Origin of the sequence: Paenibacillus xylanilyticus (assembly GCF_013359935.1) — a bacterium.
Classification (GTDB): Bacteria; Bacillota; Bacilli; order Paenibacillales; family Paenibacillaceae; genus Paenibacillus; species Paenibacillus xylanilyticus.
Genome location: NZ_JABMCB010000192.1, coordinates 1 through 230686 on the forward strand (window position 1 = coordinate 1; position 230686 = coordinate 230686).

The window sequence follows — 230686 nt, forward strand, 5'->3', positions numbered from 1 at the left end:
TAAGGCCCGTTGGTCAAGGGGTTAAGACACCTCCCTTTCACGGAGGTAACAGGGGTTCGAATCCCCTACGGGTCATATATATGGAGGCTTAGCTCAGCTGGGAGAGCATCTGCCTTACAAGCAGAGGGTCGGGGGTTCGAGCCCCTCAGCCTCCACCATATATGTTTTTTAATAACGACGCGGGGTGGAGCAGCCCGGTAGCTCGTCGGGCTCATAACCCGAAGGCCGCAGGTTCAAATCCTGCCCCCGCAATTAATCTTTCTATTAAGAAAGTGACTTGGAACCGTGGTGTAGTTGGCCTAACATGCCTGCCTGTCACGCAGGAGATCGCGGGTTCGAATCCCGTCGGTTCCGCCATTTATGTTTTAATACCGCATGCGGACGTGGCTCAGCGGTAGAGCATCGCCTTGCCAAGGCGAGGGTCGCGGGTTCGATTCCCGTCGTCCGCTCCAATAATATATGCGCCCTTAGCTCAGCTGGATAGAGCGTTTGACTACGAATCAAAAGGCCGGGAGTTCGAATCTCTCAGGGCGCGCCATTTAAATAAATTCATTTGCCGGCGTGGCGGAATGGCAGACGCGCTCGACTCAAAATCGAGTGGGAAACCGTGGAGGTTCGAGTCCTCTCGCCGGTATAATATAACGGGATGTAGCTCAGCTTGGTAGAGCACCTGGTTTGGGACCAGGGGGTCGCATGTTCAAATCGTGTCATCCCGATCCAAAGAAATGGACTATCTCTAAGAGGTAGTCCGTTTTTGTTTTTTCTTAACGTAATACTAAGGTACCTGGGTTCCACACACTGGGTTTATTTTGCATAAAGCATAATCCTTTCGGTCACACTAGGTTTAAAAAAGTGATAGAAGGGGTTCATGTGAACACGTTTAAATTCAGGAAACAATTCAAAAGACGCTGGCGGCGCTGGAAACGAACTGCATGGATGACTGCTTCATTGGTGGTCATAACGATACTGGCCTACAGCGGATTGTCGATTTCCTCTCACATTCAACGATTGTTAACCACCAACTTCGGTGAAGCAGCTGCGGTAATGGGGCCTGTGTCCGTCGAAGAACGATCCGAGGAAGAGGTACAAACCATATTGGCAAAGCTCTCTTCTGAACCTGATCGTTTAACTTCGGTTGTTTTGGAGACGCATTATATATGCGGGGTAGAAACGGAACGATTGGGGAAAATGGCTTTACCGCAATTAAAGATATTGTTGCAACAGCATCCGGAATGGGACGCTGAAGTGGTCGCCTCGGATACATTGCAAATCAAGGAACATGTAGATGATCTTTCCCCGTTATGCAAGGAACAGGCTTATATCAGCGTGGATGGGGTGGGGAATCTCAAACTTTATGAAGGTCGACCGGCAGAAGAGAAGGTCATACGTACTTTTTTTCAGATGGACGTCGGATCGTTGGAAAGTTCTCTGCCTGAAGGAGTACTGGAGCAATTACAGCAGGGTATCCGTGTACAAGACAAAGATGAATATAACAGCGTGATTTCTACGTTTAGCGATTATGCCATTGATGGGCCGCATAAAGAAGAGCTTCAAAATGGCGGATAAATGAAGCGAATCCCATATTAGACTAGGGAATCAGTCTTAGGGCATCGAAAGATGTCCTTTTTGTCGTAGGAAAAACGACTAGTCGCAAGAGGAACACGACTATGCAGAAAATGCCCTTTTTATGCCGAACCAAACGCTACCAGAGATTAGACAAAGTTTTTCCTGTCGGAGGGTCTATCTTTTGTTATAATGAAATGAACGATACATATGTTCGCTTTATTGTAAGGGAGAGATGGTTTTGCGTTTTTTGGGAATTGACCCGGGGATTGCGATTGTCGGTTTTGGATTTGTGGATAAGATCGGTAGTAAAGTGGTACCCGTACAATATGGCTGCATTCAGACGGAAGCTCACACACCTGAAGAAGAACGGTTGCTTCACGTTTATGAGGGCATGGTGCAGTTAATCGATAAATACAAGCCAGATGCAGTAGCACTGGAAAAACTTTTTTTTAACCGGAACGTGACTACAGCGATGTCTGTCAGCCAGGCGAGAGGTGTTATGGTGCTTGCTGCTGCACAGAAGGGCTTGCCCATAGCAGAATATACCCCAATGCAGATCAAACAGGCGATCGTGGGATATGGTAAGGCAGAGAAGCGGCAGGTGCAGGAAATGGTCAAAATGTTTTTGCGTTTGCAGGCTATTCCGAAACCGGATGACGTAGCAGATGCTTTGGCTGTAGCTGTGTGTCATGCGCACTCATATACATTAAATTCCAAGTTGAATGAGGTATTGCGAAAATGATTGATTTTCTAAGAGGACAGTTCGTACATGTAGAGAATGAATATATTGTGCTTGATGTTCATGGTGTCGGGTACCGGGTCTTCTGTCCCAATCCGTTTGCTTTTGCGAAGCAGGAAGGCGAAATTACGGTGTATACCCATCACCATGTGCGTGAAGACGCGATGCTGCTGTTTGGTTTTGTTACACGGGAAGAACAGCGTTTGTTCCGTAAACTGATTGAAGTTTCCGGTATTGGACCAAAGGTTGCGCTTGGTATATTAGCAGGTGGTACACCGGACCACGTTGTTACAGCGATCTATCAGGAGAATTTGACGTTCCTGACAAAATTGCCGGGCATCGGCAAGAAGACGGCACAACGCATGATTTTGGACCTCAAAGACAAGCTGGACGGTTTTGGTGCAGCGGCGTATGCTACAGGTTTGTTTGCACCACCTTCTGAGGAAGCAGGAAGTGGTTCTGCATGGGATGAGGCACGTGACGGTTTGAAGGCTCTCGGTTATACAGACAGTGAGCTTGATAAAGTGTGGCTTAAGTTGAAGAAGGATGTCACTTCGGCGGATTCTGTTGATGTGTTGATGAAACGTGCGCTGCAAATGCTGTTTACGGGTTAGTTAAATTTGCATATAACATATAGCAGTAGCCCGCACAAAAAAAGGTAGGGATGAACATGGATGACCGGATTATTTCCGCCAACCTGATGATGGAGGATCAGAATGTTGAACTGAGTCTCCGTCCCCGGTATCTGAATGAATATATCGGACAAAACAAGGTCAAGGAAAATTTGAAAGTATATATTGAAGCTGCCAAATTGCGCAATGAAGCATTGGATCATGTGCTGCTCTATGGTCCACCCGGACTTGGTAAAACGACTCTTGCCAATATCGTTGCTAACGAGTTGGGCGTGAACCTGCGCACCACCTCGGGACCGGCGATTGAACGCCCGGGCGATCTGGCTGCGCTGCTGACGAATTTACAGGAAGGCGATGTCCTGTTTATTGATGAAATTCATCGTCTGCACCGTACCGTTGAAGAAGTGATGTATCCCGCCATGGAAGACTCTGCGTTGGATATTATGATCGGGAAAGGGCCAAGTGCTCGTTCCGTTCGGCTGGATCTTCCGCCGTTCACCCTGATCGGGGCTACAACACGTGCAGGCTTGCTGTCTGCACCACTTCGAGACCGGTTTGGTGTCATTAGCCGTCTGGAGTTTTATACAGTGGATGAGCTGGCGTACATCGTCTCACGATCTACTGAAATTCTGGGCGTCGAGATTGTTGGTGATGCTGCAGAAGAGATTGCACTGCGTTCCCGTGGGACACCGCGGATTGCCAATCGATTGCTGAAAAGGGTACGCGACTTCGCTCAGGTGCGTGGCGATGGAATAATTACTCAGGCACTGGCTGAAGAGGCTTTGAAACGACTTCAGATTGACCCACGTGGATTGGACGAAATCGATCACAAGATGCTTACATCCATGATTACCAGTTTCCGCGGAGGTCCTGTTGGCCTGGATACGATAGCAGCTACAATTGGTGAAGAAAGTCAGACCATTGAGGATGTCTATGAGCCATATCTGCTGCAGATCGGCATGATTCAGCGTACACCAAGAGGCCGGATCGTTACGGATCTCGCTTATCATCATCTGGGTCTGCCTATACCACCAAGAGACGGAAAGTAACCTGTGTTAACGGAATCTCTTAATAAAGAAAGTTGAAGTTTTCAAGAAATCTACCCGATATAAATTGTAGAAACTGCATGGAGAGGAGTTTGAACGTGGGGAAAGCATTACCAACGAAGAAGTGGAGCCGGCGGTTAAAGGTTTTGGCTGCCGCTCTCTTGACGGTAGGATGTCTGCAAGTGCCTGCCTTTGCTGCAGAGAGTAATGGACAGATGATCCGGGTAGCGATGTTTGCGAACCTGGGAAGTACGTATAAGTCGACAACACCACTCATCACACTTGAGACAACTGGTAAGTGGAGTATTGGATCAGAGAGTGGGGCGGGTGTATCCCTTCCTGCTGGTCAAATTCGTTTCAGTGCGGATGGCTTACGGGTAAAGGTGCTCGAAACTGGGGACTTCAAGACTGCAGCCGCAGCTGCAAAATTATTACAGGCAACCAGCGATAAACCATCGCTGTTCACCACGACGTTGAGCGGTAAGGCAACCTACCAGCTGTATACGGGGAATTATGCAACAGAAGCTTTGGCTTCACAAGCAGTAGCACGAGTGCAAAAAGTGGCTGCAGCTCAAATGGGTGGTCAAAAGGCAGCGGTAACCGGAAGCAAGCGTTTGTCGGCAGGGAGCTACAGTTCACTCCAGGAAGCTGAGGCTGCACAGGCATCGCTCTTATCAGCAGGAATCAGTGCCTACACAGTACTGCAATTGACTGGCGGAGCTCAAGGATATTCGGTATGGGTTGGAGAAGCGGTTACGGATGCGGAACTGGCAGCAGTGCAAAAGAATGTGGAAGCCAAAGCACCCGGAGTGAGCTTAACCCCTGTAACTAACAGTGCTGCGCTCATGATCCGTCAGGATGCCGGATTAAGTGCGGATACACTGAAAACTGTTCCACATTACACCATCGCAGGCAGTGAAGCCAAAGCTTTTGTGCAAGGTGATGGAAGCGGGATTAAAGTATTGGAACGCTCTGAGCGGACATACCGGGGAGACATGGAAATTAGCATCGTAGGCGGCGATCTTGCTTTGGTCAATGTCGTCCCACTTGAACAATATCTATACTCGGTTGTTGGGGCTGAAGTATATTCATCCTGGCCAGCGGAGGCCCTAAAAGTTCAGGCAGTCGCAGCTCGCTCTTACGCGCTTCAACAGGGCGATCGTTTTAAAATCGCCAATGTGGTGGATACGACACTCAGCCAAGCGTATAACGGAATTGGTTCGGAGAACGATAAAGTATCGAGTGCCGTAGACGCAACTGCAGGGGAAGTCATCAAAAGCGGCGGTAAAATCGTTGAGGCTGTGTTCTCTTCCAATGCAGGTGGACAAACAGCTCACCCATCCGAAGTATGGAATGGTGGGGCAGGAGTGTTCAGTAATGTGGACAGCCCTGGGGATGCATCGGCCCAAGCTGGGTTACATACGTGGTACCATGTGCTGCTAAGTTCAGGGATCAGTGGATACATCCGTGAGGACAATGTCAAAGAACTGACAACGAAAACAGATGCAGGGCTGTCCAAAGTGACGGTTACCGCCCAAAATACCAATGTACGTCCCATACCACTCATCCAATCTACGGTTGAACCGGTGGCCAAAATGAACCCGGGCACCGAGGCTGTGGTTTTGGCGAAAGTAGCACAGTCCAATGATTACGCGTGGGTAAGAGGACCTTTTACCTCAGCTGCTTTGGTAAAAGCGCTGCAAGGAAAAACAACGACGACCGTTCCCGCGTCCATCTCAACATTGGAAGTCACGAAGCGCGGACCTTCAGGAAGAGCTCTTGAAGTCAGTGCGAACGGACAACCATTGACGGTCAAATATGCGGATACGTATCGTTCCGCACTTGGGGGATTGCCGAGCACCTTATTTGATATTGCAGGAACCGGAAGTTATACTGTATTAGGCGCTGACGGGCAAACATCAAGTAAAACCGGTTCTAAAGGAGCAGCTGTTTTATCAGCTTCTGGAACGGGCACTTCATCCGGTAATGCTCTTGTCGTTATGAGCGGGGATGGTCAAGCCAGAGCAGTGACCCAGGGTCAGACCTTCATGTTCATTGGTCAGGGTAACGGTCACGGATTGGGCTTGTCTCAATGGGGGGCCAAAGGTATGGCAGATGAAGGGTATGATTACCAGGAAATATTGAAACACTATTATCAAAATGCGACTATTGTTAAGGAATGAATCGAAGATGAATGTGAACTTATATGATTTTGAACTACCGGAGCAGCTGATCGCACAGACGCCATTGCTTGATCGTACGGCGTCCCGGCTGCTGACCTTAAACAAGGAGAGCGGTGAGGTTAATCATCACTCGTTCCCTGATATTATCAACTTTCTGGAGCCTGGTGACACATTGGTCTTGAATGATACTCGTGTTTTGCCGGCTCGCTTATTCGGCACGAAAGAGGACACCGGGGCTAAGGCTGAGGTACTTCTGCTGAAAAACGTGGAGGGCGATCGTTGGGAAGCCCTTGTCAAACCAGGGAAGAGGCTGAAAGCCGGTTCTGTTATCGTATTCGGTGATGAGCTTAAGGCCGTCATCGATGAAGAGGGCGAAATGGGCGCACGCATGCTGACGTTCTCCTATAATGGAATCTTTCAGGAGATTCTGGATCGCTTGGGTGAAATGCCTTTGCCTCCTTATATCAAAGAGACACTGGATGACCGCGAAAGATACCAAACGGTATATGCCAAGCACGAAGGATCAGCGGCAGCGCCAACGGCTGGATTGCATTTTACGGATAAGCTGCTGGACGAAATCCGTGCCAAAGGAGTCAATGTTACCTTCATCACGCTTCATGTTGGACTCGGAACGTTCCGCCCCATGTCTGTTGATGTTGTGGAAGACCATGAGATGCACGAGGAGTATTACTCCCTGTCTCAGGAAACTGCGGACTTAATTAATGCAACGAAGAGACGTGGTAACCGTATATTTGCAGTAGGTACGACGAGCTGTCGAACGCTTGAAACCGTAGGCAGCAAGTTCGAAGATGGCGTGCTTCGGGAAAGCAGCGGCTGGACCAAAATCTTTATCTATCCAGGTTACACCTTTAAGGTTATTGATGGCATGCTTACGAACTTCCATTTGCCGAAATCGACACTGGTTATGCTGGTAAGTGCTCTTGCAGGCAGAGAGCATATCATGCATGCTTATGAGCAGGCGATCCAAGAGCAATACCGCTTTTTCAGTTTTGGCGATGCCATGTTGATCTATTGATTTACACGATAATCTTGGCATAACGATTAATTTTAGAGGATGATTAAAACCAATGGCAGCAATTACGTATGAACATATCAAAACATGTAAACAATCCGGTGCGCGTCTGGGACGCGTACATACACCGCATGGTATTATCGAGACACCAACCTTTATGCCTGTAGGAACACAGGCGACTGTAAAAACGATGAGTCCAGAAGAGTTGAAGGAGATGGATGCACAGATTATTCTGAGTAACACCTATCATCTTTTCCTCAGACCTGGTCATGAGATTATTCGTCAGGCTGGCGGCCTTCACAAGTTCATGAACTGGGATCGCCCGATTTTGACGGACAGTGGTGGATTTCAAGTGTTTTCCCTCAGCGAGATGCGTAAAATTACGGAAGAAGGGGTTCACTTCCGTTCCCACCTGAATGGCGACAAGAAGTTCCTTTCCCCTGAGGTGGCCATGGAAATTCAGAATGCACTCGGTTCCGATATTATGATGGCATTTGATGAATGTCCGCCGTATCCGGCTGAATACGAATATGTGAAAAAATCACTTGAAAGAACGAGCCGCTGGGCAGAGCGCTGCCTGGAAAGTCATGCTCGTCCGCATGATCAAGGTCTGTTTGCCATCGTACAGGGAGGCATGCATGAAGATTTGCGTCGCCAGAGCGCTGCAGATTTGACTTCCATGGATTTCCCGGGGTATGCTATTGGTGGACTGAGTGTTGGAGAACCGAAACATTTGATGTATGGCGTATTGGACTACACAGTGCCACTGTTGCCTTCCAATAAACCACGTTATTTGATGGGAGTAGGTTCGCCCGATGCATTGATTGAGGGGTCGATTCGCGGAGTGGACATGTTCGACTGTGTTCTGCCTACCCGGATTGCCCGTAACGGAACAACAATGACCAGCCAGGGGCGTCTTGTAGTTCGTAATGCCAAGTTCGCAACCGATTTTGGTCCACTGGACCCTGAATGCGATTGCTACACTTGCCGTAACTACTCCAGAGCTTACCTGCGTCATTTAATCAAAGCGGATGAAACATTTGGCTTGCGTTTGACGACGATTCATAACCTTCATTTCTTGCAGAATTTGATGCGCAATGTGCGCAAAGCCATAATGGAAGATCGTTTGCTTGATTTCCGTGATGAATTTTTCGATCAATATGGTCTTCACGACAATGACAAAGGTTTCTGATCAGGTTTTGCAGAACCGAAGAAACACGCAGTATCTGTAAGTATAGTCGATAAGGGGGAGTTTTGAATGTTTCAGGGAATGCCTTTAGCAGGAGCTCAAGCAGGCGGTGGAATTGTATCTTTGATTGTACCTTTGGTACTCATGGTTGCGATTTTCTACTTCTTGATGATCCGTCCACAGAACAAAAAACAAAAGCAGCGCAATGCGATGCTGAATCAGTTGAAAAAAGGCGATAAAATTGTAACCATCGGTGGCCTTCACGGTACCATTGCTGAAATTACGGATGATGTTGTTGTCCTTCGTGTAAACGATGTGACCAAGCTTACATTCGACCGTAATGCCATCAGCAGTGCAGTGAGTCGTGAAACCGCTGTTGAATAGCATGATTCTAGTTTGTATCAGAGAATCGGATCTCTACGGAGACCCGGTTCTCTTTTTCTTTTTTTTTATAATCGAATGCTTAAAAATTCTAGGATCTGTGTGTGTTAACTCCGAAAATTCCCCCGAGTGCAGAAATCAGGAATGCGCTTGCGAGCTGCAGGGTGTCCTTCCAATTGAACGAAGCGTCCAAAGCCAGAAATCCAATAAGCAGTACGATCAGCCCGTAGACAATCCCGGTTAAACCTCCATGGTACCAGCCTTTTTCGCCAGACCGTTTTCCCGCTACAAATCCCCCAACCAGGAGGGACAAACCATGAACCACATACGTGTAGAGCGAAAGCTCTTGTTCCCGCATGTTGGTCATCCAGAGAAAGAGGGAGAGAATCAGTGCTCCCAGTAACATCCATACAAATGCATGGCAGAGTCCCGACAAAATCGGGTTGGACATTCGAAACGAAATCACTCGGCGAATCAGCTGCATGAAGCAACCCCCTTGTACAAGTTTGAAATTATTACAGTGTATGGTCAAGCCTCTGGAGTTATGAACTGAATTTTCCATTAAATGAACAATTAAGATTCGCATGAGCACATCAGCTTCAGGTCAAAATAGGGATTACGCTTCAGGTATCTGTCTTAACTCAGATGTGAAGGAGGAACCATATTGTGAACTTTTCAGATATCGGTGCTCATATCTTTCGAACGATTCTCATGTACTTTATTGTCTATGGTGCGATTCGGATTATGGGTAAAAGGGAAATAGGGAAGCTGTCCATGTTTGATTTGGTCGTGTCCATCATGCTTGCCGAAATTGCAGCATTTGTCATTGAGGATACAGATAAACCGTTATTTCACGGCATCGTACCGATGCTGACAGTACTTGTTGTTCAGATTGGCATGGCTTTTCTAAGTCTCAAAAGCCGCCGGTTACGATTGATGATTGATGGCAAACCAACCGTACTGATCTCCAAGGGCACATTGCATCGCGATGAAATGCGCAAACAGCGATACAATCTGGATGACCTGCTGCTTCAATTGCGTGAACAGAATATCGACAGCATTGACGAAGTTCAATTTGCGATCTTGGAGACGACGGGCAAGCTAACGGTCATCCCGATGGACAACTCTTATTCCGCCAACAGCTCATCACAACCAACAAATAACAAGCAAAGACCCAGAAAAGACAAAGTTGATGGCTTCCAAAATATTAAATACGAAGGTCTGCCTTTGCCGCTGATTATGGATGGAAAAGTTCAGGATCAAAACCTTGAGCTCATCAAGAAAACACGCTTTTGGCTTAAAAATGAGATCCAGAAGAAAGGTGTTCTCGATTTTAAGGATGTGTTTATATGTTCCATTGATCATAACGGAAAAGTATTTGTGAGCTTGAAGGATGATCAAAAATAGGAAGTAATGCCCTACTTACGTGAACGTCGCTGGAACCATGAGCCGATGATCGGCATCCGGGAGAGATCATGGAAGTCAATCATTCGGGTTAAGCCCATCACGATAAAGTAAACGATTAAACCGGTTAGTAGAGCCAGGAGCATTCTCAGCCAAAAAGGCAGCAAGATGACTGTATGTTCATACACAAGTAGAGTTGCTGCTCCCATGATGACCATACCTGCTGCTGTTTTGACCCAGTCCATTCGTTTAAACCGGAACTGAAGCAGATTGCGGACACTTCTGGCGTGTAAAAGGGTAACGACGGTTGAGTTCACACAAATGGCAATGACTGCCCCAAAAATGCCGTATTCCGGCCTGGATGCAAGCAGTAATATCAAAGTAATTTTGATCACTGCACCGATAAAGGTATTGAGGAGTGCTTTTCCTGGACGATCGAGTGCCTGCAAAGCGGCTTGAAGAGGTGCCTGGATGTAGATAAACAAAGCAAAAGGAGCCATCAGTTTAAGCATGCTTCCAATCGATGCATCATTATATAGTACCAAACACATCGGTTCGGCAAGCACATACATAAAAACAGAAAAAGGTGCACCTGTGACGAGTGCAAGCCGCAAAGCCTGGTGCATGCGTTTGTGAATAAGGGCTCCGTCTCCCTGTGCTGACGCTTCAGACAGCGAGGGTACAAGTGACGTTGCAAGGGAGGAAGTCAGCGCTCCCGGCAGCAGCAACAGCGGAATAATCATGCCTTGTAAAGCACCGTACTGGGCTGTAGCCAGTCCACGGGATATGCCTGCAAGTGCCAGACTCTGAGCGGTAACGATCGTTTCAGCAAGGTAGGAGAGGGAGCCTACAAGTCGACCTGCTGTTACCGGCACCGAGATGGCCAACAAGCGACGAATCAACCCCGTTTGTGAAGCTTCTGAATCCACGGGTACAGTTGGAACCGGAGCATTTGCATCCTTAGGGGGAAGAAGCCGATTCGCTCGCTCCGAGTCCTTTTTGTATCTGCTGTAATTCCACAGCAATACAAGCATGCCCACAAATTCTCCAACGAGCGCTCCGAGCATGGCCCCTGCGGCCGCCTGAGCAATACCCTGAGGAAGTAAAAGCCAGGAAAACCAGATCACGCATATGATACGGACGACAGTTTCAGTTATAGAGGAAGCGGCATTTGGAATCATATTTTGCTTGCCCTGAAAATACCCTCGAAACACTGCAGATACGGCAATGATGGCAATCATCGGACTCATGCTGACAAACGTATGGTATACCCTCTCATCTGTCAGAACATAGCGTGTAACCCAAGGCGCAAAGACAATGCACAAAAACATGAATACAACACCCAGCGTTAAGGTGAAGCTTAGACTGATCTGCAATATGCGTTGGGGGGAATAACGGTTAGCCCCCGTGTCTGCTTCAGCAACGAGTTTGGCAACGGCGAGTGGTATGCCTCCGGTAATTAATGTCACGAGTACAATAAAAAACGGATAGCTCAGCTGATACAAACCAACCCCTTCAGCTCCGATCACGCGTGGCAGCGCAATGCGGGGGATAAAACCGAGAATGCGATTAATAATGCCTGCAGCAAGCAGGATCATGGCTCCCTGGATGAATGTCTGTTTCTTCAAAACTACCCCTCTTTCCCGGTTGAAAGTAACAGGTCTCGTAAACGGGACAAAGCCGTTGTTCTTCATCCTATGCCAGTCCATTGTCTTCTCATGACAACTTGGACTCTATTAACAAAAAGAACCAGATGGAGCAAGAAGGAATATGAATGGCTGGAGTCGAATTATGTAATATTGATGCCGCATAAAGGCTTGTGCGTATGGAAGGGAGGCGCTCCCCGCTTGGAGGAAATGAACGATATGGAGTTAGAAGAGTCCATTGAGATGTTATGTCGCAGCAAGGCGGAGGAATTAAGGCTTGTCGGATACGAATATGTGACCAGCAAAGATGTCTGGAATTGCGTTAGTCATAAATATGAAAAACAGGGCATTCCACCGCTTCACCAGCTGGTGAACGACATTTTGTCACTGAAAGCAACAAGCTTTATGAACTTTATGACCGTTTCTGCATACCGGGGGTCCTCTTTCTAACGAAAGGGATCTTTTTGTGTTGGAAATTGACTGCTTTTTACGGCATCGCTATAATAGGAATATTGAGAATGAAAGGGGATCTAGGAACGGCATGAAAAGAATTGTCAGTTTCATTCTGGTCGTGCTTGTGACCGCAGGAGTCATGTTGGGCACAAGTCCGGGGCTGCTCAAAAATATACGCTTGGGCCTTGATTTAAAAGGAGGCTACGAGATCTTATATGAAGCAGAGCCGCTGGAACAAGGGCAGGAAGTCACCAAAGCTTCATTGGTACAAACTGCAAAAAGTCTGGAAAGCCGTGCCAATGCGCTCGGAACAAGCGAGCCGGAAGTAACAACAGAAGGAACAAACCGGATTCGTTTGAAGTTGGCTGGCGTTACCGACGAGGCTGAAGTAAGAGCCAAAATGAAAGAACCTGCTGTTCTGACTTTCCGTAGTAAAGGGGAGAACGACAAGGAAGGCGAGTACACAAAAATTGAGCTTCGAGGAAATGAATTTGTTGAGAATGGGGCAAAAGTGACATTCAATCAGCTCAATGAGCCTATGATTGATATTCAAGTGAAAGACAAGGCCAAGTTCTCTGAAATTACGAAGCGTCTCATTGGACAACCTCTGGCCATCTATCTGGATGATCAGTTACTCTCTGCCCCAACCGTACAACAGCAATTGACTGACGGTTCGGCACAAATTACAGGAAGTTACACACGTGAGGAAGCGAATCAGCTTCGTGATACCATTAACCTGGGTGCACTCCCTCTGAAACTCACAGAGAAATACTCACAAAGTGTTGGAGCAACACTCGGTAAATTGTCTCTCGACCAAACCATTAAAGCGGGATTGATTGGTTCCGTTATTATTTTAGTGTTCATGATTGGTTTGTATCGCATACCGGGGATTATCGCAAGTTTCTCCTTGATCACACATACATGGCTGGTACTGGCAATCTTCTATATGGGAGAATTTGTGCTGACCCTTCCGGGTATTGCCGCATTTATCCTGGGTATAGGGATGGCGGTCGATGCCAACATCATTACGTACGAACGGATTAAGGAAGAAATGCGGAGTGGTAAATCGATTCTGTCTTCGGTCAAAGCGGGTGGAAAGAGTTCCTTCCGTACCATTATTGACTCGAACATTACAACAATTATCGCTGCAGCGGTTATGTTTTTCCTGGGTACAGGTGCAGTCAAAGGTTTTGCACTCGTGCTGATTTTTGACATCGTCACCAGCATTATCACGAATATTTTCTTCTCCCGCTTCCTGTTGACCCTGCTTGTGCGGGCTAACGTGTTGAAGAAGCCTAAGTACTTCGGAGTGAAGGAGAGTGAAATTCGTGCGCTTTAATTGGAACTTTGATTATATTAAAGGCAGTAAAATTGCCTATACCTTTTCAATTATCTTAACTGTTGCAGGGATTATCAGTTTGTTATCCTTAGGACTGAATTATGCTGTTGATTTTCGATCCGGTTCAAATGTGGACATCACGGTATCCAAAGCTATTACAGCAGAACAAATTAAGCCCATAATTAATGATATTGGCATCAATGATGGGGATGCTCATATTACAACTGGTGCGGATCGAGTGAATGTCCGCTTCTCTAATGTACTGGATGAGAAACAGGAGAGCCAGTTCAAGGAAGAATTCACCAAGCTGGATTCAGCGGCTTCCTATGAAGTTAATACCGTGGATCCAGAGATGGCCAAAGAATTAGAGCGTAATGCCATTTATGCTGTGCTTATCGCAAGTATCGGAATTATGATCTACGTCGCTATCCGATTTGAATGGCGATTTGCAGTTGCAGCAGTCATTTCCTTGTTCCATGATGCATTTGTGGTAATTAGTGTATTCTCTCTTTTCCGACTTGAAGTAAACTTGACATTTATAACAGCTGTATTGACAATTGTCGGTTTCTCGATTAATGACACGATTGTTATCTTTGACCGGATTCGGGAGAATTTGCGTTTTGCCAAGAAAACAACCAAAGCCGATTTGCGCGAAGTGGTTAACCGCAGTTTGGCACAAACCATGACACGTTCATTGAATACGACATTTACGGTGTTCATTGCATCACTTTGCTTGTTTATCTTCGGTGGAGAATCCATCCGCATGTTCTCGCTTGCGATGGTGATCGGAACATTGTTTGGTGCATACTCTTCCATCTTTATCGCAGCACCGTTGTGGTTGACACTCAAAGGTAAACAGCCAACAAAACCCAAAGCAACTGCGAAAGCATCCAACTAAACATCTGATTGTCAAGCCGCGTCTGTCAGGCGCGGTTTTGCAACTTTTGGTACAGTATTAAGGGGGAATTTCCATGACCAGAGAACGTATTCCAGCTGCTCAAGCGGCAACGTGGAGTGGTATTGCTGGGAATATGACACTTGCAGTGATCAAGGCTGGAGTCGGTTATATGGCGAACAGCAAATCGCTGCTTGCAGATGGCCTGTATTCTGCCTCGGAAGCTGCTTCCTCCCTGGCAGGTCTCTTCCCCTCGAAGTCTGTACAGAATAGGAACAAGGCCCACCGAGAACGGTCCAGGGAGCATTCACGTATGGCTAGGCCTGGGATTACGGTGTTGCTGTCTGTCCTTATTCTTATGGGCGGGTTGCAGATCGCCATTTCGGCTCTGACCGGATTGACTGGAGATGATCCTGGCCAATCGGCGAAATATGACCATGCACTTATCGCAGCTTTTGCTGCACTTGCCGTGAGAGAAGCCATTTTTCAATTTCAATATCGATATTTTCGCAGACGTAACCAATCACAGGCACTGGCGTATGCTCAGGAACACCGACGTGCGCTTTATTGTTCACTTACCGTGTTGGTAGGCATCGCAGGTTCTATGGCTGGAGAAACGATGGGTATAGGATTTCTGCTGTATATGGACCCAGCAGCTGCACTAATCGCTTCCTGTTTCGTTCTTCACAAAGGTTACCGCATGATCGTGGATACCGTCTATGGCTCACTGGTTCAGGAGCTGGAGCAGGAAGAGGCATTAGATTTTAAGGAAACGGTACAGCGTGTGTATGGTGTCATTACGATTGAGCATCTGGTTGCACGAGAACAGGAACACGATGTGACCATTGAGCTGGTCATTAGTGTGAATCCGAGAATATCCGTGCTGGAGGCTCAGGAAATTGCCAATCGGGCCAAGACATTGCTGTTAACTCGTTTTAGTCATGTAAAAGAAGTGCAAATCCAGGCTATCCCTTATGATCCGGGATATCCTTATAAATCCAATCATGAACTGCCCGATCATGAAGCGACATTAATTCAGTAATGGAGCGCGGGTCCCGTAGATCAGGAAAGGAGCGTTATCATTGCTTTATTCGCAATACCGGTGGAACACACCGAATATCGATCTGGAGGCGGCTGCGGGACTCTCGCAGGCGCTTTCCGTTTCAGGACTTGTTGGACGTTTGCTGGTTAGCCGGGGAGTCCATAATGAAACAGAGGCAGAACGGTTTCTTCATCCCGATCTAGGGCAGATGCATGATCCCTATCTGCTCCTCGGCATGAAGGAAGCTGTCCCCCGTATCCGGCTGGCGCTGGAGCGCGGAGAACATATTTTAATTTATGGGGATTACGATGCGGATGGGGTATCCAGTACTTCTCTGATGATCCATTTAATGCGGCATCTTGGGGCATCCTATGATATCTACATCCCTCATCGTTCCAATGAAGGTTATGGGCTGCACAACCATGCGCTGGATTGGGCCCATCAACAGGGTGTTTCACTAATCATCACGGTTGATACAGGAATCAGTGCAGTCGATCAGATTGCTTATGCAGGAACACTTGGAATGGAAGTTATAGTCACAGACCATCATGAACCACCCGAAGTATTGCCTGAAGCTTATACGTTGATTAATCCGAAACTTCCGGATTGTCCATATCCCTTCAAAGGGTTAGCCGGCGCTGGTGTGGCCTTAAAACTGGCCCAAGCCCTGATCGGTGAGGTGCCTGGCGAATGGATGGAGATTGCAGCCATCGGGACTGTTGCCGATCTGATGCCGCTTGAAGGAGAGAACCGGGTTATTGTCAGTTATGGCGTCGAGTCCATGCGGGGATCACGTCTTCCCGGCGTTAGTGCACTGCTTGAAATTAGCGGTGTGGATCAGAGCCAGGTTACCTCAATCAATATCGCTTTTGCGATGGCTCCACGAATTAATGCCAGTGGACGTCTGGATCATGCCGGAAGAGCAGTGTCGCTGCTTACAACCGAGGATCTGGATGAGGCTCATATGCTTGCAGGGCAACTTGATCTGCTCAATCGGGAACGACAGCAGGTTGTTGAGGGCATACTTCAGGAAGCCAGCGCGCAGTTGGAGCAGAAAATTCAGCTCCGTTCCGGAAAAGTTCCGGATGTGATCGTTCTTGCGGGAGAAGGCTGGAATGTTGGAGTGGTTGGCATTGTGGCATCCAAATTGCTGGAACGTTATTACCGACCAACACTCATTCTCGGGATCGACCCAGAGAGTGGTGTCTGCAAAGGCTCTGCTCGCTCTATTGAAGGCTTGGATATTTATGAGGCTCTCACAGCCTATAAACACACCATGGACCATTATGGGGGACATCCGGCAGCCGCAGGCATGACCCTCCATCGGGATCAGTTGGAAGAGCTGGAGTCGGGACTGAATGAGTTTGCCGCGGCCGTATTAACGGAAGAGGATTTTATGCCTCAGCGCCTGGCAGATGACGAATGCAGAATCAGTGATGTGCCGTTGAAAGTGATCCAGGAGATTGACAGGCTTCAACCGTTTGGTATGAGCAACCCTTCTCCCCGTTTCGTTTTGCGGAATGTAACGGTAAAAGAAACTCGAACCATGGGCCGGGAGAAACGCCATTTGAAACTGGTTCTCGAACAGGATGGGCAACAGCTTGAAACCGTTGCTTTTGGAAAGGGAGCTTTGGCTGAATTTTTACCTGCGGGTACTCTTATTGATGTTATGGGTGAACTGTCCATTAATGAATGGAATGGGATGCGGAAACCGCAATTGATGCTTCAGGACATTCATGTTCCTCATGCTCAAGTGTTTGACTTGCGCGGAAACGCTGATCCGCTGAACGCCATGAAACAGTTCCTAAGTTCACTTGAAGTACATTTAAAATATACATCTGGTTCGATCGGTGCAATTGTCCGGAAGGAAACAAATGTTTCTGAGGGAAATTCATTGTATGAACCGTGCCTTTGGGTATATGATAGAAAGGTCGGTTTGTTGCCGTTTAATGCTGCTGCGCAGCATTATGGACAGGAGCAGGTCCGGACGTTATTTGTGTTTGATACGCCAGAAACCCCGGAACAACTTGATGCCATGCTGGCCATGTTCAGCGGAGCCGAGAATATCATCCTTCTGCACGGATCAGGCAACCGCCGAGATCGCCTTCAGATGCCTTCTAGAGAACTCTTCAAGCGAATTTATATGCTGGTGTCGAAATGGAGAGCCGAACCGGTAGAGGAACAAGAGATTACTCCTGTGCTCAGTCGTCAGTGTGGATGTTCGCCACGCATGATCACGATGATGCTGGATGTATTTGAAGAATTATCGTTCATCACCCGAAATGATGGCAAGATATCGTTTGTGGATAACCCGCCCAAACGTGAATTAACCTCGTCCCGTCATTATCAGGCCTTGGAAAGCATGGCCGAAACAGAACAGGTATTGCTGGATGCATCTACACCGCAGCTGACACAATGGATGATATCCCGGATGAAGGGCGTATCTTAAATGGAAGTTGTGCTATTTATTTTAGGAGGAGATTATTTTGGATTTTAAAGAGTATATTCGTGTCATTCCTGACTTTCCACAACCGGGAATCAGCTTCAAGGACATTACGACATTGTTGAAGGATGGAGAAATGTACCGCAAGGCGATCAATGAGCTGAAAGTAATGGTTTCTGATCTCAAAATTGATGTCATTGCTGGACCTGAAGCACGTGGTTTCGTTGTGGGCGCTCCTCTGGCTTACGCTCTTGGTGTCGGATTTGCTCCGATTCGCAAAAGCGGCAAATTGCCTGGAGAGACGATCGAAGTAGGTTATGATCTCGAATATGGCAAGGATACGCTTGCGATGCATACCGATGCGATTGAAAAAGGACAAAATGTTCTGATTGCTGACGATTTGCTGGCAACGGGCGGAACGATTGCAACTTCCGTTAACCTGATTGAACAATTGGGAGGCAAAGTTGTTGGAGCCGCATTCCTAATTGAGCTGTCTGACCTGAATGGACGAGCTAAATTGCCGGAGATTGAAGTATTCACGTTGATGAACTACTAAGATCCCTGCATTCGTGTTTTACACAATTTAAAGTGTATCTCCCTTTTCCCGGGAAATAATATACAGCATTAATGATTATAAAAAGCCTGCTTCTCATTTCGCTCTGGACTGAGAAAGCAGGCTTTTTGTGTTTTCGTATTTTCGTGCGCAATTCATAATGTACATAAGTATGCGCCGAGTGTGTCAATCAGGTGTTTTTTCTGTCAGTGGTTGTTTCTCCGATTGATCGTTGGACCAGCCGAGTACGTCAAACAATTTGAACAATAGGCTCAGCAAAATACCGACAATGGTAGCGAGTGCCATACCTTTCAATTGGACACCATAGATCGATACCTGAGTTCCGCTTAATCCGATGACAAGCACAAGCGTAGTCAGCAAAAGGTTCGTTGGTTTGGCGAAGTCTACTTTTTGTTCAACCAGAATACGCAGGCCGGATGCGGCAATGACACCAAACAGAAGCAGGGATACACCACCCATAACCGGTACCGGAATGTTGGCTACAAGTGCCGAGAATGTGCCAGAGAACGATAGCACGATCGCAATAATAGCTGCGCCACCAATAACGTACGTGGAGTAGACTCTTGTAAGTGCCATAACTCCGATATTTTCGCCATAGGTTGTATTCGGTGTGGATCCTACAAAGCCGGACAGAATAGTGGAAACGCCGTTTCCGAGCAGGGAACGGTGGAGACCAGGGTCTTTGGAAAGATCCTTGCCAACAATGCTGCTCGTTACGAGCAAGTGTCCGATGTGCTCTACAATAACAACAAGCGCTACAGGCAATATGGTGAAGACAACAGACCAGTCAAATGTAGGTGTTGTTACGGTTGGGAGCGAGATGATTTCAGCACTGGTAATTTTTTCGGTTTCGACTGCATTCATAAAGTATCCAAGTACATAACCGGATACAATCCCGATCAGAATGTGAATGATTTTAGGGAAACCGCGGAATGTCACGGCTCCGATTACAGTGATGCCTAGAGTGACCATGGATAAAATAATGGGTTTGGCCTGAGGAACCCAGTTAGGGTTATTCACAGGGTCAGAATTGATTAGCCCTGCCATTCCAGCCGCAACAGGCACAAGTTCAAGACCAATCAGGGCAACGATGGCGCCCATCACTGCTGGAGGGAACACAACATCAATCCAGCCCGTCCCGGCATATTTAATGATTAGAGCCACAACGCAGAATACAATGCCTGTTACGATAAATGCACCGAGCGCCATGGAGTAGCCATTACCCGGATGTGAAGCTAAAACGGACGATACAGGTGCGATAAAAGCAAAACTGGAGCCCAGATATGCAGGTATTTTGCCTTTGCACATCAATATGTAAAGCAATGTTCCGATACCGTTCATTAACAGGATCATGCTTGGATCAACCCCGAACAGATTCGGTACAAGCACCGTGCTGCCAAACATGGCAAACAAATGCTGCAGACTGAGCAGGGAGCCAGATCCCAGTGGCATCTTCTGATTAACCTGAATTTCGCGTTGCAATGAATATTCATCTCCTTTTCCGAAACACAAATCTTCAATAGATTACAGAGTTTCTCTTAATTAATCAATAACATTTTTTGCGTTTTGGCTTTGAATGTACGTTTTTTAGCAAATGTTGATTCTATTTCGTATATAAATGGCCATAATAATTAAGATAATTCCACGGTTCAATCCCGGTGAAGGGGACTATAAACAAATTGATGGGACAGTCATAAATTCTTTTAAAAAATTGGATATATGCTCTTATTCGTCAGCAGTTGACGGGAAACGGGTGAAGCGTCATAATTATAGGAAATTACTTTTACGGGGAACCTGTGTTGATACATTTGTCACGGGTTCCATTTTGTATAGAAAGGACACGGAACAGATCAGAATGGGCATAGAGCAATTACTCGAGAAGGCCGGAGCTTATATCAAAGAACCCGATCTGGTGCGCATACGTGAAGCTTACGAATTTGCTGATCAGGCCCACCATGGACAGACGCGAAAATCGGGAGAACCGTATATTCTGCATCCGCTTGCGGTTGCCGACATTGTTGTGAACATGCAGATGGACACCATCTCCATAATAGCAGCGCTTCTTCATGATGTTGTAGAAGATACTACGGTATCGCTTGAAGAAATCCGCAATCACTTCGGCAATACGTGTGCCATGCTTGTTGATGGCTTGACGAAGCTGGAACGTATTCAGTTCCGCTCCAAGGAAGAGCAGCAGAACGAAAACTATCGTAAAATGTTCATCGCCATGGCGCAGGACATCCGTGTCATCGTTATCAAATTGGCTGACCGTCTGCACAATATGCGGACACTCAAATTCCAATCGGAAGAAAGCCAGCGCAGAATCTCTTATGAGACACTGGAGATTTTTTGTCCAATTGCAAACCGTCTGGGTATCTCTGCAATCAAATGGGAAATGGAGGACATCGCTCTCCGTTATTTGAATCCGCAGCAATACTACCGCATTGCGAACCTGATGCACAAAAAGCGTGCAGAACGTGAGCAGTACATTGATACGGTCATGGACGGCATTACGACCAAGCTTGATGAAATGGGAATTCAGGCAGATCTGTCTGGTCGTCCGAAACATATTTACAGTGTGTTCAAGAAAATGACAACGAAAAACAAGCAGTTTAACGAAATCTACGATTTGCTTGCGATTCGTATTATTGTGGATAATATCAAGGATTGTTATGCTACGCTCGGCATTATACACACACTATGGAAACCGATGCCTGGACGATTTAAGGATTACATTGCCATGCCGAAGGCCAACATGTACCAATCGCTCCACACAACGGTAGTTGGCCCCAATGGCGAACCGACCGAAGTTCAGATCCGGACATGGGATATGCACCGTACTGCCGAATTCGGGATTGCGGCCCACTGGGCATACAAGGAAGGTGCGGCCACCGGAAATAATTTTGAAGATAAAATTACATTCTTCCGGGAAATTCTTGAGCTTCAAAATGAAGCGCAGGATGCATCTGAATTTGTCGAATCCCTTAAAATGGACTTCTTCTCTGATCTCGTATTTGTGTTTACGCCAAAAGGCGAAGTCATTGAGCTGCCTACAGGCTCCGTGCCGCTGGATTTTGCGTATAGGATTCATACCGAAGTCGGCAACCGTACGATTGGTGCCAAAGTGAACGGTCGCATCGTTCCGCTTGATTACCATCTGAAGACCGGAGATATCATCGAGATTTTGACGTCCAAACATTCTTATGGTCCAAGTCAGGATTGGCTCAAAATTGCGAAATCATCTCATGCACGAGCCAAGATCAAGCAATGGTTTAAAAAGGAACGCCGCGAAGAAAACGTTGAAAAAGGCCGCGAAAGCTGTGAGCGTGAACTGAAACGCATGGGGCTTGATCCTTCTGCGTGGATGACAGATGACAAGTTGCAGGAAGCAGCCAAAAAATATGCGTTTAACGATATTGAGGATATGCTCGCGGCTGTCGGATTCGGTGGCATTACCGCTGCTCAGATCGTAACCAAAACAACAGAGAAGCTGCGCAAGGAACAGGAAGAATCGAACTTGCTCGAACTGAATTCCGAAATGCGCGAGCTGAAGCCTGCACCTGAACGCAAAAATCGTCCAACCAATGGCATTCGTGTCAAAGGAATCGATAACTTGCTTGTTCGCTTTGCACGCTGTTGTAATCCTGTACCCGGGGACGACATTATTGGTTACGTTACACGTGGACGGGGTGTATCCGTGCATCGCAGCGACTGTCCAAACATCCCATCAAGCGGAGATGGAGAAGAAGCAGCGCGCGTCATTGAGGTAGAGTGGGAAGAAAATATCGAGGCCAATTACAGTGTCGACATTGAGATTACCGGCCATGATCGCAATGGTTTGCTCAATGAGGTGCTTCAGGCCGTTTCCGAAAGTAAAACCAATATATCTGCTGTCACCGGACGGACAGACAAAAATAAATTAGCATTGGTGCACGTTACGATTCTGATTCGCAATACAGAGCATCTGCATTCTGTTGTTGAACGGATCAAACGGGTAAAAGATGTCTACTCAGTGCATCGGATCATGCAGTAAGGAGCCTGTAAGATGAGAGTTCTTGTACAACGTTGCAAAGAGGCTCAGGTAACGGTTGGAGACGAAATAACGGGACGGATTGAATCCGGCGTAATGCTGCTCGTGGGTATAACCCATGAAGATACGGAGAAGGATGCAGTATACCTGGCAGACAAGGTTGCCGGACTTCGGATTTTCGAGGATCATCAGGAAAAGATGAACCTTAGCCTGGTAGATGTAGGTGGCGCAGTCCTTTCCGTCTCCCAGTTTACGCTATACGGTGATTGTCGCAAGGGGAAACGACCAAGCTTTGCAGCGGCAGCCAGACCTGAGGCAGCTGAGGTATTATATGAGACCTTTAATCAGCTATTGAGGGATAAAGGCATTCAGGTGGAAACAGGGAGATTCGGAGCCATGATGGATGTGTCCTTTACGAACTGGGGACCTGTGACGCTTATGCTGGAAAGCCCCATTCGTCAGGAAGCGCGTGCATAATTCGCCGGGGATCAGGCGATAATGAAGGAAGATTCAAGAATTAGCATAAGCTGATCAAAGGAGTAACTCTCATTATGCGTCAGTCTGCCAAGATAACACGTTCCCGCACAGAACCACTGCTTATTCCCGGAAATCTGTATGAGTCGCTGAAACTGGCTCGTGCAGCTTCTGAATGTGTGGCTGCGATCTGGTCTACCCAGGATTCTGATAAGGGAGAGCAGAGTCGTCTTCCTCGTGCCTAAGTTATGCTGAAAGAACAATTTGCAAGCAGGTAGTCATTATATATGTTGAAGCTTACTCGCATAGTAGCGAACCAAAAAGCCCTGATTCGATGTTTCGAATTAGGGCTTTTTGGGTTTCAGTCGTATTTTGTATGTCGGAAAGAATATTGAAGGCATCAACTGTTATAAACAGCTGCAGTTAGGGTAATAACAACACGAGGCACATGATTGTGCCAAAGTTCAGGGTTTGTACAACGGATTACTGCATTTGTAGATCATAAAGTGCTGCAAAACCCGAATACGAAAAGATTTTTCGAACACGGAAAGGAGAACGTACTTATGAGTAAAGTTGCTTTTTTATTGGCGAATGATTTTGAAGATTCGGAAATGCAGGTCCCATATGACGAGGTGAAAAAGGCCGGACACGATGTAGAAATCATCGGTTTAAAGGCTGGTGAAACCCTCAAGGGTAAAGGCGGCAAAGCCTCCTATACTTCAGATAAGGCGATTTCAGAAGTTTCAGCTTCAGATTATGACGCTGTTGTAATTCCGGGGGGATCTTCTCCTGAAAACCTGCGTACGGATGCAAATATTCTGAAATTTGTAACCGAGATTAACAGTGCGAAAAAACCGATCGCTGCAATCTGCCATGGACCACAAATTCTGGCTAGTGCCGATCTGCTGAAAGGAAGAACCATTACATCCTATCCTCCACTTAAAGATGATATGGTCAATGCCGGAGCTGAATTTAAGGATCATGAAGCTGTAGTGGATGGTAATTACATTACATCAAGAACGCCAGCCGATGAGCCTGCATTTGTTCGAGAACTGCTAAAAGTCATATAATCGGTCACGGGTAATCGATTAGCTTGTTTAACAAGTTAATCTGCACCATAAATGATGATTCAATTTATTCCGATAAAGGAGGGTTTGACATGGCAAAGCATATTCAGGCATATTTTCGAACCGAAGATGAGGCAGAGGGTGCAAGAACTTCACTTCAGACATTTCGGACGGAGCATTTGGAGGTAGGACAGCTGGACAGTGCGATTGGCAGAGACAGACGCATCATGGTACCCCTGGTGCCTTATAACACCGCGGGTGGTGCAGGTACCAATGGATCCATGGGTGTGGGTACGGCACCCGGAGTTCCAGCCAGCGAAAACGTCGTTCCTGTCGTTAGCAACGTGGATCGTAACGCTGATCGTGGCCCCCGTGACAATGCAAATGAGGATGGAGACCTGCTGGATGCTGCAGACGTGTCCTCGGACGATTATGATGATCTGCATTATGTTTTGTCTGCCAAAGTCCAGGATGCGGATTATGATGAAATCGTTCATAAACTCCGTTCCAACAATGCCTATGTGGAAGAATTGAATTAACGTGTAGATCCCTTAAGGGCCCTTGCGACGCCTGACTTTAGAGTTGGTGCTGCTCGCACGGGTCTTTTTGATGAAACTAAGTCACTCTGATTATAAAGCGCTATCATTTTTGTAATATTACTGTAATATTAGTTACATAAGGCTTTAACATAGGGCGTTTATAATAACAAGCATGACCCCCTTTTTTTATATATCCTTTGAGCCTGCACACCGTGTGCAGGTTTTTTTTTGCTGTCTTATCATGTTAGCCCTTGACTTTAGTACTGCGGTTCATTACAATCAGAAAATAAATTAACTTTAAAGGTTATACTATAACTTAAAACGATATCATGATGATTTGATGACGGGACCAAGTACTCCGTGCCCACATGACCAGAGAGGAATCCCCAGGCTGTAAGGATTCTCTTGATGAGCGGACGAATGACTTCCCCGAGAACAGACGGCGAACACATCAGACTGATAATCTGATAGCCATTAGCCGGCCTGCGCAGGACGTGCGTTACACGTAGAGCGGAATGATTTTTTGATCGGAATGTGTAAGGCAGTCCCTTTGATCAGATGATCACCTGAACGGCGAAAGTGTCAGGAGTTCCGGAATGTGGGTGGTACCACGGGTGAATGTATAAACACAATCTCTCGTCCCTTGTTTGCTGTATACAGCGACAGGGCGAGGGATTTTTTTGTTATCTAGAGAAAAATAGTGCTGGAGGGATGGAAGATGGCTTTTCAGAAACCAACGGGAACTCAGGATTTGCTGCCTGGGGTAGTGGAGAAGTGGCAGTTTGTAGAGGAGAAAGTAAGGGATCTGTGTCGCCGGTTTAATTATCGGGAGATTCGCACACCAATCTTCGAACAGACATCACTGTTTGAGCGGGGTGTAGGAGAGACAACAGACATCGTTGAGAAAGAGATGTACACGTTCAAGGACAAGGGAGATCGCAGCATGACCCTCCGTCCGGAAGGAACCGCTGGCGTTGTACGTGCTTTTGTAGAGAATAAGCTCTATGGGGAGCCGGATGTAACGAAACTTTATTATGTGGGCCCTATGTTTCGTTATGAACGTCCGCAAGCAGGACGTCAACGTCAGTTCCACCAGTTCGGCGTGGAGGCATTCGGAGCAGTGGATCCGTCGATCGATGCAGAAGTTATCGCACTCGGTTATCAGTTCTGCGTCGAGCTTGGATTGAAAGATGTCAAAGTCGAAGTAAACTCGGTTGGTAATGCAGCAAGTCGTGCGGCTTATCGTGAAGAACTGCTTGGTTTCCTGAGACCGATGAAAGACACCCTGTGCAAGGATTGTCAAAACCGCATGGAACGTAATCCGCTTCGCGTTCTGGATTGCAAGGTGGATCAGGACAAGTTTGTCGGTGCACCATCCATTCTGGATAGCCTGGACGAGGAAGCAACGAATCACTTTGCGAAAGTTCAAAGTCTTCTGGGGGATTTTGGCGTAGATTACACAGTGAATACAAGATTGGTACGTGGACTCGATTATTACACCATGACGGCATTTGAACTGAAAGCTCAGGGCATTGGTGCCATTGATACGGTGGGTGGCGGCGGCAGATATAACGGCCTCGTTGGGGACATTGGTGGGCCGGATCAACCGGGCATTGGTTTCGGTATCGGTCTGGAACGTATTCAACTGATTCTGGAACACCAAAATATTGATGTAAGTGCCCTCGCACCGCTTGATGTGTACTTTGTTGCCCTCGGCGAAGCAGCGGACCGTGAAGTCAACCGTCTGTTGTTTAAACTTCGTCAGTCTGGTCTTTCGGGTGAACGTGACTATCTGGGTCGCAAGATGAAAGCTCAAATGAAATCGGCGGATCGATATAAAGCGCGCTACACGGCGATTCTTGGCGACGATGAGCTGGAACGTGGAGAGATTGCACTTAAATCGATGGACACGGGTGAACAGCAAACCGTGAAACTGGAAGAGCTGATTGCAACCATTCAGGGAGCCAAATAGGAGCGTAACAGAAACAGCCAGCTGTTAAACAAGTTGATTCAACAATGGAATGATTCGGCAGCTTGCAGGGGTCTACAAGCAATTTACCAGTTCATTCGGGAATGTTGGAGACCCCGGTAAGCACTCTGCCTTTTCGATAAACGCATCTTCACGCAACCGTGCTGTTGGAGTATTGGCCTTGGCCTGCTTGCACAGAACGGAAATTCACATAATGAGGAGTTTGGTTATGAAAAGAAGTCATCATTGCGGCGCATTAACAACCGCACACATCGGCGAAACGGTAACATTGAACGGCTGGGTACAGACCCGCCGTGACCTGGGAGGCGTACTGTTTATCGATCTGCGTGACCGCAGCGGAATTGTACAGGTTGTTTTCAACCCGGCTTACTCTGGCGAAGCATTGCAAATCGCAGACAGAGTACGTAGTGAGTATGTTATCGCGGTAACGGGTAAAGTCGTTAAACGTGACGAAGAGACCGTAAACAAAAACCTGCCTACAGGCGAAATTGAAGTTCAGATTACGGAAATCGAAGTGCTGAACGCAGCAAAAACACCTCCATTCTTCATCGAAGATGGTGTTGAAGTCGACGAGTCGCTTCGTTTGAAATATCGTTACCTGGACCTGCGTCGTCCGGAAATGTACGAAACGTTGAAACTGCGTTCCAAAGCATCCAAAGTGTTCCGTGATTACCTGGATGGAGAAGAATTCGTTGAAGTGGAAACACCGATTCTGACCAAGAGCTCCCCGGAAGGTGCGCGTGACTATCTCGTACCAAGCCGTGTGCATGAAGGTGAATTCTTCGCCCTGCCGCAATCACCGCAAATTTACAAACAATTGCTGATGGTCGGCGGACTTGAGCGTTACTATCAGATCGCACGTTGTTTCCGTGATGAAGATTTGCGTGCAGACCGTCAACCGGAATTCACCCAAGTCGACATCGAGACTTCCTTCCTGCAGCAGGATGACCTGCTGCCAATGATGGAAGAGCTGATGGCGAAATTGCTGCGTGAAACCAAAGGCATTGAGCTGGAACTGCCTTTCCAACGTATTACGTATGCAGATGCAATGGGTAAATACGGTTCAGACAAACCGGATTTGCGTTTTGGCATGGAACTGGTGGAAATGAACGATATCGTAGCGAACAGTGGTGTAAAAGTATTTGCTTCTGTCATTGAAAAAGGTGGAGAAGTAAAAGTGCTGAACGCCAAAGGCTGTGGAACATGGAGCCGTAAAGAGATTGATGATCTCGGACCATTCGCAGCACGTTACGGTGCAAAAGGATTGGCATGGATTCAAGTGAAAGACGGCGAGTTCAAAGGTCCAATCGTGAAATTCTTTACACCGGAAGAGATCGAAGCCGTGAAAGAACGCACAGGTGCTGAAGAAGGCGACTTGCTGCTCTTCTCCGCTGACAACAAAAAAGTAGTTGCTGACGTTCTGGGCGCATTGCGTCTGAAAATCGGCCGTCAACTCGGACTGATTGATGACAGCAAATTCAAATTTGCCTGGGTTGTGGACTTCCCACTCCTCGGATATGATGAAGATGCCAAACGTTATGTAGCAGAACATCACCCATTCACGCGTCCAAAAGACGAAGATGTGGCTCTGTTCGATACAGATCCGGGTGCAATTCGTGCTCAAGCCTATGACCTTGTTCTGAATGGTTATGAAGTGGGTGGCGGTTCGATGCGTATCTACAAACGTGATGTTCAGGAGAAAATGTTCGCTGCCTTGGGACTCTCTCCAGAAGTAGCTAATGAGAAATTCGGATACCTGCTCGAAGCCTTCGAATATGGAACGCCGCCACACGGCGGAATTGCCTTTGGTCTCGATCGTCTGGTGATGCTGCTGGCAGGCCGTACGAACCTGCGTGAAACGATTGCCTTCCCTAAAACGGCAAGTGCAACGGATCTGCTCATGAATGCACCATCTGAAGTGGATAATTCCCAATTGGAACAACTTCATATCCGTGTAGCCCGTAAACCGGTGGCGGAAAAGAAATAAAGGAGGCATCGATTCTCAATGCTCCATCAATTTTCGAGAACAGAACTGGCGATCGGACCGGAAGGTCTGAATGCCTTGAAAAATAGTACAGTCGCTGTGCTTGGTATCGGCGGCGTGGGCGGTATAGCCGTTGAAGCCCTCGCTCGCAGCGGGGTTGGACGCATCATCCTCATTGATAAGGATGTGGTGGACATCACCAATGTTAACCGTCAGATTCACGCTTTGACAACGACCGTGGGTCAGAAAAAAGCGGATCTGATGGTAGAACGGGTGAAGCTGATCAACCCCGAGTGTGACGCCATTGCGTTAAACATGTTTTACACGGAAGAAACGTATGAGGAACTGTTCAAATATGAACTGGATTACGTACTGGATGCATCCGACACGATCATCTACAAAATCCATCTCATTAAGGAATGCCTCAAACGTAACATTCCGGTGATCTCCAGCATGGGGGCAGCGAACAAAATGGACCCGACGAAATTCCAGGTTGCGGATATTTCCAAAACGTCCATGGACCCGATTGCTCGTGTGGTTCGCACCAAATTACGCAAAGAAGGCATCAAAAAAGGGGTCAAGGTGGTTTTCTCCACGGAGGAGCCATTAAAGCCGCGTGAGGATGTCACTCAGAAAATTGTTCCTGAGAACGCCCCTGAAATTCGCAAGGCCAAACAGCCGCCAGCGAGCAATGCTTTTGTTCCGCCGGTAGCTGGATTGATTATGGTCAGTGTGGCAGTCAAGGAATTGATTGAAAATGCAGAGAAAAAGAAGCAGTAACCTGTTGTGAAAGGAAAAGCGTAGGTACCGACAAGGTACCTGCGCTTTTTTTTGCATGGTCATCACATGTGAATACGGGCAAAAGAGCCAATCGAAGCCGCTATAAAAAAAGGCTCAAAACCTTAACAAATGTCAGGGTTACGTGATGTACTTCAACCCCAAAACCGTGTATGATATGTGGTGCTGCGCGAAATGATGATAAATACATAGAGAAACGGCAGCATGAGAGAGGGGAACGGAACGAATGAAACAAGGATGGATGACCAGACGTCTTGGCCTAGAGCCGGGAGATCAGTGGAAGAAGGAAATTGTGGCGGGAGCCATTTCCTATTTTGCCGTGGTGTATATCGTGATGGTCAATGCAACAATTCTGGCTGATGCCGGAATGCCGCTGCAGGCGGCTATGGTGGGTACACTACTGACATCTATTGCCGGTTGTTTGCTGATGGCCTTTGGAGGTAAATCGCCGATTATCGTTGTACCTGGAATGGGTATTAATGCGTTTTTCACCTACACACTCGTACATTCAATGAAACTGAGCTGGCAGGAAGCCTTGGCGGTTGTATCCGTCACAGGTGTGCTGTTTGCAGTTGTTGCATTTACGTCACTATATAAAATGATTAGCGAGGCTATTCCGAAGAACCTGCAGCATGGGATCACCGTGGGAATTGGTCTGTTCCTGACATTCATCGGTCTGCAAAAAAGCGGAATTGTTATCGCACACCAGACCACATTTGTGGCTATCGGACATTTTAATGATCCTGGAGTGATCACCGCCTGTGTTACTCTCGTAATCGCCCTGGTTCTATTTATACGCAATGTACAGGGCGGACTCCTGATCAGCATTCTTGCAGGGACAGGCCTTGCCTACGTACTCGGTGCTGTTAATCCTGGCGAATCTGTGTCAGCTATGGAAGCCTTGCGTCAATATGGTGGTTTGTTTGGGGAGCTGTCTCTGGTGAAACTGGCCGATGTGGCGTTCTGGATCGCAGTATTCCTGCTGCTGCTGATTGTTGTATTTGAAAATATCGGACTGATTACGGCTCAGACTCATCTGATTGGTCGTCCCCAACGGTTCAAGGGGAGTTTGCGTGCACTATCGATTAGTACCGTACTCGCCGGTGTATTCGGAAGCAGCCCTCCTGTGGCTGCGGCAGAGACAACTGCCGGGATTGCTGCAGGCGGACGCTCAGGGCTGACTCCTCTGGTTACAGCTGTACTTTTTGGAGCCACGTTTTTCTTTATTCCGCTGCTTGGTTACATACCAGACAGCGCGATTGCTCCCATTTTGATCATTATTGGCGGCTTGATGGTACAAAGTGTCAAGGATATGGATTTCAGTGATTTCACGGAGGCTTTTCCGGCTTTTCTGATTATGGTCATGATTCCATTTACATATAGCATCGTGGACGGCATGGCATTTGGATTCATTGCGTATCCGGCAGCGAAGCTGGCGGCGGGCAAGGGTAAGCTGGTGCCGAAGGTCATGTACGGTATTGCCATTCTGTTTCTGGCCAACTTTGTATTGCATGGGGTATTGTGAAAAATTAGAACGCACGACATGTCATACGTATGAATCGGGTAAGCATGTGGAGAACGGGAGGAACAGGGATGGAAGAGCAAGAACAAACTGAAGTAGTTGAACCGAAGGTAGGGAAAAAGGGATTCAAAGATTTCGTGAAGCTGATCGCCTCAACGCAGCCTCCCAAACTCATTTTGACTGTCGCGTTGATTCTGACACTCATTCAGACAACTGCCGGATTAATCGTTCCGCTGATGACCAAAGGTCTGATTGATGGACTGACGATGTCTGCACTCAATAAATCAGTCATTTTTCTGCTGCTCGGGGCATTTGTCATTCAGGCGATTGCTTCAGGCATCAGCATTTATATGTTGAACTATGCAGGACAAAGGGTGGTTGCAACGCTGCGAACCAAGCTGTGGAACAAAGTGCTCTCCCTGCCGATGCCATATTTTGACCGAAACCGCACAGGTGACACGATGAGCCGGATCACGAATGATACAAGCCAGATTATGACGCTGATTGCGGATTATCTCGTTTCGTTTGTATCCAATATCGTGGCGGTCGTCGGCGGGGTAGCTCTGCTATTCTACCTGGATTGGGTCATGTCGCTCATTATTCTGAGCCTGGTGCCACTGACGCTGCTGATTTTGCTGCCGGTTGGACGGAAAATGTATAAAATATCCAAAAAGCAGCAGGATGAGATGGCTGGTCTTACCTCGGTGCTGAGCCAAGTTATTAGCGAGATTCGATTGGTAAAAGCGTATGGCACCGAACAGCAGGAAGCGGAAGCGGGACATTCACGGATTGGCAAGATGTTTGCTTTTGGTTTGCAGGAAGCGAAAATTTTGGCGTTAATCGGGCCGCTATTTACCTTTGTCATGACCGCTGTCTTGGTTGTCATTCTGGGCGTTGGCGGGATGAGGGTAGCATCAGGAATGCTGTCTCCAGGCGAACTGGTGGCATTTATCCTGCTACTGTTCCAGGTCATTATGCCGATGGGGCAATTCACGACGCTATATTCCCGTTTGCAAAAAGTTGTCGGTGCAACCGAACGCATTCAGGCTATCCTTGCACATGAGGAAGAACCACGTCACAGTACAACGTCTGCTCCAAAGGGCAATGAGACAATTGCATTCAACAACCTGCATTTTTCCTATGTCACAGGGGAAGAAGTGCTGCACGGTATTAATCTGACCGTTCCGGCACGAAAAGTGACGGCGATTGTCGGTCCGAGTGGCAGCGGGAAATCAACACTTTTCTCGCTGCTCGAGCAGTTCTACCTTCCCGGTTCCGGTACCATTACGTATGGAGGCCAAGCGATAACGGATTATTCACTCGCTTCCTGGCGCAGCAAGATCGGATATGTGTCACAGGAGAGTCCGTTAATGGCAGGCACAATCAAGGACAACATTACGTATGGTCTGGGCCGAGAGGCAAGTATGGACGAGATCCGGCATGCGGCTGACATGGCGTATTCTTCTGCATTTATTGATAAGCTGCCACAGGGTTATGAGACCGAGGTAGGGGAACGCGGAATCAAGCTATCTGGTGGTCAGCGCCAGCGTATCGCCATTGCCCGTGCACTGCTGCGCAGCCCGGATATTTTGATGCTGGATGAAGCTACCTCGAGTCTGGACAGTACTTCGGAGCATGAAGTTCAACAGGCTCTGTCCAATCTGATGGAAGGACGAACAACCGTTGTGATTGCACACCGTTTGTCCACGGTCGTGGATTCGGATCAGATTGTGGTATTGGAGCAGGGCCACGTAACTGGAACAGGAACACATGCGGAGCTGATCAGCACGCATCCGGTATACCGTGAACTGGCTCAAAAGCAGTTTGTTGCACAGGATGGGAAGCCCTGATCCGGGCTGGATTGATTAGAAAGCATGACCGTTGTTCATTCGTCTTCAAGGGACGGGAACAGCGGTTTCTTTCGTTTTCTCATCCTGTTAGCTGTAGCTTTTTGCACTTCAATATGATATAGTGGGTATCCTTTTGTGTCGTCAGATTGGCTATACAAAAAAAACATATTCTTAGGAGGTAACTGAAACATGTCAGACAGCTTTCAAAGTGCCTATCAAGAAGAAGAGTACAGGTTAGAGCGAACGATGGAGGAAGTGGATCGTCAGCTGGAACGGCTGCAGAGCATTCCGGTGTATACCGGCCACGATTTCACAGAACAAGTGCTGGAAGCCGGACGCGAAGAGCGCCGTACCGCCTTGTCCAAGAGCGCGCAGCAACCCTATTTCGGACGCTTGGATTTCGAAGAACAGGGCAGCGGGGCACGGAAGCCGCTGTACATTGGCAAAGTCGGCGTAGACCGCGAAGAGGTGGGAGAGCATCCGCTCGTCATCGACTGGCGCGCTCCTGTCGCGAGCCTGTTTTACTCATTTACAGGAGGGGAAGCCTCCGCAACCTATGAAGCACCGGAAGGGCTGATTGAAGGCCTGGTCTATCTGAAACGCAATGTTGTCATCCGGCAGCGCATTTTGGAGCGTGTTGCAGATACATATAACCGGGATAGTGATCAGCCGGCGGTATCGGATGAGTTTCTCGTCTATCGGCTGGGAGAGAACAAGGATAACAAGCTTCGTGACATCGTATCCACCATTCAGGCAGAACAGGATCAGATCATTCGTGCGGCGAGAAACACTGCATTGATCATTCAGGGTGTGGCAGGTTCGGGAAAAACAACGGTTGCCCTGCATCGGCTCGCATTTTTGCTGTATCAGTACAAGGAGCAGGTGTCGGCGGAAAAAATGGTTATCTTCGCCCCCAACCACATGTTCCTCGATTACATCTCAGATGTGCTTCCCGAACTGGGGGTAGGGGATATTCAGCAGCGGACATTCCCGGATTGGGCCATGAACCTGCTGGGGCTGGATATGCCTCTGGCGGACACGTCGGAGACACTGAATACCTGGTTTGAAACGCCGGAAGCCCGTCCTGAGTTGAACGATGATGTGCCTGGACGCTATAAGGGTTCAATCCGCTTTATGGAACTCATTCGGGAATGGCTGTCAGGCATGGAAGAGGAATCGGTGCCCGATCTGGACTTCAGTCCGTGGGACGGGGCCGTGCTCAGCAAGGCAGAGATCGAAAGCTGGTTCAGCGAAGAATATAAGCACTATCCGCTGGCAAAACGTAAAGAGCGGGTGATGGCGCGGATCCATCGCTGGATTGAGATGGAGCTCAAGAAGCCTTCTCCCGAAGCCGTTCGCAAGGAACGCAAAAAGAAAGCGGCAACCCGTGAAAAAGCCTATGCGAAAAAATGGCCGCAATATGAACCGCTTATGCTGTACAAACAGCTGTTCAAAGCCATTAAGGGTGGTTCAGTGCCGGCATCGCTAAGCAGTCTTATTCCCAAAGGCGTCATGAAGCAGACGGCAGCAGATCTGAAGCAGGATCTCATTCGTGAAGAGGATCTACCTGCTCTGGTGTATATTCATACGCTTATTCATGATATCGAAGGTTCGGAGCGATTTGATCATGTCGTGATTGATGAAGCGCAGGATTTCTCACCTTTTCACGTTGCTTTGCTGGATCTGTTCGTCAAAGGGCACTCCTTCACCATCCTGGGTGACTTGTCCCAAGGCATTCATGAGTATCGTGGTGTCCATGCGTGGGAAGAAATGAGTTCCTTGTTTCCGGAAGAGCAGAATGCCTACTTCGCCTTAACCCGGAGTTATCGTTCCACAATGGAAATTATTGATTACGCAAATACGATTCTGGAACGGGGTGTCAAAAGCGGAATTACGGCCATTCCTGTTTTCCGGAGCGGTGATCCGGTTCGAACGTTAGCCTATGAGGGTGAAGGGAAAACAAAGAGCCTTGAGCGTGCGCTGAAGCTGCTAACGGTCAAAGATTACCGCACGGTGTCCATTTTGACGCGTACCCTGCGTGAAGCGGTTGAACTTCACCGTGAACTTCTGGCTGCGGGCTGGGATCTGAACCTGATCGATGGCGGCAAAAAGCAGTACACTGGCGGCCATTCCGTTTTGCCTGTCTACCTGTCCAAAGGTTTGGAGTTTGATGCTGTTATTGTGGCAGATGCGGATGAGCAGCATTATCTGTCTAATGCGGGTGATGCCAAGCTGCTGTACGTTGGCTGTACACGGGCACTGCACGAATTGTGGTTGTTCCATGAAGGTGAACTGCCGTTCTATGCGGCAGCAACACACAATCCGGAAGGCGAGCCTGTAACGATTCAGGGTTGGCCAGACAGTGACACCAAGTGAACGTAAGCGAAGCTTGAAATATAACAATAAAAGGCATGACGTTTATGGGCAATTCCCATGAGCGTATGCCTTTTTTGTTTCAGCATTTTGCATCATTCGATTTCACTCGCTCCGGGGCACAATATATAGACGAATAGGACCATTTCGATCTATATATTAAAGATTGGAAGTCGCTTATGGGATTTATGCAAAATGCCCGTTTGTATAAGTTTGTGTAAAACAGGCGCAGTTTTGCGAATAAGTGAAGTGAGCCTATGAAAAAACATAGATGGGGAATAGCTGTTTAACTTGCCGGCGAAGAACGCCGGGAGAGTTTTGATTGACGGTCTTCTTTTGTCATTCTGGATGCACGACGGTTGACGAGGAAAATGCCGACACCAATAAGTAAACCACCTGCCCCAACGACCCACTGTATCTGCTCTCCCAGCAGAATCCAGCTCGACAATACACCGAAGAAAGGTGCGAGGAATAAATAGGAACTGGTTTGGGCCGGATTACTGTGCTGCAGTAAATAAAACCAGAGTGAAAACTGGATGATGGAGCAAAAAAGCGTTAACCAGAGCAGCACCACAACCGAGGTGGTGTTCATCATAAAGTGAGGCTCTTCAGTCCATGCGCTCAGCAGAAGCAGCGCCGTACCTCCGGCCAGCATCTGGTAGGCAGTAAGCACAAAAGTATCGTAACGATCACCCCAGCGTTTAATGAGCAGCGTGGATACCGCGAAAGAGACTGCACCGCCAAATCCAATCCAGGTTCCGGGGCTAAAGCTCATATGCCAACCAAAGGTTAACATGATTCCTGCAAAACCGAGGATGACACCCATCCATTGACTGAAACGATAGGTTAACCCATACAGGAGAGCGCTGATGATAATGACTAACAACGGATTGGTAAACGTTATAATGGCAGATTCCCCGGATGTAATCCAGTTCATGCTGTAGTAGGCGCAGCCCATCACTCCTGCGGATTGGAACAGCCCGATTACGATTATTTTCAACCATGCGTGCCATCCGGTGGGTAAAGGGCGTTTACGTAGAATCAAGGCCATCAAGCCACCTGCCAGTACATAACGTAATCCCATAAGAAGGAAAGGTGGAGCATACAAAATGCCTATCTTGCCAACCGGAAAAGAAGTCCCCATGATCAATGTCGTCAAAATGATCCCTAGTGTGTATTTTAATGGTTTCATAGTTGTGGATGTATCTTTATCATGACTGGAGTTCATAGGGTCTGGCCGCCATCTACGGTAATAAGTTGTCCGGTCATGGATGGCTGTTCAAGCGAAGCACATATCATGTGGGCAATATCCTCAGGCGAGGAAATTCTCTGCAATAACAACGAACCACCGAGACGATTCATTCGCTCCTCGTTTCCGGCCCACCAACGTGTTGCAACGGCGCCAGGAACGATGGCATTTACCCGAATGAGCGGTGAGAGTGCGTGGGCAAGAGATAAGGTCAGTCCATGAACTGCGGCTTTGGAGACTGCGTAAGGGAGGGAGGAGCCGGAACCTGTTCTGCCCGCAATACTGCCCAGGTTCACAATGGAGCCACCGCCTGCCTGCTGCATTCCTTCCTTCACTGCACGAGCGCAATAAAATATGCCTTTCACATTCACATCATACAATTCATTCCAGACATCATCCGTAACGGCTTCCAGATCGTGCAAGGGGATATGACGAGTAATTCCGGCATTGTTAACAAGGGCCGTTATGGGGCCATAGGTTTCGGTTACTGTAGTGACCATTCGCCGGACGTCCAATTCATCGGCAACATTGGCCTGAACGGCGAATGCCTGCCCTCCTTCATCCAAAATGTGTTGAACCGTCTCTTCTGCTGCATCCTGCGAGCGGGAGTAATTGACAGCAACCAATGCTCCACGCCCGGCCAACAATAGGCTGACAGCACGGCCTATGCCTGTTCCACCACCTGTGATCAAAGCTACTCTGTTTTTCCAGTATGTCATGCTGAACACTCCTTATCATCATCCAGTCAGATGACTGGTTTGGGATCTACATGAATTGTAGTCCGGTTTACACATGAAGTATAATGATTGTTAATGAACTGGATATCATTTTAAATGATGTCAGAGTGGGGGGACCATGGAGAGCGGGGATCTTAGAATATTTCAATGTGTTGCACAGGAAGGGAATCTGACCAAAGCTGCTTCCAAGCTCGGGTATGTTCAATCCAACGTAACGGCACGAATCAGGCATCTGGAAGCCGAAGTGGGTACAACGTTGTTCATCCGTCACAACCGAGGGATGACATTATCTCCAGCCGGAGAGATGCTGCTGGCCTATGCGGATAAAATTATTGGTTTGCTGAATGAGGCATCCAAGGCGCTTCGGGCAACGAGCACGCCATCCGGGCCATTGCGTATAGGATCTACACAGACGGCGGCTGCGGTACGCCTGCCTGAACTTTTCTCCAGATATTATAAACAGTATCCGGACGTGTCTTTGTCACTGGCTACTGGCAATTCGCAAATGCTTATTGATCAAGTTATCGGGTATGAATTGGAAGGGGCGTTTATTGGTTGTTCATGTGATCATCCCGAAATCGAGTCCATTGATGTATTCGATGAAGAACTGTTTGTGGTCTCGTCGGGTGTGGGGCAGGCGGAAGAACTTACACGCAAGCCAATCCTTGTCTACAGCATGGGGTGTTCCTACCGCCAAACGTTAGAGGAATGGCTGCTCTCCTGTGGGGTGAACCGTCCGGTGATTATGGAATTTGGTACTTTGGAAGCGATCATTAGCGGTGTGGCATCGGGGATGGGAATCTCGCTGTTACCAGAGATTGTGATTCGGCAGCAGATCGAAAGTGGCATCCTGCGCAAGCATTCGCTTCCCACCGGCATGAGCCGCATGATGACTCGTTTTATTACACGCAAGGATGCGTTTGTCAGCAGTGCGCTTGGCGCATTTATGGCTATGCTGCCGCAGGAATATGATATGATAGAGAGTGCAGATTATTCAGACGTTTAGTTAAGCAGGATTTTAGTATAGGTAATCCGTTAAGGAAGTGATGAGCATTGGATTTATTTTCGTTTCAACAGGATTCAAAGCCCCAGGCAAGACTGCTTGCTGATCGTATGCGACCAGAGCATCTTGATGAATATATTGGACAAGAACATATTATTGGACCCGGGAAGCTGCTGCGGCGTGCGATTGAAGCAGACCAGATTTCGTCCATTCTGCTCTACGGTCCTCCCGGCTGTGGCAAAACAACGCTTGCCCATATCATCTCCCAGCATACACAGGGACAGTTTGTTCGTCTAAACGCGGTGGATGCCTCTGTGAAGGATGTGCGTGAGGTCATTGAGCAGGCGCAGACCAACAAGCAGCTGTACGGAACCAAAACCATATTGTTCCTTGATGAGGTACATCGCTTCAACAGCTCCCGCCAGGATGCATTGCTGCCGGCTGTGGAGAAGGGCACCATTATATTTATTGGTGCTACGACAGAGAATCCGTTTCACTATGTGAATGGGGCCTTGATGAGCCGCTCCACCCTCTTTCAGCTCGAATCACTGAACAAGGAGCATTCACTTATTGCCATGCGTCGTGCGCTGGCTGATTCGGATAAAGGGCTCGGATTCATGGAATTGCAGGCAGACGATGAAGCCCTGGGTCACATTGCCACGATGGCTAATGGCGATATTCGGCGTGCCCTGAATGCTCTGGAACTCGCTGCATTAACCACACCGCCCGAGAAGGATGGCTCCATTCATATTACACTCGCCGTTGCGGAGGAGTCGATCCGACGTCCGATTGTGAAAGCAGATGAGTCCACCCAATATGATGTGCTGTCTGCTTTTCACAAGAGCATTCGCGGTTCCAGTGATGCTGCATTGTTCTGGTTTTTGTATGCAGTTGAGAAGCTGGGCATGGATCCGATGACGTTTATTCGTCGTCTGATTGCTGCGAGCAGTGAGGACATCGGACTGGCGAACCCCCAAGCGATGACTCAGGCTATTGGTGCACTGGACGCATACCGTAACAACGGATGGCCGGAAGCGAAGCTGAATATTGCGCAGGCAATTTTGTTCGCAGTAGAGAGTCCGAAGTCGAATGCAGTATACACTGCCATATCGAAGGCGATGAATGCGATCGATGAGGTTAAGTCGGCTGAGGTCCCGCTCCATTTAAGGGACACGCATTATTCAGGTGCTGTGAAGCTGGGACATGAAGGTTATCAATATCCGCATAACTACCCTGGCCACTACGTGAAGCAGGAGTACCTGCCCAAGCAGCTCTCACGGAGAGTATTCTATGAAGCAACGGAACAGGGCAACGAGTCGAAAATCAGGCTGAACCAACAGCGGCGAAGAGAGTTGTAATGTTGATGACCCGGGAGATGTGTACAACGTGAAAGAGGTTCTATATGTAGGTGCCGGCGGATTTTTGGGCACATGGACTCGATATGTCATACAGTTAGGGATACCCGCTGGCAATGCAGGCTTTCCTTGGGCAGTGCTGCTGATTAATGCCCTCGGCAGCCTGTTTTTGGGTTGGTTCTTTACCGTTGCCGTTCCAGACAAAATAACCCCACAACTTCGCCTTGCAATTGGCACTGGATTTACAGGCGCGTTCACCACATTTTCCACGTTTACGCTGGATATCGTCCGTTTATCTGATGGCAGCATGTGGATGAAGGCCTTCATGTATATGATGGCAAGTTTGCTCGCAGGCTTGCTGCTCTGTGCTTTGGGAATCAGGCTGGGGCAGCTTATGCGGGGTAAATCGGCGCAGGATGGCGCTGCAACATGATCATATGGGTCGGACTGGCAGGCATGTTAGGAGCCATACTTCGTTACAGTCTGGGGCGGTGGATTTCAGAGAACCTCGGGACGGCTTTTCCATGGGGGACATGGATCATTAACATCAGCGGTTCTCTGCTGCTCGGCTTGTTATATGGATGGCATCAATCGGAGATGATCTCGGACGGAATCTGGGTTGTGTGGGGCACCGGATTTTGCGGAGCATTTACGACCTTTTCGACCTTTGGGTATGAAACGGTTAACCTGGTGACCAAGAAACGTTATTCATCGGCTGTACTTTATGTTATCAGTTCAGTTTTACTGGGTGTTGCTGCCTCATACGCAGGCATGTGGTTAACTGCATAACCAAAAAAATATTCTTTTTACAGGAAAAAGCAGGAAATAAGCCATCCTTCATGGTATACATGAAAGATGGCTTTTATGATGGGAATACAGGGTATTCCGAATTCTATACATAATGGGGTCTTCCCCGATTATTGCATCGCCGGGACAGGTACTTTTTGAACCTGATCAATGGTTCCGCCGCCCAGGCAAACATCGCCATCATAGAATACAACCGCTTGTCCTGGTGTAATGGCTTTTTGTTGTTGATCGAACTGTACATCCACGCTTCCGTCTTTCTGCCAAGTCAGTGTGACGCCTTGGTCCGGCTGACGGTAACGGAATTTGGCGGTACAGCGGAAGGATTCGTTAGGCACATGATCAGCGCCAGCGATCCAGTTTACGCCAGTAGCCGTCAAACCTGTCGAGTACAAGCTCGCGTGTGCATCGCCTTGAACAACAAGCAGTTGATTTTTCTCCAGATCCTTGTCTGCCACGAACCATGGTTCACCATTGCCGGACCCGCCAATACCGAGACCTTGGCGCTGTCCGAGGGTGTAGTACATCAGTCCGTCATGACGGCCTTTTACTTCACCCGTTACAATATCAACCATGTCTCCACCTTTGGCAGGCAGATAGTTGCTCAGGAACTCTTTGAAATTACGCTCACCGATAAAGCAGACACCTGTGCTGTCTTTTTTCTTGGCTGTGTACAAGCCTGCCGCTTCAGCAATTTTCCGCACCTCAGGTTTGGGAAGATGACCGATGGGGAACATGGCTTTGGACAACTGGTTCTGATTGAGTGCATTAAGGAAGTAGGTCTGGTCCTTGTTGCTGTCTACCCCTCGCAGCAGTTTGAATGTGCCGTCTTCTTCGACAAGGCGAGCATAGTGGCCTGTGGCAACATAGTCAGCACCCAGATCAAGTGCCTTGTTCAGGAATTCACCGAATTTGATCTCGCGGTTGCACATGACATCCGGATTCGGTGTCCGACCTGACTTATATTCATCAAGGAAATAGGTAAATACTTTATCAAAGTACTCTTTCTCGAAGTTGACAGTGTAGTAAGGAATGCCGATCTGTTCACAAACCCGGCGAACGTCCTCTGAATCTTCTTCAGCGGTACAGTGGCCGAACTCGTCCGTGTCATCCCAGTTTTTCATGAAAATGCCGATGACATCGTATCCCTGCTCCTTCAGCAGCAATGCGGTAACGGAAGAATCGACACCTCCGGACATGCCAACGACGACCCGAGTATTCTCAATTGTTTTGGACATCGTTATCACCATTTTCTATTATAAATGTGTTTCGTTTCTATTCTAGCATAACCGGACTCAAGTTACGATACACCCGGCCTTTTTTGGATAGTGTCCACTCCAGGCGTACAATTTTGAATATCGTCAATCTTTCTTTTCCATAAAGCCTGCAGATATGTTAACATTAGCTGAGGGTTATGATCGGAATACGGAGGATTAGAAGCCTTGAGATCTGTATTTTTCGTATCCTGCAGTGGGATCATGAAAAAGACGGTCTTGAACCACACCAATATAATATTGTAATTGTTTTTCTGAAAATTGAAAGAGGTGACTCCTTTGAAAATATCGACAAAAGGCCGTTACGGGCTAACCATTATGATGGAGCTGGCTGCAAGAACAGGCGAAGGCCCCACATCACTTAAAAGCATTGCTGAGCGCAACCAGCTCTCAGAACATTATCTGGAGCAGCTGATCGCACCATTGCGCAATGCCGGACTTGTTAAGAGCATCCGGGGCGCCTACGGCGGTTACATTTTGGCAGGAGATCCTGCGACAGTGACTGCAGGTGACGTGATTCGTGTCCTGGAGGGACCGATCTCCCCAGTGGACTTCACCGAAGAAGATGATCCGGCCAAACGTGATCTGTGGCTGCGCATTCGTGACAGCATTGCAGAGGTACTGGATTCCACCACGCTAAAAGACCTGATTACATTCCAGGATCAGGAACAAAAAGACAGTTACATGTTTTATATCTAGTAAGGTTGATATTAACCATCACAGCTGACACACTAAAGCCCCCATTTTGGGGGCTTTAGCCATGCAAGAGCTGCATTTTACACCAAATGAACGCGATAGAATTCAACATATAACGGGGTGAATAACATGAACAGAATTTATTTGGACCACGCTGCATCAACACCCATGCATCCACAAGTGGCGGAAGCGATGATGAAAGTCATGACAGGTCAGTATGGCAACGCTTCAAGCATTCATGCTTTTGGTCGGGAAGCCAAACGGACGGTTAGCGGAGCAAGGGACAGCATTGCGGCTTATTTGGGTTGTTTTCCGGATGAGCTCGTATTTACGGGTGGGGGCACGGAAAGTGATAACCTGGCGATTTTTGGTGCAATATCGGCGAGAAAAGAACAGGGAAGACATATTATTACAACGGCAATCGAACATCATGCCGTTCTGCACAGCTGTCAGGAGCTTGAGCGTCAAGGTTGTGAAGTAACCTATCTGCCTGTAGATAAGCACGGGAGAGTAAGCATGGATGAACTGCGAGAGGCTATTCGTCCGGATACGGTACTCATTACGATGATGTTTGCCAATAATGAGGTAGGAACGATTCAGCCGATCCGCGAAATAGGCGAACTGGCGCGGCAGCATCAAATTTTATTCCATACCGATGCGGTACAGGCGCTGGGCACCCAAAACATCTCCTGTAAAGATCTACCGGTTGACCTGATCAGTTTCTCTGCGCATAAAATTAATGGGCCGCAAGGTGTAGGTGCACTTTATGTACGTCGGGGAATTGTTCTGGAAGCGAGATCCCATGGAGGACTGCAAGAGCGTCAGCGGCGTGCAGGTACGGAAAATATAGCGGGGATTGCCGGATTTGCAGAGGCACTCAAAATCGCAACAGAGCAGGCCGAAACGCATCGTCAGCATGATCTGGAATTACGGCACCTTTTGTTGGAACAGCTGAAAATCCACGTGGGTATAGAGCATTTTCATGTGAACGGCCACCCGGAATATACATTGCCCAACATCCTGAATATCAGTTTTCCCGAAGTGTCCACAGAAACGATGTTAATGAACCTGGACATGGAAGGCATCGCGGTTGCGAGTGGTTCTGCATGTACTTCAGGCTCCCTTGAAGTCTCTCATGTACTTAAAGCGATGAACCTGCCGGAGGCATTTTTGCATTCTGCGATTCGATTTAGCTGGGGATTGGGTAATACTACGGAAGAAATCATGAAAACCGCCGAAAAAATTGGAACCATTCTTGAACGCTTGCGTAATAGACCCTAAGGGGCTCTTTTGCACATGGAACATAAGGAGGGGAGAAGTTCCATTTCATCGGTTAGATAGAAGCGGTTTTGATGATCGGCGTCTGATTGCCACTCATCAACTTTGGGCATACCTAGCAATAGCGCCGCGCCTATTTAATGATAAGAAGATGAGGAGGACCCTGCGATGAAGCTTCAGGAAATGATCGGACTAGCCGTTTTTGATGTCGAGGACGGAAAACAGGTCGGTAAAATCCAGGATTTCATTGTAAGTGACGATTGGAAAATTGAAGGCATTGAACTTGAGAATAAAGGCCTGTTTACCAGTCATGTCAAAATCGTGCAGTGGCAAGACATTGTTGCCTACGGCGAAGATGCCGTCATGATCCGTAATCAACAGGCTGTCCGCAAGACGGGAGCCGACGACATAAAACACACGTATCTTCTTGGGCAGTCTAAATTGAAAGAGATGTCCGTGCTGACCGAAGAAGGTTTGCTGCTTGGACGAGTCTCTGATGTTTATTTTGACCAAGAGTTGGGAAATACAATAATAGGGATTGAAATTACGGACGGTTTCGTGTCCGATCTGATTGAGGGCCGTAAATGGCTGCCATGTACAAGCGATATGTCTATCGGGGAAAGTGCCATTATGGTGCCTCCACTGAGTGAACAGCGCTTGGAAAATGCCATTCATTCTGTTAATGGATAGGTGAATGTATATGAAATGTCCAAATTGTAGTTCCAAAGATATCGGGAAAATTGGTTCCCACCAGTTTTATTGCTGGGGTTGCTTTATCGAATTGAACGTAAATGGTGAGAAAATGTCTGTGTACCAGGTTGAAGAAGACGGAACGCTCAGTTCTCTTGACGATCTGTTCTTCGGGGAAGAGCTGCCGCAAGACTTCCCGCACCTTCACGCATCTTCTTAAAAACGGGAAAAACTTCCTCTATATGCGGTTTTGTGACAATCGATATCATGAGCCCTGTCGTCACTTGGCGACAGATGTGTATAGATGACAGTTACATAGCGGTCTGTCCAGCATGCATTAATGTATGCTCTCGCGGTTAGCAACATGCGTCTCTTTCCATAGTGAAGGAGGCGTTTTTGTTTTCTTCTGTTCCACTTTTGTACGGGGTTAATAAATTTTCCCTTTCCTACATATACTGACTTTCAGAGCCAGTCCAAAGGGGAGAGATGCAAGTGGAGCAATTAACCAAAAACAAGCTGTTCCGTTATGCCATCTGGCTGCTGCTCGGCTTGATCATTCTGTATTTTATATGGCTGCTGAGGCCTTTGCTGCTTCATATATATGGATTCCTGAAAACTGTACTGGCACCTTTTATCGTGGCTCTCATCATATCCTATGTTCTCAATCCGATCGTAAGCATGTTGGGCGGGCGCAAGGTGCCGCGCTCCATCGCCGTTTTGCTTATCTATGCTTTTTTTCTCACCTGTATCGGGGTCATACTAATGAATGTCATTCCGGTGCTGATTGAGCAGCTTGAAGAACTGAACGAGCATATGCCCGAACTATCGATGAGAGTCCAGAGTCTAATGAACAGCATGGATCACAAATTGATGCCACCGAGTGTACGAACAGGCATGAACAGCTGGTTCTTCCAGATGGAGGACCGTCTTACCCAAGGCATCACAATGCTGATGGACAATATCGGGGCAACGATCAATATGCTGTTTAACGTGTTTATCGTGCCGTTTCTCATTTTCTATATGTTAAAAGACTTCGAAGTGTTTGAACGCACGGTCGTTGCTTATCTCCCGCGTTCCCGCCGCAAAGCCATCGTTTCCGTCATGAAAGAGATCGATACAGCACTCGGTAACTATATCCGCGGGCAATTTATCGTCTGTGTGATTGTCGGTATTCTCGCCTATATCGGTTACGTGGTCATTGATATGCCTTACGCGCTGCTCTTGGCAAGCATTGTGGCGGTATTTAATATCGTGCCGTACCTGGGGCCCTTCCTGGGTGCAGCGCCAGCCGTCATCATGGCTTCAACCGTATCTGTTAAAATGGTCCTGCTGGTAGTTATCGTAAACACACTATGCCAGGTGCTGGAGAGCAATGTTATTTCTCCACAGGTGGTGGGGCGTTCGCTCCATCTGCATCCGTTGTCCATTATTTTTGCGCTCCTTGTTGGTGGACAATTGGCAGGTATTGTAGGTCTTATTCTGGCAGTGCCCGTTTTTGCCGTTCTGAAGGTCATTGTGCAGCACTTTTTTGCCTATTACATCAAGCGGAGAACAGACTGACTATCCCTTAACGGACTGTCACTTGGGGGCACATTGACACTCGCTTGGCGTACCGATATAATAAAGTGACATGTTTAGAAAATGAAATCGATGATGAAATGAAGTACGCCGAGGGTTCCTTTCCTCAGAGAATAGACTTCTTCGGATTAGATCCAGATCTGATATCCGATGGCTGGAAGAGTCTTGAAAGTTGAAGCGGCGGAAAGCTGATTTCGGAGTGCAGGACAACCCTGCCGGGCGCGACCGTTATTCGCATGAACGAGGAGATTGCTGATCTGTCCGGGAATGAAGGACTAGCAGCAATAACCAGGGTGGTACCGCGATAACATCGTCCCTGATATTTCAGGGGCGTTTTTTGTGTTTATTTTTACAAAAAGTAATGTTAACCAACCGGAGCGAACAGCACCGGACCATAATAATTAATTGGGGGCAGCCAGTATGAAAGCCAGTGAAATCCGTTCCAAATGGATAGAGTTTTTTGCAAGTAAAGGTCACAAAATCGAGCCTAGTGCATCGCTCGTACCGCACAACGATCCATCCCTTTTGTGGATCAATGCAGGTATGGCCCCGCTTAAGCCTTATTTTGACGGTCGTGAGAAACCGGAGAACCCGCGTCTTGCGAACTCCCAAAAATGTATTCGTACCAACGATATTGAAAATGTCGGCAAAACACGTCGTCACCATACGTTCTTCGAAATGCTCGGTAACTTCTCCATTGGAGACTACTTCAAGGAAGAGACGATTACCTGGGCATGGGAATTCCTGACGAGCAAGGAATGGATCGGTTTCGATCCGGAGCGCTTGTCCGTAACGGTATATCCCGAAGATGAAGAAGCCTTCAAACTGTGGAACGAAAAAGTAGGATTGCCAGCTGAACGCATCATCAAGCTGGACGAGAACTTCTGGGATATCGGCGAAGGTCCATGCGGACCTTGTACTGAGATTTTCTATGATCGCGGTGAAGCCTACGGCAATGACATGAATGATCCGGAAATGTACCCAGGCGGAGAAAATGAACGTTACCTGGAAGTATGGAACCTGGTATTCTCCCAATTCAATCACAACAAGGATGGCAGCTACACGCCGCTTCCAAACAAAAACATTGATACAGGTGCAGGTCTGGAGCGTTTTGCTTCCATTCTGCAAAATGTTGATTCCAACTTTGACACAGACTTGTTCCAACCGATGATTCAAAGAACAGCAGCACTTGCTGGTGTGAAATATAATGACAGCGTTGAGATTGATATTGCACTCAAAGTCATTGCTGACCATATTCGTACCGTTGCTTTTGCAGTCGGTGACGGTGTGCTGCCAAGTAACGAAGGACGCGGATATGTTATCCGCCGCCTGCTGCGTCGTGCAGTACGCTACGGAAAAGTACTCGGACTGGATCGTCCATTCCTCTATGAACTGACAACAACGGTCGGTGAAGTGATGGGAGTTTACTATCCAGAGGTAGTAGAGAAGCAAGAATTCATCGCCAAAGTCATCAAAACTGAAGAAGAGCGGTTCCATGAAACACTTAGCGACGGACTGGCTATCCTGGCAGACATCAGTGCTGCAGCCAAAGCCGAAGGCCGCACGGTGATCAGTGGACCGGAAGCATTCAAACTGTATGACACATACGGTTTCCCGTTTGACCTTACCGAAGATTATGCCGCAGAGCATGGTTTGACTGTCGATCGTGAAGGATTCGATGCTTCCATGCAAGAGCAGCGTGATCGTGCGCGTGCAGGTCGTCAGGAAAGCGAAAGCATGAAAGTCCAAGGTGGACCACTTGCCGATCTGGAGGTTAAAAGCGAGTTTGTTGGTTATACTGACCTGTTGACGGAAGCAAAAGTGGTTGCCATCGTTGCTGGCGACGCCCTTGTAGATTCTGTGAGCGAAGGACAAACCTGTCAGGTTATCCTGGACAAAACTCCGTTTTATGCGGAGAGCGGCGGACAAGTGAGCGATCAGGGCTTGCTGCGCGGAGCAGGCGTCACTGCAAAAGTACAAGGTTTGTTCAAAGCTCCACAAGGACAGCACGTACACATGGTAAGCGTGGAATCAGGTGAACTGCGTGTGGGCGAAGTCATTCAAGCGGAAGTGAATGCGTCCAAGCGTGGAGATATTATTAAAAACCATACAGCTACCCATTTGCTGCACAAAGCACTTAAGGATGTACTGGGTACGCATGTCAATCAGGCAGGATCACTCGTGGAACCACAGCGTCTGCGGTTTGACTTCTCCCACTTCGGCAGCATTACGCCGGAAGAATTGACAGAGATTGAGCGCCAGGTGAATGAGCAGATCTGGAATCGCCTGAATGTAAACATTGAATTGAAAGGCATCGATGAAGCCAAAGAAATGGGCGCAATGGCGTTGTTTGGTGAAAAATACGGAGATATTGTGCGTGTCGTACAAATCGGTGACTACAGTTTGGAACTTTGTGGCGGCTGTCACGTAAACAATACATCGGAGATCGGCATGTTCAAACTCGTGAGCGAGAGCGGAATTGGTTCCGGTGTACGCCGGATCGAGGCTGTAACCGGTCGCGGTGCGTATCTCTTCGTTGAGAGCCAACTGGAGCTGCTCAAGCAATCGGCTGCCTTGCTCAAATCCAATGTTGCCGATGTGCCTAAGCGGATTGAAGGTTTGAATCATCAGCTGAAAGAAGCGGCGAGAGAAACGGAATCGCTGCAAAGCAAGCTGAGTGCCATGGAAGCAGGCGCGCTGACAGATCAAGTGGTACAGGCAGGAGATACACAAGTGCTCGCTGCCCGAGTGGATGCACCGAACATGGATGCACTGCGTACCGTTGCCGACGAGTTGAAAGTAAAACTGCCTGATGCCGTACTCGTTCTGGGTGCTCCAGCAGATGGCAAGGTGAACTTCGTGGTTGCTGTTCCTGCTGAAAAAGTGAAACAAGGTCTTCACGCCGGTAAAATTGTCAAGGAAGTCGCGGCAGTATGTGGCGGCGGTGGCGGTGGCCGTCCAGACATGGCACAAGCCGGAGGCAAGGATGCGTCCAAGCTGGATGAAGCGCTGAAACTGGCGGTATCACTCATTGCACAATAACGGACAAGCAAAAAACACAATTGCATTCTCCTTTGTTTACTCGTGGCAGTCAGAATATGTTATTATATAAGCAGAAATCAATTCGGCAGGACATGGTCCCCATGTTCATGCAGGAGCGAGGTGTCATCAATGGACTCCATGGATAAGACGGTTAAATTTAATGTGAAAGCTGACGAGCAGGAAGCATCCTCCAAAGAGATTCTTCTTACGGTGTATGATGCACTGGTGGATAAGGAGTATAATCCGATCAACCAGATTGTCGGGTACCTGATTTCGGGAGACCCGGCATACATTCCTCGTCATAACAACGCACGCAGTCTGGTCCGGAAAAAGGAGCGCGATGAGCTGATTGAAGAGCTTGTACGTTCCTATCTGGCCAATCACCGGTAATGTATACCGCTTCCGCTGTGATGCAGCCATGCATGCAGCGGGAAATGAACCGACAGAAGACAGCCTGAAGCTTAAGAAGGGGAGTATGTAATCCTCCTACGCGGGCTTGAGGATGGGAGAGCATGGATGAAAATATTAGGTTTGGATTATGGGGACCGAAGAATCGGAGTTGCCGTTAGTGACGCCTTCGGTTGGACTGCCCAGGGATTAGAAGTGCTTGAACGCCGCCGGGATGAAGGCGAGTTCGGTCGAATTGCTGAGCTTGTGCGTGAGCACGAAATCAGCGAGATCGTTGTCGGGCTCCCCAAAAACATGAACGGCACCGTAGGGCCGCGTGGCGAGATCTGTATTGCTTTTGCCGAACGACTGCGGGGCGAACTGAATTTACCTGTTCACCTTTGGGATGAACGGCTGACAACCATGGCAGCAGAACGAACGTTGATTGAAGCGGATGTCAGTCGGAAAAAACGCAAGCAGGTTGTGGACAAAATGGCCGCAAGCTTGATTTTGCAAAATTATTTAGATGCGAACAGTAAAAGGTGAGGGGGATCAACAATGGCTGAAGATCAACTGGGTATGGAAGAAGAATCGGAGATTATTTACATCGCGGATGACGAGGGCAATGAAGAAGAATTTGAAGTCATCATGAAGTTTGAAGTGGATGGGTCGGAGGCCAAGTACATGATGGTTGCTCCGGTTGAACCTGAAGATGGAGAAACGGATGTATATGCATTCCGTTATGAAGAAGATGGCGACGATATTAAACTTTTCGTCATCCAAGATGATGCCGAATGGGATATTGTCGAGGAGACGTTTAATACATTTTTGGCAGAAGATGAAGAGGAAGCGAACTAAATGACCGAATACAGCCGCAAAGACCTGAAATGGACAGATTCGCTGCGTCTGGCTTTTGGTGCTCATGTTGAGCTGGAAGAAGAGAACGGTAAGTCCCATCCGTATGACTTGCTGGCTGAGTTTGAAGTGAAGGGTCAGCAGTATGCGGTACTCCGCAGTTCATTACGTCCTTACGACGAAGTTGAACTTCTGCGGGTCTTGCCTGGAACTGAAGGCCAGGTTATGCCGGAGTTAGTTACGATTGACGATGATGATGAGTGGGAGAACATCTCGGAACTGTACGATGAATGTACTCTCCCCATTGATGAAGATTGATCAGCTTCAAATTGAAGAAACCGGAAGGGCGGAGAAGTCCGCTCTTTTTGGTTGTGTAAAGGAGTTGTGTCTTTTTTGAAAGGAAAAGCCATAATAATCGTTCTGCTTATCATTGTAATTGTTGCTGGAGGCGGCGGTGCTGCTGTCTGGAGCATGATGCGTCCTGTTGCGACCTCGGCAGATCCGGTCGTATTCGAGATCAAGAGCGGATCGGGAACATCCCAAATTGCGGATCAGCTTGAACAAGAAGGGCTAATTCGAAGCGGTTTAGCGTTCAAAGGATATTTGAAATGGAAGAAGCAAGGATCGAATTTTATGGCAGGTACATATTCCATGAATCCTGGCGTGTCATACGATGAGATTATTACCAAGCTGAGTAGTGGTGAAGTTGTACCGGAAGAAATGGTGAAGTTTACGATCCCTGAAGGATACACGGTGCTGCAAATGGCGGATAAGTTGTCGGCAGAGGGTGTCGTTGACCGTGAGGAATTCATCAAGCTGGCGAACGACCCTTCTTCCTTTGATGTTGACATCATTAAGGACATCCCGGTGGATGAGGAGCTTCGCTATGTCTTGGAGGGGTATTTGTTCCCAGAGACCTATGAGCTCAAAAAGGGCAGCACCACACATGACGTCATGCAGCGAATGCTTGAGGAATTCCAGAGCAAGATCAGCTCCATTCCGGATTTGGAAACGAAACTGCAGGAGCGAAATCTTTCTTTGCATGAGCTGCTTACGATTGCCTCTCTTGTAGAGAGAGAAGTTGTGGTTGATCAGGAACGCGCTCTGGTAGCAGGTGTGATTGATAACCGGCTTAAGCAGGATATGAAGCTGGAGATCGATGCTACTGTTCAATATTTGCTGGATAAGCCCAAGGCACGATTGTTGTTCAAAGACTTGAAGGTGCAAAGTCCATACAACTCGTATCTGAACAAAGGACTGCCACCAGGGCCGATTGCAAGCCCGAGTTTGGCTTCCATTGAGGCTGCTCTCGAACCGGAAGCTTCGGAGTATCTGTTCTATGTCACCAAAAAGGATGGTTCATCCGGGCATCTGTTTGCCAAAACATATAAGGAACATCAGCAAAATATAGCCAAAAGTAAGGCTGCGCAATAAGCGGAGGGGATGTATATGAGTAAGAAGCATGAACTGCTCGTTACGGCAGCAAATGTAAATGAAGCAGAAGTGCTGCTCCAGGCCGGAGCAGATGCTTTGTTAATTGGGGATGATCGCTTCGGCATGCGTTTACCCCGAAGTTTCACTGTGGAAGAGACAGCAGAGGTGGTAGCCATTGCTGCCAAACATCAGGCGCGTGTCTATGTATCGATGAATAACCTGATGTCCAACGAGCTCTTGAAGGAACTCCCTGAATATGTCCAGGCTCTAGGCAAAATTGGCGTCCATGCGGTGGAATTTAATGATCCGTCCGTACTGGCTGCGATCAAGGAATATGCTCCACATATTCAACTGCACTGGAACGCGGAGATGACTTCGACGAACTACGCGACAGCCAACTACTGGGGAAACAAGGGTGCCAGTCGTGTCGTGCTTGCTCGGGAGTTGAATATGGATGAACTGACGGAGATGGTCCCTTTTCTGAGGGTGGAAGCTCAGGTTCAGGTTCATGGCATGACGAATATTTATCATTCCAAGCGCAGTCTGGTCCAAAGTTATATGGCGCATCAGGGCCGTCCGGTAGAAGGGAATCTCGGTAAAGAACGCGGGTTATTCCTGATTGAGGCTGAGCGTCGGGATGAGAAATTTCCGATCTATGAAGATATTAACGGTACACACATCATGAGTTCAGAGGATATATGCATTCTGGAGGATCTCCATTTGATGATGGAGGCAGGCGTGCATAGTTTTAAAATAGAAGGCATTCTCAAACCCCTGGTTTATAATGAAGCTGTTGTACGGGCATACCGGAAAGCGATTGACAGCTATGTAGCTGATGCCGATGCATATGCTTTCTCTGATGAGTGGCTGGATGAGGTTCGCCAATTGCAGGATCCTGAACGGGAGCTGTCATTTGGCTTTTTCTACAAAGAACAGGTGTATTAATAGACGAGGTGAACGAAATGGAAACAGTGGCGGTACAGCGAAAATTTTCGGGTAAACGTAACCGTCTGGACAAACCGGAGCTGCTTGCTCCGGCGGGAAATCTGGAAAAACTCAAGTTTGCGATCCATTATGGCGCAGATGCCGTGTATATTGGTGGACAGGCATATGGACTCCGTTCCAACGCGGATAACTTCAGCTTTGAAGAAATGCGTGAAGGTGTGGAATTTGCCAATAAATACGGTGCCAAAGTATTTGTGGCTACGAACATCTATGCACACAATGAAGATATCGAGGGCATTGAAGCGTATTTGCAAAATCTGTACAATGCGGGTATCTCAGCTGTAATCGTAGCTGATCCGGCGATTATTGAAGTGGCCCAGCGTGCTGTTCCTGGTCTTGAGGTGCACCTTAGTACTCAGCAGTCAACGCTGAACTGGCAAGCCGTGAAGTTCTGGAAAGAGGAAGGCCTCCCACGTGTGGTTCTGGGGCGTGAGACCAGCTTTGAGGAGATTGAAGAGATCAAGGCTAACGTGGATATCGAAATTGAAGCCTTCATCCATGGCGCGATGTGTTCCTCTTATTCCGGGCGCTGTGTACTCTCCAATCATTTTACGGATCGGGATTCTAATCGGGGTGGCTGCTGCCAATCATGCCGCTGGAAATATGATTTGTTTGAAGATGCCAGAGAAGATACGGTGTGGGTCAGTGAAGAAGAGATGCAGATGAAAGCTCCTGCGCCTTTCAAACTGGGAGAAAATCAGCTGCCCCTGTTCGAGGAGCAGGACAATTCGTTTTCCATGGGATCGAAGGATCTGTGCATGATTGGCCATATTCCCGAGTTGATTGATGTGGGTGTGGATAGTTTCAAAATAGAAGGACGCATGAAGTCGATCCACTATGTGGCAACCGTTGTAAACGTATATCGTCAAGCGATTGATGCTTACATGGCCGACCCGGAAAACTACGTATTGAAGCCGGAATGGGTTGAAGAAATGAATAAGGCTGCCAACCGTCCATTAAACACGGGCTTTTTCTATGATACACCGGATCATGAGGATCATATTTATGAGCCCGAAGAAAAAGCAGTACCTTATGATTTCGCAGGATTGGTTATGGATTATGATGCGGCCACAGGAATGGCGACAATCCAGCAGCGGAATCATTTCAAACCTGGACAGGAGATCGAATTTTTCGGTCCGAATGGAACCTTTTTCAAGCAAGTTGTAGGTGAAATTCAGGATGAAGAAGGCAATGTGCTCGATGCAGCACGCCACCCGTTACAATTAATCAAAATGAAGGTGGATCAGCCTGTATCCTACTTTGATATGATGAGAAAAAAGAAATAGGTTGAATGACCTACTTATAACAAGATTGTGTTACCTATTAACAAGATTATGTTATAAATCAAAAATATAGTCCTCCGTATATCGGTATACGGGGGGCTTTTTTTTATAGGAAAATAGGAAAAAAGTTGCAAAATATTTTTGGAAAACGAAAGGGGAAAGGGGAAAACTGTCGAATATTACATGTTTATAGGGGAGAGAAAGAAAAATATAACTAGCAAACTGGCAGGTGAATGGGATTGGTTCAAAAGAAGCAGAAGGACAGTGGGGAAAAGGTGAAAAAACCAGTGAAGGAAAAGAAGCCGAAAGATCAAAAGTTTAAGAAATTAAGCTTCCTGAAAGGTAAGACAGAAAAACCATCGAACAAGAAACCGTTTAAGCTGGATTGGAAAAAGATTCAGTGGAATAAGATGGGGGGAACAACGTTAACTCAGGTCCGGAAGGCAAATCCGGTCAAATCGGTAGGGGTTAAACTGTTTTTAATCTTTTTTGCGGGCATTATGATTTTTGTGATTAGTTTGGGTCTATTATCCTACTCGAAAGCCAAAAACACAATTGAGGAAAATGCCTCCAGGGCAAATCAGGAAACGATTGATCAAACCAAAGAAAAAATGGACATCATTCTGGAACGATTTGTGGATACGTCTACCCAGATCTTCTTTGATCCGGAAATGCAATCCTTGTTGCAAAACATGTCTAATGCGAATTTGACGGCATATGATACGTTTATCAATTCAAGCTCCATCAATAAACAGCTATCCAATGTAGCATTTACAAATAAATCTATGGAAGCGATTTATCTGGTACCAACGGACGAAACCAAGTCCACGATGGGAACGGGTAGCAGCAGCTCTTCCATGGGTAATATTCGAAGCGAGGCTTGGTATGACGAGTTAGTAAAGTCTGGCGGATATCGCTGGCTTCCTACAGAAACCAAAGAAGATGGAAGTGCTCCAACGTTCCGAATCGCTCGGTCTATGAAAAATCTGCAAGGGACAAATCAGTCCTATGTCCTGGTCATTGAATTGAAACTCGAAGTTTTGGAGGAACAGTTGAAATCGCTTAATCTGGGAGAGGGAGCTGTGCTTCAGCTCATTGCCCCGGACAAAAAAGTAGTAGCCTCAACGATTCCTGACCGTACAGGGAAGGAGACGGAGCTTGCCTTTTACGGAGATTTGACGGAGCAAATGGGCAGTACCAATGCAGAATATACGGTTGATGGGAAATCTACGGATATGCTTGTAGTTTACAGTACGATGGAATCATCGGATTGGAAACTAATTGGAATGGTACCTACTTCCATGTTGGTTCAGGATGCCAAAGGCATTTTGACGCTGACATTATGGATGGCATTGATTGATGCAGCGATTGCAGTACTGATTGGTGTATGGATGGTCCGCATGATTGCCCGTCCGCTGGGAAGATTGAAAGACCTGATGCAGGAGGGTGCGAAAGGGAATCTGAAGGTGCGTACACCATTTACCTCCAAAGATGAAATTGGCCAGTTATCTGCTGCCTTCAATCTGATGATGGAACAGATTACGAAGCTGGTTGAGCAAACGAATCGTTCCGCGCAGGAGGTGCTGGATACAGCCTCAGAGCTTAGCAATGCGTCCAAGAAAACAGCGGTTTCAGCATCGGAGATTGCAGTAGCCACTGAAGAGATTGCAGGTGGGGCAAGCAGCTTGGCATCGGAAGCCGAGCGCGGTAATGAGTTGACCGACAACATCTCCCGTCAGATGGAGAGTGTGGTTGCCGCAAACGAGCAAATGGGACAATCTGCCCGACATGTGGAAAGAGCCAGTGAAACAGGAACACAGCACTTGAATCAATTAATGACGAAGACACAGAAGACGGAAGAAATGATTGGTGCACTGGTGAACAAGGTAGACTCTCTGAAAGAGAGTACATCTTCCGTTCTGAAAGTCCTTGATGTGCTTCAGAACATTACGAAGCAGACCAATATTTTGTCACTGAACGCCACCATTGAAGCGGCACGTGCCGGTGCAGCAGGACGCGGATTCATGGTCGTTGCTGGTGAGGTTCGACAACTGGCTGAGCAGTCCAGACAGTCCATCGACATGGTAGGTGACATTACAGATAAAATTATGCTTGAGATGAACGAGACTGTCACCGCCTTGTCCAATGTCAACCCGTTATTCCGGGAACAGATGGATGCAGTAAAAGATACCAATGTGATTTTTGCTTCGGTACAGCAGCAGATGGGTGCATTTGTAGAGAAACTGGACATGGTCACGGAGTCCATCGGAGATCTGAACAAGTCTCAAGGTACGTTGTCTGAGGCGATGAGTAATGTTAGCGCAGTAGCTGAGGAATCGTCCGCGACATCGGAGGAAGTGGCGTCTTTGAGCAGTGAGCAGCAAAATATTAGCAACCAGTTGGTGAACCTGTCTGACAAGCTGGAGAATGTATCCACTGAACTTAAAAATACGTTGTCCCGCTTTACAGTTTAGACCAATGTAGAATCTCATGGATATCTTCAATAAACCTGTTCCGTTCATGGAACAGGTTTATTGCTGTTTGCCGGATAATTCCAAATGTAATGAAACATACTATGTGAAAAAAGAGAAAGGGCGTGATCAGGAAGTATGCATGTACAACTGAAAAGAAGAATTTATGTTGGATGTGTCTTCCTGACCGTCATTTTTGCAGTGTTAATCCTCCGCCTCGGTTGGATTCAGATGGTTCAGGTGAATCGAATGATGCCAGGATCTCAGCGAACAGTCCGCGAGATGTCTGTATTGCAGCGTGAACGCGGGGTTATGCTTGATCCCGGCCGGGGACAGTTCACAGATCGAAAGGGAAGAGCATTAACGGGTAACCTGCAGTGGGGACTTGTGCTTTTTCCGCATCCTGGACAAAAGGACTTCCGATCTGCATCAAATACGGCAGACTACAGATTGAAACAGATGGCAGCCATATTACATACGGATACAGCACGGCTAATTAAAGAATGGGAACAGGGATATGCTCCCCATTTCTGGACGGCAGGCAAGCATCAACCGATTGTACTGGATGAATCACAAGCAGCGAGCCTTCGTGAGATTGTGGGGGAGGGTGCGGGAGTATATCCCATGATGTCACGTTATGGCCAGAATCGTACAGGCATGCAATGGCTGGGCTATTTGGCTGAACAACCTGGAGTTCTCAACGGACGTGACCATCATACAGATGAAGTAAAACAACCATTTGCTCTGAAGTCGGGAGCTGCCGGGCTGGAACGAACGCTAGATCCAATATTGATGGGAATGGGTCCTACCCTGCTGACACGTATGGTTACAGGCTCAGGTGAGATGATTCCGGAAATAGAACCAAGGGTAATTGCCCCAATGAATCGTCATTATCCCTTAAAAGTGGAGACTACAATTGATGCAGACATACAGCAGGGGGTGGAGCGGATTGTGGAGGTATCGGGCATAAAAGAAGGGGCGATCGTTGTGCTCGATACAGCAAATGCGGATGTACGCGCAATGGTCTCCGTACCGTTCTACAATCCGCAGCATGTGAATCCGGGAGATTCCTCATGGGCGAACCGTGCTGTGCAGAGCGCTGTACCCGGTTCCATTTTTAAAATCGTTACGGCGGCGGCGGCATTGGAATCTCAGGCTGTGTCTACCAAGGAAACCTTTCATTGTAGTGGAGAATGGGGGAGGTACGGATTATCCTGCTGGAAAGAGCATGGACATGGTGATCTGAAGCTGGAGCAAGGATTCGCTGAGTCCTGCAATATTGTATTTGCCGAAACGGCTCGTCGTCTCAGTATGGAGCAGCTGGAACGAACGGCAGATGCGCTGGGGCTGGCACGGCCAGTTGGCTGGGAGGGAAAAAATATAGCCGGAATGTCAGTACTGCGTCAATTTGATCACGAGGATGCAGGGAGGGTACGTACAGCAGCCGTCTCCCAGCAGGATGAAGGGGCACGGGTACAGACCGCCATTGGTCAGCGAGACACCCGGGTTACTCCGCTGCAGGCTGCGAATCTGATGGTTAGTCTGCTTCATGACGGCAGGGTTCATGCGCCTCGGCTTGTCCAGCAGATCCGGTACGCTGATGGAGATGTCATGCTGGAAATGCCCTCGCATCATTCACCTTCACAAGTCGGTCAGATCTCCCCCGCAACCGCTCATCAACTGCTGAGATGGATGCGTACGGTGGTTACGGATGGAACCGGAAAAACCCTGCAACAGGCACACTGGCATGTCGCAGGGAAGTCGGGTACTGCTCAAGTGCAGCAGAAAGGACGGAATCTTAATCATCAATGGTTTGTCGGGTATGGGCCAGTAGAGCAGCCACGTTATGCGGTGGCTGTTCTGGTGAAGAACGTAGCACCCGGTGGGCACCATCAGGCTACGGATATCTTTCGCAGCGTGATGGATTATTTGGCAGAATCCTCGTGACGGTTAGACTGGATTGGAGCGTCAACAGGAGCGTCCGCGTTGGCGTCACTTGCGCTGCCTGCAGGCGGATCCATCACTAATGGAGAAGAGTCAAATTCATCTTTGGGCAGGTGGATCCATCGCTGAAGGTACCCCTGCTGCAACAATTCTTTTAGCAGAATCAGCAGCACTGGGGATAGTACAACTCCGGCAATGCCGAATATGGAGAGTGAGATCAGCATAAAGGATAGCATCAGGTATGCAGAAGATACTCCAATCGAGTTGCCCGATATTTTCGGTTCAAGCAACTGGCGAGTCAGCATCGTAATCACAAGCACAACGATCAGGCCGATGGCCAAGCTGCTGTTGCCTACGATGAACAGGTAGACAATCCATGGGATAAATATGACGGGAACCCCCAGCAGAGGTACCAAGTCAAATACCGCACAAATGGCAGCGATCGTGAAGGCATTGTTGGTTCCAAGAATGAGCAATCCAACATAGATCAATACAAAGGTAATCAGCATCATGATCATCTGTGCCTTCAGATACGAACGAATGGTTTTGAAGACATGGTTTCGCATAAAAGCCAGAGCCAGCTTCAATGTTTTTGGTGTTTTTGCACGTGCAAACTTGCGCCAGGATTCAATCTCGATACTGAGAAAGAAGGCAAGAATGATCGCAATCCCGAAGTTCGTGATAAATGATGAAAAAGAACTCAGAAATCCGATGATGAGTTGTGCACCACTGGTCACCCACGTGGACAAAAAACCGGTCAGTGTTGCAAAATAATCGTTTACCTTCTCAATAATTCCTGGAGGAAGTGCGTTCCACTTGTCCTGAAGAAAGTATACGAGACTGGTAAACTCGCTTTGGAGCAGCTGCACATAACGAGGGAAGTTATCCTGGAGATTGGAGATTTGAGAAACGATAATCAAACCCACGCCGAAAAAAGCAGCAACAATCAGTGCGAGAAAAAGTAAAACCGATATCGCGGCTCCCAAGGTTTTGGGCAATCCCCGGCGATGCAAAAAGCGGGCCAGTGGTTCGATCATCCAGTACACGATAAATGAAAGAAAAACGGGCGCAGCCAATTGATATAATCGGCTAAAACCATACATGATAAAATATACAGTTAACACAAGTAAAGCGATGTCAAAAACAGTACGTCCATATTTTTTATAAAGCGGTAGCATGGGCAGGGCTCCTTCGTCCGTCATTCATCCATTTATTGTACACGATTGACTTGTTTTTTGGAAAACAGGATTCAAGAAAAGTTAAAATTATGATAAAATTAAAGGCGATTTATTTTCCATAGTACATGGATGGGAGCAGTCATTCAGCAAGAGAAGCGGGGAATCAGAGCATGACAAATTTACTTCAGAGCCTATTTTTATGGGCATTGTACATTTCATCTTTTTACGCCTTTATTCCAAGTTTGATCAGCAGACTTTTTGGGTTGCGCGTGTTCAGACGTGGAAGAAGTGATACACAGTTTGCATTAACATTCGATGACGGTCCTGATCCGATATACACGCCAAGGTTACTGAAATTGCTGAAGCAATACGATGCCAAGGCGACTTTTTTTGTGGTCGGGGAGCATGCTGCCAGTCACCCGGAACTCATCCAGCATATTCATGAGCACGGGCACCTCATTGGAATTCATAATTATATTCACAAAACCAATTGGTTAATGCGACCGCGTACGGTTAAAAATCAGATTCAGCGAACCGGACAGATTATAGAGGAAGTGACAGGGGTAAGAACCTGTTATTATCGTCCACCTTGGGGGATTATGAATCTGTTCGATTTTTTCAGCAAAAAGGATCGTCAGATTGTCCTGTGGTCTTCCATGTTTGAAGACTGGAGAAGCCGTGTTGGGGCTGAAAAATTGACAGAACGTATGTTGAAAGAGCTAAGAGGCGGAGAAGTCATGCTGCTGCATGACCGGGGGACAACGCTGGGAGCTGACGCACATGCACCCGAGCAGATGCTTCAGGCATTGGAAGTGGTTTTGCAGGAGGCCGAGCGGCAGGGATTACAAAGTGTACGCATCGATACCTTGATGGGAGGAGGCATTACATTGAGCGAATCTCAGAAATCAAATCAACCTCAGACACAGCTGTCACCAGGAAAACGGGGCGTGGTTGCTTTGTGGCTTGGCTGGGAGAAGTTGTTCCATTGGGTATACCATTTGCGAACCGCTTCACCGGAAGACCCCATGCTTCATTACCGGTCCCGAGTATATCACGGTGCATTGGTTGAAATGAACGAGGGGCAAGTCATCCGGAACGGCGACCCGGTGATTGAACTTCATTTTGATAACAAAAAATTATTTGAGCTCGGGATGACCTCGCGTTCCAGCATGCATCTGGCTATTCGAATGATCCGGGCCATGGAACAGCAGCTTCCCGATTTGGCGCGGCAGATTGCAATGGAACCAGAACTGCGTTCTGCCAAAGCGGTCTATGGCGTGAGCATGATCAATAGGGGACCGGAGAAATTCGGATTCACCGTGAAGGAACTTCCACCCGGACCCTTCAGTTCGGCTTCCAAGGTGTATCTCAAACTGCTGCTAAGCGTGATCCATCCTTCAGGAACAAAACGTCTGAAGCAGCGATCCGAGCAACTGGTTCCCAAAATGATTGCCATGCCGCTCGACACATTAATGGAGCGCTATGGTCAGCATGCACTTGTAGCTGCAACAACGGAACAGATTCAGACGGACAGGATTAACGCCGAGACGGATGTGCTGTCCGGCCCCGAATTGAAGAACACACCAACGGGCTAAATGGAAATAGAACTGATTGATATTCTTATTCGATATACTTGGACCCATGGAAAACGATAAAGGGTTGCTCCCTTGCCAATACTGGCAGAGGAGCAACCCTTTTATGTTGCCTCCGATAAGCAAAAATCTATCGGAAAAACGAATGAAATTAAATGCTCAGCACGCCACCGTTACTTGCGTTGGTAACAAGTTTGGAATAACGAGCCAGGTAACCTGTTTTTACTTTTGGTTCGAAACCTTTCCAATTCGCACGGCGACGTTCAAACTCTTCGTCACTGATATGCAGCTCGATGATCCGATTGTTCAGGTCAAGTTCGATGATATCGCCTTCTTCAACAAAAGCAATTGGACCACCTTCAGCTGCTTCCGGAGAGATGTGGCCGATACTGATACCACGGGATGCGCCGGAGAAACGTCCATCGGTGATCAGACCGACTTTGGCACCAAGACCCATACCCACGATCTGGGAAGTTGGGGCAAGCATCTCAGGCATACCTGGGCCGCCTTTTGGTCCTTCATAACGGATAACGACAACATGTCCTTCTTTTACCTTGCCGTTCGCGATGCCTTCCAAAGCTTCTTCCTGTGAATCGAAGCAGATGGCAGGCCCTTTGTGGTAACCGCCAACTGAAGCATCGACAGCACCAACCTTGATGATCGAGCCTTGTGGTGCAAGGTTACCGAACAATACAGCAAGTCCGCCTTTTTCCGAATGCGGGTTATCCAGCTTGTGAATAACGTTGGTATCCTGAATTTCCTTGCCTTCAACGTTTTCACGGATGGTTTTGCCTGTTACAGTGATACAGTCAGCGTGAATCGCGCCTGGTTTCTTCAGCAATTCGTTCAGAACTGCGCTTACTCCGCCCGCATTGTGAACGTCTTCGATGTGAAGGTCGGAAGCAGGTGCAAGTTTCGCCAGGTGAGGCACGCGGTTGGCAACTTCATTGATGCGTTCGATTGGATAATCGATGCCTGCTTCGTGAGCCAGAGCCAACGTGTGCAGTACGGTGTTGGTTGAACCACCCATGGCCATATCGAGTGCAAATGCGTTGTCGATGGCTTCTACCGTAACGATGTCGCGTGGTTTCAGATCCATTTTGATCAGTTCCATCAATTGTTTCGCAGATTGTTTAACAAACTCACGACGCTCTGGAGCTACTGCCAGAATGGTACCGTTACCTGGCATAGCCAGTCCCATTGCTTCAGCCAGGCAGTTCATGGAGTTTGCTGTGAACATACCGGAGCAGGAGCCGCAAGTTGGGCAACCGAACTGTTCGAGCTCAAGCAAGCTCTTATCGTCGATTTTACCTGCCTGGAATGCACCAACACCTTCAAATACGGATGTCAGGGACAGGGCTTTACCGTTGCTGTCACGACCGGCTTTCATCGGTCCACCGCTAACAAACACGGTAGGGATATTGCAGCGGAGTGCACCCATCATCATGCCTGGTGTAATTTTGTCACAGTTCGGGATACATACCATGCCGTCGAACCAGTGCGCGGATACAACCGTTTCAACAGAATCGGCAATGATATCACGGCTTGGCAGCGAGTAACGCATACCGATATGTCCCATGGCAATTCCATCGTCTACGCCGATTGTGTTGAATTCGAACGGAACGCCACCGGCTTCACGAATTGCATCCTTTACAATTTTACCGAATTCCTGCAGGTGCACATGACCTGGCACGATATCGATGTATGAGTTACATACGGCAATAAACGGTTTGCCAAAGTCCTCTTCTTTAACGCCTGCTGCGCGGAGCAGACTGCGGTGCGGTGCACGGTCAAAACCTTTTTTGATCATATCGGAACGCATCTTCTTGGCTGACATGGTGTATTTCCCCCCAAATATAAAATGTATTCGAGCAACATGAATGGAAATAAAATGGCAGTGCATCTGTCGTTTAATTTCATCCGTACTCTAAAAAAATAGACCGACTTGGCCGGCTTCGAGCTTCCGTAGTTTGTGAAACTCTTTGCTGCTTTAAACCCGTGAATAACCCGGTTTTTCTATAGAGTCTATCACAATCGCCGTCATATTTCTACAATTCAATAGAAAGAAGCCGACTTCCATTTAAATGGCTTCGGCTTCCTCAACAGTAATTTCACGTTTCGTTATGAATCGGAGAAAATACGTTTAACAAGGCTAGTTACTTCCGCCTTTGCGTCCAATCTCGCGATAGAATTCTTTGGTATGCGTTTCGGAGGTGGCTTCGCCGCCTTTGCGGCCAATCTCTTTGTAAAAATCGGAATCATGAGCATCCGAGGTGGCTTCTCCACCTTTTCTGCCTATCATTTGATAAAAGCTGCGGTCATGATTTTTGGAGGTAGCTCTGCCACCTAATCGGCCTGCCTCCTCACGGCTCATCTTCTGTCCAGTTGCTTGCGAACGTGCCATTACAAATCACTCCTTACGGGATAAGTTGTTTTTTGTAGCGCGTATCCCTACTTACCACGTTATTTCCAGCCTGAAACAAGCCGGTTGCCATGGAAAGCAATGCATAATCTACATCTAAACGATCACACGGAGCGTTTAAATAATTCCCGGCGATGAAGAGTAAACCGTGAGGTATCCGGTTCGATTAGTGGCCGAAAGGCATGGCGTATGGCCGGATGGGCCAATAATACAGCGAACATTACGGCAATGACGACAATCACCGGAATGTATAATCCGCTTTCTATATGATTGTAGACCCCCGACCAGATCGTAAGACGAACAAGAAATCCGTGCAGAAGAAAAACATAAAGCGTACGTCGTCCCAGATCGGTCAGTTTGGATGTGAGTGAAGGCACCCAGGCGAGAAAAAGTGCACCTGACACTATTTCCAGCGCATAGATCCCGAGGCGATATATGCCGGCATACCATTCATGGTGGCCCAGTTCAGCGTAAGTCATGCTGCCCATCAACCAGCCTGTGGATATCTCAAGTCCACCCAATCCAATCCATATCAAAAGGCCAGCCGATAATGCTGCTGCGGCGTTACGGCCCCAGCCTGATCTCAAATAAGACCGAATAGTTGCTCCGTAGTCGTAACCGATCATAAAGAAAGGAAGGAATACAAATGTTCGGCTAAAGCTCAGCCAGAATCCGTCCACGGGCAAATAGCCGGCGATAATTCCCAGCACAATGGAGGCAATCAGCCGATGGACCGGCTTCCATGACATAGTAAGCCTAAGCAGAAGTCTCCAGCAAAAATGGCTGGCCAGAAACCAAAGCAACAAATAAGGCGCAAAAAAGGACAGCTTCATATGAGGGGTGTGAAACACCGTGAAATCCATTAGAGCATATAGGGATTGGAAAAGAACGTACTGCAGCACAAGTTGTTTAAGCACTCTGCGTCCGGCTTCTCCCTGCGGGGAATGTCTGGCAAAGTACCCGGTAACCCATACAAATAGCGGCATATGAAACGTATATATCCACAGGAACAGAGCCTCAGCTCCCGCAAAGCGTGTAATCAGCGGTTCAAGGGCGTTGCCAACGAGTACGCAGACAATAAGCATAAAGCGCAAGTTGTAAAAAAATGATTCCTGGTCATCACGGATTCCAGTCCGGTTGTTCATGTTGTAACCCTCCTGTTGACCTCACTAATTAAGGTCATCTGTATCTGTAATAAGGGTAATACGGATATGGATCAGTCATTGTGATATAATTCACAATAGAAAGCGCTATCCTTTCTTGGAGCTGTGACAACAAAATGAACGCTCGGGATTGACAACGGTTGCATAGAGGATGACAATGGGGAAAGAAGATGAGGAAATGTAAATATAAGGAGGCGAGGAAGATGTCAATGAATACCCGCCAGAGTCCTGAAATTGTTACATTCGGCGAAAGTATGGGTTTGCTGACAGCAAAGGATACAAGGGGTTTAGAATACGCGGCTTCATTGGACAAGTCATTTGGCGGTGCAGAGAGCAATCTGGCCATCGGTGTGTCCCGACTGGGTCATACAAGCGGCTGGTTTGGTCGCTTGGGTCAGGATCCCATCGGCACCATGATTCTAAAAGCGATTCGTGGTGAAGGTGTAGACGTATCCCGGGCACGGATGAGTGCCACCGAGCCGACTGGTTTAATGATTCGTGAGAACGCTTCCGGGAAGTCCTCGGTACACTATTATAGGAAGCTATCCGCTGCAAGTGCCATGACACCCGATGATCTGGATCCGGACTATATTGCAGGAGCTCAAATTTTGCACGTTACAGGCATAACTGCAGCGATCAGCCCTTCGGGTTTATCTACAGTGGAAGCCGCTATACATATCGCCAAGCAGGCTGGTGTAAAAGTAAGTTTTGATCCGAATCTGCGTCTCAAGCTCTGGTCCGCAGAGGAGGCACGCCCGGTTTTACTCCGTCTGGCGGAGCAGGCTGACTACTTTTTGCCGGGTCTGGATGAATTGAAGCTTCTATATGACGAACAGGATGATCAAAAAATATTCGAGCGTTTATCCGCACTGGGTACAATCTCGATCGTGAAGGGCGGTCCTGATTTGACCTATGTATTGGTGAATGGTACCCTAACGGAAGTTCCGTACTTCAAGGCGGATCATGTGCTGGATACGGTCGGGGCAGGAGATGGATTCTGCGCAGGCTTCCTGTCAGGGCTCCTTAAGGGCTATTCACCGCAGGAAGCTACCCGGCTCGGTAATTTGACCGGTTCCATGGTAATACAGGCTGTGGGCGATTGGGAGGCACTCCCGACGTGGGAGCAAGTCGAGGCCAAGCTGAACAACGTAGCCCATGTTGAGCGCTAGTCGCTGCTGAAATCATATAAGTCTCATCTTCGTTCTTCAAATGTAAGGCTTGTAATAACAACCACATTGACAAGGGAGAGAATGAAATGAAGAAGCTTCAGCTGCTGCAAAAAATTACGGATAACGGGGTTGTTGCCGTACTTCGGGCCGACTCTGCTGACCAGGTCATTGCTATGGCCGAACAAGCCATTGCTGGCGGAATCAAAGTGATTGAGATCACCATGACCGTTCCCAGTGCGCTCAAAGCCATTGAGAAACTGAGCCGTGTCTACCACTGGAACACACAGGATCCTGAGAAGTTTGCCATTATAGGAGCAGGAACAGTACTTGAGCCCCAGACAGCAAGAGCTGCAATCATGTCAGGTGCCGAGTTTGTCGTTGGGCCTTCCTTGAATCCGGATACCGTTAAGATTTGCAATCTCTATCGGATTCCGATCCTGCCTGGCGTAATGACCATTGCTGATGTTCAACGTGCGTTGGAACTCGGCGTGGATATTGTGAAATTGTTCCCAGGCAATCTGTATGATCCATCCATTATCAAAACGATAAAAGGGCCTATGCCACAGGCGAATTTTATGCCAACCGGCGGGGTATCCTTGTCCAATCTTGGCGACTGGATCAAGGGAGGAGCAGTAGCCGTGGGAATCGGCTCAGACCTGACCAACGAAGCCATGAAAACAGGGGATTTAAGTCATGTTCGCCGCAAGGCGGAACAATATATGGATGCTTACCGCAAGGCCAAGGCTGAATAAAAGCATGGCGTGGAATGAGCGCCGGGTCAATTGGGCTCTCATTCCACGCGAGCCGCAGCACCTGCGGTAAGTGAAGAAAGGTGATTGAAGTTGAGAAACCGGTATAATACAGGGCGCAAGAAGAGGGGCATCGGGAAATTTCTGCTCGTTCTTCTGGCGCTCATTGTCATTGGCTGCGGGTTTGTTGCCTGGAAGCTGTTCACTCCCTATGGACCGCAGGAAGTGGCCCAAACGGCCATGGAAACAGCGGATCAGGTTACGGTGAGCGAACAGGAGAGCTGGATTGATTTTGTACCAGACAAATCTGAAGGGATTAGTGTAATTTTCTATCCGGGTGGTTTGGTGAAACCGGAAAGCTATGCTCCTCTTGCCCACGAGCTGGCGGAAGCCGGACATCATACCATTATTGCCAAAATGCCGGTCAATCTGGCAGTACTGAAACAAAATTTGGCGGATGATATTCGCAATGCGTATCCAGACGAACCATTTGTCATGGGTGGACACTCATTGGGCGGATCCATGGCCGCACGTTATGCCGCATCCCATCCGGACGCACTCCAAGGCATCTTTTTCCTGGCATCCTATCCGGATCAAAAGGGCAGTGTGAAGTCACTTGGAATTCCGGCTCTCTCCATTTTGGGCACCAATGATGAAGTCGTCAACGCGACCAAGTATCAGAATGGCCGTGCTTATCTGCCAGAAGACACCGTGTATTACACGATCGAAGGAGGAAACCACTCGCAATTCGGAGATTACGGACATCAGAGTGGTGACGGAGAACCAGGAATTACAGGTGAAGAGCAGCTGTCTCAAACGGTAAATACAATCTCGGGATGGCTTGAAGGTATCAAATAGATGTTGCTGCCAGGAGGGACGGCTCGGTTATGGCCATACTTCAAATAAAAGATTTACAGATTCCCTGTCAGGGCATTTTGTTCGATAAGGACGGGACGCTGCTTGAGTTTTTACAATTATGGGGACCATGGGCGCAATCCTTGCTGAATCAACTGGAAACAGTGTTAGCCGACCTTGGAGCCGGGTTTACGGTGGAAAGAGAAAAGGTTCTCGGTACGATTCATGACAGCGAAGGACGCATTGTCGGTTATGACAGGCAGGGTCCACTGGCAATCGCTACTGTAGATGAGAGTACCGGGCTCCTGGCCGGGCAGTTGTATGCGGCTGGTATGCCATGGAATGACGCAATTACTACGATACGCAAGCTGTCCAGCACTGCCATACAGGAAATCCGGTTAAGGCGTCAGGCCCAGCCCATGCCGGGCTTGGTTACCTTTTTACAGACCTGCCAAGCTGCTTCAATCCCGTTGGCTGTAGTAACCTCGGACACTACTTCGGCTGCGATAGAACATTTGGAATGGATGGGACTGCGCTCCTTTTTTACATCCATCGTCGGCTGTGACCGCGTTACTTTGGGGAAGCCGGATGGCGAGTCCGTCATACTGGCATGTGGTGAGCTACATATTCTTCCTCACCAGGCCATAGTCATAGGGGATAGCAACGGAGACATGCAGATGGGACGGAACGCAGGGGTCGCTCATGTCATTGGTTTTTGTCCTCAAGGAGAGCAAGCAGCTTTTTTGCAAGATGCAGATGTCATTATTGGGGATTATCTCGAAATAAGGGTGAATCCGAATGGTGGCTGAACGGGATCATTCCGCTAAAGGAGGAGAGAGGATGAACGGGGCAGAACAACTGGTTTCCTGGATTCAGGAAAGTTCAAACATTGTTTTTTTCGGAGGGGCAGGAACGTCGACGGAAAGCGGGATTCCCGACTTCCGCTCTGCCGCTGGCCTATATCAGACGGAGCAGCATTCACCTTATCCACCGGAGGAACTGCTGAGTCGTCATTTTTTTGATCAGCATCCCGATATTTTTTATGATTTCTATCGCGGTAAAATGCTTCATCCCGATGCGGTACCTAATGGTTGCCACAGACTCCTTGCACGACTGGAGCAGGAAGGCCGCCTTAAGGCAGTCATCACCCAGAATATCGACGGATTGCATCAAAAAGCAGGGAGCATGAATGTGCTGGAATTGCATGGTTCCGTTCATCGAAATGCCTGCATGGATTGCGGACGTTTTTACTCCTTGGATGACATCATTCACTCGAAGGAGGGGGTTCCCCGGTGTGCAGGTTGTGAGGGAGTAATCAAGCCTGACGTTGTGCTATATGAAGAGGAACTAGACCAGAACACCTTATACCAGTCCGTCGATGCCATCTCTTCTGCTGATTTGCTGCTGGTCGGCGGCACATCGCTCACCGTACATCCTGCTGCACAGTTAATTACTTATTTTCGCGGAAAACATACCGTATTGCTGAATGCCACGCCAACGGCTTATGACCGACAGGCAGATTTGCTGATTACCGAACCGATCGGTGAGGTAATGAATAAGGTGGACCAGCTTCTTGGTTAGAACGTTTGTCTGAATAACCGCATTCTCCCGCACTCTAACTGGGCGCAGGAAGCGGAACCTGGGGAAAGAAGGGATTCATGATGGTCTACGTAGCCAGTGATACACGCTATGAAACAATGAAATATAACCGTGTTGGACGTTCTGGACTGAAACTTCCGGCAATTTCACTTGGACTTTGGCATAACTTTGGCGGCATCAATAATGCGGAGAATGGTCGAAACATGATCACCCGCTCCTTTGATCTGGGCATTACGCATTTCGATCTCGCCAACAATTATGGTCCGCCCGCAGGTTCTGCAGAGCAGCTGTTTGGTCAGGTGCTGGCACAGGATCTGAAGCCTTATCGGGATGAGCTGGTGATATCCACCAAGGCGGGTTATTATATGTGGCCCGGACCGTATGGCGAATGGGGTTCCCGCAAAAATCTGGTGTCCAGTCTGAATCAGAGTCTGAAGCGCATGGGGCTGGACTATGTCGATATTTTCTACTCGCATCGTTATGATCCGGAAACACCGCTGGAAGAAACGATGATGGCTCTGGACCATATTGTTCGTTCGGGTAAAGCGTTGTATGTAGGCATCTCCAACTACCCTGCAGAACAGACGAAACAGGCTGCTGAAATTCTGAAAGGTTTGGGTACACCTCTATTGATCCACCAGCCGAAATACTCAATGCTGGATCGCTGGATTGAAGATGGGCTGCAGGATGTGCTCGATGAGTATGGTGCAGGCAGCATTGCGTTCTGTCCTCTGGCACAGGGGCTGCTGACCAACAAGTATCTGAACGGCATTCCAGAGGATTCTCGTGCAAAGGGGCCTTCCGTCTTCTTGAACGAGAACAATATCTCGCCAGAGACACTGCGCAAAGTTCGTGCTCTCAATCAGATTGCAGCAGCACGTGGACAGAGTCTGGCCCAGTTTGCGCTGGCCTGGGTTCTGCGGAGCGGCAGGGTAACGTCTGCCTTGATTGGCGCAAGCCGGACATCGCAGATCGAGGAGAATGTGGCTGCGCTCAGTCAACTTGACTTCTCCTCGGAAGAACTGGAGCGAATCGAGTCCATTCTTCGTCCCGAACATCATGACAAATAAGCATATGGACTAAACATTTTAAAATGAAATGAAAAAAGAAGGTGCATCTTAGCCATGATGGCGAGTGCATCTTCTTTTTCTATGTACACGTGGATAACCGGGGGGAGGTGATCTCACCCAGGTCTAAGGGAGTCATCTCTGGTTTGGTTGTGTCATGCTCGTCTTTGGAGTTTGGGGCCTGGAGAGGATATTTTCGCGATACAGACTCGGCGCCTCTCCATGGAATCGCTTGAATTGTTTGGAGAAATAAAGTGCATCAGGCAGGCCTACCGAGGCGGATACTTGCTCAATAGATAAATCCGGACGCTCACGCAGCAGTTGACGCGATTTGTCGATCCGAAGCTTGAGCAGATACGTTACCGGAGAAAGTCCGGTTTCCTGTTTGAAAATCCGGGACAGGTAAGCGCGGTTATATCCGAGACTGGCTGACATCTGTTCAATGGAGACGGGATAAGCATATTGGGTAGACATATATTGAATCATCTGTTTGACGGTCCTTCGGATTGAAGACTCACCGGGGATCAGGGTTTGTCCCTGAGAAAGGTGATTTTGTGCTTCGGCTAGAATCATATATAACGTACCCAGTGATGTGAAATGAGAGCTTTCTTTTCGCTCGGCAAATGCATTCTGCATGACGGACAGCCAATCTGCAATTCCGCAGGATGGACCGGCATGAAAAACGGATTTCTCCGGGCGGAATCCCGCTTCCTCCGTATGCTTCCCGGCCTGACTGCCCGTATAGGCCATCCAACGATACTGCCAGGGGCGGCGGGCATCCGATTGGTAGCTTACAAGCTGTCCGGGATGAATGAGGAAACAATCCCCTGCGGATAATTCGTAGGTATGAAGTTCGGTGCGGAATGTGCCGGCTCCCTTTTCTACATAATGAAGCAAATAGTAATCGTACAGTTTTGGTCCAAGGGCATGACCGGGAAGGGTCTGGCTGGCGCCTGCAAAGAGGACATGCAACGCTCCCTTTTCATAATAGACAGGATTGGAGGCAACCGAGTATGTTTTTGCTCCACTTTTCCCGGAGGATTCCTGTGTGTTTTTGATCAGATGTTCTGCTGAATGTTCCTTGTGTGGATCGGTCATGGGGCGTTCCTTCTTTCGGTGATGTTATTCCCATTATATGTTGTAAGGTCACATTTATCCATATGAATCACACATGGCTGCATTTCAAGAGGCACCGCTTTCTTGTATAATAACCTTAAGAAAACAACAACAATGAGATGAGGTGCAGCAGCAATGAACATACATGAATTGAAACAAAAGTTTATTGAGAAGTACGGAGAGAGTGAAGCGGATATCCGTGTATTCCATGCTCCTGGACGTGTGAATCTAATCGGCGAACATATCGACTACAATGGTGGCTACGTGCTTCCGGCCGCACTTGAATTCGGTACGACACTTGGTATTCGGGAACGCAAAGACGACAAGCTGCAGCTCGCTTCCACCAATATGTCCTATGAAGGCGTGCTCGACACATCCTCCATCGGCAAGGAGAAAACAGGGGAGTGGACAGATTATCCAGTTGGTGTCATGGTTGAACTGCAAGGCAAAGGCGTGAAAGTAACGAAAGGATACGACTTCCTGTACCACGGTGAAATTCCGAATGGTGCCGGACTATCCTCTTCCGCTTCGCTGGAGGTACTCACAGGATACGCCATACAGTCGATGGAAGGTGTGTCTGATATCGATACGGTACAGCTTTCGCTTCTGTCCCAAAAGGCGGAGAACGAGTTCGTCGGCGTCAACTGCGGAATTATGGATCAGTTCGCTGTGGCTAACGGAGCAGAGGATCATGCCATCCTGTTGATGTGTGACACCCTTGAATATGAAAAGGTGCCTTTCCGTACCGGCTCATACAAGCTGGTCATCGGCAATACGAACAAACGGCGTGGTCTGGTGGACTCGGCTTATAACGAACGACGCTCCCAGTGCGAGCAGGCACTTGCCATCTTGAAGGAACAGCTGCCTGCACTCAACTATCTGGCGCAACTGACACCGGAGCAATTTGTAACGCTGCAGGATCACATCAAGGATGAGAAGGTAAGACAGCGTGCCGAGCACGTTGTGGAAGAGAATGCACGTGTACTCGCATCAGTGGAAGCGCTGCGTGATAACGATCTGGAAACCTTCGGCAAGCTGATGAATGCGTCCCATGAATCGCTTCGCTATCTGTATGAAGTAAGCTGCGAAGAGCTGGACGTGATGGTGGAGGAAGCACAGCGCATTCCAGGCACACTGGGTGCACGTATGACAGGTGCCGGATTTGGCGGATGCACAGTATCCCTGGTACATGAGGATGATGTAGAGCGTTTTGTTAGCGAAGTGGGTGCGGCGTACGAAGCACGTACCGGTCTCAAGGGAGACTTCTATGTGTGCGGAGTGGGCGACGGCGTCAAAGAATTGAAGGAGGCGAAGTAAGATGGCAATTTTGGTGACAGGTGGAGCAGGGTATATTGGTTCGCACACGGTAGCGGCTTTGCTGGAGCGTGGCGAGGAAGTTGTTGTACTGGACAATTTGCAGACAGGACATCGGGAGGCATTGCTGGGTGGCAAGCTGTATGAAGGAGATCTGCGTGACAAGGAGCTTTTGGCAAAGCTGTTTGCTGAGAATTCCATTGATGCTGTCATTCACTTTGCAGCCAACTCGCTGGTTGGCGAGAGCATGAAGGATCCGGTTAAATATTACGACAATAACGTGTTCGGCACATTGTGCCTGCTGGAAGCGATGAACGCAGCCAATGTACGCCGCATCGTATTCTCCTCTACGGCTGCCACATATGGCGAGCCTGAGAAAGTGCCGATCGAAGAGAGTGACCGCACCGAGCCTACAAACGTCTATGGCGAGACCAAGCTGATGATGGAGCGCATGATGTCCTGGTTCGATAAAGTACAGGAGATTAAATACGTGTCCCTGCGTTACTTCAATGCAGCTGGAGCACATGAAAGCGGCAAAATTGGTGAAGACCATCAGCCGGAGAGCCATCTAATCCCGCTCGTTCTGCAGACCGCATTGAAACAACGCGAGCATATTGCCGTGTTTGGAGATGACTACGCGACAGAAGATGGAACCTGTGTCCGCGATTATATCCACGTCAGTGACTTGGCTGATGCGCATCTGCGCGCTGTCGATTATCTGCGCAAAGGGGAGAGCAGCAACGTGTTTAACCTGGGGAATGGTCAAGGTTTCTCGGTTAAACAGGTTATCGAAACCGCGAAAAAAGTGACCGGACTCGATATCCCGGTTGTACAGGAGCCGCGTCGTGCAGGTGATCCGGCCGTACTGGTTGCATCGTCTGCCAAAGCAAGATCGGTACTGGGATGGAATCCGAAATGGACTAACCTGGAAGATGTCATTCAAAGTGCCTGGAGCTGGCACCAATCCCATCCTAACGGCTACGGAAAAAACTAGGAGGCGAACATCCATATGTCACAGACCCATAATGCTGCAGACAACACAGACCGGACACCGGAGCAGCAGGAAGCACTGCATGCCATTGAACGTCTGGTTGCATTTGCCTTACAGAACAAGCTGATTGAAGAAGCGGATCGGGATTACAGCCGCAACCTTCTGCTGGAACAGTTCGGATTTTCCGAGCCTTATGCCGGAACATTGAACGAGAGTGTACCGGATGGCCCCCAGTCTTTGCTGGATACGTTAATTGACTATGGTTTTGAAATTGGACTCATTCCGGAAAATACCGATACGTACCGCGATTTGCTGGATGCGAAAATCATGGGTCAATTGATGGCCCGTCCGTCCGAGGTGGTGCGTGCCTTCCGCCATACGGAGCAAACGGAAGGCATCGAAGCAGCTACATCCCAATTCTATGAGCTGTCGATTCATTCCAACTATATCCGCATGGACCGGATCTCGAAGAATGTGTATTGGACACAGGAAACGCCGTATGGCGATATGGAAATTACGATTAACTTGTCCAAACCGGAGAAAAGTCCGAAGGAAATCGCCATGGCGAAGCTGCTTCCGCCTCCAGTGTATCCGAAATGCCAATTGTGTCGGGAAAATGTGGGCTATGCTGGCCGGGTAAATCACCCGGCGCGTCAAAACCTGCGTGTTATTCCGCTGGAATTAAACGGTGAACCATGGTTCTTCCAATATTCGCCGTATGTGTACTACAACGAGCATTGCATCATTTTCCACCATGATCATGTGCCAATGAAGCTAACGAAAGATACCCTGCGCCGGCTGCTTGCCTTCGTAGGCGAGTATCCGCATTATTTCATCGGCTCGAATGCGGATCTTCCGATCGTGGGAGGTTCGATCCTGACACATGACCATTTCCAAGGTGGACGTCATACGTTCGCGATCCAAAATGCCAAACCTGAAGCGGTATTCCGTCATGCCAAGGCGCCTGGGCTTACACTTAGTCTGGTGAAATGGCCGATGTCGGTTCTGCGTCTCGCTTCACATGATCCGGCGGAACTGCTTGAAGCGGGCAACGCTGTGTATGAAGCTTGGAAAGTATACAGTGATCCTTCCGTGGAGATTGAAGCCTTCAGTGATGTGAATGGAGAGCAAGTACCTCATAATACGGTAACACCTATTGTTCGTCGCAGTGCGGACGGTGGATATGAGATGGATCTGGTTCTGCGCAACAATCGCACGAATGATGAACATCCGGAAGGCATATTCCACCCACATCGCGAAATGCACCATCTGAAAAAAGAGAACATTGGTCTTATTGAAGTTATGGGGCTTGCGATTCTCCCAGGCCGGTTGAAAGAAGAACTGGATGGAATTGCTGATATTCTTGCCGGGGACACCCAACTTTCTGAATCTGCTCAGGCTTCGGATCATGCCTTGAATCAGCATCTGCGCTGGACAGAAGAATTGAGAGAACGTTTTGGTTCCAACTTGAATAAGGAACAAGCCGTCGCTCTGGTTCAGCAGGAAGTAGGCCTGAAATTTGCCGAGATTCTGGAACATGCAGGGGTATACAAATACGATGAAGCAGGACGTCAGGCTTTCCGTCGATTTGTGGAAAGCATGGGATATACAGAGTAGCAGTAGGCAAGCAGCATTGTCAGGTAATGGAGAATAAATTTAAAAGGGATAGATGAGCAGCATATAATTTGCTCACCTATCCCTTTTTTGGGTGCAGTCAGAAAAAGATAATGATATATCAATAACTTCAATGATTCGAAAGTAATTGCCGCCATTTAGCGCCACTTTTAACCATGCACATTGAATATAGGATCATGGCAGAAGCTGGGTGTTCATTGTATAATGTGAGAAAGGTTATCACAGGATGATAAAATAACATGAATCTAGGGAAATGGGGATAATTAATGGAAAAGCAGCCACTAAACATACCGCTGATCACCGATGCAGATGAACTGCAAACCATGGTGGGTGAGCCGCATGAGCACGTGAGAAACAAGGCGATATCGTTTGTAGACTCCCATGTTCAACACTTTCTATCCATGTCACCATTATTTTTCCTATCCACTTCCGATGATGAAGGTAAAAGTGACGCATCTCCTAGGGGGGACGGAGCAGGTTTTGTCAAAGTTCTGGATCAATATCGGCTGGTCTACCCGGAACGTCCCGGCAATCGCCGAATTGACTCCCTGTTAAACATCTTGTCCAACCCTGGCGTAGGCATGATCTTCCTGATCCCAGGCATGAATGAAGTGTTAAGGATTAATGGAAAGGCCTCTATAACCAAGGATGAGGATTTTATCAACAGCATGGGCTGGACTGGCAAAACGATCGGAGCAGCGGTCATTGTAGACGTAGAAGAATGTTTCATCCATTGCCCCAGAGCATTCAAGCAGGCAGGATTATGGTCCTCGGAGACTTGGGTGGATCAGGAGAATCTGCCATCGACCAGTGACATGTTCCGGGCCCACCTGCAAATCAACGGCTTGTTATAAAGTGAGTGACTATGGATTTGTTTTTATAAAATCGGGGTACTATAATTGGAGTTGCACAAACATTCTAACTCCATTGGAGGCGGCATAGATTATGAGATCTTTTCAATTTTATAACCCTACCCGGCTGATTTTCGGTAAAGGACAACTGGAAGCGTTGAAAACGGAAGTGCCGAAATACGGCAAACGGGTATTGCTTGTATATGGCGGCGGAAGTATTAAGCGCAGTGGTTTGTACGATCAGGTGATCGGATTGCTCAAGGAAATAGGAGCAGAAGTAACGGAACTGGCGGGCGTTGAACCTAACCCGCGTCTTTCCACTGTTCATAAAGGGGTAGACCTCTGCAAAACAAATGATATTGAATTGATTCTTGCTGTAGGCGGCGGTAGTGTTCTGGACTGTGCCAAAGCAATTGCTGTAGGTGCGAAATACGATGGCGACATGTGGGATTTTGCTCAGCGCAAAGCTGTTGCTCAGGATGCTCTTCCACTTGGTACCGTGCTGACTATGGCGGCAACTGGTTCTGAAATGAACTCCGGTTCTGTGATTACCAACCAGGATACACAGGAAAAACTGGGCTGGGGCAGCGCGTATTCCTTTCCTGCGTTCTCCATCCTTGATCCGGTGAATACATATACCGTGCCTTTGGATCAGACGGTGTATGGCATGGTTGACATGATGTCCCACGTATTGGAGCACTACTTCCACCTGGATGACAATACGCCGGTACAGCTTGGCTTCTGTGAGACCATTCTGCGTACAGTCATGGATGCAGCACCTCGTTTGGTGGAAGATCTGGAGAACTACGAGCTTCGCGAAACTATTCTGTACTGCGGAACGATGGCGTTGAACGGTGTACTGAACATGGGACTTGCCGGTGACTGGGCAACCCACAATATTGAGCACGCAGTATCTGCTGTATACGATATCCCCCATGGCGGCGGACTGGCTATTCTGTTCCCGAACTGGATGAAGCACAATCTCGACGTGAATGTAGATCGTTTCAAACGTCTGGCCATCAATGTATTTGAGGTTAATCCCGAAGGCAAATCAGACAAGCAGATTGCGGAAGAAGGAATTGAAGCCCTGCGCAAATTCTGGACGTCCATCGGTGCGCCTAGTCGTCTCGCAGACTATGACATTGACGACAGTCAGATCGATGTCATGGCCGACAAGGCCATGCTCTTTGGCCCATTCGGCAACTTCAAGAAGCTGCAGCGTGAAGATGTTGTATCCATTTATAAGGCATCTCTGTAACACAAAGGCAAGCAATCCATTTATTAATAAAGACCGCAAATCTCCACATTTTGGAGATTTGCGGTCTTTTTATGTGAAATATCATGTAGAATAACCAATATCGGGTCTAGGTTACATATGAGGAAAGATTTTGAAACATTATGCCATTTGCTACGTATTTATTTACATGAGGAATGCCCAGTTAGTTTGGATTTGCGGCAGAAGAGAGGAGGAACGGGGAATGGAGACAATCTATTGGGGGTGTCTAATCGGAGGAGCCATTTTCGCGATCGTCAGCCTTGTGCTGGGTGACTTGATTGATGGTTTGCTGGATGGGGCCTTTGAACTGCCAGGCATTGATTTTCTCAAACCTGTCGTGCTTGCCGGTTCCATTACGGCCTTTGGCGGAGCTGGAATTATGTTGACACGTTATAGCTCGGTGAGTGCGATTGCGGGACTCATATTATCCCTGCTTATAGGCATTGCTGCTGCCATGCTGGTATTCTTTGCATATATCAAACCGATGCGCAACAGTGAGGTCTCTATCGCTTTTTCAATGAAAGAGCTTTCAGGGAAAATAGGGGAAATTACGATTCCAGTACCTGAAAAAGGCTTCGGTGAAGTCATGATCCGTTTTGCTTCCGGTAATACGATTCATACGGCGTCCAGCTTTGAACATCGCCCTATTGCGGCGGGAGCGCGTGTTGTTGTAGTAGACGTTACTGAAGGTGTACTCCGTGTGGCTGAATGGGATGAAGATGTACTTAAAGACGTCTAAATCGAACTCGTGGTGAAATGAATCTACTCATCAAGAATTAAGGGGAGAGATGTGAATGAATTGGGATATGGATATGGATATGTTATTGGTTCCTGCAGTTGTGGTAGGTGTAATTCTGATTCTTGGATTAGCCTTCTGGGCGAGATACAAAACGGTAGGTCCTGATGAGGCGATGATCGTCACAGGTTCCTTCCTGGGCAACAAGAATATTTCGGAAGATGAATCCGGTCGCAAAATCAAAATCGTACGAGGCGGCGGTGCTTTCATCTGGCCTGTGTTCCAACAGTCCGAATTTATTTCACTGTTATCCCACAAGCTGGACGTATCCACGCCTGAAGTGTACACAGAGCAGGGTGTGCCTGTTATAGCAGATGGGGTTGCAATTATCAAAGTTGGCAGTGCTGTGGAGGATGTAGCTACAGCAGCTGAACAATTCATCGGCAAACCCGTTGAAGCATTAAGGGGCGAAGCACAGGAGGTTCTGGAAGGGCATTTGCGGGCCATTCTCGGAACCATGACTGTGGAAGAAGTGTACCGAAACCGGGATCGATTCGCACAAGAGGTTCAGGGTGTGGCTGCAAGAGACCTGAAAAAGATGGGTCTGCAGATTGTCTCTTTTACCATTAAGGATGTTCGTGACAAACAAGGGTATCTGGATGCGCTCGGTAAGCCGAGAATTGCAGCGGTGAAGCGGGATGCCGAAATTGCTGAAGCTGAAGCGATGAGGGATGCACGAATTCAGAAAGCCAATGCGGAAGAGCAAGGGCAGAAGGCGGAGTTGCTGCGTGATACCAATATCGCGGAAGCTGCTAAAGAGAAGGAATTGAAGGTCGCCGCGTTTAAGCGGGACCAGGATACAGCTAAAGCCGAAGCGGACCAGGCTTATCATATCCAAGAAGCACGTGCGAAACAGACTGTAGTGGAAGAACAGATGAAGGTTGAACTCGTGCGTAAAGAACGTGAGATCGACCTGAAGGAAAAAGAAATTACCGTACGCGAGAAGCAGTATGACGCCGAAGTGAAGAAAAAAGCGGAAGCTGACCGTTATGCTGTTGAGCAGGCTGCAGAAGCCGATAGAACAAAAAGAATGCGTGAAGCAGAGGCGGTTCAATACTCGATTGAAACGCAAGCCAGAGCAACAGCAGAACAAAAACGGCTTGAAGGTCAGGCGGTTGCGGATGCAGAACGAGCCAAAGGTACAGCCGATGCAGAAGTCATTCGTCTGCGTGGTCTGGCAGAAGCCGAAGCGAAGGAAAAGCTTGCCGAGGCGTTCCAGAAGTTTGGCGAAGCGGCTGTACTCGATATCATCGTCAAAATGCTGCCTGAGCTTGCAGGTAAAATTGCAGAGCCGATCTCATCCATTGATAAACTGACTGTGGTAGATACAGGTAAGGGTGAAGGGGCAGCGCGTGTAAGCAACTATGTCACCGAGTTGATGTCTACGGCTCCGGAGATGCTTAAGAGTGTATCCGGTATTGATGTAGAGCAATTGATTAAAGGGCTGACCAAGTCCAAAACACCTGCACCGGTTGCTGTCCAGCAGAGTGAACCTGCAACCACTCCATCTGTAATTGATAAGATTGTGGAGAGAGCTGGAGCTGAGGATTAAGACTACATGAATGATACATGAAGCTCTATTGACCTTAACGCGATTTTTTGTTACTTTTTAAGCGAGACGTTCGGCGCGGTATGCCCGCGCCAGACGTCTTTTCGTTGTTAACGAGGATGTGACTGAATCGCATTCAAGATGGTGTGAAAAAAGAGGTGCAAACATTGAGCAGCCTGCATGTAAACAAAGCGCTAAATAATAATGTAATTATTGCACAGCATCCTGAACATGGAGAAGTCGTCGTCATCGGTAAAGGCATTGGCTTCAACCGGAAAACGAATGACATCATTCCCTTGATGGCTGTGGAGAAGATGTTCATTTTGAAGAATCAGCAGGAGCAAGAGCAGTACAAACAGCTTCTTCCACAGGTGGATGAAGCTTTGATCGAGATTATTAATGAAGTCATTACGTATATCGCAGAGCGTACGGATGTTCCGCTCAACGAGCATATTCACATCGCATTGACTGATCATATTTCTTTTGCACTAAAGCGCAAAGAACAGGGCATTGTCATACAGAATCCGTTTCTATATGAAACACGTGAGATATACCCAGAAGAATATCGCATGGGAGATTACGCTGTTCGTCTCATCAAGGAGAAACTGGGTGTCGATCTGGGTATGGATGAGATTGGATTTATTGCGCTTCATATCTATAGTGCCATGACGAACCAGAATATATCTCAAGTACGTGAGCATTCGCAACTCATTACCGATCTGGTGGGCATCGTTTCGGATCATTTGGATTATTCATTTGAGACGGAGTCCCTGGACTATTCCCGGTTGCTGACTCATTTGCGATTTGCATTGGAACGTGTTCGGCGGGGAGACAAGGTGGAAGAACTGCACAAGCTGGATTCCCTGTTGAAGTTGGAGTACCCTGAAATGTACTCGCTTGCATGGAAACTGACCAAAGTAATGGAACGAAGATTAAATCTACCGGTTTATCCGGCAGAGGTTGGTTATCTGACTATCCATCTCCAACGGCTGAATCAGAGGAAAGAAGAAGAGAAGAAGTGAATTATTACCATCCATGGAATTCGCTCCTGAGAATTTTTGTGTAAAGGCTTGCACTGTTTTTGAAGTGATGCTACAATGGTGTCCGTAATCAAGCAACTGAATAAACATAAGCGACGTGTTACTGACTCGATCAGGCATGAGTTTCTAGAGTGTGATTGTTCTTACCTTATACAGGGTATGCTATACCCGAAGGTTGGTACGATTCACTTTATTAGCTCATGCCTTTTTTGTTTTCCCTTGCTTGCATCACGACATATAGACTTAGACGAAAGGGTGAATACGACGCGATGTTTAAAAAGCTTTTTGGCGTCTTGCAAAGAGTAGGTAAAGCTCTTATGCTGCCTGTGGCGATTTTGCCAGCGGCGGGCTTGTTGCTCGGAATAGGCAACATGCTTGTTAACCCAGACTTTCTGCAATATGTAACGGCACTGGATACCCCTTGGGTAAATTCAATTGCCACGATCATGATGAACGCAGGTCAGATCGTATTTGATAATCTGGCATTGCTGTTTGCCGTCGGTGTTGCAGTAGGCCTGGCCGGAGGCGAAGGTGTAGCAGGTCTTGCGGCCATCATCGGTTACCTGGTTATGAATGTTACATTGGGATCTGCGGTAGGTGTTACTCCTGCCATGATCGGCAATGTGCCTGGTTATGCCAGCATACTGGGTATTCCTACATTGAGTACAGGCGTGTTCGGAGGTATTATCATAGGTATTGCCGCCGCGCTATGTTACAATCGATTTTTCAAAATCGAACTGCCGTCTTACCTCGGTTTCTTTGCCGGTAAACGCTTTGTCCCGATTATCACTTCAGTCGTTTCCCTCTTAATCGGGTTACTACTGGTGATCATCTGGCCTCCGATTCAAAATGGACTGAATGCTATATCTCACTTCATGGTAGATACAAGTCCGACGTTATCGGCGTTCATTTTCGGAGTTGTGGAACGGTCATTGATTCCGTTCGGTTTGCATCACATTTTCTACTCCCCATTCTGGTTTGAGTTTGGTGAGTATGTGAATAAGGCCGGAGATGTTATTCGCGGGGACCAGAAGATCTTCTTCAGCCAGCTGCGTGATGGCGTTGCTCTCACAGCGGGAACATTCCAAGTCGGTAAATTCCCGTTCATGATGTTCGGTTTGCCAGCTGCGGCACTTGCGATGTACCATGAAGCAAGACCGGAGCACAAAAAGTATGTTGCAGGGATCATGGGTTCAGCTGCGCTGACCTCGTTCCTTACAGGGATTACAGAACCGCTTGAATTCTCGTTCCTGTTTGTGGCGCCAGTACTGTTTGCAGTACACTGTATCTTTGCAGGTTTGTCTTTCATGACCATGCAAATTCTCGGCGTCAAAATCGGGATGACGTTCTCCGGTGGATTTATTGACTTCCTGATTTTCGGTATTATCCCGAACCGTACACCTTGGTGGGATGTCATTATTGTTGGCTTGATTCTTGCCGTGATCTACTACTTCGGATTCCGAATGATCATTCGCAAATTCAACCTCAAAACACCGGGGCGTGAAGAAGCAACTCCTGAAACAGCTTCGGGTGGAGGTTCAGGTTCAACAGACGATCTGCCACACAACATTCTTGCAGCCTTTGGTGGACAGCAGAATATCAAACATCTGGATGCATGTATTACTCGTTTGCGGATTGAAGTGAATGAGAAATCCAATGTAAATAAAGATCGTTTGAAACAATTAGGTGCATCTGGCGTGCTTGAAGTGGGTAATAATGTACAGGCCATTTTCGGTACACGTTCAGATACGATTAAATCCCAAATGCAGGATATCATTGCAGGACGCACCCCGGCACCGACACCAGCTGCGGATGTCACACCAACTCCTGAAGAGGAGAAGGCACAGGGAGCAGAAGGTGAGCGCATTATTGCCGAAGATATCGTCATGCCGGTAAATGGTGAATTGATGGATATCACTAACGTACCTGATCCGGTCTTTGCCGAAAAAATGACAGGTGACGGTTTCGCTGTTCTGCCACATGATGGCAAGATTACATCGCCTGTGTATGGTAAAGTGTTTAACGTATTCCCTAGCAAACATGCTGTCGGCATCATGTCCGACGGAGGCAAGGAAGTACTGGTTCATATAGGTGTCAACACGGTGAAGCTGAAAGGTCAAGGTTTCAACGTGCTCGTGCAGGAAGGCGACCTGGTATCAGCAGGTCAACCGATTATGGAAGTGGATCTGGAGTATGTAAAAGCTAACGCTCCATCCATTATCTCACCAGTCATCTTCACCAACCTGCCAGAAGGTTCCACAGTGACCCTGAAGAAGAGTGGAGTACTGAAAATTGGCGATCAGCCAATCATTGAGATAAAATAAGAAGTGTTCCGACAATGGCAAGCAAGTGTAAATATACGCAATGCCTAAATTAAACTATTTGAAAGTGAGATGATTGTAATGCAACAAACATTCAGAATTACAGACGAAGATGGTATCCACGCACGTCCGGCGACAGCCCTGGTTAATACAGCTAACAAATTCAAAGGTGCAGAATCCTTTGCAGAAGCTAACGGTAAAAAAGTAACATTGAAATCTATCCTGGGTGTTCTTTCCCTCGGTCTGGAACAAGGTGACACCATCAGCATCATCGTTGAAGGCGAAGGCGAAGCTGAAGCTCTTCAAGCGCTGACTGACGTTATGGTTAACGAAGGGCTGGGCGAAATTAATGCTTAATGTTTCCGGGATCGCGGCTTCGGCGGGTATTGCTATCGCCAAGGCGTTTATCTTGGAGCATCCCGATTACTCTGTAGAAAAACGCCAAATCACCGACGTTGACGCAGAGATCGCTAAACTCGACTCAGCACTGGGCAAGTCCCAGTCTGAGCTTGAGGCGATCAAAGAGCGTACTTTACAAGAGCTTGGCGAGAAAAAAGCTGAAATCTTTGCTTCCCATTTGCTCATTCTGAATGACCCGGAACTGATTGATCCGGTTAAAGCGAAAATTGCTGACGAAAAAGTGAATGCAGAATTTGCACTCGACGAAACAGCATCGCAATTTATCTCCATGTTCGAGAACATGAAGAGTGCTTACCTGCAGGAACGTGCAGCGGACATGCGTGACGTTACCAAACGTGTGCTGAATCACTTGCTTGGTATCGACTTCATGAGTCCGGCTGAGATCGCTGAAGAAGTGATTGTGCTTGCGGAGGATCTGACGCCTTCCGATACAGCTCAATTGAACCGTCAATATGTTAAAGGTTTTGCAACGAACATCGGTGGTCGTACTTCTCACTCCGCCATCATGGCTCGTTCCCTTGAAATCCCGGCTGTTGTTGGAACCAAAGACATCCTGGCTCAAGCGAAACAAGGCGATTTGATTATCGTTGACGGCCTGGATGGTCAAGTTTTGGTTAATCCGACGGATGAGGTTGTTGCAGAATATCGTTCCAAACAGGAGCAGTATGATGCACAACGTGCCGAGTGGAGAAAACTGCGTGACGAACCAACCGTAACGGTGGATAACGTTCATGTGGAATTGGCAGCCAACATTGGTACGCCGAATGACGTTACAGGTGTTCTGGAGAACGGTGGAGAGGCTGTAGGCCTGTACCGTACCGAATTCTTGTACATGGGCAGAGACAAGCTTCCTTCCGAGGATATTCAGTACAATGCTTACAAAGCGGTATTGGAGAAAATGGAAGGCAAACCTGTTGTCGTTCGTACACTCGATATCGGTGGAGACAAAGAGCTTCCATATCTGGATCTGCCAAAAGAAATGAATCCATTCCTCGGTTTCCGCGCAGTTCGTCTGTGTCTGGACCGTCTGGATATTTTCCGTACTCAATTGCGTGCATTGCTGCGTGCAAGTGTACATGGTAACCTGCGTGTCATGTTCCCGATGATCGCAACACTGGGTGAATTCCGTGAAGCAAAAGCTGTCCTGCTCGAAGAGAAGGAGAAGCTGGTAGCCGAAGGTATTGCTGTTTCCGACAGCATTCAACTGGGCATCATGGTCGAGATTCCTTCGACTGCGGTTTTGGCGGATCAATTTGCCAAAGAGGTTGATTTCTTCAGTATCGGAACAAACGATCTGATTCAATACACCATGGCTGCTGACCGCATGAACGAGCGTGTCTCTTATCTGTACCAACCTTATAATCCTTCCATTTTGCGTTTGGTTAAAATGGTCATCGATGCAGCGCATCGTGAAGGAAAATGGGTTGGCATGTGCGGAGAGATGGCGGGAGACGAAACAGCAATTCCATTGCTGCTCGGTCTCGGACTGGATGAGTTCAGCATGAGCGCAACATCCATTCTGCCAGCTCGTAGTCAGATCACCAAGCTGTCCCGTGCGGACATGCAGGAACTGGCTGCCAAAGCTCTCGATATGCAAACGGCTGAACAAGTGGTTGAATTGGTTCAAAGCATCAAAGCGTAATTTTGCCGGGGGTTCCTCCGGGTGTGAAGGTCTTTTCTTTTTCCGATTAATGGGCTGCAGAAATGCAGCGATATTGCCGGTATCTGCGATAATCGCGGATGCCGGCTTTTTTTGTGTGCCATAATTGTTGAAAGGTAATAAACGATGAGAGAGTGGATTTCATCAGGAATGAGGGATACGAAAAATGAAAGTAAAGTGAAACAAGCTCTTGCTGATGTGTATACGTCAGCAAGAGCTTGTTTCTTAAATTCCTATAGTGTTTAGCTGCAAGCACAGTTCAGAACAGGTTTACGAGCCGCAGTTGTCTCATCCAAGCGGGTAACCGGTGTGCCATAAGGAGCATTCAGTACCAGTTCAGGTGTCTCTTCTGCTTCCTTGGCAATCCGTATCATCGTATCAATAAAGCCATCAAGCGTCTCCTTGCTCTCCGTTTCCGTTGGCTCAATCATGATACATTCCTCAACGTTGAGCGGGAAGTATACGGTTGGCGGATGATACCCAAAATCAAGCAGTCGTTTGGCCACATCCAGTGTCCGTACACCATATTGCTTCAGTCCCCGACCAGACATGACAAATTCATGTTTACACACGCCTGGATACGGAATCTCGTAGTAAGGAGCAAGACGTGCCATCATATAGTTTGCATTCAGTACGGCACATTCAGAAACCCGGCGCAAACCTTCCGGTCCATAAGTACGAATGTAAGCATAGGCGCGTACCAAAATACCGAAGTTGCCGTAATACGCTTTGACCCGGCCGATCGATTGATCGCCTTCACGATCCAGTGCGTATTGTCCCTGATCATTCTTGATGACCATCGGTTTTGGCAGGAACGGAATCAGTCGGCTTTTAACGCCAACTGGTCCCGCACCAGGACCGCCTCCGCCGTGAGGGGTACTCATCGTTTTATGCAAGTTCAGATGCACCACGTCGAAGCCCATATCGCCAGGCCGGGTGATGCCCATAATGGCATTGGAGTTGGCTCCATCGTAGTACAGCAAACCTCCAGCTTGATGCACGATTGAGGCAATCTCCTGGATGTCCTTTTCAAACAATCCAAGTGTGTTCGGGTTGGTCAGCATGAGCGCTACGGTATCCGAACCAACTGCTGCGCGAAGTGCGTCCAGATCTACCAGACCGTCTGCACGGGAAGGAATCGTAACCGTTTCGAAACCTGCTACGGTTGCACTTGCCGGGTTGGTACCATGGGATGAATCCGGCACGATGACTTTGGTGCGCTGTTCACCCCGACCTTCGTGATAGGCACGAATCATCATGAGTCCGGTCCATTCACCATGTGCACCAGCGGCTGGTTGCAGGGTTACAGCATCCATACCTGTCAGACCTGCAAGGTCGTTTTGCAACGTGTACAGCAGTTCAAGCGCACCCTGAATGCTGGATTCAGGTTGATAAGGATGGATTTTGGCAAATCCGCTGTAACGGGCGACATCCTCATTGATTTTTGGATTGTACTTCATCGTGCAGGAGCCGAGAGGGTAGAATCCGTTATCTACCCCGAAGTTACGGCGGGAGAGGGCAGTATAGTGACGGATGACATCGACTTCAAATACCTCGGGCAGTGCAGCTGCTTCCGAACGCAGCATTTCCCGGGGAATCAACGATTCCGGATCTTGACGCGGAACATCACATTCAGGCAGAGAGTAAGCGACTCGACCCGGGCTGCTAAGTTCAAAGATCAGAGATTGCTCCGGAGCGGGCGATGCAGTCTGCGCAGTTTGATTCGAGTTGGTTTCGGTTTGGACAGGAGCTGCCGGTTCCGGCTGTCCTTGAGTTGTTGTCATTTCCTGAGTCACAGCGATCCCTCCAATACACGTGCGAATTCGTCAATCTCTTCCTTGCTGCGTCGTTCTGTAACGGCTACCAGCATATGTCCGGCAAGTTCAGGATAATCACGTCCAAGTTCATAACCACCGATAAATCCGGCATCCAGCAGCTTCAGCTGAAGTGCACTGGCGTCTGTTCCTTCAGGCAGTTGGATGACAAACTCATTGAATGTTGGTGCAGTAAACGTCAGGCTGACCCCGGGAATAGCGGTTAACGTATTCAGGGCATAGTGACTTTTTTGCAGATTCAAGTCAGCTACATCGATCATTCCCTGTCTCCCCATGGTGGACATATATACAGATGCGCTCAGTGCAAGCAAAGCCTGATTAGAGCAAATGTTGGATGTCGCATTTTCGCGGCGGATGTGCTGTTCCCGCGCTTGCAGCGTCAATACAAAACCGCGTTTGCCGTTACGATCGGTTGTCTGGCCTACGATTCGGCCAGGAATCCGGCGCATATGAGCCTGGGATACGGCGAAATATCCGCACGTTGGGCCGCCGAGGGAAGCGGCGATGCCAAGGGGCTGCGCGTCGCCAACTACGATGTCGGCACCCAGCTTGCCTGGGGCTTCAAGCAGACCAAGCGCCAGCGGGTTTGCGCTGACTACGAGCAGTCCCTTGTGCGCATGTGCGAGGTCTGCAGCCTGTTTTACATTTTCCACGGCTCCGAAGAAGTTCGGACTCTGGATCATGACGGCTGCAGTATCGTCGGATATGGCAGTTTGCAGGGCATCCCAGTCAGTGACCCCATTCTGATAACCAATCTCGACAATCTCCAAATTCAAACCGTGAGCGTAAGCCTTCAATACTTGACGAGCTTCCGGATGAACCGTACGGGATACGATCAGCTGTTTACGGCGGGTTGCCGCAGCAGCCAGGTTTCCTGCTTCCGCAAATGCGGTTGCGCCATCATACATGCTGGCATTGGCTACGGCCATGCCGGTCAGTTCACAGATATACGATTGAAATTCGAAGATGGCTTGGAGCTCACCCTGACTAATTTCGGGCTGGTACGGCGTATAGGCTGTATAGAATTCGGAACGGGAAATGACGTGGTTAATCACGGAAGGAATGTGGTGATCATAAATGCCTGCACCCAGAAAACTGGCGTGTGTCTCAAAATTGGCATTGGCACCGGCTTGCTTGGACATATGGCGCGTCAGCGCGTATTCATCCAGCTTGGAGGAAACGGGCAGCTCGCCCTGATAACGAATTTCCTGTGGAATGTCATGAAACAGATCCTCAATCGTGTCCACACCGATGGTCGCGAGCATGGCGCTCTGATCCTGCTCAGTCATGGGAATGTAACGGTGCTTGCTCATGCTTGATCAGCTCCTTGGGTAGGTGTCTTTTGCGTGCGTGTCCGTTTATGAAAAGGGGTCTTCACGACCTCGGCTTTCAGTTTCTTGCCGCGGATCTCAATCTCCAGCGGGGTACCCAACGCAGCATACTTGCTGTCGATCAGTGCAAGTCCCAGATTGCGTTTCAGCGTAGGGGACTGTGTGCCTGTCGTCACTTCACCGATCTGCACGCCTTCGGCGTAGATTGGATAGTGAGGGCGGGGAATACCGCGCTCCAGCACTTCGATGCCGACCAGTTTGCGGGCAGGCCCCTCATTTTTTTGCAGCAACAAGGCTTCGTGTCCGATAAAAGGTCCGGCATTCAGCTTCACAAACATGCCAACCCCTGCCTCCAGCGGAGAGATGGTTGGCGACAATTCCTGTCCATACAGGGGCAGCTTCGCTTCAAAGCGCAGTGTATCCCGTGCACCGAGTCCAGCAGGAACCAGTCCGTGTACTTCGCCAGCCTGCATTAATCCGTTCCAGACTGCAGAAGCCTTTTCTGCTGGTACGTAAAGTTCAAAGCCGTCTTCACCGGTATAACCAGTGCGGGACAGCAACAATTTTACACCGCACACCTCAGCATTCTGTACAAAGCGGAAAGGCTCAATCGTGAAAACATCGGTACCTGTAACTTTTCCAATAATGTCCACAGCAAGCGGGCCTTGCAGAGCCAGAAGAGCTGTCTCCTCGGAATCATTCTTCATGCTCACCCCAGGGACCATATGCTCTTGCAGCCATGCCCAATCCTTGTCGATATTGGAGGCGTTAACGACCAGCATATAATGCTGATCTTCCAGCTTATACACAAGCAGATCGTCGACCACGCCACCATCCGGATAACACATCAATGTATACTGCGCCTGACCGGGAACCAGTGTGGTCACGTCATTGGTCGTCATTTTCTGCAAAAATGCTTCTGCCTGTTCACCCCGCACGGTAAATTCGCCCATGTGAGATACATCAAACAGACCGGCCCGTTCCCGTACGGCTTCATGTTCCTTTTGAATTCCGCTGAACTGCACCGGAAGCTCCCAGCCTCCAAAATCGATGCACCGTACACCTTCGTATTGCTGATAAAGTGGAAAGAATGGAGTTCTAAGCAAATCGGACATCAAATCACCTCGTTGTGGCCGCTGCGGGCCGAGTGTGTAACATGAATGAAGCAGTAATTTTCCGTATAAGTATAATTAAGGCTGCTATAGACAGCGCCGGCTGATCCTGGTTTTTCGTTTTTTTGGGAAAAAGGAAAAGGACAGGCCAAAGAACCGGCATGCCAGAAGCACGCTGTATTCTAAGGCTCTGTCCTTGGTACCTGAGAGTTACCCCGCCAATCAGTTGCAGCAGGTTTCCCCTTGGGTGATCATTACGCCCTGACCGGGCGATTAGATGCTCTCCAGAGTTGCGTCCCGTAAAAGTCCTTTTGCCTGAGAGATTCACCTCCCGCTTGTCGGGTGGTTTACTCCTTCGGCGTTACCGCATGCACATCCAAGACTCGGGTGTCACGGGTAATCTCTCCCTTTACATTCATCCGCGGGTAATGCACACAACAATAAACATTTACTCTCTCATTAAAACGTGAATCCACTATCGATGTCAAGAACGATATCATAGAAAATGATAAAAAAAACGAATAATTCTTAGATTGTTAACGGTATTGTTCGTATATATAAAAAGATTACGCTTACTCTTCTATTATCCACCATTATATGTAGAGAGAGGGTATTTGAGTTACAGGCCTTTAATGTAGAAATCTAAATATTTTGTGAGGTATCTTGACATTTGAATCCGAAATATCATACGCTAAGTTCTGGGGAAAAGGGTAAGGCCAAAGAAACGCATGCACTCATTAATGAAAAGCGAGGCGGATATCGATGAGCGAATTGAAAAGTGATTTCCTGTACAGTGAAGAGCACGAGTGGGTGCAAACCGTAGGGGAGGATACTGTACGGATCGGCATTACCGAGTTCGCGCAGCATCAGCTGGGTGACATTGTGTTTGTGGAATTGCCTGACCTTGAATCGGCTGTAAAAGCGGAAGACAGCATTGGCACGATCGAATCCGTCAAGACGGTTTCCGATTTGTTTTCTCCGGTAAGTGGTTCCATTATTGCCGTGAATGAAGCACTGCAGGATGCACCTGAACTGGTTAACAGTTCGCCTTATGAAGAAGGCTGGATGATTGAGATTCGTGTTGAAGGTGATCTGACAGAAGCCTTGTCGAAATTGATGAGTGCCGATGCATATCGTAAGCATACAGAGGAGTAGAATGGTTTTGTACTAATTAGCCTATCATTTCATTACAAATAAATGTTCTTGCACGTTTTCATAGCCTGTGTGAGCCTTGGTGCTTATGCAGGCTTTTTGTGTTCTTCAAGGCAGGGTTGGTCGCCAGAAAAAGGTGCTGGAGAGGATGAAATAAGCGTCGATTGTACAACCTATTCCCATAAAACCAACACAGTAAATGATATAAGTCACACACGGAAAAAGCCTTGAATATCAACGCTTACAGCCTTCCAATCACGATAAAAACGATTACATAACCGTAATGTTGTCATCAATGATCATGACGAAAGTACGCTTTCCTTTCGTTGAACCGGAGACCAATCTGGCTTAGGATAACAGCAGGGGAGAAATGATACCCCTTTCATAAATTTTAATCACTTGATCCGAGGAGGATAATACAATGAGTAACTTGGACCAAACGTCCAATTCCAAAGGCGGTCTCCGGGTAGGCGTTCAACGTTTTGGCCGATTCCTGAGCGGTATGGTTATGCCGAATATGGGGGCATTTATTGCCTGGGGACTGATTACTGCGCTGTTCATTGAAAAGGGTTGGTTCCCTAATGCAACTCTTGCAGAGCTAGTGGATCCGATGATCAAATATTTGCTGCCGCTGCTTATTGGTTACACCGGGGGTACCATGGTGCATGGCCAGCGTGGTGGTGTCGTGGGTGCCATCATGACCATCGGGGTTATTGTCGGTAGTGATATTCCGATGTTCTTGGGTGCCATGATTGCCGGACCTCTGGCAGCATGGGTCATCAAAAAGTTTGATAAATCAGTTGAAGGTAAAATCAAAGCAGGATTCGAAATGTTGGTCAACAACTTCTCTGCCGGGATTATTGGCGGGATCTTGGGGATTATTGCACTGCTGGGGATCGGGCCTGCTGTAGAAGCAATTAGCACAGTATTGTCTGCTGGCGTACAGGGTCTGATGAATCTGGGCTTGCTTCCGCTGGTCAATCTGATTATTGAGCCGGGGAAAGTATTGTTCCTGAACAATGCAATTAACCACGGAATTCTAACTCCGATTGCAACAGACCAAGCAAGAGAATTGGGCCAATCCGTATTATACATGCTTGAATCCAACCCGGGTCCCGGACTTGGAATCTTGCTGGCCTACTGCTTCTTCGGTCGTGGTACTGCAAGATCTTCTGCACCGGGTGCCGTTATCATCCATTTCTTCGGGGGAATTCACGAAATTTATTTCCCTTACATTCTGATGAGACCGATTCTGATTCTTGCTGCAATCGCAGGTGGTGTAGCAGGTACAGCAACGTTTATGCTTACCGGAGCCGGACTGGTTTCAGCACCTTCGCCGGGTAGTATCATCGCTTATTTCCTGTTAACACCAAAAGGCGGATATCTTCCGATGCTCGCAGGGGTGGCTGTAGCCGCCATTGTTTCCTTCCTGATTGCAGCACTGCTGCTGAAAACAGGCAAACAAAAGGAAGAAGACCTGGAGTCTGCATCCAATCGGATGAAAGACATGAAGAGTCAAGGAACTACGCCGAATGCTGCCATTAATGCGGATAACCGTGAAGCAGACAGAGCAGCGGATATTGCTTCTTCTGCCGTAAAAACTGATGTGAAGAAAATCGTCTTCTCCTGTGATGCCGGTATGGGTTCCAGTGCCATGGGGGCTTCCATTCTTCGCAAGAAGATGAAAGCAGAAGGGATTGATGTTGCGGTAACCAATACAGCAATCAGTGATATCCCTCAGGACGCAGACGTTGTCATTACGCAGAAGACATTAACGGACCGTGCCCGCAGCGTGGCACCGAACGCAGAACATATTTCCATCGACAACTTCCTAAAAAGCCCGGAATACGATGCGCTCGTTGAACGCCTGAAATAACAGGTTGCTATCGTTTTCCCTGAGCCGGAGGCTTGAGATATGAGTATTACGAAAAGACAGCGTGAAATTGTGGAGTTCCTGCTGGAACATCCGCATGAAGTAACCGCCGGCGAAATTGCAATCGCGGTAAAAGTCAGTACCCGAACCGTTCATCGGGAGCTGCAGATGATTGAGAAGTGGCTGGAGCCACTGGGCATGAAATTAGAAAAAAAATCGGGAACCGGGGTACGTATTGACCCTGGTTCCAACGATTTGGCTGCACTGCATCAGCAATTGGAGCTTAACGAATACGTAGAGTTTACGCCGGAAGAGCGTAAACTCTTCATGCTTTGCATTTTGCTGGATGAAGCGGAGCCCGTAAAACTGCTTGCGTTGTCATCAGATTTGAAAGTGACGGTCTCCACGGTGAGCAATGACCTCGATGAACTGGAGCCCCGAATTCGGCAGGCTGGACTGAAGCTGGTTCGCAGACGAGGATACGGGGTGAAGATCAATGGCAGCGAAACAGCTTATCGGGCAGCGATTGCCGGGCTTGCGCTAGAATTTCTGGATGAGTCGGATCTGTTTGGAAGACAACCTGAGCAGGGCGTTTCCAAGGTGAATCAGAAGCTGCTGAGCATGATTGGCCACCGTGACGTACTGACGGTCGAGAATGCCCTGTGGCAGCCTGATATTGATTGGCTCGAAAATATTCCTGAGCGACAGTATACGAAATTGCTTATTCAATTATCCGTTGCACTGGCGCGCATACGCAAAGGGTTTACGGTAGGGCGAGGCACTGCACAAAAGACGATACACTCGTCTACTTTGGACATGAATGTACCTGAATATATGGCCTCCCGGTTATGCGGTGTGCTGTCCAGTCAGCTTGGAATATCGTTTGCCAAAGAAGAACAGAGCTATCTACACAAATTATTAATCGAAACAGAGCAGCTTATTCACTCCACACGTTTACTGCCTGTTGACGATCTGGTGCTGCTGGATATGGTTCGTTCCCTGATGGATCAGATGCAGGAGAGAACCGGTTATGCATTCCAGGAGGATCGTCTCCTGCGAGAAGGGCTGATTGCCCATATGCAGCCGGTGATGGAACGCATCGGGGGACAGCAGAGCATACGTAACCCGTTGCTCCAACAGATCCGCAAGGATTATGATTCGCTGTTCGCGGATGTGAAGAAAGCCGTGCATATCGCATGGCCGGATACGGACGTACCGGATGAGGAAATTGGGTTTTTGGTCATGCATTTCGGAGCTTCCATCGAGCGATTGCGTGTACTGAAGCGTGAGATTCGGGCGATTATTGTTTGCACCAGCGGAATCGGATCCTCACGCATGCTTTCCAGCCGTTTGTCCAAGGAGATCCCGGAAATTCGCATTATCGACAGTGCATCATGGTATGAAGCCGCGCGGATCCCCGAAGAGGATTATGATCTCATTTTGTCGACCGTCGATCTGCCGATGGAGCCGCATCAGTATTACAAGGTGAGTCCCTTGTTGACGGCAGATGAAAGTGAACGTTTGAGGCAGTACATTCAAAATACGACGCTGCAGCGGGAACAAGGCAAGTATGGGGACAGTAAAGGAAGCCGAAAGGCAACTGATCGTAATCCGGACCCGGCGGGGCTTGATGCCACGCTCATTGAGATTGTACGTATCATAGGCAAGTTTCAGGTGTTTCCTCTGGATAACGGCAGGATGGGATTTTACGAAACAGCATTTGCCATGTGCAAGGTACTGCAGGAATCCGGTGTATTGAAGGACCCGGAAGAGATAGCCAGGCTGCTTGAAGCCCGCGAATCAGTAGGCAGTCAGAAAATCCCCGATACTTCACTGGCTCTGTTCCATACACGCAGTGATGGCATCTATAGGCCGTCCATCAGCCTGTTTCAACTGTCAGAACCGCTGCTGGTGACGCCGGATGACCCGGTGGGCGTGACCCATATCCTTCTCATGGTAGGGCCGGGGGAGTTATCCCGGGAGAGCCTGGAGGTTCTCAGCGAGATCAGTGCATTGTTGCTGCAGGACGAAATGATTATGCTGCTGGAGAAGGGAATACGGGATGATCTTATTCATTACCTTTCCCGGGAGCTGGTTGGATTTTATCGAAGTAAAACTGAAATTGGAGGTTAACAAACATGAGTATACTTACAACAGATAAAGTGGTTATGAACGCGACGGCACAGGACAAATATGAGGCTATTCGCATGGCAGGACAAATTTTGAAAGACGCAGGACATATTACCGCAGATTATATCGACAAGATGCTTGAGCGTGAGGAAATTGTATCCACCTATGTGGGCAACGGACTTGCGATTCCGCACGGAACCAAAGAATCCAAATCGTTCATTCTGTCCACGGGTATTTCTGTCATCCAGTTCCCGCAAGGTGTAGATTTTGGGGAAGAAAAAGCTTACATGGTCATCGGCATTGCCGCTCAGGGCGGTGAGCACATGGAGATCCTGACGAGCATTGCGGTGATCTGTGCCGAGGATGAGAACATGGAAGCACTCCGTTATGCCAAAACGGCAGAAGAAATCATTACCATTCTCGAAAGTGAAATGGAACTATGAAGGCCCTTCATTTTGGAGCAGGGAATATCGGACGTGGGTTTATCGGACTAATCCTGTCTCGCGCAGGATATAACGTTATGTTCTCGGATGTGAATCAGGAGCTCGTTAAGGCACTCCAGCAGCGCGGACAGTACACGGTGGAACTGGCGAACGAGTCGAAGGATACGGAGACGGTAACAGGTGTGAGTGCGATTGATGGAACACAGCTGGAGACGGTTGCCCAAAACGTTGCGGAAGCAGATCTCGTTACAACCGCAGTCGGTGTGGGGATTCTGAAACATATCGCACCAGGCATTGCCAAGGGTCTTGAGGCGAGATTGAATACAGGTTTGGTACAGAAACCTCTTCATATTATCGCATGTGAAAATGCCATCGGTGCCAGCACGCAGCTCAAAGAACATGTGTATGCTCTGCTGGAAGAACCCGTTAGGGCTCTTGCCGATCAGTATGTATATTTTCCTGATTCCGCAGTAGACCGAATCGTACCGATACAGCATCATGAAGACTCGCTTCATGTGCAGGTTGAACCTTTTTATGAGTGGGTTGTGGATCGTTCACAGTTGGCACCTGCGTTCCTTCCGATCGAAGGAGTACTCTATGTTGATGATCTGGAGCCCTATATCGAACGCAAATTGTTTACCGTGAACACGGGACACTGCTGTGCCGCGTATATCGGTTATGTGAACGGATATGATACGATTCAAAAGGCGATTGCTGATGAAAAGGTGAAATCTCTCGTCTATGGTGCATTGCAGGAAACAGGTGAGGTTCTTGTGAAACGATTTGGTTTCAACCCGGAAGATCACCAGCAGTATATATCGAAAATACTTGGACGCTTCGTGAATCCACATCTCACGGATGAAGTTACCCGGGTAGGCCGCTCCCCGCTGCGGAAGCTGTCCCCCAATGACCGTTTGGTCCGTCCGGCACTTCAGGCATATGAGTATGGGATGGAAACGACTAATCTGGCAAGAGGCATGGCAGCAGCCTGCAAATTTGATGTATCGGATGATCCCGAGGCAGCAGAACTGCAGGATCTGATCAAACAAAAGGGTATCGCTGCTGCACTCAGTCACTACACATCCATGGATGAGCAGCACCCTGTGCTCAAGCAGGCTGTGGAACATTATCATCAAATGTAAATTGAAATTTAGAACCTATATATCGATTGAGGTCTAGAATAACAATTCAATAGCAACCCAATCGCAAAACAAGAGCCTCACAGTGGTTAACTGTGAGGCTCTTGTTCATGTTCAGCCTGATTCTTATATGTCTCCAGGCATCGCTGACAGATGCATGATTTGCGCCGCTGCTCCGGCGGAATGCAATCAAACACGCCTTCGGGAAATTCAGCGTGATTACACCAGCATTCGGAGTGGGGGCGGCCAGCCGCATACGAGCAGCCATTGGCTTCGCCACACAATGGGCATATGAGCACATTGGGTTTGGAGGCAGTTGTATCTGTCGTTTTGGCCTGTGAATTCGAACTTCCGCTCATGGATGGTACGCCTACTTTCTCCATATCGTCATACCTCATAGTATAACAGGGCCGGACTTATTCTTCAGGTGGTAATTCAATCATCAGCCCTTCGACATGTTTGCGCCCCATCAGTTTTCGCTTTTTTCGATTTTCCTTCGTCTCCAGCACAATATCGAGGTCATAGTCGTCACCTGGATAAAGTTCATCTGCGGATATATGAAGTGTCAGACGTTTCTTGTGGATTTTGACTTTACGCCCGCGCAGCATCACCCCGATATTTCCGCGGCTGTCTTCCACGTCACAGACAATTCCTGCTTGATTCAGATAGGCTGCGTAAACACGATCCCCTTTTCGGAATTTTTTTGTTGGGAGAGCAGGCTGCGTCCCTTCTGACAGACGGGATGAACTGCTTGCTTCAATCTTCACTGGCATTTCTGCTCTCTTCACCGTTTTCTGTACAGCTGTGGAGTTCGGAGGCAGCTCCTGGGCAGGACGTTCTGTGAATGTTGGCTTGGTTGCAGGTTCAGTTGGACTAAGGCTGCTGGACTGACTTGGTGAAACACCTTGATTCGAGATGGACTTGGAGCGATCAATAATGCGCTGTGGCATTCCCAATTTTAATGCGATGGAATAAGCGTAGCTCTCTCCAGCTTCCCCGATCCGCAAACGGTAAAGGGGCTGCAGCGTAGCCGTATCGAATTCCATCCGTGCATTTTCAAATCCTGGCGTGGCAGCGGCAAAATGCTTGATTTCCCCGAAATGGGTCGTGGCCACCACGGTTGCTCCGCGGCTGTGAAGTTCCTCTAGCATGGCGATAGAGAGGCCCACACCTTCACCTGGATCTGTCCCGGAGGCCATCTCATCAATGAGCACAAGCGTGGATGCGTCAGCCTGCTCCAGGATGCCGATCATGTTGCGGATATGTGCCGAGAAGGTGCTGAGTGCCTGCTCCAAACTCTGTCCGTCACCAATATCGACAGCCACTTCGTGATAAACGGCCATTTCGCCGCCTTCACCCACAGGAACAAGCAGACCGGACTGCATCATCAGGGTGAGCAGCCCCAGTGTCTTGAGTGCAACTGTTTTGCCGCCCGTATTTGGTCCTGTAATAATGAGCGAGGAATAGTCCCTGCCAATAGCAAAATCCAGTGGAACCATGGAGGAACCCATTAAAGGATGACGTGCCTGCTGAAGCGTAACCAGGCCCGACGTATTCACTTGTACAGAACGTCCGTCCATGGTTGCAGCATATTTCGCTTTGGCAAACAGGAAATCCAGTACCCCTACCGTTTCGGTATTCAGTGCAATCTCCCGGTTGTACGACTCTGCCAGGGAAGTTAAGTCACCCAGGATTTTCATTTCTTCCCTGGACTCTTCGGCTTGCAGTGAAGTGAGCTCCATCTGCAGACCTACCAGCTCTGCCGGTTCAATATATACGGTTTGCCCGCTTCCGGATTCATCCAGCACACTGCCTTTGACCTGTTTGCGGAATTCTTTCTTGATGGGCAATACGGTTCTGCCGCCGCGCTGACTGATCACGTTCTCCTGCATGATGGACCGGTGCTTGCTAACGAGTGAATCCAGCTTGCGCTTCATTCGTTCCTCGTGCACGGTCATCTTTTTCCGGATACGTGTCAATTCCTTGCTCGCCTGATCCTGGATGCGCCCGCTGTGGATGCAGCGTTCAATCTCGCTTAAAAGGGATTCCATGCGCATCATGGACGAAGCATAACGACTCACTGTCGGAGCTGCTTCGGATTTGCCCTCCATGTATTTCATGAGTTGTGCACAGCTCCGCAGAAATTGCGCAAGTTGACTGAAGTCGCGTTCACTGAACAGGTAACCGGTACCGAGCAGGTCCATAATGGTCTCCATGCCGTCTAGCGAAGGGATGGGAACACTGGCGCCAGAGCGGATCAATGCCGCTGCCTCTTCTGTTTCGGCGAGGCGCATCTGGATCAGTTGGGCGTCTACCATGGGTTTCAACTCTCGCGCGTACCGTTTGCCCAGATAGGAAAGGGCGCAGGATGCGACGTTGTTTTGAATGTGGTGATAGCCCAAAGTGTTCAATGTGTTTTCATTCATGCTTGATCTCTCCTTGGATATAAAATGTAATTTCGATCGGTTCTAACTCAGAATCTATTCCTGAAAAACGCAAAAAGGGCGGAGAATGAACAAACGTCATTCTCCGCCCTAAATGTAGGGGAAAGCAGAGTCCATGATAGGTCTATACAAAAAAATCCACGCTGAACACAGCGCGGAAATAGACCCGGACAAGTACAATCCCGGAGGCGATTTATGATATCCGCTGTTCTTAACTAAGTACAGGGTTACGGCGCATCATGAAATACACGTATGCCATAAGGCACAAGCGACATGAAAAGCCAAACTCCTGAATATGAAACTTGATTAGTTAAGAACGCTCACCGACATCAAAATCTCTCCTTTGATTGAGGAATATGCTTCCACTATAAACTGGAAATTGCCCGAAAGTCAACCTTAAGAATAAATAGTGGACTTGAATAAGATTGGGTTTTAAAATAACAATAGTAAATTAATCCAATGAAAGCGATATTATACAGATGGCTTTACATACGAACAGGCATTAAAACATGCATATTCTATACAAAGGAGGATGCTCTCATTGCCTAAATATTTGCTGCGTTTGCTCTGCTTTACCATGATTCTTGGAGCCCTTCCGGTCATCGTGATTGGTTCAGTCTCTTATTCGATCGCTTCGCGTGACATTGAACAGAAAGTGCGTGAGAGCAATCTGCAGATTCTGCATCAAACCCAAATGCGAGTAGAGCAAGTTCTGCGCAGTCTGCAATTGTCATCCATCCAGTATGTGAATTCTCCATTGGTATTACAAGCGATGAAAAAACCGCTGGACAGCTCTGAATTTCAGGAAATACGTGATCTTACGTCCGGTTTTAACAATCTGCAAGCGGTTACAAACATAGATCAGGCGTATCTGGTTAACCTGGATCAAGACTGGGTGGTTTCCATGAGATCATTTGGGAAATTGGAGGATTTCAGTATTCGGGACCGAATTGGCTCCTACCTCAGTTATACGAACAGTTTGTTCTGGGTGACTCAGAATGAAAATTCGTCAATAGAAAGCGTGCCGGCTTCAGCCGGGCTGGGAGAAAGTTCACAAGAACAGATGCCCACACTTATTTCATCGAACAATGTGGTTAGCATGGTCTTCAAAATCCCGATGGTTCCAACCAATGTGAGGCCTAAGGGATTTCTCGTTATTGATATCGCCGATGCAGAGCTTAGTACCTTTTTGAGCCGGAATCCGAATTCCGGAGAAATGTATGTGCTGGACCGGGAGCAGAAGTTTTTTCTGAATGATACGGAACATGAGGGAAAATATGCTGCCCTGAATGAGCAAATCCATGAAAAGGTGGAATTGACCAGCCAGACAGAGGGTTTCTTTAATGCTGAAGTGGAAGGAAACCCGGTGGCCGTCAGTTACAGGAAATCTCCACTCAATGGGTGGTTATATGTATCGGTCGTATCCCTTGGACAGATTACTGCCCAGTCGCAGAAAATTGCACTGGTTACCGGAGTTGCTACGCTGGTCATGTTATGCGTGACCGGATTGTTCGCCATATATGGCAGCCGCCGGATGTATTCTCCCATTTCCAGACTGCTGCAGTTTACCAAGGGGCTGGATTCGCCTGCCCAGCAGACAGGCCGGCGACAGGATGAATTTATTTATATTGAAGAGCGTTTATCCACATTGTTCAGCTCGGAAAAAACGCTGCGGGAAAAGATGAAAGGGCAGCATATTCATCTGGAGGAATTTTTTATGACCAAACTGCTAACCGGCAAAATCTCCGAAGAGGATTTCAGATATCAGGGAGAACGTTATGACTTCCCGACAGGCTGGTCGAGTCTGGGTGTACTTACGCTTCAGATGGATACCCTGGAAGGAACAAGGTACGAAGAACAGGACAGGGACCTGCTGCTGTTTGCCGTGAACAATATGGTTGGAGAGCTTCTGCCAGCGGAGCTGCGCTTCACGCCGGTTATGATTGATGATGCCCAGGTGACAGTGCTGGCATCCGAACTGAATGATGAGCAGCAGCTTAAGGAGTGGATGCACACACAGGCGGAATGGATTAGGGAACGGGTCGTAACCTATCTGAACCTGCCCGTAAGTATCGGCATAAGCCGATCCTATTCTGCCATAGGAGACACACCGAGAGCGTATCAGGAGAGCCGGGAGGCACTTCAGGGCCGGGTGAGTCTGGGAAGCCGCATCATTTTGCATTATGAAGATATTCAGCCGCGCGGTCAGACAGAGGCGGCCTTATATACACAGCTCAGAATGATAGAGGATCAGCTCGCTTCGGCCTTGAAACAAGGGGATGAAGAGAAAACGGATGCGTATTTTACCCAGTATCTGGGGCTGCTTGCTGATAAGAAACTGCATTTCAGTGAATATCCGGTCATTATGGTTCAGCTTTTGTCCCGGGTATACCAGCTTGTGCAGGAACAGGGCGGAGATGTGGCGGAAGTGCTGGGTGAGAAGGCATCCATGGCCCATTTGCTGAAGCTGTCCACCCTCGATGAAATGACGAACTGGTTCCGCAAGCGTTTGTTTGTGCCCGTGATTCGTTTCTGGCGTGAGCAGGAAGAATCCCAGTACATGAATATTGCCCGGCGAATGATCCGGTTGATTGAGGAGCGGTATGACCGTGAGCTATCCCTGGAAGCTTGTGCGGAAGAACTGAATTTTCATCCCGTCTATTTAAGCCGGGTATTCAAGAAGGAAGCCGGGGTGAATTTTACCGAATATCTGGCAGAGTACCGTATGGAAAAAGCCAAGACCTGGCTGCAGACAACCAACCTCAAAATATCGGAAATTGCCGAGAAACTAAACTACACCAATCCAACCGCATTTATCCGAACGTTTCGCAAAATCACGGGAACGACCCCCGGCAAGTACCGGGAACAGCAGCGGTAAAACAAGCCTGCTCTGCCTGCCATGGCGGGCAGGCTTTTTCATGTCTGTAAGCCCATGTAACCAAGCTCTTTTGTTTCGGGTTAAGACAGGAACATCGAGGTTAAAACGGGTGCATCCACACCTGAAATTCAAACGGGGGAATTGTCTCAAACCCTTGCAGGGCAAGGAAAAACAAGAAGCTAAAACCGGACGATAGCCAGTGATCCGTTTATCCTCCACAATGAAGGCATGAATTCAGGAAGTGATCATTTGTAATCGTTTCCAATGTGGGGAGGAAGACACTATGAAAGCCGAAACGGCGGCTCGGACACGGCCCGCTACCCGCAGTGACAAAAACCTGCTGTGGAGGGACGTCATTAAAAACCGGTGGCTCTATATCATGTTGATACCGGGTGTGCTTTACTTTGTTATTTTCAAATATATACCTATGTATGGCATTACGATGGCTTTTCAGGATTACACACCTTACAAAGGCATTCTGGGCAGTGACTGGGTGGGATTTAAGCATTTCCAGCGTTTCTTCGGGGAACCGCAGTTCTGGACATTGTTCCGGAATACGTTTTTGCTGGCGATCTATAATCTGGTCTTTTTCTTCCCGCTGCCTATTGTACTGGCATTGATGTTGAATGAAGTGCGCCGTGAGCGATTCAAGCGTTTTGTACAGACTTTGGTCTATGTTCCACACTTTGTTTCATGGGTGGTCGTTGTTGGGGTATTCTACATGCTGTTTACGACAGAAGGTGGCGCCATCAACGAATTGCTGTACAGTCTCACGGGACAAAAGATTGCGTTCCTGCTGGAACCAGGCTGGTTCCGCTCCATGATTGTAGGACAATCCATCTGGAAAGAGGTCGGCTGGGGCACGATTATTTTCCTTGCGGCACTCTCCGGTGTAGACACACAGCTCTATGAAGCTGCACGGATTGATGGTGCCAATCGCTGGCGCCAGACATGGCATATTACACTGCCTGCGATCCGCAGTACGATTGTTATTTTGCTCATTCTTCGTCTGGGCAACTTCCTGGATACAGGATTTGAACAGATCTTCCTGATGCTGACGCCAACCAACCGGGATGTCGGCGAGGTATTTGATACCTACGTATACACCAAAGGTTTGACACAAGCACAGTACAGCTATAGTGCCGCTGTCGGTTTGTTCAAGTCGGTTGTTGGGCTGGCGCTTGTACTGGGTGCCAATAAACTGGCCAAAAAATTCGGGGAGGAAGGCGTCTACTGACATGAGGAAGCAGGCGTTTTCACCAGACAGGAGTGAACATTAAGATGCAACAGGATAAAACGTGGGGCAACCGCATCTTCGATATCGTCAATCATGGCTTGCTGCTGCTGATCGGAATTGTAACCGTCATTCCGTTTATCTACATTTTGGCTGTCTCGTTTACCAGCCCGCATGAAGTGGCGAAGGGGGGATTCATCCTTTTTCCAAAAGAATTCTCCCTGGCTGCCTATCGCTACATTTTCTCGACGGATACACTGATTCGCAGTCTCGGTGTTTCAATCTACATTACGGTGGTCGGCACATTGATTAATCTGCTGTTCACGTCACTTATGGCGTATCCACTATCCAGAAGATATTTGCGCGGACGGCAGCCGATTCTGCTCGGGGTATTGTTCACTATGCTGTTCAGCGGAGGCATGATCCCAACCTATTTCGTGGTCAAATCGCTGCATCTGACCGATACATTATGGTCCCTGATGCTGCCTACCGCGATCAGTGCCTTTAACCTGATCGTACTCAAAAACTTCTTCCAGGCTATTCCGGATGAACTGGAGGATGCCGCCAAAATCGATGGTTGTAACGATGTGGGTGTTCTGTTCCGAATTGTATTGCCTTTGTCAATGCCGGCGATGGCCACCTTCTCCCTGTTCTATGCAGTCGCTCACTGGAACAGCTTCTTCAACGCTGTCATCTACATCAACGACAGTGAGAAGTGGCCGGTTCAGGTCTGGCTTCGTGAAATTGTCATTCTGGCACAGAGCCGAATTGGAGACACGAGTATTGAAGAGACGGAGATTCAGCCGCTGACCATACGCATGGCTGTCATTGTTTTCTCCACGATTCCAATTATGCTCGTATATCCGTTCCTGCAAAAGCACTTTGCCAAAGGAGTGATGCTGGGGTCGGTAAAAGGTTGAGATTGGGCAGTTGAATTGAATGATGCAAAACGCTGAATCAGCAATGTACAAAAAGGGGAGGTTTTCATTTGATGAAGGCAACAAAAAAGAAAGCACTGGCTGTCCTGAGCACACTTGCGCTGGTCACGGGACTGCTGGCTGGATGCGGATCAGACGAGGGTCAGGCTGCCGAAGGCGGCGTACAGAACATATCCATCGCGATTGCACAGGTGGGGGATGTACCGAGCAAGGGCAATGAGGTTCAGCAGAAAATTGAAGCCTTTACCAACACCAAACTGGATATCCAGTGGATTCCCGCTTCGGCGTACAATGACAAAATTAACGTCATGATCGCTTCCAGCGATATGCCGAAGATCGTCAAGGTGCAGTACAACCCGACGGTCACAAGCGCAATGCGTAACGATGTATTTTGGGAAATTGGTCCCCTGCTCAAGGATTACAAAAATCTGTCTGCACAGAACGAACGTTTCTTCAACAATATCAAGGTGGATGGCAAAATCTATGGTGTGCCGGTATTCTCCGATATTGCCCGGGCAACGGTCATTTACCGCAAAGACTGGTTTGACAAGCTGAATCTCAAGGTGCCAACCACACCGGATGAATGGTATGAAACAATCAAAACACTGGCGACTTCCGATCCGGATGGAGATGGTCAGGATAATACGTTCGGTCTGATGCTGTTCAAGAAATATAACGAAGATCAATATTCCTTCACGACGCGTCTTGGTGTAAGTTTTGGTGCACCGAACAAGTGGAAGGTAGAGGATGACGGCAGCTTCACACCGGAATTCATGACGCCGGAATACATGCAGGTACTGGATCTGCTGAAACGGCTCTATTCGGAGAAACTGCTGAATCAGGATTTTGCCGTATTTGATTCGACTGAAGCAGAGAAAAAGTATGACTCCGGTGTCGTTGGCATACGAGTGGGCGTAGCTCAGAACGGTAAGAGTCAGCAGGAGCGCTTGTCCAAAAATGTTCCGGATGGCGAGGTAGATATCGCAGGTTTGCTTGGAGCAAATGGAGATCGTGTTGCAGGGCAAACAGGCAACTCCGGTATTCTGGCTTTTCCAAAAGCAACAGTGAAATCTGAAGAGGAGCTGAAAAGCCTGCTGACCTTTTTGGATAAGCTGATGGAACCAGAGATGGCAACGCTGCTGATGCGCGGGATTGAAGACAAACATTTCAAAAAAGCTGGAGAAGATCTGGTGGAAATGAGCGACTTCGATGCGTTCCAGCGTGAAGTGAAGCCATATCGTGATAATTTGCCATACGTCGAAGGATACAATGTACCGAAATTGAAGGATACGGATCTTGGGGTCAAAGGCACTGAGCTCGCGAAAGAGCTGGCTGAACATGCCGTTCCGAATCCTGCGCTTACCCTTTACTCACCGACCTATGGTGATCGTGGAGCTGACCTGGATCAGATGATTGCAGATGCACAAACCAAATATATTATGGGCAAGATCGATGAAAATGGATGGAAACAGGAAATAGAGAACTGGGCCAATGCAGGCGGAACCAAAATTCGCGAGGAGTATGCTGAAGACTATAAGAAACAGGCTCAATAAGCGGGCGGAAGCGGAGGTTATCGATGAAGGAAACATTGCAGTTCACACCGGTACGAATGGCGGAACAATTCATGGAAAGTTACCGGAAGCACGAATTGTATCCCAGATGGCATTATGAAAATGGTTGTCTGCTGAAAGCGCTGGAAGAGCTGTACAGTCATACGAGCGAACCAAAGTATTTCGATTACATCCGGGAGCTAATGGATAAGTTCATTCAGGAAGATGGCACGATCCGCACGTACAACGTTGAAGAGTACAATTTGGACCAGATTAATCAGGGGAAATCCCTGTTTCTCCTGCTGGACAAAACAGGAGAGACGAAGTACCGCAAGGCAGCGGATCTGCTCATGGTACAGCTCAAGGGGCAGCCACGTACGAGTGAAGGCGGATTTTGGCACAAGAAAATCTATCCTTTTCAGATGTGGCTGGATGGATTGTATATGGCGACCCCCTTTCTGACGCAATATGGTGCAGTAACGGGGGAAGAGAAGTGGTTTGACCGAGCGGCTCTGCAGCTGCTGCTGGTGGAGCGGCGTACACGTGATCCGCGCAGCGGTTTGCTGTACCATGCTTGGGATGAGAGCAAGGAGCAGCGCTGGAGTTCGGGTGAGACCGGATGTTCTCCCCATGTCTGGAGCCGGGCAATGGGTTGGTATGTGATGGCTGTGGTGGATACACTGGATCATCTGCCGATAGATCATGAACAGCGCGGACAGATCGTGGGTATCTTCGAACGAGTGGCGAATGCACTTGTACATGTGCAGGATCAACAGACGGGGTTATGGCCGCATTTGCTCGATCAGCCGGGACGGGAGCGCAATTATCTGGAAGCATCGGGTACGTCGATGTTTGTATATGCGTTAGCCAAGGGTGTACGTAAGGGGTACTTGAGCGGCAAATTCCAAGAGGTTGCGGAAAAAGGGTACCAGGGTCTGCTGCAGCATTTGCTGCAAACGGACCGTGAAGGCGTATTGTCCCTGACACAGTGTAACGGCGGGGCAGGTCTTGGGGGAAGTCCGTATCGTGACGGGTCGTACGAATATTATGTAACCGAATCCATTCGCATCAATGATCCGAAATCGGTTGCTCCATTTATTTTGGCAGGGGTAGAGATGGAACTGGCTTGACGCTGGTTCTTTTCTTCAAACCATTCATGATAGCGCATACATGGGTGTTAAATTCCAATGAGGAAAACTGCTGGAAAATTTCGTTATATAAAAGGAGAGATGGTTCATGAGTCCAAAAGGTCGGATATCCCGTTTAGGCGGAATCGTTGTTGTTGGTGCAATGTCCGCTGGACTGCTTGCAGGCTGCGGGGGAGAAAAGGCTCCAGCTGCCGGGGAAGGCAAGTTTCCCATTTCCATCTCTTTGATGCAGGTAGGCGATGTGCCCGCCAAGGAGAATGGGGTGGAGCAAAAGATTGAGGAATATACCAATACGGATGTCAACGTTCAGTGGATTCCACAGTCTGCTTTTGATGATAAGGTGAACGTCATGGTTGCCTCCGGAGAGATGCCTACGATTATGCACGTGAATTACGTACCGACCACGTTCAATGCAGCCAAAACGGGGCTGTTCTGGGAACTGGGCCCTTACCTGAAGGACTATAAAAACCTGTCTGCCCAATCCGAGGCCTATTTTAACAATATCAAGATTGAAGGCAAAATCTATGGCATTCCGAACTTCCGCGATATCGGACGAACGGCCATCGTTTACCGCAAGGATTGGTTTGACAAGTTGAAGCTGGATGTACCCAAGACGCTGGATGACTGGTATGAAGTAATGCGCTCCATGCGCAAGGATGATCCCGACGGGAATGGCAAGGAGGATACGTATGGTGCATTGCTTTTCAAGAAATACAATGAGGGTGTGTCTTCCCCGCTGACACGGATTGCCGTGAGTATTGGGGGTGTGAACAAGTGGGGTGTGGATGACGCAGGCAAACTGACTCCGGAGTTCCTGACCACAGAATATGTGGACACCATGAAGCTGTTCAAGCGGCTGTTCAGCGAAGGGCTGATCAACAGCGATTTCCCTGCTCTCGATCCTTCGGATGCGGATAAAAAAATGGATTCCGGTCTGGTTGGCATGAAGCTGAATGGTGTGGCTCAGAACGGAAAGTCCTCTCAGCAGCGGCTTACGCCTAACGCTCCCGATGGGGAAATCGATGTAGCTCCGTTCCAGGGAACGGACGGCATACGCATCGCCGGGGAGCCAGGAAATTACGGAATGCTGGTGATCCCGAAAGCTGCAGTAACGGACGAGGAGCAATTGAAAAAAGTACTCACTTTCCTCGATCAGCTGATGGATGAGGAGCTGAGTACGCTGCAGCTGCGCGGGCTGCTTGATGTACACTACACCAAGACGGCCGATGGCAAAACCGAACTAAAGGACTTCGACGCTTATCAGCGCGAAGTGAAGCCGTACCGCGACAATTTGCTGAGTGTTGAAGGGTACAACGTGGCTGAATTGATTGATGTTCCGATTGGCATGAAGGGCACAAAGATGGCGCGTGAGAATGAGCAGTACGCCATTCCGAACCCTGCGCTGACGCTGTCGTCAGCCATTTACACTGAACGGGGTCAGGAGCTGGATCAGATGATCTGGGATGCACAGACCAAGTACATCATGGGCAAGATCGACGACGCAGGCTGGGAGCAGGAAGTGGCTAACTGGCGAAAAGCCGGGGGTGATCAGCTCATCTCTGAACTGGAGGCATCGTACGCCGAATTGAACGGAAAGTAACGAAAATAATGTATTTGCATGTCTCTGAGAAGCTGTCTTTGCGTGAATGGACGTGAAGCACGGCTTCTTTTTCTTGTTCAGGATTATGGTTGGGCAGCAGAAAGGGTATAAAAAAGAAAGGAGTATTCTTTCCATAACTAATTAAACTCACCGAGAGGGGCATGAACATCATGATTGAAGAACATGACAAGCAAGAGATCTTATATGCAAAAGATACATACCAAGGAAGCGATCTTGGCGTTACGATTGAACCCGGATCCTGCCAATTCAAAGTATGGAGCCCTGATGCCGTTCAGATGGACGTGCTTCTCTATGATCCATCAACTACCGAAGTTCCTGGGGGGGAAGAAGGGCAGCGGGCTGTGTCCAAAGAAATACCGATGCAAAGAGAGGAGCAGGGCATCTGGTTTTTGAAGCTGGATGGAGAGTGGGATGGCTATCGCTATATGTACCGGGCTGCCTTTGAGGGGGGGCGACGGGAGATCGCAGTAGATCCGTATGCAAGGGCGGTTACCATGAATGGTGAAATGGGCGTGATCATCAGGCTGGAACAGACCAACCCGGAAGGGTGGAGTGAGGATATTCGTCCAGAACTGAAGAGTCCGGTGGATGCCGTATTGTATGAGCTGCATGTGCGCGATTTTTCAATTCACCCTTCATCCGGCATGATGAACAAAGGCAAGTATTTGGCTTTTACAGAAACAGGGCTGCGCGATTCCGAAGGCAATACGCTGGGCATTGATCATTTGGCCGAACTGGGCATTACCCATGTGCACCTGCTGCCCGTGTTTGATTTTGCCACCGTGGACGAATCGAAGGCAGGCGACAGTGAATTCGGTGGTTCGAAGGATGCCAGTTACAATTGGGGTTATGATCCGCTCCATTACAACGTTCCCGAGGGCTCTTATGCTACACGGGCAGATGAGCCCGGGACACGCATTCGCGAGTTCAAGGCCATGGTGATGGCACTTCATCAGAAAGGCATCGGGGTCATTATGGATGTGGTGTACAACCATACGTTTAATACGGCAGACAGTTCGTTTGAGAAGCTGGTACCGGGATATTACTACCGCCAGAATGCGGATGGTACGTACAGCAACGGCTCGGGAACCGGCAATGAAGTGGCTACAGAACGTCCCATGGTTCGCAAATTTATTAAAGACTCGGTACGTTATTGGGCAGAGGAATACCATATCGATGGGTTTCGGTTTGACCTGATGGGATTGATTGACACAACCACTATGAGAGAACTTGCTGCAGAGCTGCATGAACATGTGTCTCCTTCCATCCTCCTGTACGGTGAGCCGTGGGCGGCAATGGAATCACCTCTAGGGGAGCGAATGACTCTTAAGGGAGATCAAAATAGGGCAGGACTTGCTGTATTCAACGATAATTTTCGCGGAGCGATCAAAGGGGACAGTGATGGAGCTGAGAAAGGATTCGCTACAGGAGCGGAGGGCAAGGAAGAGGATATCTGGACGGGGGTGAGGGGAGCCATTACCGATTTTACGGCAGGTCCGTCCGAGACAGTGAATTATGTAACGGTTCACGATAATCTTAACCTGTGGGACAAGGTTGCTCATACGCAAGGGCTAGAAGAGCAGCTGGGGTTTATCTCCTATGATGATGAGGGACATGTTCGGGGATATGACAGTGTAGAGCGGGCTGTACAGGATGCGAATCCATATGGGCAGATTGATCCGAATCGCATGTTGGAGAACGAAATGGTTCGGCGCTGTTTACTTGCGAATGGCATTGTACTGACTTCTCAGGGAATTCCCCTTCTTGCGGCCGGGGACGAGTTTTTGCGGAGTAAATACGGCGATGCCAACAGTCATGAGAGTGGAGATGCGGTCAATGCGATTCGTTGGGAGCAAAAGCAGCAGTTCAAGCCTGTGTTCGATTATTATTGTGGACTGATCCGCCTTCGTCGTGATCATCCGGCTTTCAGATTCCGCACCCGGGACGAGATTAATAAGCATGTACATTTACTTGAGCAAGACAAAAGTCTGCTTGCCTATGAGCTGTCAGGCAGGGCTGTCGGAGATTCATGGAGTCGTATTATCGTGATTTATAACGCGGCAAATGAAAGCCGTACCATCCCGATCCCATCCGGGGTGTGGAACGTGGTTGCAGAGCAGGGACACGCAGGACTCGATACGCTGCGTACCATCAAGGACGGGGAGGTCAGTGTACCGGCTGTATCCCTGATGGTCATATATTCCAAGGGTTGAGTTCTGTATTGGGGTTAAGCACTTTTTCTCTCGATTACGGAGGGAGAGGGTGCTTTTTTGTCTTTTTTTCATCAGGACAGGTACAAATGCTGTCAATCTCCGCCGCTTGTTTACATATGCTGTATTTTGTAAGCGATTGCTGCAGGTGTTTGACAATTATCCAGCGAGCGACTTCATGAAAGCCTCTGTTCAACCGATATGTTGAGTACAGACAACCCCAGGTTGACAAATGACGTCCCGCTCCGTAACATCGGGACAACACGAAATCAATGGATATAAAGGCGGTGGGAACGATGCCGGAATGGACATCTTTTCGTTATGAAGGCAACGATCTTGGCTTAACATATACTCGTGCGGCTAGTACATTCAAGCTGTGGGCCCCTACGGCCCGGCAGGTTTCTATATTGGTTTTTGAACATGAGGGCAGCTACAATGCCTCTGGGTGGGTAACCGAACATGATGATGGGCAGGTAAGCGACATGACCCGTGATGAAGACGGGATATGGAATGTGAGGCTGGCAGGTGATTGGGCAGGACACTATTACATGTACCGTATTACGCACGACGATCAACGTGTAGAAACAGCCGTTGATCCATATGCCCGCGCTGTGTCGGCGAATGGGCAGCGGACAGCCATTATTGATCTCGATACAACACATCCACTGGATTGGGAGCTGGATGTAAAGCCCGTTTTTCAGCGTCCGGCAGATGCCGTTATTTATGAATTGCATGTCCGGGACTTCTCTTCTGACCCTCATGCCGACATTCCGTACAAAGGCAAATTCCTGGCGTTTACGGCTTCGGGGCTGACCGACAGGGAAGGCCACCGTATCGGTGTAGATCATCTGGCCGAACTTGGCATTACTCATGTGCATCTTCTGCCTGTGGCGGACTATCAAACGGTAAATGAGCTGGAAGCCGCTGAAGACGGCTCGACGTTCAGAGCACCCTATAACTGGGGGTATGATCCGCAGCACTATAATGTTCCGGAAGGCTCCTATGCGACGGACCCGCGGGATCCGGCAGCGCGAATTCGTGAGTTCAAGGCCTTGGTGCAGTCCCTGCATCGCCAAGGCATACGTGTTGTGCTTGATGTGGTCTACAATCATACGTATGGTGTGGATGAAGGCCCTTTTGACCGGATCGTCCCCGGGTACTTTTATCGCTATCGTGCAGACGGCACACTGAGTAATGGATCGGGTGTAGGCAATGAATTGGCTACGGAACGTCCAATGGTTCGGAAATATATTATAGACTCCCTTCTGTATTGGGCTGAGGAATATCATGTGGACGGTTTTCGCTTCGATCTCATGGGTCTGATTGACACGGATACGATGAATGAATTGACCCGTGAGCTGAGGGAGCAGATTGATCCGGCAATTCTGATCTATGGAGAACCGTGGACTGGGGGAGAATCGCCACTGGATCGGAAAACCTTGAAAGGAACCCAACGTGGTCAGGGTTTTGCCGTATTTAACGATCATTTCCGCAGTGCCATTAAAGGAGACAGTGATGGCAGCGGGAAAGGATTTGTTACCGGAGCGGATGGCAAGGAGTATGAGATGGTTACGGGATTAGCCGGAGCAATTGATGACTTTACATCCTCCCCCGTAGAGACCGTCAATTACGTGACCGCCCATGACAACCTGAATCTGTGGGACAAAATCGCAACAACGATGAATCTCAGACATGAACTGGGGTTTCCGACGTGGAGAGACGGGCTGCCTATGGAAGGTGGAAGTGCGGAATCGGCGGTAAAAGCAGCGGATCCCTATCGTTATGTGGATGCTGATGACGTGCTTCATCATGAGATGGTTCGCCGTTCTTTGCTGTCGTCCGGGATATTGCTTACTTCCCAGGGCATCCCGTTTCTGCATGCAGGGGATGAGATGCTGCGATCCAAAGCGGGGGATCAGAACAGCTATCGCAGTGGGGATGCCGTCAATGCCATCACTTGGGTTAACAAGTCCCGTTTCAGACCTGTCTTTGACTACTATCGCGGTTTGATTCATCTGCGCCGCACACATCCTGCCTTTCGCATGATCAGTGCAGACCAGATCCGCAATCATCTTCGTATTATTCGTGCAGACAGAAATGTCATTATATTCATGCTTCAGGATGGAGCAAATGGGGATACCTGGAATCGGATTATGGTCGTATATAACGCGACAGCATACCAGCAGCAGATTCAGCTTCCGGAAGGCGACTGGCATGTTGTAGTTAATGACCGCCAGGCAGGTACGGATTCTATTGGGACGGTTAACGGCATGGTACCTGTAGAACGCTGGTCGTTAATGGTTCTCTATGATATCGAACATGCAGGCGGTACGGAACCGGCTACTGTCGAGATTAATTCTCCGCGTCAGGTATATAGTCCGGGTGAAACCGCCGAGCTGCGGGCCATTGTACGTGATCATCTTGGTAATGTTGTAGAGAATAGAGAGGTCATCTGGAGTTCCTCGGAACCGCAGTTGATCCAGATTGATCCGGATGGAACGATTCATGCGAAGGAGACGGGGGATGCAGCAATATCGGTTCATTGCGGTCATATCCATGCAACATGCATACTGCAGGTGGAGCATCGACATGCCGAACGAATTGAGATTGTAGGTGAAACGGTTCTGTATACGACACGAATCAGCCGCTTCCGTGCATTGGTGCTGGATCAATTTGGTCAGCCAATCCAAGGGACCACGATACGCTGGAAGGCCTCCAATTCGGATGTTGCAACAGTCAGTGCAGCCGGAATCGTCCGTGCCTTGTCACCAGGGACGACACAAATTACGGCCATGGCTGGCAGTATTCAGTCAACCATGACGATCAAAGTGCACAAACACATCTCTCGGATCGTTACGCTGCGTTATGAACGGGAGGATCAACAGTACGAGGGTTGGGACGTTTGGGTGTGGGGCACAGGAATGGCCGATGGAGCGGTACCACTTGAGCGGGTAGGCAATGCTGCAGAAGCTCGATTCCGTGTAGCTCCAGGTTTGCATCATCTCGGCTTGATCATTCGGCTGAATGAGTGGGAGGCCAAGGATACGTGTGGAGACCGGTACGTGGATATTGTGCCGGAAGATGGGGATGTGCAGATTATCGTGCATAGCGGTACAGATCAGATGCAGATTATACGGGAAAGTGACGAGGAGGATAATCTTAACAGCGCTTAGGCTGCTATTTTTATGTACCCATGTAAAGTTGAAAAAGCCATGAGCAGCAGGCAGCCGGAAGAGATTCCGGCTGTCTTTTTTGGTCTGCTGGGTTTGGATTTTGATGTAATAACATAAAAAAATGTACAAGTCAGTGTTTGAGATGCACATTCATTGGGGTAAATATAGATATGGCCCCAGATTTGGCCACAGAAAAAAAGACCCATTTGGTCTATGAGAGAAGTCTAATGCTTCCCAAACCAATATGAAGTAGGGATCCCTTGAAGGAGGATGTTCAATCATGAAATCCAACGGAAAAATGGCTCAACTTACTGCTACCCCACGAACTGAAAAGAAAGGTGCGGCACTGCGCCAGTTAAGACAGGGCGGACGTGTTCCGGCGGTCGTTTACGGCCCGGGACTAGAAGGTGCTTCCATACATGTAGATGAGAAAGAAATGCTGAAAGTAGCACGCACAGGCCGCTCCGAGATGTTCAACCTCAATGTGGAGGGTGGCAAAACGGTTCCGGTGCTGATCAAAGATCAGCAGGAACGTAATGGACGTCTGCTGCATGTGGACTTTTTGCAAATCTCCAAAAACAAGCCGATCAGTGTAAGTGTATCGATCGACTTCCAGGGCACTGCGGCCGGTTCCAAAGCAGGCGGTGTATTCCAGACGCAGGAGACCCAGCTGGAGGTCGAAGGTTTGCCGGCAGATCTGCCTACTTCCATTGAGGTGGATGTGAGCGGATTGGAAATTGGTGATCGTCTGACTGCTGCCGATATCAAACTGGACAAAGGTTTGACACTGGTCACATCACCGGAGTCGATCGTCGCTTCCGTTATGCCACCACAAGCGGCTGAGGAAGAACCAACGGCTTCTGCTGATGAGGCAGAACCGGCAGCTGTGCAAGAAGAGAAGGCTGCTGAGGAATAAAAGGGACAGGGGAGTTCGCTTCCGATCCAGGAGAGCCCGGTCATCATGACCGGGCTTTTTTGCGATCGCAGAGATTGTTATAATGAGCACTCTGCATAAATCCGATAAGCGACTCCAATCTCTAATATATAGAGCGAAATGGTTCTGTTCGTCTATTTATTGTACCCGGGAGATCGTAGAATCGAATTATGCATAATGCTGATAATACATAACAAGTGGAGGCAAGGAGCCGGAACGCAGATTCCTAATTGCACCGATGTCAGTTTAAGTTAATGTGAAAGTGGGTAAATTTATGTTTGATCCAACGGTGTATGACAATCTCAAAGTGGGCTTCGAGAATCATCTGTATGATCTTGATAATCTGGATGAGATTATTCACATTTCGAATCGGAAAGATAACTTGGAGATGGCGAGTATGTCCAGAGAATTTATACTGGAGTTCTGCCTCAGGCAGCATACTGAAGTTAAGGGAGAGGTAGTGCTGCGAAGTTCACTTGAGGCGATTGCAGCCGAGATTTTGGAGACTCCGGGCGGACAGCCGGGATGTCACCTTGAACTTCGTTTTAGCGTGATGACGCTGGAGCCAGAGGTGCTATGTCCGGCAATTCGCTCCATCGTTCAGTTGAGCTGGCCTGCACAGCGTTTGGTGCAGAACATTCATTACGTGTATGGGGAGAGCTCCACTTTGTACAACGTTTCAACTAATGTCTACTTTGATCGTAGTGTGAATGAAGACCAGATGGGAGATATCCCGGAGTTGTGTGAACATTTGGTCAATGTACTGACACAATTAGTGCAGTTGCACAATTGATATCCCTAAAGCCTGATCTCTTCTGGAGAGATCGGGCTTTTTTTTATAATTTTTTAGAAAATTTTATAGGTTTTCAGGCTTAGGTATAAGGGCTTGTATCTAATATTTTATGCAAGGAAATCAAGGAGAGTATAAGAAAAAAGGAGAAAAAGTGCAATTGGACTATACATAATTGGTGAAAATGCGAAATAATGAATGGGACTAAAGATTTATATCTGCACTAAAGGAACTAGTTTTCCTTGCCGATAAAATATCGAAGGGGAGAAACTACATGACAGAGAAATTAGTTCGTCTGCTGCGTATACTTCAAGCTATACAAGCGAATCCCGGAATCACCGCCAAGGAATTGGCTGTGAAATGTGATACCACAGTGCGCACGATCTATCGTGATCTCCGGATTTTGGACAGGGTTGCCCCTATTATGAACGAAGGCTACGGCAAGGGTTATCGATTTATTGGTAATTTCGCCTTGTATCCGCTCGATTTCACGGAACAGGAAGCCATGGTCTTTTCCATGCTTCCTTCTGTCGTGGATACTTCCCAGCTGCCGGCTGAATTCGATTCAGCTTTTGACAAGGTGATGTCGGTCCATACCAAACTAAAATCGAGAAACAGCGATATCGTCGAAAATATTGCAGGTATCATTCGCATGGGCACACCTGCATACCGGGAAGAAGGCAAAGACCCTAATCTGCTCATCCCGATTATTGAAGCAATTCTTAATCAGGAAACCCTACGTACCCGGTACCACACACTTACCGACAATGAAATAACGGTCCGTGAAATTGATCCCTATTATCTTATTCCACGTGATCAGCGCTTTTATCTCGTTGGATACTGCCATTTGCTGCGGAAGGTTCGGTTGTTTCGCATTAGTCGTTTTCTCGACGTGACTCGGACAGATGCCCACTTTGATAAAGCGGATTTCAACATTGCGCAGTATATGAAAAATACGTGGTCTGTTGACCGAGGGGACGAACTTATTCATTTCAAGGTAAAATTTACGGAAAAAATGGCACCCTACATAAAAGAAGAAGAGATGTTTGTTCGCCCGCGAATGACGGATTTGCCGGATGGTAGTTTGTTATTCGAAGTCACTTTAAACAGCAGTCGCGAGTTCCTCATGTGGTTATATCAATTTGGCCCTCAAGCGGAGGTGCTTGAGCCCCGTGAATTTCGTACAGAGATCCGCAAACAACTGATTCAATGGTTGCAGCGCTATGAGGGTGATGAATAATTCGTTTTATTATATCGACAAAAGGAAAAGGAGAAGTTGTTATGAGCAGTAAATTATTTGCAGCGATGGATCGAATGGAGCACTATCATGGTGTTCAGGCATTGAATGTAGGAGATACGGTATTTTTGGTCAAGGATCCAAATAATCGTACAGATCATCATGCGATCAAGGTTGTTATTCCTCCAATAGGAACTGTGGGATATATCGTAAACGATCCAGTAGTTGTCCCGCATGGGTGCTGGGCAGGTAATGGTTTCTATGATGTATTTCATCAGCAGACCTGTGCGAGGGTTCGGTTTGCCATGAAGGATATGATTATCGTGGAACTGATTGAAATGGTACATGTGCCCGTTCCTCAAATGGAGTCATGGATTACAAGCTGGCAGTCACGGGAAAAAGCATAACCAGTTCCTCAATAGCACAGATTGGGGCAGTTAGTTATGCTCTTGATCTCTTGATTATTCACATGTACCATACAGCTCATTGGCGGATCAGTCTTGTATATGCTGCCTCCAGATGCATGGCGGTTCGTGACCAGCCAAACTGGTTCACTGCACTTGCCCGGCCTGCTTTTCCCAGAGACTGGGCAAGCGCAGGGTCTCTGGCAAGCTTATGAATGCAGATAGCGAAGGGCAGAGGCTTGTCATAAGGAGAGACAAGGCAGCCGCTGATTCCTGATTCGATAATTTCGCGAATGCCTCCATTGTCTGAAGCAATAACGGGCAATCCGGAAGCCATGGCCTCAACATTTACCAATCCGAACGCTTCATGCATTTGAGAGGGGCAAACCAGACAATCAGCTGCCCGGTACAAGTGGTGTATCTGTTCATGGGCAATCTGTCCAAGAAAAGATGAACGTACCCGCAATTTTCTGGCAAGCAGACGCAGCTTGCGGACATATACCTGCGGTCCCTTCCCAGCAATGATTAATTGTACATCCATCTTCTGCTGCACAAGTGCTACTGCGCGAATCAGAATGTCCACTCCTTTGCCCGGAATCAGCCTGCCTGCATACAGCACGGAGAAGGGCTGTGACGGCTCTGACAGTTGGGGATGCTTTCCCTCGTTAATCGCAGGAGTAAAACGGGTCAGATCAGCACCCAGAGGGATCACATGCATCCGATGTTTCACGGAAGGGAATCGGCGTCCCAATCTCTTCTGGAGCGACAAACTGTTGACGGCGATGCAGTCGGCTTGTCGTAACAACGCTAATCTTGCTGGTCCAGGCTGAGCAAAGGTCAAGGAGTGAAGAAACAGAATAGCGGGAATGTCAGGCAGGCTTCGCTTGATTCGAGCCAGGCAGCGGGGCCTGTTATCCACCTGAATGATATCGAATGAACTGTCCTTTAGGAGACGGATGACGGCTTGGATGTATTGATCGGGACTGCCGGATGGAACGCGGCGGATTGTAATTCCTTCAAGCTGCTCTTTTGCCGCAAGACCAGGCATTTCCCGGCTAACAATCGTGACTTCATGACGAAGTGCAAGTTCGCGAGCGATACCCAAGATGCTTATTTCGACTGAACCGTTACCAGGCACAGGTAATTTTTCGGGTGCAACCATCGCTATTCTCATTAAGCGGCTCCTCCTTGTCCCATACTCGTAACGAATCTTCGTCATATCTTATGCTCTCAAAGGGCATTTGGCGCCTCTAGAATATAGGGGTGAATAGCAGCATGCCTTTGACGGGAATTGGTATGGAAAGTGGATAGGTGCAAGTACCGATGAGGTATGTATTTGTGATATACTGTACAGGTTGCATATCAATTCGTTACGTGTATAGAAACAGGAGGAAGATGATGTTACATTCAACGCTGGGCCGCTTCCGGTTGCTGTTGTGGCTGCAGGGACTTTCATATGTGTTACTGCTGTTTGTTGCTTTTCCCTTGAAAAATGCAGGGATCTTGCCGCAATCAGTCACATGGTTTGGCAATATATACGGATTTCTTTTCCTGATGTATATGTTGTTTATGGTCAGTATGTACACCACGCAAAAGTGGCGTTTGCGTCGACCGATCGCTTTATTTTTTATTTCGTTTATCCCCCTGGGCAACTTCATATACGACTTTTTCGTATTTCGAAAAATGGATCAGAGTCAAAGCGTCACCAAATAAAGCTTGACTTTGAGAAGCGTTGTGAATATGATGAGAACAGGTTATTTGAACCGTATGAATGTACGAACTTAAAATTGAATATTCCTGATGTTAAAGGGGAGTAGCTTTCACAGTAAAGTCGTCAATTCGGGATTACATCCCCGGCTTTATTGGCAGCAATTTGTTGTTAGCGAGACCTTTACCAAGTTATTATGCTGGGTAAAGGTCTCTTTTTATGGATAAAAAGGATCTTTGCCAGCAATGGTAAAGGTCCTTTTTTTGTACATCATAAGGATACTAAGGAGGAGTCAAATTTGGATTTGTCATTATTATTGGAGTATGGCTGGGTGCTAATCGTCCTGGTGGTCCTGGAAGGATTACTGGCAGCAGATAATGCTTTGGTGCTTGCGATTATGGTTAAGCATTTACCGGATGAGAAACGCAAAAAGGCGTTGTTCTACGGTTTGCTCGGAGCCTTTATTTTCCGGTTGGGTTCCTTGTTCCTGATCTCGTTCCTGGTCGATGTGTGGCAGGTTCAGGCAATCGGAGCGCTGTATCTTCTCTACATCTCGATTAACCACATCACCAAGAAAATCATGGGCAGTCGGAACAAGACAGACGAAGCAGCAGATGATGCACCGAAGAAAACCAAAAAACAATCCGGTTTCTGGATGACGGTTTTCAAAGTCGAAGTAGCGGATATCGCATTTGCAGTCGATTCGATTCTGGCAGCTGTAGCGCTGGCTGTAGCGCTGCCACCAAGTGGATTGCCTCCAATTGGCGGCTTGGATGGTGGACAGTTTATCGTCATCTTCCTGGGAGGATTTATTGGTCTCGTCATTATGCGTTTTGCAGCTTCGTTCTTCGTCAAACTGCTTCATTCCCGTCCGGGACTTGAAGTGGCTGCCTTCGTCATCGTAGGGTGGGTAGGGGTTAAGCTGGCAGTTATTACGTTGGCGCATCCTTCGCTGGGTGTACTGGATGAACATTTCCCGGAAAATAAAATTTGGAAATTCGGATTCTATATCGTATTGATTACCATTGCGGTATGCGGTTGGTTCCTGTCTTCCAAAGTTCCTGCCAAAGAGGACGAAAATCCGGTTGAAGAGTTGGAAAAGCAAGCAGGACACTAAATTATATGCTGATATAAAAACATATGTTTCCGTGAAAAGCAGGGGCTGTAGACATACAGAACCCTGCTTTTTTATTCAGCATTTTGCATAATTCGATTCTACTCGCTCCGGGGTACAATATATAGACGAATAGAACCATTTCGAATCTATATATTGAAGATTTAGGAGTCGCTTATTGATTTATGCGAAAATGCTTATTATATGCATAACAATGCAGAAGAGTTAATTTCCAAGAAAAGGGTTGACATTTCGAAACGAGTCCCATTAATATAAGACTTAACATTTATGAAGGGAGGCCGAAAGACATGATGGTTGGTTATGATTTGAAAGGGATACAGACACCAAGTCGCATAATTACAACTGCATATTCAGCTCATCGTCTCATCGGCCTCATACGGGCGACATAGGAGAAGGGGCATATCTATGACTTGTGAACGAAGCAGGAATGGATATGCCAACCTCGGCTTATACAGCCATAGGGGACAGTGGTGTGGTATTTTCATGCCCTCCTGTTCTCTGTTATTGTCATGAAGAAGTCATGGGCGATCGGTCCCATGGCTTCTTTTTGTTGTACGTACAGATCCGGATATGAAGATGCATGATCTCAAAATTTATTATTTTTAAAAACAACTAAAGGATAAGAACAGGAAGGAATCATTACATTTATGAATACAGAATCCAATTTATTTACGAGCCAAAAGGAATTTCCTGGCGGCTACCGGCATGAAGTGAAATTGCCTGCAGGAGATTTGACGGTATATGCTGCACAACAGTTGTTTTCCTCACTGGATTACAAAGTGTTTGAAATGGCCAACAACAATCTGCAAATTCCCGGCATTTCGTATATGAGTTATACCCCTGACGTTCATGTGGGCGTGGGAACCTGCATCGGTACGACGGCGGTATGGGACGCAAAGACAGGTTATGTGTCCCCATCCATTGTGGGCAGTGATATCGGTTGTGGCATGCGTGTGCACATGACCAACCTGCACAGGGATGATCTGAAAGATGTAAAACTGCGCCGCAAACTGGTCAAAGCCATTGAGAAAGTGCTGCCGATGGAAGCAAGCCAACGCGGCCATTTCTCGGACATCAGGTTGGAGCATATTGTTCGCAAAGGCTTGCATGGTTTGCCCAAAAAATATATTCCGGACAGCTATACCCCGAAGAAATCAACTTCCATCACCCATGTGGAAAGCAGCAAATTTGCTTATGATGAAGAAGTGCTGAATCTTGTTCCGGATATGACATGGCATCGTGCCCATCGTCAGCTTGGCACCTTGGGTGGGGGTAATCATTTTGCCGAGATCCAGGCCATTGAAATTGCAGAAGAGAACCGATCGATCGCCGAAGCCTGGGGCTTGTACGATGGTCAGATTGTAGTCATGATCCATTCCGGTTCCCGCGCATGGGGCGGACATGTGAGTCAGACCAGTTCCTCTGCCATTGCCAAAGTGATGCAGCGAAACGGACTCGGCACATCCGATCCGAGACTGGTTTTTGCTCCGCTGGAGCATCCCGAAGGGCGTCATTATGTGAACATGATGTATTCCGCATTGAATTATGCTGTGGTGAACAGACATCTGATTGCCTACGCCATCCGGGAGGCATTCCGGGAAGTGTTTGGTCCTAAATGTGAATTCCGTACACTGTATGATCTGATGCACAATTACGCCTGGGAGGAATCTCATGCAAAAAAAGGATCTGTATTTGTCCATCGCAAAGGGGCCACGCGTGCGCTGCCAGCAGGCCACCCGGATAATCCGAAACCTTACCTGGCCACAGGTCATCCGGCACTGATTCCGGGTTCCATGGGAACGGCCTCATATATCATGGTAGGTCAGCCACAGGGCGCGGATAACTATTATTCGATTTGCCATGGAGCGGGACGCATCCGGTCACGTACCGCGACCAAACGCCTGGTTACGGTAGAGGATTTTGCATCGGCACTGGGTGTGGGTACAGAAGATGAAATTGTGGTGAACCAGCGTTCACTTGAATCGATCATTGATGAATCGCCACAAGCGTATAAGAACGTGGATGAAATTATTGATAGTGTTACCGGGGCAGGCCTGGCTCATGTTGTAGCCAAATGTAAACCGCTTGCAGCCGTGAAGGGAGCCAAGTAATGACAGTACAGAAGGAAAAAGCCATTCATACCCAAGCCATTTACATTTATGACAATCAACAGGATGACCAGATTCGAATTCAGGGCTATGCCACCTATGCTCGCCTGATTCGAGGCATTATTGAAGCACTAAACAGTCGTTACGGAGTTCATTATGAGCTGTTTGCCAGTGACGATCCGAACAACGAATACTGGGAGCTGCTGAAGGAAGATCTATTGAGCGACAGTACCGAAGTGGAACTGGTTGCCCGTATTTTCGAGGATCTTGAGCTGCGTACGCTGCATTATGAGGATGATGGTGATGTCCCTACATACGGTGTTCATTATTCCATTCGCAACAACGTATTTGCCTATCCCAAATGGGGGGTAGCTCTCGTACGTATTCCATTTTTCAGGGATAACGGCATCTACAACGAGGACTTTGTTTTTGCTGTAGGCGAGGAGGAGCTGAAGCAGTTTCTGGGCAGTGTACGCGAACGGGAACGGCAGCAGAATATGAAAAAGGTTACGGTATATACGGATGCCCGCAATGGCAGTGAACGTCATGTCGAATCCATCACCCGCTCGGTAGGAAGAGACGATGTGGTTCTGTCGGCTCAGATCAAACAGGATATCTTCCGCTCACTTGATCAGTTTTTCGAGGCGGATCGCTCCTTTTACCGGGAGTATGACATTCCGTATAAACGGGGAATCTTGCTGTATGGTCATCCGGGCAACGGGAAAACCACCCTGGTCAAATCCATTGCGGGCAGTATCCCGGGCCCGGCTGCATATTGGCAGATTACCGAATATACCAACAGTGAATCGGTTCGGGAAGTGTTTGAGGCAGCCAAACGCCTGGCGCCCATGGTGCTGATCATCGAAGATATTGATTCAATGCCGGATGAAGTGCGGTCCTTTTTCCTGAATACACTGGATGGAGCGACATCCAAAGAAGGCATTTTTCTAATCGGAACAACGAATTATCCGGAGAAAATAGATCCGGGCCTTATGAATCGTGCCGGAAGGTTCGATCGGGCCTATGAGATCCCGCTGCCGGATGAAGCACTGCGCCTGCAATATTTGCAGCAGCGGGGATTTCACGTCTTTGCCGGCGAAGAAGGCACGCATGAAGCAGCTCGGCTGACGGATACATTCTCACTTGCACAGCTTGGTGAACTGTATGTCAGTGCTGCATTGGAATGGCATCAGAATGGCCAGACGGATATCGTGCAAGTGATTCAGTCCATGCGGGGAGAACTGGATAAAAGCCATAAACACAACTGGCTGACCCAGCCTGGAAAAGGACGAGCGGGTTTTTATTAATTCCATGTGCCGCCAAATATTATAAATCTCAATTGGGTATACTACGGTTGTCTGCCTCAACATACAATGACTTTCGGGAGGTACATCACACCGTTTAAAGCAGTTCAGGCTGAACGGAAAGCAATATGCGTTGTTTCCTTGCTGGGAAGGGCTTGTCGTGCGGAGATGAAGCATATGAACAAAAGGTAATATACAACAATTTTTAATCCAGTTGTTTAAATGCTTCTGTAGCGGTTAATAGTAGACAGACAACAACAAAAACTTTTAATTAGAGGTGAATGATATGAGTTGGTTATGGGCATTAATTGTTGGTGGTATCATTGGATGGTTGGCAGGTCTGATCGTGGGTCGTGACATTCCGGGTGGTGTGATCGGTAACATCATTGCCGGTTTCATCGGTGGATGGTTAGGCGGCGTGATCTTCGGAGAGATGGGTCCAGAGATGGGCGGGTTCTACATCGTACCGGCATTGATTGGTGCCATCGTACTTGTAGCAATCGTAAGCTTGATCTTCCGCTCAATGGGTCGTAGTCGCGGGTAACCATTTCACTGTGCTGCGAACGTATGGGAAATCATGATGTTTCCCACCTGAGAATGAAGAGGTTGATGAGAAGCCATTCGAATGGCTTTCCATCAACCTCTTTTTGTTTTAAGATATATAAGGAAAGACCAGTAACGAATCAGGTTACACCAACGTTTCATGATAATAGCAGGGTGTGTGAAGGGAAGCGAGACAATGGAAAAAGCGACATTTGCCGGCGGGTGCTTTTGGTGTATGGTTACACCTTTTGAAGAGCAGCCAGGCATTCACGGAATCGTATCCGGGTATACAGGAGGCCACGTTGAGCATCCAACATATGAACAGGTCAAAACGGGAGAGACCGGTCACGTCGAAGTTGTGGAAATTACGTTCGATCCGGACCTGTTCCCGTATGAACGGCTGCTGGAGCTTTACTGGCCACAGATTGACCCAACCGATGACGGTGGGCAGTTCCAGGACCGTGGTACACAATATCGTACAGCGATCTTTGTGCACAATGAACGTCAGCGTGAACTGGCTGAGCAGTCCAAGCAGGAGCTGGCAGCAAGCGGACGATTCAATCAACCCATTGTGACTGAAATCCGCGATGCGGCAGTGTTCTACCCGGCCGAGGATTACCATCAGGATTATCATAAGAAAAATGAAAAGCATTACAAGGAAGACCGTGCCCTGTCCGGGCGGGATGAATTTATTGAAGAGAATTGGAAATAAGGTAATAGTCTTATGACGAACTAAAAAGCCGTGCAGATTCCATAAGGAACCTGCACGGCTTTTGGGTCATTCTATTGTCTAGTGGATCGTGCGGGTCGTCGACATTCCAAAATGATTATAAGCTTGTCCCCACTAATATCTCTACATCAATAGTGATCTCCGACAGGGAATCCTTCATTCGTGCCAAGTCCGATTCCGTTGCATGCCAGGAAAGAGGGGTCATGTGAATGAGAGAATCCAATAGATGCTCTGGGACAGGCTGTGTATATGTGAGCGGGATGGTGGCGAGAACATGGTTATATTTTGCAAAACGATTGAAGGTATGATCGTAGCTGTTCTTGTGTTCAAAACGATCAGGAAACAACAGCTCTCTCAATTCGATTAAATATTGCTCCCGAGGGATGACTTTGATCGTCCAGCCTCCAGCCTTCCGTATTCTGCGGAATTCCTCATAGTTGGAAGGTGAAAGGATATTCAGAATCAAGTCCATCTGTCCTGCTACAAATGGATTGCAAGCGAGATCACCAACAAACCAGATCTGTTGCGGGTAAGCAGAGGCAGCCAAGGCGATCCCTTCTTTGGCGATATCGAGTCCCCAGCCCACGACTGAAGTGTCTTTCGTAATTTGATTCAGAAAAGTTCCTTCTCCTGCGCCGGCATCCAGAATGTGCACAGGATGACTGGCTTCCGTGGAATAGTCATCAACCCATGCACGAAGCTTTTCTCCAAGCGGAGCATAGACGTCAGTTTCCGACAAAATTCTCCGTTTGGCTGTAAATAACTGTTTGCCATAGTTCCCCTTAAAATTGCGTGTCATGACATTGATATAACCTTGCTTTGCAAAGTCAAACGCATGGCGAGACGCGCACTGGATATGGTTCCGGTCCACCTTGGCTATTGAGCCATGGCAGATCGGACAACTCAACATGTGGATATAAGAGTTCATAAGCGCAGCGCTGTTTTCTCTGCGATGAATTGACATGGATAAACACCCCATTCATTCAGAATTAGATAACTGAAGAAAAGGGCATAGCAAATAAACCTCTAAAATGTTAAAAAAAAGAGGTTTATTTCTATGCCCAAGTTATCTGTATCGAATAAATTGAATGATCATGGGGGAAATTATGCTCCTTTGCCAATTCTAAATAAAAAGTGAGATTACGATTTTATTATAACAAAAGGATTGATGATGACAAGCAAGAAAGGAAAAGGGAAATAAAAAAGCACCCTGTCAACCGTGAGCCGGTCTTCCAGGGCACTTCCCTTATTTTTCTGTTGAAGCTTTGAGCACATATTTGGATAATGTGTCATTTTGAATAGCATAAAAGACATGGTTGATATACGTTGAAGGACCTTCCATGGAAGGAACCGATGCACTTGTGGTGTATACATGTACGTCTTTCAGCGTTTCCGGGTCCACAATATAACCTGTTTTGGCGAAATCGAGTTGGTACAGTCCATCCTGTGTCCGTTCAACCTGCATCAGGACAGGCTGCTGGTCCTTGAACGTACGCTCGGTTACTTTGCCTTTCATGGTGTACAGCTCCAGCTTGGAACCTGTAAACAGGGTATAACCGCTGCCTGCCGTCTGAATGAAGGCATTGCCAGCAATGGTGCGTCCCCAGGCGAGTTTGCCGTCTGTGCCGAAGCCCATCAGTTTGTTGCCCGTGTTTTCAAAGTTGGCGCGCATAATGATGGATCCATCGTCCAGTATAGCAAGGGATTCACCGCCACCGTCTCCTTGGGTGTTGGCATTGCTCGGGAACTGATAGAAGGACAGGCGGGTCAGCGAACGATCGTAAATCTCCACTTTAGGATTCGCTGCTGGCTGCCAATAGCTGCCGACTTTGGTTCGTTTGCTGGCATCGACCACAATGCGGTCATTGCCTGCTTGAAGCACAGCACCGTTAATTGTTTTCTCGGTAATGAGTTTGCCTTTCTTGTCATAGAGCGAGAGAGCGGTTCGAACCGAACCATTGGACTGAGCGCCCTGACTTGAAGCGATTAACAAAGTCTCGTCATCGAGAAGATACAGGTCAGATGGAGCGGTTACCGTTCTAACCCAGTTTGTCTTGCCAGATGTATTAAACGAGTATACCTTCTTGGTTCCGTCGGAATATTCCATATATACATAGGCTGTGCCGTAACTGGTGTATAGCGAATCGGAGTAGGTTGTATACGGCCCGCTCTTATCGTGGAAAATATAATTCCATTTCACTTTGCCTGTTGTCGCATCCAGTGCCTGAAGTGTATCGAGCTGCCAGTCCAGCGTCGTAGCGCTGCTTGTCTTGGTTACAGGCTGGGAGGAATGCACGTATACCAAATTTTTGGCAGGTACTGCGTTGATCTCCTTGATTATGACGTCTTTTTCCGTGTTAACTTGGGATTGCATCAGGGAAGATGAAGTCCAAGCAGGTTTGGGAAGCGGCTCACTCTGTACCGCAGCGTAACCTGTTGTATTCATGCTGAAGAGGAGCACGCCGCTGAGTAGCAGGGCTGCCCATGTTTTGGTGTTGCGTTTGTTTGATATAAGCAAGTTATAAACCACCTTTCTTCAGTTCAAAATAGAACCGATTGTTGAATTCTACCATTTAATACAATTGGAATTCAACCCGATAGACTGTAACCTTTTATCAATAAGGTATGGTATTATCTTTGTTTTGTGAAGTTTAACGGTTACAGGGAATTCATCTTCTTCCGATCAGGGTGGAAGTTTGCTATATTTAGTGCGGTAAACATGATTGAATGTGTACAAGTATGATTTAGGTAGAGGGATGAACAAGGAGAAAAGATATGAACTGGAATGACAACTTCACCCCCTGGGTGATCGGATCGATTGTTGTATTATTGCTGCTGGCTTGGGTGATTCGGCGAATCATCAGACGGGGAAAGCGCATACGAAGTGAAGCGAATCCCCGCAAGATTTCGATTAAGGATATCGATAAAATGGAAGATGGGTCTGAATTTGAGCTGTATCTCTTTCATTTATTTCAACAGCTTGGCTATAATGAGGTTCATAAGACGACCAGCAGCCGGGATTTTGGAGCGGATCTTGTTTTTATGGACCGGTTGGGCAGACGTAATGTCATTCAGGCGAAGCGCTACGGAGCGAATCATCCCGTTGGACTAAGCGCGGTACAGGAAATCTATACATCAATGCGTTATTATGAAGCAGACCGCTCGATCGTCTTGACTTCGGCAAGATACACGGAAGCCTGCCGGACGCTGGCTGCGGTAAATGGTGTAAAGCTGCTGGACCGCGAAGATCTGATGGAATTGATCGTTCTGTTCAAATCGAGAAGAGTGGAAGAAGCCATGGAACGGATTGAAGAAGATGATCAGGAGCCTGTGGAAACTTGGCAATCCAAGCGGAAGCGGGTTACACGCTAAGCTTAAAATGGTAAATGCAATTTCAGAGGTCCCCAGTGGGGCCTTTTTTTGATGAAAGTAGGCATGATTCACTTCCACTTGTTTGCCTGCACATGATATATTGAGTGTATATCAATCAAAGGAGTGTGTGAATACGTTATGGCACGTACCCAAACCCAAAAAGCATTACGCAGAGCAGAACGGTCAGGACAGTATTGCCCGGAACAGAGCCGGAGAATGAACGGGGATTATGGTGCATTATCCCAGCATGTGCGTCTCATGCCAACCAAACAGGAGAAATTGCAAAAGGTCAAACACAAGAAGCGGATCATCCAGGATGGTGGTGCTTCTTTTTATTTTGTCCAACGGGTATGCATGAGCGCATAAAAAATTCTTCCTTGTACACATCCTGGTTGGAATGCTTCATTAAAGACTGATAAAATGGATATATCTGGCGAATGCCTGCATGACCATGAATCCTGTTAGAAGGGACGAATAATACATATGACCACCCCCATGCGCACGACAAAGACAGCTGTTCGGCGTTTTTTGCTGCACACCCAATTATTGCTGGAACGCTGGCCGGCAGCAGGGAGACCGTCCGGTCCGGATCAGGTCATGAATTTGATTCGTACGTTAGGCTGCGTGCAGATCGATCCGGTTGCCGCAGTAGCCGGAAACCAGCATTTGGTGCTGGGTGCCCGTGATCCGGGGTACACTCCGGGATATTTACATACATTGCTCAGTGATCACAAAGTATTCGAGTATTTTGCCAATGCCGCATGTGTCATCCCAATAGAGGACTACGCACTTTTCGAACCTGTACGTGCAAGATTGAGGGAACGGCTGGCTCCATCCCTGCAAGGTTTGGAAGGAACGGTACAGCATGTGCTGCAGCGCCTTGCGGAGGAAGGACCATTACCCTCCAAAGCGTTTCGTGCGGTTGATCGAGTCAGTGGATATTGGGATCGTCCAGATGCACCAAAGACCAAGGATACAAGCCTTGCTTTGAACCTGCTTCTGGATACCGCAGCCATCCGGGTGGTTGCACGACAAGGGAATGAACGATACTTCCAGATCACTGAATCATATCTGCATCAGCAGGTACCTCACATAAGTGAAGAACGGGATGCTCATACACAACACCAAGCGCTTTTGGACAAATACATTTATGCCTATCGGGTGGTGGATACCCGTGATCCCAGACTCGGATGGCTGAAATGGAGCGCGGCTGAACGGCGTGCTCAGATCGCTGCACGAGTGGCGGATGGACGATTGATTCCGCTGGAAATCGAGGGAGTAGGGACGCCTTACTATATTCGAGCAGAAGATGAAGAGATGCTTTTGAAGATGGAACAGGAAGAACCACATTATGAGCCATCAGGTCCGGTTCGCTTCTTACCTCCATTGGACAACTTGTTGTGGAGAAGGGAACGGATCGTAGATTTGTTTGATTTCCATTATAAGTGGGAGATTTATACCCCCGAATCCAAACGAACCTATGGCTATTATGCCATGCCCATTCTTCATGGAGATCGACTGATCGGTCGGATGGACCCCAGGCTGGACCGTAAAACGGGCGTACTCACGATACGTTTGTTAGCAATGGAAGAGGGTGCCCCCCCGGTGGAGGAATGGATATCGGATTTTCGGGAGGGACTTGCCTTCTTCGCCAGCATGCATGGGGCGCAATCCATCACGGTGGAAACGACCGCGCCACAAACGCTAAAGAAACAGCTTAAGTCACTCTGATGCTGAGATGGATTCAAGGATAAGACGATTCACTCCACAAGTCTGAGCATAACAAAAGGAGAGCCCCGGGCTCTCCTTTTGTTATGCCTTAATTCATTAGGTTTAGCGTACCCTGTTACCTTTGATTAGCGCAGATGCGGTACTTCAACATTGGGATCCACGTCTGCTTCATAGTCCACGCCATCCGTTTCAAAACCAAACAGCTGGAAGAACTCGCGGCGGTACCCTTCAAGGTCAGACAGATCGTAGATGTTTTCCGTGGTCAACTCATTCCAAAGTTTCGCCACTTCTTCCTGTACATCTTCTCTCATCTCCCAATCATCAATGCGGATGCGTCCTTGTTCGTCCGTTGGAACGTCTCCTCCAGCGTACAGACGGTCTGCGAACAGACGCTGCAATTGCTGGGTGCAGCCTTCGTGCAGCCCTTTTTCCTTCATGACTTTGTACAAAGCAGAGATGTACAGCGGCACGACAGGGATCGCGGAGCTGGATTGAGTCACAAGTGCTTTTGCTACGGTCACATAGGCACGCCCACCTGTAGCACTCATGCGGTCATTCAGCTTGTGTGCCGTCGCCTCCAGATGATCCTTGGCCTGGCCGATAGAGCCTTCACGGTAGATGGCCTGCGTCAGTTCAGGACCGATATAGGAGAAAGCGATCGTGGTTGCGTCTTCAGCCAACACGCCGCCTTGCTGCAGTGCATCCATCCACAGTTCCCAATCTTCGCCGCCCATTACCGTTACAGTTTGGCGAATCTCTTCTTCGGTTGCAGGCTCAAGGGTAACGGAAGTGATTTCGCCCGTATGGAAGTTGACTGTTTTGTTGGTGTACGATTGTCCAATCGGCTTCAGCACCGAGTTGGAAACTTCTCCAGTGTTCGGATCGGTACGCCGTGCGGACGCCACGCTGTAGACCACAAGGTCAACTTGGCCGAATTCGCTGCGGATCAGCTCAACCGCTCTTTCTCTCGTTTCGTTTGCAAAAGCGTCTCCAGTGATGCTGTACGATTTCAGGCCTGCTTCTTCTGCGGCCTTCTCAAATGCAGCAGAGTTATACCAGCCTGCGGAAGCGGTACGTTTGTCCGTGGAGCTGCTTGGGCGGTAAATACCGATCGTATTTGCTCCTGCGCCAAACGCGGAAACAATACGTGACGCGAGTCCGTATCCGGTAGAAGCGCCGATAACGAGCACGTTACGTGGCCCCTTCAGCGCCGGTTGGGATTTCACGTATTCAATCTGTTCCTGCACCTGTGCGGCACAACCTACAGGATGGGAAGTTGTACAAATAAAACCACGCGTTCTTGGTTTAATAATCATTCATTTGCATCCTTTCATAATCAACTCTAGTGTCAGCATCCAGGCCAGATGCTCGTGTACATACTTCCTTATTGTAAAACAATTGTCTCCGAAACGGAAACCGTTTCATTTGTTCTCTCTTCAGAGGAACCGTCTTTTGGGATCTCTATTGAAGTTATCTCTACTCTATTGAAGTTATGAATGATGGCTGGACGCAAACGGAATGAGCATATCCCGAAATGAAGGAAAAAGGGGTTTGGCCCAACCCTCCAGCTGTTCACGGCTTGGTGATTCATCATTCACCAGAAACTCATGATCAAACCAAACGACAGCGTAATCCTCGTCCCCGTGGGGGTTACGGATATCCCAGCATACTGGTCCGGCATCATCTTCATATGTAGCGAATGGAACGTAGCCTTTTGAAATTAGTGGTTTCCAGGCTGACCATAGTCCATGCAAATCCTCTAATGGACGATCGGAGGGCAGATTCGGCAGCCCAATGACGAAATCGTCGTAACGGAGATAGACATTCAGTACATACCGGGTGCTAAGAAAGGCACGGTATAGCGGCGGGATGGGAACATGTAATTCAAAGGATTGCTCAAGCTCACGAATCTGGTCTTCCGTTACCGTCGAAGGAATCATTTTCCAACGAACCCAGCCTTCTTCATCCACCGCTCCATCCTGCATTTCCACGGGCACGCCGTAGTCCTCCTCCTCCGTTTTGGCCGGATGAGACATCAGAATGTCGCGGTGAGGGGAGTCGAAGTACGCATCCAAACATTGTAAAATGAAGGCTCGATTTTGCTGCAGGACATTCGAATCATTCAAAGCGGTTCACTGCCTTTCTTCTCGGGTGGAGTCTGGATAGTGGGTGATGAGAATATCAGATGATACCCAGGCGCATGCGGTAAGAAAATAGTACGGTTCTCGATTGTCCGTCAAATATCCGTGCTGCCAGCGCTCTGAACTCTTCTGCAGCGGTTAACAGTTCATCTGCTCCCAGCTTGAGAGCGGTTTGCAAGCCGCCCTGGCTTAGTGCCAGATTGACGTAACGATCCGCATCAAACGTCTCATGGTGATGAAACACAATCTCACGGACATAGCGGAACAGGCCAGATTGATTAATCTGCTGCAAATGCTCGTCCTTGCTCCATTTATGCGCCTGATTTTCCTGAGCTTCAAGACGGGAAGCCTGCTCATCGGCTTCGGCGATCAACTGCTGATAAGCTTGCTCCAGCTGCCAATCCAGGACAGGTGGCCAGTCACAGTCATAAGCTGCAAAAATGCCTCCAGGCCGCAGTACACGTGCGAATTCGCGGAGTGTCGATTGCGGCTCCATCCAGTGGAACGATTGGGAGCATGTCACGATATCAACACTGCCGTCCGGCAGCCCCAGTTCATGGGACAACCCCGATACAAATCGCAGATGGTCAGGCTTGCCCGCCGCCTCCCATTTAGCCTCCGCCACAGCTCTCATGTCATCGCTGGGTTCTATACCGATAATTCGTTCAGCTTCATTAAGCCAGATCCATGAGGATAATCCGGTACCGCAACCCACATCTGCAACCAATCTCGGTTTGGTGCCGAGGTAGGTGTTCAGAATTTCCACGACCTCTGTCGGTGCAGACGGGCGATTCTGGTCATATAACGTACCGAAGCCTTTGAAACGTTCCACATTGTTGCGTCTGATGTCTTGCATGGACAAACCTCCTCTACAAAATGGATGAATTGAAGTTCATATAGCCCTTGGATGCTCAGGATTTCATTATATCACTCATTCTGCTTCATGCTGTCTTGAATGACTTTTTGCAAGTGTTGAACGGCTTTCATATGTCGGTGGAGCAGCTCCTGTCTGACATGTGGAGGTTTAAGCACAGTCAGTTCTGCGCCAAATGACATCAGAAACGAATACAGCCGCTCTCCTTCATGAATGTCCAGCGTCACGCGAAGCTGACCATCCGGCTGCTTGTCGATTAGGGAAGGTTCAAAAAAATCATGTGCCCGATAAGCAATGGTGCTTGAAAATAACAATTCCAGGGATACAGGAGCGTTCGCAGTAGTCTTTTCCACATCGGCTGCAGCGGAGACTGAACGATGCTCCTGCAGCCTTGGCAGCAAACGGAGCTCGGAAATCCGTTTCATCTTGAATGTCTGTCTTTCGGTATGAGGGGGTTTGCTTTCGTCCTGTCCTTCGATATACCATGTACTATTTTTGAAAATGAGTTTGATCGGTGCAATCGTCTCCACACTTGGTTCTCCGTCAGAGTCGATATAGTTGAATGTCATCCCTTGCTTGGTCAGTATGGCCTGCTTCACCAGGTTGAACATTTCTCTTTCCTGCACAGGGATACTACCCCACGGGGAAAAATCGAATTCGATCCAGTCCAGCTTGTGATCAAACATGGATGTCAGTCGTTTAAGCATATGGACACTGTTCAGGTGGGGAATGGCACTGATGCTGTACAGCCCAAGCAAAATTTCATTCTGATCTTCTTCAGACAGCAGGGACTTGTCCATGACATAGTTATCCATCAGATGGATGCCACCGTGTTTGCCCGTAGTGGTATAAACGGGAATTCCCGCCGCGCTCAGCCTGTCAATATCACGGTAAACCGTGCGTACCGAGATTTCAAACAAACTCGCGAGTTCAGGCGCGGTAGCCTTCTTTTTTTCAAGTAACAGCAGCAGCATTCGAAATAATCGGTTATTTTCCATGCCTTGATTATACCATGACAACAGGTGTCAGGGTATGAATGCTACACTGGTGTAAAAGTCATATCAATTTAACAGGATTTAAAATGAGATCAGTATTTCACTAAATGTGAAAGTAGTGGAGGGACGAAATCGATTCTGGAGAAACAAAGTGTTCGCTTTTATCATCGGATTTATTCCTTGGAAAGGATAATAAAAGAAAATACGAGGATAACAGCGATCGGAAGAACGATTCGTAGCCGAAACGGCTACTTCACATGCATACCAAAAGAACTGATATTTGAAAGTAAGTAAAATTAAAGGAGGAGTTATCATGAAAATGAAAGACGGATTTTACTGGGGCGGCGCTACGGCTGCCAATCAATTCGAAGGCGGATGGAACAAGGGCGGCAAAGGCCCGAGTACATCTGATATGATGACGGGTGGAACCCACACGACTCCGCGGCGGATTACCCCAGTCCTTGAAGAGGGGACGTATTATCCGAGCCATGAAGCCGTAGACTTTTACGGACATTACAAAGAGGATATTGCCATGATGGCAGAGATGGGCTTCAAAATGTTCCGCATGTCCATCAACTGGTCCCGGATTTATCCAAACGGTTACGATCTGGAGCCAAACGAAGAGGGACTGCAGTTCTATGACAATGTTTTTGCCGAGCTGAAAAAATACAACATCGAACCACTGGTGACCATCTCTCACTATGAGACACCATTTGGTCTGACTCAGAAGTATAATGGCTGGGCTTCTCGTGAAGTGATCGATTGTTACCTCCGCTATTGTACAACCCTGTTCAACCGATATAAGGATCAGGTGAAATATTGGCTGACGTTCAATGAAATCAACTGTCTGACCATGCCGATGGGAGCATATATGGCGGCGGGCATTCTGTTTGAGGGCAAGGAAACGTTGACGGACGGCATTGACGATCCGCAGACTCGCTTCCAGGCCTTGCACCATCAATTCGTGGCGAGTGCGAAGGCAGTCAAGCTTGGACACGAGATTAACCCCGATTTTCAGATCGGCTGTATGGTCGCATTTATGACAACCTATCCGAACACCTGTAATCCAGACGATATATTGCTCGCACAGAAGAAGGATCAGCTTTCCAACATGATCTGTGGGGACGTGCAGGTGAGAGGGGCATATCCTGGTTTCGCCAAACGTTTCTTCGCAGAACAGGGCATTGAAATCGAAATGCAGCCGGAAGACGAGCAAACCCTGCGTGAGGGCTGCGTAGACTTTTATTCCTTCAGCTATTATATGTCCCTGGTTGAAAGTGCGGATGAGTCTCTGGAGAGAGCAGAAGGCAACCTGCTGGGCGGGATCAAAAATCCGTACCTTGAAGCTTCCGACTGGGGCTGGCAGATCGATCCGAAAGGATTGCGTTACACACTGAATCATCTGTATGATCGCTATCAGGTTCCGTTGATGGTGGTTGAGAACGGTCTGGGTGCAGTCGATGTGGTGGAGGAAGACGGTTCCATTCAGGATGATTATCGCATTGATTATCTGAGAGGTCACATTGAGCAAATGAAAGAGGCCGTAGCTGATGGGGTGGATCTGATCGCCTACACGATGTGGGGATGTATTGACCTGGTCAGCGCATCGACCGGAGAGATGAAGAAGCGTTATGGCTTCATTCATGTCAACAAGGATAATGATGGAAACGGTGACCTTAGCAGAACGCCGAAGAAGAGCTTCCATTGGTACAAAAAAGTCATTGAATCCAATGGCGAAGAGCTGTAGATTAATGTAGTAAAAAAGAGATATCGCACCCGCTTGTTCCTTCGAAGGGAATAAGCGGGTGTTTGCTATTGAATAAAAAGTTGAATTATTTACATACTTAACTCAAGCAACTGAACATAAGTGCAGTGAACGCAAGACGTGATCATTTCAGCAGATGCATATGATTCGTTCAGAAAAGGGGAGAACTCTGTGAACACTTCCGGGAACCGCTACAGCATGTCACCCATTCATCTGTTTTTTGTGCTCTATGTAAGTTTGGTTGGTGTCGGTTTGATGAATTTTCAGTATAAAATGCTGCGAGGGGCAGAAAAAGATGGATGGATCAGCATTTTGGCCGCGGCTGTCATCATCTCCATCATTATGAAAATGATGTTTGTTCTGCTGTCTCGCCAATCCCCCGATCAATCCTCTCTGGTTCATATCAATCAACGCTATTGGGGCCGATTTGCAGGTTCGATCCTGAATTGGATCTTTATTGTATATTTTATGCTGGGCTCCTTTGTAGCTTTTCGCTCCTATATTCATGTTATCCAGCTATGGATTCTCCCAACGCAAAATAACTGGCTGCTTGGCATGGTGGTCCTGGTACTTATCTATTACTGTGTTTCGGGCGGAATTCAGTCGGTAAGTGGGATGTGTCTATGGGGAACCCTCTTCATTCTTGTATTTGTATTTCCCCAGACGTTTCTGGTTTCTTCCTATCTTCATCCCCGAAATCTTCTTCCTGTATTGGATCATAATGTCGCATCCTTGTGGCTGTCCACACAGGACATGCTCCATGAATTTATTGGCTGCGGCATTCTGCTGGTAGTCTACCCGTTCATCAAGACTCCGGGACGTTCAGTCAAATGGGCTTATGGCGCGGTGGTCACTGCAACTATAGTGTATCTGATTTTCTTCATCTATTCTTTTATGTACTTCAGTCATGGACAGATGAAAGAACATTTGTGGCCAACCCTGAGCCTCATCAGCATCATTGAGATGCCCTTGATCCAGCGAATGGAGTATCTGGTGTTATCGTTTTGGCTGCTGAAAATCCTGTCCATCATCACATTAGGCCTGTGGGCAGCATGTCATTGTTTGAAGCTGGATAGATCGATTAAGCCCAGTCTCGGACTGAAATTCGCCATGGTTATTTTTGCAGTACTGTTGTTTGTTATTCGTGACACTGTGGATATTGATAGGGTTACCGAGCTGTACACCAGAATGGGTGAAATATTGATTTTAATATATGTCCCACTTGTATTCCTGTTCTCCTTGGTCCGGAAAGATCTAGGGGATCACACCGGTAATCAGGACATGTCAGATCCGCATAAAGGAGAGGGAGCATGAATTCACCTGTCAATGATGAGAAGCATAGGTCCAGGTCACCGCAAGACCCGCTGGACTCATGCCGCCGTTCCGATGATTTTATGATAAGTGCCATGACGGTATCCGGGATGTCAGTTGAAATCTGTTACTATAAAACGCTCGTGGACAGCCATCTATTGGAAGTGGTCATCCATTCGCTGCAGGAACGTATCCCTTCAAGCGAAGAATTGAATCTGCATGACGTGCTCTCACATATTCCCATAGAGGAAACCAATGTTACCGATCAAAACGAGGAAATGGTCAAAGCCCTTCTTCAAGGCGACCTGCTAATTCGTCAGTGCGATCAAATCCAGGAGGCGCTCCTTGTTCCCATGCCCGGCAAGGAAGGGGTCAGAAGTGATAATGATACGGAAAATGAATTCAGTGTCATCGGCCCAAAGGTCGGATTTGTCGAGGCATTGCCGGTTAACCTGCATTTGATCCGCATGCAGCTGCGGACGCCCAATCTGATCGTCAAGGAGATGACACTGGGCTCATTATCCCAATCCAGAGTGGCCATTCTGTATGTGGATGGCATAGCGCACCCTGAGAACGTGAGCAGGATGGAGGAGAGGCTGAAAGGAATTGATTTTGACGCTGTACTGGATACCTCGCAGCTGGACCAGCTTATAGCCGATAATTCACTCACGCCCTTTCCATTGTTTACGACGACAGAACGAAGGGACAGAGTGATCTTTGCCCTGATTACAGGGCAGGTTGCGGTCATTAGCGAGGGCTCGCCAAGCTCTATTACGGGTCCATCAACGTTATTTGATTTTTTTGTTTCGCCGGAAGATTATTATTTGCCTTGGGCGCTCGGTTCCTTTTTTCGCTTAATCCGCATTTTTGGTGTCATTTTCTCGCTGTTTGCCTCCGCCCTTTATGTGGCATTGATGACTTTTCACTACGAAGTGATACCCAAAGAGCTGCTTGGCAAATTGATTTCGTCCAGACAAAATGTACCGTTCCCTCCTTTGGTGGAGGTTATATTTCTGGAAACCACCATTGAATTTTTGCGTGAAGCCGGGGCCAGGCTGCCGAACCGTATTGGACAGACGCTGGGTATTGTCGGCGGGATTATTCTTGGACAGGCAGCGGTGGAGGCCGCACTTACCAGCAATGTGCTGATCATTATTGTATCCCTGTCAGCGCTGGCTTCCTTTGTGACACCGATCTATAAAATGTCCAACGCCATTCGTTTTCTGCGATTTCCGATTATTATACTGGCTGCCATCTGGGGGGCTTTCGGCATCGCGATCGGACTCTGCTTCCTCCTGGTCCATCTGTCGCGATTAAAATCGCTGGGATCGCCTTATATGGCTCCTTTTTATCCCATGCAGTTCCGTGATTTGAAAGACAGCCTGATTCGTGCTTCCTATGAGCAGACGGATACGAGGCCCCGCTATTTAAGGCCCCTTTCCATCATCCGTTACAAACCAGGCAAGATCCACCAAGCGAATCAGCTGGATGAGGAGTGAGAGAGGATGATGAGACTACCCAAAATAATACTGGCCGGAATGGCGATGCTGCTGCTCAGCTCCTGTCAGGATACGAGCATTGTGAACGAAATCAGTCTTGTCCTTACTTCCGCGTATGACCGGAAAGATAATCAGATTCACAACAGTGTGCTCATCGGGGAGTATACCGACAAAGACAAAAGTGATGTCGAGCTGCTGGAGATCGATTCAACGAACAGCTTTGATGTCATGCCAAGAATGAATATGCAGGCAAAAGAGCCGATTGAATATGGTCAATTAAGAATGATGGTGCTGGGGGAGGCCTATGCAAACCACGGCATTGGCGATATTCTGCGCGTACTGTCCCACAATACCCGTGTGTCCAGGCGTATGCAGTTTGCTGTGGCAGAAGGAAAAGCGCTGGATATTATTAAGGCATCCATTCCGGCTCATGATCCCTTGTATCTGATGAAATTGATCGAGCAGAACTCCAATTTTGCCAACCTGCCTCATTTCAATCTGCATCAAACGTTATTCCAATATTTTAGCAAAGGGCAGGATATCTACCTCCCGCGACTACGATTGAACGATCAGGGAAAAGTGGCTCTGGATGGCCTGGTGGTATTTAAAGGGGAAAAGGCTGAACTTCAGCTGAGCGAGGAAGAGGGGCTTTGTTTAAAACTGCTCACAGAGGACGCCAAGAATGGCAAGTTTCTGGCACCGATCCATCCGGTGGAGGGAGCGCAGAAGCAATCGTCTGAAACGACAGAGAACGATGCGCTGATTAAAATTTTGTCTTCCTCGGTAAAGCATGGGATGGCTTCAGAACCACCGGCAACGACCCTAAATACGACCATTCACATTAATGCTTCCGTAATCAAGGCTTCGCGGAATGATTTCCTGTTATCCGGTAAACAGATGAAGGAATTGGAAACCGAAATGCAAACTCATTTGGCATCCAAAATCAATCAATTGATACGGAAGTGTCAGAAGAAAAATGTAGATCCGGTCGCATATGGAGAGTATGTAAGAAGCCGTACGCACCACTGGAGTAATGAAACGTTTTATAAGGACTACGGCACGATGGACATCTGTGCTCAAGTGAAGCTGAATCTTGTTCAGGATGGTATTCAGGAATAGAAAGAATGAACAAAGACCCGCTCTCACCTCGATATGAGGATGGCGGGTCTTAGATATATTCCAATTGCAGCGTCCTATGTCAGAGGTTTGGAATGAAGCAGGGACATTCGCTCCAAATAACGCTGATAAAACCAAATACATATGCCCAGCCAGCTGCCGCTCAGAAAGTAACCTCCGGCAATATCACTGGGATAATGCACACCCAAATAAATCCGGCTCATGCCGATGGTCAAAATAAAGGCTGCACTTACGATTATCATCAACACACGGCCTGTCGCTGTAGGGATATGCTTCCAGATCAGAAAAGCCAGGCCGCCATACAGGCTGAACGCCGCCATGGAGTGTCCGCTCGGGAAGCTGTATCCACTCGCTTCTATAATGCGGTGAATGGTTGGTCTTGCACGTTGAAACGCCAGTTTCAACAGGGTGTTCAGCAATGTTGAACCTGCGATGACCGCTGCCAAAAACAGAAGTTCCCGTCTGTGTCCCAAAAAAAGATACAATACAATCATGGAAATGATCGTAATGATGATGACAGGCAGTCCGCTCCCAATCCAGGTGAACACCTGCATCCACTTGGTCATGCCGGGTGCTTCCATCCCCTGAATCCATCCGATCAGGTTATCATCAAACTGGTGGATCTGGTTATCGCTGATGGACAGGGCTATCAGTGCAAATATGGTGAGGCTTAATGCTGCTATAAGCAGTGGGATGGAGAAGTTCTTTTTTTCTTGCTGTATCAAATGTCGCGATCCTCCAAGATGTCTGAATTTCATATGTAAATCAGTCATACGATATTCGTATTATGCTATAATCTTACAATAAATATTTAAGTGGTTAAAAATGTTAGATAATACAAAGTTGGGGCAAAGATGGAGAACGGAGGTGGAAGATGAAGGGCATCTCATTCGTTATGATCATCCTGTTTATGGTTGCCATTGGGCTAACGGTATTCCCTGGAGAGAAGGCATATGCATGCAGCTGTGCTTACATTGAGATTCCGAAAAGGCTGGAAGGTGCCACAACGGCATTTACGGGGAAAGTAGTCAAAAGAGGAGTTACTCCAATATTCAGCCAAAATGGATTCAGAGAATACACCTTCGAGGTAGACAAGGCCTGGAAGGGCGTTCATGCCAAGAAAATGAGGATCATGGTAGATGATAGCGGCTCCAGTTCATGCGGAGTTCAGTTTGAACACAATCAGTCCTATTTAATATTCGCATATCAGAAAGAAAAAGACGGCAGGCTGCACACCGATCTATGTAGTGGTAATTTGACTCTCTCTGAAGCCGGAGAGACGTTGAAGCTTCTGGGTCCCGGCAAGTCCGTAACCGAGGATGACTTTCAAAAGAGTGGCGGAGGTTTGAGTGTGAATCTCTTTCGATATGCCGGAGGTCTTCTCTTAGCGGGAATAGTGTTAGCGTGGGTCTGGAAAAGAAAGAAAAGATCCGGATTCAGGCGGTGATCCCAGGCCCGAATGGAGTAATTCGAGATCATAAAATTCCCCACACTGTGCAAATCTCGTGTGGGGAATTTCAGTTCATGCAGGCCTTGCGGCTCAGTTAAGTTGAAGCATATATTCATACGCAGTAACGCCAAAGACACGCTTAAAGTGTCTGTTTAGATGCGTCAGATCCACGAATCCGCAATCCGCTACAGCGGAGTAAACGTCCTTATGCTTTTCTATAGCTTGCCGGGCACGTTCAACCTTGCAATTCAGGAAAAACTGGTAGGGGGATATACCTGCCTGTGACTTGAATTCACGAATAAACTGGAACTTGGACATGTTAAATTCAGAGCAGAGGTCATCCAGCTTCAGCACATCATCAAATCTGCAGAACATCATTTCTTTTGCTTTTCTCACAAGGCCGTCACGCGGTCCGGAAGTGTTGGTGTCGATCTCCGATCGGGACAGCAGATGTACCAGGCCGAAGAGCAGTTCACTGCATTTGGCTTCATCTTGTCCATTCTGAACGGCATTGTTCAGCATAAGAATGCTTCGTGCCAGCCCGGGATCGTAAACGATGGGGGTGGAGAAACGCAATTCTTTTCTCCCGAGAATCTCTTCTACCACGTCGGGCTTCAGATACAACATGACGTAGTCGATTCCGGCCTTGTCGTAAGAGCTGCCATCATGGGACTGCTCCCGATTAAATAGCATGACACCGTTTTGGTGGGAAGCCTGATAGTGACCGTCCAGGTGATATTGCTGGATACCGCGCAGTGTCACGCCAACCGCGTATTCCTCGTGGCAATGCTTCTTATACGTAAAATCGGTAAAACTGGCCGAGAGGGCCAGAATATCTGACGATTTTTTATAGTTGAACAGCTCCACTTCTTACACCCCTCCGATCTAAATGATTCCCGATACCATAATGGCTGAGTATACCAAAAAGAGCGCCATCGCGATACTAAAAGCTTTTTGATGATCTTGCAGGAATTTCCTGAAGACCGAGCCGAAAACGACCCAGCTGGAAAAGGCCAGAAATCCAATCACTGTAATAAGCAAGACGAACAGAAGCGACGACAGCGAGGAGTCATAATAGGGCAGTACATAGCTGGGAATAACAGTGAACGTGAACAGAATCACCTTTGGATTCACAAATTGCATGAGTAATCCGCTCCGAAATCCGGTGGCCTGTTTGGGTGCTTCCTCGGAAGAACCCATCTTGTAGATCTGGTAGGCCAGATACAGCATATACAGGCTGCCTACGATCTGCATCACATGCAGGATGCCAGGCAAAACACCGGCCAGGAGATGGTTGAGAAAGGCGGATGCGGCAAGCAGGATACCAAACGCCACTGTGGCTCCCCATACATAACGCATGGTTTGGCGCGCACCCACGTGCTGCACGGAAGATAAAATGACAATATTGCTGGGTCCTGGTGTGAAGGTAACCACAATGCAATAGATTAAAAAGGATGTAAGATTCATAGTGCCTCCCCGAGTTGTAGTTCCATGATCATACTGCGGGGATGAATGGACTGATAGTACATTATTGCAGCGGATGATCTTTGTACAAAAGGAAAGGAAACCGTAATGAGTCGGAAAGCGGTTTCTTTTTTTCGTGATTGCGTTTACAATTTATTCGAAAAGAAAGTGGACAGATTTCTCAAGGAAGTGAAACCGATATGAAAAAAACGTTGCTGGTCTATATTTTGCTAATCTCGGCTTTTGCTCTGTATGTGCTCAGGTACGAATACTCCAGCGAGGCAAATGGCTCATGGGAAGACAGGGGACTCCGCGGAGATATCGGTGAAACATACATCATGATCACATTCCAGTCCGGGCTGGAATATTGGAAAAGCGTACTCAAAGGCTTCGAGGATGCCGGGGATACGCTTGGGGTCACCGTCGAGTACCGGGGAGCTACCCGGTATGATCCGAAGGAACAGACGACGATCATTGAGCAGGCGATTGCACGGAAGCCGGCCGGTATCGCCATTTCCGCCATCGACCCGCAATCGCTTATTCCCGTTATTAACAAAGCACTGGATGCGGATATCCCGGTGGTCTTGTTTGATGCCGATGCGCCGGGCAGTAGGGCATATTCTTTTCTCGGTACGGACAATTATCAGGCAGGGGTGACTGCTGCGGACAAAATGGCCGAGCTCATGGGCCGGGAGGGAGAAGTCGCCGTTCTGACCATGCCGGGCCAGCAGAATCATGAGGAACGAACTCAGGGATTCCGCGATACGATTAAACAGCAGTACCCTTCCATGAAAGTTGTTGAAGTCGCAGATGGACACGGAGATGTCATGAGATCAAGAGACGAAGCGATGAGGTTGATGAAGGCTTATCCGAAGCTCGGCGGTATTTTTGTCACCGAAGCGACGGGAGCAGCTGGTGTCGGTGAAGCCGTGCAGAATGCAAAAGCAGGTGAGCCGTTCCAGATTATATCCTTTGATACAAATAAGGATACGCTCGATATGATCAAGAGCGGTACGATCTCTGCAACGATTGCACAGGGAACGTGGAATATGGGGTATTGGTCCCTTCAGTATTTGTTCCATTTGCATCACCAATTGACTGTACCTGCTCCGTCCTCTTCCGATGAGAATGCACCGCTGCCGGTTAAGGTGGACACCGGAATATCTGTCGTGACACGCTCGAATGTAGATGATTACTATGCCAAATAAAAATAATCGGTCAAGGATGTCCCTGAGCTTGAAAAGAATCCGTTTCGGCATGAAGGGTGGACTGCAGCGTTTGCGCTTGCGCAATATGCCACTGCGATATCAGCTGATGCTGCTCTTTTTGTTTTTTGCCATTGTTCCTTCGGTGGGACTCGGGCTGCTGGTCAACTGGACGGTGGAACGGATTGTTGAAAGACAGGTTGAGGGACATACGATGCAGTTGATCGGCAAAGTCAATGAAGCACTCGACAGCAAGATGGAGAATTTGCAAAACATGACCTATCTGATCGGGTTCGATCCGGATATCCGTGCTTTTATGGAAGGGAAAACGGATAGCGATGGTCATACGGGCATAGTTGAACCGGATAACGATCTGAACCAGGTCAGAGCTCAGGATCAACTCTATGGGATCAAGCAATATTTGCAGGGATTCACGACATTGTATCCGGAAATTGCAGGTATTGTTCTCGTTAACGGAAACGGAAACTACATCAGCAATGAGATGTATCCGAGAACAAATCAAAGCCTAATCCAGGAGGAATGGTATAAAAGTGCTGCCGGGAAGGCTGGCATTTTTACCGTTCTAGGACAGCCCAGCCAGCGGAACATTACGACGCATGTACGTTATAAGGATAGTGAAATTGTGTCCGTGGCACGTTCCATCACGGATGAAACATCGGGACGCGTACTCGGTGTCATTATGATTGATCTCAAGCTGCGTACCGTCTCTCAGGCCGCCAGGGATGTAACACTGGGGAAATCCGGATATGTCATGGTGACCGATGCAGAAGGGCGAAGTGTCTATATGCCGGACAACCCGCTCGTTGAGCAGATTCCCTCGGCGTGGTTCCAATCCGGGGATAGCGGAACTTTTAACGGAGAAGTGCAGGGGAAGGAATTGTTGTTCATGTACCAGTCTTCCGCGTTTACGGGATGGAGAACCGTAGGGGTATTCCCTGCACGAGAAACGATCGCAGAGGTCCGTCAGATTCAGTTTTACGTTGTCAGCTTCGTCTTCGTGGTATGTCTCTTCGGCCTGAGCGCCTCCCTGCGATTTTCCAGTTCCATCGCTCAGCCCATTTTCCGGCTGATGTCCTATATGCGCAGAGCAGAGACGGGAAACCTCAGATCCGGCCGCTGGAGCGACCGGGCTGATGAAATCGGCATGCTGGGCAGAAGTTTCAACCGAATGCTGGCACAGATCCGGCAGCTCATGTCCCTTAACGAACTGCGGGAGCGTCAGAAACGGGAGGCTGAAATGCGAAGTCTGCAGGAGCATATCAAACCTCATTTTCTATATAACACTCTTGATACGATTCATTGGATGGCGCGCAAGAAAGGCGTGGATGATGTATCCGAGATGGTTGGTGCCCTTTCGAGACTGTTTCGTATCGGGCTCAGTAAGGGGAATGATTATATCCCTTTGCATTCGGAGATTGAACATATATCCAGTTATCTGCAAATTCAACAGACCCGCTATCGGGACCGGCTTCAATGTGAATTGATCATTCCCGAGGAACTGAGGGAGCTGTTTGTGCTTAAGCTGCTGCTGCAGCCCATCGTGGAAAATGCCATTTACCACGGGATCAAAGCAAGACGGGGGCCCGGAACCATTCGGATCGAAGCGAAAATAGCAGATGGGAAGCTGTCTCTGACGGTACAGGATAATGGGGCTGGGATGTCCAGTGAGCGGCTGCGAGAGATGATTGGTCTTCTTCATGCACCTTTGGAAAGCATGGAAACACAGGAAGCCGGTCAGGGGGGCAAAAGCTACGGCATGCTGAATGTTCAGGCCCGCCTGCAGCTTTCTTTTGGTGAAGAATACGGGATTAGGCTGGATAGTAAAGAAGGCGAAGGTACTTGTGTGACCATCATTCAGCCTTTGATGAAGGAACTTCCACAAACGTTACCATTCGATAATGAAGGAAGGCGGGAGAGTCAATGAAGAGAGCGGCTATATCAGGAGCCTGGACTAATCCGGAGGATGCGGCAGCATCGGTGGCGGCAGCCCAGACATTGCAAACGGCCGAGCGCTACCAAGTGCTGATTGCAGATGATGAACCGATTATTCGCGAAGGCATACGGGATGCCATTGACTGGGATGGGCTGGGCATGAAGGTTGTCGGTGAAGCAGAGGACGGTGAAGAGGCGTTGGAATTGGCTGTCCGGCTGGGTGTCGATATCATCCTGGTAGACATGAACATGCCATTCCTGAACGGGATCGATCTGATCCGCCGCCTTCAGGACGAGTGCCCGGGCTGCCGCTGTCTGATCATTTCCGGACACGATGAATTTGCTTATGCCCAGGAGGCGGTGCGGCTTGGCGTGGAGGACTATATATTAAAGCCGGTAGATGCGGGTCGACTGCATGCTGCACTCGAGCGTCTGCATCAGCGGATGGACGAAGAGCGTAAGCGGACTGCTTACGTCAAGCAGGCTGCCGATCAGATCGAACGCAATATTCCGCTGCTGCGTCAGCGTTTTTGCCTGGAGTGGCTGGAAGGGCTGGCTGAAGGGAAAGATCTGACAGAGCAGCTGGCGTTCCTGCGTCTGCCACCCGAGCCGCCTGTGCAGATAGGGATCGTCCGCTGGCCTGCAGCTGAAGCGCGACAGACCGTTATGAGGGAGAACGATCGCCAGTTGTTTCTTTTTGCTGTGGAGAATATTATCAGTGAATTGCTTGGAGACCTGCCGCATGTTCTGTTCCGGGACCCGAATGGGTTAATTGGCATGTGCCTGTGGCAGACGGCCCCGGAAGAGCTGGATTGTACCATTGAACAGCAAATCAGTTCCTGTCTGAATATCGCCGTTCATGCTCATGTGGAGCAATATGCCGGTGAGTTGGAGGGAGCACCGAATACGTACCGGCTGTGCCGTGAACTCGTTTATGGCGAAGCCCGGCTGTCACCGCTGGTGCGAAGAGCCCGGCAGCTTATTCAAGAGGGGTACGCGGATCGGGACCTGACCCTGGAATCGCTAGCTTCCCGTTTGCAAGTTTCTGCCGTATATCTCAGCCGGGTGCTCAAGAAAGAGCTGAACGATTCTTTCGTAACTCTGGTCACGCATACCCGTATCCGCAAAGCGGTACAGCTGCTGGATTCCACCGCACTGCCCATCCATAGCATTGCAGAACGGGTTGGTTACGATACCCAGCATTATTTCAGCACGGCGTTCAAAAAAACGATGGGAATTTCGCCTGCGCAGTATCGAAAGGACGGGGGCACAGGGCGTAATGTCTCAGCGGACCGGGTATAGTGTTAACAGACGTTGATCAAGACAACGGAGTTGTTCTACTTCTGTGAAGTGGAGCAGCTCTTTTTTTTGTCCAGTTCAATAACGGTATCCAAAGATAGAGAGCTTCTGCCAGCTGTACAAAAGTTAAAATTTTATAAAAAAAGTTCAAAAGCAGCAAAGACCACTCTAATGTCACAATGCTACGATGGGGTCATGCAGAAACAACAGCAGTTTGATTCACACCATACGTTGTAAGCGTTATCTTATGATTCAATCAGATCCGCATGATTTGAGGAAAGGGGAACTTGATATGAAAAAAGGAGCAGTATTTATTTGGCTTCTGGTGATGGCCTTGATGCTATCGGCTTGCAATTTGGCTGAGAGTGGGGCAGGCAGCAAGGAAAAAGGATATGTTGGCATCTCCATGCCAACCAAATCCTCCGAGCGCTGGGTTGGCGACGGAGAGAACATGGTCCGTTTATTTCAGGAACAAGGGTATAAAACGGATCTGCAATACGCTGAGGACGTGGTCGAAAATCAGATTTCACAGATTGAAAACATGATCACCAAGGGAGTCGATGTGATGGTGATTGCGTCCGTGGACGGCAATACGCTGACGGATGTGATCAAGAAGGCCCATGATGAGGGCATCCAGGTCATTTCGTACGATCGCCTGATTCGCAATACACCCTACTTAACGTACTACGCAACGTTCGATAACTTTAAGGTGGGTGTTCTCCAGGCTTCCTATATTGAGCAGAAGCTTGGCCTCAAAGAAGGAAAAGGGCCTTACAACATCGAGCTGTTTGGCGGCTCACCTGATGACAATAACGCCTATTTCTTCTTCGATGGTGCGATGTCTGTACTGCAGCCGTACATCGATTCAGGCAAGCTTGTGGTACGAAGCAAACAAACAACGATGGCACAGATTGCGACCTTGCGCTGGGATGGCGCGTTGGCCCAGTCGCGGATGGATAACCTGCTCAGTGCCTATTATTCAGGAGAGAACCTGGACGCGGTGTTGTCCCCGTATGACGGAATCAGCATTGGTATCATCTCATCACTAAAAGGCGTCGGTTACGGATCAGAGAACAAACCTCTGCCCGTCATTACCGGTCAGGACGCGGAGCTGGCCTCGATCAAATCCATTGTCGCCGGGGAGCAGACGCAGACGGTATTTAAGGATACCCGCAAGCTGGCGGAGCAGACGGTAGAGATGGCCAATAGCATTTTACAAGGGAAACAAGCGGAAGTGAATGACAAAAAGTCATATAACAACGGAATTAAGATCATACCAGCCTACTTGCTGGATCCAATTTCAGTGGACCGGACAAATGTGGAGAAGGATATTGTGGGCACCAAGTATTACACCAAAGAAGAAATTGGACTGAAATAACAATGGAAAGGAGCACATCCCATGTCCGACATCATATTGGAGATGAAAGGTATCACCAAAACCTTTCCTGGCGTCAAAGCGCTGGAAAATGTCAATCTCAAAGTGCGAGAAGGGGAAATTCATTCGCTGTGCGGTGAAAACGGTGCAGGAAAATCCACGCTGATGAAAGTGCTTAGCGGTGTATATCCACACGGATCGTACGAAGGGGATATTTTATTTCAAGGCAAAACATGTGAGTTCAAAAGCATCAAGCAGAGCGAGGATCTGGGAATCGTCATTATCCACCAGGAGCTGGCACTGATCCCCTACCTTTCCATCGCGGAGAATATCTATTTGGGCAATGAACGTGCGAGCAAAGGTATCATTAATTGGAGAGAGACGTTGGTTGGTACACGTGAATTGCTCTCCAAGGTGGGATTAAGCGAAAATCCGAATACGCTTGTATCCAACATCGGTGTGGGCAAGCAGCAGCTGGTTGAAATTGCGAAAGCGCTCTCCAAGAAGGTCCGTCTGCTCATTCTGGACGAGCCAACGGCGGCGCTTAATGAGGATGACAGTGAAAACCTGCTTCAATTAATGCTGGAATTCAAGAAACAGGGCATTGCGTGTATTCTGATTTCCCACAAGCTGAATGAGGTATCCAAGGTGTCGGACTCCGTTACGATTTTGCGGGATGGCAAGACGATTGAGACACTGGACATGAGAAAGGATCATGTCACCGAAGATCGGATTATCAGCGGGATGGTAGGCCGTGATCTGACAAGCCGCTATCCGGAACGCCATGCGAATATCGGAGAAGTCGTATTGGAAGTGAAGGACTGGACCGTCTATCACGAACATCATGCCGATCGCAAGGTGCTGGATCAGATCAACATGAACATCCGGCGCGGAGAGATTGTGGGCATTGCCGGACTGATGGGTGCGGGACGAACGGAACTGGCCATGAGCATATTCGGCAAATCCTATGGACGCAGCATATCAGGCCAGTTGATCAAGGATGGCAAACCGATTCAGAACAACAGCGTAACGGAGGCAATTCAAAATGGTTTCGCTTATGTAACGGAGGATCGGAAGGAATACGGCCTTATTCTTATGGATGATATCAAACGCAATATCTCACTGACGGGTCTAGGCAAGCTGGCCAAAGGTGCAGTTGTGAACGAACGTGAAGAAGTGCTGGTTGCCGAAGAGATGAAAAAAAGCATGAATATCAAGGCACCGAGCATTTTGCAGAAAACCGGCAACCTGAGCGGAGGGAATCAGCAAAAAGTGGTACTGAGCAAATGGATTTTTGCCGGACCGGATATTCTCATTCTGGATGAACCGACCCGTGGAATTGATGTAGGCGCCAAATTCGAAATTTATACAATTATTCATCGGCTTGCTGCTGAGGGCAAGGGCGTGCTGGTCATTTCATCCGAGCTTCCAGAGGTTCTGGGACTGTGTGACCGGATTTATGTCATGAATGCCGGACGAATCACGGGAGAAGTCAGCCGCGAGGATGCAACACAGGAAACGTTGATGAGATATATGACGAAGTCTGGAGGCGAGAAGCATGGAAATGCTAACTAAACTGTTCAAAAACAATATACGTCAATACGGCATGATCATCGCGCTGGTCGTGATTATGATTTTGTTCGAGGTGCTGACTGGCGGGTTGCTTCTAAAACCAATTAATATTACGAATCTGATCCTGCAGAACAGCTATATCCTTGTACTGGCCATCGGGATGGTACTTGTCATTATTACCGGACATATCGATCTGTCGGTGGGATCCGTTGCAGCCTTTGTCGGTGCGGTGGCGGCGATCATGATGGTCGATTGGGAGCTTCCGGCCTGGCTGGCTGTCATTGCCTCTTTGCTGGTCGGGGCGTTAATCGGAGCCTGGCAGGGCTTCTGGATCGCATATGTGCGGATTCCTGCTTTTATCGTAACACTGGCGGGCATGCTGCTGTTCCGCGGATTAACGATGATCGTGCTGGAGGGGCAATCCATCTCTCCTTTTCCGGGAGGATTCCAAAAGATTAGCTCCGGCTTCCTGCCTGATATCCAATTCTCGGGTTTCGGTCTGGTCTCAATCCTTGTAGGTGTTGGACTTACGGTCTGGTACATCGTGAATGAACTTCGGGAACGTCGCTCCCAGCGAAAATACGGATTCCAGGTAGCGCCTCAGGGACTTTTCCTGCTCAAGCTGATTGTAGTGGCTGCCGTTACGAACCTGTTTACCTTCGTGTTGGCAAGTTACGCCGGAATTCCAAATATTTTGATTCTGCTGTTTGTATTAATCATCGTTTACTCCTTCGTCATGAATCGTACAGTTATGGGACGTCACGTATATGCGCTCGGAGGGAATGAAAAGGCCGCAGGACTGTCCGGTGTTAAAACCAAAAAAGTGACGTTTTGGGTATTTGTAAACATGGGCGTGCTTGCCGCCGTTTCCGGTCTGATCTTCGCCGCTCGTCTGAATGCAGCTACTCCAAGAGCGGGTACCAACTTTGAACTGGATGCCATTGCGGCCTGCTTTATCGGTGGTGCTTCAGCTTCCGGGGGGATTGGAACCGTGTTTGGTGCAATCATCGGTGGTCTGGTCATGGGGGTACTGAATAACGGGATGTCCCTCATTGGTCTGGGTATTGACTGGCAGCAGGGAATCAAAGGTTTGGTGCTTTTGCTTGCCGTAGCCTTCGATATCTACAATAAAAACAAAAGATCGGCATAATGCTGTAGAAGAACACAATCTTGTACAGGAAATGCAGAAACAGACCGCTATCCTTTATAGCTGGTCTGTTTTTCTGTGTGTACGGCGTGAGAAATTCACATCAAAGCATCCAGGAAGCGGGTTGCGATGCCGAAGTAGATGAAGAGGGACAAGATATCGTTCAGGGTCGTGATCAAGGGTCCGGAAGCGACGGCGGGATCAACCTTGAAGCGACTCAGCAACAGCGGGATACAGGTACCTGTCAGCGTGCCAATGACCAGGGTGAAGAAGAGGGACACACCGATAATCGCGCCGAGCAGCCAGTCTCCCTGCCAGAAATAAGCGATAACCGTAATCATCACTCCACATACGAGTCCAATCATTGTACCTACCTTGATCTCCCGGCCAATTAACGCCAGCACGGTTGATTTATCAAGTTTGCGTCCAATAAGACCCCGTACCACGACAGCCAGCGACTGTGTTCCCGTGTTACCGGTCATGCCGGCGATCATGGGCATAAAGAATGCGAGTGCGACAACCTGGTTAAGTGTATCTTCAAAAAAATCCACAATACTTCCTGAAATCAGTCCAATCAGCAATAATAAAATGAGCCAGGGAAGCCTGCGTCTGACCGCAACGAGCGGTTTGGTATCAAAATCGATATCCTTGCCACCACCACCCATTTTCGCAAGGTCTTCGCTTGCTTCATGCATGATGATATCGATGACATCATCCATCTGGATCACACCACATAGTCTGTAATTCTCATCCACGACGGGTAATGCGATAAATTCATAGCGCTGCAAAAGCTGTGCGGCTTCTTCCTGATCCATGTCTACTGTTGCGTAAATCACACGCCTGGTCATCAGTTCTTCAACCCTGGTACTGTCGTTGGCCTGCAGCAGGGATTGGTGACTTACGACACCAACGAGTTTGCCTTCTTCATCGGTAACATACAGATAGCGGGTTAACGGAATAGGCGGAGTACCCTGTGATTCCCGGATAGCCTCCTTTGCTGTCTCATGGGCCAGGAGGGTGCGGTAACGGTCGGTCATGATCCGGCCAGCCGTCTCAGGCGGGTAATTCAGTACCGAACGGATAATTGCAGAATGGTCGAGATGCATGTTGGATAGCAGCTGCTCCCTGCGTTTGGCAGGCAAATCATGCATAAACCGAATGAGGTCACTCTTGTTCATTTGCTGCATGACCTCAAGCGTACGTTCCGGGCCGAGCTGTTCGAACAGCCTAATCTGCTCGTGAAGCTTGAGTGACTCAGCCATATTCGCGAGAACATCGGGCTTAAACAGGAGCAGAAAACGCTTCGTTTCCTGTTCAGGAAACTTTTTATATACGAGAGTAAGATCGTAGGGATGTAAATCTTTTACCGTTCTATAAAACTCAGGCAGATCTTGGGCTTGCACATATTGAACCAGCAGTTCGGTTATTTCTTCGATGGAGACGTCTTTAGGGGTTTGAGGTCCGTTTTTGTTCATGTCAAGACTCCTTTCTAGAGGCAGGGCTCCGTATTTTTAAACGCAATGTTAGCGAGGTAAACAATGAATTGGATGGGCGAAGGAAGTACATGCATATATTGAAATCTTGCTCAACCATTCGAACCGGGCTTACAAATGGGCGCTGGGGAGATATACTGGTTGTACAGAAAACTGATGAGGAGGACTTGCGCTAGTGGAAATAGATATCAGGACACAACTGCTCAGTCTGGCCGAACCGGAGTACCAGAAATTCTCGGCTGCATTGATTCCCAATATTACAAATCTGATGGGTGTTCGATTGCCTGCCATACGGAAGATGGCGAAACAGATCGCTGCGGGGGATTGGCGTGCATATCTGGAAACGGCAGACGATGAATATTTTGAGGAAGTGATGCTGCAAGCGATGGTTATTGGCCATGTCCAGACTGAGCTGGATGAGTGGCTGAAGCATATCGCCGCATTTGTCCCCAAGATTGATAACTGGTCGATCTGTGACAGCTTCTGCGCCGGGTTGAAATATACGAAAATTCATGTGGAATCCGTGTGGAATTTCCTGCAGCCTTATCTGAAATCCGATCAGGAATATGAGATACGTTTTGGTGTGGTGATGTTATTGAACTTTTATCTCGATGAGACGTATATCGATCGGGTTCTGGCCTCATTGGATCAGATCAAACACGAAGCCTATTATGTGAAAATGGCAGTAGCCTGGGCAATTTCAATGGCCTATGTGAAGCAGCCGGAAGTGACCATGCGTTATCTCAAGGACAATACCCTGGATGATTTTACGTATAATAAAGCTCTTCAGAAAATAACGGAATCCTATCGTGTCGATCCGGAGACCAAGCAGATGATTCGCGGCATGAAACGGAAAACAAAGAGAGCTGTTCGTATTGAGATAGAAACGAAATGAGATATTATGGGGGAGGAGGATAGACGTATGCGAAAAAGGATCATGTGGGCTACCATGGAGCTGGACGGCCGCCCGTGGGTGTTGATCGCAACGGAACTGGGCATCTGCCGTATTGTCATGCCGAATGAAACAATGGAAGGCTGGAGCAGCTGGATGACCCGAATCGCGCCAGGGGTGGAGCTGGAAGAGAATGAGGCTGCATTGAAGCGGACAGGCATGATGGATTGGCTGCAATCCTACTTCGCCGGAGACCAGATTGCGTATACGGACGAGATTCCACTCGATCTGATCGGAACAACCTTCCAACAGCAAGTCTGGAGAGAGCTGGGGCGCGTTCCTTACGGGGAAACTCGCACCTACGGCGACATTGCGACTGCGGTGGGAAGACCTTCAGCTGTGCGTGCTGTTGGAGCGGCTAATGGCGCCAATCCCATTCCGCTTCTGCTGCCATGTCATCGCATCATCGGTGCCAACCGCAAGCTGACCGGGTTCCGTGGAGGCCTGGAGTTGAAGCGCAGATTGCTGGATATCGAACGGATTGAAGGCGTGACCGATGGTGGGCATGCGAGGTTTAACTTTTAAAGAGATGAATAGGTTATGTTCATTGTGCAGGCACTTACTCGTGCCTGTTTTTGCGTTCTCTCCTGATCGTTCCCATCGTCTGCGGAATAACAAGAATGAGCAGCAGGATGACCGTGTACGAACCCCAATTCACTTCCGAAAGAGACGTACCCGTTACCGTATAGTACAGCATCATGAATAGTGTGATTGCCATTGCACTTACAAGGATATGGAGCCATTTCGTCATGTTCGAAGACACATCTTTCCTCTATTGTCATCCAAACGATCATCGTATGGAACACCAACGTTTTACATATTTTTGCCCGGTTCACCCTTATGGTACCATAAAGCACAGATGATTATATCATGCACGGTAGACCTAGTGGAAAGAGGGATGTCATGTTGAAGCAGGCGTATTGGTTGACCAACGTAGCGTTGGAGCGAGGATTTGTTGCTGAAGAGGGACAGGTAACGGGAACACAGACGAAAAAGGCTCATCTCCGTGTGGAGGACGGAATCATTGCCGAAATCAAGGATGATGGAACTGAGCTACAGACTAACCTGCCTCAATATGATGCCAGAGGGTTGTTGCTGCTGCCTTCGTTTGAAGAAGCACACATTCATCTGGATAAAACGTATTATGATGGTCCATGGAAGGCCGTGAGACGCATATCCAGCATTTTTGAGCGCATTGAAGAAGAAAAGGTGCTGCTGCCCAAGCTGCTGCCTGATGCGAAGCGTCAAGCAGAGAGTATTCTGAGCCTGATTCAGGGCTATGGATCAACCCATGTGCGCAGCCATTGCAACATTGAACCCGTCAGCGGGTTGAAACGACTTGAGGCCACGAGGCAGGCACTGGAATCCTTTTCGGGTAAAATTTCCTCTGAAATTGTGGCATTTCCACAGCATGGGCTGCTTCGTTCCAACTCCGTGGAGCTGATGCTTCAAGCGATGGAAGAAGGTGCTACGATTGTAGGGGGACTTGATCCTCATACGCTGGACGAGCAGATCGAGAAATCGCTGCATGTCATGGTAGATCTGGCTGTTCAGCATCAGGCGGGAATCGATATCCATCTGCATGATCGCAACGAGCCGGGTAAGCAAACGCTCCAGCAACTCGCTGACCTGACGGAAGAGGCAGGACTTCAGGGGAAGATCACCGTGAGTCATGCATTCTGGTTCGCTCAAGCAGATCCGCAGGAGGCTCAAGATCTGGCGCAGCGCATGGCCTCACTCGGCATGAGCATTGCTTCAACTGTGCCCATCGGCAAAATGATCATGCCCCTCCCGATGCTGCATCGCATGGGGGTAAACGTGAAGCTGGCAACAGACAGCCTGACGGATCATTGGTCACCTTTTGGCAGTGGGGATCAACTGGAGAAAGCGGGGCGTTTTGCAGAATTGTACGGATACAATGATGAACTCTCCTTATCCCAGTCTCTTGGATTCATCACCGGTGGAGTTACACCGCTGGATTCGGAGGGGAATCAGGTTTGGCCTAAGGCAGGCGATACGGCGAGCTTTGTACTGGTACAGGCGAGTTGTTCAGCGGAAGCTGTTGCCAGAAGATCTGCCCGGCAGGCAGTATGGTACAAGGGGCAATTGGTAAGTGGGACAGTATAGGAAGAGACGAGAGGTAGCTTGAAGCCACGGGAAACCGTGGTTTTTTTGTGCTGTTAAAAGAAAGTGCAGGTCTAAGCAGAGAGGAATATTTTATTCGCATTTACCATCATTTGGGTTATGATGGATTTAGTTTTCCAAGTAGGAGATAAGGAGTGTGACCGTCATGATCAGACAGGCAGAAACAAGAGATGCTGAGGCTATTGAATCGTTGTATAGAGAACTACTGCCGAACAATTTGGATACAAAAGTGTTGGGAGAACGTATTGAGGAGATCCAAAATAATCCCAACAGTTTCTTGCTCGTCTATGAAATGAATCAAAAGGTTATTGGTACAGCGCACGTACATATTTGTCTGGATGCCTTGGTGGAGAATAGACCGTTTGGAGTGGTCGAACGTGTCATTGTTACAGAGCATGTGCAGAGCAAGGGATATGGTTCAGAACTGATGAAGTATATCGAAGATTTATGTATACAGAAAAATTGTGTGAAAGTGTTTCTAACCAGTGGAGCCACCAGAATCGAGGCACATCATTTTTATAAGAAATTAGGATACGATGGAGAGTCAAGCAAAGCATTCAAGAAGTATCTGTAAATGAAAGATACGTATAAGTGAGCAAGCAAGTCGAATAGAACGAAATGAGGTTATGGTGAGATGAACCAACCCCATCAAGATGTTGAACTGGAAATCGTATATGAAGACCATGATGAAGACTACAAAGCAGTTTGTAACCATTTATACAACTACAATTTGAGAGAAACGAAAGGGCTGTTAAAGAAACCTGGAAAGAGCATTAATCTATTTTTGCGGAATAAGACGGGCAAAGCCATCGGTGGGATCTTCTGTGCGACATACTGCGATACGTTATATATTGATAACTTTTGGATCGACGAGGAATATAGAAATCACGGGAACGGGAAGACTCTCATTCTGCAAGCCGAAAGCATAGCCTCCGATATGGGCTGCAAACTTGCACACACCAGTACGTTTTCTTATCAAGCTCCAGAATTCTATCAGAAGATGGGGTATGAAGTTTTTGGAATACTAGATGAGTATCCGGAAGGAATTGTTCAGTACTTTTTGAAGAAAAAACTATAAATCATTGGAAATAAATAACCATTACGATTGGATAAGCGTTATTAATAATAAGTTATCAGCAGGATAATCAACAAGGAGAATCTAAATGACCACCATAAATGTTCTAGAAACCAAACCTTCCAGTCGATACGATGATTTAGATCCAGATCAGGATGGAAATAAAAACACAACATTCGCGGATCTCATTATTGATGGAAGATCACTGTATCAGATGCTTAAGAACCACGACTTGGTACCATCCTTGGGTTGGGGAAGCAATGAAAATCAAAAACAAATGATTCAATACTTTCTGTTAAAAGAACCCCCACAAGTATCTGTATTATAGATATCCTATTCTTGTATGCCCTTGGTGTGGAGATGAAGAGTGCTGGTATATCTCTGTGAAAGTGGACAGGGAAGAAGATGTTGTCATATGGAAGGACTTTAAGCTGGAGCATAAGAATCAAGCATTAAACATCGGCCCTTTTTATTTTGAATGGGAAAACTATGAAAAAGTTATTCAGGATACTTTTGGCATGATAGTTGAGCAATAATGTATATGGAGTGAGGCAGCTTGAAAAATGTAACTTTAATTTTGGTGGCATGGAAAAATAAAATGGAATTATTTCTGTTAACAAGAATGCAGAGGACGTATATTTTGTTGGCTATATAACAGGTAACGGGGCAAACCCCCAAGCAGATTCTAGGGTGTTTCCGCATAGAATGGAACGGCCAAACCGAGGAATTCGAGCTTAAAGTAAGGTGAACTAAATCATTTTTGGGGAGTGATGTGACTATGGCTAAAACTACGTATGAAATGATTGAGGAATTCAAGTCGTTTACTTCTTATGTGATGGAGTTAGACAATCTATCTGAGCAGGTTTGGAATACGCCAATAACTGAAGGCAAATGGACTTTGAAAGACATCATTGCGCATATGATGTTGTGGGATCAATATTTTTATGAGGAAGCGATCTATAAAATCAAACATGATGAACCGTTAACCGTAAGGCATCTGAACTTTGATGAATTTAACGCAAATGCGATGGAATACTCGAGGACCAGATCGAAGAAAACTATTGTCGAAGAATTTGTAGAAAAGCGAATGAACATTATTCATGACATTACCGGACTGCAAGAAGAAGAATATACACGGGAGTACAAGGATGGAGACAAGAAAAAATTTAGTATTAAAAAGTATGTAAGGGCATTCATCTCGCATGATAAACATCATAAGAAACAGATTGAAAGCTTTAAGAAACTTAACTCACAGCTGAAATAAAGGGGTAACACCGAAATGAATTACGAATTAATTCAAGCTTCTAAGGCATATAAGGATGTCATACAAAGTCTGATGCAGTTTTATATTTATGATTTCTCTGAATTTGTCCATTGTGATGTGGAGGATAATGGTCTATTCAAGCCCTATCCTTATTTAGAAGACTATTGGATCGAAGTGGATCAACGATTTCCATATGTTATTAAACAAGCGGATAACTATATCGGTTTTGTGTTAGTCAGATTCATCGAATCAGAGGAGCGAAATTACTTCTCCATTGCGGAGTTTTTTATTATGAAGAGATACAGAAAAGAAGGCATAGGTAAGACGGTAGCTAAACAAATTTTTGATACGCATAAGGGGCATTGGGAAGTTTGTCAGCTCGAAAGCAACAAGCCTGCTCAGCAATTTTGGAACAAGGTTATACACGAATATACGCAAGGAAACTTTACAGATCGAGTTGAGGGCGGAAGAAGGATACAAGATTTTAAAACCATGGGATGATTAAGGAGGAATGACGTGTGCAGGTAGCCGATTGGTCTGAAAACATAGAAACGTATGATTTATCCAGCGAATATTCGATTCGTAAAGCTGACCCGGAAGAGTGGGGAGTATATTGCTCAGTCTATTACAACATGCGCTTTGTTGGATTTTTTAGAGAAGAACGTTTCAATGCTAAGCGAAATAATGCTTATTGGATCTGCCAAGGAGAATCGAAAATTGGTGGGGTAAGGATGGCACCCAATAGGATATATCATTTGTTTTTCATTCCACCATTTAATCATTTATTTGAGGTAATGAAGCTTCTTAAAAAGATACTCGTCAGCTGGTCTGATCGAACCCAGCACATTAAAGCCTTTGAAATTCTTCCGGACCAGGTTCATTTATTTGCAAAAGCCGGATTTTGGCCGGTAGAGTTCAGATGCCGATGGATGCAGCGTCCCACTGAACATTTTGACGTGACTTGGGACCCCGATCTGATCATCAAGAGTCCTCAAATTGCCGAAGATGAAACAGGTACCAAGCGATATACGAATGAAGATGAAATCGCTCATTGCGACTTTGCAAGCTTTGTGGGAGGTTTTGAAGCGTTAAGAAGAAATCAGTCTTCGTTTGAACAGTTCATACCTTCTGAAGATCCCGGTCTAACCAATGAGATACTCACGGAAGCGTCTACACTTGTGTATGACAAAAATACCGGGAAGCTTGTCGCCAATTGCCGGCTTTGTTTACAGGATACTGAGGCAGCAGTATATAGTATTGGTGTCATCCCATCGCACAGGGGAAGAGGGATTGCTACACGCATGCTGCAGAGAGCCTTGACGATCCTTAAGGGGAAATATCCAATCTTACGGTTGTACGTCATGGAAGGCAACGATGCAGAATCCGTCTACTACAACCTCGGGTTTATCCCAGGAGTACAAGAAGTACAACAAATGATTATCCCTGCGGAATCAAATTAAACGAAAGGTCTGGAGAAGATGACCCCACCTAAACATATTGTTTCGGCAGCTGCAATTGTGATCAATGATCAGAATGAGATATTACTTATTAAAGGTCCCAGAAGAGGCTGGGAAATGCCAGGCGGACAGGTGGAAGTCGGAGAATCTTTACAACGTGCAGCCATTAGGGAAACCAAGGAAGAGTCAGGTATTGATATCGAGATTACCCGGTTTTGCGGCGTATTTCAGAATGTGGAGGACTCCATTGTAAACACGTTATTTCTGGCAAAGCCCATCGGAGGACAATTAACCGTATCAAACGAAAGTCTAGACACCAGATATTTCCCAGTGGAAGAAGCTTTAAGCTTAGTCACCTGGAAGAATTTTAAACAACGAATTGAATACTGTTTAAGACCGGAGATGCAGCCCTTTTATATCGAATTTTAGAAATGAAGAGGTTGTAGAAAAAGGAGAATGCTTTGAAAAAGTTCAGAGAGATTGGATATGGAAACCGCTGGTTCATCAGAACGGAGTTTGAACATGAAGACGGGACGGAAAGTGAAGTAAAAGGATTTACAAAACCATTCAGTCTTAGATCAGTGTACGTTAGAGCATGGATTGGAAAAAAGGTAATGATCATAGATTCAAAAGAGGGAATTAAACTCATGAACAAAAATGAGAAGAAGGTAAAAATCATTTTAGGCTTTTTTGGATATTGAATGAAGTCAGGATAGGAACTACAGGAACCATAGAAACCACAGTCTAACACAAATTACATAGGGAGGTTAGCCATGCCGTCCAATATATTTCAAGCCGTTTTTATTGATCGTGATGGAACGATAGGCGGTTCAGATGAAGTCATTTACCCAGGTGAATTTAAGTTGTTCTCATTTACGTTAGCTTCATTGGAGAAACTTAAAAATCACGAAACTCCGATCTATGGATTTACAAACCAACCGGGTATCTCCAGAGGAGAAGCAACTGTGGAAGCCTTTGAAAAAGAAATGATGGCCTTTGGATTTGACGGGGTGTATATCTGTCCTCATCAACACAATGAAGAGTGTGAATGCAGGAAGCCCAAACCGGAAATGTTGCTGAGAGCAGCAAAAGAGAATCAATTCGATCTGAGCAAATGTGTGGTCATCGGAGATCGATGGTCAGACATGTTAGCTGCACATTACGCCGGCTGCAAGAAGATATTGGTCCGAACAGGAGCAGGTAATGAAGCGTTAGATAAATACAGGGATAAGTGGACCATAACAGAACCGGATTATGTTGCAGAGCATCTCGAAGATGCTGTGAACTTTATAATGGACCAGGTAGTACATATTGAAGCGGAGGGGAATAGATCATGAACATGGAGAACATATATCTAATAAGTGATATTCCGAGTTATTCTCCTCAGATTAGCCGGCTCATCTCGATGATGAACTATGCCAGATTCACAACCATTGAGGAAGTCAAAAATCTATCCATAGATCAATTGGATTTCTTGCTGGACTCCGAAAGTAACTCTATCGGGGCATTATTGCTTCACTTTGCAGCAGTCGAATATGCCTACCAGGTGGCGACTTTTGAGAATCGGGAGCTGAACGAAGAAGAATTATCGGAGTGGGGCCCGGCGTTAAACTTAGGCAAGGAAGGTCAGGAAAAGATCAAAGGTAATGATATCACATTTTATTTTGCGAAAATGGACCAGGTAAGAATGAAATCACTTCAGTTCTTTCAGACAGTGAATGACGACTGGTTGAACACGGAAGAAGAATTCTGGTATAACAAACCGGCAAACTATTATTTTATGTGGTTTCATGTTTTCGAAGATGAGATTAATCACAGGGGCCAAATCAGAATGATCCGAAAGAGAACTTCGTGACTCAAGGTGGCGAAGTTTTTTACTTGAGAGGAGACTAAATGAAGACCAAAAATATCATGATTGTTATTTCAATATTATTTAATGTAGTGTTGTTCACATATATTTATTGGAGGGAAAGTCACCTGAAGGAAATGTATTCAAATTTATCCTTTGGACTTCAGGGTGATTTAGTGCAATTGGAGAGTACAATTGAGTACCAGAACAATAATAAGTGGAACGACGAAAATGTAGTTCTTGAAAAAATTGAGGATGTTAGAGAAGGCATTCACCAACTGATGGTTACAGGTATTAATGTTGGAATGATTACGAAATCACAAGAAAATGACTTGTGGACACTGTATAGGTATTTTGCTAACTTTCCCACATATACAGGGTTTCCAAATACCAAATTAGAGAACAACGATATTAACAAGCTAATCCGATTAAGAGATGATCTAAGGTCAGCTGGTTGGGGAACGAATTTGGGGTATAGTAGTGATTGGGCAAGTTTTTCAATGAAAATAGAAGACTTAACGAATTGATTATTTGCTGCATTCATTAACAGTCCGTTATTGATGATACATTTTGGAGGGATTCAATATGCTCTATCTCATTATAGTCATTGTTATTGGTTTTGCAGGCATAATTAGTAATCAGTACGCTGGGTTGAAAAGAATGGATTCATTGCAAAAATCAATAGATGAACTAAATCGAAATTTGCGAGAAATCGGGCAAAGACAGTCTGACAATCAGGTTGAAAAGGAGTAATTTTAAGATGTACAAGCAAAAAACTAAAGAAACCGACAATAGTGTTATTGAGTTTATTGAAAACGTCGAGAGTCCCCAAAAACGTGAGGATGCATATAAGTTATTGGATATTTTTGCTGAAACGACAGGCTATGAAGCCAAGATGTGGGGACCGAGCATTATTGGATTTGGTGCATATCATTATAAATATGAATCTGGTCACGAAGGCGATGCACCGTTGGTGGGTTTCTCACCCCGAAAAGCAAAAATCAGTTTATATTTTGCAACGGGGGATACAGAACGGGAATCACTATTAGAGGATCTGGGGAAACATACGACCGGAAAAGCGTGTGTGTATATCAATAAAGCAGCAGACATTAATGTGGATACTTTAAAAGCATTGATAAACCAATCGGTTAAGTTTCTACAAGAAACCTATCCCAATCAGTAATTTTATTTAATCAAAGTTACTACTATGTTGATATGAATTAAGGCAAGGAGGGGGAGATAGAATGCTGTATGATCTGAAAGGTCAAGCCAATATGTCGCCTGTGGTCGGAATGTTATATTCAGCTGTAAGAGAGAATAGCCAGCGACTTCAGACCATAACAGAAGGAATGTCTCAAGAGGAAGTTGATTACAGGGGACCTGAAAACAACCGTAATAGTACTGCTCAGTTAATAAAACATATTCTGTTTGTTGATCTAAACTGGGTTTACAGAATAAAGGGAACACCACTGCCTCAGTCATTGATAGAACAATATGGCCCGATGATCGATGAAAACAACAAACTCCCCATGGTTAGCGGAGTGCCGAGGAACACACTTATCTCTCAATATGAGGGAGTAATAACAACCCTGAAAGAGGCGTGTACGCAATTAACAGATGCTGATTTGGACCATGTTGTCACTTTTGGGCATGACAATGAAAAGCAAGCAACCATCCGCTGGGGCATATGGCACATGGCAGATCATAACCGTTATCACCAAGCTCATATTAATCAACTTAGAAGTTGGTTTAAGGAGGAGAAACTCAAAAGCCAAAGGAGTATTTCATCCAAGTGAGCCGAATCTTTATCATATCGAAGTGAGGTGGAGACTCTGCATGGAAGAACAATGGAGAATTGCAACGTATGATTCGGCATGGGGACCATTGTTTTACGAAACAGGACTTAAATTAAGAGAGGCATTGAGAGAAAATGCCCTTCGAATCGACCATGTCGGATCAACTTCAATCGTTGGCATGGATGCCAAACCCATTATTGATATTCAAATCTCTGTTCTGAATTTTGAAAATTTGCCTAGCTACCAACATGAAATTGAAAATGTCGGTTTTGTTTTTAGGGTAGAAAATCCGGATCAAAGCAAACGGTATTTCCGCGAAGCACCTGGGAACAGAAGGACGCATGTACATGTCAGACAAGCAGGAAGTTTCTCCGAACAGATGACACTGCTATTCAGGGATTATTTGCGAGAACATCCACTTGATTGTGTGAAGTATGCTGAGGAGAAGCATAGGCTTATGAGTGTATACAGAGATCAACGTTCAAAGTATGTGGAGGGCAAAGGGCCTGTAGTTTGGGAGATATTGCAGAAGGCCCATCTGTGGTCTCAGGAAGTAGGGTGGAAACCGGCAGATTCGGACGTATAAGTACATTGGATTAATGATGGATGCTCGTATTGGAGTGGTGAAAATGAACCTGGGTAGAAAGTTGTTAACCTCACTTTTAACCATTATCAGTTTTAGTTTAGCTGCTAGCCTGGTATCCATGAATGACACCTACAACTTTGGTTTTTATATTGCTGTGTACCCTATATATGCAACTCCCTTGATTTTTTTGATAGGTTTACCTTTGTCGGTGTTAGTTGATTTCTTGTTGAGCAAAATGAGAGTGACTAATCATGCACTTTATCTAATCGTAAAATTTCTGGGTTACGCGTGCGCTGGGTTCGTCGGTATGAACATATTTGTTCTGGTCATGGGCGCTGGGAAAGATATTTTTAATTTTAGAGAAAATTCCCCTCTCACCTTACATGGCGTGTTTGCAGCACTGATATTTGTACTGATCGATCTTGGGTTGGAAGCTCTCTTCAAGGCTCGCAAAAAGAAAAGTTAGTGGGAACTGTGATGGTAAGGAGGGTTATCGAAAGTTGGACAGATCGATTCATAGCGAGCATATTGGAACATTTAGTTATGAAGAAATGAGTAAAGCATACACGTATCAAGAAGGTCCAGTTCACTGGGCACTGGATATATCTGATGAAAAGGCTAGTGTCCATGAGATGATGCATCGGGCAGAGCAGATATATAGAGTTTTGCAGGAATTCGATATGCAGGCTAAGATAGCCATTGCAAATGAGTTAACGGCTTATAAAAATGATTTCTGGCCTGAATATGATGAGGACGATGAACATTTGGATTGGGATGAAGTCGATGCAGGAAAATATGATGTCACACCAGAGAGATTCGCAGCATCCATCAGGCTCCTCGACATCGTGATCAAGTATGAACATATATATTGCGAATATGATGATGGAGAATTGTTCGGTGGCCATAGAATACATGCCTGTTTCGAGAATGACTACCGTCTTAGAAGTGCTGAGATCTAGAAGCAGCTCTCGTCAACGCGATATTTTCAAGAGTGCTCAATTTTTTTAAAAAAGGGATGATGAATCTGATATCTTACAGACGCTTAGAAGCTCAGGATACGGAGTCTGTTAAGCAATTAATGGAGCAATATGCGCTGCAATTTCCTACTTTTATTGTTAACCTTTATCCAGAACGTTGGGCAAGTTTTTTGAATCATTCGAGTGATTCGGAATATTGGGTTGCGGTTGAGGTGGACAAGATTGTAGGACATGCGGGGTTTGTTTTTAATAAGGATGAGGGTTTGTACGAAATTGTAGGTGTCGTTGTATCGCCTAAGCATCAGAGGAAGGGGATCGGGAAGACTCTTCTGGACCATCTATGTGAAGCAATTAAAAATAGAGGCAAAACAGAAGTTGTATTACACACTCTTGGTCATCCTGATAATGAAGACACGGTAGTATTTTATAAATCCATTGGTTACTCGGTATCCCAATATGAGAAGGACCACTTTCAAGCCGGGTACTCGCGTGTTACGTTTAGGAAAAACTTAAGTCATTGATCTCGTCAGGAGGGATGAAAGGTGACAACTTATTGTGCACTTCTTGTCATTGACGTACAGGCAGCCATGTTTGATGAATCAGATCCCGTATATCAGGGGGAACAGCTGCTTCAGAACATCCAAAAGGTAATTGCCAAGGCTCGTGAAGCGGGTCATGCTGTCATCTATATTCAGCACAGCGAAGGGTCAGGAAGTCCACTGGAACGCGGAACACCGGGGTGGGAGGTTCATCCGTGCATTGCACCGATTGCAGGTGACTTAGTTATTGAAAAAGAAACACCTGACTCGTTTCACGAAACGGATCTGCATCTGAAGTTGAAAGACAACGAAGTGACTGAGCTGATTCTCGTTGGGATGCAGACAGAAGTATGTGTAGACACCACTTGTCGCAGGGCATTCAGCCTTGGTTACAAGGTCAACCTGGTTCGAGATGCCCACAGCACCTGGAATTCCAGCCATCTCACAGCGGACCAAATTATAGAACACCACAATACCGTGCTGAGGTTGTTTGCCAATGTGGTGGACTCCGAAAGTGTGATCAATTGAAAGAGGAGATACATTGACGATTAATTATAGAATACTCAATGCCTCAGCTTGGCTTGCTGTGTTAGCAGTCATGCTTATTCCGGGAACAGCATATACGGAAGGTCCATTGCGAACAGAGTATGGTTTCCCGATTAGATTTTACACAGATTATCATTATGAGAAGCCTGACGATACAATCTGGTTCCTTTCGGGTGTCAATATCCAAGTGCTTTCTTATTTGTTTAATGTCCTATTTATTTATGCTGCAATTCATGTTGTTCTGTATATAAAAAAGAGATTAACTCATCCAAAAGAGTAGAGAGTCGCAGTTCAGCGGTTCTTTTATTTTTTCCATATCATGGGTTATGATAGAAGGCAGTAATAGGCGAAAACCTAACTTTAACGATGGAACATATAAACGTAATAATTATTATTGAAGACTAAGTTTAGCCTAGAGAGGGGAAGAGGGATGCTAGAAGTTACTGCGATAGATTATGAGGATAAGCATGTATTACATAACCTCATTCAACTATATCGATATGATTCAAGTGAATTTGATGGACATGGATTGACCAAGCATGGACTATACCTCTACAAATATCTAGATCATCAATGGACAGACACATTCAGATACCCTTTAATGATCAGAGTAAATGGAGAGCTGGCAGGCTTCGCCTTATTAATGCTCGCTGTTCCGAGAGAGTTCGTGCATGTCAGTGTGGCATCTGAGACCAATGTAATTAGTGACTTTTTTATTTTGCGAAAGTTTAGGAACAAAGGATATGGAAAGCAGGCAGCTTTCCAAATTTTTGATCTATTCTTGGGTGCGTGGGAAATTCGGCAAACACTAGCCAACAAGCCAGCCAATCAATTCTGGAATCGAGTTATTCATGATTATACAGAAGGCATGTATAGAGAGAAGGTGCTGAATGAAGAGCATTGGACAGGACCAATCCAGGTATTTGGAGATGAACAACGCACATAAGAGAATTTCTTAAATCTTCAATAAAATAATGATATAGGGAGTTATTAATATGAAACAGCTTCCAGCAGAATGGAAGTCAGATAGACTTGTTATATCGAATGTGCAAGAGTTCGAAATTCCCGAGCTTCAGTCCATTTGTGATTCTAGCCGCTACTTGCAACAATGGGACGGACGGGAACATGATCCGGATTATGTGAAGAAATGTTTTGAAGAAGGCAATCTTCCTCCGGGAGGAATGCTGGAGAATTACCGGATTCAATCCATCCGTACGGCCAAGGATCATCGGAAAATTGGCTTGCTGAGTTTATACCATGGTTATCCCTCAGCGGATTCCGTATATCTTGAGTTTATATACATACAAAGTGAGATTCAGAAGCAAGGGTATGGGCAAGAAATGATTCATGCACTGACCCATAACCTTTCCGAACTCGGGTACAAGGAGATTAGAATTAACGTAGCACTCAAAAATTGGCCTGCATTACGATTCTGGATCAAATCCGGTTTTGATCAGATTAGCGGGATCTACGGGGATCTTGAACATTCGGATACCACGTTTGCCAACACAGAATTGATCAAAACGCTTTAAGCAACACAACCGAAAAGGGGGAGTTCGAATGGAAACTTTTTTCCGTTATAACTGGATTGTACGTGAGCAATGGTATGCGTGGTGTGAGGATATACCCCTTGAAGAATTGCTTCGGCCCCGTACTGGTGGTGTGGGCAGCATCTTACAGACGTTTTTCCACGTCATTGATGTGGAGTGGAGCTGGCTTCAGTTACTGCAGGGTAAACCGGATGATCCGGAAGACTTCGAGGATTACAAAACGTTGGAGGCTGTCCGACAGTATGATCGCAAGCTGCGTCCCGATGTGGAGGCATTTGTAGTAGCGTGGGATCCGAGCATGGAAAAGAAAGCGTACATTCATCCTGAGTCCAAGGACAAGGTTGCTCAAGAATCATGGGGAGAAGTGATGCGTCATGTGATTGCTCATGAAATCCACCACATGGGACAAATGTCGGTATGGGCCAGAGAAGTGGGCAAGAAACCCGTATCTGCCAATGTCATTGGCAAAGGTCTTATTATCCCTGACTAACCATTCGGGTGCGCTAAACCGCTATAAAACGTATCTTGGGTCTCCGCAGCTCAAATATGGAGGGGAAGAAGAACGATGACTATTAACCTTAGTCGTATGGATTGGGTTCAATTGGATGAACGTGTCAGACGTTTGATGGAACAGACATATGAGGTTATCCCTTTGTCACCTGGACTGGAAGCGGATGTGATGAGAATTGTATTTAGTGATCAGCAGTATGTATTGAAGGTGTGGAACAAGGATTCGAGACCGAATATCGGCAGCCAATATCGGCTGTTGTCCAAGCTTTATCAGAATGGAATCCGCGTTTCCAGACCTTACGGCTGGGGCATGGATGAGCAGCGAAATCAGGTTTTGCTAACGAGCTATGATGGTACGCCTGTTGCTCAATTAACACCAATCAAGCTGACTCATTTGGCTCAAATATTAATGGAGGTTCATCGCTATCCGGTGAATGAAGCGGGTGCAGAAAAAGATGGAGAATACATATCCAGGTACGATTTTGTTCATTATTTCTTTCCTTCCATTGCGTTGCATGAGGACTTGAACCGCATTGTTACAAACCTCCTTCAGCGCGTCCAGCTTAGGCAGGACTGCTTAATCCATGGCGATTATAATCTGGGCAACATTCTTGAAATGGATGACAACTACACCATTATCGATTGGACAAATGGACAGCTTGGTGATCCGAGGTACGACATGGCATGGTCTTTTTTTCTTATCACGATTTACAGTGGGGAAAGCCATGGGAAGACGTATCAAACCGAATTTAAGCGTTCAGTGAATTATACGCTGGAAGAGGAGCAGATTTTTGGAGCATTGGCTTGTCTTCGTTGGATTCTGTTAAGACGCGTTGCCGATGTGCCGATGGGACCTAATGTAATGCAAAGGGTTCGCAGGATTGCGCTCCATAATCCCTATTTGAGTGAGGATCTACTGCAATCATGACATGATGTTCAAGGAGGTTGATCAAGTGGATTCACACATGCAAGTAGATGGGGATATCCTGAAATCGCATGAAAAAGATATTCAGATGATGGTTTATGAGTTCCCAATGAATAGCCTGTCCTAAACGAACGTTTCCTGCATACCTATGGTATAGAGGAGCGTGATAGGTCATGGAACAGAAAGTACAAACCTATTTTCAACTAAAACAGCAGCAAAAAGAGATTGAGCAGCAATTGTCTGTACTCAGAGATGAAATTGTTGCGTACTGTGCGGAACAAGGGGTCTACGAGACGCAGGTTGGTGGTTACACGGTGAAAACGGTGCTTCAGCACCGCAAGGAATATGATGATCAGAAGCTGTATGCTTCTCTTCCCGATCCGGATATCTGGAGGCTTTTGTCCAAGGTTGACAGCCATAAGCTGAAAAGCCTGATTAAGCTTAATGTTCTATCCGAGGAGCAGATCAGTCCTGCCTGTACGTTGAAACAGGTTACGCTGCTGCAGGTGGACAAACTTTAGCCGTTTTAAATGTCGGCATGCATACCCTCGAATGTGATAGCTATTCTTTGGTTCGATTGAACCGGATAAGTTAAACAAAACAGGCATGCATTTACCTTGAGGATTTCGTTCTCCTCGGGTAAATGACATGCCTGATCTTTATTTATGCTGCAAATCCCTTGTGATTTTGCGTCCCGTCGGTGTCTGGGCGAGGCCGCCGCCAGCCGTTTCGCGTAGTGATTCAGGCATGGCCGATCCGACCTCCAGCATGACCTGTACCACCTCATCGGAAGGAATGACGCTGCGGACTCCGGCAAGTGCCATATCCGCTGCTCCGAGAGCTGTAATCGCCCCGAATCCGTTGCGAACAATACAAGGGATCTCGACCAATCCGGCTACCGGATCACAGATCAGACCAAGGGTGTTCTTCAGCGCAAGTCCAACGGCGTGAATAGCCTGGGAAGGGGACCCGCCCCGGATATCCACGAGCGCCCCGGCTGCCATCCCGATGGCAGAACCCACTTCCGCCTGACAGCCGCCTTCCGCACCAGAGATGAACGAATTGTTGGCTATGACGTAACCGATTGCCCCGGAAGCGAACAGCCCATAGACCATCTGTTCATCGGTCCATCCAAACCGCTCCTGGCTGCTGATAAATACCCCCGGAATAATGCCGCAGGAACCCGCCGTCGGTGTAGCAATAATCCGGCCCATTGAGGCGTTGACCTCGGATACCGCAAGTGCGTAACTCATCGACAGACTGGCATGGTCGCCGAGCAGGGATTGTCCATCTGCACGGTAACCCATCAGTTTACGGGCATCTCCTCCAGTCAGGCCGCTTTTGGAAGTTGTATCCGTGTGAAGGCCTTGGTGCACCGCTTTTTTCATAATCTCGTAGTATTCGAGCATTTGACTAAACACGGTATCCTTGTCCTCGCCTGATTCATGACATTGCTCTTCCAGCATGAGCTGGCCAAGGGACAACTTGCGGGTCTCCGCCAGTTCAGCAAGTTGTTTTAACGTTCGGAAATTCATTGGCGTAGGCTCCTTTATCTATAAAACTGAAGTGAGTCCAAATATTCAAATTAAAGACGGAGCAGAGTGACTTCATGGACTTCCGGAAGCACCTCAATCTGCCTGACTACGGCAGGGTCAATCTTGCCGTCACATTCGAGCACCATCATGGCTTCGCCGCGCCGGTTCTTTCGATCCACAGACATGTGTCCAATGTTAATGTGATTATCCACGAGCAGCCGAGTTACGACTGCAATGACACCCGGCTCATCGCTGTGACGAATGATGAGTGTTGGATAGAGCGCCGTCAGCTTCAGGTTGTAGCCGTTGATCCGGACGATTTCAATATTTCCCCCACCGATCGACGTACCTACCATATTCAATGTCCGATTTCCCGCAGCGTTTGTTAATACAATCTTGGCCGTGTTCGGATGCGGGTACAGGCCTGTCCCTGGACGGATGAGGGTTTCCATACCTACAGTGTCTGCATGTTCAAATGCTTCAGGCAGTCCAGGGTCATCGGTGTCCATGTCCAGCAGGCCGCCCACAATGGCGGTGTCGGTTCCATGCCCTTTATACGTTGCGGCAAAAGAACCAAACATGATGATCTCCGCATGCGAGGGACATTCCCCGAACAGCTGTCTGGCCGTGCGCCCAATCCGTGCTGCTCCAGCAGTGTGAGAGCTAGAAGGTCCAACCATGGCTGGACCGATAATGGAAAATACGTCTTTGAACCTCACCGTCTTATTCTCCCCGCTTCGGAGGCTGCACATCTGCCGGAACGAGACAGTCGTAGACTTCCCCGCCGAGTCTGTCCAGCAATTCCTGTTGTGCTTCCTTGACGATCTCCGGATGTAAAATGGATTCAATAGCCGTAGCCGCCATCGCTTTGGCTGCGAGCAGCATGCCCTTGTGAGCGAAGCTGCTCTTGCCCTGAGCAACGGTTTGCCAAGCATGAAGCGGCGTACCAAAGGCCATCGTAGTCGTGATGCACTGCGCCGTCGGCACGTTCCAGCTGACATCTGCTACATCCGTGGATCCACCCATAAACGTTTCCTTCTCATCCGAATACGGAGCAATAAAGTTAGGCAGTGGTCGTTCAGCCAAAAGAGGCGCAAGCTCAGGGCCGACTAACGCGCCGGCTTCCTGCTGGTTCTGGATTGGGAGTGTATCATAGATCGCTTTGGCATAAGCATATTCTTCCTCATCATACTCAGGTGCGCCGAAGGCAACGAGATGCTGATGCATCACTTTCTCAAGCGTACTGTTCGGAATCAGGTTGGCGCAGGCGCCTTCATATTTAAAGTCCATCGTTGTTTCTGTCATCAGGGCGGCCCCTTCTGCTACTTTCACCAGACGTTCAAACAGACTGCGTACCTGTGCACTCTTGGGAGCTCGAACGAGATAAGTGACCTCGGCTTCCGCTTGTACTACATTGGGGGCCAAACCGCCCGAGTTCGTAATCGCATAATGAATTCTGGCCTGATCAATCATGTGTTCCCGCATATAGTTCGAGCCGATATTCATCAGCTCAACCGCATCGAGAGCACTACGGCCCAGATGAGGAGCCGCAGCAGCATGAGCACTAATGCCTTTGAAGGTAAATGTACCGTGAATGACAGCATTGGAGCTTCCGTGCATCACGGCATTCAAGGAATGAGGGTGCCATGAGAGGGCGGCATCTACGTCTTTAAAATAACCTTCACGAGCCAGATATGTTTTACCATATCCACTTTCCTCGGCAGGACATCCGTAAAAGCGTACCGTTCCTTGAGTCTCCGGATGCTCCTGAAGATAGTCCTTGACCGCCACTGCAGCAGCCAATGCGCCTATGCCGAGCAGATTATGCCCGCATCCGTGGCCGTTTCCACGCGGCAGAACAGAATGATACGTGCTGATTCCAGCTTCCTGGCTGAGATCGGCCAGCGCATCGTACTCCCCCAGTAAGGCGATGACGGGCAGCCCCTTACCATAAGAAGCAATAAATCCCGTTTCCAAACCTGCTACCCCACGCTCTATAGTGAAGCCTTCGGATTCCAGTAACTCCATAAGCAGTTCTGCTGATTGAAATTCATCGAAACGGGTTTCTGCAAACCCCCAGATTCGGTCACTCGCATGGGTGAACAAATCGCGTTTTCCTTCAATGGCCTCTGATATATATTGGGTCAAATCTACAGTTGTGGTCATAAATATCCGCACCTCGTATTCGTTAAAATGGTTTTGTTGTTCTATACGCCATGGACTGTTATCGGAGTAACCTCATGGAGGTAATCCTCTGTGTCTAGACCGCTTTTGCCTGCACTTCAGTCGTCGTATTATCCTGATCCGGATTGGAACGACGGGAGAACATCAGGGTAATGGAGCAGATCAGGGCGAAAGCGATAAGCATGATGAAGGCTGTGGCATAAGATCCCCCGGAGGCTTGAACCAGAAATCCGATCAGCATCGGAGTCAGGAAACCTGCAAGCTGAGCACCTGTGTTAATGAATCCATTGGCTGTCGCGACGACAGATTCGGGCATCGTTTTAAGGGACTTCGAAATGATCAGTGTCGAGATAAATCCGGCCATTGCCGTAACGATCGTCATGTACGTAATGAATGTGGTAATGCTGCCCGCGGAGCCCATCAGATACAGGAACAAGGCCACAAGCACTCCGAACACGGAAGCGATAATTCGATCTTTGCCAGCCGGGATGCGGTCAAGCACGTAGCCGCTGAGAATCATGGTGAAAATGCTGACCATGGCCGGAATGGCGGCGAGCAGTCCCATTTGGGTCATATCCAGTCCCCGGACATTGACCATGTACGTCGGCATCCAGGATTGAAGCCCCCAGTTTACTGCATAAATGCTGAAGTAGCTGATGAACAAATTCCAGATCATAGGCGTCTTCAGGACGGCTTTAAGTGACGTTTTAGGCTGTTGGCCCGAGCCGGAGGTCGCAAGTGCAGGTTTGGCGGGTTCTTTTAACAAAAAGAACATCAAGGCTGTGATGAGGATGCCCACCGCACCAATGATATAGAACAGGTTGCGCCAGCCAATGGTCACAAGGGCCTGTCCGGTAAGAATCGGAGTGACAACCCCCATAATAGCTGCGGATGCCAGCATAATGGACATGGCACCGCTGCGCTGATTAATGGGAAAGTTGGTGGCGATGGCCTTGGAACCGGAAGGGAAGAAGCTGCCCTCTCCAATACCAAACAGGAAACGAACAAAGATCAGAGAGAACAACGACCAGGCGGAGCCGGTCAGAATGGTGAATATGGACCAGGAGAACAGGGAAACGAGTATGACCTTCCGATAACCGAAGCGATCGGCGAGTGCTCCGCCTGGGATTTGCATAATGGCATATCCGAGAAAAAAACTGCTGAGGATGATTCCTTGTGCGGAAGCACTCAGACCCAGATCTTGTGTAATGCCTACAATGGCATAGTTGATGACGAAGCGATCCAGGTTGCCAAGGCACCAGCCGAGAAACAAGAGAGTGAGAACAATGTACTTGAAGTGTTTGCTTTGCACGATATTGGACATTGTGTTACCTTCTTTCTCATCGATTGTTAACTAAATTTCTGTGTTGCTTTAAAGTTACATGATGAAAGGGTTTCAACACAATGTATATCTCTGTATAATTGTCCGTATTATGATGTGAAAACCTACATTGACAGGGGGGCGGCTCCGTTGAATGGAATCTTACATGAAATCTTGCGGGAACGCTTGGGAGATTGCGATTACGAGGTGTGGCTCAGCAGCAACTGGGCGGATTGGGTACTGATTGAAGCGACAGGCAGGAGAGAAAGTATACCGCCTTGTTTTATGGAACGTCTTCCTCTTCAACATCCCAAAGTGGAACAGGAATCGGAAGGTGTTATGTTAGTTTTTCTACCATATAACAATAATGTATGTGTGGCTATTCGTGTCTTTAAGAGCTGGCAGCTTTCTGCGGAAGATGTAGTTACACTTTCCTCGCTGCTCTACCCTTACTATACGGAGGCTGTGGCGAGCAAGCATGAACGTGCCTTGAATGAAATTATGAACAGTATCCGGGATGTGACTCAATTGCTGGATCTGAATGAATTGTTGGGACGGATACTGGTAAGTGCACTATCGGTTATCCCTTATGAATGCATCGGTGTGTTATGGAGATACGATCCTGCGATCGACGCGTTAACGGTCAAGGCAAGAGCAGGGGAGATGGGCGAGGGCATGCTGAGAATGAAGCTGAAGCCGGGTGAAGGGATCATTGGGAACACCTTTAAGCGAGGCACACCCAAGCTCTATAACAGTTTTTCCACAGTGGAAGATGATTTTGGCAACATGACGTCGGACAACAAACATCATCTGAATTCGGCATACGATTTTCAAAATATAGGATCAATCATTTCGGTGCCCATCAAGGTGGAAGGTCAACCGGATTGCGTGTTAATCGTTTATCAAAAAGGGAAGGTACCCATATTTACGGAGTCGGATGTGCGGCTGCTGCAAAGCTTTGCCGATCAGGTTTCGATTGCGATTACGAATGCCAAATTGTACGAAAATCTGAGCAAACAGAACGCAACGCTGATTAAGCGGGACGAGATTCACTCTTCTCTCATGCGGCTTTCGCTGCAAAATAAGGGCGCGGTATCCATCGTTAACGAACTGACACGTGTTATTGGTGTACCGATGACTTTTGTGGATTTTATCGACAACGAATGGATTCCGAAGCGGGGCAAAGTCATGCATGGCTGGAATATGGAAAAGCTTCTCACTCTGTACGAATCCTTGCACCATCCGGATTATTTGACATGTATTGAGGGAGATGACAACCCGTCGTATCAATATTTATATCCGATCGCTTCAGCCAATCAGTGCCTTGGCTATCTCATCATCCAGATGAACACGCGGCTGGAACCATTACAGTTGATTGCGCTGGAGCAGGGAAGTTCCATTCTGGCCCTGGAATTGATGCGCAAGCAGTCCCTTGCCGAATTTTATTTCAAAAAAACACAGCAATACTTCAACGACCTGAGGCTCAGTCAGGATTCGGAGGATTATTGGCAGAAATCCGGGGAGATCGGAATCGGTCCATCAACCTCAATCGTAGTGGGACTGCTGGAGTTCGCGGAACGGGTCAATCCGTCGACGCTTAGCGCGTTGTCTGTTCAATTGGTAGCGTATCTGAGAGAGAAAATGCCAACAGGAACCCTGCCCATTGCGTTCGGCAATGAAAGGCGAATAACGGTACTGCTTATGCTGAACGAATCATACAAGCCTGGCAAACTGGAACAACAGTTCAGCGCATTGCTGCCCGAGTGGGAAAGTCGTAATCATGTGAAATTACTGGGGGGATTAAGCTCAGTACGCTCTGGAGTCGATGCCATTAATACGGGGTACCAGGAAGCGGACAAGGCGCTTGCATACCAGAAGACAAGGGGCGAACAGGGAACGATCCGCTATACGGACATTGGAGTAAACCGTTTGTTCATCCGGCAGCCGGCCGAGGATCTGAATGCGTTTATGGCAGAGGTATTTGAGCCGCTGAAGCCTGCCAAAGGACAGACCGGAGGACTCGAGGAAACACTAATGACGTATATGGCTTGCGGAGGTTCTGCGGTCCAGGCTGCGGCAGCACTTCATATTCATATCAACACATTGTATCAGCGCATCCGTAAAATTGAAGAGATTCTGGGTATGTCCCTGAGTAATCAGGAGCACCTGCTCCATCTGCAGTTGGCCTGTTATCTACGGCAGACGTATCGTTCATCGTAGAGTGTTATCCAAGATCTTCGATTTCCTCCCGCCCTCTTTAACCACCAGCGTTTGATGAGTACTGATTAATAGCGTTTACATTAAAATTCGAAGTGAAACACCGAAATAAAATGGATTATCATCCTAAAACGATCGATTTGCCGTTGATTAAGTATGCCAAATGTGGACCTGATTTTATAAGCTTATTGTTGTAGCCCAAAGGCTTTTGGACTACATAAATAAAGGATAAAGGAGAGTCTTCGTGAACGCGAACACAATGGCAAAAGAACGTCTTCCCTGGTCGGGTCTGCTGGCTTTGGCTATGGCTGGATTTATATGCATTCTTACCGAAAGCCTACCGGCGGGGCTGCTGCCGCAAATAGCAAAAGATCTGGAGATCAGGGAAGGTTTGGCTGGACAACTCGTCACATTATATGCAGTGGGATCTCTTCTGGCAGCGATCCCCTTGACGACAGCTACACGTGGATGGAGACGCAGGCCACTGCTGTTATTATGCATCTTCGGCTTTCTGATTTTTAACACAATTACGGCCGTATCTTCGGTATATGTACTGACCCTCATTGCCCGCTTCATGGCCGGGGTATCTGCTGGAGTGTTGTGGGGAATGACCGCAGGTTACGCACGCCGGATGGTTTCAAGCTCGTTAAAGGGAAAAGCGATGGCTGTCGCCATGGTGGGCACACCTTTGGCGCTTTCACTAGGCGTTCCCTTGGGTACCTTTTTGGGCAATTACGCAGGGTGGCGCCTTATCTTTGGGACAGTCTCATTATTAACGGTTGCACTTGTATTTTGGGTGCTATGGAAAGTACCTGATTATAAGGGGGAGCCTGCTCGCCATCAGCTTGGGCTTCATCGAATTTTTGTTATGCCGGGGATCCGTTCCATATTGTTTGTTGTTCTCGCCTGGGTACTCGCTCATAACATTCTGTACACGTATATTTCACCTTATCTGGGCGAGACCGTACTGTCCGAACGGGTGGATCTGGTTCTTCTGATCTTCGGACTGACCTCAGTGATCGGTATATGGATTATTGGGCTGCTGATTGATCGTTACATGAGGTTATTGATTCTGATCAGTCTAGTTATATTCGCATTGGCCTCAATGGCAATGGGGGTCTTTATCCATCAACCGACTGTAATCATTATGGGGGTAGTCGCCTGGGGGCTTACATTTGGAGGGGCGGCTACGTTACTGCAGACTGCAATTGCGCAAGCTGGGGGCAAGAGTGCCGATATCGCCCAATCCATGCTGGTGACAGCATGGAATCTGGGAATCGGGGGAGGAGGGGTCGTTGGAGCCGTCCTTTTGGACCGGGTAGGAGCTCGTTCTCTGCCGATTTCCTTGATCCTGTTGATCGTTATGGCCTTGATTGTTGCCTGGTCTGCCAGAAAACATGGTTTTCCCAAGACGGGCTAAGAACGGAACCTGCTATTTATACCACATTCGTTCCTTCAATGAGATTTTTGGTTGCGATAGGTGATGATATGGCGATGAGGGTGGTGTAGGTACCGAATTGATCGCATCGGTCTCCAAACGCTTCGAGATCAGCAATCGAATCCGTCATGATCTTTAACAGGTAGTTATGCTCTCCGCTCACGCGATGACATTCAACTACTTCCGGTGACGAGCGGCAGAAATCTAGAAAGGCATGACAATCCCGTGTGCGAAAAAGAAGATAGGACGTGCTCGCCTTCCCTATTTTCTGTGGAGAAATGATGGTGCGGTACTCCTCAATTACACCGCATTCTTCCAATCGCTTCACGCGTTCCGTTACGGCGGGTTGAGATAAACCTACCAGCTTGCCGAGTTCCGTCATGGATAATCTTGCCTGGTTTTGCAGATGAAAGAGGATATTGTTATCGATTTGGTCCATGAGATGGCCCCCTTTTAAATTTTAGGAATTTCTGTATAAACACCTATATATTCATTGTGTATTAATATTGATAACTTAATTGTCTTATGTAATACGGGTGAGATCATTTATATAATAAACGCACTTACTTTAAATAATCAAGCGGTAGCATATGGAGAGGAAGAGTGAAATGGGAGACAGAGGTATGAAGTTTAATGCTGTATCTGTGGATGAAGTGATTCACCGTACGTTGGCAGAAAAAAGAATCGTGGGTTCTGTTGTTCAGATTGCCTGGAAAGGGGAGCTGGTCTATAACAGTGCTGCTGGCCTTGCTGATCGCGAGCAGAACATACGAATGCAAGAAAACGCACTGTTCAGGTATGCTTCTGTAACGAAGCCGATTGTATCTACCGCTGCCATGATATTGATATCCCAAGGGAAATTAAAGCTTGATGATCTGGTATCCAAATGGCTGCCTGAATTTCTTCCCAAACAGCCGAATGGGGAAGTGGCCTCGATGACGGTTCATCATCTGATGACACACACGGCAGGTTTGACGTATCGTTTTTTCCAGGAAAAAGGGGGGACGTACGAACTTGCCGGAGTATCGGATGGGATGGATATCGCTGGCATTACGCTGGAGGAAAATCTGTTGAGGATTGCTTCTGCTCCACTGTTGTATGAGCCCGGGAAGATGTGGAGATATTCGATTGCAACCGATGTGCTCGGTGCGGTCATTGAGAAAGTGACCGGGATGACACTGCGAGAGGCAGTACTACGGCTCGTAACTCATCCACTGGGCATGAAGGACACTGATTTTGTTGCTGTGGATCCGGAGAGAATGACTGCTGCCTATGCGGACAATTCCAACAATTCTGGGCAACCTCGCCGCTTGGGTGAAGAGGAACATGTTCCTTTTATTGAAGGAACGGCGGGCTTCCGTCTTGCGCCTGAAAGAGTTTTCGATCCATCGGCCTATTTCTCAGGTGGCGCGGGGATGATTGGAAGTGCAGGAGACTTTCTTCTTTTGCTTGAAACGCTGCGTCAAGGTGGAGGCTCCCTTCTTCCCGAAGCGCTGGTCACCGATATGACGACCAATCAGATTGGCGATCTTGCCATGCCTTATTGGCCGGGCAGAGGATTTGGCCTGGGATTCACGTTGCTGAAAGATCCGGTAGAGGCGGGTACTTCGGAATCTGCTGGAACGTGGCGTATGGGAGGAACTTATGGTCACTCGTGGTTTGTTGATCCGGCAGAAGAGCTGAGCGTTGTTGCGTTAACGAATACGGCTCTGGAGGGCATGTCGGGCAGGTTTACAACTGAACTGTGCGAGGCTGTCTATGAGGGGATTGGGCGAAAGAGATAACTTACATTATGGATTAAAATGGGAAAATATGATAGGGTGGAGCTGTAGGATAAGTGAGTCTGAATTTGATCCCGAAATGAGTTGAGAAGATGGACCGCATACGGAATTACCTGTTTGTTTTTGCAGGCAATTTTGCAGCTGCCTATATGATCTTTCCTGAAAGAACTACTGGCAAATCCGTGCTGTTTGCTATACTGATGCTGTTGCTAATCGTCGGGATGGATTTCCTAAAAGGTAAAAAGGGCCATTCGTTGGAGCGGCAGTGAGGCAGCTTGCCATTACATGTTGGTGTGAGATACCTTGTCCGTTTTCAATGAATGAAACCGATTCTCGTCAGAGGATCGGTTTTTTGTGTTAATGTTGAAGCATGGCGATGTGGATGTACAGCTCGTTCCTGATCCTTCCATCGGATTCGTTCATGAATCTGAGTACGCTTATGGAAGTATGTTGAAAAGGTTGACGATGATGAGAACCTCGGTTTTGACGGGCTTTTGCAACCATATTTCCGGGTGTTACAATCTGGGCTTAAACCTTAACCGGATCGAGCGGAGGCTGTCCAGATGAGCTGTATTTCCAGCTTCCATTTACATCATGTCTATTGTTCATTACACTTGAGATATAGTCATTTTATACCCATTACAGAATTATCAGGAGGAACCATTTATGCAGCAATCCGAACATATTCAGGAAGCCAGAGATTACATATTAAGCCGAATCAACACCAAACCTGCCGTAGGCATGATCCTGGGATCAGGGCTGGGAGCACTCGCGGACGAGATTGAAAATGCTACCGTTATTCCTTATACGGACATTCCGTATTTCGCTCAATCCGAGGCCATTGGTCATGCAAACGAGCTGGTTATTGGAGAACTGATGGGCAAAACGGTTGTAGCCATGAAGGGACGTCTTCATTATTATGAAGGTTTTACACTGGATGAGGTGACTTTCCCGGTTCGGATCATGAAGGCGCTTGGTGTCGAACAATTAATCATCACGAATGCCTGCGGGGCGATCAACACAAGCTTTGAACCAGGTCAGCTGATGCTTATTACCGATCATATTAATCTGGTAGGCAACAATCCGCTGATGGGACCGAATAACGCTGAACTCGGTGTTCGTTTCCCGGACGTGTCACAGGTATACAACCGCGAATTGCGCAGCATTGCCCTAAAGGTTGCAGAAGAGCAGAGTGTTATCCTGCAGCAAGGTGTGTATGCATGGTGGAGTGGTCCGGCGTATGAAACCCCGGCGGAGATTCGCATGATTCGTACCATGGGTGCGGATGCTGTGGGCATGTCCACAGTACCTGAAGCGATTGTAGCGATTCATGGCGGCATGAAGGTACTGGGCATTTCCTGTCTGACGAACATGGCTTGTGGCATTTTGGATCAGCCGCTTAGTCATGATGAAGTGATTGAAGTAGCTGCCAAAGTGAAAACAACCTTCATCGGGCTGGTCAAAGGCATTCTGCAAGAGATGTAGTGGTGGGGCTTCTCCTTTTCAAATAGCACTAACGGAACAAGCATTGTCCATGACGGAATATATCCGGGGGACAGTGCTTTTTTTGGAGTGTAATCATGTGTAGAATTATTCCTAAATGGGTAGAAACGACCTATAATAAGAGAGATTCAAGTGCATGAAATCACCAATAGATAGGCTGAAAAGGAGATGACAGCGATGGAAGAGCTGGGTCCAACAGAATACGTCATTTTTGAACGGATTAATGCGAACTGGTTAAGGGGATTTGAAGGCGTAGGAGGAAAGCTGTTCCTTACCAATGAACGATTGATTTTTATTCCACATGGTCTGAATATTCAGACAGACTGGCTTCAACTTGAGATCTGGGGAATGACCAAGATTGAGAAACGAATGACGTGGGGGTTAATACCAAACGGCATTACAATTACGATGGAGGATGGACTTGTCTTCAAATTTGTCGTTTGGAACCGTTCAAAGATTATCCGGGAGATTATACGTGCCAAGAGAATGGATAATGAAATGATGTAGCCAAGGTTGAGCAGGAATACATACATGAAGAAATAAGTATTTGATTCATTTAAACGGAGGTAGTGCCCCGATGAACCGACTAACGATGCGTCAAGCTGTGCAGGCAGATCAGGAGCGATTGGCGGATTTGCGTGCCCTGGTTCTGTATGATGATCTAACCAGATTGGGAAGGTATGACGAGGTGAGGGTTCGGGAGCGTTTCCGGAATACATTTGACCCGGTCTATACGTGGATTATTGAGCTGGAGGGTTCGTCAGTCGGATGTGTGGCACTGAAGCCTAGGTCAGAGGGTGTTTTGCTGGAACATTTCTACATCCATCCGGATGTTCAGGGCAGGAAGCTCGGGACCGAAGTATTACAGATGCTGCTCGAGCAGGAGGAAGTCAGAGGCAAACGTGTAACTTTAAATGTACTGCAGGGAAGCCGGGCGCAGCGTTTATATGAACGTTTCGGGTTTGTTGTAGATCGTGAAGATGAGGTAGATGTGTTCATGTCTGTCCAGGTGCCGCAATAATCAGATGCTCCGGTTTCGACTTCTCACTTAATTGACTGGCCCATTCATTTAATTCTTGAATGGGTCTATTGAACATTTCTATTATACTTTCCTGCAGCAGTATCCTAATATGAATAATAACCTACTTATTTTATAGGAATTATATACTATGGAGAATGCCGAGATGCCGCATTGGAAGCGTAATCTGTATATTCTGTGGTTGGGGCTATTTTTCAATCATATGGCGTACACCTTGTCCGTGCCGTTCTTTCCTCTGTTTCTGCAAAATAATCTCGGAATCCAAAGCGGACTGGAGGTCTGGTCCGGTGTCTCGATCTCGATCAGCTTTCTGATCAGCGGATTATGCGCACCCTTCTGGGGATCGCTGGCTGACCAATACGGCAGCAAACTGATGCTGATCCGATCAGGTGTGGGGCTGGCCATCGCCCATGCCGCCAACTATTTTGTTCATGATCCTTACACGTTTATTGCGGTACGGGTCTTCCAGGGACTCATGGCTGGATTCAACCCCGCATCCATCACATTGGTGGGCACGAACACGCCGGAGAAGCATGTCGGTTATGCGCTCGGCGTCATCTCCACATCGACTGCTGCAGGTGGTATCCTCGGACCTCTTGCTGGAGGAGTACTGAGCCATTGGATCGGGCTGCGTGGATGTTTCATAGCTTCCGGAATTATTACGCTGCTCTCGGCCCTGCTGGTCCTTGGAGTAAAAGAATCGCGCAAATCCCGTACGGTGGCTTCCACCAGCATCTTGGGTGATTTGAAGAGAGCGGCTTCCACCCCCGGATTAATGCGGATCTATGGTTTGATTCTACTCGTCTCGACGTCCGTGCTCATTATCGAACCTGTGCTGACGCTATATGTCGTTCAGATCGGCGGAGATGTAAGCCATGCAGCACTTAGTGCAGGTATCGTATTCTCGGCCATCGGGGTAGCAACGGTCATTATGGGACCGAGATGGGGGAAGATTGGCGGCAGGATCGGGTACGAGAAAACGTTGTTTATCGGGCTGATCGGTGGCGGGATTGGCAGTCTTTTGCAGCTGACCGCGTATAATCTCGTTTATTTTGGAAGTCTGCGATTTGTCTATGGTCTGTTCTTTGCCGCAGTCTACCCGGCGCTCAATGCATTAATTATCAAATATGCCGACCATGAGTTTCGGGGAAGGGCAGTTAGTCTGAGTCAGACTGCGAGTCAATTCGGCATTGTACTCGGTCCTTTGATCGGGGGTTTTCTTGGCGGATGGACCGGAATTCCTTTTATTTTTCTACTGACAGGGGTTGTACTTCTTGGGGCTGCCTGGGTGGTAAGGGCTAGTGATATGAAGCAAACGAATAAAAGTGATCGGATTACCCACGAAAATATAGGGAGGACATGAACATGACGAAACGTCGATTGAAGTTGGGAGCCAATCTGAACGGAGTTGGGAACAGCATCTCCTTCTGGCGTCACCCGGACATTCCGATTAATGCCAGCGTGAACCTTGATTTTTACAAAAAACAGGCGCGTATAGCGGAGGAAGGCAAGTTCGATCTGCTGTTTATCGCCGACGGCCTCTTTATTAACGAGAAATCCAATCCTCATTTTCTGAATCGTTTCGAGCCTCTAACCCTTCTGTCTGCACTCGCGGGTGCAACATCAAACATCGGGCTGGTCGCAACGCTGTCGACTTCGTACAGCGAACCGTTCACGGTGGCGAGGCAATTTGCTTCATTGGACCATATCAGCGGAGGACGGACGGGATGGAATGTAGTCACTTCACCTCTGGAAGGATCGGCACTTAACTTTGGCAAAGGAGAGCACCCGAACCACGCGCTGCGCTACGAAATTGCTGAAGAACATCTGAATGTGGTCAGAGGCCTGTGGGATTCCTGGGAGGATGATGCCTTTGTCGGAGACAAGGAGAACGGCGTCTTCTTCGATCCTTCTAAGCTGCATACGCTGAATCATAAGGGTGATCATTTCTCGGTACAGGGACCGCTCAATGTAGCTCGCTCGAAGCAGGGATATCCGGTCATTTTCCAGGCAGGTTCGTCCGAATCCGGCAAGGACTTGGCAGCGAGGTCGGCAGATGCCGTATACACGGGGCATGAGACGTTGGAGGAAGCAAGGGAGTTTTACCGGGATGTCAAGGCAAGAGCGGTCGCATACGGGCGTCAGGCAAAAGAACTTCTGATCTTCCCGGGCATCGGTCCCATCGTGGGCAGAACGCAGGAGGAGGCTGAGCAAAAGTATCAGGAAATTGCCGAACTGGTCAGCATAGACCAAGCACTGAATTATTTGGGACGTTATTTCGACCATTTTGATTTCTCCCCATTCCCGCTGGATGAGCCTTTCCCTGAGATTGGTGATCTGGGCAGCAACAGCTTCCGCAGTACAACGGACAAGATCAAGCTGCAGGCACGGGAAGAGGGGCTTAGCCTCCGTCAAGTTGCGCTAAGAGCGTCAACGCCACGAACATCGTTCATCGGTACACCGGAACAGATTGCGGACCAGATTCAGGAGTGGTTCGAAAAAGAAGCCGCAGACGGATTCAACATCCGCACGGTTGTGCCGAATGGACTGGCAGATTTCGTGGATTTGGTTGTCCCGGTTCTGCAAGAACGAGGGCTGTTCCGGACCGAATATGAACATGAGACGCTTCGGGAGAATCTGGGGCTTGAAATCCCGCGCAATCGGTATACGTTGGAAAGTGTGAAATAATCTACACTGACAGGGATTTAGGGTTAATGCTTAACGTGAGTGACCTGTTAAGTCAGGATAAAAAAAGCGGTAATGACGTTAACTTCAACGTTGTTACCGCTTTTTTTTATGCCACTATGTATGGTTCAGAATGCTTTAAAGGCGACCCCGATCGCTCCGACCATGACTACAATCCCGCCAATCTTGGTCATAAGGTAATAAAAGTCACTAGGTTCGGGATCGTTTACCCAAATCCAACGAAGGGAGAGTAGAAAGAGGATATCCTGAAATTTCCGATAGTAGAAGCTGCACCATCCAAATATCAAACCGGCCAACGCGAGAAAAAGGTAGACAGGCTCACCTTGGGTGTAATGATATAACGGGTATGCAGCTGTTACGATTGTATCGGGTGAATATCGTTCTTCGCCCTCACTAATCACTCGTTGGTTATTAACGTAAAAGGAGACTGAGTTCACGATATTGCCCTGTTCATCGAAACTCAGTAACAGTCCCGACTGATCCTGAACTTCATATTTGCGTTCGTTTGGATATGAGACGCTATACGTTGGAATTGGTGTCGAACTGAGTTCTGTAATGATGTATTTCTGATCACTGATGAATACAGTGCGCTTTTGCTGCTCCACTTGCACCTGAATCGAATCAGCCGTTCCACTCCGGTATATCATCTGGTTTCCTTGCTTGTGATCGAATGAGTACTTATTATTGTCTGCATAGAATATGTGTTCTGTAAAATAAGGCTTGGATAGAAAGCCAATGATCACAGAAACTACCAAAAGGCATGAAAAGAAAATAAGGGTGGGGGACTGAATTTTTTTGAGCCATGTCGTCATGGTATCAACCTCCTTTCCACTTTTTTCTATTACGCTAATTCCGGGAAAGGGTTGCGGTTAAGGGTTTGTGCCATAAAAGAATGGAACTTACTGGTTTCTTTTTTTGAATCGGCTGTTATTATGAATTTATACCCTGAAATTGAGTTTGAGAGGGCGCAGCAGTGGTTGCAATATGCATTATTAGACGAGTCACAGGAGGAGATTGGGATGATTAGAGGATTAACGAAGGCAGGTTTGGGGAAGATCGAGTCTGATGAACAATATATTACGGATGCGGCCAAGTATGGATTCCAGTCTGTAGATTTGAATCCGCTCTCATTGGTTCAACAATACGGCAAGGAGCAAGCCGCACACCTATTGGAAAGCAATGATATCATCATCGGTTCAGCGGATTTCACGGTGGACTGGCGGAACTCAGAAGAGCAATTTCGTGAAGGACTCAAATCCCTGGTGGAAATGGCAGAAGCCTCTGCTTCGCTGAATTGTTTCAACTGCTGCACCTATGTTTTACCCTCGACGGATCAACCAGCAGCACCATTCATGGCAGCGGCTACCAGACGATTGAGACTCTGCGCAGATATCTTGGGTGCTTACGGTATGCGGCTCGGACTGGAGTTTGTTGGCTGCCATCATTTGCGGACTCAGTGGAAAAATCCGTTTATTTGGAGTGTGGAGGATACCTTGGACTGGATTGAGACCATTCATGCCCCCAATGTAGGCTTGTTGGTGGATTCCTATCATTGGCATACGCTCGGTTTACGGACCGAAGAGGTGCTGCAGTTGAAAAAGGAACAGATTGTTCACGTTCATATCAATGATGCATATAATCTGCCGATTGAAGAATTGCTTGATAATGAGCGTTTATATCCTGGCGAGGGAGTCATCGATCTGAGTGGTTTCCTGAAAAACCTGAAGGCCATTGGTTACACAGGTGTTGTAGCTCAGGAAGTCCTGGCGCCTGCACCGACCCTTAATTCAAGTGAGCTATTCGCCAAGTCAAAAGAGGGCTTTGATAGCGTGTTTGCGGCGATATAACAGATAATAAAGAGTGGAAATATGAAAGAAGCTGGCGGGTGCACATTATGCTGTGTCAATGAACTCGCCGGCCCTTTTATTCTAGCTTTCAGTCCATAGAAATTAGAAATTAAAGTGAGTTATACAAGTATCCACAACAGACAAGGAGTACATAAAATGAAGTTTTTGTTTGAGTTGATGTTATCTATGTTAATGCTCACGAATGGTTCAAGTGGTGATCCTCTTACCAGAGAGGATATCCAGAGCTATCTCAAAACTCATCATCTGCAATATGCTGATGCAAAAATCGTAAATGACCGTTCTGCGCTCTTGGTTGATGTAAAGGGTGAACATGCCAAAGCATCGGTACTTACCAAATCAGCGGATAATAAGCTTGTAATGCAACCCAACGAGTATGTATGGGAAGAAGACATGGAAGGCATATCCGTAGAAAGGGTCGGTCGATATTTATGTGTTGTCATTCACGACAAAGCACGGAGTCATGATATGGATTTCGTTAACATTGTCTATGTAGATGATAATGGGGATGAGCGAAAGGATCGTTATTATTTTAATGGAAAGCAAGCCATTATTATTCCAATGCCAACCCGAAAAGAATCCGTTGTCGTTGCTATTTACGGGAATGATGGCTTTATCCATGACATGGTTAAACGCTTCCCTGAGATCGTGTTACAGCAAAATCATCTATAGTGTTAATTCCAAAAATAACGGATAGGTAATTAACAAGGTAGAGAAAGGAAGGGGCTGATCAGCCCCTTTCCATTAGCAGTAGTCACTTTTAATCAAGTAAGCCCCGTTCTTTCATCAATTGCTGAGTCACCTTCCACAGCTTGTTTTGCATTCCGGCATCTCCGCCTGGATATACAGGAGTGATCGCCGCTCCGCTGCCCACATTGAAATAGCCTCCCGAAACCTCACCAAATGTCGGTTCCACTGCCAAACGAGTCATGATGTCCGCTCCCCGGCGTGGGTCGCCAATGTGCAGAAACGTTAAAATGCGCTCAAGCACACTCGCAAACCATAGCTCCCGTCCGAGACCTGTAACATTGAAGCCTGGGTTTAAGGCATTTACACAAATTCCGGTTCCTTCCCATTGTCTGGCTAGTTCAGCAGTAAACATAATATTAAGCAGTTTGGTTTTGCCATAGATTGGAGAGGAACCGCGTGCAGTAAAGGGAGTGGTATCCGTCAAGTCATTTGGCAGCACAAGTTTGCCATGATTTCGCGAAGCTTCAGATGCAACATTAACGACACGGGCATGACCTGCCTGGATGAGAGAAGATTTTAATGTTTGCGTTAGCAGCCAAGGGGCCAGATAGTTCACGGCGATCATCTCGGCAAACCCTTCGGAAGTGACTCTCTGTTCAAAAGCATGAAGTCCCGCATTATTCAAAAGTACATCGATACGCGGATAAGCGGATGCAAGCTCAAGCCCGATACGTTTTACATCGCTCAGTAAGGACAAGTCTCCGAAGAAAAAGTTGACCTTGGCGGAAGGAACGATTTCCTTAATTTTCTTTCGGGTGGCTTCGGCACGTTCTTCGCTTCGGGCTGTGAGTACAAGGTGAGCCCCGCGCTTCGCAAGTTCCATGGCAGCAAGCTGCCCCAATCCGCTTGTTGCTCCGGTGATCACAATTATAGGATGTGTTGTTTTCATAGTTAAGCTCCTTTTGACACGATCTGGGTCGGTAGATATAATTGATATAAATCAACTATATAGATTAATTGATATTTGTCAACTATATATCCGGAAGCCTGCTTTGATGTATTGAGGAGAGGGGAACGACAATAATGACCGAAAATTCATTTCGAACCCAAGACAGAGAAACGCTGGAGCTGGCACTTGGTGAGCAGATTCATGCCCTGATTAGTGCTTCGCATGCGCTCAATGTCCGATCTGCCGAGCGTTTTGATGCGACCCTGCAGCCTGCTGCTTTTCATCTGGTACGGTGGCTGTACTCTTATGGCCCTACAAGCGCCGCAGCTTTGGCAGAAGCAACTGCGATGGACCGCAGCTCGGTAAGCCGTTTAATTAAACAACTTGAAAAGTCGGGATATGTGAGCAAGGAGCCGGATCCCAATGATCGGCGCGGCGTTTTGCTGTCTCTGACGGAGCTCGGTCAGCAATCGACGGTGAGTGCACTGAAGGAAAAGGAGTCTGTTTTTTATGACCGTATATCCAGATGGGATGATAAGGAGCTGGAGCGTTTCACCAGTATGCTTCGGCAGTTTAACGGGTTAGAAGGATAATGATAGGTTCTGTGGTGGGATTACTTTTCTATATCATTGATTATTCTTGATTTCACATTCCGTTCACTATCGCTTCACAAAAGTAAACATGTAAAGGCAAGGTCAAAATGACGACCGAGCTCATTGTACCCGCGGAGTCTAGGCGCAGAGCGCTAATGAATTCGGGGGTGCTCTTTTTCATGACCCGGTCAAGGCTAGCCTGATATGTTTACAAACACCTTCAATTTCTCCCCTTCAACACATCTATTTCGCTGTATTCTTTTCCTGCCATCCACAGCAGTGGTGGAACTTTCCTGAATGGTGAACAATCTCTGAATTTTGCATCACCCACTAACGGGTGCTTCAACCTAGATTTTTCACCCCGTTAACTGAGCAATGTAGAGCATGACCCTGGTAGAGAAAGGAAGAGAAACGATCAACGGAATATGAAGAAATGTAGGGATATGTAAAATTTTCTATAGGCGCTTTCAACGCGTTGACCCTGCTCTCAAAGTCTCTTATATTTACTCCCGGCACAACAACACAGAACGGGTGGAGGGATCAGGTTGTTCAACAAAAAAGGAAAGAAAATGCTAGCTATGCTTACGCTGATACCGCTGGCTACAGGGATGGTCATGGGAGCTTTTCCTGCGGCTGTTACCTATGCAGATCCGGGAGATAACTCGCCGATCAACAGCACGGCAAGGGGTTCATGGCAAACGGGGGATTTGCATGTACATACTTTTGAGTCGGATGACGCACAGAATTCGCTGGAGACCGTCCTCGATGCGGGCCTAACGCAATATGGGCTGGACTGGATCGCGCTCACGGATCATTTGCGCTTATCCAAGCGGGATCACAACGGAAACGAAATTCAGGGCGGGCCCATTCCGATGTCCTTGGGGATGAATGAATATCAGGTACCACAGATCAAGGCGCTTCAGGAGCAAGGCAAATATGCAGGCAAGACGATCTTCTCCGGCTTTGAATGGGACATGCCGACACATGAACACGTTGGGGTGGGGATTCTCACAGATGAACCGAACTCAACCGAAGCATTGGAAGCTGCCAAAGAATTCGAATATCGTTTTACCAATCGTGATGCGAATCTGTTTGATCCAGCGGACGTCGCAGCCTGGAATGAGACTGGCGGACGTGCCTACACGACGCATCAGGATGCGCTCACTGCCATTGAATGGCTGAAAACCAACTATCCCACGACGAGTTATGCGATGATCAACCATCCTTCGCGTGGCAAAAACAAATATACGATTGCGGACTTCCGCGAGTTCAACGATCTGGCCCCACAAGTGGTATTTGGTATTGAAGGCATGCTGGGTAACCAGATGGAACCGGATCGCGGGGGATATAACACAAGCTACAACGTGTCTAATCCGACTGCAGATGATGGATACAAGTACCGTACATACGGCGGTGTGGACTACATGGTTGCCAAAGTGGGCGGACTGTGGGACGCACTGCTGGGAGAAGGACGCCACTTCTGGAACTATGGTAACTCGGATTACCATTTCAAGACGATTGGCACGAATTCCAGTGGTTACTTCCCGGGCGAATATGCCAAGACCTACTCCTGGGTTGAGGGCAGCGGAATGCAGGCGGTGCTGGATGGCCTTCGTTCCGGAAAATCATTTTCCGTGTTCGGCGATCTGATTAACGCACTGGATTTCACTGCAACCGGAGCGGGTGCTCAGGCTGAAATGGGTGGAGATCTCAATGTGACGCAAGGCGACGAAGTGGAGCTGAAAATCCGGTTCAAGAGCCCAGCGGGCAATAACTATGAAACACCAATCAACAGCGGTACTTCTGCTGGACAGGTGCCCGTGGTAGATCACGTCGACCTGATCGCAGGGGATGTGACAGGCAAGGCCGAGAAGGGAACAGCCGCCTATAACAAGGATACCAACGACTCCACCAGAGTGCTGGCTACCTTCACATCTGATGATTGGACGACAGATGCCGAAGGCTACAATGTCATCACGTACAAGATCAAAGCGACGGATCAAGATCAGTATTTCCGCCTGCGCGGGACGAACCTCGGTATGAATGTTCCGGGCGAGACGGTGAATGGTGAACCACAGCTTGATCCAAAGAACATGACAGCTGACGCAGAAACGCGTTTCAACGAAATTAATGACAGCAACTACCGGGATCTATGGTTCTACTCCAATCCGATCTTCGTGAGTGCGACACCTTACAGTGATGTACAGGCGGTAACCGATACGCTCCAAGCGATTGATCTGGGGGACCTGAACGCGGTCACTTCCGACCTCACCCTTCCTGTTGAAGGGAAACATGGTGCGACGATCAGCTGGTCCAGCTCCAAACCGGAACTGATCAATAATCAAGGCAAACTGCTGGCACAGCCGGATAACAATGAACGATTGGAACTGACGGCAACGGTACAACGCGGCAGCGAAATTCAAACGAAAATGTTCACCGTCATCGTAGAGGGCAGCAATAATCAGGTTCTGGTGCTGAAAAGCAATATGACCACCACGGACGGCCAGCCGTATCATACGGATACATGGACGAATCAGTCCGTAAATGTTAGTGTAACCAGCGCGGTATATGCACCGGCCACTTCGGCGACCATTGAGCTGTCCCGTGATGGAGGTCAGACGTATGAACCCTATACAGAGAATACGCCTTTGGAGGTTATTGAGCCTGGAGAACACAGCCTGTTATTCCGAGCTACGGACGATCTGAGCGGGGAGTACACTCTATCCGTGGTTGTAAAGATAGATCGTGAAATTCCTGTCATTACGCTGCAAGGCAGCAGCCAGATGACACTGAATGTGGGAGACAACTACAACGAGCCTGGAGCACAGGCATCCGACAATGTAGGCATCAGTGGTTCCGTGCAGATCGATGGCACAGTGAATACACAAGCGGCGGGAATCTATACCCTTCGTTATAACGTAAAAGATATCGCTGGCAATGCAGCAGAGGAAGTTACACGTACCATTACGGTACAAGCCAGTTCGAGCAATGGCGGAGGTGGATCAGGTGGCGGCAATGGGGGCAGCTCCGGTGGAAATACAGGCGGAAGTACGCCAAGCGTACCGACAACCCCTACCGTTCCAACAACACCAACCACTCCAGAAACAGGATCGGACTCATCCACTGAAGTGAAGGTAGAGGTGGAAGCGAATCAGCCTGTACAAACGGGTATTACAAACGTGGTGGAATTCAGCGCACCGGCTGGAGCCATTGGGGTAAAAGATACCTTGCAGTTGTCCGTGGTTACTCAGGACAAACTGCAAAATGCAGCTTCGCTGAAGATACTGGGCCAAGCGGTACAAATTAGCCGCACAGGTGGACGGACACTGAACAATCCGGCTGAGTTGAGCCTGAATTATGATCCGGCAGATCTGACAAGTGGAACGAAGCCGGCCATATACTATTACAATGAAGCTCGTCAGAGCTGGGTATTTGTCGGTGGAGAGACGAATGCCGCAGGAACCATAACGGCGAATGTGAATCACCTGGGTACCTTTGTAGTGTCCAGCTACACACCAGCGAACCTGACGGATCTGAATGGACACTGGGCATCCGATTATGCGGATCGTCTGATTGGCATGAATGTCATCCAAGGTTATGCCGATGGAACATTCCAACCGTCCAAGGAGATTACAAGAGCAGAGTTTGTTACATTGCTTAGCAAAGCATTGGCACTTAAAACGGAAGCGTCCAATACTTCGTTTGCCGATGAGGAAACTGTACCCGCATGGGCGAAGTCCGAGATTGCAGCAGCTGTGCAAGCCGGAATCGTGACCGGTTACGGGGACCATACATTCAAGCCGGATCGCACCATTACCCGTGCCGAGATGGCCGTGATGATGGCGAAGGCGCTGAAGTTGAGCGATGTGCAAGCAGGAACGAATGGAGAGGCTGTCAAACCAAGCTTCACCGATGCTGCACAAACTCCGGTTTGGGCGCAGGATGCCATGAATACAGCAGTTCAAGCCAATATTGTGAGCGGATATACGGACAATACGGTTCGTGCAGGGAATATGACGACCCGTGCGGAAGCAGCGGCGATGATTTACAAATTGCTGCTCGCGATGTACGTGTAAAGAATGCCAAATTAAAATGAAGGAGTACCACTTTCGTGGTACTCCTTCATTTTTTCTGTATTTTTAAAAGTAAAATCAAAATATAAACAAGCAGGGTGAGTATCAGGGCGGAACCCAAATACAGACCAACAGTACCTATGGCAATGAATATGTAAGTCACAATTAAACAAGCCAAATACAATAAAAAAATCTTTAGTATCTTTATTCAGATCTCCTCCTATATCCAGTAAAAGACTTATCCGAATAGGATAAGCCTCTTAGCTGCTTCTGTCTACCAAATTTTACAAGTATAATTGTTTACTTCAGATCGTTGATCAACACTTGTTTTCCTTCTTACTCTATAACACAAATAGGGGGATAAATAAGCCCGGAAGTAAATTCAAGGAGGAAGCCAGAATCAATGCCGTAATGCCCGAGAAAATGGTGTTGATTTGCAAGAACGTGTTATCTCCCTGCAGCGCACTTTGCAGCGGTCCCAGAATCGGTATCGACCCCAAGCATAACAAAGAGAACGCGACGGTTAATCCTTCATTCAGGCCGTTGGATGAGAAGCGGGTCATGATCTTGGACAGCATCTGATCGAAATTAATCAGTTGACCGATAATTCCGCCTACCGTAAGAAAGATAACAAACATGACCTGATACTGGCTGGTGGAGATGCTGTCCATGGTTGTACTGATGCCGATGATGACTGCACTTATCCCGATGATCTGATACAGGATGGCCTTATATCCGTCATTCACAAACTTTTTGGAAATAGCTCCAATGGTACTTCCGAATATAATGGAAAAGCAATTGACTAATATTCCTAACATGATTTCACTCCTGAATTCACCAAACCGAGTTTAGAACATCGTCTACTTCTTGTATTCTCGTCACAGATGGTGTTTGAATTAGATTTCCTTTGACCATGACCATGCGTACATCGGATAGTGCTTCAATGTTTTCCAATGGACTCTGGTCCAGCACGATCAGATCTGCCTGTTTTCCGATATCGACCGTACCTGTAACGTCCTCAATGCCCAGGATCTTCGCGTTGGTCCGGGTCACCATATCAATCAGCTGCTTGTTGTTAAGGCTGGTCTGTTTGATGTAGTAGTCCATCTCTCTCCACATGTCATAGTGAGTCACGTACGACATGGCGGCATCGGTACCAAGACCGATGGTAATGTCGTTTTCGATGGCTTGTTTGGCACCTTTTAACATGGATGTATACACGAGTCTGGAGTTTTCTTTCACAGTTGGGCTCACCTTCGTTACGCTGGTATCGAGTAAAGCAGAGGGATAAGCAGCTAGAAAGGTAGGAATAAGTGCAGTATAGCCATTCAGGGCATTGGGATTGTTTTTGAACAGGCTGATAATCTCGTCGTCCATCTCGGAGCCGTGCTCAATCGTATCGACGCCACCTTTTAACGCGACTCTGACACCTTCCGTACTTTCCACGTGAGCTGCCACGCGCAATCCGATCTTGTGGGCTTCATCGCAGATCGCTGCAACTTCCTCCACTGTCATCTGTAAACGACCTGCTTCGCCGACCATTTTCGCATCCGTAACACCGCCAGTCACGCAGATTTTGATGAGATCCACGCCGTTCTTCACATTGATGCGTACATTTTTTCGTGCTTCCCAAGGGGAGTCTCCGACCAGAGCCAAAAAAGGAGCGCCATGTCCTCCCGTTACGCTTAGGAAAAATCCAGAGACAAGCAGATTGGGACCAACGAATTCACCGTTATTAATCTCATCCCGCAACTTGACATCGGTATAGAAGAATTCGCCGACACTGCGCATCGTGGTTACGCCCGCGTGGAGTGCGGTCAGTGCATTGCGTTTCATTCGTTTTTTCAGAACGTTCTTACCGAATTTGGTATTCAGGATCCGATCATATGCGAACTGCAGCATGCCTTCGCTGACGGACAGGCTGAATGGCTTACCATCCGCAAAGAGATGAACGTGGGCGTTGATCAGTCCTGGCATCACGTATTTGCCCGAGAGATCAATGACCTCATAGTGGTTCGGGATGGTCAGTTCGCTCGATTTTCCAATAGCCTGAATCTTTCCTTGTTCATTCACGAGTATGGTCATGTTTTTCTCCATATTTCGTTGCTGGTCTCCATTAATGATGTGGCCGTTTACTAATGCGTAACCTGTTTTCATATCGTTTTTCCTCCTTAGGTATGTAACAAACTTTAATAATGAATAATAAATTCGTTTTTGGGTCAAAAAAATAGGATTCGTATCTTAGACTTTTTTTGGCGTGCGGACCAAGTTTGTTTTGACCTGATCTGCACGCTTACCAGCTTGGATATATCCATTATTCGCTCAAACTCTTCATGCCGTACAATCGGTATACATACAATGCTTCGAATATCTGCTTGCGGCTGTCCTCACTCATGTCCCGTTTCAATAAATCGAGGTTCATATCGATCACATTGTGAGCAAGGATATCGAGCAAGATCAGGTTTTCTTCCATTCCAATCTCATAATGTTTGTACTGCTTTTTGAGATAGGCTTTCTTGGTTTCGATCATGGTCTCGACGAGCTCGTTCTTGGCGTTGGTGTAGATTGTTCCTTTGTTCTTTTCGAAAATGATGATGATCTGGTTCCGGTATTTGCGTAATACATCAACCTGTTCCTGTAGCAGTGCGGATTTTCTATCACTATCCGTTTCCGCATCGAACAAGTTCTGATTATCGAAATGGATCGTATCGACCAGTACTTTCTTCAGGTAATCCACCAGATCAGGCGGCACAACCGCGTAGAACAGATCCTTTTTGTTTTTAAAATACGTATAGATATTGCCTACGGAAATATTGATTTCGTTCGCGATGTCGCTCATCTTGGCATCCACAAATCCCTTTTCATAGAACACCTTCAGCGCTGCGTATTCAATTTCTTTCCTGACTTCGTCTTTCTTGGCTTGCACCATTGAGAACGACTCCTTAATAGTGAATGAGTGATTCGGTATTAGGTTATTCCTATTTGAAGGGTTTGTCAACAGGGAGGAGAAGAATTTTAAGTGTAAGTTAGTTTTGGCAGTTGGTTTGAAAAGTCACATACGCCAAGGAATCTGCGGAATTTTGTATCGAAAAAAAGTGTTTCCATCTTTTTCAACATAAATCCATGGTGGCTGTACTGGTGTACCCGTTGCTTTGTACAGAACTTCACCATCATCACTTGATGCATATTTCTCAAGATGTTGATTATCTTCAAAACTCACTGTTCCTTGGTAAGATAATCTCTTGCCTTGTATTTCTATATCAGGTGCATTTGATATAATCCTACTCGTTGTATTAATCAATCCAATTCTCCCTGAGGACCATATGACTAATTCACTGAGCAATAATAAGCCAACCAAGATGACAATGCTTACAATAAGTAGCCGCTTTTTTCTCATAATCCATAATCTCCTTCGACAATCTAACAATATAATATGATGCAATAACCCTTGTAGCAATATTAATGTCCCCTGCTTCCAATTTAGCATTGACTTTCCCCGCGAATCCCCCTAAACTTCAATTATTAAAATACTTTTAAAAACATTTAGCGAATTGTTCTAAACCAACGAAAGGAGGCGTACATCTCAAAATGCAGCCTACATCACACAACACCCAACAGGTGAAGAGAATCAATGTGGAGCTGGTGAAGAATACACTCAGATCTACGGGCGTCGGTACGAAGTCCTCCATTGCAAATTTGACGAAACTTAGTGTTGCAACATGCGGCACGATCCTGAACGAGCTGCTCCAGACGGGAGAGATCATTGATCTGGGACCGGATGAATCAAGCGGGGGAAGACCTGCAAGTCGATATCAATTCAATGCGGACTATGCCAGCGTGCTTTGTCTGATTATCCGAACAGAGGGCGGCGTTCACTCGATCACGCATCTTCAGGCCAATCTCAATGGCGAGATGAAGGACGAACAGACGCTCATTTTGGATGAGATTACCGTAGCGACTGTGGAGGGTTTGGTTGCAGCCTTGATTGAGCAGTACAACAATGTTCAGGCGATTGGGATCGGGATACCGGGTGTGGCACACAACGGAGTTATTGGCATTTGCGATGTGCCGGGACTGGCAGGTCAGCCGCTGGGACCGAAGCTCAAGGAGCGATTCGATGATGAGGAAATCATCATTGATAACGACATGAATCTGACGGTGTACGGATTGTACAACGAGCAGCATTTTGAGGAAGAGAAGAACTTTGCGGTGGTCACTTTTCCGAAAAATCATTTTCCCGGGGCGGGTTTCATCATTGACGGCCACCCTTTGAAAGGGAATACACATTTTAGCGGTGAAGTGTCTTACCTGCCTTTTGGTGTGTCATCGGAAGAACAGCTTCGGATGCTTCAAACTCCAGAGGGACTGCATCAGCTTGTAGTCAAAACGCTGGTATCCATCATTGTCATTATTAACCCGGCAGCAATCGTCATCACAGGGGATACGATGGACTCTGGTATGCAAAATGATCTGATGCAGGGCTGCCTGAAAACCATACCACAGGAGCACATGCCGCAGCTCATCATTCAGAATGACACACGGCGCGAATATGTTACCGGCTTGGTTGCTGTCACGTTGGAGAGCTTGACCTACCGTATCCAGTTAATCGAGAAAAAGTGGTAAAGACAGAAGTAAAGCTAGTCCATTTACACGTAAGAGTAATCGGAAGATCGTACTGCAATCGTAGTAGTAAAGTGTAATATTCCTTTCTGAAATCATTGGAGGTACTTATTTTGGATCAGCAAGCAAGTAAGAAAAAGTTCAGTAAGATGTATGCCATGCAGCTGGCGACGATCTTTATTGGTTTTATCGTGTTTGGCATATCGGAAAACATTAAAGGGCCGGCGATTCCGCGCATTCAATTCGACTTCAATCTGGACGAGAAGCAGCTCGGGACGTTGTTGTCCCTGAATGCATTGGGGTACCTGATCGCCTGTTCGTTCACCGCTATCCTTGTCCGCAAATGGGGCATCAAGGCGGTTAGCGTTATCTCTTTTGCCTCGATGATTCTCTCAGGTGTGTTCATCTATTTATCCCATACATATCCACTCTTTGCTTCATCGTACTTCTTCATGTACATCGGCAACGGCATGTTGGAGATCGCGCTGGCGATTCTGGGAGCACGGATTTTTGTGAAAAATACAGGCATGATGATGAATCTGTCGCATTTCTTCTATGGTCTGAGTTCCACGGTAGCTCCGCTGCTGGGAACGGGCGTCATGTCACTGACGGTGTTTGGGCATGAACTGAACTGGCGCGGCATGTATCTGGTCATGTTGTCCCTCTGCCTGCTGCCGATCATTGCGGCGCTGCGCAGCACGTTTCCGGGGGATGATCTTCCCCATGAAGACCGGGTTTCCCTGAAGATGCTGACACGTGATCCGGCCATCTGGTTGATGGTGCTTATTCTTTCTTTTGGCGTTGTATCGGAAATAGCGGTAGGGGGCTGGCTCGTAAACTTTTTGGAGAAAGCTTATACATGGGACACCGTTAAGGCATCGGGAATGCTGTCTGCATTCTTCCTCAGTTTCTCGCTGGGACGTCTGCTGCTCGGTCCACTTACGGACCGGATCGGTTTCGTGCTTTCATTGATTGTGTTTTCGGCGTTCTCTGGTGTATGTACGTTCGCGGCAATCGCAGGTGGTGAGGGGCTGGCTTACCTTTTTGCCGTGTCGGGTGCGGGTATTGCAATGATCTATCCAACGGTGATGGCGTTTATTGCAAAAAGGTATCCAAATGGCAGTGACACGGCCATTACGTTTGCCGTTACTCTGATGGGGATTGGCAGCGTCATCGGCAACTATGCCATTGGCTGGGTCATTGAAGTGTTCAAGAATGCATATGGTGCGACAACTCAGCTGGGGCTGCTGCGCGGGCTGCAGGCGGGGTATGGATTTATCGGCTTATGCGCAGTGATCTGTGCGGCGTCGGGCGTGGTGTTGTTTGTATATTTGAAGCGGAAGCAGGAACTGATTTAGGCATTGATTGAATAGGGTGTTGGATTGATTGGGAATCCTCGTTTGTATAGGAGGAGGACACTTTTCTCTGATTCTTGTAAACATGTTAAAAATCAATCCGTCTCAAAAAGGTTTATAATCGGAAGATATGTTGAGCCATGTTGGTGTTAATAGTATAATTCGGATAATTGGTAAGGAATGAATTCCGTGAGTGTAACTTAGGGATAAATGGATGGGGGGAACTAATAGATGAATGACAAGACGGAAAACCCCAGTGATGGCTTGAAAACTCGTGACCACACAGATCGACCTGTGCGCGCCGACGCACAGCGTAACATTAATGCTTTACTCCAGTCCGCGATGACCGTGTTCGCGGCCTCGGGAGTGGACGCTCCAGTGCGGGAGATTGCAGAGAAAGCCGGTGTCGGAGTTGGCACCGTATATCGTCATTTTCCACAGCGCTCGGATCTGATCGAGGCCGTATTCCGGCAGGAAGTCGATGCCTGTGCAGATGCGGCGGCTGAGCTGTCAACGCAGTATGAACCCGGTGAGGCCCTAGCGCGATGGATGCAGCGATACGTGGACTTCATCGCAGCCAAGCGTGGACTTGCGGCGGCGCTGCATTCGGGCAATCCGGCATATGAGACCCTGCCGGCTTACTTTGATAAGCGGCTGAATCCTGCACTTCGAACCTTGCTTGAAACTGCTGCCGCTGCTGGTGAGGTACGTGCGGATGTTGAACCGGATGACTTGCTCCGAGCAGTAGCAAGTCTATCTGCTGCGGGACATAAAGGTAATCCCATGCAGGCTCGGCAGATGGTTGCTCTGCTCGTAGACGGACTGCGCTATCGTGCGACTCTGTAAACGAGTGCCTACTGCTGATATTTAAGGCTTCATGGCTATCAGCCATCTGCCAAGTAAAGATAAAGCTTGCGCATTGTGCCCATGGATCGAGCTTCTTTCCAGGCTCGTGGTCATTGTACGGATTGCACAGAAAGCAGAAAAATGGCAGCAGGAACGGGTCAAGTTCCTGCTGCCATAATATACGATTGAACAGGGGAGCCATTGAGATGGCTCCTTTTTCTTTTTTTCGGAGGAATATGTTGAGCATGAGTGATATCCCCGCGGCAAGTTGATGCGATCCTTCAGTCAATCAGTCAGTTTCTTATTTGGTTTCGATACGACCCAGTGGGTTATCTTCTCTTGCCAAAGCCATACATGCTGAATCCCATGCGGAATCTTCCGGATAGAGTTCAGTACGGAGATAAGCCCAGGTGAGTTTCTGAATCGCAGCTACCCGTTCAGGATTCTCATCCGTCGTCTCGGCGACATCGTAGCCGGACACTCCACCGAGTCCATGCTCTGCACCAAACAGTGTGAGCAGAGATTTGGGTCCCGGGGAAAGGAAATACGGATCAGTGTGCCAATCTGCGCCCATAACCGTCAGATGACGGGAGTTGTCCTTGTCCCCAGCAACAACTAGTGCAGGTGTTTTCATTTTAGAAAAATCGGTAGTGGAGAAGAAGGAATAATTCTCGATCGTAAATGCACTGAGTGCATCGCCGCCTCTGCCGGGTGCTGCAAGTAGTACGCCCGCCTTGATCCGGGGCTCGGCCAAGTTCACTTCTGTTCCGTCATAAGGATCGGTGAGCCGCGCTCCCAGCAGCAGGCTTATGGTATGCCCGCCCATGGAGTGGCCAGCTGCGGCGACTCTGCTCCGGTCGAGGCGCCCGAGAAGCTGCGGAACAGCGGACTCGATTATGTCTAGATGATCAAGGATATGCGTCATATCCTGAGCCCGGGATCGCCAATATAGCGGCGCCTCGGGGTGACCCGAACCGAGGTTCAGCGTTCTCGAACTCAGATGGGTCGGCTGGATGACGACGAATCCATGTGCTGCCCAGAAATTGGCGAGTGGTGCATATCCGTTCAGTGAGGAGAGATGATTGGATGGACCATGCCCATGCGAGAGAAGAATGATCGGAAGTTCGCTTCCGGTCGCCGGTGCGGTTACCCGCATTTGCAGGTCTACAGCACGACCGGGAACTGAAAGGACTACCGGACTGAACGAAAGGGTTGGAGCAGGCGAGCTAATGTTAATTTCCATACGCGTGGTATCTCCTTTTATACAATTATTTGTGTTCAAGACTGCTATCACATACTTCAAGCTATACTCGTAAGCATTCCGAAATGAGTATCGTCCCGGTTTGAACTATTTCGTCCGATCTACAAAATAATCGTCAATAAGTTGTTAAAGGATGCTTGATTGAGCTTTGTTATTTTTTCAAATTGATGCGATCACCAATTCCTTATTTGGACTCGATACGTCCGAGCGGACTGTCGCTCTTTGCCAGAGCTGAACATGCTGCTACCCAGCTGGAATCATCAATACCAAATGCATTGCATAGGTAAGCCAGTGTAAGCTGCTGGATTAAGGCAACTCGTTCAGGACTCTCGTCTGTTGTCTCCGCAACGCTGTAGCCGGAAATGCCGCCGAGCGAGTGCTCTGCCCCGAAGAGGGTGAGCAGGCTCTTGCTACCTGGACTCAGGAAGTACGGGTCGGTGAACCAGTCTGGCCCCCGAGTAGTCAGTGGGGATTGGTCATGGTCTCCCGCGATCACTAGGGTTGGTGTGCTCATGTCCGCGAAGCTTGGGTTCATGAAGGGAAAGTGCTCAGCCGCGAACGGACTAAGGTCAGCTCCGCCCTTTCCAGTCGTAGCAAGCAACACGCCCGCCTTGATCCGCGAGTCGGACATGTTCTCTCCCGGTTCACCATGGGCATCGAGGACTCGTGCGCCGAGCAGCATCCCTACCGTCTGGCCGCCGAAGGAGTGTCCGGCTGCAGCGATACGGCTTCGATCAAGGCGTCCACTGAGCCCGGGAACGGACGCTTCAATGAGATCCAGTTGGTCGAGGATGCGCTTCAAGTCCTCGACTCGAAAACGCCAGATCAGTGGTGTACGGGGGTCGTCAGGAGGAAGGTTCAACGTCCTAGAGTCGAGATGGGTAGGTTGAATGACCACGAAGCCTTGAGCAGCCCAGAAGTCGACCAACGGACCGTAGCCATCCAATGACCAGCCAAAGCCGTGGGAAAATATAATAATAGGCAAGTCGCGACCAATTACCGGTGCAGACACTCTCACTTGCAAATCCTCACCACGGCCCGGGGCTGATAGCACTACCGGTTTCACCGAGAAGACGGGGGTGGGTGTATTAATCTTGATTTCCATCATTATAATAATCTCCTTTTTTGCATCAATTTGTGACCTGCGCCGCCTTGTTATGTTAAAGGACGGAGTTAAACGGAACCACGTTCCGATTATATACGGAACGTTGTTCCGTTTGCAACAACTATTTCAATTAAACATCCGTTTAGATTGAAATGTCAGGCCAAATCTATATCCAGATGACTATAATCAGTCGTGTTTTTTTGGATTTAAGTGAAACATTCGGGAGAAAACAATCATTTAGTATATATATGGTTTTAAAGGGAGGTCGGAGAGGATGTACAACAAACCATTTTTGTTCGTTGTGTTGATCATTGCCCTCATAGCGGGGGGAGTTACATCATTGCAGATCAAACGATTGAAAATACGATTACGATTGATGCGGATCATCAAATTTTTAATAGCTATCAGGAACTATCCGAGGATGCTGATCTTATTGTGGAGGTTACGGCGACAGATGAGTCTGTCCATATCAATAAAGAAGAGAGTGAATCCGAAACGAGATATACGGTTACCCGTGTAGAAATCAATCAAGTTTTTGGGAATAAAGGTCACCAGGAATTAAAGGACTACATTCATGTTTTGGAGCCAACATATATTGTCAGAAACAAAGGAATTTACACAGGAGTAACCAGGTATACATATGGGGATTACACGCCAATGCAGGCAGGATACCGATATGTTTTATTCCTGTCCTGGGATGAAAAACACAACGGTTATTGGATTACGTCTTTGGAGCAGGGCAAGTTCAATGTGGATCAGAAGGATTCAGCAGAGCGGGCTCTAGCGGAAAAAAATTTACAGGTGAAAGCGTTGAAGGAGGATGTGTTTGAACATTTAGGTTATTCAGACTAGGAAGGGTGGAGACGTGAGAATCCTCAGAAACATTTTAATTCTATGTGCCATATTGATTATCGCTTGCATTGCATGGTACGGCAATGATCGAAAGGATATGAGTGCGTTGGAAAAGGGCTTACGAACCCACCTGATCACGAATGCCCAATACCCAGGTCGTCCAATTCAAAGACACGCCGCAGAAAAAAGAAATATTTTTGATTATCTGAAAATGTTTCCATTTATAGTATGATAAGACTATCGATAGCTTCAGCAAACGGGGACTCTATCATCTTTGCGCTGTCGAACAAGCCCATTTCGTATGAGCAAGAAGACAATTCTATACATAAAGCAAAGGGGATAGAGACATGACAGTAACCTCAAATCTAGAACAAATCCGCATTATCGAATATGACCACTCCTATGCTGCCGCACTCGCTGATATGTGGAACCGCAGCAATGAAAGCTGGGGAGGCGGCACGAACCAGAGAACGGAAGATACCGTGCGCCGGGAGATGGAGAGTTCGTCCAATCTTCATGTGTTTCTTGCCGTTCATGAGAATGAGGTAATCGGCTTCTGCAGTTTCGCCCACTACCGCCATGACGAGAATGCCCTGTATGTACCGTTGTTGAATGTGCGCCCTGATTATCATGGTTACAAAGTCGGACGCAATCTGATCCTGAACGCCGTTCGCAAAACCGTGGAAGCGGGGTGGCCCCGTCTGGATCTGTTCACCTGGGCAGGCAACACGAAGGCTGTGCCGATGTACAAGAAATGCGGATTCTTCTGGGAGAAAAAAGATGACACTGTGCACCTGATGAATTTCATCCCGACCATCTTGCAGACCGAAGCGCTTGCTCCTTATTTTGCGGAGCTGGATTGGTACGCAGACAGCACGCGTGAACTCGCCATTGAGCCGGATGGCCGGCGGGAGCGTGGCTTCGATTTTTTTGACTACACTTGGAAAAAGGGAGATATCTCCTTGCGCGCCGAGTTCGAGAAGTCGGGTCGCGGGCTCAGCGCTCTCGAAACACCGGATTACGAAATCTTCACAGAGATCGACGATCATGACCTGGTCTTCGGCTCCACATACAAGGTACGCTATCGGATTAAGAACCGTTCAGCGTCCGAGCTGAAGTTCGAGATCAAGGGACGGAATAACAAAAATATTCGTTTTGCTCTGAACGCTGCTGAAGCAGTTGCACCGGGAGAGACGATCATCGTGGAGGGCGAGTTCCAACTTGATCCCGTTACAGAGGAACAGAACCAGATGAAAACCCATCCTGTTGTCGCCAGCACATGGCTAATCGGTGGCAGGAAAGCCGAGTTCCGTATGGGTGTCGCCCCGAAATTCCCGGCCAAGATCAACGCGGCATTGCCCGTGAAGGAGCTCTATACAGGCATTCCGGCCGAGCTGTATCTGAACGTGGAAAATAATTATGATTCCGAAGCGGAGTTCAGTTTTGACCTGCCGGAGGATGAATTCCTGGAGTGGGCAGAACGTTCGGTACGCTTCACCGTTCCTGCCAAAGGCAAAACATCTGTACCGGTGTCCTTCACCTTGCGTTCGTATGGTCTCTATTCGCAAGAAGTAAAGGTAACAGCGGTTCCGGCAGGCCAAGAGGCAGTATCATTCACAACCAAGTTGTCTGTTCTGATGAAGGGAACTCATGGAAGATATGGTGGAGAAAATGGAGAGCAGTGGGTGGCCGTGAACGGCGCATTCTCCCTCCATATGAGCAGGCAAGATAATACGATGTGGATCGAATATCCTGGATCACGTCACACGTTCTGGTGGACCTACCCGAAGCTGGGAAAGCCTTTTGCAGAAGAGTTATCCAAGAAAAAGGCGAAAGATGTGAACATCTATCCCGAAGGGGAACGTCAGGTTCTCGAAGCACTGTACGATTCGGAGGACTTCCCTGGTTTGCAGATCAAGTCCGTCGTCAAGCTGTCTGCAAACGGGATCGCAGAATTCTACCACGAAATTGGCAATACTCGCAGTACAGAGCTGGAAGAGAACATGTTTTTGATGACCAACTTCGGTTTCTATGGGAGCAGGCTTATTCTTCCGTACCAAGGCCGCTATGTGGACATGGGAGATGATTACGCCGGTGACCCGAACCATTGGGATAGCGCACAGATCACGGAGAACTGGTTGTTCTGCAAGGAAGCGTATGGTGCATGCGGTATCTGCTGGGACCCTTCCCTGAAGCTGCTTCGTCCGGAATACACGCTGGGGTTGGAACATGATCTAGGCCGAATTCCGGCAGGAGCCGTCGTACGGACGAAGGCTACTGTATTTGCGTTGAACACCTTTGCCAAGTGGCAGGATTTCCGCTCTTTTGCCCGTAAACAGCGCGATCCGGTTGTGCCTGTTCTGGATGACCATCTTGAGCTGGTACTGGGCGGCGGTAATCCGTTTGTCTCGGGCACACTGCAAGCGGAACTGAACGAACGGAAGATGGTCCCACTCGCCGGAAACCTGGAACTGTATGTGCAGAATGGTGGTGAGCCGGAGTATTTAGCTGCTGATATGGAATTAAACCGGGAGCAGGATCTTCGCTCCGCACAGTTGGAATTCTCCCCTGAGGAAAAGATTGCGACAGAAATATGTGAATTCGGCTGGAAGGTTCGGGCCGTTTATCGCGGAGAGGATCGCGTTCAGGAACGGACCGCCCTCTGGTTTCCACAAACGGGATCAGCCGTCGATCGGGTGATTGAAGAAGGACCAGCAGGCCCGGTATACACGGTGAGTAATGGGGTTCTCTCGATGGCAGCTGCACCTGGCTTCGGAAGTATCGTGCATTCCCTGAAGTACCAGGGCGAGGAATGGCTGGATAGTTCATATCCGGAAGCTGCTCCGCGTTCCTGGTGGAATCCATGGTACGGTGGACTTGGTGTGGGTATCCCTGGTATGAACGGTTTCAGCCGTCAGCTGGAGCAGAGAAGTGCGGCTTGGACGGAGCGGAGGGATCAGTACGGTAACATTTGGAGAGGAATTCGGATCACGACGTCCATTGAGAAGCATGAAGCGAATCGGGGAATCACCGTTCATCAGCATTACCTCATGCTGCCCGGCGTTCCTGTTCTCTGTTCGCTGCACTCAGTGACCAACAAGAGCGGCTTGGCGCTAACGGATTATTCGCTAACAGAGGAGAAGTTCTTAAAGACTTCGCTTGTTTTTGAAGAGGGCTGGCTGGATCACCCCGAGCAAGGGCATTTTCCACTCGGGAAAGTGGATGCGGGTCTTCATTTGAAGGGGCTCTTGCGGGTGGGAGCGGCTTCGCGCAAGAACATGCTGCATGCTGTAGATGGTTATCCCAATCAGAGCGCTTGGACATTTGCGAACAACCAGGTGCTCGGCCTAAATGTGAGTGAGCATCTGTCCATTCCCAATGGGGAAACAGTCTGGACGAAGCCGACCTATCTGATCTTGGGGCAGCTCACTCTGCATCCAGAGGATATGCGCGGCCTTCTACGGCTAACCTTTGCAGCCTCTAACGACAATAAGGAGGCTTCCTATGCCAATCATTGATATTCACATTCATCTGTCGGACATCGACAGTTTCCATCGAACGGCGATCGATCTGTCGAAAGTGGACTACACTGCCGCTGGCCTCAAGGCGGAGTTTAATAAGAACGATGTCATTCTTGGTATTGGAATGGGGGTTACGGAGCAGACGAAGGGCGCGTTCCCGGATTCCAGTTCTCCCAATCCGATGGGCCTCAATTTGGAAGCAGCGGTGCCGCCATTCCTTATGGAATGTGTTGGTATCAACCCGAATCAGCTTGGCGGTGAACACGCTCAGGACGAACTTGACCGAATTGAAGCACGATTGCAAGCTCCCGAGGTAGCCGGCATCAAGCTGTACGCAGGATACTACCATTACTACGTCCATGATAAGATTTATACTCCAATCTATGAGCTGGCAGCCAAGTACAATGTGCCCGTCGTCATTCATACAGGGGATACGTACTCAATGAATGGATTGCTGAAGTATGCACATCCGCTAACCGTGGATGAATTAGCCTTTCAACAGCGTGGGGTGAACTTCATGATCTGTCATTTGGGTGATCCCTGGGTGATGGATGCCGCCGAAGTGGTGGCAAAGAATCCTAATGTATACGCGGATTTGTCCGGCCTTGTGGTCGGTGATCGGCCGCATTTTGAACGTTTCATGAATGAGCCACTGTTCATGGATCATTTCCGCCGGGCCTTGGTGTATTCCGATCACTACGAGAAAATGCTGTTCGGAACAGACTGGCCGCTCGCGCCGATTGATCTGTATGCAGAATTTATCCGCCGACTCGTGCCGGAGCAGCATCATGAGAAGGTGTTCTATGAGAATGCCTTTGAATTGTTCCCGCGCATAGGGCAGCGGATTGCAGAGCTGGGTTAAGGAAAAGCTGACCGCCATGATGGTGGTACCCACTCCAATGACCTGTCCGGTAAGCTTCTGCCACTTGTGTTGGCAGGAGCTTTTTTTATCCTGGAAACAGTGAATTTAGCTAGTAACGATAGGCTGTACACTTCTCATTTACAGATGAATACCATGTATCCTTCCATCATCTTATGTATATCATATGGATATACAATTACGGAAGGGTGAGATATAATTGGAGCATCTATCAAATGAAAGGCGTGGGATTGCGATGACAACAGCCACACTGAGTAAATGGGGAAATAGCAGTGCAATTCGTATTCCGAACCAATTGCTTAAACGCCTTAATCTGGAGGAAGGTACGGAAATCGAAATTTTGGTGACAGAAGATAATGAATTATTGTTGCGTCCAAAAACAAAGCCTACAGAATCCAACGAGGAGCTGCGTACCCATCTAAAGACGCTGCTCTCTAAAGTGAAACAGGATACGAGACATGAAGAGATCGACTTTGGCACAGAAGGGAAAGAGTTGCTGTGATCATTCCCAAGCGAGGAGATTTGATATGGCTTGATTTTGATCCCCAAGCGGGTCATGAACAGGCCGGGAGGCGACCAGCGGTTGTTTTATCCGAACATGAGTTTAATGAAGTAACGGGGTTTGCCGTTGTATGCCCCATAACTAGCCAGGCCAAGGACTATCCTTTTGAAGTAGCTCTACCAGAAGAACAGCCATTTACGGGTGTTGTTTTGACGGATCAGTTAAAGAGTCTGGATGTACGGCAGCGGCGTATCCACATTGCAGGGCATGTCGAACCGGACTCCGAATTCATGAAATCCGTTCTACGCAATGTTCGTTCAATCCTGGCATAATAGAAACTCATAAACAGAACACCCCTAAATCCACGTCGAACTGAGACATGGATTTTTTTGCTTACAATTTGTATACTCCTGCTGAGCTAGCTTTTGATAATCTTGTTTAATATCAACTTTCCCCCTTGCTTAGCAACAATCGATTAATATATTGAAGAAGAGCCTGACGATTAGGTCAGGCTCTTCTTGGCAACATACTTCGGCGCTGTAACATTTGAATCCTGTCGTTTCAAGAATTTTTTGCTTGGGCGATGCAGTAACACAACTAATAAAGCATAAAGTTGAATAAGTGCGGCTATTAGTCCCTCATTTAATACACCCATAAATAAAGCAATACTCAGGAACGTAACAGTGGATTTGAACTTTCGTTGGGTGATGGAAAAGACAGCAAGTAAACTGGGAATCACCCAAAACATTATTCTGGCGGTTAGTTCGGCAGAGACGTCACCAAGATCGCTTCCTGTAATCGGAGGATCAAGATAGGCTTCTGGATTTCGACTGAAAATAGAAACAAATACGATAAAGGTGATTATGTAGAAAATGATTTTGCAGCTCAACAAGATTCGAACTCCATTCAGCAATGCGGGTAACTTTGGTTTTAACATTCTATTCACAGACTCCATTCTACAACTAAATCTATACTTGCAGATCCCGCTTCGAGTACTGCCGCACATGAGCTTCCTGCTTGAGATACATCTTGCTCGGTTTGTGGAGCAGAAGGACCAGCAGCATAAACAGATGCAGCAGCACCAGGAAATTTTGGAGGAACGCAGCAGTAAACAAGAAGGTAAGGCTCATAAAGGTGATCGTCAGTTTATATCTCCGTTTAGCAATGAATACCATGGTCAGGATCGGTGGTCCCAGAATCAGCAGGGTACGGATGCCAGCATTCGTGAAATATGCGGCCTGATCGGATAGTGGAAACGCGGCGTAATCATCGCCATGCAGCAGGATATCGTAGATTAAAAAGCCCATGGCAATCCCGATATAGATCGTCTGCACCCCCAATAAGGCTCGGATGACGTTTAATAATGTGGGCATTTTTGTATTCAATTCCTGTTCTCTCCCTAATAAATATGTATTTCCTTGATTATACGTAAGTGATGTCATAATTTGTATTAAACCAAAGTCTATATTTATCAATCGGTTGTCGCCCCCTTTGTCCTAGAAAGCATCTGGGAAAAAGCTACAGAGGAACTGCACGAATATGAAAGGAAGCAGGCACCATCCCCCCTGCCTGGGGAGGTTTTAATGGTATACGTGTGCCCAGGCTCAAAATATTCTAAGCCAATGCTGTGTCCACTGAACAATTCAGAGATAAATTCCGATATAAAGAAAATACATAAAATTGGACTACATCATGATGAGAATGGAAGGTGTAATGGTTTGAAGTTATTCGGTAAGGTGAAGGGGAACATGGCGAACATGTCTTTCAGGGTCAGATTGCCGCTGATGATCAGTTTGCTGGTATGTGTGGTGCTGGTGGCAACGGCAGTCCTGTGTTACAGAGTGGCAGAGAGTATCACGCTGGATAAAAGCAAGGACGAAATTAAGGCGACTTCCGACCGGATCGGTGCGGGATTGTTCACCTCGCTAACGTTGGAAGAACAGTCCACATTCCTGATTACAACACATCGTACATTCCAGGACCTGTTGGAGATTCGAAATAGCGAAGGACGGAGTGATGATGAGTTTTTCTCGGAAAATAGTGAGCTGATCGACAAAGCCAATGGCATATTGGCAGATAGTCTCGCAGGGATGGAAGGTAACAGCAATATTATTTTGCTGGACAAGGAAGGGACAATTGTTTCCGCGAACGATCCGTCGGCTCTCAAAGGGGAACGTGCAGATCGTGATTATTTCAAAAAGGCCATTCAAGGCCAAAATGTAATTAGCGATGGGATTATTTCGAAAACGCTCGGGACGTTGGGTACGGCGTTCGCCATGCCAATTTACAATGATAATAACCAAGTGGAAGGTGTGCTGGTGTCTACCGCAACTACGTCGTTCTTCGTTAACCAGCTGCAAGACATTGAGATTAATGAAGAGGGTAACGTCATCATTTTGGATCGTATAGGTACGGTCATGTTTAATTCATCCGATGAGAAGATGGCAGGCCAAAAGATGGAGTCCGGGGAATATCAGACATTGATCGATTTGCCTCCAAGCGAACAGCTGCAGCAGGGGGAAATCAGCTCGGAAGAAAAAGTGGTGTTCTATTCGAAAATTCCACGCTCTGATTGGACCATAATTGTGGAGGATACATACGAGGATGTGCGCAAGCCGCTCGTATCCATGGCAACGAAAATGTATATCGTGCTGTTCAGTGCCATAGCGATTTCCATTGCAGCCGGAATTCTGATCTCACTTCTGGTAACGAGACCGATTACCAGACTGACCGGACTGTTCAGACAGCTCGCAGGCGGAGACCTGACTGTTCGGGCAGAAGGCAAATACAGCGGGGAGTTCAAGGAACTGGCTGACAGCTTCAACACGATGGCGGGAGCCAACAGACAGCTGATCTCCAGCATGAACAGCTCCATTCATACGTTGAATACAAGCACAACCGAGCTGGATCAATCCACGCAGCAGACTTCCGCAACCATTGCAGATACAACATCGACGGCAATGGAAATTTCGCGGGCGATGGAATCACAGGCAAGCGATACGGAATCCATCGTGGATAAATTCATGAATGTGGGAAGCAAAATTGCCAGCGTGAACGAGAAGTCGCAGGCGGTGAAACGTAAGGCGGATGAGATTACCGATGCATTCGAAAACAATCATGAGGTTGTCGATAAGCTCATAGCCGTGAACAATCAGAACGAGATCGAAGTCGGCAATATTTCAAAAATTACAGTGCAGCTTGCCGAGAGTTCCTCCGGCATTCATCAGATTACGGGTACGATTGCCGAAATTGCGAACCAGACGAAGCTGCTTGCACTCAATGCGTCCATTGAGGCTGCACGAGCGGGCGATCAGGGACGCGGCTTCGCCGTCGTTGCCTCGGAGATCCGCAAACTGGCAGAACAGACAACGGCGCAATCGGAGGACATCAAGCGGATTGTGATGCAGACGATCGAACATGTCGAACAGAACAACCGCAGCGTACAGGCCATAGAGGCCATTGCGGTTCAGCATAAGAGCAGTGTAAACCAAACCAAGGAAACCTTCACTTTTGTTACGCAAAATATGCATGAGATCATGGACCAGATACAGGCCATTGCCTCCGAGATCGAATCCATTGAGCGGGACAAGGATGATGTCCTTGGGTCTGCACAGAACTTGTCTGCTTCCGGTGAGGAAGTCTCAGCTTCGGTTGAGGAAGTGACTGCAACGATGCAGGAGCAAGCGGGCATGACAGAACATTTGGCAGAGATGGTGCAAACGATTGATGCTTTGACCAAACGGCTTGCTGAGGAAGCATCAAGGTTTAAAACGAATTAACAAATGATGTAAGCAAATGATGTAACCATCTGGCGCATTAAGTAGGCATCATAATGGTCATTTGCTTTAACTAAACGGTGTAAATGAAGAAGACGTGCAAGGGACCCCAATCGGTAATGATTGATGATGTCCCTGCACGTCTTTTAAATTTAGGGTGTTGAGGAGATGCCCGTCTTGGCGAATCGGGACAGGGCAAACCTCGAGATATCCTGGTCCGTATGTCCTGTCTGTACCAGATCGGACAGTATTTTGCCAATCGCACTAGCAAATTTGAAGCCGTGACCCGAAAATCCGCCTGCCAGCCAAACATGCTCATGCAGCGGGTGACGATCAATAATAAAGTCCTCATCAGGCGTCATTTCGTATTTGCATACGCTGCCACGTTTTAGCTTGCCGGCCGCCAGCGGCATCCGTTGCTCAAGCAATCTTCGAATATCACCCTCGTCTGTTTCTTCCGTACCGAATGGAGCCAGTGCGTTACTTGGTGTCCATTCTTGTCCAGTATCATGACGGCCAATCTTCACTCCGGCCCCACCAATGCTGGGAAATCCGTAATAAACACCTTCTGGTCCGGACAGCGTGAAACCAGGAAATTGTTCCTCGGCGAACAATGCTTCCGGTGCTTCAAACCACCCTACTGTTTTGCGTACGGCACGGATCGGGAGGTCCACGAACGGTTTCAACGTCTGAAACCAGGCACCTGGGCTGAGTATCAGCTGATTTGCGTGATATGTATCACCAGCAGACGTTTTTACCGCTACGGAATGTGGGCCACATTCGACATGCTCCACAAGAGTATGCGTTAACAGGGTGGCACCCTGTTGTTCTGCGGCTTGCCGATAAGCCAGAATGCAGCGTTCACTGAACAGATAACCAGCGTCCGGTTCATACATGCCCTCGTAATGTTCGGGTATGGTAATCCCTGGCCAGCGCTTCATAACTTCTCTTGCACGCATGACTTCATATGGCACACCCGCTGCATCTGCATGAGTCAACCGGTCGCGAAACGAATGGAAGTCTGGATCAACCATGTTGATGACCCCTGAACGAACAAGCAGATTACTTCCAGTGATATCCTCCAGCTCCTGCCATAAATTCTGGGCAAGAAGCGCCATGGTTATGTAATCAGGTCCCCCACTGTATACATGGCGAATCAATCGGGACTCTCCATGATGGCTGCCTTCGGTATGTGGGGGATCAAAGGCATCGATTAGCAGTGTTTTTAACCCGCTCCGTGCGAGATAATAACCTGCACTCATCCCCATGGAGCCCGCTCCAACGATAATAACGTCATAAGATTGTGTGATAAGAGCTCCTCCTCTTGTGAATCTATCAGGCTTGAATAGCTTACATGATAATGTAGACTTGAAAACCAGTTTGGTCAAGATGCAGCTTATAAAGAATAACAATACGGTAATAGAAAATGTTGATTGAGAAAGGGGTTGTATGCTGCCATGGATCGTGATAGAGTTTTGAACCATACAATCCGACCGGATTAATTGGTTTTAGAGATTGAATTAACCCGGACTCTGATGAAGGAGAGTGAAGTCAACGTCAATCGATAGCCAGGAAGCATCATCATTTCCCAGAGCCCGACCTATGCCGAAATCGTACTTGAACCCGCCTATAACCAGGCCAGACAGCATCTGCTGAACCCCATGATGGCCGTAAACAAAGCACATCTGATTATGCTTCGCGAACAACGCATTATACCGGAGCAGGAAGCGATTCGCATCGCCTCAGCCATTCAAAGCCTTCCTGTGAACAAACTTCGGACCAGCGAATATTCCTCCAGCGTGGAAGACTTGTTTTTTCAGGTTGAATATGAGCTGGAGAAGCTTGGCGGGGAATGCACCGGAAATCTGCATGTGGCCAGAAGCCGCAACGATATGGGTATAGCCATGTATCGTATGGTGCTGAGAGAGAAGCTGAGCACAGCCATTGCTTCAGGTCTGTCCCTGCACCGAAGTCTACGGAATTTTGCATCAAGGCACATTCATACCCTCATAATTGCACATACCCACACACAACAAGCCCAACCCACAACACTTGCCCATTACATCTGTGCCGTTGGGGATTCGCTGGAACGCGACCTCCAACGATTGAAAACAGCCTATGCTGGCTGTAACCGCAGCAGCCTGGGTGCTGCAGCGCTCACCACTTCCGGTTTTCCGATCTCCCGGGAACGAACCGCTGAGCTGCTCGCCTTCGAAGGTATTATTGAGAATGCCTATGATGCTGTCAGCGGTGCGGATTATGCAGGCGAAGCGGCTTCTGCTGCGCAGCTTGCGGCAGTCCATTTGGGACGACATGTCCAGGACCTGCTCTTATGGTGCACGCAGGAATATGGCGGATTATTGGTTGCAGCATCCTACGTCCAGATTAGTTCAATCATGCCGCAAAAACGAAATCCGGTCTCTCTCGAACACGCCCGTTCACTTCTCTCCAGCGCGAAGGGGGATGCAGCCACCGTTCTAGGCATGATGCATAACACTCCTTTTGGCGACATTGTGGATACGGAAGACGATATGCAGCCTTATCTATGGAGAAGCCTGAATACGTTGGAATCCGTATACCGTTTGCTGTCCGAAATCTTTCAATCACTCCGGGTGAATGAAGCGTTGCTTCGTGAGCGGGCAGAAAACAGTTTCGCTACAGTGACTGAACTTGCGGATACGCTGGTTCGCACGGAAGGCCTGTCATTTCGTCAATCCCATTCCATTGTGAGCCGTTTGGTTACCCAATTAACTGAATTCGGCACGCCCATATCCGGTCTTACCTTGGAGATGGTCCAGGCTGCCGTGCAGAACATGACGAACATACCTCTTGCCCTAACCCGGGAAAAATTGCGGGAATCGATATCTCCACGACATTTTGTAAACATCCGACATGTTCGGGGTGGGCCCAATCCGGATGAAGTTCATAGGGCATTGTCGAGTCAGGCCATAAGACTTGGCGAACTGGAAGAATGGAGCCGTGATGTTGTCTGCCGACTCCGTTCCGTAGAAGGGAACCTGGACCATATTTTGAACGACTGGCTTAACAGAACCTAAACGGAAGGAGCAAAACGATGTTCTCCAATCCTGATTTTCAAGTTTTTGATATCCATGCCCATCTACCTTACAAACTCCTGCTGTCCCAGCATAAAACTCATGAATTGGTATCACGTTATGGGCGGGAACGGAGTGAGCGCATGCGACTTTCCTGGGATTTCCCCTCGGGTGAGGTAACTCCAGAGGATGCGGCAAGGCCCCTGATTGACCGGTGGGTGGATGAATTGGACAAATACCATACTGGCGGACTTAACTTCCTGACAGCTCTGGATAATGCCAGGCTCGCCGAGCAGATATCCAAGTACCCGGACCGGTTTACCGGCTTCGCCTTTCACCCAATTGAGGATGAGGATGCTGCATTTGAGCTGAGACGTGCGGTTGATGAATTGGGTCTGCGGGGGTACAAACTTTTTGGCCCGCTGACCCAGATTCCCTTTGACACCCCTTCTCTTGATCCGGTATGGGAGTTTCTTGCGGAGCGGCGCCTGCCTGTATTGATTCATTTTGGCCTGCTCGGCCATGCCGGAGGGATCGTTCATCATCCGAACATCAACCCGCTTGCCATTTTTAACACGGCCCGTGCCTATCCGGATATTCCTTTCATCATCCCTCATTTTGGAGCGGGTTATTTCCAAGAGTTGCTTCATCTAAGTTGGAGCTGCCCCAACGTTTATGTCGATACCTCCGGTTCCAACCAGTGGGTACGCTGGATGCCGTATGAGCTGAACCTGGAGACGTTGTTTCGCAAAACCTATGAATTGCTGGGTCCGGAGCGAATCATTTTTGGGACAGATGCGAGTGGATTTCCACGCGGTTACCCGTATCGCTATTTGCAGGATCAGGTCCGGGTCTGCCGGGAACTTCGTTTCCACGAAGCGGATATTGAGCTGATCTTTGGTAATAACGCAAGGCGGCTGCTGAAGCTGCCCATCGTGAACAGAGTGGGAACCAAGGCGGATTAAGTCAGTCAAGGTAAACACATTTTTGCCATCCATTTGAAGGAGAAGGGGAGTGGTTCTATTTTGACCATATCACGTATGAATCCAATGAAGCAGCGCAGGGGCCTTCGATTTTTAGTTATCGGCGTTCTGTTATTAAGTATTACGGCTTGTTCAGCGAAGTCATCCGGTGAGTCACTGGAATCCGGTACAGCTTCGAGTGGCGAGTCTGAGCCTGTTACGATTGAATATTGGCAGTATGAGTTCCCGGCCAAGGTGGAGCTGATTGATACCTTGATCAAGGAATTTGAGAGTGAACATCCCGATATCAAAGTGAAACAAACCAATTTCCCTTACGATCAATACAATCAAAAGGTAGCTACACTTGTGCCTGCCGGCAAAGGGCCGGACGTCATTAATCTGTATTACGGATGGTTGCCCAAATACGTGCAATCCGGTTATTTGCAGCCCTTGCCGGAAAGTAAATTTCCCGGTATAGCCGATAATTTTTTCCCTTTTGTCGAGACAGCCAAGCTGGGCGGAAATTATTACGCTCTGCCTACGGGTGTGAGAACACTCGGGTTGTTCTATAACAAGGATCTGTTTGCCAAGGCAGGACTGGACCCCGAAAAACCTCCCGCCACTTGGGAAGAGCTTGTCACTGATGCCAAAGCCTTAACGGAGACGGATAAGAATGGACAGTTCGTAATCGAAGGCTTTGCCTGGGAACCGGGTTCCCAGCTTCATCACTGGTTCCGCGATGGACTGCTGTATCAGGCGGGAGGCAAGGATACCAGCGAGGATCGACGTCAGATTCTGTGGAATGAGTCACCTGCGGGGCTGGAAGCATTCGAGTATCTGGTCGATTTTGCGACCGTGCACAAGGTCGGGATTAACGGTTTTTATACCGATGATGCTAACGCGTTCAAAACCGGGCATGCCGCAATCAACGTGGATGGTTCATACCGGCTGGGTTCCATCAAAAAGGACGCACCTGATTTGAATTTTGCTGTGGCACCTCTGCCCACGTACAAAGGAAAATCGACCCAGGCATCATTCTGGGCCAATGCCATTCCTGCCAATGTTACGGGGAAGAAATTGGAGGCAGCAACAGCATTCCTGCAGTTCCTGATCAGCAAGGGCGTTCAGGAGCAATGGGTGGAGAAAGTGGGTGAACTGCCTGCCCAGAAAGAAGTGGCCCTTCAGGACAAGTATGTTAACGATCCGCTGCTGGGACCGTTTATCTCCCAGCTGAACGATGCCAACGCCCACTTCTTCATTGACGAAACGCAGGAGCGCACATTATTTGTCAATGCAGTGGATGAAGTACTGCTGAATGGTGTTTCCGAGGAAGAGGCCTTTAATGATCTGGTAACCAAAACCCAAAAGCTGTATGACGATTATTGGGCGAAGCAGGATAAGCAAAAATAAGGCCTGATCAGGGAGGCTGGCAAAACATATGAGAACTACCGGCGTAATCCCTTCACGGCCGAAACGGCGTTCGTTTTCCGAACGGGGATTAAGAAAGTTCAATTATAGGCAGAAGAGATTGTTATTTATTTATGGCGGATTGCTGCTCCCGCTGCTCTACTTTGTTGTCGTCCGCATTCTCCCCATCCTCTATTCCTTTAATGTAAGCTTTCGCGAATGGGGCATGCTGTCACCGGATAAGCCTTTTGTAGGTCTGGACAATTACACGACGCTTCTAAGTGACTCGCTATTCCTTAAGGCACTACTGAATACGGGGATTTATGTTGTAGTAGGTGTACCTGCGCAGTTGATTGCGGGGTTGGTCGTCGCGCTGCTTCTGCAGCAGGTGGTGAAGCTCCGGGGACTGTTCAGGACGGCCTATTTTATCCCCTACGTGACCAGTGTGGTGGCGGTCAGCTGGGTGTTCCGATGGCTGCTGATGAAAAACGGGATCGTGAATTCCCTGTTTATCGAGGCGGGTCTTGGCCCGCAGTCGTTTCTGTATTCGCCTTCCCAAGCGATCTTCTGGATCGTTGCGGTGATGGTCTGGCAGAATATCGGATTTCAAATGCTTATCTTTCTCGCAGGACTTGAGAATATTCCGAAAATGTACTATGAGGCAGCGTCCATTGACGGAGCGGCAGCTTGGCAGCGTTTTGTACATATCACCTTGCCGCTGATAAATCCGGTGATGCTGCTGTCCGTTGTGATGGCAAGCATCGGGTTTCTGCAATCCTTCACCCAGGTGCTGAATATGACGGGGGGTGGCCCGCTGGATTCAACCATATCTGTTGTGCTGCACATCTACAATCTCGCTTTCAAGAGTTTTGATATGGGCATGGCTTCCGCAGCAACCGTCATTTTGTTTGCCATTATACTCATGCTGACCTTGATTCAACTGAAAATACTGGGCAGCCGTTATCAACAGGAGTAATACGAAAGGAGGCTGCGTTGCAGGATGAGCAGATCTGCCGCATGGCCCGCATCCCGAGCTGCTGTTCATTGGAAAAGCTCCGCGTCCTGGATCAGTTATATTTTGCTTACACTCGGGCTCGGCGTGATGGTGTTTCCGTTTCTGTGGATGATCTCCACGTCATTCAAGACATTGGATGAGATTTATTCGTTGAGCCTGTTTCCTTCCCGTTTCACCTGGGAGAACTATGCTACGATGTTTCGTGAAACCCCGTTTCCCGCATGGATGCTGAACAGCCTGTATATTGCTGTCATCGCAACTGCAAGTGTGGTTGTATTTGATTCCATTACCGGATACATATTGGCCAAATTTTCGTTTTGGGGGAAACAGGTCATTTTTGTACTGATTCTTAGCACATTGATGGTACCAACTGAAATGCTGATCATTCCGTGGTATCTGGTATCGAGCAGTTTGAACGGCATGGATACGTACTGGGGCATTCTCTTTCCCGGATTGATTTCGGGGTTTGGCATTTTTCTGATGAAGCAGTTCATGGAATCCCTGCCCTCAGAGTTACTGGATGCGGCGCGGATTGACGGTATGGGAGAATGGGGCATCTTTCTTCGCATTGCTGTCCCGCTGGTGAAGCCGGCGCTGGCAACCCTGTGCATTTTAACGTTCCTGGGAAGCTGGAATTCATTCATCTGGCCGCTGATTATTACGCAGAGCGAGGAGATGTTTACGATACCGGTTGGAATGGCCTTCTTTTCAAGTGAAGCCAAAGACAGCAGCAACTGGGTGCAAATTATGACAGGTGCGACACTTTCCGTTCTTCCGCTCGTCATCCTCTTTCTGTGCTTCCAGAAACAGATTATTCGTGGCATCGCTACAACCGGTCTCAAATAGGCCAAAATCCTGCCGAATATAGCCTTCATAACAAAAGCCGGTCACTCCACCCTGGAGTACCGGCTTTTGCATATGTGTTTAGGCGGAGTAAAATAAATCAGCGGACGAACCAACTGAGCGGCTCTGGTGAAGCGTTTGCCGTATCCCGAAGATCATGGACCTTGACATTGCTGCCGTAGATCATGGAATCACTGCTCAGACGATAGGAAGGGAAGCTGTTTTCCGATTGCAGTCGCAGGTTGGATTCGAAGTAAATCTGCTGCTGTTTGTTGATGAGAAAAGGAAGCGTACCGGATTCAATCGGAATGTCATCACTATCCGGTTCGTTAACGATCAGGAGGACCGCAGTGCCGTCGCATCCGCATCCATCGGTGTCATAAAACAGCTTTAAATAGCCTGGCCGATCTCCCAGCATCGCGTTAAGTCTTGATTCTGCCAGCGGGCTGACCTGAATGATCATAACGTCGTTCACACTCCTCTAATCACCTTATGAATTCGCTTACAATCTAATATATGGGCGAGTGGTGTAAAATAGAAGGGGAATCGACGCTAAAATAAAGGAAAATATCCGCTGATCCGGCAGGCCCTGGAGGCCGGGCCGGGGACGGTTGTCTTTTGTGGACATACGCACTGGGATACGCCCCTTGTGCAGCTGAAGAACGGCACAAAGATCGTAAATGCCGACAGCAAGCTGTTTATTTTGACACGCTATATAAGTTGAACTAAACAATTACACAATAACGGAGAGGACAGAACCAATCTGTAGAAGCGGAGCGTTCGCCTTTATCCCCGGATTTTCCCCTTATATATAGGGAATCAGAAAAATCTGGGGATAACAGCGATCGGAAGATGGTTCTGACCGCACAGTGGTTCAGTGTAAAATGATTCGCTCACCTGAATGAAACCCATTTCATCGCCCATCCTTATCTGGTATGATAAGCAGGAAAATTAGAGATAAAGGAAGGTTCCATTTATGACACCGATCACCATTTATGACATCGCCAAAGAAGCGAACGTATCTGTAGCGACCGTCTCCCGGGTGCTCAACGATACGGCACCCGTACGGGCAAGCACGAGAGAGAAGATCATGTCGATTATTGAAAAGCATCAATTCCAGCCCAATGCGCAGGCGCGCAGTCTAATCAAGAAAGAGACGGGCACGATTGCCATCATCCTTCCCGACATTACCAATCCGTTCTTCCCGGAAGTGTTCTGGGGTGCCGAGAATGAGGCACGCGGATTGGGGTACACGTTCTTTCTGTGCAATACGGCGGGAGACTACAACCGGGAGTCCGAGTACCTGTCCATTTTGCGAGAAAAACGGGTGGACGGCATTATATTTCTCGGGGGAAGAATCAACATGCAGCACTGTCCGGATGACATGGCCCAGGAATTGATCGATATGGGCAAACGCATGCCGATTGTACTGGTCAATGGCAATATTCCCAAAGGAGGTTTCCACCGGGTCTACACGGATGAAGCGGCAGGGGCTGTACTCGCTGCGGAGCATCTGCTGGAACTGGGACATCGGGATATCGCTTTTGTGGGCGGATTGAGAGAACTGTCCACAACGATGGTCAAGGTCAAGGCTGTGCAGAAAAAACTGCGGGAGCATGGGCTTGAAATTCCGAAGGACCGCCAGCTGCTCGGCAGTTTCTCCATCGATGACGGCAAACGGGAGATGACCAAGCTGCTGGAGCAGGACAATCCTCCGACAGGAGTGATCTGCGTGAACGATTATACGGCCATTGGTGCCATTAAGGCGACGATTGAGCATGGCTTGTCGATTCCGGAGGATATTTCCATCGTTGGATTCGATGATACGCCGCTGGCCAGTGCCGTTATTCCGGAACTGACGACTGTGTCCCAGAACACGTATCAGCTCGGCAAGCTGGCGGTGGATAAGCTGCATGAGCTGATTAATCAGGGACAGGTGAAGAAGCAGACCGTATTGCAACCGGAGCTGATCATCCGTCAGAGCACAGGGCCAGCGAAGCAATAAAGGGACGGACATCTAGAAAAGAAAGCGTTGACATTCCCTCGGAAGGTGAAATATAATGAGTCCGTAAATGAAACCCCTTTCATGAAGTGGAACGGGTTTTAGTTTTAAGCTTTATGAAACCCATTTCATGAAACGGGTTTCAGTGTGGTCATCCATTCATTATTTCGAGGGGGCGTACCGTATGAGAAGAAGTTTAAAGGTCATTTCGTTAGTGATGTTGGTTATGGTCGTGGTTCTGACAGCTTGCAGCAGCGGAGACAGCGGTGATTCCGCCGGCGGTGCCGGAGGCAAGGTTGATCTGAGCATGACGATCTGGGGCTCTGAGGATGAGAAGAAGATTTACCAGGAGAGACTCGACATTGTGAAACAAACCTATCCCGATATTAACGTGAAGCTCAACGTGGTTGCCGGAGATTATGACCAGAAGGTACAAACCATGATCGCGGGCGGAACTGCACCCGACATCATGATGATTGCCGAGAACTATCAGGCGTACGCCTCCAAAAATCAGATCATTCCGCTGGATGAAATGATCCAGGCGAACAATGTAAATATGTCAGAGCGTTACTCCGATGACATCGCGAACCTCATGAAGTACGACGGCAAGCAGTTCGGTATGCCGGACCGCGCAGGTGCGATGGTACTCTTTTATAACAAGGATCTGTTCGACAAGGCTGGTGTGGAATACCCAACCAAGGATTGGACCCAAGAAGACCTGCTCGAAGCAGCCAAGAAGCTGACGGTGAAGGAGAACGGCAAGACGGTTCAATGGGGGTACTACCCGGGAAGCTGGTGGCCGCAATGGATGCAGCTGATCTACCAGAATGGCGGCTCGCTGTTTGACGAGAGTGGCAAGCCAACCTTCAATACTGAACCGGTACGCAATGCACTGCAGTTCATGAATGACCTGATCTTCACGCACGGTGCAGGTCCTACGCCAACAGAGATTGCCGACATGGGCAATATCGGTGCAGACCCACTGTTCGCTCAAGGCAAAATCGCGATGGAGACCACAGGGTTCTGGAACATCGGCTCACTTGCCAAGGTGGAAGGCATCAACTGGGATATCTCTCCGGTATGGGGTGAGACGAACGCGTTCTTTAACGGCTTCACCATTACGAATGCGTCCAAACACAAGGAGGAAGCGTTTAAGATCATTGAAGCACTGACGACGCCTGAGGCACAGATGCCGATGATCAAGGCGGGACAGGATGCACCGGCTACGAAGGCGGGACTGTCCAGCGATGAATTCCTGAATGCGGAATACGGTGGCAAGAAGATCAACATGGCTGCTTTCAGCGAATCGACCATTTATGCCGAACCGTTCAACCCGCAATGGAACGAAATGATGAAACTGATCAACGACAAGCTGGGTGTCTACTTCAACAACAAGGCTTCACTGGATGATACGGTAACCGAAATTCAGAGTGGACTGGAACGACTCTACAAATAGCATGGACAGCGGGACAGATGGAGCGCAGCACATAAACCTGTGCGAATCTCCATCTGCTCTCTACGTCATGGGGAGGGCTTAACGTGAGAAAAAAAGACGGGAAATGGTTTTATCTCTTCATCTCGCCTTGGCTGATTGGTTTCCTGGGACTTACCCTGGGTCCGATCCTGTTTTCCATCTATATGAGCTTCACCAATTGGGATCTGTTCCAGACCCCGGAATTTATCGGGTTCGACAACTACAAAACGCTGCTCACCGATGATCCGCTGTTCTGGAAGTCCGTGGGCAATACGTTCTTCTACGCATTAATATCCATTCCGCTGGGAATGTCGATTTCCCTCTGGATTGCCTATTATCTGAACAAAAAAATCAAAGGGATTACCTTTTTTCGCATCTTGTTCTATCTGCCGTCGGTTGTGCCCGTCGTAGCAAGCTCGCTGCTTTTTATTCATTTGCTCGCACCGACCGAAGGGTTGATTAACAAGGCTCTGTCGATCTTCGGCATTCCGGGTCCTGCCTGGCTGCTCGATCCCAACTGGGTCAAACCTGCATTGATTCTTATGTCCCTCTGGGGCGTTGGGGGTGGCGTGGTACTGCTGCTGGCTGGTATGAAAGGCATTCCCCAGGAGCTGTACGAGGCTGCTGCCATTGACGGGGCGAAGAGCACGCAGTCATTCTTCCATATTACTTTCCCGATGCTCACGCCCGTCATTTTCTTCAACCTGGTCACCGGGATGATCGGAGCGCTGCAGACGTTTGCGCAGGTGTTCATTGTTACAGCAGGCGGACCTGACAATGCGAGCCAGATGGTCGTTCCCTACCTGTTCCAGAATGCTTTCCAGTTCTACAAAATGGGCTACGCCTCAGCCATAGCCTGGGTGCTGTTCATTATCATCATGGCGCTCACCCTGGTCGTGTTTCGTTCATCGGCACTATGGGTGCACTACGAGGAGGGAAAAGCCAATGAGTAATCCATCCACTGCGGAAAAAACGATATCCTACATTTTTCTGATTCTGGTCGGGGTGCTGCTTGCTTCGCCCTTCCTGTACATGATCTCGATCGCGCTGGCGAGTGACGCTACCACTGTGAAGTCAGCCTTTACTTTCGTGCCCATGGAGTTTCAATGGTCGAACTTCTACACGATCTTCACCAACAACAATCTGGGTACTTATCTGAAAAATTCAATCATTATTACCGTGTTCACCATCGTGGGATCGGTATTGTCGGCTTCCATCGTTTCTTACGGCTTCGCACGTATTAAGGCCAAAGGCAGCCGGTTTCTATTTATCGTCCTGCTGAGCACGATGATGATTCCAGGTGAGGTAACGATGGTGCCGCAGTTCATCATCTTCCGTCATCTGGACTGGATCAACACATTTTATCCACTTATCGTACCGAGCTTCTTTGCGGGAGCGTTCAACGTATTCCTGATCCGTCAGTTCGTGATGAGTATCCCGAAATCACTGGATGAAGCAGCGATGATCGACGGCATGGGACATCCGGGAATCTACTGGAAGATCATCATGCCGCTGACGTATCCCATTTTGGCGGCCATCGCTATATTCTCGTTTTCCTATAACTGGGGGAACTTCATGGGACCACTCATTTACATCAATGATCCGGAGAAAATGCCGCTTGCGCTCGGTGTTCAGCTCCTGACCACGGTAGGTGGTGGACAGATGCCGCCATGGAACCTGGTCATGATTGCCTCCCTGTTCCTGACCATCCCGATGGTTCTGGTCTATCTGTTTGGACAGCGTTATGTCTATGAAGCCAACATTAGCGGAGGCAGCAGCGGAATCAAGTAACGAGTGGTGGTCGTACAGTGATTGAACCGATCGTGAATCAGGGTGGATGTCATCAACGTGCATGGAGAAAGGGTTGAATCAGCCATGGCGGATAACAAACGACGCAGCAGCCGCAAACGGAGCTATATCCTGATGGGTGTGGCCCTGATTGCGCTGCTTGCGGGAGGAGGAATGATCATGAATCATTTTGCTAATGAACAGTCCAGGCCGCTTGCATTTGAGGGTGAGCCGGTACGTTTGCAGCTGGAACAGTCCTATGACCATTTTGAAGGATGGGGCACGTCGCTTGCGTGGTGGGCCAATGATTTGGGTGGTTGGAAGGATCAGGCGAAGGTTGATGAAGTCATGGACCTGGTCTTTGATGCGGAAAAAGGGCTGGGACTGAATATCGTTCGCTACAATATCGGCGGAGAGGAAAACCCGGAGATGAAGGCACTTCGCCCCGGCGGAGATGTTCCCGGCTTCCAGCCTGAACCCGGCGAGTGGGACTGGGAGGCGGACGCAGGGCAGCGGGCTGTACTGCAGGGATCGCTGGAACGCGGAGTGAACATTGCTGAAGCGTTCTCCAACTCTCCACCCTATTGGATGACGATCAGCGGATCGGTCACGGGTGCCGTAGATGGGGGGAATAATCTGCGTGAGGATCAGTATGATGCCTTTGCCGATTATTTGACCGAAGTGGTAAAGCATTACCGGGATGAGTGGGGCATTACGTTCCGGACGCTTGATCCGCTCAATGAACCTTCCTCGGACTGGTGGAAGAAAGGAAACATGCAGGAAGGCAGCCACTTCACTAATGACAAGCAGGCCGAGATCATTAAGAAGGTGGCTGCATCGCTGAAGAGCAAGGGATTGGATGGCACGGTCATTAGTGCTGCGGACGACAACAGCATTGACGAGACGGTGCACAATTTCAGCATCTATGATCAGGATACGCTGGATGTGATCGCCCAGATCAATACGCACTCTTATAATGGAAGCAAAATGGAGGAGCTGCGCACACTGGCTGAGCGGCATGGCAAGAAACTGTGGATGTCCGAGTATGGTACAGGAGGCAGTGAGCCGCACAATCATGAGGACATGACATCGGTACAGGAGCTGGCCGAGCGCATCATGTTTGATCTGAAAATCATGCAGCCTTCGGCCTGGGTCTACTGGCAGGCGGTTGAAGATGAAGGCGCGAATAACAACTGGGGCTTCATTCACGCCAATTTTAACGGGGAAGAAAAGTATGAGATGACCAAACAGTATTACGGCATGGCCCAGTTCACCAAGTTCATTCGTCCAGGCGCGAAGATGATTCCGACCGATGATGGCCGCACGCTGGCCGCCTATGACGCAGAGCGTCAGAGACTGGTGCTTGTCATCCGCAATGAGCTGTCTGCCGGGAAAAAGGCGTTTGAGCTGCAGTCTTTTGATTACGCGAATTCATCCACGGCCCAGGTCTACCAAACCTCACCGGACCGAAATATGGAGCAGCTTGATGACGTTCCGGTGTATGCCAATGGATTGGAAGTGTCTGTAGCAGACAATTCCGTAACAACGGTTGTTCTGGAAGGCGTAACGCTGAAAGCCGGAAAATAGATGGAACAGGCGCATATGGACTCACTTGGCTAAGAATAAACGAATGGCATATGAACTCAAACACAAAAGAAGGAGGGGAAACGCTTTGACAGAGAAACCATCCCTTTTGCTTCATGAGCAGGAGAAGAATATAGAACCTGGGGCTGAAAACAAGATTTATTCAGAGCTGAGCTACGATGAGCACAGCTTCATGTGGAATGGACAGCGTGTATTTCTGAACAGTGCAACGATTCATTACTTCCGGATGCCGAGGGAAGAGTGGCGGAAGGTACTGATTAAGGCCAAGCTGGCCGGCATGAACTGTATCGATACCTACTTTGCCTGGAACGTGCATGAACCTGAGGAAGGACAATGGGTACTTGATGGAGATCGCGATAGCGGAGCCTTCCTGGATCTGTGTGCAGAACTGGGCATGTGGGTCATCGCACGTCCCGGCCCGTTCATCTGTGCGGAATGGGATTTTGGCGGATTCCCTTACTGGCTGGAAACAAAGCCGAATATAAAATTCCGTGAAAACAACGAAACCTATCTGCACTATGTGGATCTGTATTTTGACCGGATCGTACCGATCATTCGCGAGCGCCAGATTTCCGCCGGAGGCAGCGTTATTCTCGTCCAGGTCGAGAACGAATACGGGTATCTAATGGATGACGCCGCAGCAAGCGATCATATGAATGTGCTTAGGGATGGGCTTCTGAGCCGCGGGATCGACGTTCCGCTTATCACCTGTGTAGGTGGGGCAGAGGGCACGATTGAAGGGGCCAACTTCTGGTCAGGCGCTGACGGTCATTATGCGAAGCTTCGTGCGAAACAGCCGGATACACCGAAGATGGTTACGGAATTCTGGACCGGATGGTTTGAGAACTGGGGCGGGCCATCTGCCATTCAGAAAACAGCGCCATTGCTGGAAAAACGGCTGATGGAGATTATCCGTGCCGGGTATACCGGAATCAGCCATTACATGTTTTATGGCGGTACCAATTTTGGTGGATATGGCGGAAGAACCGTGGGCAGCAGTGATATATTCATGGTCACTTCCTATGACTATGATGCGCCGCTGAACGAATATGGGCGTGTAACACCCAAGTATGCCGTAACCAAGAAGTGGTCTTATTTCGTGAATACTTTCGGAGCGTTTCTAATGGAGAGCGAAGAGGTTCCCGAAGCAGGGATTAACGTACACCTTCCGCAAGGTGTTTCCTTAAGAGGCAGGCGTGCTGGTAACCAGAATATCTGGTTCTTGGAGAGTTTTCGAGAGGAACGTGAGACGCTGCCCATTACGCTGGAAGAAGGACGGACGCTTCCTGTTGTCTTGAACCCGGGTCAGATTGTCCCGGTTTTCCACCGGGTCCGGATCGCGGACGATGTCTTTTTGACCAGTGGTGCACTGGTTACAGGCAATGAGATCGTGAATGGAGAACGGACGTTGTTCATTGTAGGAGACACGGGCCAGCGTTCGGTTGTTGAACTGGAGGCACCCTCACTTCGAGTCATAAGCAGCAGCATGCAGCTGCTTCTTGATCATGATCCGGTAAGCGATGTTCGGCGTCTTGATCTGTTCCATTTCCGGGAACCAGGAACGGTTCGTCTGGAGGCGGGCGGCGTTCCTCTCCGCATCATGGTGCTGGACAGTAAAGCGATGGATCGCACCTGGAGAATCGAAGGTACGAAACCGGAGCAGCTGCGTTATGCCATTGGGTTTGATGAGGTTGATCTTTTGCCATCCGGTCAGGTCAAGGGCATGATCTCCGATCCGGATCGCACGATTCTGCTGCTAGGTGGCTGGACCGATGGTGAACAGTCGCTGACTGGACGTGATCTTATTGATCGGGATGCAGTGGCTGAGTTCAGCCGTGCGGAGGATACTGCTCACAAGTCGGTGACAGGAACTCACCAGCTTCAGCTGACCATGCCCCCAATGCCTCCGAAGTTATCCGATTCCCCGGACGTATCGCGTGTGACGTTGGAAGCGGAAGGGCGATCGCCAAGCGGACAGCCGGAACACTTTGCGCAATATGGACAGGGTTACGGATATCTGCTCTATGAATGCGACTTCCACAGTGATGCGGGCGGTTCGAGCCATCTCATTCTGCCAGCTCTTCAGGATACGGCCAGAATATATGTAAATGGTGTGGAACAGGCACTGGTGAGGCAGGTTGGTGCAGCTGGCGTCAATGCGAGGACCGCCGAAGGAACGAACAGACTGCAGATCCTGGTCCAGCATATGGGCCGACTGAATTTCTCACCTTTTCTGGGAGAGAGCAAAGGATTAGCTGGACCGGTGTACCTTGGCGGTTCGGTTCAGGATATCCGGCGAGACTGGCAAGCAGCTGCTGGGATGGTTCATCTGGATGAGGTGAATGATCTCGAAGGAAACCCGTTACTGAGCAGGAGCTTTACACTGGATGGCATGGACCGTGCCATTCTGGTTGGAGCAGTGAGCAAAGGACTGCGAATTAATGGCATCGATGTACCCATGGGAGGATACCAGGACTGGTTTTCGTTCCATACGGTGGATTTATCACCTTATGTGAAATCGGGCGAGGTCAATACACTGGAGATGACTTATAGCCAAGCCCCATTGAATCGTCTTGAGCTTATCTTGTATCGAAATGAAGATGAACTGACCAATTGGCGCGTGGCAGGCAGCGAAGCTATACTTCCACAGCAGTGGGGAACACTGACACCCGATCCATCGAACAAATCAGGTAATCCCGAGGCCAATTCGCTTTTTGCCCGTCATGGTGGCAATGGTACTGCCAATCCTATGGTTGATCATTCATACGGTCAGCCCGTGTGGTACCGCTGGCGTTTCTCCCGTCCCATTGTTTCGGAATTTTACGAAGTGAACCTCATGCTTCGCCTTACCGGAATGAGCAAGGGAACCCTTCATTTGAATGGGCATCACCTGGGACGCTATTGGCAGATCGGCCCGCAGGAGGATTACAAAATTCCCGTACCTTGGCTGCAGGAGGAAAATGAACTGCTCATATTTGATGAGGAAGGTTGTGCACCTGATCGAATCCGGCTTCTGTATGATGATCCATCCCGTTATCCATGGTTTGTGATCGGATAGAATGGCCAGCAATTATAGATAGGACAGTTAAACGTGTTCAGCAAGACTCCTTTCGGATTAGTACGGTGATTGCTTTTTATCATCTGCTAGGCAAGAAAGGAGTCTTTTTATAGAATATTTTGGTACAATGACATGGAAGACACCTGCCTATACGCTTGAAGATAAGTTTCATGACAGTCCAGCATAAAGGAGACGATCCATGAGTACCCCGTTTGCATTTGACGAATTCCCTATACTTAAGACCGAGCGTTTTAACCTACGAGAAGCGGCAGAACAGGATGCTCCCGATATTTTGGCATTGTACTCCGATAAAACGGTTGTTGAGTTTATGCCATTTACGCCTTTTGAGACTGTAGATGATGCGATGGATGAGATGCGTTGGTATGCGAAGATTTTCAGAGAGCAGTCCGGTTTGCGATGGATGATTGAAGATGTGGGGTCCGGTAAGGTTGTTGGTACCTGTGGGTTCCTCAATAGAGAAGATATACATAACCGAGCAGAGATTGGATACGACCTGCATCCTGATTACTGGGGTAAGGGGGTCATGACCGAGGTCGCCCATGCCGTGCTGCATTTTGGCTTCGTGAACATGCAATTGAACAAAATCGAAGCGAAAGTGGAACCGCTGAATGAGGCTTCGATCCGTTTGCTGCACAAGCTGGGTTTTCAACAGGAAGGGCTGCTGCGGCAGCATGAGTTTGAAAAAGGAAGATACATCGATCTTGCTCTGTTCTCCAAGTTAAAAAGCGATCTATAGGATACTGTCCCCTTAAGGATTCCAAAGGCGATAGGCCGCGGTTCTTGCGGCCGAATGAAGACCGGACCCTGTTCCGGTCTGCCGATATTGATGAGCAGGGCAATCAGGTTTGCCTCAAGGGGATAAATCGTGCGATTCTGTGAAAATTTGATTTACTAGACAAAGTAAATGAGAATGGTTATCAAATGAAGGCAGGAGAATCGATGATTTCCCAAAACTTTAACAAGGAGCGCCTGGTTGGTTCCGAACATCCGCTTGATCGTCTGACCTTAAAATTACGGGATATTGAGAAGATCAAATCCACTACCGGATGGGTTCTTCCCCAGCAGCATACTTTCTCTTATATATTGGTCATTCAGGCTCATATGCTGGACCATATACGTGCAGCGTGCAGAATGATCCTGGCAAAGGGGGATCCCGTTGATCGTTTGACCTACGTGGAAGAAGAGGGCGGAACACATGACATGCTGTTCTTTGCCAAACATTTTCCCGAAGCGCTACAGTGGCTGTTTACCTAGTTGGCCACTTGTTCTGAACGCATTTAAGCATCATTTCCAGGCCATCCGCCTTGTCCTCCTGAATTGGCCCATGCTATATTGGTGAGATGTGAGGAGATGAGGATATGAAGCTGGTGTCCTGGAATGTGAATGGGTTAAGGGCATGTGTGACCAAAGGATTCATGGATTATTATCAGGAAAGTCAGGCCGATATTTTCTGTGTGCAGGAGACCAAACTGCAGGCAGGCCAGATTGAGATGGATCTCGGGGAAGATGTGTATCAATACTGGAACTATGCCATCAAAAAAGGATATTCCGGCACAGCCGTATTTACCCGGATCAAGCCGTTATCCGCCCGTTACGGGATGGAGGAAGACAGCGAACCGGAAGGCCGGATGATTACGCTCGAATTTGACCGCTTTTATCTGGTGAATGTATATACGCCCAATGCGAAGCGGGATCTGACTCGTCTTCCGTATCGACTGGAGTGGGAAGACCGCTTCCTGAAGTATATATTGCAGCTTGAGCAGACCAAGCCGGTCATCGTTTGTGGTGACCTGAACGTGGCCCATCAGGAGATTGATCTGAAGAATCCGAAGCCTAATATGGGCAACTCGGGATTTACGCTGGAAGAGCGCGGAAAGATGACCGAGCTGCTGGCTGCAGGATATGTGGACAGTTTCCGGCATCTGTACCCGGATCGCACAGACATATACAGCTGGTGGTCTTATATGCCCAAGGTACGAGAGCGGAATGTGGGCTGGCGCATTGATTATTTTCTCGTGTCCAACCAGCTGGCACCGCAAGTCGAAGATGCGCATATCGACTGCCATGTGATGGGCAGTGATCACTGCCCAGTCGGCCTGACGCTGCAACTGTAACTGGGGCAGAATAGCCTGAATCTAGATGAAGAGGAGAACCGCAAGTTTCCGGTATCGGAGATTGGCGGTTTTTTTTGTATGCTTGGGGCTGTCTGTCTCCTCTAAAAGGTGCAGACAGCCCCTTCTCCGTCGCGGGGTAGGGGGAGTGAACTGGACTTTGGTTGGGGGAAGAACTGGACTCTGGATTGTTCCGGTTACTACAGAACTTGGGTAGGATTGAAGAATACATATAGGATCGTTTAGCGCGACATAGAAGGTGAGATTAGCGTGTAAGGGGTAGAGAAGCGATGAATAAGGGTTTACGGAGAGGACTGAAAGTATTGGGCGGGCTGATGCTGGCGGCGGGCCTGCTGCTGCTTACAGGTACGGCTTATGAGGCATATCAGTCTACGCAGGATATGAAGTCATATACGCCACCTGGCAAGCTGTATGAGGTGAGTGGGCGCAATATGCATCTCTACACGGCAGGAAAGGGAACATCGACGGTTGTATTGGCATCAGGATGGGGAACGCCAAATCCCTATGTGGATTTCAGTCCACTGTATGACAAGCTGAAATCCGACGTAAAGATTGCAGTGTATGACCGATTCGGTTATGGATACAGCGACTATACGGAGCGTCCGCGGGATATCGA

At 48.1% G+C, this 230686-nt stretch carries 209 protein-coding genes, 8 tRNA genes and 2 riboswitches (1 of these 219 cut by a window edge); of the genes, 172 read left to right on the top strand and 45 right to left on the bottom strand.

Going from position 1 to position 230686, the window contains the following annotated elements; translation table 11 throughout:
- The first annotated feature begins 3 nt into the window (after positions 1-3).
- From HP552_RS19870 to yajC, 16 genes are all read left to right on the top strand, one after another.
- A tRNA-Glu gene (locus tag HP552_RS19870) sits at positions 4-75 on the top strand.
- A 7-nt stretch (positions 76-82) separates the two neighbouring features.
- Positions 83-158, top strand: a tRNA-Val gene (locus HP552_RS19875).
- Between the two features lie 20 nt (positions 159-178).
- Positions 179-252 (top strand) — tRNA-Met (locus HP552_RS19880).
- 27 nt (positions 253-279) lie between these two features.
- Positions 280-357 (top strand) — tRNA-Asp (locus tag HP552_RS19885).
- Positions 358-377: 20 nt separating this feature from the next.
- Positions 378-452 (top strand) — tRNA-Gly (locus HP552_RS19890).
- Positions 453-461: 9 nt separating this feature from the next.
- A tRNA-Arg gene (locus tag HP552_RS19895) sits at positions 462-538 on the top strand.
- 17 nt (positions 539-555) lie between these two features.
- A tRNA-Leu gene (locus HP552_RS19900) sits at positions 556-634 on the top strand.
- An 8-nt stretch (positions 635-642) separates the two neighbouring features.
- A tRNA-Pro gene (locus HP552_RS19905) sits at positions 643-716 on the top strand.
- 154 nt (positions 717-870) lie between these two features.
- Positions 871-1566 carry a BofC C-terminal domain-containing protein gene (locus tag HP552_RS35620; protein WP_175397156.1) on the top strand — a complete coding sequence of 232 codons (696 nt, stop codon included), beginning with the start codon at positions 871-873 and terminating at the stop codon, positions 1564-1566.
- Positions 1567-1804: 238 nt separating this feature from the next.
- A complete protein-coding gene (ruvC, locus tag HP552_RS19915) occupies positions 1805-2308 on the top strand; it encodes a crossover junction endodeoxyribonuclease RuvC (RefSeq protein ID WP_056701196.1) in 504 nt (167 codons plus the stop codon).
- Positions 2305-2919 carry a Holliday junction branch migration protein RuvA gene (gene ruvA, locus HP552_RS19920; RefSeq protein ID WP_095289470.1) on the top strand — a complete coding sequence of 205 codons (615 nt, stop codon included), beginning with the start codon at positions 2305-2307 and terminating at the stop codon, positions 2917-2919. Before ruvC ends, ruvA begins: the two co-directional genes overlap by 4 nt.
- Before the next feature lie 56 nt (positions 2920-2975).
- The gene (ruvB, locus tag HP552_RS19925) at positions 2976-3986 is read left to right on the top strand and encodes a Holliday junction branch migration DNA helicase RuvB (protein ID WP_175397157.1); all 1011 of its coding nucleotides are present in this window, start codon (positions 2976-2978) and stop codon (positions 3984-3986) included.
- 77 nt (positions 3987-4063) lie between these two features.
- Positions 4064-6166 carry a SpoIID/LytB domain-containing protein gene (locus HP552_RS19930; RefSeq protein WP_175397158.1) on the top strand — a complete coding sequence of 701 codons (2103 nt, stop codon included), beginning with the start codon at positions 4064-4066 and terminating at the stop codon, positions 6164-6166.
- Positions 6167-6173: 7 nt separating this feature from the next.
- Positions 6174-7202 (top strand): tRNA preQ1(34) S-adenosylmethionine ribosyltransferase-isomerase QueA, encoded by a 1029-nt coding sequence (gene queA / locus HP552_RS19935; protein ID WP_175397159.1) that lies wholly within the window; start codon positions 6174-6176, stop codon positions 7200-7202.
- A 52-nt stretch (positions 7203-7254) separates the two neighbouring features.
- Entirely contained in the window at positions 7255-8391 is a 1137-nt protein-coding gene (gene tgt, locus HP552_RS19940) for a tRNA guanosine(34) transglycosylase Tgt (RefSeq protein WP_175397160.1), read from the top strand.
- A gap of 66 nt (positions 8392-8457) precedes the next feature.
- Positions 8458-8772, top strand: coding sequence for a preprotein translocase subunit YajC (gene yajC, locus HP552_RS19945; protein ID WP_175397161.1), 315 nt, complete (start codon positions 8458-8460; stop codon positions 8770-8772).
- An 88-nt stretch (positions 8773-8860) separates the two neighbouring features.
- On the opposite strand, the gene HP552_RS19950 is transcribed toward yajC, so the two are convergent.
- On the bottom strand, positions 8861-9253 hold the full coding sequence (locus HP552_RS19950) for a TIGR04086 family membrane protein (RefSeq protein WP_175397162.1): 393 nt from the start codon (positions 9251-9253) through the stop codon (positions 8861-8863).
- Between the two features lie 227 nt (positions 9254-9480).
- On the opposite strand from HP552_RS19950, the gene HP552_RS19955 reads away from it, so the two are divergent.
- The gene (locus HP552_RS19955; protein ID WP_175397583.1) at positions 9481-10176 is read left to right on the top strand and encodes a YetF domain-containing protein; all 696 of its coding nucleotides are present in this window, start codon (positions 9481-9483) and stop codon (positions 10174-10176) included.
- 11 nt (positions 10177-10187) lie between these two features.
- Here the strand turns inward: HP552_RS19955 and spoVB are convergent, their stop codons facing one another.
- Complete coding sequence (spoVB, locus tag HP552_RS19960; protein ID WP_175397163.1) at positions 10188-11801, bottom strand: stage V sporulation protein B; 1614 nt, start codon at positions 11799-11801, stop codon at positions 10188-10190.
- A gap of 228 nt (positions 11802-12029) precedes the next feature.
- Between spoVB and HP552_RS19965 the strand changes: the two genes are divergently transcribed.
- The 6 genes from HP552_RS19965 to HP552_RS19990 all read left to right on the top strand — a co-directional run bounded on the left by HP552_RS19965 (position 12030) and on the right by HP552_RS19990 (position 18547).
- Entirely contained in the window at positions 12030-12269 is a 240-nt protein-coding gene (locus tag HP552_RS19965) for a post-transcriptional regulator (protein WP_095289489.1), read from the top strand.
- 91 nt (positions 12270-12360) lie between these two features.
- On the top strand, positions 12361-13611 hold the full coding sequence (gene secD, locus HP552_RS19970; RefSeq protein WP_175397164.1) for a protein translocase subunit SecD: 1251 nt from the start codon (positions 12361-12363) through the stop codon (positions 13609-13611).
- Positions 13601-14509: a protein translocase subunit SecF gene (gene secF / locus HP552_RS19975; RefSeq protein ID WP_175397165.1), complete on the top strand. Its 909-nt coding sequence runs from the start codon at positions 13601-13603 to the stop codon at positions 14507-14509. The genes secD and secF overlap by 11 nt, the downstream gene beginning before the upstream one ends.
- Before the next feature lie 73 nt (positions 14510-14582).
- Complete coding sequence (locus tag HP552_RS19980; RefSeq protein WP_175397166.1) at positions 14583-15548, top strand: cation diffusion facilitator family transporter; 966 nt, start codon at positions 14583-14585, stop codon at positions 15546-15548.
- 40 nt (positions 15549-15588) lie between these two features.
- Complete coding sequence (gene recJ / locus HP552_RS19985; RefSeq protein ID WP_175397167.1) at positions 15589-17997, top strand: single-stranded-DNA-specific exonuclease RecJ; 2409 nt, start codon at positions 15589-15591, stop codon at positions 17995-17997.
- 37 nt (positions 17998-18034) lie between these two features.
- Entirely contained in the window at positions 18035-18547 is a 513-nt protein-coding gene (locus HP552_RS19990; protein ID WP_175397168.1) for an adenine phosphoribosyltransferase, read from the top strand.
- A 183-nt stretch (positions 18548-18730) separates the two neighbouring features.
- Here the strand turns inward: HP552_RS19990 and uraA are convergent, their stop codons facing one another.
- The gene (gene uraA / locus HP552_RS19995) at positions 18731-20047 is read right to left on the bottom strand and encodes a uracil permease (RefSeq protein ID WP_175397169.1); all 1317 of its coding nucleotides are present in this window, start codon (positions 20045-20047) and stop codon (positions 18731-18733) included.
- A gap of 373 nt (positions 20048-20420) precedes the next feature.
- Between uraA and HP552_RS20000 the strand changes: the two genes are divergently transcribed.
- The 11 genes from HP552_RS20000 to HP552_RS20050 all read left to right on the top strand — a co-directional run bounded on the left by HP552_RS20000 (position 20421) and on the right by HP552_RS20050 (position 35195).
- Complete coding sequence (locus tag HP552_RS20000; protein ID WP_175397585.1) at positions 20421-22598, top strand: RelA/SpoT family protein; 2178 nt, start codon at positions 20421-20423, stop codon at positions 22596-22598.
- 12 nt (positions 22599-22610) lie between these two features.
- Positions 22611-23072, top strand: coding sequence for a D-aminoacyl-tRNA deacylase (dtd, locus tag HP552_RS20005; RefSeq protein ID WP_175397170.1), 462 nt, complete (start codon positions 22611-22613; stop codon positions 23070-23072).
- A 74-nt stretch (positions 23073-23146) separates the two neighbouring features.
- Positions 23147-23314 (top strand): hypothetical protein, encoded by a 168-nt coding sequence (locus HP552_RS20010; protein ID WP_175397171.1) that lies wholly within the window; start codon positions 23147-23149, stop codon positions 23312-23314.
- Positions 23315-23632: 318 nt separating this feature from the next.
- Positions 23633-24139 (top strand): type 1 glutamine amidotransferase domain-containing protein, encoded by a 507-nt coding sequence (locus HP552_RS20015; RefSeq protein WP_175397172.1) that lies wholly within the window; start codon positions 23633-23635, stop codon positions 24137-24139.
- A gap of 89 nt (positions 24140-24228) precedes the next feature.
- Entirely contained in the window at positions 24229-24675 is a 447-nt protein-coding gene (locus tag HP552_RS20020) for a hypothetical protein (RefSeq protein ID WP_175397173.1), read from the top strand.
- 718 nt (positions 24676-25393) lie between these two features.
- Complete coding sequence (hisS, locus tag HP552_RS20025) at positions 25394-26647, top strand: histidine--tRNA ligase (RefSeq protein WP_175397174.1); 1254 nt, start codon at positions 25394-25396, stop codon at positions 26645-26647.
- Positions 26648-26873: 226 nt separating this feature from the next.
- Positions 26874-28652 (top strand): aspartate--tRNA ligase, encoded by a 1779-nt coding sequence (aspS, locus tag HP552_RS20030; RefSeq protein WP_175397175.1) that lies wholly within the window; start codon positions 26874-26876, stop codon positions 28650-28652.
- An 18-nt stretch (positions 28653-28670) separates the two neighbouring features.
- Positions 28671-29429 (top strand): tRNA threonylcarbamoyladenosine dehydratase, encoded by a 759-nt coding sequence (locus tag HP552_RS20035; protein ID WP_175397176.1) that lies wholly within the window; start codon positions 28671-28673, stop codon positions 29427-29429.
- A gap of 244 nt (positions 29430-29673) precedes the next feature.
- Positions 29674-30972, top strand: coding sequence for an NCS2 family permease (locus HP552_RS20040; RefSeq protein WP_175397177.1), 1299 nt, complete (start codon positions 29674-29676; stop codon positions 30970-30972).
- A 68-nt stretch (positions 30973-31040) separates the two neighbouring features.
- Positions 31041-32819: an ABC transporter ATP-binding protein gene (locus HP552_RS20045; protein WP_175397178.1), complete on the top strand. Its 1779-nt coding sequence runs from the start codon at positions 31041-31043 to the stop codon at positions 32817-32819.
- 189 nt (positions 32820-33008) lie between these two features.
- A complete protein-coding gene (locus HP552_RS20050; protein ID WP_175397179.1) occupies positions 33009-35195 on the top strand; it encodes a HelD family protein in 2187 nt (728 codons plus the stop codon).
- A gap of 283 nt (positions 35196-35478) precedes the next feature.
- On the opposite strand, the gene HP552_RS20055 is transcribed toward HP552_RS20050, so the two are convergent.
- Both HP552_RS20055 and HP552_RS20060 read right to left on the bottom strand, forming a co-directional pair.
- Positions 35479-36420 (bottom strand): DMT family transporter, encoded by a 942-nt coding sequence (locus HP552_RS20055; protein ID WP_175397180.1) that lies wholly within the window; start codon positions 36418-36420, stop codon positions 35479-35481.
- A complete protein-coding gene (locus HP552_RS20060) occupies positions 36417-37160 on the bottom strand; it encodes an SDR family NAD(P)-dependent oxidoreductase (RefSeq protein ID WP_175397181.1) in 744 nt (247 codons plus the stop codon). Before HP552_RS20060 ends, HP552_RS20055 begins: the two co-directional genes overlap by 4 nt.
- Before the next feature lie 136 nt (positions 37161-37296).
- On the opposite strand from HP552_RS20060, the gene HP552_RS20065 reads away from it, so the two are divergent.
- From HP552_RS20065 to crcB, 4 genes are read left to right on the top strand one after another with little or no spacing between them, the layout of a single operon-like run.
- On the top strand, positions 37297-38184 hold the full coding sequence (locus HP552_RS20065; RefSeq protein ID WP_175397182.1) for a LysR family transcriptional regulator: 888 nt from the start codon (positions 37297-37299) through the stop codon (positions 38182-38184).
- Positions 38185-38231: 47 nt separating this feature from the next.
- On the top strand, positions 38232-39539 hold the full coding sequence (locus tag HP552_RS20070) for a replication-associated recombination protein A (RefSeq protein WP_175397183.1): 1308 nt from the start codon (positions 38232-38234) through the stop codon (positions 39537-39539).
- A gap of 28 nt (positions 39540-39567) precedes the next feature.
- On the top strand, positions 39568-39969 hold the full coding sequence (locus HP552_RS20075; protein ID WP_175397184.1) for a FluC/FEX family fluoride channel: 402 nt from the start codon (positions 39568-39570) through the stop codon (positions 39967-39969).
- Positions 39966-40325 (top strand): fluoride efflux transporter CrcB, encoded by a 360-nt coding sequence (gene crcB, locus HP552_RS20080; RefSeq protein WP_175397185.1) that lies wholly within the window; start codon positions 39966-39968, stop codon positions 40323-40325. The genes HP552_RS20075 and crcB overlap by 4 nt, the downstream gene beginning before the upstream one ends.
- A 128-nt stretch (positions 40326-40453) precedes the next feature.
- Here crcB and mnmA read toward each other — a convergent pair whose 3' ends face one another.
- Complete coding sequence (gene mnmA, locus HP552_RS20085; RefSeq protein WP_175397186.1) at positions 40454-41578, bottom strand: tRNA 2-thiouridine(34) synthase MnmA; 1125 nt, start codon at positions 41576-41578, stop codon at positions 40454-40456.
- A gap of 315 nt (positions 41579-41893) precedes the next feature.
- Here mnmA and cymR point away from each other — a divergent pair, with 315 nt between their 5' ends.
- The 15 genes from cymR (at position 41894) to HP552_RS20160 (ending at position 58280) form a co-directional block, all read left to right on the top strand.
- Positions 41894-42313, top strand: coding sequence for a cysteine metabolism transcriptional regulator CymR (gene cymR / locus HP552_RS20090; protein ID WP_076287765.1), 420 nt, complete (start codon positions 41894-41896; stop codon positions 42311-42313).
- Positions 42314-42439: 126 nt separating this feature from the next.
- The gene (locus HP552_RS20095) at positions 42440-43591 is read left to right on the top strand and encodes a cysteine desulfurase family protein (RefSeq protein ID WP_175397187.1); all 1152 of its coding nucleotides are present in this window, start codon (positions 42440-42442) and stop codon (positions 43589-43591) included.
- 165 nt (positions 43592-43756) lie between these two features.
- On the top strand, positions 43757-44278 hold the full coding sequence (locus tag HP552_RS20100) for a PRC-barrel domain-containing protein (RefSeq protein ID WP_175397188.1): 522 nt from the start codon (positions 43757-43759) through the stop codon (positions 44276-44278).
- A 10-nt stretch (positions 44279-44288) separates the two neighbouring features.
- Positions 44289-44498, top strand: coding sequence for a YrzR-like zinc ribbon domain (locus tag HP552_RS20105; protein ID WP_095289519.1), 210 nt, complete (start codon positions 44289-44291; stop codon positions 44496-44498).
- Between the two features lie 272 nt (positions 44499-44770).
- Positions 44771-45838 (top strand): AI-2E family transporter, encoded by a 1068-nt coding sequence (locus tag HP552_RS20110; protein ID WP_175397189.1) that lies wholly within the window; start codon positions 44771-44773, stop codon positions 45836-45838.
- A 438-nt stretch (positions 45839-46276) separates the two neighbouring features.
- Positions 46277-48898, top strand: a complete 2622-nt coding sequence (alaS, locus tag HP552_RS20115) for an alanine--tRNA ligase (protein WP_175397190.1) — start codon at positions 46277-46279, stop codon at positions 48896-48898.
- Between the two features lie 129 nt (positions 48899-49027).
- Positions 49028-49288, top strand: a complete 261-nt coding sequence (locus HP552_RS20120) for an IreB family regulatory phosphoprotein (RefSeq protein ID WP_024633073.1) — start codon at positions 49028-49030, stop codon at positions 49286-49288.
- 126 nt (positions 49289-49414) lie between these two features.
- Entirely contained in the window at positions 49415-49831 is a 417-nt protein-coding gene (gene ruvX / locus HP552_RS20125) for a Holliday junction resolvase RuvX (protein WP_095289522.1), read from the top strand.
- Between the two features lie 12 nt (positions 49832-49843).
- On the top strand, positions 49844-50143 hold the full coding sequence (locus HP552_RS20130; protein WP_127538641.1) for a DUF1292 domain-containing protein: 300 nt from the start codon (positions 49844-49846) through the stop codon (positions 50141-50143).
- Positions 50144-50458: a DUF1292 domain-containing protein gene (locus HP552_RS20135; RefSeq protein ID WP_175397191.1), complete on the top strand. Its 315-nt coding sequence runs from the start codon at positions 50144-50146 to the stop codon at positions 50456-50458.
- A gap of 75 nt (positions 50459-50533) precedes the next feature.
- Complete coding sequence (mltG, locus tag HP552_RS20140) at positions 50534-51574, top strand: endolytic transglycosylase MltG (RefSeq protein WP_217506509.1); 1041 nt, start codon at positions 50534-50536, stop codon at positions 51572-51574.
- A 15-nt stretch (positions 51575-51589) separates the two neighbouring features.
- Positions 51590-52519 (top strand): peptidase U32 family protein, encoded by a 930-nt coding sequence (locus tag HP552_RS20145; protein ID WP_175397192.1) that lies wholly within the window; start codon positions 51590-51592, stop codon positions 52517-52519.
- Between the two features lie 17 nt (positions 52520-52536).
- Complete coding sequence (locus HP552_RS20150) at positions 52537-53865, top strand: peptidase U32 family protein (RefSeq protein WP_175397193.1); 1329 nt, start codon at positions 52537-52539, stop codon at positions 53863-53865.
- Positions 53866-54095: 230 nt separating this feature from the next.
- Positions 54096-56336 carry a methyl-accepting chemotaxis protein gene (locus HP552_RS20155; protein ID WP_246310980.1) on the top strand — a complete coding sequence of 747 codons (2241 nt, stop codon included), beginning with the start codon at positions 54096-54098 and terminating at the stop codon, positions 56334-56336.
- 246 nt (positions 56337-56582) lie between these two features.
- Positions 56583-58280: a peptidoglycan D,D-transpeptidase FtsI family protein gene (locus HP552_RS20160; protein WP_246310981.1), complete on the top strand. Its 1698-nt coding sequence runs from the start codon at positions 56583-56585 to the stop codon at positions 58278-58280.
- Here HP552_RS20160 and HP552_RS20165 read toward each other — a convergent pair.
- Positions 58259-59455 carry an AI-2E family transporter gene (locus tag HP552_RS20165; RefSeq protein ID WP_175397195.1) on the bottom strand — a complete coding sequence of 399 codons (1197 nt, stop codon included), beginning with the start codon at positions 59453-59455 and terminating at the stop codon, positions 58259-58261. The genes HP552_RS20160 and HP552_RS20165 overlap by 22 nt on opposite strands.
- A 170-nt stretch (positions 59456-59625) precedes the next feature.
- Here HP552_RS20165 and HP552_RS20170 point away from each other — a divergent pair, with 170 nt between their 5' ends.
- Positions 59626-61050, top strand: a complete 1425-nt coding sequence (locus HP552_RS20170) for a polysaccharide deacetylase family protein (protein WP_175397196.1) — start codon at positions 59626-59628, stop codon at positions 61048-61050.
- A 148-nt stretch (positions 61051-61198) separates the two neighbouring features.
- Here HP552_RS20170 and ilvD read toward each other — a convergent pair whose 3' ends face one another.
- The 3 genes from ilvD to HP552_RS20185 form a co-directional block, all read right to left on the bottom strand.
- Positions 61199-62884, bottom strand: a complete 1686-nt coding sequence (gene ilvD, locus HP552_RS20175) for a dihydroxy-acid dehydratase (protein WP_175397197.1) — start codon at positions 62882-62884, stop codon at positions 61199-61201.
- 315 nt (positions 62885-63199) lie between these two features.
- Positions 63200-63451: a KGG domain-containing protein gene (locus tag HP552_RS20180; protein WP_175397198.1), complete on the bottom strand. Its 252-nt coding sequence runs from the start codon at positions 63449-63451 to the stop codon at positions 63200-63202.
- A gap of 122 nt (positions 63452-63573) precedes the next feature.
- On the bottom strand, positions 63574-64614 hold the full coding sequence (locus HP552_RS20185; RefSeq protein WP_175397199.1) for an acyltransferase family protein: 1041 nt from the start codon (positions 64612-64614) through the stop codon (positions 63574-63576).
- Positions 64615-64841: 227 nt separating this feature from the next.
- On the opposite strand from HP552_RS20185, the gene HP552_RS20190 reads away from it, so the two are divergent.
- The 6 genes from HP552_RS20190 to mgrA all read left to right on the top strand — a co-directional run bounded on the left by HP552_RS20190 (position 64842) and on the right by mgrA (position 70074).
- Positions 64842-65801 carry a sugar kinase gene (locus HP552_RS20190; RefSeq protein WP_175397588.1) on the top strand — a complete coding sequence of 320 codons (960 nt, stop codon included), beginning with the start codon at positions 64842-64844 and terminating at the stop codon, positions 65799-65801.
- Positions 65802-65887: 86 nt separating this feature from the next.
- On the top strand, positions 65888-66553 hold the full coding sequence (locus HP552_RS20195) for a bifunctional 2-keto-4-hydroxyglutarate aldolase/2-keto-3-deoxy-6-phosphogluconate aldolase (protein WP_175397200.1): 666 nt from the start codon (positions 65888-65890) through the stop codon (positions 66551-66553).
- A gap of 90 nt (positions 66554-66643) precedes the next feature.
- A complete protein-coding gene (locus HP552_RS20200) occupies positions 66644-67408 on the top strand; it encodes an alpha/beta fold hydrolase (RefSeq protein WP_175397201.1) in 765 nt (254 codons plus the stop codon).
- A gap of 29 nt (positions 67409-67437) precedes the next feature.
- Positions 67438-68214 (top strand): HAD family hydrolase, encoded by a 777-nt coding sequence (locus tag HP552_RS20205; RefSeq protein ID WP_175397202.1) that lies wholly within the window; start codon positions 67438-67440, stop codon positions 68212-68214.
- A 31-nt stretch (positions 68215-68245) separates the two neighbouring features.
- Positions 68246-68986, top strand: coding sequence for an NAD-dependent protein deacylase (locus HP552_RS20210; RefSeq protein ID WP_175397203.1), 741 nt, complete (start codon positions 68246-68248; stop codon positions 68984-68986).
- A gap of 80 nt (positions 68987-69066) precedes the next feature.
- Entirely contained in the window at positions 69067-70074 is a 1008-nt protein-coding gene (gene mgrA, locus HP552_RS20215) for an L-glyceraldehyde 3-phosphate reductase (RefSeq protein ID WP_175397589.1), read from the top strand.
- A 132-nt stretch (positions 70075-70206) separates the two neighbouring features.
- Here the strand turns inward: mgrA and HP552_RS20220 are convergent, their stop codons facing one another.
- On the bottom strand, positions 70207-71169 hold the full coding sequence (locus HP552_RS20220) for an AraC family transcriptional regulator (RefSeq protein WP_246310982.1): 963 nt from the start codon (positions 71167-71169) through the stop codon (positions 70207-70209).
- Positions 71170-71322: 153 nt separating this feature from the next.
- Between HP552_RS20220 and HP552_RS20225 the strand changes: the two genes are divergently transcribed.
- The 11 genes from HP552_RS20225 (at position 71323) to ptsP (ending at position 85022) form a co-directional block, all read left to right on the top strand.
- Complete coding sequence (locus HP552_RS20225) at positions 71323-72504, top strand: galactokinase (RefSeq protein WP_175397204.1); 1182 nt, start codon at positions 71323-71325, stop codon at positions 72502-72504.
- Between the two features lies 1 nt (position 72505).
- Positions 72506-73495, top strand: a complete 990-nt coding sequence (galE, locus tag HP552_RS20230; RefSeq protein ID WP_175397205.1) for a UDP-glucose 4-epimerase GalE — start codon at positions 72506-72508, stop codon at positions 73493-73495.
- A 15-nt stretch (positions 73496-73510) separates the two neighbouring features.
- Positions 73511-75109 (top strand): UDP-glucose--hexose-1-phosphate uridylyltransferase, encoded by a 1599-nt coding sequence (locus tag HP552_RS20235; protein WP_175397206.1) that lies wholly within the window; start codon positions 73511-73513, stop codon positions 75107-75109.
- A gap of 284 nt (positions 75110-75393) precedes the next feature.
- Complete coding sequence (locus HP552_RS20240; protein WP_175397207.1) at positions 75394-75981, top strand: MSMEG_1061 family FMN-dependent PPOX-type flavoprotein; 588 nt, start codon at positions 75394-75396, stop codon at positions 75979-75981.
- Between the two features lie 91 nt (positions 75982-76072).
- The gene (locus HP552_RS20245; RefSeq protein WP_175397208.1) at positions 76073-77236 is read left to right on the top strand and encodes an iron-containing alcohol dehydrogenase; all 1164 of its coding nucleotides are present in this window, start codon (positions 76073-76075) and stop codon (positions 77234-77236) included.
- A gap of 220 nt (positions 77237-77456) precedes the next feature.
- A complete protein-coding gene (locus tag HP552_RS20250) occupies positions 77457-77993 on the top strand; it encodes an NfeD family membrane protein (RefSeq protein ID WP_175397209.1) in 537 nt (178 codons plus the stop codon).
- Between the two features lie 55 nt (positions 77994-78048).
- Positions 78049-79602: a flotillin lipid rafts scaffold protein FloT gene (gene floT, locus HP552_RS20255; RefSeq protein WP_281366144.1), complete on the top strand. Its 1554-nt coding sequence runs from the start codon at positions 78049-78051 to the stop codon at positions 79600-79602.
- Between the two features lie 164 nt (positions 79603-79766).
- The gene (glcT, locus tag HP552_RS20260; RefSeq protein ID WP_175397210.1) at positions 79767-80621 is read left to right on the top strand and encodes a glucose PTS transporter transcription antiterminator GlcT; all 855 of its coding nucleotides are present in this window, start codon (positions 79767-79769) and stop codon (positions 80619-80621) included.
- A 287-nt stretch (positions 80622-80908) separates the two neighbouring features.
- The gene (gene ptsG / locus HP552_RS20265) at positions 80909-82963 is read left to right on the top strand and encodes a glucose-specific PTS transporter subunit IIBC (protein ID WP_175397211.1); all 2055 of its coding nucleotides are present in this window, start codon (positions 80909-80911) and stop codon (positions 82961-82963) included.
- A 78-nt stretch (positions 82964-83041) separates the two neighbouring features.
- Complete coding sequence (locus HP552_RS20270) at positions 83042-83317, top strand: HPr family phosphocarrier protein (RefSeq protein WP_036617010.1); 276 nt, start codon at positions 83042-83044, stop codon at positions 83315-83317.
- Complete coding sequence (ptsP, locus tag HP552_RS20275; RefSeq protein WP_175397212.1) at positions 83310-85022, top strand: phosphoenolpyruvate--protein phosphotransferase; 1713 nt, start codon at positions 83310-83312, stop codon at positions 85020-85022. Before HP552_RS20270 ends, ptsP begins: the two co-directional genes overlap by 8 nt.
- A gap of 260 nt (positions 85023-85282) precedes the next feature.
- Here the strand turns inward: ptsP and gcvPB are convergent, their stop codons facing one another.
- The 3 genes from gcvPB to gcvT are packed head-to-tail and all read right to left on the bottom strand — an operon-like array spanning position 85283 to position 89321.
- Positions 85283-86836: an aminomethyl-transferring glycine dehydrogenase subunit GcvPB gene (gcvPB, locus tag HP552_RS20280; RefSeq protein ID WP_376768968.1), complete on the bottom strand. Its 1554-nt coding sequence runs from the start codon at positions 86834-86836 to the stop codon at positions 85283-85285.
- A complete protein-coding gene (gene gcvPA, locus HP552_RS20285; RefSeq protein ID WP_175397213.1) occupies positions 86833-88188 on the bottom strand; it encodes an aminomethyl-transferring glycine dehydrogenase subunit GcvPA in 1356 nt (451 codons plus the stop codon). Before gcvPA ends, gcvPB begins: the two co-directional genes overlap by 4 nt.
- On the bottom strand, positions 88185-89321 hold the full coding sequence (gcvT, locus tag HP552_RS20290; protein WP_175397214.1) for a glycine cleavage system aminomethyltransferase GcvT: 1137 nt from the start codon (positions 89319-89321) through the stop codon (positions 88185-88187). The genes gcvPA and gcvT overlap by 4 nt, the downstream gene beginning before the upstream one ends.
- A 185-nt stretch (positions 89322-89506) precedes the next feature.
- A riboswitch (glycine riboswitch) is annotated at positions 89507-89608 on the bottom strand.
- 3 nt (positions 89609-89611) lie between these two features.
- A riboswitch (glycine riboswitch) is annotated at positions 89612-89737 on the bottom strand.
- A gap of 343 nt (positions 89738-90080) precedes the next feature.
- Between gcvT and gcvH the strand changes: the two genes are divergently transcribed.
- The 5 genes from gcvH to HP552_RS20315 all read left to right on the top strand — a co-directional run bounded on the left by gcvH (position 90081) and on the right by HP552_RS20315 (position 96058).
- A complete protein-coding gene (gene gcvH, locus HP552_RS20295; RefSeq protein ID WP_175397215.1) occupies positions 90081-90473 on the top strand; it encodes a glycine cleavage system protein GcvH in 393 nt (130 codons plus the stop codon).
- 418 nt (positions 90474-90891) lie between these two features.
- On the top strand, positions 90892-92346 hold the full coding sequence (locus HP552_RS20300; protein WP_175397216.1) for a PTS mannitol transporter subunit IIBC: 1455 nt from the start codon (positions 90892-90894) through the stop codon (positions 92344-92346).
- A 39-nt stretch (positions 92347-92385) separates the two neighbouring features.
- Entirely contained in the window at positions 92386-94476 is a 2091-nt protein-coding gene (locus tag HP552_RS20305; protein WP_175397217.1) for a BglG family transcription antiterminator, read from the top strand.
- A gap of 5 nt (positions 94477-94481) precedes the next feature.
- The gene (locus tag HP552_RS20310) at positions 94482-94916 is read left to right on the top strand and encodes a PTS mannitol transporter subunit IIA (RefSeq protein WP_175397218.1); all 435 of its coding nucleotides are present in this window, start codon (positions 94482-94484) and stop codon (positions 94914-94916) included.
- The gene (locus tag HP552_RS20315) at positions 94913-96058 is read left to right on the top strand and encodes a mannitol-1-phosphate 5-dehydrogenase (protein WP_175397219.1); all 1146 of its coding nucleotides are present in this window, start codon (positions 94913-94915) and stop codon (positions 96056-96058) included. The genes HP552_RS20310 and HP552_RS20315 overlap by 4 nt, the downstream gene beginning before the upstream one ends.
- A gap of 86 nt (positions 96059-96144) precedes the next feature.
- Here HP552_RS20315 and HP552_RS20320 read toward each other — a convergent pair whose 3' ends face one another.
- A complete protein-coding gene (locus HP552_RS20320; RefSeq protein ID WP_246310983.1) occupies positions 96145-96438 on the bottom strand; it encodes a cysteine-rich CWC family protein in 294 nt (97 codons plus the stop codon).
- A 33-nt stretch (positions 96439-96471) separates the two neighbouring features.
- Entirely contained in the window at positions 96472-98481 is a 2010-nt protein-coding gene (locus tag HP552_RS20325; protein WP_175397220.1) for an endonuclease MutS2, read from the bottom strand.
- Between the two features lie 559 nt (positions 98482-99040).
- Here HP552_RS20325 and HP552_RS20330 point away from each other — a divergent pair.
- From HP552_RS20330 to HP552_RS20385, 12 genes are all read left to right on the top strand, one after another.
- Positions 99041-101377, top strand: coding sequence for a helix-turn-helix domain-containing protein (locus HP552_RS20330; protein WP_175397221.1), 2337 nt, complete (start codon positions 99041-99043; stop codon positions 101375-101377).
- A 283-nt stretch (positions 101378-101660) separates the two neighbouring features.
- Entirely contained in the window at positions 101661-102614 is a 954-nt protein-coding gene (locus HP552_RS20335) for an ABC transporter permease (protein WP_175397222.1), read from the top strand.
- Between the two features lie 44 nt (positions 102615-102658).
- Positions 102659-103531, top strand: coding sequence for a carbohydrate ABC transporter permease (locus tag HP552_RS20340; protein ID WP_095289558.1), 873 nt, complete (start codon positions 102659-102661; stop codon positions 103529-103531).
- Positions 103532-103602: 71 nt separating this feature from the next.
- Entirely contained in the window at positions 103603-105102 is a 1500-nt protein-coding gene (locus tag HP552_RS20345) for an extracellular solute-binding protein (protein ID WP_175397223.1), read from the top strand.
- 23 nt (positions 105103-105125) lie between these two features.
- Positions 105126-106229 (top strand): glycoside hydrolase family 88/105 protein, encoded by a 1104-nt coding sequence (locus HP552_RS20350; RefSeq protein WP_175397224.1) that lies wholly within the window; start codon positions 105126-105128, stop codon positions 106227-106229.
- Between the two features lie 106 nt (positions 106230-106335).
- Positions 106336-107847 (top strand): extracellular solute-binding protein, encoded by a 1512-nt coding sequence (locus HP552_RS20355; RefSeq protein ID WP_175397225.1) that lies wholly within the window; start codon positions 106336-106338, stop codon positions 107845-107847.
- A gap of 170 nt (positions 107848-108017) precedes the next feature.
- Positions 108018-110081 (top strand): type I pullulanase, encoded by a 2064-nt coding sequence (pulA, locus tag HP552_RS20360; protein WP_175397226.1) that lies wholly within the window; start codon positions 108018-108020, stop codon positions 110079-110081.
- A 293-nt stretch (positions 110082-110374) separates the two neighbouring features.
- Entirely contained in the window at positions 110375-113251 is a 2877-nt protein-coding gene (gene pulA / locus HP552_RS20365; protein WP_175397227.1) for a type I pullulanase, read from the top strand.
- A gap of 280 nt (positions 113252-113531) precedes the next feature.
- A complete protein-coding gene (locus HP552_RS20370; RefSeq protein WP_175397228.1) occupies positions 113532-114167 on the top strand; it encodes a 50S ribosomal protein L25 in 636 nt (211 codons plus the stop codon).
- 292 nt (positions 114168-114459) lie between these two features.
- Positions 114460-114978 (top strand): hypothetical protein, encoded by a 519-nt coding sequence (locus HP552_RS20375; RefSeq protein WP_175397229.1) that lies wholly within the window; start codon positions 114460-114462, stop codon positions 114976-114978.
- Between the two features lie 271 nt (positions 114979-115249).
- Positions 115250-116215 (top strand): helix-turn-helix transcriptional regulator, encoded by a 966-nt coding sequence (locus HP552_RS20380; RefSeq protein ID WP_175397230.1) that lies wholly within the window; start codon positions 115250-115252, stop codon positions 116213-116215.
- Between the two features lie 41 nt (positions 116216-116256).
- A complete protein-coding gene (locus HP552_RS20385; protein ID WP_175397231.1) occupies positions 116257-116619 on the top strand; it encodes an HIRAN domain-containing protein in 363 nt (120 codons plus the stop codon).
- A 76-nt stretch (positions 116620-116695) separates the two neighbouring features.
- On the opposite strand, the gene HP552_RS20390 is transcribed toward HP552_RS20385, so the two are convergent.
- Complete coding sequence (locus HP552_RS20390; RefSeq protein ID WP_175397232.1) at positions 116696-117790, bottom strand: glycosyltransferase family 4 protein; 1095 nt, start codon at positions 117788-117790, stop codon at positions 116696-116698.
- Positions 117791-118011: 221 nt separating this feature from the next.
- On the opposite strand from HP552_RS20390, the gene HP552_RS20395 reads away from it, so the two are divergent.
- The 6 genes from HP552_RS20395 to msrA all read left to right on the top strand — a co-directional run bounded on the left by HP552_RS20395 (position 118012) and on the right by msrA (position 124126).
- Positions 118012-118329: a DUF3817 domain-containing protein gene (locus HP552_RS20395; protein WP_175397233.1), complete on the top strand. Its 318-nt coding sequence runs from the start codon at positions 118012-118014 to the stop codon at positions 118327-118329.
- 293 nt (positions 118330-118622) lie between these two features.
- Complete coding sequence (locus HP552_RS20400; RefSeq protein ID WP_175397234.1) at positions 118623-119441, top strand: MeeY/MeeF family manganese export membrane protein; 819 nt, start codon at positions 118623-118625, stop codon at positions 119439-119441.
- Between the two features lie 665 nt (positions 119442-120106).
- On the top strand, positions 120107-121570 hold the full coding sequence (locus HP552_RS20405) for an RtcB family protein (RefSeq protein ID WP_217506510.1): 1464 nt from the start codon (positions 120107-120109) through the stop codon (positions 121568-121570).
- On the top strand, positions 121570-122874 hold the full coding sequence (locus HP552_RS20410; RefSeq protein WP_175397235.1) for an AAA family ATPase: 1305 nt from the start codon (positions 121570-121572) through the stop codon (positions 122872-122874). Before HP552_RS20405 ends, HP552_RS20410 begins: the two co-directional genes overlap by 1 nt.
- A 283-nt stretch (positions 122875-123157) precedes the next feature.
- Positions 123158-123415, top strand: coding sequence for a GlsB/YeaQ/YmgE family stress response membrane protein (locus HP552_RS20415; protein WP_175397236.1), 258 nt, complete (start codon positions 123158-123160; stop codon positions 123413-123415).
- A 195-nt stretch (positions 123416-123610) separates the two neighbouring features.
- On the top strand, positions 123611-124126 hold the full coding sequence (msrA, locus tag HP552_RS20420; RefSeq protein WP_175397237.1) for a peptide-methionine (S)-S-oxide reductase MsrA: 516 nt from the start codon (positions 123611-123613) through the stop codon (positions 124124-124126).
- A 115-nt stretch (positions 124127-124241) separates the two neighbouring features.
- Here the strand turns inward: msrA and HP552_RS20425 are convergent, their stop codons facing one another.
- Together HP552_RS20425 and HP552_RS20430 are read right to left on the bottom strand one after the other, a co-directional pair.
- Positions 124242-125108: a putative RNA methyltransferase gene (locus tag HP552_RS20425; protein ID WP_175397238.1), complete on the bottom strand. Its 867-nt coding sequence runs from the start codon at positions 125106-125108 to the stop codon at positions 124242-124244.
- A 282-nt stretch (positions 125109-125390) separates the two neighbouring features.
- Positions 125391-126662, bottom strand: coding sequence for a PQQ-binding-like beta-propeller repeat protein (locus HP552_RS20430; RefSeq protein ID WP_175397239.1), 1272 nt, complete (start codon positions 126660-126662; stop codon positions 125391-125393).
- A gap of 257 nt (positions 126663-126919) precedes the next feature.
- Here HP552_RS20430 and HP552_RS20435 point away from each other — a divergent pair, with 257 nt between their 5' ends.
- From HP552_RS20435 to HP552_RS20445, 3 genes are all read left to right on the top strand, one after another.
- Positions 126920-127516, top strand: coding sequence for a restriction endonuclease (locus HP552_RS20435; RefSeq protein WP_175397240.1), 597 nt, complete (start codon positions 126920-126922; stop codon positions 127514-127516).
- Between the two features lie 138 nt (positions 127517-127654).
- On the top strand, positions 127655-127882 hold the full coding sequence (brfA, locus tag HP552_RS20440) for a ribosome rescue factor BrfA (protein WP_175397241.1): 228 nt from the start codon (positions 127655-127657) through the stop codon (positions 127880-127882).
- A 117-nt stretch (positions 127883-127999) separates the two neighbouring features.
- Entirely contained in the window at positions 128000-129247 is a 1248-nt protein-coding gene (locus HP552_RS20445) for a winged helix-turn-helix domain-containing protein (RefSeq protein ID WP_175397242.1), read from the top strand.
- A 125-nt stretch (positions 129248-129372) separates the two neighbouring features.
- Here the strand turns inward: HP552_RS20445 and fabV are convergent, their stop codons facing one another.
- The 4 genes from fabV to HP552_RS20465 form a co-directional block, all read right to left on the bottom strand.
- Positions 129373-130563 (bottom strand): enoyl-ACP reductase FabV, encoded by a 1191-nt coding sequence (gene fabV, locus HP552_RS20450; protein WP_175397243.1) that lies wholly within the window; start codon positions 130561-130563, stop codon positions 129373-129375.
- 174 nt (positions 130564-130737) lie between these two features.
- Complete coding sequence (locus tag HP552_RS20455) at positions 130738-131373, bottom strand: SMI1/KNR4 family protein (RefSeq protein WP_175397244.1); 636 nt, start codon at positions 131371-131373, stop codon at positions 130738-130740.
- A gap of 55 nt (positions 131374-131428) precedes the next feature.
- Positions 131429-132244, bottom strand: coding sequence for a class I SAM-dependent methyltransferase (locus HP552_RS20460; RefSeq protein WP_175397245.1), 816 nt, complete (start codon positions 132242-132244; stop codon positions 131429-131431).
- Between the two features lie 71 nt (positions 132245-132315).
- Positions 132316-133260: a helix-turn-helix transcriptional regulator gene (locus HP552_RS20465; RefSeq protein ID WP_246310984.1), complete on the bottom strand. Its 945-nt coding sequence runs from the start codon at positions 133258-133260 to the stop codon at positions 132316-132318.
- Between the two features lie 310 nt (positions 133261-133570).
- Here HP552_RS20465 and HP552_RS20470 point away from each other — a divergent pair, with 310 nt between their 5' ends.
- The 4 genes from HP552_RS20470 (at position 133571) to HP552_RS20485 (ending at position 138951) form a co-directional block, all read left to right on the top strand.
- Positions 133571-135004: a glycoside hydrolase family 1 protein gene (locus tag HP552_RS20470; RefSeq protein WP_175397246.1), complete on the top strand. Its 1434-nt coding sequence runs from the start codon at positions 133571-133573 to the stop codon at positions 135002-135004.
- A gap of 189 nt (positions 135005-135193) precedes the next feature.
- Positions 135194-136336: a GerAB/ArcD/ProY family transporter gene (locus HP552_RS20475; RefSeq protein WP_175397247.1), complete on the top strand. Its 1143-nt coding sequence runs from the start codon at positions 135194-135196 to the stop codon at positions 136334-136336.
- The gene (locus HP552_RS20480; RefSeq protein WP_175397248.1) at positions 136333-137832 is read left to right on the top strand and encodes a spore germination protein; all 1500 of its coding nucleotides are present in this window, start codon (positions 136333-136335) and stop codon (positions 137830-137832) included. Before HP552_RS20475 ends, HP552_RS20480 begins: the two co-directional genes overlap by 4 nt.
- Positions 137833-137838: 6 nt before the next feature.
- Positions 137839-138951, top strand: a complete 1113-nt coding sequence (locus HP552_RS20485; protein WP_175397249.1) for a Ger(x)C family spore germination protein — start codon at positions 137839-137841, stop codon at positions 138949-138951.
- Between the two features lie 74 nt (positions 138952-139025).
- On the opposite strand, the gene HP552_RS20490 is transcribed toward HP552_RS20485, so the two are convergent.
- The gene (locus HP552_RS20490; RefSeq protein ID WP_246310985.1) at positions 139026-139694 is read right to left on the bottom strand and encodes a phosphatase PAP2 family protein; all 669 of its coding nucleotides are present in this window, start codon (positions 139692-139694) and stop codon (positions 139026-139028) included.
- 149 nt (positions 139695-139843) lie between these two features.
- Here HP552_RS20490 and HP552_RS20495 point away from each other — a divergent pair, with 149 nt between their 5' ends.
- Positions 139844-140416, top strand: coding sequence for a hypothetical protein (locus HP552_RS20495; protein WP_175397251.1), 573 nt, complete (start codon positions 139844-139846; stop codon positions 140414-140416).
- 93 nt (positions 140417-140509) lie between these two features.
- Here the strand turns inward: HP552_RS20495 and HP552_RS20500 are convergent, their stop codons facing one another.
- Both HP552_RS20500 and HP552_RS20505 read right to left on the bottom strand, forming a co-directional pair.
- Positions 140510-141286 carry an AraC family transcriptional regulator gene (locus HP552_RS20500; protein WP_175397252.1) on the bottom strand — a complete coding sequence of 259 codons (777 nt, stop codon included), beginning with the start codon at positions 141284-141286 and terminating at the stop codon, positions 140510-140512.
- A gap of 18 nt (positions 141287-141304) precedes the next feature.
- Positions 141305-141886, bottom strand: a complete 582-nt coding sequence (locus HP552_RS20505; RefSeq protein ID WP_175397253.1) for a LysE family translocator — start codon at positions 141884-141886, stop codon at positions 141305-141307.
- Between the two features lie 197 nt (positions 141887-142083).
- Here HP552_RS20505 and HP552_RS20510 point away from each other — a divergent pair, with 197 nt between their 5' ends.
- The 6 genes from HP552_RS20510 (at position 142084) to mmsB (ending at position 150437) form a co-directional block, all read left to right on the top strand.
- Positions 142084-143091, top strand: coding sequence for a substrate-binding domain-containing protein (locus HP552_RS20510; protein WP_175397254.1), 1008 nt, complete (start codon positions 142084-142086; stop codon positions 143089-143091).
- A gap of 16 nt (positions 143092-143107) precedes the next feature.
- Complete coding sequence (locus HP552_RS20515; RefSeq protein WP_376768973.1) at positions 143108-145033, top strand: cache domain-containing sensor histidine kinase; 1926 nt, start codon at positions 143108-143110, stop codon at positions 145031-145033.
- Positions 145030-146343 carry a response regulator gene (locus tag HP552_RS20520; protein ID WP_175397255.1) on the top strand — a complete coding sequence of 438 codons (1314 nt, stop codon included), beginning with the start codon at positions 145030-145032 and terminating at the stop codon, positions 146341-146343. The genes HP552_RS20515 and HP552_RS20520 overlap by 4 nt, the downstream gene beginning before the upstream one ends.
- Positions 146344-146632: 289 nt before the next feature.
- The gene (gene chvE, locus HP552_RS20525; RefSeq protein WP_175397256.1) at positions 146633-147718 is read left to right on the top strand and encodes a multiple monosaccharide ABC transporter substrate-binding protein; all 1086 of its coding nucleotides are present in this window, start codon (positions 146633-146635) and stop codon (positions 147716-147718) included.
- A gap of 21 nt (positions 147719-147739) precedes the next feature.
- A complete protein-coding gene (gene mmsA, locus HP552_RS20530; RefSeq protein ID WP_175397257.1) occupies positions 147740-149290 on the top strand; it encodes a multiple monosaccharide ABC transporter ATP-binding protein in 1551 nt (516 codons plus the stop codon).
- Positions 149274-150437, top strand: coding sequence for a multiple monosaccharide ABC transporter permease (gene mmsB, locus HP552_RS20535; protein ID WP_175397258.1), 1164 nt, complete (start codon positions 149274-149276; stop codon positions 150435-150437). The genes mmsA and mmsB overlap by 17 nt, the downstream gene beginning before the upstream one ends.
- A 95-nt stretch (positions 150438-150532) precedes the next feature.
- On the opposite strand, the gene mgtE is transcribed toward mmsB, so the two are convergent.
- Positions 150533-151909: a magnesium transporter gene (gene mgtE / locus HP552_RS20540; protein ID WP_175397259.1), complete on the bottom strand. Its 1377-nt coding sequence runs from the start codon at positions 151907-151909 to the stop codon at positions 150533-150535.
- A gap of 193 nt (positions 151910-152102) precedes the next feature.
- On the opposite strand from mgtE, the gene HP552_RS20545 reads away from it, so the two are divergent.
- On the top strand, positions 152103-152822 hold the full coding sequence (locus tag HP552_RS20545) for a DNA alkylation repair protein (protein ID WP_175397260.1): 720 nt from the start codon (positions 152103-152105) through the stop codon (positions 152820-152822).
- A 27-nt stretch (positions 152823-152849) separates the two neighbouring features.
- Positions 152850-153404, top strand: a complete 555-nt coding sequence (locus HP552_RS20550) for a methylated-DNA--[protein]-cysteine S-methyltransferase (RefSeq protein WP_175397261.1) — start codon at positions 152850-152852, stop codon at positions 153402-153404.
- A 34-nt stretch (positions 153405-153438) separates the two neighbouring features.
- On the opposite strand, the gene HP552_RS20555 is transcribed toward HP552_RS20550, so the two are convergent.
- Positions 153439-153630 carry a hypothetical protein gene (locus HP552_RS20555; protein ID WP_175397262.1) on the bottom strand — a complete coding sequence of 64 codons (192 nt, stop codon included), beginning with the start codon at positions 153628-153630 and terminating at the stop codon, positions 153439-153441.
- Between the two features lie 152 nt (positions 153631-153782).
- Here HP552_RS20555 and HP552_RS20560 point away from each other — a divergent pair, with 152 nt between their 5' ends.
- The 25 genes from HP552_RS20560 to HP552_RS20680 all read left to right on the top strand — a co-directional run bounded on the left by HP552_RS20560 (position 153783) and on the right by HP552_RS20680 (position 168619).
- Complete coding sequence (locus HP552_RS20560; protein ID WP_175397263.1) at positions 153783-155006, top strand: amidohydrolase; 1224 nt, start codon at positions 153783-153785, stop codon at positions 155004-155006.
- A gap of 163 nt (positions 155007-155169) precedes the next feature.
- A complete protein-coding gene (locus tag HP552_RS20565; protein ID WP_175397264.1) occupies positions 155170-155598 on the top strand; it encodes a GNAT family N-acetyltransferase in 429 nt (142 codons plus the stop codon).
- A gap of 60 nt (positions 155599-155658) precedes the next feature.
- Positions 155659-156102, top strand: a complete 444-nt coding sequence (locus tag HP552_RS20570) for a GNAT family N-acetyltransferase (RefSeq protein WP_175397265.1) — start codon at positions 155659-155661, stop codon at positions 156100-156102.
- Between the two features lie 85 nt (positions 156103-156187).
- Positions 156188-156427 (top strand): hypothetical protein, encoded by a 240-nt coding sequence (locus HP552_RS35810; protein ID WP_376768969.1) that lies wholly within the window; start codon positions 156188-156190, stop codon positions 156425-156427.
- Between the two features lie 450 nt (positions 156428-156877).
- Positions 156878-157363 carry a DinB family protein gene (locus HP552_RS20580; protein ID WP_175397266.1) on the top strand — a complete coding sequence of 162 codons (486 nt, stop codon included), beginning with the start codon at positions 156878-156880 and terminating at the stop codon, positions 157361-157363.
- A 15-nt stretch (positions 157364-157378) separates the two neighbouring features.
- Positions 157379-157864, top strand: coding sequence for a GNAT family N-acetyltransferase (locus HP552_RS20585; RefSeq protein ID WP_175397267.1), 486 nt, complete (start codon positions 157379-157381; stop codon positions 157862-157864).
- 17 nt (positions 157865-157881) lie between these two features.
- Positions 157882-158823 (top strand): GNAT family N-acetyltransferase, encoded by a 942-nt coding sequence (locus HP552_RS35625; RefSeq protein ID WP_175397268.1) that lies wholly within the window; start codon positions 157882-157884, stop codon positions 158821-158823.
- Between the two features lie 18 nt (positions 158824-158841).
- On the top strand, positions 158842-159249 hold the full coding sequence (locus HP552_RS20595; RefSeq protein ID WP_175397269.1) for an NUDIX hydrolase: 408 nt from the start codon (positions 158842-158844) through the stop codon (positions 159247-159249).
- 32 nt (positions 159250-159281) lie between these two features.
- Entirely contained in the window at positions 159282-159521 is a 240-nt protein-coding gene (locus HP552_RS20600; protein ID WP_175397270.1) for a DUF3977 family protein, read from the top strand.
- 72 nt (positions 159522-159593) lie between these two features.
- Entirely contained in the window at positions 159594-160157 is a 564-nt protein-coding gene (locus tag HP552_RS20605; protein WP_175397271.1) for an HAD-IIIA family hydrolase, read from the top strand.
- Positions 160154-160675, top strand: a complete 522-nt coding sequence (locus HP552_RS20610; RefSeq protein ID WP_376768970.1) for a DinB family protein — start codon at positions 160154-160156, stop codon at positions 160673-160675. Before HP552_RS20605 ends, HP552_RS20610 begins: the two co-directional genes overlap by 4 nt.
- Positions 160676-160713: 38 nt before the next feature.
- Positions 160714-161196, top strand: coding sequence for a hypothetical protein (locus HP552_RS20615; protein WP_175397272.1), 483 nt, complete (start codon positions 160714-160716; stop codon positions 161194-161196).
- A gap of 233 nt (positions 161197-161429) precedes the next feature.
- Positions 161430-161852 carry a DUF1801 domain-containing protein gene (locus HP552_RS20620; protein WP_175397273.1) on the top strand — a complete coding sequence of 141 codons (423 nt, stop codon included), beginning with the start codon at positions 161430-161432 and terminating at the stop codon, positions 161850-161852.
- Between the two features lie 61 nt (positions 161853-161913).
- Positions 161914-162465 carry a DinB family protein gene (locus HP552_RS20625; protein WP_175397274.1) on the top strand — a complete coding sequence of 184 codons (552 nt, stop codon included), beginning with the start codon at positions 161914-161916 and terminating at the stop codon, positions 162463-162465.
- A gap of 40 nt (positions 162466-162505) precedes the next feature.
- Positions 162506-163051, top strand: coding sequence for a GrpB family protein (locus HP552_RS20630; protein WP_175397275.1), 546 nt, complete (start codon positions 162506-162508; stop codon positions 163049-163051).
- Between the two features lie 43 nt (positions 163052-163094).
- Positions 163095-163517 carry a hypothetical protein gene (locus HP552_RS20635; RefSeq protein WP_175397276.1) on the top strand — a complete coding sequence of 141 codons (423 nt, stop codon included), beginning with the start codon at positions 163095-163097 and terminating at the stop codon, positions 163515-163517.
- A gap of 34 nt (positions 163518-163551) precedes the next feature.
- Positions 163552-164010 (top strand): DUF2262 domain-containing protein, encoded by a 459-nt coding sequence (locus tag HP552_RS20640; protein WP_175397277.1) that lies wholly within the window; start codon positions 163552-163554, stop codon positions 164008-164010.
- A 59-nt stretch (positions 164011-164069) separates the two neighbouring features.
- On the top strand, positions 164070-164549 hold the full coding sequence (locus tag HP552_RS20645) for a GNAT family N-acetyltransferase (RefSeq protein ID WP_281366153.1): 480 nt from the start codon (positions 164070-164072) through the stop codon (positions 164547-164549).
- A 21-nt stretch (positions 164550-164570) separates the two neighbouring features.
- Complete coding sequence (locus HP552_RS20650; protein WP_175397279.1) at positions 164571-165095, top strand: cysteine hydrolase family protein; 525 nt, start codon at positions 164571-164573, stop codon at positions 165093-165095.
- A gap of 13 nt (positions 165096-165108) precedes the next feature.
- Positions 165109-165393, top strand: a complete 285-nt coding sequence (locus tag HP552_RS20655) for a hypothetical protein (RefSeq protein ID WP_175397280.1) — start codon at positions 165109-165111, stop codon at positions 165391-165393.
- 150 nt (positions 165394-165543) lie between these two features.
- Positions 165544-166059, top strand: coding sequence for a GNAT family N-acetyltransferase (locus tag HP552_RS20660; protein WP_175397281.1), 516 nt, complete (start codon positions 165544-165546; stop codon positions 166057-166059).
- A gap of 49 nt (positions 166060-166108) precedes the next feature.
- Positions 166109-166645: a GNAT family N-acetyltransferase gene (locus HP552_RS20665; protein ID WP_175397282.1), complete on the top strand. Its 537-nt coding sequence runs from the start codon at positions 166109-166111 to the stop codon at positions 166643-166645.
- A 28-nt stretch (positions 166646-166673) separates the two neighbouring features.
- The gene (locus tag HP552_RS20670; protein WP_175397283.1) at positions 166674-167153 is read left to right on the top strand and encodes a DinB family protein; all 480 of its coding nucleotides are present in this window, start codon (positions 166674-166676) and stop codon (positions 167151-167153) included.
- A 75-nt stretch (positions 167154-167228) separates the two neighbouring features.
- Positions 167229-168101, top strand: a complete 873-nt coding sequence (locus HP552_RS20675; RefSeq protein WP_175397284.1) for a phosphotransferase family protein — start codon at positions 167229-167231, stop codon at positions 168099-168101.
- Positions 168102-168271: 170 nt separating this feature from the next.
- The gene (locus HP552_RS20680; RefSeq protein WP_175397285.1) at positions 168272-168619 is read left to right on the top strand and encodes a hypothetical protein; all 348 of its coding nucleotides are present in this window, start codon (positions 168272-168274) and stop codon (positions 168617-168619) included.
- Positions 168620-168757: 138 nt separating this feature from the next.
- On the opposite strand, the gene sdaAA is transcribed toward HP552_RS20680, so the two are convergent.
- The 4 genes from sdaAA to HP552_RS20700 all read right to left on the bottom strand — a co-directional run bounded on the left by sdaAA (position 168758) and on the right by HP552_RS20700 (position 173141).
- Positions 168758-169633 (bottom strand): L-serine ammonia-lyase, iron-sulfur-dependent, subunit alpha, encoded by an 876-nt coding sequence (gene sdaAA, locus HP552_RS20685; protein ID WP_175397286.1) that lies wholly within the window; start codon positions 169631-169633, stop codon positions 168758-168760.
- A gap of 50 nt (positions 169634-169683) precedes the next feature.
- Positions 169684-170352, bottom strand: coding sequence for an L-serine ammonia-lyase, iron-sulfur-dependent subunit beta (sdaAB, locus tag HP552_RS20690; RefSeq protein WP_175397287.1), 669 nt, complete (start codon positions 170350-170352; stop codon positions 169684-169686).
- Between the two features lie 4 nt (positions 170353-170356).
- Positions 170357-171799 (bottom strand): M20 family metallopeptidase, encoded by a 1443-nt coding sequence (locus HP552_RS20695; protein WP_175397288.1) that lies wholly within the window; start codon positions 171797-171799, stop codon positions 170357-170359.
- Between the two features lie 94 nt (positions 171800-171893).
- The gene (locus HP552_RS20700; RefSeq protein WP_217506512.1) at positions 171894-173141 is read right to left on the bottom strand and encodes an MFS transporter; all 1248 of its coding nucleotides are present in this window, start codon (positions 173139-173141) and stop codon (positions 171894-171896) included.
- 147 nt (positions 173142-173288) lie between these two features.
- On the opposite strand from HP552_RS20700, the gene HP552_RS20705 reads away from it, so the two are divergent.
- Positions 173289-175358, top strand: a complete 2070-nt coding sequence (locus HP552_RS20705; RefSeq protein ID WP_175397289.1) for a helix-turn-helix domain-containing protein — start codon at positions 173289-173291, stop codon at positions 175356-175358.
- Between the two features lie 256 nt (positions 175359-175614).
- Entirely contained in the window at positions 175615-176775 is a 1161-nt protein-coding gene (locus tag HP552_RS20710) for an MFS transporter (protein ID WP_175397599.1), read from the top strand.
- A gap of 16 nt (positions 176776-176791) precedes the next feature.
- On the opposite strand, the gene HP552_RS20715 is transcribed toward HP552_RS20710, so the two are convergent.
- Entirely contained in the window at positions 176792-177232 is a 441-nt protein-coding gene (locus HP552_RS20715; protein WP_175397290.1) for an Lrp/AsnC family transcriptional regulator, read from the bottom strand.
- A gap of 184 nt (positions 177233-177416) precedes the next feature.
- Here HP552_RS20715 and HP552_RS20720 point away from each other — a divergent pair, with 184 nt between their 5' ends.
- The 7 genes from HP552_RS20720 (at position 177417) to HP552_RS20750 (ending at position 183804) form a co-directional block, all read left to right on the top strand.
- Positions 177417-178577: a serine hydrolase domain-containing protein gene (locus HP552_RS20720; protein WP_246310987.1), complete on the top strand. Its 1161-nt coding sequence runs from the start codon at positions 177417-177419 to the stop codon at positions 178575-178577.
- 89 nt (positions 178578-178666) lie between these two features.
- Positions 178667-178843: a hypothetical protein gene (locus HP552_RS20725; RefSeq protein ID WP_175397292.1), complete on the top strand. Its 177-nt coding sequence runs from the start codon at positions 178667-178669 to the stop codon at positions 178841-178843.
- 397 nt (positions 178844-179240) lie between these two features.
- Entirely contained in the window at positions 179241-180059 is an 819-nt protein-coding gene (locus HP552_RS20730; RefSeq protein ID WP_175397293.1) for a purine-nucleoside phosphorylase, read from the top strand.
- 195 nt (positions 180060-180254) lie between these two features.
- The gene (locus tag HP552_RS20735) at positions 180255-180584 is read left to right on the top strand and encodes a GRAM domain-containing protein (RefSeq protein WP_175397294.1); all 330 of its coding nucleotides are present in this window, start codon (positions 180255-180257) and stop codon (positions 180582-180584) included.
- Positions 180585-180654: 70 nt separating this feature from the next.
- Positions 180655-181098, top strand: a complete 444-nt coding sequence (locus tag HP552_RS20740) for a GNAT family N-acetyltransferase (protein ID WP_175397295.1) — start codon at positions 180655-180657, stop codon at positions 181096-181098.
- 163 nt (positions 181099-181261) lie between these two features.
- Positions 181262-182479, top strand: a complete 1218-nt coding sequence (locus tag HP552_RS20745; RefSeq protein WP_175397296.1) for an MFS transporter — start codon at positions 181262-181264, stop codon at positions 182477-182479.
- 2 nt (positions 182480-182481) lie between these two features.
- Positions 182482-183804 carry an LLM class flavin-dependent oxidoreductase gene (locus HP552_RS20750; RefSeq protein WP_175397297.1) on the top strand — a complete coding sequence of 441 codons (1323 nt, stop codon included), beginning with the start codon at positions 182482-182484 and terminating at the stop codon, positions 183802-183804.
- A 125-nt stretch (positions 183805-183929) separates the two neighbouring features.
- On the opposite strand, the gene HP552_RS20755 is transcribed toward HP552_RS20750, so the two are convergent.
- Positions 183930-184634: a DUF6199 family natural product biosynthesis protein gene (locus HP552_RS20755; RefSeq protein WP_175397298.1), complete on the bottom strand. Its 705-nt coding sequence runs from the start codon at positions 184632-184634 to the stop codon at positions 183930-183932.
- A gap of 207 nt (positions 184635-184841) precedes the next feature.
- On the opposite strand from HP552_RS20755, the gene HP552_RS20760 reads away from it, so the two are divergent.
- Positions 184842-185669: a sugar phosphate isomerase/epimerase family protein gene (locus HP552_RS20760; RefSeq protein ID WP_175397299.1), complete on the top strand. Its 828-nt coding sequence runs from the start codon at positions 184842-184844 to the stop codon at positions 185667-185669.
- Between the two features lie 156 nt (positions 185670-185825).
- A complete protein-coding gene (locus tag HP552_RS20765) occupies positions 185826-186359 on the top strand; it encodes a hypothetical protein (protein WP_175397300.1) in 534 nt (177 codons plus the stop codon).
- 88 nt (positions 186360-186447) lie between these two features.
- On the opposite strand, the gene HP552_RS20770 is transcribed toward HP552_RS20765, so the two are convergent.
- Positions 186448-187326 (bottom strand): SDR family NAD(P)-dependent oxidoreductase, encoded by an 879-nt coding sequence (locus HP552_RS20770; protein WP_175397301.1) that lies wholly within the window; start codon positions 187324-187326, stop codon positions 186448-186450.
- 134 nt (positions 187327-187460) lie between these two features.
- Here HP552_RS20770 and HP552_RS20775 point away from each other — a divergent pair, with 134 nt between their 5' ends.
- Both HP552_RS20775 and HP552_RS20780 read left to right on the top strand, forming a co-directional pair.
- Complete coding sequence (locus tag HP552_RS20775; RefSeq protein WP_175397302.1) at positions 187461-187919, top strand: MarR family winged helix-turn-helix transcriptional regulator; 459 nt, start codon at positions 187461-187463, stop codon at positions 187917-187919.
- Between the two features lie 545 nt (positions 187920-188464).
- A complete protein-coding gene (locus tag HP552_RS20780; protein WP_175397303.1) occupies positions 188465-191995 on the top strand; it encodes an S-layer homology domain-containing protein in 3531 nt (1176 codons plus the stop codon).
- A 338-nt stretch (positions 191996-192333) separates the two neighbouring features.
- Here HP552_RS20780 and HP552_RS20785 read toward each other — a convergent pair whose 3' ends face one another.
- The 4 genes from HP552_RS20785 to HP552_RS20800 all read right to left on the bottom strand — a co-directional run bounded on the left by HP552_RS20785 (position 192334) and on the right by HP552_RS20800 (position 195389).
- Positions 192334-192810, bottom strand: coding sequence for a DUF554 family protein (locus HP552_RS20785; protein ID WP_175397304.1), 477 nt, complete (start codon positions 192808-192810; stop codon positions 192334-192336).
- Between the two features lie 16 nt (positions 192811-192826).
- Complete coding sequence (locus HP552_RS20790) at positions 192827-194149, bottom strand: amidohydrolase family protein (protein ID WP_175397305.1); 1323 nt, start codon at positions 194147-194149, stop codon at positions 192827-192829.
- Positions 194150-194306: 157 nt separating this feature from the next.
- On the bottom strand, positions 194307-194921 hold the full coding sequence (locus tag HP552_RS20795; protein WP_175397306.1) for a TetR/AcrR family transcriptional regulator: 615 nt from the start codon (positions 194919-194921) through the stop codon (positions 194307-194309).
- 123 nt (positions 194922-195044) lie between these two features.
- Positions 195045-195389 carry a hypothetical protein gene (locus HP552_RS20800; RefSeq protein ID WP_175397307.1) on the bottom strand — a complete coding sequence of 115 codons (345 nt, stop codon included), beginning with the start codon at positions 195387-195389 and terminating at the stop codon, positions 195045-195047.
- Positions 195390-195580: 191 nt separating this feature from the next.
- Here HP552_RS20800 and HP552_RS20805 point away from each other — a divergent pair, with 191 nt between their 5' ends.
- From HP552_RS20805 to HP552_RS20815, 3 genes are all read left to right on the top strand, one after another.
- The gene (locus HP552_RS20805; protein WP_175397308.1) at positions 195581-196615 is read left to right on the top strand and encodes an ROK family protein; all 1035 of its coding nucleotides are present in this window, start codon (positions 195581-195583) and stop codon (positions 196613-196615) included.
- A gap of 146 nt (positions 196616-196761) precedes the next feature.
- Positions 196762-197970, top strand: a complete 1209-nt coding sequence (locus HP552_RS20810) for an MFS transporter (RefSeq protein ID WP_175397600.1) — start codon at positions 196762-196764, stop codon at positions 197968-197970.
- Positions 197971-198198: 228 nt separating this feature from the next.
- Entirely contained in the window at positions 198199-198813 is a 615-nt protein-coding gene (locus HP552_RS20815) for a TetR/AcrR family transcriptional regulator (protein WP_175397309.1), read from the top strand.
- Positions 198814-199114: 301 nt separating this feature from the next.
- On the opposite strand, the gene HP552_RS20820 is transcribed toward HP552_RS20815, so the two are convergent.
- Together HP552_RS20820 and HP552_RS20825 are read right to left on the bottom strand one after the other, a co-directional pair.
- On the bottom strand, positions 199115-200056 hold the full coding sequence (locus HP552_RS20820) for an alpha/beta hydrolase family protein (RefSeq protein WP_175397310.1): 942 nt from the start codon (positions 200054-200056) through the stop codon (positions 199115-199117).
- Positions 200057-200258: 202 nt separating this feature from the next.
- Positions 200259-201179 (bottom strand): alpha/beta hydrolase family protein, encoded by a 921-nt coding sequence (locus HP552_RS20825; protein WP_175397601.1) that lies wholly within the window; start codon positions 201177-201179, stop codon positions 200259-200261.
- 435 nt (positions 201180-201614) lie between these two features.
- Between HP552_RS20825 and HP552_RS20830 the strand changes: the two genes are divergently transcribed.
- The 5 genes from HP552_RS20830 (at position 201615) to HP552_RS20850 (ending at position 207266) form a co-directional block, all read left to right on the top strand.
- Complete coding sequence (locus tag HP552_RS20830; protein ID WP_175397311.1) at positions 201615-202031, top strand: hypothetical protein; 417 nt, start codon at positions 201615-201617, stop codon at positions 202029-202031.
- Between the two features lie 347 nt (positions 202032-202378).
- Positions 202379-205549 carry a GNAT family N-acetyltransferase gene (locus HP552_RS20835; protein ID WP_175397312.1) on the top strand — a complete coding sequence of 1057 codons (3171 nt, stop codon included), beginning with the start codon at positions 202379-202381 and terminating at the stop codon, positions 205547-205549.
- Positions 205536-206414, top strand: coding sequence for an amidohydrolase family protein (locus HP552_RS20840; RefSeq protein WP_175397313.1), 879 nt, complete (start codon positions 205536-205538; stop codon positions 206412-206414). Before HP552_RS20835 ends, HP552_RS20840 begins: the two co-directional genes overlap by 14 nt.
- A gap of 253 nt (positions 206415-206667) precedes the next feature.
- On the top strand, positions 206668-206934 hold the full coding sequence (locus HP552_RS20845) for an AbrB/MazE/SpoVT family DNA-binding domain-containing protein (protein ID WP_246310988.1): 267 nt from the start codon (positions 206668-206670) through the stop codon (positions 206932-206934).
- Positions 206931-207266: a type II toxin-antitoxin system PemK/MazF family toxin gene (locus HP552_RS20850; RefSeq protein ID WP_175397315.1), complete on the top strand. Its 336-nt coding sequence runs from the start codon at positions 206931-206933 to the stop codon at positions 207264-207266. Before HP552_RS20845 ends, HP552_RS20850 begins: the two co-directional genes overlap by 4 nt.
- A 170-nt stretch (positions 207267-207436) precedes the next feature.
- On the opposite strand, the gene HP552_RS20855 is transcribed toward HP552_RS20850, so the two are convergent.
- Positions 207437-207871: a hypothetical protein gene (locus HP552_RS20855; RefSeq protein WP_175397316.1), complete on the bottom strand. Its 435-nt coding sequence runs from the start codon at positions 207869-207871 to the stop codon at positions 207437-207439.
- Positions 207872-207902: 31 nt separating this feature from the next.
- Positions 207903-208319 (bottom strand): hypothetical protein, encoded by a 417-nt coding sequence (locus HP552_RS20860; protein ID WP_175397317.1) that lies wholly within the window; start codon positions 208317-208319, stop codon positions 207903-207905.
- Between the two features lie 363 nt (positions 208320-208682).
- Here HP552_RS20860 and HP552_RS20865 point away from each other — a divergent pair, with 363 nt between their 5' ends.
- Positions 208683-210713 (top strand): methyl-accepting chemotaxis protein, encoded by a 2031-nt coding sequence (locus HP552_RS20865; RefSeq protein ID WP_175397318.1) that lies wholly within the window; start codon positions 208683-208685, stop codon positions 210711-210713.
- A 149-nt stretch (positions 210714-210862) separates the two neighbouring features.
- On the opposite strand, the gene solA is transcribed toward HP552_RS20865, so the two are convergent.
- Positions 210863-212020, bottom strand: a complete 1158-nt coding sequence (gene solA / locus HP552_RS20870) for an N-methyl-L-tryptophan oxidase (protein WP_312884330.1) — start codon at positions 212018-212020, stop codon at positions 210863-210865.
- 351 nt (positions 212021-212371) lie between these two features.
- On the opposite strand from solA, the gene argH reads away from it, so the two are divergent.
- The 5 genes from argH to HP552_RS20895 are packed head-to-tail and all read left to right on the top strand — an operon-like array spanning position 212372 to position 217993.
- A complete protein-coding gene (gene argH / locus HP552_RS20875; RefSeq protein WP_175397320.1) occupies positions 212372-213766 on the top strand; it encodes an argininosuccinate lyase in 1395 nt (464 codons plus the stop codon).
- Between the two features lie 17 nt (positions 213767-213783).
- Positions 213784-214728, top strand: coding sequence for an amidohydrolase family protein (locus tag HP552_RS20880; protein WP_175397321.1), 945 nt, complete (start codon positions 213784-213786; stop codon positions 214726-214728).
- A gap of 60 nt (positions 214729-214788) precedes the next feature.
- Positions 214789-216135 carry a sugar ABC transporter substrate-binding protein gene (locus tag HP552_RS20885; RefSeq protein WP_246310990.1) on the top strand — a complete coding sequence of 449 codons (1347 nt, stop codon included), beginning with the start codon at positions 214789-214791 and terminating at the stop codon, positions 216133-216135.
- Positions 216136-216163: 28 nt separating this feature from the next.
- Complete coding sequence (locus HP552_RS20890; RefSeq protein ID WP_175397322.1) at positions 216164-217108, top strand: carbohydrate ABC transporter permease; 945 nt, start codon at positions 216164-216166, stop codon at positions 217106-217108.
- A 24-nt stretch (positions 217109-217132) separates the two neighbouring features.
- Positions 217133-217993, top strand: a complete 861-nt coding sequence (locus tag HP552_RS20895) for a carbohydrate ABC transporter permease (protein ID WP_175397323.1) — start codon at positions 217133-217135, stop codon at positions 217991-217993.
- 97 nt (positions 217994-218090) lie between these two features.
- Here the strand turns inward: HP552_RS20895 and HP552_RS20900 are convergent, their stop codons facing one another.
- The gene (locus HP552_RS20900) at positions 218091-218465 is read right to left on the bottom strand and encodes an iron-sulfur cluster biosynthesis family protein (RefSeq protein ID WP_312884322.1); all 375 of its coding nucleotides are present in this window, start codon (positions 218463-218465) and stop codon (positions 218091-218093) included.
- 501 nt (positions 218466-218966) lie between these two features.
- On the opposite strand from HP552_RS20900, the gene HP552_RS20905 reads away from it, so the two are divergent.
- From HP552_RS20905 to HP552_RS20950, 10 genes are all read left to right on the top strand, one after another.
- Positions 218967-219995 (top strand): LacI family DNA-binding transcriptional regulator, encoded by a 1029-nt coding sequence (locus HP552_RS20905; protein ID WP_175397324.1) that lies wholly within the window; start codon positions 218967-218969, stop codon positions 219993-219995.
- Positions 219996-220176: 181 nt separating this feature from the next.
- A complete protein-coding gene (locus tag HP552_RS20910) occupies positions 220177-221448 on the top strand; it encodes an ABC transporter substrate-binding protein (protein WP_175397325.1) in 1272 nt (423 codons plus the stop codon).
- A gap of 83 nt (positions 221449-221531) precedes the next feature.
- On the top strand, positions 221532-222419 hold the full coding sequence (locus HP552_RS20915) for a carbohydrate ABC transporter permease (RefSeq protein ID WP_127538764.1): 888 nt from the start codon (positions 221532-221534) through the stop codon (positions 222417-222419).
- On the top strand, positions 222412-223257 hold the full coding sequence (locus HP552_RS20920) for a carbohydrate ABC transporter permease (RefSeq protein WP_175397326.1): 846 nt from the start codon (positions 222412-222414) through the stop codon (positions 223255-223257). The genes HP552_RS20915 and HP552_RS20920 overlap by 8 nt, the downstream gene beginning before the upstream one ends.
- A 57-nt stretch (positions 223258-223314) precedes the next feature.
- Complete coding sequence (locus HP552_RS20925; RefSeq protein WP_312884323.1) at positions 223315-224841, top strand: glycoside hydrolase family 30 protein; 1527 nt, start codon at positions 223315-223317, stop codon at positions 224839-224841.
- 85 nt (positions 224842-224926) lie between these two features.
- Positions 224927-227917: a beta-galactosidase gene (locus tag HP552_RS20930; RefSeq protein WP_175397327.1), complete on the top strand. Its 2991-nt coding sequence runs from the start codon at positions 224927-224929 to the stop codon at positions 227915-227917.
- A 199-nt stretch (positions 227918-228116) separates the two neighbouring features.
- A complete protein-coding gene (locus tag HP552_RS20935) occupies positions 228117-228674 on the top strand; it encodes a GNAT family N-acetyltransferase (RefSeq protein WP_175397328.1) in 558 nt (185 codons plus the stop codon).
- 203 nt (positions 228675-228877) lie between these two features.
- Positions 228878-229192 (top strand): hypothetical protein, encoded by a 315-nt coding sequence (locus HP552_RS20940; RefSeq protein WP_175397329.1) that lies wholly within the window; start codon positions 228878-228880, stop codon positions 229190-229192.
- Between the two features lie 104 nt (positions 229193-229296).
- Positions 229297-230052, top strand: a complete 756-nt coding sequence (locus tag HP552_RS20945; RefSeq protein WP_175397330.1) for an exodeoxyribonuclease III — start codon at positions 229297-229299, stop codon at positions 230050-230052.
- A gap of 287 nt (positions 230053-230339) precedes the next feature.
- On the top strand, positions 230340-230686 hold the beginning of the coding sequence (locus HP552_RS20950; protein WP_175397331.1) for an alpha/beta fold hydrolase. 685 nt of this gene lie beyond the right edge of the window; 347 of the gene's 1032 nt are visible here — the first part of the coding sequence; its start codon is at positions 230340-230342; the stop codon falls past the right edge of the window.

Excerpts from the sequence above, each read along its gene's own strand:
- HP552_RS20465 (WP_246310984.1), bottom strand. The coding sequence starts at position 133,260 with ATGGAAAATAACCGATTATTTCGAATGCTGCTGCTGTTACTTGAAAAA.
- HP552_RS20120 (WP_024633073.1), top strand. The coding sequence starts at position 49,028 with ATGGACTCCATGGATAAGACGGTTAAATTTAATGTGAAAGCTGACGAG.
- HP552_RS20565 (WP_175397264.1), top strand. The coding sequence starts at position 155,170 with ATGATCAGACAGGCAGAAACAAGAGATGCTGAGGCTATTGAATCGTTG.
- HP552_RS20190 (WP_175397588.1), top strand. The coding sequence starts at position 64,842 with ATGAATACCCGCCAGAGTCCTGAAATTGTTACATTCGGCGAAAGTATG.
- HP552_RS20305 (WP_175397217.1), top strand. The coding sequence starts at position 92,386 with ATGAGTATTACGAAAAGACAGCGTGAAATTGTGGAGTTCCTGCTGGAA.
- HP552_RS19950 (WP_175397162.1), bottom strand. The coding sequence starts at position 9,253 with ATGCAGCTGATTCGCCGAGTGATTTCGTTTCGAATGTCCAACCCGATT.
- HP552_RS20385 (WP_175397231.1), top strand. The coding sequence starts at position 116,257 with ATGAGCAGTAAATTATTTGCAGCGATGGATCGAATGGAGCACTATCAT.
- HP552_RS20240 (WP_175397207.1), top strand. The coding sequence starts at position 75,394 with ATGGAAAAGCAGCCACTAAACATACCGCTGATCACCGATGCAGATGAA.
- HP552_RS20785 (WP_175397304.1), bottom strand. The coding sequence starts at position 192,810 with ATGTTAGGAATATTAGTCAATTGCTTTTCCATTATATTCGGAAGTACC.
- HP552_RS20105 (WP_095289519.1), top strand. The coding sequence starts at position 44,289 with ATGAAATGTCCAAATTGTAGTTCCAAAGATATCGGGAAAATTGGTTCC.
- HP552_RS20045 (WP_175397178.1), top strand. The coding sequence starts at position 31,041 with ATGGAAGAGCAAGAACAAACTGAAGTAGTTGAACCGAAGGTAGGGAAA.
- HP552_RS20020 (WP_175397173.1), top strand. The coding sequence starts at position 24,229 with ATGGCAAAGCATATTCAGGCATATTTTCGAACCGAAGATGAGGCAGAG.
- HP552_RS20185 (WP_175397199.1), bottom strand. The coding sequence starts at position 64,614 with ATGAACAACCGGACTGGAATCCGTGATGACCAGGAATCATTTTTTTAC.
- HP552_RS20720 (WP_246310987.1), top strand. The coding sequence starts at position 177,417 with ATGAAGTTTAATGCTGTATCTGTGGATGAAGTGATTCACCGTACGTTG.
- floT (WP_281366144.1), top strand. The coding sequence starts at position 78,049 with ATGAATTGGGATATGGATATGGATATGTTATTGGTTCCTGCAGTTGTG.
- HP552_RS20225 (WP_175397204.1), top strand. The coding sequence starts at position 71,323 with ATGAACATACATGAATTGAAACAAAAGTTTATTGAGAAGTACGGAGAG.
- alaS (WP_175397190.1), top strand. The coding sequence starts at position 46,277 with ATGAAAGCCAGTGAAATCCGTTCCAAATGGATAGAGTTTTTTGCAAGT.
- mnmA (WP_175397186.1), bottom strand. The coding sequence starts at position 41,578 with ATGTCCAAAACAATTGAGAATACTCGGGTCGTCGTTGGCATGTCCGGA.
- ruvB (WP_175397157.1), top strand. The coding sequence starts at position 2,976 with ATGGATGACCGGATTATTTCCGCCAACCTGATGATGGAGGATCAGAAT.
- tgt (WP_175397160.1), top strand. The coding sequence starts at position 7,255 with ATGGCAGCAATTACGTATGAACATATCAAAACATGTAAACAATCCGGT.
- HP552_RS20895 (WP_175397323.1), top strand. The coding sequence starts at position 217,133 with ATGAGCAGATCTGCCGCATGGCCCGCATCCCGAGCTGCTGTTCATTGG.
- HP552_RS20835 (WP_175397312.1), top strand. The coding sequence starts at position 202,379 with ATGACAGTAACCTCAAATCTAGAACAAATCCGCATTATCGAATATGAC.
- HP552_RS20335 (WP_175397222.1), top strand. The coding sequence starts at position 101,661 with ATGAAAGCCGAAACGGCGGCTCGGACACGGCCCGCTACCCGCAGTGAC.
- HP552_RS20745 (WP_175397296.1), top strand. The coding sequence starts at position 181,262 with ATGCCGCATTGGAAGCGTAATCTGTATATTCTGTGGTTGGGGCTATTT.
- HP552_RS20610 (WP_376768970.1), top strand. The coding sequence starts at position 160,154 with ATGAACATGGAGAACATATATCTAATAAGTGATATTCCGAGTTATTCT.
- HP552_RS20470 (WP_175397246.1), top strand. The coding sequence starts at position 133,571 with ATGAAAATGAAAGACGGATTTTACTGGGGCGGCGCTACGGCTGCCAAT.
- HP552_RS20805 (WP_175397308.1), top strand. The coding sequence starts at position 195,581 with ATGCAGCCTACATCACACAACACCCAACAGGTGAAGAGAATCAATGTG.
- HP552_RS20515 (WP_376768973.1), top strand. The coding sequence starts at position 143,108 with ATGTCCCTGAGCTTGAAAAGAATCCGTTTCGGCATGAAGGGTGGACTG.
- HP552_RS20560 (WP_175397263.1), top strand. The coding sequence starts at position 153,783 with ATGTTGAAGCAGGCGTATTGGTTGACCAACGTAGCGTTGGAGCGAGGA.
- HP552_RS20715 (WP_175397290.1), bottom strand. The coding sequence starts at position 177,232 with ATGGACCAAATCGATAACAATATCCTCTTTCATCTGCAAAACCAGGCA.
- HP552_RS20235 (WP_175397206.1), top strand. The coding sequence starts at position 73,511 with ATGTCACAGACCCATAATGCTGCAGACAACACAGACCGGACACCGGAG.
- HP552_RS20570 (WP_175397265.1), top strand. The coding sequence starts at position 155,659 with ATGAACCAACCCCATCAAGATGTTGAACTGGAAATCGTATATGAAGAC.
- ptsG (WP_175397211.1), top strand. The coding sequence starts at position 80,909 with ATGTTTAAAAAGCTTTTTGGCGTCTTGCAAAGAGTAGGTAAAGCTCTT.
- HP552_RS20510 (WP_175397254.1), top strand. The coding sequence starts at position 142,084 with ATGAAAAAAACGTTGCTGGTCTATATTTTGCTAATCTCGGCTTTTGCT.
- secD (WP_175397164.1), top strand. The coding sequence starts at position 12,361 with ATGAAAAGAATTGTCAGTTTCATTCTGGTCGTGCTTGTGACCGCAGGA.
- HP552_RS20340 (WP_095289558.1), top strand. The coding sequence starts at position 102,659 with ATGCAACAGGATAAAACGTGGGGCAACCGCATCTTCGATATCGTCAAT.
- HP552_RS20645 (WP_281366153.1), top strand. The coding sequence starts at position 164,070 with ATGAATCTGATATCTTACAGACGCTTAGAAGCTCAGGATACGGAGTCT.
- HP552_RS20740 (WP_175397295.1), top strand. The coding sequence starts at position 180,655 with ATGAACCGACTAACGATGCGTCAAGCTGTGCAGGCAGATCAGGAGCGA.
- HP552_RS20585 (WP_175397267.1), top strand. The coding sequence starts at position 157,379 with ATGAATTACGAATTAATTCAAGCTTCTAAGGCATATAAGGATGTCATA.
- HP552_RS20555 (WP_175397262.1), bottom strand. The coding sequence starts at position 153,630 with ATGACGAAATGGCTCCATATCCTTGTAAGTGCAATGGCAATCACACTA.
- mgtE (WP_175397259.1), bottom strand. The coding sequence starts at position 151,909 with ATGAACAAAAACGGACCTCAAACCCCTAAAGACGTCTCCATCGAAGAA.
- HP552_RS19930 (WP_175397158.1), top strand. The coding sequence starts at position 4,064 with ATGGAGAGGAGTTTGAACGTGGGGAAAGCATTACCAACGAAGAAGTGG.
- HP552_RS20060 (WP_175397181.1), bottom strand. The coding sequence starts at position 37,160 with ATGACATACTGGAAAAACAGAGTAGCTTTGATCACAGGTGGTGGAACA.
- msrA (WP_175397237.1), top strand. The coding sequence starts at position 123,611 with ATGGAAAAAGCGACATTTGCCGGCGGGTGCTTTTGGTGTATGGTTACA.
- HP552_RS20210 (WP_175397203.1), top strand. The coding sequence starts at position 68,246 with ATGAACGGGGCAGAACAACTGGTTTCCTGGATTCAGGAAAGTTCAAAC.
- dtd (WP_175397170.1), top strand. The coding sequence starts at position 22,611 with ATGAGAGTTCTTGTACAACGTTGCAAAGAGGCTCAGGTAACGGTTGGA.
- fabV (WP_175397243.1), bottom strand. The coding sequence starts at position 130,563 with ATGATTATTAAACCAAGAACGCGTGGTTTTATTTGTACAACTTCCCAT.
- HP552_RS20825 (WP_175397601.1), bottom strand. The coding sequence starts at position 201,179 with ATGGAAATCAAGATTAATACACCCACCCCCGTCTTCTCGGTGAAACCG.
- HP552_RS20790 (WP_175397305.1), bottom strand. The coding sequence starts at position 194,149 with ATGAAAACAGGTTACGCATTAGTAAACGGCCACATCATTAATGGAGAC.
- HP552_RS20040 (WP_175397177.1), top strand. The coding sequence starts at position 29,674 with ATGAAACAAGGATGGATGACCAGACGTCTTGGCCTAGAGCCGGGAGAT.
- HP552_RS20205 (WP_175397202.1), top strand. The coding sequence starts at position 67,438 with ATGGCCATACTTCAAATAAAAGATTTACAGATTCCCTGTCAGGGCATT.
- HP552_RS20665 (WP_175397282.1), top strand. The coding sequence starts at position 166,109 with ATGAAACAGCTTCCAGCAGAATGGAAGTCAGATAGACTTGTTATATCG.
- HP552_RS20865 (WP_175397318.1), top strand. The coding sequence starts at position 208,683 with ATGGCGAACATGTCTTTCAGGGTCAGATTGCCGCTGATGATCAGTTTG.
- HP552_RS20160 (WP_246310981.1), top strand. The coding sequence starts at position 56,583 with ATGATGCCAGGATCTCAGCGAACAGTCCGCGAGATGTCTGTATTGCAG.
- HP552_RS20620 (WP_175397273.1), top strand. The coding sequence starts at position 161,430 with ATGTACAAGCAAAAAACTAAAGAAACCGACAATAGTGTTATTGAGTTT.
- HP552_RS20725 (WP_175397292.1), top strand. The coding sequence starts at position 178,667 with ATGGACCGCATACGGAATTACCTGTTTGTTTTTGCAGGCAATTTTGCA.
- gcvPA (WP_175397213.1), bottom strand. The coding sequence starts at position 88,188 with ATGAGCAAGCACCGTTACATTCCCATGACTGAGCAGGATCAGAGCGCC.
- HP552_RS20505 (WP_175397253.1), bottom strand. The coding sequence starts at position 141,886 with ATGAATCTTACATCCTTTTTAATCTATTGCATTGTGGTTACCTTCACA.
- HP552_RS20680 (WP_175397285.1), top strand. The coding sequence starts at position 168,272 with ATGGAACAGAAAGTACAAACCTATTTTCAACTAAAACAGCAGCAAAAA.
- HP552_RS20940 (WP_175397329.1), top strand. The coding sequence starts at position 228,878 with ATGATTTCCCAAAACTTTAACAAGGAGCGCCTGGTTGGTTCCGAACAT.
- HP552_RS20635 (WP_175397276.1), top strand. The coding sequence starts at position 163,095 with ATGAACCTGGGTAGAAAGTTGTTAACCTCACTTTTAACCATTATCAGT.
- HP552_RS20550 (WP_175397261.1), top strand. The coding sequence starts at position 152,850 with ATGCGAAAAAGGATCATGTGGGCTACCATGGAGCTGGACGGCCGCCCG.
- HP552_RS20810 (WP_175397600.1), top strand. The coding sequence starts at position 196,762 with ATGTATGCCATGCAGCTGGCGACGATCTTTATTGGTTTTATCGTGTTT.
- HP552_RS20435 (WP_175397240.1), top strand. The coding sequence starts at position 126,920 with ATGAACTGGAATGACAACTTCACCCCCTGGGTGATCGGATCGATTGTT.
- HP552_RS20625 (WP_175397274.1), top strand. The coding sequence starts at position 161,914 with ATGCTGTATGATCTGAAAGGTCAAGCCAATATGTCGCCTGTGGTCGGA.
- HP552_RS20660 (WP_175397281.1), top strand. The coding sequence starts at position 165,544 with ATGCTAGAAGTTACTGCGATAGATTATGAGGATAAGCATGTATTACAT.
- HP552_RS20880 (WP_175397321.1), top strand. The coding sequence starts at position 213,784 with ATGTTCTCCAATCCTGATTTTCAAGTTTTTGATATCCATGCCCATCTA.
- HP552_RS20710 (WP_175397599.1), top strand. The coding sequence starts at position 175,615 with ATGGCAAAAGAACGTCTTCCCTGGTCGGGTCTGCTGGCTTTGGCTATG.
- HP552_RS20755 (WP_175397298.1), bottom strand. The coding sequence starts at position 184,634 with ATGACGACATGGCTCAAAAAAATTCAGTCCCCCACCCTTATTTTCTTT.
- HP552_RS20795 (WP_175397306.1), bottom strand. The coding sequence starts at position 194,921 with ATGGTGCAAGCCAAGAAAGACGAAGTCAGGAAAGAAATTGAATACGCA.
- HP552_RS20675 (WP_175397284.1), top strand. The coding sequence starts at position 167,229 with ATGACTATTAACCTTAGTCGTATGGATTGGGTTCAATTGGATGAACGT.
- HP552_RS20695 (WP_175397288.1), bottom strand. The coding sequence starts at position 171,799 with ATGACCACAACTGTAGATTTGACCCAATATATATCAGAGGCCATTGAA.
- galE (WP_175397205.1), top strand. The coding sequence starts at position 72,506 with ATGGCAATTTTGGTGACAGGTGGAGCAGGGTATATTGGTTCGCACACG.
- HP552_RS20520 (WP_175397255.1), top strand. The coding sequence starts at position 145,030 with ATGAAGAGAGCGGCTATATCAGGAGCCTGGACTAATCCGGAGGATGCG.
- HP552_RS20145 (WP_175397192.1), top strand. The coding sequence starts at position 51,590 with ATGAGTAAGAAGCATGAACTGCTCGTTACGGCAGCAAATGTAAATGAA.
- gcvT (WP_175397214.1), bottom strand. The coding sequence starts at position 89,321 with ATGTCCGATTTGCTTAGAACTCCATTCTTTCCACTTTATCAGCAATAC.
- HP552_RS20380 (WP_175397230.1), top strand. The coding sequence starts at position 115,250 with ATGACAGAGAAATTAGTTCGTCTGCTGCGTATACTTCAAGCTATACAA.
- HP552_RS20155 (WP_246310980.1), top strand. The coding sequence starts at position 54,096 with ATGGGATTGGTTCAAAAGAAGCAGAAGGACAGTGGGGAAAAGGTGAAA.
- mmsB (WP_175397258.1), top strand. The coding sequence starts at position 149,274 with ATGGAAATGCTAACTAAACTGTTCAAAAACAATATACGTCAATACGGC.
- HP552_RS20840 (WP_175397313.1), top strand. The coding sequence starts at position 205,536 with ATGCCAATCATTGATATTCACATTCATCTGTCGGACATCGACAGTTTC.
- HP552_RS20910 (WP_175397325.1), top strand. The coding sequence starts at position 220,177 with ATGAGAAGAAGTTTAAAGGTCATTTCGTTAGTGATGTTGGTTATGGTC.
- HP552_RS20765 (WP_175397300.1), top strand. The coding sequence starts at position 185,826 with ATGAAGTTTTTGTTTGAGTTGATGTTATCTATGTTAATGCTCACGAAT.
- HP552_RS20405 (WP_217506510.1), top strand. The coding sequence starts at position 120,107 with ATGAATACAGAATCCAATTTATTTACGAGCCAAAAGGAATTTCCTGGC.
- HP552_RS20015 (WP_175397172.1), top strand. The coding sequence starts at position 23,633 with ATGAGTAAAGTTGCTTTTTTATTGGCGAATGATTTTGAAGATTCGGAA.
- HP552_RS20630 (WP_175397275.1), top strand. The coding sequence starts at position 162,506 with ATGGAAGAACAATGGAGAATTGCAACGTATGATTCGGCATGGGGACCA.
- HP552_RS20095 (WP_175397187.1), top strand. The coding sequence starts at position 42,440 with ATGAACAGAATTTATTTGGACCACGCTGCATCAACACCCATGCATCCA.
- HP552_RS20920 (WP_175397326.1), top strand. The coding sequence starts at position 222,412 with ATGAGTAATCCATCCACTGCGGAAAAAACGATATCCTACATTTTTCTG.
- HP552_RS20445 (WP_175397242.1), top strand. The coding sequence starts at position 128,000 with ATGACCACCCCCATGCGCACGACAAAGACAGCTGTTCGGCGTTTTTTG.
- brfA (WP_175397241.1), top strand. The coding sequence starts at position 127,655 with ATGGCACGTACCCAAACCCAAAAAGCATTACGCAGAGCAGAACGGTCA.
- HP552_RS20135 (WP_175397191.1), top strand. The coding sequence starts at position 50,144 with ATGACCGAATACAGCCGCAAAGACCTGAAATGGACAGATTCGCTGCGT.
- HP552_RS20170 (WP_175397196.1), top strand. The coding sequence starts at position 59,626 with ATGACAAATTTACTTCAGAGCCTATTTTTATGGGCATTGTACATTTCA.
- HP552_RS20760 (WP_175397299.1), top strand. The coding sequence starts at position 184,842 with ATGATTAGAGGATTAACGAAGGCAGGTTTGGGGAAGATCGAGTCTGAT.
- HP552_RS20845 (WP_246310988.1), top strand. The coding sequence starts at position 206,668 with ATGACAACAGCCACACTGAGTAAATGGGGAAATAGCAGTGCAATTCGT.
- HP552_RS20615 (WP_175397272.1), top strand. The coding sequence starts at position 160,714 with ATGAAGACCAAAAATATCATGATTGTTATTTCAATATTATTTAATGTA.
- ptsP (WP_175397212.1), top strand. The coding sequence starts at position 83,310 with ATGCTTAATGTTTCCGGGATCGCGGCTTCGGCGGGTATTGCTATCGCC.
- HP552_RS19965 (WP_095289489.1), top strand. The coding sequence starts at position 12,030 with ATGAACGATATGGAGTTAGAAGAGTCCATTGAGATGTTATGTCGCAGC.
- HP552_RS20165 (WP_175397195.1), bottom strand. The coding sequence starts at position 59,455 with ATGCTACCGCTTTATAAAAAATATGGACGTACTGTTTTTGACATCGCT.
- HP552_RS20415 (WP_175397236.1), top strand. The coding sequence starts at position 123,158 with ATGAGTTGGTTATGGGCATTAATTGTTGGTGGTATCATTGGATGGTTG.
- ruvA (WP_095289470.1), top strand. The coding sequence starts at position 2,305 with ATGATTGATTTTCTAAGAGGACAGTTCGTACATGTAGAGAATGAATAT.
- HP552_RS20320 (WP_246310983.1), bottom strand. The coding sequence starts at position 96,438 with ATGGAGAAAGTAGGCGTACCATCCATGAGCGGAAGTTCGAATTCACAG.
- HP552_RS20010 (WP_175397171.1), top strand. The coding sequence starts at position 23,147 with ATGCGTCAGTCTGCCAAGATAACACGTTCCCGCACAGAACCACTGCTT.
- HP552_RS20815 (WP_175397309.1), top strand. The coding sequence starts at position 198,199 with ATGAATGACAAGACGGAAAACCCCAGTGATGGCTTGAAAACTCGTGAC.
- HP552_RS20855 (WP_175397316.1), bottom strand. The coding sequence starts at position 207,871 with ATGTTAAAACCAAAGTTACCCGCATTGCTGAATGGAGTTCGAATCTTG.
- HP552_RS20580 (WP_175397266.1), top strand. The coding sequence starts at position 156,878 with ATGGCTAAAACTACGTATGAAATGATTGAGGAATTCAAGTCGTTTACT.
- HP552_RS20605 (WP_175397271.1), top strand. The coding sequence starts at position 159,594 with ATGCCGTCCAATATATTTCAAGCCGTTTTTATTGATCGTGATGGAACG.
- HP552_RS20245 (WP_175397208.1), top strand. The coding sequence starts at position 76,073 with ATGAGATCTTTTCAATTTTATAACCCTACCCGGCTGATTTTCGGTAAA.
- HP552_RS20310 (WP_175397218.1), top strand. The coding sequence starts at position 94,482 with ATGAGTATACTTACAACAGATAAAGTGGTTATGAACGCGACGGCACAG.
- HP552_RS20350 (WP_175397224.1), top strand. The coding sequence starts at position 105,126 with ATGAAGGAAACATTGCAGTTCACACCGGTACGAATGGCGGAACAATTC.
- gcvH (WP_175397215.1), top strand. The coding sequence starts at position 90,081 with ATGAGCGAATTGAAAAGTGATTTCCTGTACAGTGAAGAGCACGAGTGG.
- HP552_RS19980 (WP_175397166.1), top strand. The coding sequence starts at position 14,583 with ATGACCAGAGAACGTATTCCAGCTGCTCAAGCGGCAACGTGGAGTGGT.
- HP552_RS20730 (WP_175397293.1), top strand. The coding sequence starts at position 179,241 with ATGCAGCAATCCGAACATATTCAGGAAGCCAGAGATTACATATTAAGC.
- sdaAA (WP_175397286.1), bottom strand. The coding sequence starts at position 169,633 with ATGAATTTCCGAACGTTAAAACAACTTGCTGAACTGGCGGAGACCCGC.
- HP552_RS20000 (WP_175397585.1), top strand. The coding sequence starts at position 20,421 with ATGGGCATAGAGCAATTACTCGAGAAGGCCGGAGCTTATATCAAAGAA.
- HP552_RS20355 (WP_175397225.1), top strand. The coding sequence starts at position 106,336 with ATGAGTCCAAAAGGTCGGATATCCCGTTTAGGCGGAATCGTTGTTGTT.
- HP552_RS20480 (WP_175397248.1), top strand. The coding sequence starts at position 136,333 with ATGAATTCACCTGTCAATGATGAGAAGCATAGGTCCAGGTCACCGCAA.
- HP552_RS20395 (WP_175397233.1), top strand. The coding sequence starts at position 118,012 with ATGATGTTACATTCAACGCTGGGCCGCTTCCGGTTGCTGTTGTGGCTG.
- HP552_RS20300 (WP_175397216.1), top strand. The coding sequence starts at position 90,892 with ATGAGTAACTTGGACCAAACGTCCAATTCCAAAGGCGGTCTCCGGGTA.
- argH (WP_175397320.1), top strand. The coding sequence starts at position 212,372 with ATGATGGCCGTAAACAAAGCACATCTGATTATGCTTCGCGAACAACGC.
- yajC (WP_175397161.1), top strand. The coding sequence starts at position 8,458 with ATGTTTCAGGGAATGCCTTTAGCAGGAGCTCAAGCAGGCGGTGGAATT.
- HP552_RS20905 (WP_175397324.1), top strand. The coding sequence starts at position 218,967 with ATGACACCGATCACCATTTATGACATCGCCAAAGAAGCGAACGTATCT.
- HP552_RS20820 (WP_175397310.1), bottom strand. The coding sequence starts at position 200,056 with ATGGAAATTAACATTAGCTCGCCTGCTCCAACCCTTTCGTTCAGTCCG.
- HP552_RS20670 (WP_175397283.1), top strand. The coding sequence starts at position 166,674 with ATGGAAACTTTTTTCCGTTATAACTGGATTGTACGTGAGCAATGGTAT.
- pulA (WP_175397226.1), top strand. The coding sequence starts at position 108,018 with ATGATTGAAGAACATGACAAGCAAGAGATCTTATATGCAAAAGATACA.
- HP552_RS20270 (WP_036617010.1), top strand. The coding sequence starts at position 83,042 with ATGCAACAAACATTCAGAATTACAGACGAAGATGGTATCCACGCACGT.
- HP552_RS20595 (WP_175397269.1), top strand. The coding sequence starts at position 158,842 with ATGACCCCACCTAAACATATTGTTTCGGCAGCTGCAATTGTGATCAAT.
- HP552_RS20375 (WP_175397229.1), top strand. The coding sequence starts at position 114,460 with ATGTTTGATCCAACGGTGTATGACAATCTCAAAGTGGGCTTCGAGAAT.
- HP552_RS20800 (WP_175397307.1), bottom strand. The coding sequence starts at position 195,389 with ATGAGAAAAAAGCGGCTACTTATTGTAAGCATTGTCATCTTGGTTGGC.
- crcB (WP_175397185.1), top strand. The coding sequence starts at position 39,966 with ATGATCATATGGGTCGGACTGGCAGGCATGTTAGGAGCCATACTTCGT.
- hisS (WP_175397174.1), top strand. The coding sequence starts at position 25,394 with ATGGCTTTTCAGAAACCAACGGGAACTCAGGATTTGCTGCCTGGGGTA.
- HP552_RS20150 (WP_175397193.1), top strand. The coding sequence starts at position 52,537 with ATGGAAACAGTGGCGGTACAGCGAAAATTTTCGGGTAAACGTAACCGT.
- HP552_RS20130 (WP_127538641.1), top strand. The coding sequence starts at position 49,844 with ATGGCTGAAGATCAACTGGGTATGGAAGAAGAATCGGAGATTATTTAC.
- HP552_RS20700 (WP_217506512.1), bottom strand. The coding sequence starts at position 173,141 with ATGTCCAATATCGTGCAAAGCAAACACTTCAAGTACATTGTTCTCACT.
- HP552_RS20390 (WP_175397232.1), bottom strand. The coding sequence starts at position 117,790 with ATGAGAATAGCGATGGTTGCACCCGAAAAATTACCTGTGCCTGGTAAC.
- HP552_RS20775 (WP_175397302.1), top strand. The coding sequence starts at position 187,461 with ATGACCGAAAATTCATTTCGAACCCAAGACAGAGAAACGCTGGAGCTG.
- HP552_RS20425 (WP_175397238.1), bottom strand. The coding sequence starts at position 125,108 with ATGTCAATTCATCGCAGAGAAAACAGCGCTGCGCTTATGAACTCTTAT.
- HP552_RS20770 (WP_175397301.1), bottom strand. The coding sequence starts at position 187,326 with ATGAAAACAACACATCCTATAATTGTGATCACCGGAGCAACAAGCGGA.
- HP552_RS20065 (WP_175397182.1), top strand. The coding sequence starts at position 37,297 with ATGGAGAGCGGGGATCTTAGAATATTTCAATGTGTTGCACAGGAAGGG.
- HP552_RS20485 (WP_175397249.1), top strand. The coding sequence starts at position 137,839 with ATGATGAGACTACCCAAAATAATACTGGCCGGAATGGCGATGCTGCTG.
- HP552_RS20935 (WP_175397328.1), top strand. The coding sequence starts at position 228,117 with ATGAGTACCCCGTTTGCATTTGACGAATTCCCTATACTTAAGACCGAG.
- HP552_RS20035 (WP_175397176.1), top strand. The coding sequence starts at position 28,671 with ATGCTCCATCAATTTTCGAGAACAGAACTGGCGATCGGACCGGAAGGT.
- aspS (WP_175397175.1), top strand. The coding sequence starts at position 26,874 with ATGAAAAGAAGTCATCATTGCGGCGCATTAACAACCGCACACATCGGC.
- HP552_RS20195 (WP_175397200.1), top strand. The coding sequence starts at position 65,888 with ATGAAGAAGCTTCAGCTGCTGCAAAAAATTACGGATAACGGGGTTGTT.
- mmsA (WP_175397257.1), top strand. The coding sequence starts at position 147,740 with ATGTCCGACATCATATTGGAGATGAAAGGTATCACCAAAACCTTTCCT.
- pulA (WP_175397227.1), top strand. The coding sequence starts at position 110,375 with ATGCCGGAATGGACATCTTTTCGTTATGAAGGCAACGATCTTGGCTTA.
- HP552_RS20055 (WP_175397180.1), bottom strand. The coding sequence starts at position 36,420 with ATGAACTCCAGTCATGATAAAGATACATCCACAACTATGAAACCATTA.
- HP552_RS20345 (WP_175397223.1), top strand. The coding sequence starts at position 103,603 with ATGAAGGCAACAAAAAAGAAAGCACTGGCTGTCCTGAGCACACTTGCG.
- HP552_RS20735 (WP_175397294.1), top strand. The coding sequence starts at position 180,255 with ATGGAAGAGCTGGGTCCAACAGAATACGTCATTTTTGAACGGATTAAT.
- HP552_RS20945 (WP_175397330.1), top strand. The coding sequence starts at position 229,297 with ATGAAGCTGGTGTCCTGGAATGTGAATGGGTTAAGGGCATGTGTGACC.
- HP552_RS20250 (WP_175397209.1), top strand. The coding sequence starts at position 77,457 with ATGGAGACAATCTATTGGGGGTGTCTAATCGGAGGAGCCATTTTCGCG.
- HP552_RS35810 (WP_376768969.1), top strand. The coding sequence starts at position 156,188 with ATGACCACCATAAATGTTCTAGAAACCAAACCTTCCAGTCGATACGAT.
- ruvX (WP_095289522.1), top strand. The coding sequence starts at position 49,415 with ATGAAAATATTAGGTTTGGATTATGGGGACCGAAGAATCGGAGTTGCC.
- HP552_RS20100 (WP_175397188.1), top strand. The coding sequence starts at position 43,757 with ATGAAGCTTCAGGAAATGATCGGACTAGCCGTTTTTGATGTCGAGGAC.
- ilvD (WP_175397197.1), bottom strand. The coding sequence starts at position 62,884 with ATGTCAGCCAAGAAGATGCGTTCCGATATGATCAAAAAAGGTTTTGAC.
- HP552_RS20750 (WP_175397297.1), top strand. The coding sequence starts at position 182,482 with ATGACGAAACGTCGATTGAAGTTGGGAGCCAATCTGAACGGAGTTGGG.
- HP552_RS20460 (WP_175397245.1), bottom strand. The coding sequence starts at position 132,244 with ATGCAAGACATCAGACGCAACAATGTGGAACGTTTCAAAGGCTTCGGT.
- HP552_RS20220 (WP_246310982.1), bottom strand. The coding sequence starts at position 71,169 with ATGACCGATCCACACAAGGAACATTCAGCAGAACATCTGATCAAAAAC.
- HP552_RS20370 (WP_175397228.1), top strand. The coding sequence starts at position 113,532 with ATGAAATCCAACGGAAAAATGGCTCAACTTACTGCTACCCCACGAACT.
- mgrA (WP_175397589.1), top strand. The coding sequence starts at position 69,067 with ATGGTCTACGTAGCCAGTGATACACGCTATGAAACAATGAAATATAAC.
- HP552_RS20315 (WP_175397219.1), top strand. The coding sequence starts at position 94,913 with ATGAAGGCCCTTCATTTTGGAGCAGGGAATATCGGACGTGGGTTTATC.
- HP552_RS20410 (WP_175397235.1), top strand. The coding sequence starts at position 121,570 with ATGACAGTACAGAAGGAAAAAGCCATTCATACCCAAGCCATTTACATT.
- queA (WP_175397159.1), top strand. The coding sequence starts at position 6,174 with ATGAATGTGAACTTATATGATTTTGAACTACCGGAGCAGCTGATCGCA.
- HP552_RS20050 (WP_175397179.1), top strand. The coding sequence starts at position 33,009 with ATGTCAGACAGCTTTCAAAGTGCCTATCAAGAAGAAGAGTACAGGTTA.
- HP552_RS20325 (WP_175397220.1), bottom strand. The coding sequence starts at position 98,481 with ATGAATGAAAACACATTGAACACTTTGGGCTATCACCACATTCAAAAC.
- HP552_RS19955 (WP_175397583.1), top strand. The coding sequence starts at position 9,481 with ATGTACTTTATTGTCTATGGTGCGATTCGGATTATGGGTAAAAGGGAA.
- HP552_RS20890 (WP_175397322.1), top strand. The coding sequence starts at position 216,164 with ATGAGAACTACCGGCGTAATCCCTTCACGGCCGAAACGGCGTTCGTTT.
- HP552_RS20180 (WP_175397198.1), bottom strand. The coding sequence starts at position 63,451 with ATGGCACGTTCGCAAGCAACTGGACAGAAGATGAGCCGTGAGGAGGCA.
- chvE (WP_175397256.1), top strand. The coding sequence starts at position 146,633 with ATGAAAAAAGGAGCAGTATTTATTTGGCTTCTGGTGATGGCCTTGATG.
- HP552_RS20495 (WP_175397251.1), top strand. The coding sequence starts at position 139,844 with ATGAAGGGCATCTCATTCGTTATGATCATCCTGTTTATGGTTGCCATT.